Consider the following 230,686-nt stretch of genomic DNA (forward strand, 5'->3'; position numbering starts at 1 on the left):
GTGATGGGACCGTGCTGATCATGGATGATGATCTTGCTGTTTGCGCTTTGCTCAGTTCCATGCTGCAGCATTTGGGGTATGAGTGCTTAACCACCCACGATGGAGCCGAGGTGCTAAAAGCGTATGATGCTGCAATCGCAACAGCTCCAGTGCGATTGGTTATCATGGACTTAACCGTCCCCGCCGGCATGGGAGGTAAGGAAGCGGTACAAAAGCTTCATGCCAATCATCCGGACGCAAGGGTCGTGGTCACCAGTGGGTATTCGAATGACCCCGTCCTTGCCAGGTATAAAGACCATGGTTTCTGCGGGACTTTGCCCAAGCCTTTTCAGCTGAAAGATCTGGCCTCCGTGCTGCAGGATGTACTTGAAAAGTGATAGCAGGTAGAGCGGTTAGAAAAATAGATGGCATCCTACTCGATACTATAAATTAACATCACAAAGTTGGGTCAAGGTAAAGCCCCATGCTGCAGGGGGGGCATGCTCAATGGAGGATCCCGCTCCGGCATCCACCTAGTTCTTATTTTTTTTCACTTCATAAGTATCAGCTACCCGGTCCTGAAGAACAACGGAACCAAATCCTCGCGGATCGGTGGTGCGATAGAGGTCTTTAGCCCTGTCCCGGCATTTTTTGCAGCTATTGAACGGTATCGTAAAGGCGTGGACATAGTTGTTGAGTCCTGAGGCCGTTACTTCTGTAAAACCCGGGCAGTGTGGACAGGTGTGATAGGATCTCTCTTCCTCCACATCAAAACCGGTGGTGTCGTAAAATATTCGTTTACTGGTTTTGACTACTTTCTCGCCGGCCAAATCCTTTTTTAACCGGTCCCGCTGTTTATACAGTTCCAGGGCCTGGTCGCAGACTGTGGCAATGTGGCTGTTCATATCAGCGGACTGGATAAAATTTCGTGGATCGTAGTCCGGTTCTTTGACGTTGGACGTATCCAGGCCGGCCATGGCCAGGATAATTCCCAGGTTTGTATAAGGGAGCGCACCTTCGATGGAATATCCTCCCTCAAGCACACAGATATCCGGGTTGAGCAGGCGATTGAGTCGGGCATACCCTTGGGCAGTGAAGTTCATGTTGGTGATCGGGTCAGTGTAGTGATTATCCTGTCCTGCTGAATTGATAATGATTTCCGGCTGAAAATCATCGAGAAGAGGCATGATAACCCGTTCCATGGCCATGTCAAAGCCCTCTTCCGATGTGGCCGGGGGCAGGGGAAGGTTAATGGTGTAACCGGGTGCTGAAGGACCACCTGCTTCATGGATAAAGCCGGTTCCCGGATAGAGGGTACGTCCGTCTTGGTGAAGCGATATAAACAGGGTGTCCGGGTCGTTATAAAAAATATCCTGAGTGCCGTCCCCATGGTGGCAGTCGGTATCTACTATTGCCACTTTTCTGACCCCGTAATGACGACGGATATATTCCACCATGATTGCTTCTATGTTGACGATACAGAAACCACGGTCGCCGAAAACAGTCTGCATGGCATGGTGGCCTGGTGGCCTGACAACGGCAAAGGCCTTTTTTACTTGTTTGTCCATGACCGCCCGAGCCGCCCTTATGGCGCCACCTGCTGATATAAGGTGGGATTCGGTGAGGAGTTTTTGTGATGAAGGGACGCAGATGTGGACGCGGTCGATATCTTTGTGTTGTGCTATCTCCGGGTTGAAGAAAGAAATATTTTCCACATCCTCAAGACCCTCTTCAATAAGCTGATCTTTGGTGTAGAGGAGGCGCTCTTCCCGTTCCGGGTGGGTTGGGCTGATGCACCAGTCAAATGCGGGGAAAAGGACCAGACCTGTTGGATTCGGTGCGGTGGGCATAAAGTGTGACATGTTGTGTTCCTCTTCCTAGAGTTGTTCGAGGCCAGGCCGGATCTGTGCCTTGAGAGAAATGATTTTTCCGGAGCTGCTGAACCCGCGAACGGTATTCATCTCCTGACGCTCGAGAAAATCAATTTCCGGTATTTTTTCCATCCCAAATTCTGCAGCCATAGTGGTGATCACTTCGGTGAGCCTCGCTTCGGCATCACTCATATCAAAATAGGACCGCACTGTACCCCTGTAACCGGTTTCAGGGATGGAAAGCGTACCGTCTGAGGTGTCTGCATATAAGGTGGCCTGCAGGGTGGGCCGTGTTCTACCTGAGCCGATAGCATTGGCAACTTCATAGTGCTCCGGCACACTGCATGGGAGCTGTAACGTGTCTGCCAGTATCTGTTGTATTGCCTTGGCAGGTCCTCCGACAAGAATGATTTCTTTGGGGTTGATTCTTTTCAGGTTGAGCAGTGCTGCCACAGTGTAGACCGGTCGACTGAACACTTCCTCAATCATTTGCTCTACGACTTGGTTTATCCGATTGGCAAAGGCTTGCAACAGTTGTACTGCTGTCTTTTCGGGCGTTTGGTCCGGGATCAATTGCAGCATGGCTTGTTCCGCCTTTGCTCCATCACCTATCTGAAGTGTTTTGAGGACGATCATTGCATCTGTGGGCGTAGGAACGTTACCTCCCAGCGCCAAAGGCGGGCCCTCTTTTTGCGGGCCTATGGAGAAATCTTTGTCTGTGTAGGAGACTGCACTGTCTCCTCCCAGGCCGATACTTTTGGTGTTTAATGCCCTTATCAGGGTTGGTCGTTCCTTGATGGTAACCCCATATGGTTCCAGCAAAGGGGAGCCGTCAGCAAAAATGGCGATGTCTGTGGTTGTCCCACCTATGTCGAGCAGGACCGCGTCGTGGATATTTTTTTGCAGGGCAAGGCAACCCATTACGCTTGCAGAAGGACCGGAATGCACACTCTCACAGGGGGTGTCACTGGCAGCTGTAAAGGGGATGGTGCCGCCGTCAGCTTTGAGGATATAGCACGGGCAGTTAATTTTCAGCTGCTGAAGACCGTTTTCCATGGCCTCTTTAAAAAACATGAACCGTGATTTTAATGCCGCGTTAAGCCAGGTTGAATAGACTCTTCTTGGGAAGTTGGGCAGGCCGGATATGCGATGGCCCATGCTGATGTGTGGAAAACTGTCTGCCAAACGGTCATGGGTATCTTGTTCGTGGCTGTTGTTACGATGGGAAAATTTGGTGACCACGCCTATGCTTTCAATCCCCTTGTCTTTAAAGGTGACTGCAGCATCATCAATAGTGGATTGGTCCGGGGATTTAATAATATGACCGCGATGATCAATGGCACCGTTAAGAAAACAGACATGTTCTCCGCAATCAAGAAAGTTTGGATTCATTCCAGGACCTGCCTGGATGAACATCCCGACCTTGTCAAAGGTTTCGTTGACAATGGCGTTGGTACAGAGAGTGGTGCTGAGATGGATTCGGGCGAGATCTGCAGGAGAGTCCGGGAGCAATGTTTTCAGGAGGGCTATAATGGAATCACTCAGGTTGTCCTGGTCAACTTGCACCTTATTCTTTACCAGTATTTTCTCTCCGTCCAGCAAAACTCCGTCTGCGTGGGTTCCGCCTACATCAATGCCGATAATAAGAGCCATGTTTGCCTCTCCTTAAAAAGGATTTTCAATCGCCGGTAGCTTCGATTGCCTTTGTCGTATTTTTTTAATGAATAGCAGCAGACTACCCCTAAGAAGGAGAGAAAGACAAGAGAATTTTCCGGTGGTACAGACAACAGACGTGGAATCGCAATGAAAGACAGATCACATTGTATGTTGTTAAGCAAGAAAAAGATTTGCTCCTCAGCAAGCTCTCGACCCTGCACGATCTGCGTGTCGAGCATACCGATGTATCGAAGTAGGAGCGTATCTGCTATTTGGTCAGCTTGCAAATATTTGGAGCACTGCTCTAAAATTACAGTTCGGGGGAGATCGGCAGATTTTAGCCCGTATTTTTCATTAGTTTCAGCAGCGTCGGATTCGAGGGCTTTGGCAGTGAACAGGTAAGCGTAGACTCCGGGTAAGCGTAGACTCGGATGATTACCTCTGTTTACTGCAAAAATACTGAAGCTGTATAGGGGGTTGCAGGCAAAAAACGGGTAGCGGTGAGCGATTACTTATACTCATTTAGTAAACTCCGGCTCATAACCAACGGTAACGGTGTTGTCGGTGGTATTGCGGATGCTTAAGAAATGCTCATTGCCGGCGGTAAAAGGGTAGCGTGGGTTTGTACAAGGGGTAAAACCGAACTTTTCATAGAAGTGAGGAGCGCCCACAACAAACACAGTGTTTTCCTTAATCTCCTTCCGGCGAAGGGAAAAACGGAGTAACTCAGAACCAATTCCACGATTTTGAAACTCAGGATTGACAGCCAGTGGTGCCAGGTGCAAGCCACAGACCCTATGCTCTGTATATGCATTTGAATAGGCGATATAAGCGACCACCTTGTTGCGGATAATACACATCCATTCGTGCAGCGTTCTTTCTTTTTTATGGAGGTTTTCAACAAGCTGTTTTTCATATCGGCTTCCTGGAAATGCTTGTTGGAGCAGAGCACTGACTTTCGGTCGGTCTTCTGTAGTAACTGGCCGTATTTTCATTGTTTGTTTGTGGACGTTAGTGGAGTTGCGAGGATCTGTTGTTTCTTTTATAGGTGGTGACTATAGTTTTGTATGGCAGTATACACATATGAGATCGTCTGCCTTGGCTTCTTTCTCGCAATCCGGACAGTTTTTTGGGATGAGGTTCCTGGTGCCGGCCACAATTGCCGGCGGAGCCTTTTTTTGTTGTTCTATAAGGGTAGCGATTTTATGCGTTCCCTCTTTTACTTCGATTAGCAGTTTTCGCAACAGTAAGAGTACCATAAGCACCATCGTCATAATCGTACCGACACATATCAGCAGTAACCAGTAGAATCCAGTAACAGAAATCATGTTGTCCTCCCTGCATCGTTATATGTTCTTGAGGCTTTTCAGTCAGTATACCCTGCTCTTTTTATCAGCTGCCGCATTGAGCTTCCCGGTACTTTTATGGATCAGTCACCGGTGAGTTTCCACTTTTTCTCATCCCGGATAAAAGTAAAATGGGCTTTATGAGGTTGGCCATCACAGTTTTCAGAAAAAGAGGCAAAGGGTGTGTTTTTGTGAGAGCTATAGATGATATAGACTGCAGCTTCTTCTTTGGCGTCATCATGGACTATTGCTGTGATTTTATTCAGCCTAAGTTCGCAAGCTTTTACCAATACTGATTTGTAGAGTTTTTTTGTTATAAAAGGGGATGCTTTATCAGTTAACTCAATGGTTACGACACTGTTTTGAACATCATGCATGTATTGCGGCCGGGCTGTATCGATATGGGAAAGCTTGATAAATCCGCCTTGAGCTAATCTTTCCAGGCGACTCAGCTGTTGGTTTTCTATCTCAAGTCCTTTATGAGGAATAAAAAGGACATTATTGCCGTAAAGAGTGAACGGCACAATGTCCGGGTGTGGAAATACTTCGTTTTTTAAAATTTGAGTAGCCCTGTACTTCGTCAAGCTGGGGTCCAGATACATTCGCACACTCACGCCACCAACGAGCAGGAACAGGAACAGTAATAGAAGTATGGCAAGTTTTTTGTTTGGAATATTCATCCCTATTTATAGGTACTGCGTAACCAACGGGGTAATATCAACAAGCAATATATTTTTACACAATATCAGTTATATCAGCAACGTGTTTTTTGTGACTTAGTGTGGAAGACGGAAATGTGCGCAGGTGGCTCCGTCTCGTCTACAGCAACAAGAGCAGCACCGATTATACCGGAGAAGGCATGTGGGTAAGATGTGCTGATTTTTTTCGAGCTCATTTTTGCTGAAGAATAAAGAGGTTCCCTTGTGTACTTGCTGTCAGCATGTAGTTTGTAAATGGATTGAAGCTCGATAGGGGGGTTAGTCTTGCTGCTTTTTCTTTTCTTCCTTCAACCGGCTTAGCCGGTGTTCAGTTTCCAGCGCCTGCTGCAGAGGGCAGGGGTTGTCAAGAGTTTCTCCTGTCCGATAACGGCTTAGCATGAGTTGGGATTTTTGGGCCAACATTCGACGGACTTCTCTTCTGCTTCCTTTTTTGCGAATAATGTGCATTTGGTCGTAGCCGGTTGTTTGATGACGCAACCAGGCTATAACAGCCGCTTCTACCCGCTTGTGAATAGGGATACGGGTGGTTCTGGCTACCGTTCCGGACCCGACAGGTGTTGCAAGATCAGTGACTGATTTTGCCAGGCGTTCTGCAGTTTGCCTATGTGCAGGGTGAAAAGCGAGAAAATCCAGGGTGGCCTGGTAAAAATCCTCGACATATTCGGCATGCTTTCGTTCTTTACGTTTCAGTTGAGCAGCCCTCTGTCGCTCGTACTCCGGGGTGGAACGTTTGCGCTCAAGCTCTTGTTTAGCTGCTTCCACATGGCCTTTTTCGGCCCATATCCCTTTAGAGATGGTCCGTTTTCCCTTTTTGACCTGGACCTGCCAGGTGATGCATCGACTTTTGACACTTCGGGTGAGCGGACCGTCCCCTGCCTTAAGAAAGACCCACTCCTGAGGTGGGGTCAACACGTTACCGTTGGTATCAATTACAGTTTTTTGTTTGGGGCCTGGTTGGACAATACGGTTTTGAAAAGGCATGGCTGAAAGAATAAATCCTGTTTATGCAGTTTAAGGTAAAGCTCGGGTCTCTGGTCCTTGGTAGATGGTTCCAAAGACCGCAGTAAGTGTTGTCGCAAGGTAACTGTTCACATACATTCCACAGAGTCTCCCAATGGTCGCTTATTTGCGAATAATCGAGCCTGTCAAAATATGAGACACCTCTGAGCAGTTACAAGCTTTAGGTATAATAAATCAAAGAATCACCAATCCCGTGAGTTACGTCGCAAGATTTGACGCAAAGCATCGATGATATAATTCTTTATTGCGTTATATCCTGCTTCAGCACGAATTTCTCATCAGTTCAGGAGGGCAGGTTATTTTTTTTTAGAATGAGAAAATGTCCATGAGAAATTCGGGTAAGCCATGATTATTCGTCTTATTGGTATGGCATGGTTGCAGAATTGGCAAGATAATTTATGGTGTTATCCTATTCCGTTGCACAGTACCAACGGTTCGTGTTGTTAAAAAGGAGAGGGACGCGCATCTCACCTGAAAATGTAAGGTTGTAAGCATGGAGCGTTTTTTGGTAAATGATGTCTTCAACAATCAGGGCTTAAACACATCGATGAAAGTATGAAAAGTATTATTAGCGACCCACATAAAGATCCGTTGGGAGCCATGATGCTGGATTACCTGCATGGAGATTACGAGGTTTTCGCAGAGGTGGCTTCCACCAGGTTCAGTATGTCGACCATGTCTGCCAAGACCATGTTTAGAACATACGCGGAGATGGATGAGCTGGAGCGTGAGGCGTTGCATTTGTGCAGAGGGACGGTGTTGGATGTGGGGGCAGGGAGCGGTTGTCACAGCCTGTGCTTGCAGGAGCAAAATGTGGATGTAGATGCCTTGGACATATCACCCGGTTGTATCAAGGTTATGGAAAAGAGAGAGGTGAAAAATCCAATCCATAACAATCTTTTTTCTCTGGAGAGCGGAAACTATACCACCATCCTCATGCTCATGAACGGTCTTGGTATTTGTGGTTCACTTGACGGCTTGAATCTTTTTCTACAGCATGTCCGGAACCTATTGGCTGAGGATGGGCAGATTATTGCCGACTCTACAGACTTACGGTTACTGTATAATGATGAAGATGAGGAAGATGAATCTTTCGATGACAGTGACTACGGAGAAACTGAATTTATCATTACCTACGACACTCTAGTCTCCGTGCCTTTTCAATGGATATATGTGGGGTTTCCTGTCTTGCAGATGCTGGCTGAGTATAATGGGTTTGAATGTCAGCAGATTGCTACTGGGCAAAACGGTCACTATCTTGCCAGGATGTATAGGAGGTGAGAGGTGGGGAGGGAAAGAGTAAGGGGCGGGTCGTGACAGCCTCTTTTTTTCTTTATCGCGTTTAATCAGCTGTTGAGCAATTTTGGCAAAAGAATACTTAACTCCTCCAGACGATAGGGCTTGGCTATAGCGCCGGTGAAACCGTATTTTTGGTAGTCAGCCATCACCGGATCCCTGCTGTATCCGCTGGAAACAATCATCTTTGCCTGTGGGTCGAAGGCGATCATTTTTTGAGCAGCCTCCTCTCCACCCATGGCTCCGGGAACAATCAGGTCCATGATTACCAGATCAAAAGGGCTGCCGGCTTTATGCATGTGCATATAAGCCGCGAGAGCTTCTTCTCCGTTTTCAACTACCTGGCAACTATACCCAAGATGATCCAACATTGCCTCAACAGCATTCAGGATTGTTTGGTCATCATCCATAACAAGGATATGACCGCTGCCCTTTGTTACTGCTGATTCTGTTGTTTTCAGATGTGGAGAAAAATGAGCCTTTGCTGCAGGGATAAGAAAGGTAAAGGTGCTGCCTTTTGCTGAGGTGGCTTCCACTACTATGCAGCCCTCATGTTTTTTGAGAATGGAGTAGGCCGAATACAGGCCCAACCCATTGCCGCCTTCTTTGGTAGTGAAATAGGGATCAAAAACTTTGTCAAGATACATGCTCTCTATACCAGTGCCCTGATCCCGAACAGATACCTTGACATAATTACCTTTTTTTACGCCAAACGTATTTCCAGCTTCCAGGGTTGTATTGGCTGCACACACATCGATAATTCCGCCGTCAGGCATTGCCTGATCCGCATTGATAAGAAGGTTGGTCAGAACCTGACCGATTTGGTCTACGTCAGCATACATATTCCACAGGTCATCAGGAAACGTATATGTGGAGAGCGATTTTGTCCCGCTTAATGCCAGTTGGCTGTTGGCCTTTATGACCATGGAAGCAGGAGCCGTCTCTCTTACCGGGTCCCCTCCCTTGGAGAAGGTGAGAAATTGCCGGCATAGTTCCTTGGCTTTGAGGCAACCGTTTTCAGCATTGGTCAGGCGATCATAGATTTTGTCGGTAGGGGAGACCTCCATCTTTGCAAAAGAGATATTGCCCATAATCGTCATTAAAATATTATTAAAATTGTGAGCTATACCGCCGGCAAGACGACCAAGGGATTCAAGCTTCTGGACTTTTAGCAGTTCTTCTTCTATCTGTTTTCGGTGGCTAATATCCTCATATGTCCCAAGTAATCCGACTATGGCATCATTTGCATCTCGAAGCGGAACCTTGGAGGTCGATAGCCAGATCCGTTTGCCCTCCGGTGTTGTCTGCGGTTCTTCATAATTTAATTTGGGGTTGCCTGATCTAATAACCTGAAAATCATCCTTCCGGTACAGCTCTGCCTGTTCCTTCCATGGCATACTATAGTCATCACGCCCTATTAATTGTTCCGGTCGTTGAAAGCCTGCATCCCCGGCAAATAAGTGGTTGCACCCCGTATAGTTTAAATTGTTGTCTTTCCAGAAAATACGAGCTGGAATGGTGTCAATGACAAGCTGCAGCAGTTTATGGGCTTCATTCATTTTTTGTTTACTTTTTGTCAGCGCTCGTTCGGCATTTTTTCTTTCGGTGACATCATGCAGGGTAACAAAGACCTGATAAGGGTTTTCCTCCCCATCTCGAAAAAGTGGAATAGCGTTGATGCTCAGCCACACATAGTCTTGTTTTTTTTGATTAAAAACAGCAGCTAAAAAATTTTTTACCGGTTTTTTGGTCTTGTATGCAACCATTGACGGGTGTCGTTCAGGAGGAAGGGTGGTTCCGTCTTCGGTTATCACCTGCCAATGAGGGGTTGTAAGTTTGGTGGCAAGAAATTGTTTTCTGCTGACGCCTAACATCTTCGGTGCAGCTGCATTACATTCGACAACCTCGCCTTCGGCATTTCGAAAATATGCTCCTTGGGCCATATTTTCGAAAAGTGTTTTATATCTTTTTTCGCTGGTTTTTAGTTGTTTCTCCTGAACACTGACATGAGCACTGACTTGATTGTGTTGGGCAAGGTCGTCGGTTGCGCAAACAATTTTTTCTCGCAGTTGGCGCTCCAGTTCCTGGACCTTTTTTGCAAGTTGGTTATAGGTTGGCTTGTCGGGCATGATACTGTCTGTGCTTTGTTCAAAGGATGAGTATGAAAATTCGCTTTTAGTATACCATAAACTACTTTCATTTTAGAATAATAACGACAGTTAAATCAGGAACTGAAAAGGTGTTTTTCTTTGTTGCTCAGTTCTTTTGGTCCTGGAGAAGGCAAACCGCAATCAAATCATATCCTCATCAATTCTAATTATATGTTGTATATTTTCCTGTGCTACAATTGATCAATTGCAACCATTTTCTAGGGTTGCACTTCCAGTGATGGCTTTTCGGCAGCGTGTAGTGTTATGGAAATTTTCCTTATCGACGGCATTGGCCCTTTTTTTATTGAATATATTAAGACCAAAAAGAAGGTTAACTGGTCGAAAATACCGTTTCATCATTTAAGTAAAGAGGCGGAATGTTGCGTTCGTCAGTTTGCAGAAATTGCAGATAATCTGGAGATATTTGCCCAAAAGGTAAGCAAGGTGGGGTACAACGGCATCACCTTTGATGATGTAGCTCACCTGACGCCGGACAAGTGGTTGGAGCCGGAAATAAACCGGACTGTCAGAATGTATGGTGAGCAATATCAGAAATTGTTTACGATCTGTAGCCGTTACGGACTTGATGTCTACCTCACCATGGACATATTATCGCTTACGCCAAAGCTGAAAGAGCAGATTAATGGCAATTTTCAGCGGATACGCGAATTTATCCAGCGACAGCTTGAAACTGTCCTGCATGCCTATCCCGAAGTAAGGGGCATTATTCTGCGAATTGGCGAATGTGACGGAAGGGATGTTCGAGGCGATTTTAAAAGTGAACTGGTCCTGCGCCGGGCAAAACAGGCAAATAGTCTGCTTAGAGCAGTGTTACCAATCTTCGAGCGCTATCAACGTTACCTGATTCTCAGAAACTGGACCGTAGGGGCCTATCCCATCGGTGATTTTTTATGGCATCGTAGCACCATTTCCCGAGTACTGGAGGATATCGAGAGTCCCTGGTTTATCCTTTCTCTCAAATATGGCGAGTCGGATTTTTTTCGCTATCTGCCGCTTAACACAAGTTTTTTCCAGCTTAAAGTCAAAAAAATCATAGAATTGCAGGCGCGGCGTGAATATGAGGGAGCCGGCGAGTATCCATCTTTTATTGGGTGGGACTACCAGGAGTATGCACGCCAATTGGAGCAGGCCAACAATATGGTAGGTATCAGTGTGTGGTGCCAGACAGGAGGATGGCTGCCTTTTCGGCGATTAACCTATCTTGAGGAAGCCGGATTTTGGAATGAACTCAACAGCTTTGTCTGTATAAAGTTGTTTAAGGAAAAGCTGGAGGTAGAGCAGGCTGTCGCTTCCTTTGCAGATAGTACTGGCTGTCATGACCCGGTTGCACTGCTTGAGTTACTCAGGCTGAGTGACGAGGTAATCAAGGATCTGCTTTATATTAAAGAAATGGCGAGGCAGAAGCTGTTTTTTCGTCGGGTCAGGATACCGCCGTTGCTTTCGGTTTTTTGGAATAATATTTTTATTAATCATTCGGTTCGCAAAGTACTGAGAACCCTTGTGGTATCAGGTGAAAACTGTGTGGAAAGTGGGTACAGATCTCTTGAAAAAATAGAGAAGATGGAGGTGCTGGCAAAAAAACTTGCATTGCCTGCAGATGATATTCGTTATATGTATGACACGTTTGCCATTCTAGCCCTGGCGCGGGAATATTATTTTTCACCCTATGATAATGGCATTAAAAAACGAATCAGCAAGGCAAAGAAAAAATATAAAAAAAAGTATCCAAAGGGTAGTCGACCTCGTTACCGTGTGAAAACCAACTTTACACCTTTTGCGGTCAAACGGAGCCATCTGCAGTGGTTGTTTTACCTCTTACTGCGCAGGAAGCGTGGGTATCGGGTCTTGGACCATTTGCTTACCCTTCGATTCTTGGCAATTATTTTTCGGGGGATGGTGGTACTCAGGCCAAAATTGATTCCAAAGTTTGGCCGTAAACATGCCATGGGAATAGATACTCTTTTTAAATAGCGACAGCAGATGTTTTGCTCTGCCACCACAGGTTGAATAATCACTCTCCCTTGGAGAGTGTAGGATAATGTCCTCTTTTCCATATCCGCGTTATTATCAAAAAGATAATGTTCGCAGCTACACTTTGATCTGCGAAAAAACTTCTATTATCCGATCACCTCCTAAGACATACACAAGAAAAAAATATGATGAGCCTGCCCGACCTCCTGCTAGCCCTGCTTGCTAATTTTGCATGGGGGTTTAATTTTATTGCCGGCAAAATAGGCGCCGGCAAATTTCAGCCCCTCTTTTTTACCAGTATCCGATTTTTGTTCTTACTGATCATCATGCTGCCCTGGCTCAAGCCGGCACATGGCCATATGAAACCTTTGCTCAGGGTCTCTTTTTTATTGGGGGTTGTCCATTTTGGGATGGTCTTTATCGGTTTGAATGCCGGGGGAAATATTGCTTCTATTGCTATTACCACCCAACTCTATGTTCCTTTCTCAGCCATTCTGGCAACCCTTTTTTTGCGGGAACGCATATCTTTTATTCGCATAGTTGCTATTGCCATTGCTTTGCTGGGGGTAATGGTAATCGGGTTCGATCCAACCGTGTTTAATCATCTGGATGCCATTTTATGGGTTTCGGGAGCTGCTTTTGCCATGGCAGTCGCTACGATATTAATGCGGCAGTGTCCAAATCTCGGCGTTTTCAGGCTACAGGCATGGATTGCTGCGGTAGCCTTACCTTCTCTGCTGCTGTTATCGATAATTTTTGAGTCCGGGCATGTACAGCTCATACGCCACATCCATTTAAGCGATTTATGGTCTCCTTTGTATTCAGCAGTCGCTGCCTCAGTGGTAGGGCATGGGATTGTCTATTACCTTTTGGGCCGTTATCCGGTTTCGTCGGTAACGCCGCTCATGTTGCTGGCTCCTATCCTGGCCTCGATATTCGGTGTGTTTTGTTTTGGTGACGAACTTGGTTGGAAATTGATTGTGGGAGGGGGAATGACCCTTTTAGGCATATTGCTGGTCTCGATCAATCCGGATGCATTGATCAAGACGATCAAACTGCGGCGGGGCATGCTGAAGAAGGGGTAAAAGGTATGAGAAGGAAATGGTCTGCGTAATATTTATTGACGAGCATGCGCAGCTTTTTTTGCAGTGTATTTGGAAACACTGAGTTGAGAGTGGGATAAGCCGGCCTACAGGGAAGAATCGCTGTTTGTGCAGACTTTGGCTGAAAAAGAGAAATAATCGGGCAGGGTGTCCTTGCTCCTGCCCGGATGACAATACCTGCTGTTATGCAAATAGTTTGGCAAGTCCGTCAAAGCCCATTTGGTATATACCAGCCATGGTTTCGCGGGCATCCTCATCGGAGGCGCCTGCAGCATTGAAATCGCCGGACCATTCCAGTTCGCAGCCCTCTTCCGCTGCCGTTAATTTCATGGTAGACAAGTAATCCGCCACGGGCAGGGGACCGTCAACTATGGAGTATTGCAAAAACATCTCATCTGTATCAAGCTGTTCAAGACGCTCTTGCAAAAGAGCACCATCCGGCAGGGTCAGGGTGCGCACGGCGCCTATACCTTCACCGTCGACCTTACTTTCTACCGCAGCTGCAACGTATTTTGGGAGCGCATTAAAATCACTGATAACAGCCCATACATCAGCGGCCGGCGCATTTATTTGAGTTTTCATGGAAATGGAAATCATTGTACCCTCCTGGTAGTAGTTTGTAGATTTATCAAAAACAATTCTCTCTTTCCATTTTTGGCAGATTGAAAAATAGGAAATGCTGGTGTCTGATATTTTACAGACTGTTATCCAGAAAGCAATCTGTTTTCTGTAGATGTTTGGCTTCTACCGGTGGGGGAGGGAGCCAGCTCGTTAATAGAGCCGCTCAAATGCTGATGCTTTGAACACTGCGATTACTTCGCATCCAGGACGGATATCAAGTTCTTCTAATGATTGAGGGACGATTTCAGCGATGAGGGTATTACCGTTACAGTCGAGTTCAACCCCTGACAGCCAATCAGTCTGATAGGTTTTGCGGACGATGCAGGGCAACACATTGCGCGCACTTGAAGCTTCCGGATGTTTTTTAAAGAGGAGGATATCTCTACTGCCAAGAGCAAATTGCCCTGGTCCCTGGTCCTTGGTTTTGACAAGCATCAGCGGCACATTTCCCCACTGGTAGCGAAGCAGCCTGCCAAGATCTTGGGGTGCATCAAGATGAAGCAGGTTGACGTAGCCGGTACCACCGCTTCCCACGCCGGTCCTTGCCAGCTTTTCTGTCGGCACATGGTGCTGTATATGACCGTCATCCATGACGAGTACCTCTTGTGTCATCAATCGCATTTCCTGCAGACTGTGACTGATAAAGAGGATGGGAATGGAAAACGCCTTAAATACCGCCTGCAAATGAGGAATGATCTGGTATTTCATGGTTCCATCCAGCCCGGACATGGGCTCGTCAAGCAGGATAAGGTGAGGGCAGGCAAGAATTGTTCTGCCAAGAGCTATTCGTTGTCGCTCGCCGCCGGAGAGATTACTGACATTACGTTTAAGCAAGTGTTTGATTTGCAGAGCATCGATAAGCGATTTGGGGTCAATGTTTCTTTGGTCGCGAGGTACTCTGTTCATGCCGTAGAACAGATTTTTTTTCACGCTCATATGGGGGAAGAGGCGGGCGTGTTGAAAAACGACTCCTATCCGTCTTTTATCCGGGGGGAGGTTGATGCCGGTGTCTTTGTCAAAAAGAGTTGCTCCGTTGAGTCTGATAGTCCCCCGATCAGGAGTGAGGAGTCCGGCAAGCATGTGCATTAACGATGTTTTACCACTGCCGGACGGCCCGAAAACGCCGCATTCTTCTGAGTGCAGTGTAAAGGCAATTTTGCACTGAAAATCACCATGCTGTTTTTCTATATCCACTTCCAGGTACATATTAGTTCCTTGCCAAGGTACGGTTGGCAGCCTCACCGATAAGCAGTACTACAAACGAAAGAAGGATGGAAACAAGACAAAGGGACAGCGCCATTCGGTCACCACCGGGAGTGCTTGTATATTGATAGATGGCAAGGGGAATGGTTTGGGTGACGCCGGGCATGTTTCCTGCCAGCACGATGGTCGCGCCAAATTCTCCTAAGCTTCGAGCAAACATGAGCGTGGTCCCTGCCAAAATAGCCCGACTGCAGAGGGGGATCGTAATGGTAAACAGGGTATCCCACCAATGCGCCCCCAGTGTTCTTGATGCCTGTATATATTGTTTGTCGATGTTTTCCAGTCCGATGCGGATGGAGCGTACTAACAGCGGAAAGCCGACAACCGCCGAGGCAATGACTGCGCCGCGCAAAGTAAAAATTATACGAATATCAAACAGTGCCAGCACTTTTCCCAGCCAGCCGTTACGGCCCAAGAGCAGCAACAGCAGGTAGCCGGTGACAACCGGGGGGAGGACCAGGGGCAGATTGATGATTCCTTCCAACACAGCCTTGCCGCGGATGTTCGATAGAGCCAACAGGTAGGCTGCGCCAAACCCAAGGGGAAGGGCAATGATCGTTGCCGTGACTGCCACCTGTACCGATAATTTAATCGCCAGGATATCGTCTGGGGTAAGGGAAAACATCTGCTTTGCCGTTTCGTTTGTAAGTGAAGTTAATGAGCAGGCTCAAATCCATATTTCGTTAAGATTTGCTTGGCTTCAGGGGTGCCCATGTACTGGTAAAAAGCTTTGGCCATTGTATTGTCGGCCCCTGACCTCGTTAATCCCATTGGGTAGGCAACCTGGTCATACAGATCCTGCGGTACTGTAAAAAGTATTTTTGCGTTGCCTGCGAGCATGGCATCTGTGGTGTATACAAAGGCACCGTCTACCTCACCGCGATCCGCATACATCAATGCCTGGCGAACATCTTTAGCCATGATCAGTTTCTTTTTTTCTGCAAGCTCTGCATAAATTCCCACTTTTTCCATTGCCTGTTTGGCATACTGACCGGCAGGGACACTGCCCGGGCTGCCTAAAGCAATGCGTTGTAACCCGAGCAGGCTTTTTAAGGAGGAGACAGCCAGGTTTTTATCACCAACAAAGACCAGCTTGTTATAGGCAAATATATGACTGGACTCCGGGGTAATTATTTTTTTTTCAACAAGATATTTCATCCATTTTGGGTTGGCGGACACGTAAAAATCTGCGGGTGCTCCCTGTTCAATCTGTTTTGCAAGGCTCCCGGAAGAGGCAAAATTTGGCAGGAGCTCTGCTTTGGGATGTTGGGTGGCAAATACACTGATTATTTCTTTAAACGCGTCGGTCATGCTTGCCGCAACAGAGAGATGCACCGTTTGTGCGTGGGCTGTGACAATAGAAAAAAATTGAATAAGGACAATGGTAAGTACTGTTTTCATCTGGGATTCCTTTGTTGATGTTGTGCCGGGTGCATCAGGAACGACGGTGCAATTACCGTATGTTTTACAAGATGCGGGCCAGCTGTAAATATTAAGGCACAGGAATGCTGGTGACGGAGAAAAGGGACCGTTTCAGGTCGATTTTCCAGCGTATATCCGGGTGTGCTGTGTGCTAACCGCTTGCCTTGTATCTCGCTATGTGTAACGGAAAGCTACAAAATGGTAGCAGCGCAACAGTAACAAGACAAAATTGTCCACCCCGTTTAAGCTGATCGTTGCATCCCGGCAGTGAAGATACCCGCACCAATAAGTGCGGTACCACCGCAGCGGTTAAACCATCTGCGAATTTTTCCTTTTCGCATATGCTTTCTGAGTTGACCTGCAAACAAAGCGTACACGGCTGCGTTAAGGGTAGCAAGCAGGAGAAAAGTACCTCCCAACAACGGGAACTGGGCAAGTGCAGGTTGGGCTGGATGAATGAATTGAGGCAGAAAGGCAACAAAGAAAGCAATGGATTTGGGATTGAGCGCAGTCACAATAAAGGAACTAGTAAAAAGCGATCCTGCAGAGGGGTGCGTTGCTTTTTGTCGTGTAGGGATATCCTGGGGGTTGAGTCGCCACAATTTAACGCCAAGATAGAGCAAGTACAAGGCTCCGATCCATTTGAAAACGGAAAAGAGGGCTGCTGAAGTCGAAAGAAGTGCTCCAAGGCCTAGCAAAGAAAGGGTCATGGCAGTAAAGTCACCCATCAATACCCCGGCAACGAGCGGAATCACTGCCCTACGTCCATGGGTAACAGCCTGGCTGACCACGAGGATGATGGTCGGCCCAGGAATAACAAGGATTAACGTTGTTGCCAAAACAAAGGGAATAAATGTTTCTACATGCATGACTTAGTTTCTAACGTTTAACAATTTTAAGGGGTTCGTATAGAGTCAAAAAACAACATTGAAGATCATTAAGATGTGGCTTATTCAGCCTCATTCACTTTTACAGCCTCTTCTTCGCAGACTGATTCACAGGTATGCCAACTATGGTATTCCTTCGTATGGGTAGGGGGTGTGTTGTCGTTTTTCAGTTCAAATATCTCGCCAGGACAATTATCACCACACTCACCGCACCCAGAACATTTTTCTTTGTCGACTTCAAGCTTCCATTGCACTGCGTTGTTTCTTCTGAGCTGGTACACTCCACTGAGAACTTTTTCAGTTTTTGCTTTCTTTGAGTGACCTTGAAAAACCAAAAAATACTCTCCATACCATAAAATGCAACCGCACAGAAGGAATTGTGTATATGCACAATGTTTTTTTGGTGGTAAAGTTCTTTTTAAATGAATTTTCAGGGGGCTATAGCTTTTTTTATCGAGCAGAGACAGAATCGACATGTTCGACAATTTTGTCGAGCAAACACGTGACCTGTCGAACATATTTTTTTTAAAAACGGACAATAATGCGTAACACGCTGTTTATAGGTCTAAGTTGTGTTTGCCTTTTTCTGGTATGCCGATTGTAATAGACTAGGAAACCCTAATGAAGAGGAGGACTGTTCAATGACCATCGTTGCTGCCCGGCAGCTTACAAAAGAGTATGTGGCCGGCGATATCACTGTACCGGCAATTCGCGGTGTGGACTTTTCCATTGAGGCAGGCTCTTTTGTCTCCTTTGTCGGTCCGTCAGGAAGCGGGAAGTCGACCCTGCTGAATATGATAGGCTGTCTTGACCCGCCTACCAGTGGCAGCCTGGAGGTAGTGGGAAAAGATGTGGCTGGGCTGCGATCCAGTGAATCGGCCCGATTTAGAGGGGAACATATCGGGTTTATATTTCAGGATTTCAATCTGATTCCGGTCCTCACCGTTTTTGAAAACATTGAGTATCCGCTGATCATGGTCCAAAACTGGCCAGTGCGGAAACGGCGCCAACAGGTAGAAAGATTACTCGAAGCTGTGGGAATGCAGGATCAGGCCAATAAGTATCCTGGCCAGATTTCAGGTGGCCAGAAGCAACGTGTGGCGGTAGCCCGCGCGTTGGTAACCAATGCTAAGCTGGTTTTGGCAGATGAACCCACCGCAAACCTGGACCGCGATACTGCCAACCGAATTATTTCTCTAATGAAAACAATGCGCGATGAATTTGACACCACTTTTATTTTTTCTACCCATGATCCCAAGGTGGTTAAAAATGCGGAGATAGTTTTTGCACTTGAAGATGGCCTGCTACAAACAGAGAGTAACGGGCAGGGAGGGAGCCATGTATAATATATTCAAAATAGCGGCTCGTAATTTACTACGCTACAAACGAAGAACCCTGCTGACCTCGATTCTTATCACCCTCGGCGTGGTTGCGGTGTTGCTGTTTGTCTCGGTATCAGGATCTTTCAAATCGCTGATGGTCGGACAGATTACCGATTCGATGCTGGGTCACCTGCAGGTCCACCGTAAAGGCTATATTGCTTCCATAGACAGTCTGCCCTTAAATCGAAATCTCCAGGGGAAGCAGGTTGCCAAGGTAAAAGAAGTCTTGGATGCCAGTCCTGAAGTTGAGGCATACTCCATGCGTATCAAGCTGGGAGCTATGTTCAGTAATTATAACGAAACCACTAACATTCGTATCAATGCTGTTAACCCAAAACAAGAGCAGCAGGCATCACCCATGCTGACTGGGCGTATACTCCAGGGGGAAAAAGAAGGATTGCTGGATAAAGGGGAAATACTGGTTCCGGAACTCATTGCCAAGGGGATGAAAGTAAAAGTCGGTGATACCATTGTTCTGGTTGCCACCAACAAAGACGGCCTCGTAAATGGGCAGCCGTTTGTGGTGCGTGGGATTTTAGAAAGTATATCCGGCCCTGGCGGCCGTGACGGGTATATTCATTTAAGTGATGCCAAGACCTTGTTGCGGATCGACAAACCCGAGGTCAGTGAAATTGCTATCCGCCTTAAAGAAATGGCTACGCTGCCGGACGTGCTGGCAAACTTGAAAGAAGCCTTGGGAGGAATCCTCAACAAGCAGGGAAAACCGGTCTTTGAAGTTCATTCCTGGGAAAAACTCTCTCCTTTTTCCAAGATTGCCGCCATGATCGACCTGATGACGTTGTTTATCAAGATCATGCTGGTAGCCATTGTTCTGGTCAGTATCATGAACGTTATGATCATGTCCGTGTATGAACGTATTCATGAGATCGGCACCATTGCCGCCATCGGCACAAGTCCGAGTAAGATTTTGGCCTTGTTTCTTACCGAAGGATTATTGCTTGGTATTTTAGGGACCCTTATTGGTCTTGTTATCAGTTTGCTTGCTATTGCCGGCATGAATGTGTCTAGTATAAGTTTTGACTTTGGACGTCAGAAAGACCTGTTGCTGGCACCTGTTATCAGCACCACCGATGTGTTGCTGGTGGTTGGCATTGTCATTGCCGTTGCCGTTATCGGTAGCCTTCAACCAGCCTGGAAGGCATCCAGAATGAATCCCATCACCGCATTACGACATGTTTAGGAGAGTGCAGATGCAACGAAAATTTTTGTTTTCCACCCCCCTGCTAATTGCTACTTTGCTGCTTGCTCTTGTTGCTCCCGTGTGGGGCATTGATGGTAACGAGCTGTTGCGCCAGGTTGATGCCAGGATGCAGCCGGCTTCCTACGAAATGTACCGCAAGCTGATTAATGTTGAACCTGATGGAAGCAAGAAAGAGTTTGTGCTCTATACGGTAAAGAAAGGCCAGGAAAAAATGGTGGCTCTGTTTGTATCGCCTGCCTCTGAAAAAGGTCGTGCCACCCTCCGTCTTGGCGACAATATGTGGCTGTACATTCCCAATGTGGGCAAGCCCTTACGGATCACCAGTCTGCAGTCGGTTGTCGGCGGTGTGTTTAACAATTCCGACATATTGCGACTTGATTACAGTGTGGAGTATACGGCAGAAAGTGTTGAGGACAAAGGGGACAGTTACCTGCTCGAGCTAAAGGCAAAGTCTGGAGCCGTCGCCTATGATCGCCTGATGATGGTGGTGGATAAAAAGACCACCCTGCCCACAACCATCGAGTGTTATGCTGTCAGCGGAATGTTGATCAAAACCCTGCATTACTCAAAGATCAAGGATTTTGGGGACGGTATGGTCAGGCCGTCCGTCCTGGAAACCGACAGCCCGCTGTACAAGGGGTACAAGTCGGTCATGTTGTTTGCTAAGATGCAGCAACGGGAGTTTGATGACGAGGTCTTTACTCTTAATTATATGTCCAAAGTTGATGCACTACGCTAAGCCGCTCAGCATAACGCTTCTGTCCCTGTTGGCTTTTGTGCTGGCAGGGTTTGGTGCGGGGTATGCAAGTGATCAAGAGTTTACTTTTGAACTGGAGGAAATCGAGAAGAAATCCCTGGAGTGGGAAGGGTATGCAGAACTCCGATGGGAGCACATGGACATTAACCAGGGATCGGCTTTCAGCCTCCTCAATCTGGCGGATGATCCGCAATCCGATTTTGACAGACTGGTTGGCGCATTGCAACTAGGGGGCAGTTACAGCCAGGAGTTATACAGCCTGCAATGGTTGCTCAAGGCTGCCGGACAACAGGATACTCTCGGTTGGAGTGATACTGCGGACATTTATACTGCCTACGCGACCTTTAAACCTAAGGCTTCCACAAGTTTGAGCCTTGGCAAAAAGTCTTACAAGTGGGGTAAGGGCTATGCGTGGAACCCGGTAGGTTTTATTAACCGGCGTAAAGATCCCAATAATCCCGATGAAGCCCTTGAAGGATATATAACGGCGGAAGCGGATTTTATTAAAAGTAATATCGGTGTTGTTCAGACCGCAGCCCTGACCACGGTTCTGCTGCCCGTGTATGACCATATAAATGATGATTTTGGGACGGTAAATGAAATGAACCTGGCAGCAAAGCTGTATCTGCTGCTCTATGATACGGATATCGATTTGCTGCTCCGCACTGGGGGGAGCCGGGCCACTGCCTTCGGCCTGGACTTTTCCCGCAATCTGCTGGCAAATTTTGAAATCCATGGGGAACTTGCATGGACCGAAAATCAGAGTAGATTGGCCCTGGGGCAAGATGGAAGTCTCCAAGCAACAGCAGAGGATGCGCTGGCCTTTCTGATCGGCATGCGCTACCTGTCCTCACAGAACATTACCTCCATTATCGAGTACTATCATAATGGCGGCGGATATTCCCAGCAGGAGATGGAAACGTTTTACCGGTTTGCCCTTGATGCAGGCGACGATTTGCAATTGGCAGCCGGCAGCAAATTGCTTGAGCAAGCGAGAAGTGCCAGTCTTAAAGGCTATGGCAGGGCCCAGCCTGGTCGCAATTATCTGTATGCCCGTTTCAACCAGAAAGAACCCTTTGATATCCTCTATTTCACCCCGGCCATAACCACGATCATTAACCTTGAGGACAGCAGTTACTCTCTAACCCCGGAACTGTTGTACACAGGCTTTACCAACTGGGAAATCCGCCTTCGTTTTTCCTGGCTCAGTGGTGCCGGTTTTACCGAGTACGGTGAAAAGCAGAACAGCAATAAGCTGGAACTTCGGTTGCGGTATTTTTTTTAAGATACCCTCCAGGTATCAGCAAAGATTTAGACCTCCTTTTCGCACTCGTCGGTCCTCGAAAAGCCCATGCAGGCCATTTTGGGTGTCATATGTAGGCTTTCGCTGGTAACCGTTTATTACGTTTTTTTATGGTAAGTTATGTGTTGGTCGGAAAATCTTCTCTTTACAAGTGCGTCAAGTAATCATCCATGGCTTTTGCTGTTTCTTTTGTCCATCGAACCGCTTCAACAACCGTTTTTGCACCGGTAACAACATCACCGGCAGCGTAAACACCTTCTCTGGTTGTTTGGCCGGATCGATCCACTTGGACCAGTCCCCGCGCATTGGTGTCAATCCCTTTGGAAGATGAAATGATATTTGCTTGTGGTCCTTGGCTTGCTGCAATAATAATTGAATCTGCTTCATAGAGGTAGGTTGCGCTTTCATCCACTTCAAAAATAGGATTGCCCTCTTTATCCTCACTAAAGCTGGTATTTTGGTACAGAACACCTTCTCTCGTAATCTCTACCGGCGATTTATAAAATTCGAATTGAACACCATCCAGTTTGGTGTACCTAATTTCTTCTCGTAAGGCAGGTAACTGGTCGGCCCCTTTGCGATAAAGAACCACCGACGTTTCCACCCCATGCCTTAACACCGATCTTGCCACATCCATGGCCACATTGCCCCCACCAATAATAACCACCTTGCTCCCTAAATCATAAACCTCAGGATTTTTCAGATAGTCAATGGCAAAATGCACATGCCCTTTTGTTTCACCTTTAATTCTCAAACGATTAGGTTTCCACACACCGGTGCCGACAAAAACAGCCTTATACCCGTCAATAAACAAATCATCCAAAGTAATGTTAGGACCAATAAGGGTATTTGGTCGAATGGTCACCCCCATCTCTTTGAGGGATACTTTCATCCGATCGATGATGCTTTTAGGCAATCTAAATTCAGGAATTCCATACCTGAGAACGCCACCAATTTTATCATGGTTATCAAAAATGGTAACTGGATAGCCTTTTTTAGCCATCAAAAAAGCCAAGGTTAAGCCTGATGGCCCCGAGCCGACAATGGCAATTTCCTTATCTTTATTTTTCTCAATAGATGCTTCAGGTACTTTGTTCTTCATTCTGGATAAATAAAAATCCGACACATAATGCTCCATGGTACTCACATGGATGGGCTCACCTTTACGGTTAAGTATACAGTTGCCTTCACATTGATTCTCATGAGGGCATATCAATGCACAAATAACACTTAAAGGGTTATTATCAAATAACATGGTGCCTGCTTCATCTATCTTATGGGCTTCAATTAACCGTGCCATCTCCGGTATATTCGTACTGACAGGGCAAGCTTGTTGGCATAAGGGTTTCTTACACTTTAAACAACGGGCGGCTTCTTCTATTGCATGACTACTCATCTAATTCCTCCTGTAGATCATGACCTGAGACTCAAAATTTAGTTCACAGGGATGTTTCCAGAAAATCAATAATCCTGATCCAAGCTGGGCTATACGGTCGCAACCCTCTATATTCTCTGCAATTTTCTCTATCCAGTTTCCACAATAGTTCGGTCCCAATATGTCGAGAGGATATACACAGACTTGTATCTCTCGGCAAAGGTAATAAAAGCTGCCCCAAAGCACTGACAAAGTGCAGCCTCCAATAAGGCAGAGTATATTCAATTCTCCCGCATAATGGAAAACATTTGAATAAAATGCGCGACCGCAGTACTTATTAACATCTTGAATTTTCAGGACAAGTACCTTTAAATACGCAATATGACAGGCCGTTTAGCAACCCCTTCAGGAATAATGCATGGTGTTGCAACCGTTTCATGGCAATCACAGCTTTTTTTTACCTTCTGGAAGGAGGTAAACATCTGGTGGAAAGATGTTTACTTTGGCCGCTGCACTTTTAGGGGGGGGGACAGATTTGAAAAAGTTAATAGGCTTCCCTTAATCCCGTCAAAGATGAGTGATAAAGAGCTAGGTTGCGGCCTAACTATCTGGTTTTACGTTCGTGAGATTTCTAGCATTGCATAGATTAAGAGAAACTACTTACTAACTTGTTAGAACACCAAAAATGAATCAATATGGAAGAAGGCAAACTGTTTGATCTATATGAAAAGCTATATTTCCATGAAGTTGAAGCTAGAGAAAAACTGTCAGCACGTATGCAAATTCCTTTGGCAATTTCCCTAGCTATACTTGGTGTTATTGCTAATATAATAAAAGGGTTGTCATTCAGCGTAGCTAGCGTTTGGTGCTATGTATTTTGGTTAGTTTTTGGTGCAAGTGTAGTTCTATTTGTTTTCGCACTAAAACACTTTGTTCGTTCATTTTATGGGCATGCCTATCAATTTTTGCCTCCCGCTAATGAAACAGAAAGATATCGCTTGGATCTAATTGAGACCTATAAAGGTTATGAAGAAGGTGAAGTTCTTTCAAAGAAATATTTCAATCAATATATTTATAACTATTACAATGAGTGCTCATCAGTAAATACAGCAATTAACGACAGTAGATCTGAAGCTCTACACAAATGTAATACCTATTTGATTTTATGTGCGTTGCCTTTAGCTATTGCATTTTTAACATTCACTTTCAGCGGGGTAGACAAAAATTCCGTCGATAAAGAGTATAAGGTCAAAATAACAAACTCATTTAAACTTCCACAAAATATTCAGTTAGATAGTTCAGAAAAAAACGAACAGCGAACGGCTGGTGTACCAGAAGGAAATCAAGAAGAGGTGTTAACTAATGGGAAAAGAACAACCGAAACCTCCGCCACCACCTCCTCCCCCCCCGCCAAAGAGGGTGATAAAGGAGGACGTAGAGATCCCGAGGCAGAGACCACCCAAACAACCAAAACATGATTGAGGTCATAAAATGGCTAAGGATAAAAAGGCAGTACCACCTCCACCACCGCCTCCACCTCCGAGAAGTGTAAGAGGCAGTGTAACAGTTCCAGGTGATAGATTGCCACCTAAAGTCCCGGTTCCACCACGGCCTTCAAAGCCCAAAAAATAGCGACTGCGAATGCAATCATCCATTAAAACCTCCAAGGTTTTTTGCATTGTAGAATTAAAATACAAGTTCTAACCAGCCAATCAACCGGACCCGCAAACAGCGCGCGGTCCGGTTATTGCAACGTTGGCATCTAATACAGGCAATACAGCATGCAGGTCAAACGCGTATTTTTATCTCATAGTTCTAAAGACAAACCATTTGTCAGGGAATTAGATAAGGCACTCCGGGCTTTCGGCGTGGATACCTTTCTTGATGAGAGAGACATAGGGATTGGCGAGGATATTCCACAGAAGGTGTATGATGCCTTACAGGAAGCCACTTACGTCTGTTACATCTTATCCAACAACTCTGTCGATTCCGAATGGGTGAAGGAGGAATTGTCAGTTGCTAAGATGCTGGAAAAGGAACGTGGTGGTGTTTTTATCCTACCTATACTTATTGAAAATATTAAGATCCCTACTGCAATTAAGAGTAAACGATACGCTGATTTTCGAACTAACAGCTCACTCCGTATTGATTCCCTCCCTTTGCGCTTGTTACTTTCTGCGTTAGATATAAAGATGGGTGAAATTCCCAAGCAGTTGACTCCGACAATGCAGCATCGCATTCTCCTACTCCATCAGGAATTCGTTTCGCAAGGTGCTGTTGCGTTACAGGTGTTAAATGAGTTGGATGGCATCCTAAGCTCATTATCCAAAGAGTATAAGGAGTTTGAATACTGGATGGATAGATCCTATTACGGAACAAGTGATCGTGAGGAACTACGTAGACGAAAATTTGACTTTTCAAGAGGTCATATTGATGGTGAAAGAGCTTGGGCAGATCGCGACGCCTATAGAGGGGTATTCGATAAACGTATCAATGATGCTATTCAGCATCTGGATTACGGGGACATCATTTATAAACAGGAAACAGTCAGAAACACACTTACTCTTATGGTCCAGATGCCTTACCCTGAAGCAATGACCGTTCACATCAGTGAGGCAAGTGAATTGTTTCATCAACTTCTCATGCATCTTGACCAGTTCTCAGGTATAGACAGCTACGATACTTTCATAAATGAAAATGGCTTAAGTATTGTGTACGACCTTCGCAGTACTATAGCGAAGGTTCGTATAACTACATTAGATTTGATCTATCAAACCTCATATTATGTAACTCAAATGATTGATACGAATGCCAACAAATAAATCCAGCGGACGCAAAATGCAGCGCCGCTGATTAAAACGTTATGTTTGACCAAAAATTATATCTCAATAGAAATTATACTCACAGCTAATGAAAAAAATCGATCTGCACATTCATACCATCCGGGTGCATCCGACGTTTATGGAATCATTTAACACGTCGTATCCTCTTCTCTCGTGAGACCCTTTTTTCCTGCGCACTTTTCTCATACTGATCAAAGAACGAATCAAATTTTGAGTTATACTTCGCGCAGCGTAGTTTCAAGATGTTGTTGGCATAGTCAACTTTCCACCAAGCGCCTGACCTCTTGAGACGAATATTGCTGATAAACTTGTTGGCGCTTTCTATTGCGCCACTGCCAAGTGGATAGCCACCACGCCGTAAGCGGCCATACTCAATTCTAACCTTGTTTGTCTTGAGATAGTTGACCAGGTTGTCCCGCTCTGTCTTTGCCTCTGCAGTTTTACACTTCATCCGGTTCAACCCGGCGATCACGTGAGCAGCATTATTATGAAACAAGCGTACCTTGGTTTGTTCTATCCACGAACGGGCCTTTTCTGTTTCAGAAAAGTGAATTTTGGCAAAATCATGTAAATGTTCCGAGCAGTGATAATAATCGAGAACTTGCCGACATTCAGGGAAATACTCTTTGACACAGTCCCATATCCACTTCGCTCCATCACCAACAAAACACAAACGGACTTTGTCCAGTGGAATGATATCCTGCTCCCTCAACTCGGCCAGAAACTCGCGGAATTCATTAATGTTACTGATTTGATGCCAGCTTAACAGATGGACAACTTTATCTTTGTCCAGCAAATAACCACGAATACCTTTTGCCTCGCGCCAACAGTGAGGCTGCCCTTTTTCTTCTGTCCTGATTGGAACCATGGCGCCGTCAGCAGAAAAGACGAGTACTGGTCGGCGGTAACTGTCTTCTGATATATACTCTATAATTTGAGCAACTTACTCGGCAGTTGGAGTAATCTCGGCAAGACTGATTTCAGAAGCAACCTGGTTGGTAAGTTTATGCACCGTATCGGCAGAAATATCAAAACGGTATATTTCGTTCATCATCTCTGCAGCTTCCTCAAAAGTTTCCTTGGCACCGAAAAGGGCTGCTATTTTTTGTATATCATACTGGTACTTACCATCCCTGAGATTAAGAACATCTTCATAAGGGGTATGAACGGCCTTGCATTTTGGGCAGGTATAATACGGGCAGTTAATCGTTATTGTTCCACGCGTGGTAACGCATTCTCGTTTATTGTCATATTTCTTATGCACCCTGGAACGACAATCAGTACACGTTGGCGAGGTGATATGCCTGCCAAGTTCGCCTTGAATAATAATCTGAACCAGTTCCGGGTCTATTGCAGGGTACTTTTTTCTAATCTTTTCGATTATCTCAAAAAGGGTATTATTAGGCGCATCAACACATTGGATAATATGATCAATTTTTTGATCAAGACTTGTATCTCAACTTTCGGGGTTGCCTCATTTTGCTGTTTTACCGTTTAAAAAAGCAAAATGAGGCAACCCCGAAAGTTGAGTGAATAATCTTGGACTGTGGATGCACAGGAATAACCTCTGGCCGAGGCATTTGGTCATATTCGTGATCTTCGACATACCAATATTAACCATTAAACTCTGTAACTGAAATTGCTTTATGGTCAAACAATCAGCTATGCTTCAATACCTCTGAAGTAGATAATCTTTGGTAAGCTCTACTTTGCAGTTGCTCCATTTCTGATCAATTTTGTGTCAATAAGCAGGCCTATCCTCTCAAGCAGAAGTTAGGTATGCAATATTTCTTGAATGGTTCAGATAGCCATAATACATTTTAATATTTAGAAGTACTTCTTAAATCAGATAGGACATGACTGTCCACCATTCTGAGATAAATGTTTATTATAACATCCTATCCTATCATTTATGCAAAATTTCCACTCATTGTAGCTTGCTGGAAGGCCTTTATAGCATCAGGATCAACACTTTTAAGGTGCAAGTCTCTTTGCGGAAATGGAATTACAACACCGGCCATCTCAAACTCAGCCTCAATATCCTGGTTTAATTCGCTGCGAACCGTCAGGTGGTCACTAAAATCTGAAATCCAAACTCTTAATTCAAAGTTCAAAGAACTGTCCCCAAAAGCCAAAAATAGAGCCCTTGGAGGTGGCATGGTGAGAACTGTCGGATTACTGTCGGCGCATGACAAAAGAATTTTCAGTACAATGGATATGTCTGTGCCATAGGCAACTCCGATGGGAATTTTTACTCGAACTCTTTTTTCTGCAAGTGTCCAGTTAGTCACAGAACCAATTATGAGCTCTGCATTTGGAATTACAATCTCAGCATTGTCGAAGGTTTGAACCGTCGTCGCTCTCAAGCCGAGGGCGGTTACTTCTCCCATATCCTGGCCAACCACAATTATATCGCCAACTTTAACTGGCCGTTCAAACAGGAGAATCAGGCCACTCACAAAATTATTAACAATTTCCTTCAAGCCAAAACCAATTCCAACACCTAGCGCACCTCCTATAATTGCTATATCACCCAATTCAAATCCAAGGAGTTTTAAAAGAACCAAAAAGCCGATGACAATAATGGAGTAGTGGACAAGTCTTGTAATAGATTCCTGCACGCCACGGGTAATACGGTATCGTGGTAGTATTCCCTGGATAAGAAATGTATTTATCCCCCGAGATGTGAGAAAGGTTACGTAAAGTGCAAAAATTATTACTAAAATTGATTTAGGTGTAATTATATGTGAAAAAAATGAAAACTCTATAGAGGCTAAAGCTGATAAAGTCGCACCAAGCGTTGGAAATACCGAAAGATAACTAAGGACTAGTGAAAACCATAAAACTGAATGTACCAGAATAAGTGCTGGGGTAATATCGTGAACGACCTTAGCCGCATTTTGTCGAACTAAAGGAACAGGGATACTGTATAAAATCAGCTCAAACAAACCGGATAAGATTTTTTGTATCAGCCATACTACGAGAGTGATAACTATTATGCTCATCACTCTGTCGAAAATCAAAACAGCTGCCCACTCATATCCTCCCGCTCCAGCCAAGAAGACGACAAGAGGGAAAAGGAAAAAGAAAAGCCTAAGGGTGGCATATTTTCGTTTTTGATGAACCTCCTTTCTTCTGAAGAACATGCGAAATGAAAATGTGAGACAAATAATGGACACCCCAAATAAGTAAAGATGAACGAGCGGCTGGGGCAAGTTAATTGATTGGAGAAACATAATCACAGTAAGACTAAAAAACAGAAAAGAGCTGGTAGTTCTGTACAACGGAACTTTTATAATTAAATACTCAGCTAGAAATACTGCTGCGACTATCATTAGGATCTGTTGGAGAATTTGCCAATTAGGAGGTAGGTCAATGTTTGGATGTAATGCTTCAATAAACAAAAAGGTAGTGCTGACAATAAAAATCCCCGTAGCAAACGGTTTATCGGTAAATGGGTGCCATCGATATGATGCTTTAACAAAAGGTTTGCTCAGCCGGGTTAAAAATGTAACAAGTGCAATGGTTGCCAGGAATATCAAGACACCTCTGAAATTATTTTTCAGATATGCTTTCTGATAGGAACCGAAAAATCGAAGATTTTCCCAACTTTGCGTCAGAATTTCATATTCAAAGCGGCTATAAAAACCTGCCGAAAGCATGGAAGGTGTATTCTGCTGAAAACCGAAATCATACATGTCCTGGAGAAGATCATTCACCGTATCATTAAGTGTGTAGACCCTTGCCTGAATTTCCCCTATTTTTTTCCCAGCAAGTAGCGTTGGGTGAATCTGCTCTTCAATCAGTTGTTGAGCCTTTTCAATTATCTGGTCAAGGGAGTCAGCTGTTGGGAGAGTATCTACCAATTTGGCTTGTGTACTGGTGTGTTCGATAAATTTCTGTAATTGGATGTCATTAGCAAGCCATTCGTCAGTCAATATTTCCAGGGTGTGGATATTTGATTCAATTCGCTTGCTCAGTTGGGTAATTCGCTTGTCTATTTTCGTCAGTTTCGTATCTAGAGACAAAAGTTGATGAGGGTTGAGGTCGGGTGTGGTTGTCGCAACCGTTGTTTCCCACTCAAGCTCTCCAACCCTTGAACTGACCTCTTGAATTCTTGCAAATATAACTTTTGTATTAGCCAGATCATTAATCTGCTTGCGCAGATTAAGTAATTTTTTAGGCAGCGTGTTGATCAGGGTATAGGTTTCTGTCAATGATAGAGGCTTGCTAGTGGTTGCCTCTTCAGCTTTTCCTGGGTTCTCGGCTACCTTTTCAGTTTCGTTAAGCTTCTCCGCTGCATATCCTGTGTTAAATGCAAAGATCAGAGTAAAGATCAGAACACATTTATTAAAAGAAATACTCATTGTTGCGCTCCTGAAAGAGAACCTGTTAGTTCTACTGATCATCAAAAAACTATTGATATTTATAGTATTAGAATCCGTTGACAATATTTCCTTTTATTGAAGTACGATGAAAAAAATAGCTGGAGAATCCTAGATGATCTAAAGCAAATAACAGCATCCGTTTTACCAATCTTCTGTGTTCTTTTGCTGCTGGTCTTCTCCGGCAACTGTTGCAGCAGCACCGCCCTCAACTATTTTTTTTGCAGTATCTTCATCAAGCGGTTTTCGTTTCTGGTCATCTGGGAAATCTACAATAACTTTTCGATGTGCATAATAAATTCCCTTGGCATTGAGAGCTTCAGTAATACGCCTGAAAGCCTCCCGTCTAATGAGGAATTGTTTACCAGGTTTTGCCTTAAACTTGACCCTGATGACCATCACTGAATTAGTTATTTGATAAACCCCTTGCGATTTAATAGGTTGCATGAAATCATCACCAAATTCTTCATCTTGAATCATCGCTTCTCCGACTCTTTTGATGATTTTCCGAACCAGATCTATATCAGTGTCATAAGGAAATTCAAGCGGAAACTTGATGACAATGCCTCCACGCATATAATTGATTATTGCCCCCAAATCACTATATGGAACAACCTGCAAATAACCAAGATGATGTCGGAGCAGCACATTTCTCAGGGTTATGCTCTCGACAACTCCTTTCATTGATCCTGCCTGGATATATTCACCAACCCTGAATGCATCATCAAGTAGGAAGAAGAAACCTGAAAGAACATCGGAAACGAGCTTTTGTGCACCAAAACCAACAGCAAGACCAATGACACCAGCTCCAGCGAGCAGTGGACCTATGTTTACCCCGAAGGAGGAGACAACAATCAAAAGAACCATCGTCACAAGGATTGACCCGAAAAGCTTGCGTAGAACCGGCAATAGTGTGTGAACGCGCCCGCGAGGAGTTGAACCGCCAAATTCATTATCATCATCTTCCATTTGTTCGAGAGCAGGGCTAACCTCTTGAATTTTTCTTTCCAGGAATGAGGAAGCAATTTTCCAACAGAAAAAAGCTAAAACCAGAGTAATTGATGATTCAAAAAAGGCTTTTATCACAAAAGAGGCATACGGGATATGTATTCCCCAAATGGAAAGTATCCAGGTTGTGAGTGAGAGTAAAACTATCAGGCGAAAGTAAAAGTTTACTTTGGTGACTATCACCTCTTTGTCTTCAACAATCTCCCCGACATTTTCATTTACACCTTTCACTCCTGTCTCAGGATCATCATATTTTTTATCCAGATTAAGCGACTCAACCACAGAGCGAATCAATAGTTTCCCAAAATAAGAAAAGGAAAAATAAATAGGTACAACAAGTAAACTGGCAATAAATGCGCCATCACGCTCTACTGTTCCAGACATTTCCTGCCCAACCCAGATGGACCAAACAAGGAGTAAATACAGAAATGCAGGTCTGTCCCAATGGCGAACAAGCTGCGTGTAAAACCGACTGTTTTCCTTAGTGTTGGCTTCGGAAATCAACAACTGGGCTATTGGCTTTTTTAGATAAAATATGAGGAAACCACAGACAATAATGATGAGTGATCCAACCAATACAATTAACCATGTCACAGTTTGATAACTAGCGCCAAGCTCATTAAAAAGATTTATCAGCACTATGCCAGACAAGAGTAATGCAAAAGATAAAAAAACTGACAGGCTAAGAGGCTTGACCAAAGTTTCATCCATGTTGAAGAATCTAATTCTTGCATCTTCTGGTGAAAAAATAATCCTGGTCATTATTGCACAAAGGTAAAAAATGAAAACTATTCCAAGCATGGCCTGGAAAAACATCTGCCCAGCAATTGTAACTTCAGGTGTGAAAACAAGAAAAACGAGTGAGGAGATTATCGTTGCCAAAAACAAGCGAGCAATCGCTGGGAAATTATTAAGAAAACTTGCCCAGAAAGACAGCAAAGAATCATTTTTTGGAGGAATGAGCTTATTTCGTTTAGTTATAATGCGTATCTTTAATCTCTTAACTACAAACATAGCAAAGAAACCAGAGCAGATGGAAATAACAGAGAAAGTCAAGATTCCGAAAAATCCAGGACCGCCGCCTCCACTCTCAATTGACCTTATTGCCTGCATCAAGTCATCCGGCACCAAGGGCGCATATGCAAGAACACTGATTTCATCAACTTCAGATGATTCAGCATCATCAAACATGTGCAACCAATGTAAAACAATTGGAGTACCACTTCTTTGGTTTTTCCGATGTAGTCCCTCACCGACGCGTTCCCTGCCAACTTCAGCTACTTCATACTCCTGAACAATAGTATTTTGGGTTTGCTTGTCATCAGCAGCAGAAACAGCAGTGCATATAGCTATTATAAAGAGAATCGATAAATAGGATAATACACTCTTTAATTTCATTAGTTTTTCCTAAGGAATTATTATTTATCATCCTGAGCTCAGATTATGAAGAATTGCTGCCTGATACTTCATGTCTTTCCTATTCAACGGCTTGCGACCATCATTGTATCGGCTTTGCCTGTGTACCAAGATGTTCCAACAGAATGCGCCGCACTTCTTCTATAGTGAATGGATGTCCCTGACTGGAATGCCCGGAACGGACGATGAATTCCGATTCCATGCCATCGAGATGGGCGCTGGTGTAGGCAACAACACCATCATTGCCCAGTTTGGGATCACCCTCTCCCTTGACCGCGATAATCGAATGACCGACAACCCCGGGTGCCAGCGAAGTGGCTGCCAGCGTTTTCAGGATCGGACTGTCCGGTGACATGCCATCGATGCTGGTTGAGCCAACGCTATTGCCGATAATTCTTTTAACGTCCTTGGTGTAGTAGTCGCTAAGGCTTAGCGAAGTATCGAAAATTTTTGCCGGTAGGGTGACAATTTTTCTGATCAGACTTCGCACCCACCCTTTACTAAGGATACTCCCTCGGTGAGGGGTGGAAATAAAAATGACTCGTTTGACTTCTGGTACCGGTTCAACCACAAGGAGTCGTTTGGTTTCGACCTTTTTCTCCTCTGGCAGCCCTAGGGAATCGAGATCTTTACCTGTCAATGCATAGACCAGACTGTCGCCTGTTTCGACGACAGTTAATTTAGTCAGAAGCCCCCCCTGGCTGTGACCTACAACGACCATCTCCCGGAGTGCCGGATCCTTACCTTCTGGATCGAGTTGGGTAAATTTATTTTTCAGAGCATCCCGCAAATCGGAGGCCGAAGCCACAATGGGGGCACTGCTGTTATAGAGGAAGGCCCAGAACTGGTACTTTTGCTGAAGAATGGGGTCACCTCGTAGGGTATTGAGCATCTCCGCCCACCAGGCCGGGTTGCTGAAGGTGCCATGGACAAAGACCACTGGGATACGGCCCGGCCGATAGGGCTGGGTCAAGTGCAGGCCATTGGGGATAGACTCGAACTTATTGCCCAGAAACGCACCCATGCCGAGACCCCACAATTGTGAAGTCTCAAGCACATAGGCCGCCGGTGTGGTGGTGTCGGTCTCGAGAGGGGCGCGGCGGCCTTTAACTTCCAGAATATTATCGTCGTAGGCCGAGTAGAATTCCAGAGACGCGGTTGCTGTCCCCGCCGTCAATTCGACCAGGTTGGCGTTGATGCGCAGAAAAATGGTCGTGGGCACAGCTTGAGGGAAAGGGATTTCCTGGCTTTTTTTCTTTACGCCAATAAGGGCGCTACCGACCCCCTTTGAGCGGTTACGAATAGAAATGCCGCGTATCACGTAGTTGTCCACCGGCTCGAATCGCTCAAACTCCTCCAACTTCCATGGATATTTAGTCAGATCAACCGTGATGGCCAGAGTGCCGACCGGCAACGTGCGCACGACCGCGGAAAGTTTGAGGGCCCCCGCATCGCCAGTTGCCATCCCACGCCACAGGCCGAAATTGTATAGATCAATGGCCGTGCGGGCACGAATATCAAAGGCATTAGACGCTGGGTCGCTCCGGTCATCGAGAAGAAACAAGTAGGCATAGATTGAGGCAACGAGGAAATAGTCGGGTGCCAACACCTGCTTGTCCACCGCTACACTCTTCTCCAGCCGCTCGCCGTAGAGATAAGAGAGTTCCGCCAGAGCGTACAGGGTATCCCGCCGGTCGTCAGACAGCGCTTTGTCGTGAATATATGCGATAATTGCGGCCGGGTCCTTCTTGTATTTCTCGACAAGGTTGTAGCGGCGGAGCACAATGTTCGTCGCATTGCTGGCCATCCCCTCGGTCAGGGGATTGGTCATTAACTCCCGATACGAATCGTGTGGCGAGACCTGGTGAACGCCGATTGGCGTGGCACACCCTGCCAACAGATAGAGAGTCGAAAGGAGCCAACCGAAGCGGAGAATAGTCTTTAATAAGTGCATGTTTATGGCTCCATTCCAGGCAATCCCATCCGGATAAGTCGCGAGAAGTCACTGGTTTTGTCTGCGGCTTTGGCCCTCTGGTTGATGAGGCTTCTCTTCTTCAGTTCGGCAAAAGGCAGTCTCTGGTTGATCTTTCCCCGCTCGTAGAGCATCTCATCAAGGTGCCCATTAACAATTAACCGCCAGTCGAAACGGGCATCGGGGTTGAAGGGGGTGGTGTGGCGCAGGATACTGGTGGTGCAGTTGGTGAGGATGGCACGGTACCACTGGGGATGGTCCTTTAGGCTGTTCACCTCACGCAGGTAGTCGAGCAGCACCTTGCGAGCATAGTCCATCGACACGTTGAACCGGTAGAGGTAGACATCCTCACCTGTGCGGTAGTTGGTTCGCAGTCGGACGACATCCCGCTCGTCCGCCACCACGTAGGTTAACTCGAACTGTTTGAAAAACCCCTTAACCGCCGAGTATTCCTCTCCAAGCTCCTTGCGGGTCTCGATAGAGATACAGAGAAAACTTCCGTCCTTGAAACCGAAACTCAACATGGAGTGAGCGATATTGGGTGACCCCCAGTAGACGAGGAAGAGATCGACACTCTGCAATGTGGTTAGATCGTAGGTCCGGTCGTAATGGTGTACCGAGTAGGCGGTTTCGGTCCGATAATCGACATTGCGAACGTTATATACAGTGATCAAGTTATCCTTGATCTCGGCATAAGGGAGTAAGGCCACATCGGGCTGCCAGTTTCGGCTGTTGGATGGCGGAATCAGCAACCACCAAGCTGCGATTGCCATCATGAAAAAAAACAGGAAGGCAGCCCAAGCCCCGCGTTTGCCCTTCCTCAATCCTAAGAGAATGAGGATCATGGCCACCAGTACAAATCCCCCTGCGGCGATCGGGCGCATAGCTGAAGGTAAAGTGGAGTAATAGATTGCAAGTGATCCCACAATGGCAGCAATGACAAGGAAAATAAAAGCCATGGCCAAGAAGATGGTTCTCAACACGCTCCCCAAAATATTTCTTTTGGAAAAAAGAAGTCTCATTCGATTGATTAGTAACATTTACGCTCGAAGTATATCGTCACCAATGTGAAAATAAACAACTCAATGAAAAGCAAAATTTTTAAAAGCGAAATTTGATCCCGAACATGGGCCCGCTGAAGTTAATGTCTTCGATAGTGTCGCCTTCGTCAGTCTCCCACGCAAGATGGCGGTAACCTGCAACCAACTCAACCTTGTCAAGTCGATAGCCAACTCCCGGCCACACCTGCCAGGTCAGCTTACTGTCTCCGACTCCCACGTCTGCATAGAGGGAGAAATACCATCTGTCGCTGAGGTCAAATAACACCTGGGCACCAATGATACCGTCCAAGACGTCCTCGGAATCGGAATATTTGGTCATACTTCCCGCGATTTCTGCATCTAAATCAAGGTCCAGCTTAAAATAGCGTGCACCAACCAGTAGGTCGAGGCTGGCCAGATCCTTGTCGACAGCACGGTAGGCAACGCCAAAAGTAGAAATGTAGCCCTTCATCTTCGCATCAATATCAAACTTTGTCGGGACGCCGACAAAATTGGCGTTGGAGCTGGTTTCTTGATGAATACTCAGGTAGATAATATTTGCCAGCAATGTCCATTTGCCTTTTTGTGCCGACAGTATGCCCATGAGTCCACCGTCAAGATCGCCAAGGACGTCAGAGAATGAGACATCGATCTCATCACCGGCCATAGATGTACCTTTAACCCCAGCGGCCCAAAGATATGCCGCCCCCCCAAACTTCCAGTCATCGTGTTTTGAGTCCGTCTCGGCCTCAGCGGTTAATGCCGTTGCGAAAAAGCAGCAGAGAAGAAAAACCAGGCTAGTTGTTAAAAGCTGAAAATGGTGTTTCATATCAAACCTTTTTAATGTTATTGAGACACCACCTCAAAATCGGGCAGTTTCCAGGGTCTTTCGATTTAATCCTCTAACTTACATTTCACACAGGTCGCCATGCATGTTCTATTCAACAGCTTCAGCATCCGGAAATGTCCAGGTTCCCTTTAGTATCTCCGGCCCCGGCTGATACATCCTTACAATGTAATTCCATCCCGGAACGATAGGCAGGAAGTTATCCGCCTTGGGGTCGCCGCCGAAGTGGATGGTGATGCTGCCGTCTTTGGCCTTTTTGGCAGTGACGTTGTTGAAGGAATAGGCGTTGTATTCGTTGATCGGCATAAGCCCCATGTCGTCATAGAGAGTCACGGACCAGAAGCCGTACACCGGTACGTCCGTCACCGTTAGAGTGTGGGGGGTCTTTCCGTCGTTCTTCTCAGGAACTACATTCCCGTAAGTCGCGGCTTCAGCTGGCAGACCACCCCAGCCGAGTGCCGCTCCCAGCAACCAGTAAACCGGGTCCAACTCCTCTTTCTTACCGAAAAACTTGGAGCTGTCCGTGACCGTCGCCCCAACAACGTTGATCGTATTCCGCATCTGCTCTACTTCTTCCTTGCTCCAATCAGGCACTTCTAACTTGCCGATATCGTCCTGCTCGACAATGACCGCGTCCTGGAGCTGATATGCTTTTTCCATATCTTGCTCATCGTTCGGATCCATAAAAGTCCGAAGGGCCAGAAGCACATATCGAGTGCCCACCTTTTCTTCTGTCAGAGTACCTGTCCTTGGACCGTAGAAACTCCAAATCGAGTGGTCCTGGCTCACGACCATCAAGGATTGATAGCGCCCTCCGGTTTCCGGGAGCGTAATCGTGACCGGAGACGTCAGATCCCACACGCCGAACGAGTACAGCGTATCCCGGTTACCCCGAACAGTAATCTGGTTGTTCACGTCGTAGGGTTTCCGGTTATGATGGAACTTCCCAAGGCATTTAAAGCTCTCGATGTAGCCTTTCATCTGGATGTCGGACTCTGCACGGACGTAGTTAAAGGCGGTAACCTCAGAGGCTTCCTCAGCCAGACCGGCCACACCTGAAAGGAGCAACACTGCCGCGACCGGCAATGCCATTATTTGTCTCTTGAACATTGAGTTCGTCCTCATAGCTGCCTCCTCTTTTATTTAACCAACTCGATCTCACCCGGCCGCCAGGTCTTGTCGAACCAGGGCTCCAGCGGCCCATAAAGGCGCAGAGCAGCGAACCAACCTTTTCCGGGCACAGTCTGGATCCAGTTCGCTTCCTTGCCCCTGGGTGCCTTCGGCCCGAAGTAGAGATCCACTGAGCCGTCCTTGTTGATATCCAGCTTGTGCTGCTTGTTGTTCTTGGCGGGGAACGGCTGCCCCGTCTGCAACTGCGAGCGGGTTTGCGGGTCATACACCACGACCGACCAGAAATCCTTGGCTGGAACATTGGCGGGGATGTTCAGTTTATAGTCCTTCCTGCCATCAAGGTACTCGCTGTTTTTATCGACTGCGACAATCGCATACTGCGAAGCTGCTCCCACCATCTTGTTGACCATCGCGGGGGTGTTGACCGTTCCCATATAGAAGCAGAGGGTTCGGGCGTCGAGGTATCGGCCTCCCTGACCTTTATCCTTCAACCACTCGTGGCTGCCTCCGACGAACGCGGCAAACCAACCACTGTCCTCATAGAGAAATGCTTCTTTCATCGGACGGAAGAATATCGCACGCGCGGTGGCGTTACCTACGGCTACTGCCTTGGTGAGCAGTTCCTTAGTCCGCGCATCAGGCTTGAACGGCTTTCCTTTTTGAATCCCAATAGAAGCGATCAATCCACGCAGCTCCGGATCAATCAGCGAAAGGGGCTCGCGCTCGATGACCTGGTGGAGCTCCTCGTAGAACTGGAAGTCATTGGCGTGAACCGTGTTGAACGGAACTTCCGAACCGCTGATGAACTTCATCTTTGGTGGGTTCTTCTTGTCTTTGAGCGGGTAAATCTTCAAGCCGTTCTTGAACATCGCATTTGCAGCATCCGGCTTGCCGTTCACGAGAAATCCACGAAGGACCAGCCAGTTCACATAGGTGGGCGACTTGGCCACGATGTATTGCTCGCCGTCCACCTCGGCGAACTCTCCACCGGTGGGCGGCTCGAGATCTCCTTCGTAATCAGGCGGCAGGATCAAGTACTTTGCGCCCTTGCCCTTGTCGAGGCCGGGGGCTCCCATATCGACCACGAAGCGCTGCCACGCGTCATCCACCGTTCCCGGACCACACTTAGGCGGAATCACCACCACCGTCGGTCCATCCCGATCCAACTCGAGTATAGCCGTCGCGTAAACCGTATCCGTGTTTCCGGTGAGGAAAAGCGGGTCCGAGTCCATCAACTTGTCAAAGATGACGACGTCGCTGGCGCGCTTCGCGCCAACTTCGGCATTTCCCAAGCGAATCGCCTCGATGGACGTGGCGGGAATTCCGTTAAGGAAGGTCTCTACCCCGCGCATGAAAATCAAATTGTCATAGAGCTTCTGCACAGTTGCTTCATCCGGCATGCCGTCGAAGAAATTCAGGTCTCCGATCGGTGTCTCAACACGGTCGGGTGTCATGATGGACTTCGGTATCTTGTTGTTATAACCGGGTGTGTTTTGCGCAAGACCTGCCGTGCAAACGCATAGCGACATGATGATTGACAAAAACACTGAACATGCTTTTGAGGATAATTTAGTCATTTTACACACTCCTTCTTGAATTCAAATTGATATGCTCTGTGAGTGTTCCTGGAGGTCTCCTCGTCCATCATACATACCATCTGCACTGTCCAAATTCTGCGCACAGTAACGATAAGAGTGGGTTGTCAATACTCCTCTTAACGCTCAAGTCCCTTGTCCCAAGTCTTTTGCCGGCGGTGTGTACCACCGCTCCTTCGGGACGATCTTCGCTTCGGCCGGGTCTGCCTTGTAAGCAGGTGACATGATCTGCACGCCATTTTCGTTGAATACATCCTGGATATTGCGATGCATTTTAGTGTACAGCTCCACCATCTGTGAGGCATCACCGCAATAAGTATTGAGTTCATAGTTCACCGCGTAGTCTCCTAACGATTTCTGCCGTATGAATGGCGCGGGTTCTCTGAGAAGCCCTTCGGTGTTTTCAGCAGCCAATAACAACATCGCCTCCACCTGACGCCATGGCACATCATAACCAATGCCTACTGTGGTATGCAGGATCAGGCCCTGATCACGTGCCATAGTGCTGTAATTGGTCACTTCGCCGTTAAGGATGGTCGAATTCGGGATTACGACCTCTTCATTTTTCGGTGTCCTTAAATGGGTGACCAATATGCGCATTTCCGAAACGTCACCAACAGTGTCACCGATCTTTACCCGGTCACCAATTCTGAAGGCACGCCGGTAGGTCATTGTGTACCCGGCAATCACGTTGGAAATCACGGAGGTGGAACCGAGAGAAAACAGGACTCCCAACAGAACCGAAACACCCTTAAATGCCGCAGAGTCGGATCCTGGGATAAATGGATAGGCAATCACCAAAGCAAAGATGATGATACCCATCCGTACGATCCGATAGGTCGGCCACGCCCAATCGGTCTCGAATCCTTTAATTTTCAGTCGTTCTTGATCGATGGCGGTAAATACGCCTCGGGCTAACTTCAACCCATAACGTGTAAGAAGATACAACACCACGAGAAACAAGAAGTCTGGGATAAAGTCGATGAGTCCATTAACAATGCTGCCGAGAGGAGCCACCACGAATTGGTATAGCCTGTGAGCGGTATACCTTGTCTGTGGAAACAAACTCAGGGCAAAATTGGTGAAAATGTAAATGAGAAGTATAGCTGTAAGTCCTCTCAACATCCCCAGTGCACTGAGCAGGATTCCCCAGAGCTGCCCTCCTTGGAAGATACGTTGAGATCGCTCTTCCAGTTTCTGCATATGTAGCTTAACGCGACGCTCCAGGTAGTTGTTTACTCTGCGAAAACCCCAGAATACACCGTACATAAGTACTATCAGCACAATGGTGCTTCCGAGCGCATACAGTGCTTTTTTTGTTAATACAGCGGGCTTGCGGTCATGACGGTAGTCGTTGATGGACTCAGCGATGCTATTTCCTATGGTATCGGCAAGCACCGTACGAAGGATTCCTTCAGACTTAGCATCTGCCTCAAGTATACGAATGATGACCTTACCGCTCGCACCCGGAAAGATCTCGTGATATGAGCCTGCATCTTCGATCCTGAGTGTCTTGGGACTGTAATTCGTATCTCGCGCCAACGCCTCGATGCGCTGCGAGATTTCAGATGCCCGTCGTTCGGCCGGATATGCCGTTACCCCGACTACATGAAAACGCACCTTGCCGTTAACCACTACCGGGGCCGTCTCAGCTATTCCGAAAATGCCGGATGGTTCGGTGTCCTTGAGCTCGCTCTGCTCCTGAGCGCTGACGATGGGTGGCAGCATCAATAAGACAATCAACAACATGAGCGGCACTAGTCTAAACGCAAATGGAACGGTCACCGCTGGTGTAAGTCGAAATAATCGGGATTTTTGGTAATTGATCGGAGTGATTAGCATTATTACGATCTTCCCCCAGTTACGTTCAATCTATATGGTAAATAGAAATGCCTCTCGTGCAGCGCTGTTGCAATCGTTTATCATCATGCTCAGGATGAGCTCCTCATTGTGACTTATGTTCGAACCAGGGTCGAGGAATTGCGCCCGACCCACTCACTGCCATAAAGTGTGGAAATCCAGATTCTTGTCAACGCCTTTCGGACCGGTTCAGGTTCGTTTCTAGGGTGCTGGCCGAAGGCTTGAATGAGCGAGTAGGCATCAAGTCGATTGAGTGCAACTACGACAGGACGAACATCGAAATCTGGGATCAGTCCTTGTCTCTGGTCAGCCTCAATGCGAGCACAAGCCGCATCATCAAACGCACAGAGGAAATCACTCCATTCTTTTTCGAAGCGTTTGTCACTGGCAGCAGCGTCGGCAAAGGCCCGATAAATTGGACCCCGCATGTATGAGATACGCACCAACCCGGTCATCGATTCAATCATCAGGGCAATAGGGTCGCCAACGTGGGTAATCCATGGTTTAGCTGCGTCAAATATTTCTTCCTGTAGTATGGCCAGCAAAGCTTCCATCACCTCATGAATATCTTTGAAATACAGGTAAAATGTCGAGCGACCCACATCTGTTGAATCCATCAGTGTTTTGACTGTCATGTCACAAAACGGATGTGACCAGATAAATTCGAGGGCTGCATTCAGAACTGCTGCACGCGTACGTTCTGATTTACTGACCCGTAGCGTGGGTTGTGGAATCAAGCGCAGAGGAGATGTAAAATTTTTATTTTCAAACATAATGTGACATTATACTGACAGTATGTCATTTTGTAAAGTTCGATATGGATTTGCTTTATAACTTTGGGCTACTTTTCTTCAATGACATCGTAAAAATACTATTTCTTCAATACATTTAGCGGAGGCAAGAGACTATGGTACGAACCATGGTTTAAAATCGGGATTCAGGCCAATGCCACATTGGCAATGCAAAGCCCTTGGCTCAATTCGACGGTTCTAGATCGGAATGGGTTTGGGCAGATTTTGATGCAATTGACTCACAGTTGGATGTGAATTTACTTGAATCACGCTTTTTGTTTGACCTTATAGTTATTGCAGACGCTAAGCGCGACAGACACCCCACCGAAATTAGAGCAGTTTGATAACTATTCCTTTCTCTTGTTAAAAGGACTTGATGTGAATACAAAGAGCATTGACTTTTGCACAATTCAAATAGCCTTTTTTTATTAACGATCAGCTGTTGGTTACTGTACGAAAAGACCATTCTACCAGCATCGATCATACCTGGGAGATGTGCAAGGCAAACACACAGATTTTACGCCAGGGGCCAGCGCATGTTGCCTATCTTATTTCACGGTTTATTACTAATCGCTATACCAGGATCATAACAGTGCTGGAAAGCCGGCTTGACAAGTTGGAAGACGATATGTTCGAGCATCCTAGGGACAACCTTTTGGAGGAACTGGTTGGGTATGGTAAGAATCTGAGCAAATTGAAACGTATCTTGACCTATCATCAAAATATTTTCTCAAGAATGAGCTCAAAGACTCAATCGTTCGTATCAAAACACGGGAGACATGAGTTTAATGATGTTTTCGAACATACCGAACGTCCGGTCTGTACAAGGATTTGACTGAAGGTTTGATTAACGGGAAGAAAAGGGGACAGAACTATTTAACAAGGTGAGGATTTCTCCTATAGATCATGACTAACAAAATTATTCCTGGAAAAAGATAATTCCAGACAATCTCAGCGATGTTCATGGTTAATCTTGGACTGTGGATGCACAGGAAGTACCTTGAGTTAAAGGGGAAGAAAAAATTGATTTCCTTCGATTTGGTAATGTCGAATCCAAGGCTCTGTCGCTCTATTTGCCTAACCAGCAGCCTAGCTCAACTAGAGTTCTTCAAAGGTTGAATTGAAATGGTCTCTGTGAGTGATATTTTGATGATAATTATCCAATAAATTTGTAGATAAAACCAGAAAGAACGGCCCCGGAGAAACCTAGCATGACATAAGTTGCGAAAACTTCCCGCCGAACCAGTGCGTATACTGCGGTCATAGCCGGAATAGAACTGATGGCCCCCGCAATTATAAATGCCATTCCCGAACCAATGGACATCCCTTGGTCTACCAAGCTGGACACCACAGGGGGCGCAATATAAGAATTAAGATACGCAGGGATACCGACCAGAGCACTGATGATAATGGCTGTAACTCCTTCTCCGCCAACAACCGATGCGATTCGTTCGGCCGGTACGTACTCGATCATGAGACTCTCGAGGGTGTACGCAAATAGCATCCACTTAAGCAGGAAGAGGGCATTCGACTTGAATTCTGAAACAAAGGTAGTTCTTCGAGACTGCTCTTTCCAGAATATCCAGACCGGCTTTCCTTCTGCCTTTTTTTCCTCACTGGCACAACTGTCTACCATGGGAATTTCAATCTGGGGTGAACAACAACTTGAAACCTGTTGCGCATTTTGAGTTTTCAGAGGATTGCTGAGATACCCAGCTACGGTCAAATATTTTACAGCAAATCCTCCCCCTATGCCTAGTGCGACAGCGAAAACTGACTTACCAATGGCGAACTTCCAACCCAAAGCTCCTGCCGTGATAAGAAGCGTCGGGGGATCAATGAGCGGAGAAGATAACCAGAAGGCCATAATCGGTGCAAGTGGGGTCCCTAATGCCAACAACCCAGCTATGAACGGAATGACCTCACAGGAACAGAACGGTGCCAAACCACCTACCAGAGCCGCCAAAACAATCATTCGGTTCTCCCTTCCCTTGAAAACCGATGCGACCATTGTTTCCGCTCCAGTGGCCTTGATCGCTGCAAGCAAAAAGATAGCAATGATCATATACATCGAAGTATGGGCAAGGTTAGTCAGGGTAAGTGTTCCTAGTGGAACGACTTGTCCTGGGGCTAGTATTGCTATGCCCATGAATATTGCGAAGACAAGGACATAGACCCTGTCGATACTCTTTAGAACATCGTGGACAGGGGATCTTTCTGGGAATGATATAGTTTTCGGTTGCGACATTTCTCCTCTCTATATAACTAGTTATTTAGTTTTTTAAGGGTAAAAAAGGTTGTAAATTAATAACTTATATTAATTTTTCGTTTTTACAGCACTCAAGCAAAAGGAAGTTGCCCAATTCTTCGAGATTATCAAAATGGGCAGTATTCATGACTTCTCGTCCCTGTTTCTCTTGGATAACCATCCCCGCTGTAACCAATTGCTTGAGGTGGTGGGCCAAGGTGGAAGGGGGCATTTTAAGTTCAGAACCTATTTCACTGATTGTCATTCCGCTACTCCCAGCCTGGACCAATAGCAGGAGTAAAGCAAGGCGTGATTCAGATCCTATTGATGCGTAGCCCTTTGCTGCCAGTTTTACGTTTAGCATTATGCTTTCCTTGTGTTTTACTTTAAACTATAAAACTAGTTTAATAGTTTTCCGAGCAGCATAAGTCAAGATGTTTTTCTGTGATTGACGATATTACTATCAGGCAGTCTTAACTGTCGTTGAGCCGAAAGCAATCGACAGTCGCAATTTTTTGAGAAGGTGTCAAGGGGGGTGTTGTATTGACGATCATGGTTGAGATGGTACACAATATGCTAGAATGGGGCATCTAAAAATACTATGTTCTCATCTCCTGTGAGGTTGCCGAGAAGCACTTTATCAAGATGCTAGAGACTAGTCTTGACAATGTTAACCCTTTTAGGAAATCTGCAACTTATGACTATGACTGTGAATTTCTGATTTCCAAAAGTCCAGATATCTCCTATAAATATTGACTTGGTCGCCATAAAAGCAACACCGTACACCACAATGCCCATTGCAGTGGCTCCTTATAGCAATTTCGTCACCCAGGCGTTGCTTTTTGTGCTCTGTAACTGGATCCGACACCTCTGTATCCCTTATCCCTGCTGCTACCTACGAATTGCTTCTCGAACAAATTGAAGATCAACAGTTAGGGGTAATTGCGAGAGAGCGACAAGGTGAGAAAATCTCTGCAGTTGAAGTAAGTCTCGATGAGCTATAAGCTTAAATTCATCCCAACTGCCCTAAGAGAATGGAAAAAAATCGACAATACTATCAAAAAGCAATTCAAGAAAAAGTTGAGTGAGAGATTAAAAAGGCCACATATTCCTTTAAGTCAGCTTTCAGGGTTTGAAAACCATTACAAAACTAAGCTCAGGGCCAGTAGGTACAGGCTAATCTATGAAGTTCTTGATGAAGAAATTGTGGTAATGGCCATTGCTGTCGATAAACGGGACAAAGGGTTTGTTTATAAAAAGGCTCATCGCAGGAAATAATTCCGTTAACCAGTCGTATCCCGCCACCTCCCCTATAAAATTATAGAGGGCAGTCCATCCAGCATCATTATAGAAATACTCTGCAGGGTGCGGTTCTGTATTTATTAGTAAACATCTTGACGTTTATTTGCCCGTTCTGTAACGTTTATTTGTCTTTCCGGTAGCCTACCTACCGATGTTGCGGGTTGTCTCTTTGATAAACTCTTATTGGCAGCCCAGGATAATATCCTGCCGGCCCCCCGGTCAGGAAGCAGTTTTTTTATTATCTTCCCTATATGACTGTACTCAAATCCATCTCGCTGCAATCTGGGTACTTTCAAAAATCTCTCTTTCATTTTACAGGAGGTATTATGAAGCACACGGCACGGCTGATCATGCTCGTCTTTTCCCTTACCCTTCTCTCCGGATGCGGCTATAACTCCATGCAGATGCAGGAAGAGGCTGTCTTCAAGGCCTGGGCCGATATCGAGGCCACTTTGCAGCGTCGCGGCGACCTGATTCCCAATTTGGTGGAGACGGTAAAGGGATATGCTAGTCATGAAAAAGAAACCCTGGAAGCGGTAATCAACGCCCGTTCCAAGGCGTCGTCGGTACAAATTACACCGGAAGACCTGGGCGATGCAGCCAAGATGAGCCAGTTCCAGGCGGCTCAGGGCGGGCTTACCTCTGCCCTTTCCAGGCTGATGGTGGTGGTTGAACGGTACCCTGATTTGAAGGCGAACCAGAATTTCCTTGACCTGCAGAACCAGCTCGAAGGGACGGAGAACCGGATTAACGTTGCCCGTCAGCGCTATAACGAGGCGGTCCGCGTGTTTAATGGTGCCATCAGGAGGTTCCCTAACAGCCTTACAAACAATTTCCTCCTTCACCTTGACAAGAAAGAATATTTTAAGGCGGACGAGGCAGCAAAGGAAGTGCCAAAGGTAAAATTTTAACTGGCGTAGGACATTATGAATAACCTGCACAGGATTGCACATCGTATAACCCTGCTTCTGCTCGGAGTTATTGTTTTTCTATCACTCCCTGGTTTGGCTGCCGCTCTTGAAGCCCCACCATTGAAAGGACGGGTGAACGATTACGCCTCGATGCTTCGTGTGGCAACGGTCGATCAAATGGAGCGGTCGCTGAAACAATTCGAGCAGGAGCAGTCTACCCAAATAGTAGTGCTGACTATACCGAGTTTAGAGGGTGAGTCGCTGGAGGCGTTTTCCATCAAAGTGGCTGAAGCATGGAAAATCGGGCAGCAAGGGTTGGATAACGGCGCGATACTCTTGGTGGCGCGTAGCGAGAGAAAAGTGCGGATCGAAGTGGGATACGGACTGGAAGGCTCACTTACCGACCTCACCTCGGGACGGATTATCCGAGGGGTTATCGTCCCGCACTTCAAGAAGGGTGACTTTGACGGCGGCATCATGGCAGGCGTGAACACCATGATGGCAGCGGTCCGTGGTGAATTCAGGGCAGCAGACGATATCCCGCAGAAATCCGGCGGTAAAGGCGACACTGAAGGGTTCTGGTTCATGCTGATAATGATGGTTTTTTTCATTGGAAAGATGATGGGCAACCACAAAATTATTGCGGCAAGCGTCAGCGGTTGTCTCGCCTCTCTTGTCGGCCTCCTGATACTCGGGCCGAAATTGCTGTTTATCATTCTCCTCTTTCCTGTAGGCTTTATCGGCGGACTGATCGCCTCCAGCTTCTCGGCACTGGGGATGGGACGCGGAATCGGCAGGGGCGGCGGCTATATTGGTGGCGGCTTCGGTGGCGGAGGCAGCTTCGGCGGAGGTTTCGGCGGAGGTGGCGGTGGATTCGGCGGAGGCGGTGCCTCGGGAGGATGGTGATATGAAAACTTTATCGACACAATTTTTGACTCAGGAAGAACAACAGAGAGTCACCGAAGCGGTGCAGAGAGCGGAAAAAAAGACATCCGGGGAGATCGTGCCTATGGTGGTTTCGGCCAGCCATAACTATCCAATGGCATCGGCTATAGGCAGTGTTTTTATCAGCCTGCCGCTCTCCTTGCTGCTCACTTCCGTCACTGGTTCTTTTTTATGGCTCGGCGCCCAGAACATGTGGCTTCTGCTAATTTATTGGACCCTGCTCTTTTTCCCAATTTACTACCTGGTCGACAAGAGCATCTTCCTCAAGCGGCTGTTCCTCCTGAAAGACCAGGTGGAAGAAGAGGTGGAAGAAGCCGCAATTACCTCGTTTTACGGTGAAAGGCTCTATCAGACCAAGGATGAGAACGGCATCCTGATTTTCGTTTCGGTTCTAGAAAAAAAAGTGTGGATACTCGGTGACCGAAGAATCAATGAGAAAATTGACTCGGATCAGTGGCAGGATATCATCGACGAACTGTCGGCTGGAATCAGGGCGCACAACCAGTGCGAAGCACTTTGCCGTGCCGTTGAACGGGTGGGCAAGGTACTGCTGGAACATTTTCCCATCAGTGACGACGATAAAAACGAACTCCATAATATCATAATCCGGTAATTCATTTTCCGGAATCTATCGGGGGTAGACAACATTTAGACCTTTTCTCAGTAAGATAATGCATCGGGTAAAGGGGGCAAACCTTGGCGTAAGTCTTGAGAGGGCATGCTTATCGCTGGAGGCACAGCGCCTACAATACACTTTACAGACTATGAAAAATTACAGGACGTCAGCTGTACCGACGGTTCACATCTCGACTATAGTGATGCAAGGATATTTACGGGGGAAGTTATGCAACTTCTGCAGCGTCGTGACTTCCTTTGAGGCAAGTTGAGTTGCTGCAGAGCGTTTATTGTAGTAACTGCTCAGCAGCGCCCCAACTTTTCACGAGCTGCCCGCCCGGCAACCGGCGTATCGAAGTCTGAGTTTAACTGCTAATCGGTCAGCTTGTGAGCATTTGGAGCAATGGTGACCGGTTACAATGAAAAAAGTGAAACCTAAATTCTGCACGTCGAATGTTAGAAAAAATAAATTCTACTTTAAAAAACAACATATTGAGCAGACAATTGATTTGAAGTTCTATTCACTGTTTGAGTGAACCTATTTTTTCTCACCTTCAACGCCCTTCGGGATCGGCAATTTCACCAAATCGGCTACGTTACCGAAGGCTTGAAATATTTTTATACGTCTGCGCCTCCGATGCCTCACATCTTCGGCAGGTAGCGTAGACTCCGAAATTTCCAATTGCAGGATTTAGGTGAAACCAGATTAGTGGGTTCAAGGTATTTTTTTTCTGCAGCAATGAAAAAGTAGATCCGGTAAAATTTATTATGAAGCGTGGTACCTTACCAGTTCAAAAAACGAGATTATAATTTGAAGACACCGTCAAAATAGTAAAAAAAAAGGAAAAAATTAAAAAACAGAAGGTTAGGTTTTTCTGGTAGGTGGAGGTAAAGATGAAGAAAATTCTTCCGATGTTGGTGGTCTTATTTCTAACAGCATGTGCCAGTATGCCCAAATCATGGTCCCATGATTCAGCAAGCCCACAGCAATACCAGGCAGATCAAGCTGAGTGTATGGCTATGGCTAATAGTGCTAAAAGCGGATCCATAGCTGGTGCCGCGCATGATATTGATGCGATCTACGAGAACTGCATGAGGGGAAGAGGGTATTATCGTTAATAGGCTACTAAAAGGGGGCAGAGGAAAATGAAATGTAATCTTTTCCATTTACATTAATACCTAAATCCTGCAATTGCCAAGTTTGCCGAAGATGCGAGGCTGCGTACACGCAGGCGTACTGTAGTACTTCAAGTGTTCGCAAACAAAGCAGATTCGGTAAAATCGACATGCAAGATTTAGGTAATGTTATTATCAGGCAGTGCAACCAGGATTTCTCCAGGTGCATAGCGATATCTCAAAGGTGCACGAAGCCGACTCAATTCTCCGTCAAGAGCAACAGTGACTTTTCTTTTTCGACGGCGAAAATTCAGTTCAATATCATTTACCAGCTTGTTTTCAACACTCGTTTCCTTGGTCATTGGATCGACTCCCCAAAAAATCGCTTTTATAACCAGACTAAAAACTTCTGTTTTAGAGTGGCAATCAACCGCAATAAAATGTAACCCGCTATGACCATGTTTTTTTGCCTGTCCCAATAACGGCAGACTTAATTCACGCTCTCCCACACCGATAAAAACCAACGGTGTCCGCAGCTGTTTGTTTGGAAGACGTACTCTGACAAGCCTGAATTTGAGCAATCTTCGAATGCCTGCAATAATTGAAGCGGGGAGGTAGTGCATTCGATTTTCCAGATAGTTACGACTTCTTACAAACACCGAATATGCTCCTACAGAGCTTGTGTTGAGAAAAAGAGAATTGTTCACATATCCAACATCAACTGGATAGGCCTTGCAGTTCAGAGCCACATTGATTGCCTCATCCACATTAACAGGTATTCCGGTACGCTGGGCAAAATGATTCAGCGTACCGGATGGTACAATGGCAAGTTCCGTAGTCTTACCGGCAAGGATTGATGCGGCAAGGGCAATCGTCCCATCTCCACCACTGATCAGTACGCGTTTTGTACCCTTCTTCACAGCGTCTTGTATTATTTCGGTCATCTTGACCGGCGATACCTCCTCAAGCTGGATACGGGAATCATTTCGCATTTCGCCAATCACTTTTTCAGAACTACCTGCACCTGGATTGCAATACACCGGCACAGGCTGAGTGAAATCTGTCTTTTTTACGGCACCTGGCTCTTTATTTGTCTCTTTTCTCATCTTTTTGCTTCTGTAAAGTTGCTCAAGAGTTGTCCTTCCATTCTCCCTGGATGCGTGTGAAAACCAGGTGTTCATCAATAGAAAATTTTTTGTTATTCCACGTCCAGGTTTCAATAGCTAATCGCCGGCGATCGCCGCGAATAATTGTAAAGCTATTTGGATCATTGCGGGTCAAACGGTTTGAAATAGCGGTTCCTGCATGAGATACAATTAATCCACCAAGTAGATGTGTGTAGGCAGAGTGTACATGGCCACTGAGGATAATATCAACTCCGGCGTCCCGCATTTTCTTAAGTGCCTTATCTCGTCCTCCGATGATATGGCGATGTCGATACTCTTCAGGGAGCCAGAACGGATGATGGGCAACAAGTATTCGCAGTTTTTCATCACCGCCCTTTTCGAAGTGTTGGGCTATAACATCCAACTGTTCAAGATTTACGCGTCCCCGTGACCAGTCAAAGAGAGACCCAGATCGCCTCGCAGTATTGACACCGACGGCGATATACTCCTCAGCTCTCACTATCGGCTCAAGGGGATGGTCGAGATAGCGATGCCACCTTTTCCATGGTGTGAAAAAACGCTCGCTAAGATTATACGCCGGAATATCATGATTTCCGGCAATAACGAGATACGGCCACGATAGACGTTCAAGAAAAGTACGGGCAGCGAGAAATTCGCGTTTACGGGCGCGCTGAGTAAGATCCCCACTGATAACGACAAGTTGTGGCGTGGTCTTTTCCAAGCAGTGCAAAAGCCCCTCAATCAATCGAGGATTTTCGCGTCCGAAGTGTAAATCCGATATATGGGCAAGAGTGATCATCGGGTTAATTCTCTGTTTCTGCGAAGGAGAGTTTGTATTTCACCAATTTATAATGTCGTCAAAATTATTTATCCTCTTAGTTACTGTATATTTTTTCTAATTTACAATTTTATCTCTTCTTTCTGCGTTTTCAATACGATCTAGAGTAATTGGTATCATGATCTTAAAATTCCAATTCCAGCTGAAGCAAAACAGATCGATGTATTTCCACTCTGCTTTCACAGGTTATCGGCATCACACGCCGAAAACATCAGACACACGCTGAGACAATGCCTGCTGTCATCGCCAGGCAATGAAACGCTAGTCTTGAGGGAGAGATGGAACAATGGGGTAAAACGCTCCTCCGCTAAGAGCATTAAGGTAGCGCAATGCATTACGCTGCCTGATATGAACCACCAGTTGTGGTGCATATGCACCACCATTCCCACTTTCTTACCTGCCTGTTTCGCAGGTGTCTTCCCCTGACGCACCAATAGATGCCGGTAGAGCCATTTGCTGGTTCAGTGGAACAGTAATTGCTTAGTGTTTGAAACATCCTCACTGATTTGTTTTGCCGGGTATTGAGTATACGAGGCCACAGACCATTATGTGCCTGTGGTTGTTTTTCAGCATGGCTCGACCTTGAATGAAAATCCTATGCAACCAATAGGCTCAGTAATAGAGGGGAACTACTTTTATGATCCATTTTTATGGACGAATTTTGAGGGATAAGACCCGGTGAGAACGATCGCTACCCTGATTCTCCTTACTCCTACAACCTAGCAGAGAGGAACACTTATGGCTGAACGAAACGCGTTAGTGGATGGTGTTAAAGGTCTGTCTGCACCATCAGTGGCTAGCATGAAAGAAGAGGGCGTACCTGCTGCCCCCAAAGTTGCGGTTTCTTTTCAAGGCGGCAGCGACGGATACCTGGATATGGGGAAGCCCAGGTCAACGGTTTGGGCAGAAGTCCTGGAATCCTTGAGCGAAGAAAATCAACCAGCATACGTTGAGATTGATCCGAGTTCTCATGAAATAACAGAATTGTTGATTCCCGTCGAAGTCACCATAGGCAATATCAGCAGTCCGGACGGGGAAGGGGATATCGAGATCGAACTCATTATCTCCCACGCGCGTCATGTATTGCGTAAAAAGAATCCAGAGTTTGATGAGTTGCTCAGCATTATACAGGAGGCTCAGCAGAAGGAGCTGCCTGTAATCATCAGTGAAAATGATAATCATGAAATCATTGATGTACGTATGAAATCTGAATCGGCTGAGGGGGGGCTATAACCATGGCAATCTCAATGCAACAGGCACGGGATTTGTTCAACCTGAGCCGCAGCAAGCTCTGCTGCCCAGTCAGTGCCCCTAAACCCTGTATTCCTTTTTTATATCCGGATGATGGCTGCTGGGGAAGAGCACATGAAATGTGCCGCCTGATGATCGCCGAAGGGGCCTCGCCCCTGAAGGTTTGGATATACGGCGGCTTGAGGGTGGACACAAGCAATAACCCCAACTGCTATGTCCGCTGGGGGTGGCATGTTGCTCCTACACTGGATGTTAGTACAAGCAGAGGGGTTAGAAGGTATGTTATTGATCCTTCTCTGTTTAACAGCCCGGTTACCACGGCTACGTGGAAAAGCGTTCAGGGCGACCCCTCGGCACAGCTGGTATACACTTCGGCATCTGTATTTCATAGAAGCTACAGTGGAGCGACGATCACAGACCCCGGATATTCACAAACCAGATCGGTTTTGAGCACCTATCGCAACAGGCTTAAGCTTCGTAGTGCCGATAACGGCCCCCCTCCTTACTTTAACTGTCTGACCAAACCGCCTGGGGTGCAGTGGTACGGTACAATTGCCGGCAATGCCAGCCGTCGATGGTTTACCTGGGGATGGAACCCCAAATGGCATGTGATCTGGACCATTATGCCGTTAACGCAGTGTCCAGGTGGGCCACAGCTTAAATGGAATGTGCAGGTGGAACGTGCCACCTCAAACCAATGCACCTACTGGATCACTGTCACAAACCTGACCCCTGATACGGTGAGATTCGAAGGCCGGTATGATATCCTTTCAAGATAGTTAAGGAGGTAAAGAGCGATGAGAACAGGCATACAATGGAGAGGAACAATAGCGGCAAAGGCAACACGTCGATGGTTTACCTGGGGGTGGAATCCAAATGTACATGTAACGTGGTACCTGATGTCAAACACAGCCCGCAAGGGTGCTCCGCAGCTTGATTGGGATGTGGCGGTGGAACGGGCCAATGCTAATCAGTGCACGTATTGGATAACCGTAAAAAACCTTACAAACAAGACCGTGCATTTCGAGGGCCGGTATGCGATTTTATCCTAATAGAGTCTGAAAGAGAGGTGAAATAATGCGCATAACTATTGAAATAGACGAAAAAGAAACGAGTGAAACCAAAGTCGACACCACATCCGGTGTAGTCGACACAGAGTTGTCTGCTGATACTGTGATGGGGCAGGTCGATGCGGCCCCTCCTGCTGAATTATTGAAGATAGCCAATGCATTGGGAGCGGAGAGTGCCGGTGCTGCACCGGCTGAATTCATGCCTGCTCCTATGGTTCTAGAGGCGGAGGAGTCGCCGGAAGACTATGGGGCCGTTGCTGAGGAAATAGACGCTATTGAAGACGAGGATGCAGGAGCTTCACCAGAAATGGATATGTAAAACATCCCTCTGTGCAATCGATGTCCGTGTAGCAGCTTGCATGGACATCGATTAAACCATCGGTCTGGCTGCCCTGAGGATTGTGTTTTATCGATTTTTTTATAGCCATCTTAATACAATAAATTTTCGAACAACCCAACCCGTTGGGTTTCGTGCATGGGTGGCGAAACGTACCAGCTTACGCCCAGCCCCTATGGCATAGGAGGCTTTTTCCGGCACCAGTACATTTTGTGCTGCAGTGTCCTCTTTTAGATGGCTACGCCTGGTACACCTTTCTTTACTTTCTGCAAGCTGCAAGTAAACGGGCTGACAGTGTGGTACAAGCCTGGGTCTCGTTTACCCTTTGCGGAGAAAATTTTAAGGGTAACGCCGAGATTGGCAGAAAAAAAGCTATCTTAGAAACGTGGCCCAATCTCTCCGGTCGATCCTATTGTAAACACCAATGGTGCACGCTTTAAAACAAGGAACCACAATGAAAAATAGATATTTCTTGCTGGTTTTATTAACGCTTTCTTTTCTCGCTCATGGCTGTGCTACCAAGGATTCCAGCAGCGCAGTAGAGCAAAGATCCGTTGAAAAAGGAGCAATGAACTTTGTGGTTATGGGGGATAATCGACCTGCCGATGTGTACAGGCCGGAACAACCATATATTTATCACAAAATCGTGAGCACTGCGGTGGAACTTAATCCTGAAATCATCTTGAACACCGGTGATATTGTACTGGGCTATGATGCTGTAAATTCAGAAAAAGCCACCCAGGAATTTGACGAATTCGAACACGCTACCCTTCCCATCCGTCAACGTAACATTCCGCTATACATTGCCATGGGAAACCATTCCGGTTACACGGACTTTGCCAGGACCGAATTCACCAGGCGCTATAAAGACCAAGAGACGGAAAACCTCTACTATTCAGTCGATATCAAGAACTGTCATTTTGTTATTTTATCAAGCGAATTGGTAGGAGCAACATCGCAGATTACCGGGCAGCAGCTCGAGTGGTTAAAGAAGGACCTGGCTCTTGCCGGCGATAAACACAAATTTGTTGTTGTCCATCGCCCTTTGTATCCTAAAATTACCCATCTACAAGATTCTTTGAATAAGTACCCGCAAAAGCGCGATCAACTGGCACAATTATTTGAGCAGCATCATGTTGATATGGTTTTTGTTGGCCATATTCATACATACAATTTTTCCATGGTAAACGGACTGGCGCAAATTATTGCAGGAGGATCGGGTGCGCCCTTGGCCGGCACATTACCTGAGGGGGGATTTAATCATTTTTTCCATATCATTGTAACCGATGATGATGTTGATTATCGCCTCCTTCCCATGGAAAACGAGGTGGCCATGGCAACAAGACTGCTCCAAAAAGGACAAATTCAAGCGGCTTTAAGCTTTGCCCAACTAGCTATGGAAACGGTACCCGACCATCCAATGCCACAGCTTATAGCGGCAACTGCGTATCAACTGCTCAACAAGCAAAAAGAATGTACAACAGCAAAAAACAAACTTACCCAGATCGTAGGCAGTAAAAAGGAAGCAGCTTTCAGATTAGGTGCCTTTGCCCTGTCCGTTACACAACTGTCCCTTGCCGACGAATACCTGACCAAGGCATACACTCTGGACAATACATCTTTTAAAATCATCTATTTTAACGCCCAACTCAATCAGCAGCAGGAGCGATATGCCCTGGCCCTGAAAAGGTACCAACAAGCATTAGCCCTCACCACTGACAAATATACCATAGCTGATATTGACAAACGTATTGCCGAGATCAAAGAATTCACCAATATCTAGACCGGATTTCTCAATTCGGGCTGAAAAAGGGGTAGGTGTAACTCATGCGAGACTTTCCATTCCCGGATCCGTTTAGGTGGCTGTGCGATGGTTACCGCAAAGGGGCACTTGCAGTATTTTTCACTCTCTGCCTGGCGTTGCTGCTGGCCATGCAGGTATTGGATGGTCCGCTGAAAACCGAGGCTGCGCCACGTGGTATTATTTCCTATGAAATGGCTCAAACGCTTAACATAGCGCAGCGAATACTCGCCTCCTGGAGTGAGGAAGCCAAAATCCACGCAGCATTTAGTCTGGGGATCGATTATCTGTTTATGTTGGTCTATGCCTTTTTTATCGGGCTGGCATGTGTACAACTTGGCCGCAGTTTGAGTGGTAGGTGGCAGACAATAGGAATGATCGGTTTTGTGCTGGCTTGGGGACAGTTTTTTGCTGCATTGTGTGACGCTGTGGAAAATCTGGCCCTTTTTCGATTGCTTGTCGGTTCGACTCAAGAAATGTGGCCTTCGATGGCCTGGTGTTGTGCGGTTATCAAATTTACCCTGGTCGGGATGGGTTGGTTGTATATTTGTTGCGGTGGTTTAATCTTGTTCACTGCAAAGCTATCCTCAATCAACCGTTAAAGCGAAAAAATACAAGTAACAGATCAGCGTTATTGCTCTTCCGATACGCGTGGCCGCAATCACTGGATGAGGGTAATCAAAGTCTCCCATGGTGCGTGGTTGATATCCACCACCAGTGTTGGTTCAAAAACACCGGAATTCTGAAAAACGCTCTTTTTTTGGAAGGCTCACTCTCGGCACTGCATAAATATTATTTTCACACCTGGGAGTTGTCATGGCGGTTTAATTGTTCGAGCTGAGCGCTGAGGCTCAGCTCGAACCGAGGTTGTTGTACGTAACGTTGTATGCCACGTAAGTAACAATTACCTGTTCAATCCAGAGGGAGATTGAGCTGGAAGGCGGTTAAGAAAATATAGAACCTGTCGGCCCTGTTGAAAGGTGCTGCAACCGATCAAACATTTCTACGCGATGCTGGTGGAGCTGTTTTTTACCCAGCAACATCTGTAGTTTGAAACGCTGCCAAAAAATAATGTCGCGCAGCTTTTCAATGGCCTGCTCGTTTTGGGCAAAAAGCCCTGCGCTGTTAAATATTTGTTCACCTCCTTCTCCCTTTGGTACCAGGTCAAGTTCCTGTAACGCTTTTGGCTCTCCATTCTCCATCAGAAACAGACCTGTTGCTTGGACAACTCCCTGTACGCTGCCGTCATGGTTTTCCAGGGTAAATTGCGTTCCTGCATGGGCTATGGATATGGCACCTACCCCAGCTTCTCTGAGGCTGAGAAGTTGCTCATCCTCTCCGCCTGCGCCCATCCAGACCAGCAAATCATCAAAGATAGGGTCATTTTCATCGATCCAGCTATTCCCATCATTGTCCAGTTTTGCCAGCTCGTTAAATCCATTGTCTGTGGCAGGGCCAAAAAGCTCAAGGCCATCAGATATAGTCCCGTCTCCATCACGATCCAAGGCAAGGAACCCACAACCATTTCCTAATCCGGAAAGTTCCTCACACATACCATCACCGTCGAGGTCAAAAGAAAAATAATTTTCATCTAATAGAGAAATATTTTCATCAAAATTAAGCACAATGGGGTCAATGCCATGAACAAGCCTGGAAAGGCCTGCCGACTGAATAGCTACTTGTCGGCGCTGCATCTGCACGCCCATGCTAAACGAGATGGTTTGCCCACACTCTGTTTGTACTGTCCCGGCAGCCTGGAAACAGAGTGATTCCTGTTCCACATGGACAACGCTGCGGGTGAGGCTGGCTTGGCCAACGAAGAACGGTGATGTATTGATTGCTGGGGCGCGGTTGGCCGTTTCCACCTGGTGCACGGTAACCGAGGTTCCGGATATGTGTTGCACCATTGATGACAGGGCTTGAGCCTGGGCCTGTTTTGGGTCTACCGAATTTGTTGCATTACTTCCGCCGGCAACCTCTTCCTGAGGCGTGACCACGTATGATCCTGACTGCTGGCGGCTTGTAGATGAATGAATGAGAGAAAAGAGGCCCTGCTGGAAGACATTTGCTGAAGGACTCTGTGACATCCGGGGAGAAGAGGGCATGAACTTGCCCTGTTGCCGGATAGTGTTGTTTTGATCTACTTCCGTGTAGTTTGTCGCCGCATCCATGCTGACCATAGTCGCAGCTATTTTCATATTGTAAAATATCCTCCACTTGGATGTTATAAGGGGCTTAAAGAATCATGACTCTACAGCTCTTCTCGGTTCTCAACCAATGAGTCTTTACCCACTTTTTGTGACAACAGTGAAAGCAGTCTTACGGTGGATTGTTTAGCAATGAGTTTATGTGTATATTTTCAAACATCTATACAAGGCAGGGGGGCTCGGGCCCTGTGTACAAGAAAGTGGCAGGACATCTTTTTCTTTTGCTCTGTAAAAAAAATGCATCAGCGGTTTAGCGCATATTCAACCTCGCAGGATTCTGAAAACCATTTGAATTAAACCTGCAACAGGAGTACCGTGTAACATCTTGAATTCGCATAGGAAGCATTAATAAACCACTGCGTGGCAGGAGATGTGTTTATCTATGTGTTTATCTGTTTAACGGCACCATGGTGCAGATCACGTATCGTGATAATCGCAAAGGAGAAGAGATGTTAGTATTACCGGAAAAAGTAAGTAAAGCATGGGATGAAAAAAAAGGACCGGTCATATTTACCACTGTTGGCAAAGATGGCGTCCCCAATACTATTTATGTTACCTGTGTAAAAAAGTTGGATGATGGCGCAATAGTTATTGCGGATAACTATTTTCACAAAACACAGGAAAATATTCTTGCCGGCAGCAAAGGTTCCGTTCTCTTTATCACAGGTGAGAACAAGGCGTTTCAACTGAAGGGGGCTATTGAGTACCTCAAAGAGGGGGATATCTTTGAGGATATGAAGACATGGAATCCGAAAAAACACCCCGGCCATGCTGCAGCTGTACTGAGAGTGGAACAGGTGTTTTCAGGCTCGGAAAAGCTTGCATAGATGGGACAATTGGATAGACTTGAGCCTTTAGCTCAATGCATTCCTTGAGAACTACTTGATTTTATAGAGGAGACACTTACTACTTTCTATCAGGCTGATTTTTTTAAAGGCCATTGTTCTTTGTCGGCCGGATGTAACCACCTGAAAGATAAATAGAACGAAAGCATAAGGGGGATTAATGACGCAACAAACAGGCGGACTCTATGTTGCCCTGTTAAGTATTCATGGGCTCATTCGTTGGCGAAATCTTGAATTGGGCCGTGATGCAGACACTGGCGGACAAACGCTTTATGTGGTTGAGCTTGCACAAGCGTTGGCCAAGCAGCCTGGAGTCCATAAAGTCGATTTGATCACTCAACGCGTAGTGGATGAAAACGTCTCTACTGACTATGCAAAGCCAATAGAAAAACTTACCGATAACCTTCGGATTGTTCGAATTGATGCCGGGCCGGAAAAATACTTGGCCAAAGAAGAGCTTTGGGATTATCTCGACATATTTACTGATAACCTGACAGCTTTTTTTAATGACAACAACCGTTATCCAGATATCATTCATAGTCATTATGCCGATGCCGGCTATGTTGGCTCGCATTTGGCCAGCCTCTTGGGGATCCCGCTCATCCATACCGGTCACTCTCTCGGCCGTGTCAAGCGAAGTCGTCTTTTAGCAAGTGGGCTGAAAGCTACTGAGATAGAGACCCGTTTTAACATGAGCCGGCGGATTGCAGCCGAGGAACAGACACTGGCAACAGCAGAACGGGTTATCACCAGTACCCGTCAGGAAATTGCAGAGCAGTATGAACTGTATAACCACTATCAGCCCGACCAAATGCGGGTTGTACCACCAGGCACAAACCTCAACCAATTCACGCCATCCACTGGTACCGAACTGGACAGTCCTCTGCGAGCAGAGTTGACTCGCCATTTAAAGAATCCGGATAAACCTCTTATTCTGGCATTATCGCGCCCTGATAGGCGAAAAAACATCACCGCTCTTATAGAAGCATTTGGGCAATCCGCTCGTCTGCAGGAGTTGACAAATCTGTTAATTGTCGCAGGCAACCGCAACGACATAGATGACCTCGAAGAGGGGGCGCAGGAAGTTTTTCATCAAATTTTCATTGCCATCGATCGTTATGATCTTTACGGAAAGGTGGCACTGCCTAAACACCATCATCGTGATCAGGTTCCTATGATTTACAGGATTACAGCCGCTTCCGGGGGCATCTTTGTTAATCCTGCGCTCACAGAGCCGTTCGGTTTGACCTTGATCGAGGCGGCAGCCTGTGGGTTGCCGATTGTGGCTACTGAAGATGGCGGCCCGCAAGATATTATTATGAACTGTAAGAACGGGTTACTGATAGATCCATTGGAGCCGGAAACAATCGTTAACGCGTTGTTGAGACTGCTTGATGATAAGGACTTATGGACGAAAAGTTCTCTGCAGGGACTGCAAGGGGTTCAGGAACATTATTCGTGGGAAGCCCATGCAAAACGCTACGTAAAGATTATCAAACCGATTGCTATGCGTTCGGAAAAATTGTTGCGCAAACCGATCACGCAACGTTCTGGTTTGTATCGCGATCGTGCCATTGTCAGTGACCTTGACCAGAACCTGATCGGCAACGAGCAGTCACTCAAGGAGCTCGTTGTCCTTCTTCGGAAGCAACGTACCCGCGGCTATTTTATAATTGCTACAGGCAGGCGGCTCGACTCCGCTTTAAAATTGATGAAAAAACACAGGATTCCAGAGCCGGATGTGTTGATCACCAGCAGCGGCACCGAGATTTATCATGCACCAAAGTTGACCGATGATACTGCCTGGGCACGGCACATTGATTATCAGTGGACACCGCGCACAGTCAAGCAGTTGCTGGCTAGTTATCCCGGGCTCAAACTTCAGCCGAATATCGAGCAAAGTCGTTTTAAAATCAGTTATTATATTGATCCGGAAAAGGCTGATATCGAAGATATAAAACAGTTACTGCATCAGGAAGAGCAGGCGGTTTTTGTGCAAACCGCATTTGGACAATTTTTTGATATTCTCCCTTTGCGAGCCTCAAAGGGAATGGCTTTGCGTTATGTTGTTGAACGATTGAATGTCCCGTTGGAAACCGTTTTCGTCGTTGGCGGTTCAGGTGCAGATGAGGATATGATGCGCGGCAACACGCTGGCTGCGGTGGTTGCTAACCGGCACCATGAAGAGCTGTCTCAGCTTATTGATATAGACCGGATCTATTTTTCTAAGCAGCCGTATGCTGCAGGCGTGCTCGAAGCCATCGAATATTATGATTTTTTCGGCAGCTGCAAAGATCCTCGGGAAGTTAAACAGGTCGATAATGAATAGATTACTGCTTTGCACGGACATGGACCGAACCATCATTCCTAATGGGCGTCAGCCGGAGCATCCGGATGCCGCAAAGTGCTTTCACCAGCTTTGTGAATTGCCTGAGGTCACCTTGGTATATGTTACTGGGCGTCATCTGCAGTTAGTTAAACAGGCAATCAGTGACTACAGTCTACCTGAGCCCGATTATGCAATTACTGATGTTGGTACAAAAATATATGGCCGGAATCAAGGGCAATGGGAGGAAATGCTTGCCTGGCAAACACTGATCGCTGCAGATTGGCGGGGAAAAAAACACGGACAACTGCAGCATGCGCTCGCCGGCTTTCCGGAACTCAGGTTGCAGGAAAAGAGTAAGCAAAATGACTTTAAATTAAGTTATTACCTGCCGTTGAACGTAGACCGGGACAATATCCTGCAACGCGCTGAACGGCAGCTGCAGCAACTGGATGTTGATGCCAGTCTGGTGTGGAGCATTGATGAGCCGGAGCAAGTGGGGCTGCTCGATGTGTTGCCGCGTAACGCAACAAAAGTACATGGGATCGAGTTTCTGCAGCAACAGTTGGGATATGCTATGCACGAGGTCATTTTTGCAGGGGACAGTGGTAACGACTTACCAGTGCTGGTCAGCTCGATTCCCTCTATTTTAGTTGCTAATGCTGATCCCGAGACTAAACAGCTGGCATTGAAGCTGGCACAAGAAAACGGTTGTGAGGCCTCCCTCTATTTGGCTCGACAGGAACATTCTCCATTGGGAGGCAACTACGCAGCCGGCGTTGTACAGGGTGTCGAGTTTTTCGCCCCTGAGATAGGAGCGTTGCTAAAGCTATGATCACGAAAAGAACTGAAGTCTCTGTGTTTGGTGAAGTCCTCTTTGATTGTTTCCCAACCGGCGAACAGGTGCTTGGTGGTGCACCATTCAATGTTGCCTGGCATCTGCAGGCTTTTGGCGATCATCCCCTCTTTATTTCTCGAGTCGGTAATGATGACAGCGGCAAGATGATACTAGAAGAGATGCACAACCGGGGCATGAACACCAACGCGGTTCAGGTTGATGCAGAGCATCCGACCGGTCGGGTTGAGGTAACGATTAATGACGGTGAACCACGCTACGATATAGTTGCAGACAGTGCCTATGATTTTATTTCTATCGACCCCTTGCCGGTAACGGATTTTGAGGGAATTCTCTATCATGGAACTCTTGGTTTACGAAGCCATACCGCCCGGCACACGTTTGCAGAGATCACAAGTAATGAGGGAGTACGGATTTTTCTGGATGTCAACCTTCGGGCCCCCTGGTGGCAGCGGGATGAAGTTTTCGGCTGGCTGTACAATGCCACCTGGGCGAAAATGAACGAAGAAGAACTGCGATTGCTCGGGGAACCTGCAACCGATGTCCGTCAGCAGATGGCAGAACTGCAAACCTCCTGTGGACTGGAGCAGTTGATCGTCACGCGTGGTGGACAAGATACCCTGATTCGAACTGCCAATGGAAAATTACATTCGTTGTCTCCACAAAAAGTTGCGCGCCCGGTTGATACCGTAGGTGCCGGAGACGCTTTCAGCGCAGTGTATATTCATGGGCTGCTGGCCGGCTGGCCGGTTGCAGAAAGGCTTCGTCAGGCCCAGCGGTTCGCAGGAATGATCATCGGTTTACGAGGCGCAACGACAACCGACCCTTTGTTTTATAAGGATTTCATATCTTCTCTTGACGACAGAGCCTGAAGAGCCTGTGAAAATTAATAACCAACCTTCTTATATAGGCAGCTTGTGTACGAACAAATATCCCATACTCTTCTCAATGACATCCTCAACCGCATAAAGCCGGAAATTTCCGAGCAGGATCTGCGGCATTTTTACACCCGACTTGGGGCAAATTTTTACGGAATTCACTTATTGTTTCAACGGCTCTACGGCGATCGGGATGATTTTGACCAACAGGCGCAGAAGCTGGTTGAAACGATGGCAACGCAATATATCAATCGTCCTGATAGGCTCCGTCAGCTCGACCTGGCCAGGGAAAAAGATTACAACTGGTTTCTCCATCAACAATGGACAGGAATGGCGCTCTATTGCAAGGGTTTTGCCGGTACCTTAAAAGGCCTGCAGGAGCGTCTGCACTATTTTCAGGAACTGGGTGTCAATATGGTTCACGTGATGCCGATTTTGCTTTGTCCGGAAGGGAGCAGTGACGGTGGATATGCGGTCAGTGATTTTCGCGAGATTAATCCTGAGGTAGGCACACTGGAAGATGTGGGGCAGCTTGCCAAGGAAATGAAAGAGCGTGACATCCTGCTGGTGCTCGATGTGGTGGTCAATCATACCTCGAATAAGCATTATTGGGCGAACTGTGCCAGGGCGGGAGACAAGAAATATCAGGACTATTACTACACCTTTGAAAATCGTAATGTCCCCGACATGTTCGAACAGAGTATGCCGGAAATCTTTCCGGAAACCTCACCAGGCAATTTTACCTGGGACGAAGAGATGGGCCGCTGGGTCATGACGGTTTTTAACGATTTTCAGTGGGATCTCAACTACAGCAATCCTGCCGTTTTTATAGAGATGCTCAATATCATTCTCTTCTGGGCCAATCAGGGGGCGGATATCCTGCGGTTGGATGCCGTAGCCTTTTTGTGGAAGAAAATAGGCAGTACGTGCCAGAATGAGCGCGAAGCGCATTTGATCCTCCAGCTTTTAAAGGACTGCTGTCAGGTCACCGCACCTGGGGTGGTTTTTATTGCTGAGGCGATTGTCGCACCCGTGGAGGTTATCAAGTATTTTGGAGAGGATGCGGTCATCGCCAAGGAATGCGAGATCGCCTACAACGCCACCTTCATGGCTTTGCTCTGGGATGCGGTCGCCACCAAAAATGCTCGCCTGTTGAATCAAGGGATAAAAAATTTACCGGTAAAGTTGGAGCGTGCCACTTGGCTCAATTACGTCCGCTGTCACGATGATATCGGTCTGGGATTTGATGACAGGGATATCCTCCTTTGCGATTACCAACCTGCCCACCACCGGCAATTTTTAGTTGATTATTTCACTGGTAAATTCGAAGATTCCTATGCGCGAGGACTCCCCTTTGGCCAAAATGCCAAGACCGGTGACACCCGCATTTCAGGCTCTCTAGCCTCATTGGCTGGGCTGGACTACGCGCTGGAAACAGGTGACAAAGAAATGATCGATGATTCGGTTAAATTGATTTTACTGCTCCACGGTATGATTATGTCGTTTGGCGGCATTCCGCTGCTTTATTATGGTGATGAAATCGGTACGTTAAACGATGATACTTACCGTGATGATCCCTACAAAAAAGGGGACACCCGCTGGGTACATCGACCGTCAATCGACTGGGATAAAGCAGACCAGAGGAATATACCCGGGACTGTTGAATATGAAATTTTCAGTGCGTTAAAAAGGATGATTGCGGTCCGAAAAGAAATGGATGCCTTTGCCGATTTTAACAATCGTGAGCTCATCGAAGTTGAAAATCCGCACCTTTTTGTCTTTGGCAGATATCACCTGCAAAAACCCAATGAAAAAGTCCTGGTGGTTGCAAATTTTAGTAATAGACCAAAGTCGCTGAACATAGGCGAACTTGGCAGTTGGGGTGCACAATACCGGCAGTTCGTTGATGTATATAGTGGAGAATGCCCTGATGTTTTTAAAAACAATCTGGTTATTCCAGGTTTCACTTTTTACTGGTTATGTGAGAGGTGATGTAAATAATTTCGATTTTTTTTACACCAGGTTGAAATCTATTATCCGAGCCTGCGCCTGTTTTCCCTACCTCGTGCGCATTTTTTTATCAGATGTTGGAGGTGTCGCTGAGTCCTTCTATAACGTGTTGACCCAGGTTCGTCAGGGTATAGGGTTTTTTCAGGTGTGATTTTACTCCAAGCTGCAATGCTTCGTTTAGTTTGCCGATTTCGGAAAAGCCACTGGCAATTATGGCTTTCTGCCCAGGCCACTTTTTTATGATTTCCTGATAGGTTGCCAGGCCATCAATCCCAGGTTCCATTATCATGTCTAAAATGACAAGATCTACAACATTATCCTCAAGAAAGGACAGGGCATCTTCACCACTTGAAACCGTGTATACGGTATAATTTAATTCGGTAAGAATCATAGAGGCTATTTCCAGCTGTTCTTTCATGTCGTCGACAAGGAGGATTGTCTCGCCATGCCCCTTTAATTCTTTGAATTCAGGTGCAGAAACTTCACTGGCAATGGAGTCGCGGCACACAGGGAAATAGAGCGTAAATACCGTACCTTCATCAATTTTACTTTGACAGTCAATATATCCATGGTGGTCCTGGATTGCCCCCCAAACGACGGCCATACCTAGTCCCGTGCCGCTTCGGCCCATTTTTTTCTTGGTGTAAAAGGGTTCAAATATTCGATGCAGTTCTTGTTTTTTAATTCCAGAACCTTCATCTTTTATGATTAAGGTAACATATTCTCCCGCAAGCACCTTATCATACAGTTTTAGGGGCTTGTCTAAATAACGATTTTCTGTCTGAATTGTCAGTTGTCCACCACCGACCATGGCTTCGACGCCATTACTTACCAAGTTCATCACTGTCTTGGAAAGATGTAATTCAGACCCCTTGAGTCGCATCAGGTTACCGGCAAGATCGGTTTTTACCTGTATGCCTGGATGATGAAATAACAGTTGCTGATATTCAGGGCTGGAGAGATAATCAATGATAATGTGATTAAGGTTTAAAGTGTGTGTTATCGAAACCCCTCTTCTGGCAAGTGTCAGTAAATCTTGCACAATAGCAGCAGCTTTTTCGCCGGATGCCTGTATGGTTTGTAAAGGGCGATACATTGGATCATCTTCTTTGAGTTGGAGCAGAAGAAGTTCCGGGTAGGTTGCGATTCCTGATAGAATGTTATTTAAATCGTGAGCAACACCACCAGCCAATGTCCCTATTGCTTCCATTTTTTCTGCACGGTGAAGCCGTGTTTCCAAATCATTTTTGCTGATTTCCGCTTGTTTACGTTCGTAAATTTCCTGTTTCAGTTCTCTTGTACGATCAGAGACTATTTGCTCAAGGTTGTCACGGTGTTGTGCCAGCTCTTTTTCTGTTTTTTTACGGATTGCAATTTCTTCTATGAGTTGTTGGTTTGTTTTTTCTGACTCTTCATGCGCAACCCGAATGTCAATCATTGATTGTTGGATATTGTCAGCCATGGAATTGAAGGTCAATGCGAGCTCTTCCAACTCGTCTCCTGATTCAATATGGAGGCGTTTGCTCATGTCGTTTTGCTGAAAGTAACGAATATTTTTTATAATTTCCGTAATTCTCCCAGTCAGGATGGAAGCCATCCAAATAGCGATGATGATAATAGCAAAAATCATAACCAGAGTGGAAATGGTCAAATTTGTCGTAGTCTCTTTTAAGGATGTTGTGAGGAACTCTTGATTGCGTTGAAACTGCTGATCAAGTGTTTTGATATGATCTGAGCCAATGTTTTCGATGTGCTCTGCTGTGGCTAAAGCTGCTTTGTGAAATTCATTAACATTAGCCCCGATGGTGACAAAACCAAATCCTCTGGGACTGCCGGCATATTGACCGGTATAGTATGGGATAGCTGCGGCTGTGGTAAGTTTCCACAGTCCGCTCCAGAAAATGAGGAAAGAGCCGGAGCCTCCGTGTTGGGTGAGGTTGATCCATCCATCGCACTGTGGGGCAAAGTTTAAATATCTGCAATCCAGGCCAACATAACCTGATTGGGTTTGTTCCGGTGCAGCTTTTTTATCAAGAGATTGGTTGTGATAAAGCGGAAGAGTCTTTAAAAACTCAGTAATTTTTACAGTCGTCGCTTGCCATTGCTTATAATGTTCGGCTTCCAGCCAAGGGAGAGCGGGTTCACCGGTCTTTGGATTATACCCTGTAATAAAATAATCTCTTGGGTGAGAGATGTTGCGACCTCGATAATCCCACATAAATGCGTAATTACCTGTTCCTGCATCTGAAAGGGCAGTATATCGTTCTTCGGTCGGGACTATATGGTCGGTAAATTCCATGATGTGGGTATGATCAAGGGCAAGCGTTACAAATCCAATCACGTGTCCGTCACGCTCAACAGGCGTTGCCCAGCGGACCAGGCCCTTGAATCGTTTACCCTCTGGATTTTCTTTACCGGCATAGGCTGATGTTTGAGGGGAGAAGTCGATGCCGAGCTTTTCCGCTCTTACCCTAGAGTACGTTCCTATCATGTCTGTTCTTTGGTAAGCGCCAATAACATCAGAAACAAATATTTCTCCGGGTTGGAGAGCCTTGAGGTGTTTAAAATAGGTTTCCGCTTTGCAGAAGGTATTCTCTTTTTGAGAGACATCGTGCAAGTCGGGCGTAAGAAAATCAGAAGTGGTGACTTTAAATTTTTCGTGACCGGCAAGATCGATGAACGTTAGTTCCAGATACAGAGGATGTTCGACAGGTGTTCCATGAATTTCTGGTGGGCGAGAGTGGAAATCGTTAGCATTGTCCTCGTTACCCGATTGGACTACATCCAGCACAGTATGCGTGGGGTGTGTTTCCTCCCAGCGTTTTCCTTCCCTATCCATGACAAGGGGCTTATGTTCAATGATTGGGCTGAATTTGGAAGCGAGGAAATTACGATAATTAGCCTCGGAAGGTTCAAACAAGGCTGCCTGTCGGATATCGCGGTCCCGTTCGTATAGAAATCTGGCCACATCGTTAGCTGTATCCACGGTAAGCCTTTCAATTGCTTCTCGCGACTTTTCGTCAAGGGCACGAATTGAGTCTTTGGTTGCCAGCTGAACAATCTCTTTCCCCATTTTCTGGCTTTCCAGGGTTGCAGTCTCAAAAGAAAGCTGCATTTTTTGAACTAAATCGGTGATTTGATGCCAGGCAAACCAGGCAAGGGCTAGCAGGGGGAAAACTTTGATGAGAATGAAGATTAGAATAAGCTTGGTTCTGATCTTAAACGAAATTTTTTTCATGTTGGTTTGGCTGGATTCTACCCAAGAATATACAGAACAGACCTATCTCGAATTTTTCATGAATTTTTTGATTTTAAACTCAATTAATTGATAGTGTTGCTTAACAAGTAATTGCACAATTAATAGTTTGTTTTTCGTTTTGAATCAAAAAGTTCCGCCTTCGGGTCAATATTCGCTACTGCTGCGCGGCTCGTGCCTTGCCCTGCGAAAAAAAACTGTATTGATGAGAAATTCGGGCAATGATAAGTGATTTTTCCGTTGTTCTTAAAGCTATTGTTCTCTGCAGAAAATTTAGTAAGATGGGGCTTTCGTTTGCTGTTATAAATGGGCAAATGTCTTATCGTCAGCTGCTGACGTAACGGCCACTTTCATTTTGAAAGTGACTGAAGGGTTATCCTCTTCAATCTATCACATTTTAGATCAGGTAGGTAAAATTACTTAGCATGTTGTCCGATTATTGGTTTGCTCAGACATTTGGGCTTACTTCTTTCGAATAACGCTATTGAGTCGAGAGCAAAATCAGGAGCGATCTTTTTCTAAAGTAAGTAAATAGGATCTAAGATTTTTAGAACTATTGGTCAAACCAAGTTTTTGGCGAAGTCTTTTTCGATGAAAATCAACACCGCTTGTTGAAATTCCAAGTACCTCTGCGATTTCTTTACTGGTTCTGCCGCTGCGTACCATATTGGCTACTTCAATTTCTTGGGGAGTGAGCAGCATGTTCAGTGCTGAAATGTTCTGTAGGAATGGTGAGATGATGTCTCTGAGGTTCGCATCGACCACCTCGGCTAGGGTGCGCTGTTTATCAGAGAGGTTTCCCTGTAACATTTGCTCAATATAAGGGAGGACAAGGCGGTCCACGTTCACATAAATGGTTTCTTCTATTCGTGTTTTGTCCTCGTCTCGTTGCCGTAATAATACGCGCAGCGCGATGTTGGTTTCTTCAAGACGTTCCTGTTCACGACGTAACTCTGCCTCTTTTGCTTCCAGTTCTTTTTGTATCTCGATTATGGGGGTTATGTTTTCATGGGTTACAATAATGTGGTGATTTTTGTCATCCCGAAAGGGGACTACCCGGATGGCAAACCACCTTTTTTGGTCTGGAGAATGGCAAGGGTAGTGGGAAAGAAATTCCGGAATTTTTCCTTGCAGCACCTTTTGAATACCTTCAGCAACACTGCTGTCTTCTCCATCGCGATGACTGCTCGTGCCACTACATGTCTCAAGATAGTTTATTCCGATACTGTCAAATGGTTCTTGCATACCGTTTTCACGACCAAAGTCCTGCCAGGCGCGATTGGTTTCTATGATAATACCATGTTCGTCAAGTATAGCGACATGGGCTGACATTGAATTAATAATAACTTTGTAAAGAGTGGAATCCAGCATATATTTTCCTTTTGGTGATAGTTGTAGCTATCAATAAAGTGCCAATTTTAACCCATTGTGTCAATCCCGTTTGTTGTTACTGTATAAGGTACAAGATGCAAAAACAGGCATCGTAAGATGATATATAATCCACGAATGAGGATGCACAATGAAAAGCGGATATGAATCACTCACATGGCTTAACGATAAAGAAGGCAGAGAGTATGTTTGCTCGATTGAAAGTAATGACCGGAAAACTTCATTTGAACTCCTCAGCGAAGATGAGCAGAAAACCTGCAGGAATGTGAATGAGATTGTTGGAACAGAAAGATGGTAGTACTCCTCCCGGTCCCTGTCCGGAAATCGGCAGGGACCTTAGTTCAAGCTAATCTTCCCTGGGCATTATATCTGTGCACAAACAAGCAGCCCCTATAAATGGTAATGTATATGGAGCGCAGGAATACTGATATTGATCGGAGATGCCGATGTGTCAGAAACGGGCAGCGTGGGCAAGGCCCCGTTGTGTACTGGATTTCCCGTGACCAGCGAGTAGATGATAACTGGGCTTTGTTGTGGGCGCAGCAGGAGGCATTGGCACAGCACAAAGGGTTGGTGGTTGTTTTCAGCCTTATTCCTGATTACTTGGGAGCTGCATCAGATCATTATGCCTTTATGCTAAGAGGCCTTGCAGGTGTGCAGAAAAAACTGCAGAAACTGCAAATACCGTTTGTCCTTCTCGAACAGTCGCCTGTGGAAGGCCTGCCCCATTTTCTTCGCCATATCGATGCCCACGTGCTTGTTAGTGATTTCGATCCCCTCCGCATCAAGCGGCAATGGCAGGCACAGCTCGCAAAGAGCGTGAAGGTTCCTCTTTATGAAGTGGATGCGCATAACATCGTTCCTGCTTGGATAGTTTCCGATAAAAAAGAGTACGCTGCCTACACACTTCGTCCTAAAATTAACCGTTTGCTGGATGATTATTTAACTGATATTCCCTCTCTGAAAAAGCATTTGGTCGACTGGCGCCAAGATGCAGAAAGTTATGATTGGGCTGCATATTCGGGGTTAACTTCCAGCCTGTTGTCTGTTGAGGAAGGAAAATTTAAGGCCGGCGAAGCGAAGGCAAACTTTGCTGCTGAGGTATTTGTGAGCACCGGACTTGCAGAGTATGCAGCTTGTCGGAACAATCCGTGCGTAAAGGGCCAATCCGGGCTTTCTCCATATTTGCACTTTGGACACCTGTCGGCACAGCGCCTGGCTTGGATGGTTTCAGAGAGCGATTTGCCCATGGAGAGCAAAGCTCCCTTTCTGGAAGAACTCGTTGTACGGCGCGAATTGTCTGATAATTTTTGTCTGTACGAACCCAGCTACGATAGTATTGCTGGATTTCCGGAGTGGGCTCGGAAAACGCTTGATCAGCATTGGTATGATAAACGTGATTATATTTATACCCTCCAGGAACTGGAACAAGGGAAGACCCACGAGCAACTCTGGAACGCCTGTCAGGTTGATCTTGTTCAGAACGGTAAACTCCATGGGTATTTACGGATGTATTGGGCAAAGAAAATACTTGAATGGACTCCTGATCCTGAAGCTGCCCTGGAATGTGCTATCACTCTTAATGATCGCTACTCGTTGGATGGTAGAGATCCAAATGGGTATGCCGGGGTTGCCTGGGCTATTGGTGGCGTGCATGATCGGGCATGGCGCGAACGGTCGGTTTTCGGCAAGATTCGTTACATGAATGAGGCTGGATGTCGCCGAAAATTTGACGTGAACAGGTATATTGCATCTGTTTACAGCACCGAGCAAGCTTGATAACATTTTTCACAAAAGACTATCTCGAAAAATTGCTGATCACCCACAAGATGTACGGCAATATCGTTAGGGTATGTTAAATTATTAGCAGTATATTTTCTCTTCTCGCTCCTGCTTTTGTTGTGTCTTGAATGCTTCAAAATTATTCTTTTCTTTTGGTAGTACAAGCTACCAATGTCTTCCTGTTTTATATCTATTGATAGTTATCTGGACTTCCTTACTTTATACGTTATAAGAGCGGAAAAAATTCGACATTAGGAGAATGCTGATGAGATTACTTTTTACTTTGTTGATACTGGTGCTGGTGACGGGTTGTTCTGCGGTAGATATGAAACGTTATAGTGCCAATGAGCCGCAGCTGGATCTGTTTGAGTATTTTTCGGGAAACACTACGGGGTGGGGAATCGTTCAGGATAGAAAGGGTGCGCTCATTCGTCGGTTTGTTGTCGAAGTTGTCGGCGAGGTGACAGAAAACGGACAACTGGTCTTACGGGAAAAATTTGAGTGGAGTGATGGTGAATTGTCTGACAGGACGTGGATTTTGAGTCAACAGGATAACCATAGATTTACGGGTACTGCTGATGATGTCTTGGATCAAGCTGATGGAGTACTCTACGGTAATGTACTCAATTGGCAATATCAGTTAATGCTGCAGGTAGAGGACAGCAGCTGGAAAATAAAGTTTGATGACTGGATGTTCCTGGTAAGCGAGGACATGCTGATCAACAAAGCGACCATGTCCAAATTTGGATTTAAGGTAGGAGAAGTAACAATAGTTTTCAGGAAATAAACATAACCAATAGGGTGTTAGTATGTTTTTAAAAGGTAATTTATTGATAATAGGGCTTATTCTGTTGCTCTCCAGCCCGGTTTATGGAATATCTGGTATGAGTGACTTGCAGAGACTCGGGCAAGGGAAGGCGTATTACTTGGGATTTATCAAGGTGTATGATGTATCTCTTTACGGTTCAGAGCTTACAAGCAAACAACATATTCTCAGTCGTGATGTGTCCAAATGTTTACATATTGAATATGCGGTCGATATTGAAAAAGATGATTTTGTAGAAGCGGCAAACACCATTCTTAATCGTCAGTTCTCAGAGAAACAGCTGGCGCTGGCCAAGGGTGGCATTGATGCTCTCCATGAGGCATATTTAGATGTAAAAGATGGAGATACGTACACCCTCTGTTACAGTAGTGTAGACAGTGTAACAACACTCTCTTACAACGGAGAAGAACTCGTTTCCATAGATTCGCCTTTTTTTGCAGAGACATACTTTAGTATATGGCTTGGAAGTCATAAGCCACTTGATGAAGACCTTCGGGATGATCTGCTCGCAGGAGTGCAAAAGGATTAATTCTTACCGAGTAAACACTTCATTGATGTAAAGGAGTCAGGGCATATGGAAAAGTTTCTTCGAATGTACCGGAATCTTCATGCAGATAATTTAGAGATTCTCAAGACCGTTTACAGACAAGACATTCATTTTACCGATCCTGCCCACCAGATTAGCGGTATTGATAACCTCACAGCATATTTTGCAGCCCTGTATGCAAACATCGACTCTATACATTTTTCCTTCCTTGAACCATTAATGGTCGACAACAAAGGGTACGTACGCTGGGAAATGACTTTCAGTCATCGGCGGCTTGATGGAGGCCGTCCAATAACCGTCGCCGGTGCCAGTTATCTGGAATTTGATCAGCAGGGCAAGGTACATTTTCATCAGGATTATTTTGACCTTGGGGCCATGCTCTATGAGCATGTACCGCTCTTGGGCCGTTTTGTAAGATCCATTAAAAAAGGACTTGGAAAATGAAAATAGTAATCACCGGAGCAACCTCGGGAATAGGTCGGCAGTTGGCTATGGACTATCATGCCGAAGGTCATGAGGTGTGGGCTTTAGGAAGAAATGTGCAGGCATTGGAAGAACTTGCTGCCCATGGATTGTCTACCGGGCAGCTGGATCTCACCGATAGAGATGCAGCCCTTGCCTGGTTTGCCCGATTGGACTCTGTGGACCTTGCCATCCTGAATGCAGGAACCTGTGAGTATATAGATCTCCCTGAGTTTGACAGTGCGTTAGTGCAGCGGGTAATGCGGGCCAATGTGGAATCGACAGCCATTTCCATTGAGGCGGTTTTACCGCTTCTTCGCAAAAGTCAAAGTCCTCACCTGGCTCTTGTGGGCAGCTCTGCCGCCTACCTGCCATTACCGCGTGCAGAAGCATATGGCGCCTCCAAGGCTGCAATCGCCTACATGGCCAAAACCCTGAGGATAGATTTGCACCCTGAGAACATTGCTGTCAGCCTTATCTGTCCGGGATTTGTCAAGACGCCTCTTACCGATCTCAACGACTTTCCCATGCCGTTTCGAATAAGTGTTCAACAGGCAAGCGATTATATTCGGAAAGGGGTGATGAAAAAGAAAGCGGAAATTCATTTTCCTAAACGCTTTACCTGGATACTTAAGCTCTTATCCTTCCTCCCCGGTCCACTATGGACCATAATCGGTCGGCAAATGGTGAGAAAATGAGTCGTTTAAAGATTGCAATCGTTGGGTCCGGAATTTCAGGGCTTACCTGTGCTCATGCCTTGGCTCCCCACCATGATATCACCCTTTACGAAGCCGCTGATTATGTTGGGGGGCATACCCATACCGTAGAGGTGGAGAAAGAGGGAGAGGTGTCTGCAATAGACACAGGATTTATTGTCTTTAATGATCGTACCTATCCCCATTTTATTGAGTTGATGGAGAGTCTTGGGGTTGCATCTCAACCTACGGAAATGAGTTTTTCAGTAAGAAATGATGTCATAGACCTTGAGTACAACGGGAACAATCTCAATAGCCTCTTTGCACAGCGAAGAAACTTGATCCGTCCGCGTTTCCTGGCAATGGTAGCAGACATTGTTCGGTTCAATAAAGAGGTGAAAAATGCTGCAAAAGAGGATCAGCATCAGACCATCGGAAACTTTCTCACTGTGCAGAAATATTCATCGCTTTTTAAGGAAAATTACCTGCTGCCGATGGTGTCTGCGATTTGGTCAATGGGACTGGAAAGTTGTATGGATTTTCCTTTGCAGTTTTTTGTTCGCTTTTGCGATAATCACGGTTTGCTCAATATTGTTAACAGACCGCAATGGTATACCATTATAGGTGGCTCAAGCAGCTATATTGAGCCGCTGACAGCCACCTTTAAAGACAGCATTCGGCTCAATACACCAGTGGTGAGGGTGGAGCGGGAAGACAATCTGGTTTCCGTCATCACCAAGGAAGGCTCAACCACTTTTGATCAGGTCGTTTTTGCCTGTCATGGTAACCAGGCTTTGTCTCTGCTGGCCAGCCCAACTGCTGAAGAGGAATCTGTCTTGCAGCAATTTACAACATCAGAGAACAGGGTGGTCCTGCACACAGATACATCCTTTCTGCCCAAAAGAAAATTGGCCTGGGCCAGTTGGAATTATAACATGGTTGCCGGTGCCGAAGAACAGACGACACTGACCTATAACATGAATATTCTCCAACGCTTGAACAAGCGATACACCTATCTGGTGACCCTTAACCAGGATATTCCTGAGGAACATGTTCTTCGTACTTTTACTTATCATCATCCTGTGTACACACAAGGAGCAATTAAGGCGCAGCAACGTTGGGCGGATATTTCAGGAAAGAATCGCAGCCATTTCTGTGGGGCTTACTGGTTTAACGGCTTCCATGAAGACGGCGTTAGAAGTGGGCTCCGGGTTAGCGCTGCACTGGAGGGAAGTGTATGAACTCGTCACTCTATATAGGTACCATTGCTCACAGCAGGCAGATACCACGAAAGCATAGTTTCCAATATCATTTTTTTATGTGGTTTCTTAATCTTGATGAACTCGACCAACTGCCTCGGTTGGGAAGATGGTTTTCTACAACGAGATGGGCACTGAGTCGCTTTCACCGACCGGATTACTATGGAGAACCGACGCTCCCTCTTGCCGATGCTATCAGGAAACGGATGGAGGAACTCACTGGCTATCCGGTTGCAGGCCAAGTTTTTGGCCTGCTCAATATGCGCACCTTGGGAGTGTATTTCAGTCCGGTGAATTTTTATTACGGGTATGATGGACAGGGTAATCTTAGCCATTTTTTGGCAGAAGTTTCCAATACCCCTTGGAATGAGCGGCATCAGTATGCTCATTATGTTGCGGGCAATCAATTGGCGCCTGACAATTCAAAACAATTTCGTGTGTCGCCATTCAACCCGCTCAATCAACACTATTCATGGAAGATTAAGGATCCCGCCGAGAAATTATTTGTTCAGATACAAGTCGACGATGATCGTGGCCGCATTTTTACTGCGCAGCTTCGTTTGCACAGGCGACCGCTTACATTGGAATCGGTGAGGAAAGAGCTGCTGAAAAAACCGGCAATGACCATGTATATGGTTGCGAAAATTTACTGGCAAGCGCTGAAGCTTTACGCAAAAGGTGTTCCCTACGTTGCTTACGAAAAGGAGACGGTATGAACAGCTTGACCAATATATCAAATTGCGATTCAACAGGAGCAAAAGATACATTGAGCGCACGTTGGTCGCGATTGCTGCTTATGAGGTTGCTTTCAGGTGTAAAGTTTGGCCAACTTATTATTCAGGAAGGTGAAAAACAGTGGTGTTTTGGTGAGGGGAGTCTACCCCGTGCCCATGTAACTATCCACAATGTTGCAGCATATAAAAGGGTTCTTTTTGGTGGATCGATTGGTGCCGGCGAGGCTTACGTGGATAAATTATGGGATGTTGATGACTTAACAGCATTGGTAAGGATAATGGTGCTGAATATGTCTTTGCTTGATCGGATGGAAAAGGGGCTCGCCTGGATACTCAGGCCGTTTGATCTTGCCAAACATTTTTTCAATACCAACAATAAGCATGGGGCGAAACGAAACATTCTTGCTCATTATGATCTTGGTAATGATCTGTATGGGGCTTTTCTCGATCCCGCGATGATGTATTCGTCCGGCATATATCCGAGCCACAACACTACCCTGGAAGAGGCCCAACAGAACAAACTTGAACTTATCTGTAAAAAGCTTGATCTGCAGCCGACAGACTCTGTGATTGAGATCGGCACAGGGTGGGGGGGATTCGCGCTTTATGCTGCCGAAAAGTATGGTTGTCATGTGACGACAACGACCATTTCTGATGCACAGTATGAGTTGGCAACGAGTAGAGTCGCTGCTGCCGGACTGAGCCACAAGATAACACTGCTCCAAAATGACTATAGGGACCTGAGCGGAAAGTTTGATAAACTGGTGAGTATCGAAATGATAGAGGCTGTTGGGCACCGGTTTCTGCCGAGTTTTTTTCAAAAATGCGGCGATCTTCTCAAACCTGAGGGAAAGATGTTGCTCCAGGCTATAACCATCGCTGATCAGAAGTATAAACAATATGTCGGAACTGTTGATTTTATACAGCGATATATTTTCCCTGGAGGGTGCCTGCCATCAAACAGCAGGATGGCACAGTTGATTGCGGAAAAGACCGATATGGTTGTTCGCCATATTGAAGATTTTGGTTTTGATTATGCCAGAACAATACAAGATTGGCGTACTCGTTTTCACGATGCTTTTGCAGGGCTGCAGGAAAAAGGCTATGACGAGGCATTCAAGCGATTATGGGATTTTTACTTGTGTTACTGCCAGGGTGGTTTTCTGGAACGTTCCATAAGCGTTGTCCATCTTGTTGCTACCCGACCCGGCAATAGACATCCTTAGCGCTATGAAGAGCTTGATCAATATCCTTACCTACCAGGCAATATGGTTTATGGGGGTTCTCGGTGGAACCATTGGTGCGTATGGCGGCATTCTGTTACTGCTCATTCACCTGATTTTCTCCCCTGTGCGGGGCGCTGACTTGCGGATGATGGGATTTTTATTGTTTACAGGTCTGCTGGTGGATGGAACCTTGCACCAGGTTGGCTTTATCAGTTTCACCGTAACTGGTTTTCCGATACCTTTCTGGCTGATGGTTATATGGTTGGGGCTGGCCATCACGCCCCACCATAGCCTGGCCTGGTTGAAGCACAGGCTGCTGCTTTCCATGTTTTTTGGTGCTATGGGTGGACCTGTAGCGTACTGGGCAGGTACCCGCCTGGGAGCGGCAACCTTCAACTACGCTTTACTGCCTTCACTGCTCAGCCTTTCACTGATCTGGGCTATTCTTTGGCCCGTTGTCATGTATTTTAGCGTCGTGCCGAGAAAGAAGCCTCTTACTATAAAGCCACTCGTAAAGTGAAATTCTTTGCTGCTGTTTCACTATTTTTTTTATTCTTTGAGCTGAAGGAGCAGGTTATCTGTAACCTATAGGTACAACGTTACTATGGGTAACTGTCAGATCAAGTTTCAAGTTTGAGCTACTAAACAAAAAAAGGAAACATGAGAAAAGGGGGGAAGAAAAGGCTTGTTCAGCGTTGCAGTCCCCATTGGAGGTGGCAGCCTGAAACAAACAGAAATTTCATTTGAAACCGGCGAAAAGGGTTTTAACCAATGGGATTACCTCTGGAGGGAGGTATTATCAGCCGTAGGCAAGTACAGCTGATAATACGGGAAAGGTGGACGGAGACCCTTTATTTAAAGTACTTCAGTAATGCATGCAATGTTGTCAGCGGATGCGGAGGGCAACCCGGGATATAAAGATCTACGGGAATCAGGCTGTTGAGATCCCCGATGATTTCCTCGCTTCCAAAAAACGGGCCGCCTGAAATCGAACAGCAGCCACTGGCAATAACCACTTTGGGTGATGGTACCGCATCATATGTGTCCAAAAGTGCCTGTTTCATGTTGCGTGTAATGGGGCCGGTAACATGGATGCCATCGGCGTGGCGCGGTGAGGCGACAAAATCGATACCGAAACGGGAAAGGTCAAAAAACGGAGTGGTGAGTACGTTGGTATCTGCCTCACAGGAATTACAGCCTCCTGCAGAAACCTGGCGAAGTTGGAGTGAACGCCCAAAAAGTTTTTTGAAATGTTGTTTTGAATGATCTGCCAAAACCGGCAAGGTACCATCTGTAATCAGGTCTTCCCTGTTTTCCGTTCCCAAATCGAAATTTTCACTGAACTTGACAAATGCCCCATTCTCGACTTTTTCGCATTGACCGCAAAAGGAACAGCGACCAAGATCAATGGTTTTTGCTTCGGGGTCAATAGCATCTTGCGGGCAAAGACGAGCACACTTTGTGACGATTTCGCTACTGCACTCAGAATTAATCACAGGCAACCCTCTAAATCGATGATAGAGAGAAATCGGCTCTTTAGGGTAGGAAGAGGTCTTGTTTCCCTGTTCCAGTTTGTTTTTTAGTACTTTCAGCATAATAAAATCCTTCTATGTCGCTCAGTGCAGGGCACTTTATTATAGATCAAATCCGCAGTACGAAAGATTGTAGCTCTTGTTGCAGAGTGGAAAGTCTGATATTTCTTGATTGCGAAGCGACATGGCAAGCCCCGTCCAATTATGAAATGATGGGTCCTTGACCTTATAGCGTTGTACCTTGCCATCATTGTCTGTAAGAAGGCAGTGAGATACTTCTCCCCGCCAACCTTCGTTGACAGTGACTACAAACGAATCGGGGCTGAGGCTACACTCCTGCATATGGACTTCTTCAGCGGTTGTTTCCGTTTTGTCGAGCAGTATATTGATGAGTTTCAATGAATGCATAATTTCTTCCCGTCGCACTGTAGCGCGGCTGTTTACATCGCCGTTTGTTACAGAGTTGGTATTGGCAGGTAATTCACCGTAACACTCATTGGGAAATGTTACCCTTGCGTCATAGGGTATGCCACAGGCCCTGCCTGCATAGCCGACCAGACCGAGTTCTTTGGCCACGCTATGTTCGACTGTCCCGGTGTGCTCAAATCGAGCCAGGACCGTAGGCGCACCAAATAAAAGGTCACAGATGTGTTCAATTTCCGGTGTTATTTCGGCGAGCTTATCGCGTATTAACCGGCGTTGTTCATCTCCCATAACATGGGTCACCCCACCTGGTCTTACCAGCCCTTTACCAAAACGGTTACCGCCCAACACCTGTAAGAGATTAAGAAATTCTCCTCTTATTCTGCCAAAATAGGCAGCAGGTGGATTAAAGGCAACATCCCCGCTCAGCGCTCCGAGATCACCAATATGATTGCAGAGTCGTTCCAGCTCTAATGCCATGGAGCGGACAATCTTTGCTCCCTTGTCAACAGTTAATCCTCCAAGGCCTTCAAAAGCTTGGCTGAAACAAAGACTATGGGCGATGGTCGTGTCACCGGCGATCGATTCGCAAATAATGGGATAGCGTTTATGTGGCAAAGCCGGTAGCATTTTTTCGATGCCCCGGTGCTGATAGCCGAGCTGGATCTCCAGGTGGAGAACCTCTTCCCCAGCGCACTGAAATCGAAAATGCCCTGGTTCAATAATGCCGGCATGTACCGGGCCAACCCCTACCTCATGTATGGATTCACCGTTCACCTGAAAGTAGGAATAGTTGCCGGGAATGTCGTGGTCATAGTTGTTGCCAAAAACATCCTCTTTCCCGGTGAAGTTTTTATGGTAGCGTACCATTTTCAGCCAGGGATGCCCATCCGGCTTGAGGCCGAACTGCTCAGCAATTTCCCGCTCAAACATATGAAATTTTTCGCTGACTGATCGGGTAAACGACTGAAACCTGGTTCCTATCTCGGTACTTATTGCATAGAGATTGCTATTGCGTACAACCGCCAACAGTTTGTAGACATTAGCCTCTTCATAAACAAAGAACTGGACGATGAATCCGTCGTCCTTAACAAACTGGGAAATACTCTTGAAAAACAGGTCAAAGGAAACTTCAGGGATCGCGGCTCGTGGGATAGCTTTGCCGTTTTCTATTTGCAGAAAGTTATCCATGAATGGCACCTCCAATAGTTTGGATTGCATTTGTAATCGCGATGTAAATGGCGTCCGGCATCCAGATACAAAGAGTAACGGAGGCGAACAGTAAGATATACGGGGCTGCAAGGCGGAGTGTTTTTTCTTTAACCAGAATTTTTCTGTTGTTATCGCTAAAGGACATAGCCATAAAGATACGTCCTGCTCCAGCAGCGACAAGGATAAGGGCAAAGAGGAACAGGGCAACACTGATATACCTGTGCTGCTGGAATGCACCGATTACAATCACGACTTCACTGATAAACAACCCAAACGGCGGTAATCCTGTAATGCCGATAAACCCGGCAAAAAAGGACACAAAAGTTTTTGGCATCCGGCTGATTATATTGCCGACTCCCTGCACTCGTTTTGTTCCGAAACCAAGCAGAATGTTACCGGCAGAGAGAAAAAGTGAAGACTTGAGCAATGAGTGGTGAATTAGGTGGAGAAAAGCCCCATACATGGCAAAACCACCGATTCCGATACCAAAGGAGATAACACCCATGTTTTTGATACTGGAGTAGGCAAGCATTCGTTTGTAGTCGGGCTGACCAATGATAAAAACACCGCCAACCAGCATGGATGCAAGCCCGAAACCGATCAGGACATTGCCGGAGAAATCACCAAGGCCTGCAACATTCATTAGCACATGCATCTTGTAGATACCGAGAAAGGCACAGTTAAGTAACGCTCCGGAGAGCAAGGCAGATGCGGGACTTGGTGCCTGGCTGTGCGCATCCGGTAACCAGGTGTGCATTGGTGCAAGGCCCATTTTTGTACCAAATCCAATAACCACAAAGATGAATCCGGCTTTGAGCCATACCGGGTCAAGTTGTGTTGCCACATTGTTGAGTGAAGTGAATGAAAGCGGCGCATCGATATTGCCCAGGTCCATAGCAAGGGTAACGAAAAAGCAGCCAAGCAGGGCCAGGGCAATCCCCACCGAGCAGATGAGTACATATTTCCAGGTTGCTTCAAGCGCTTCTTTTGATCGATGGATAAAAATAAGGGGAGCGCTGACAAGTGTGGTCGCTTCAATGGAGATCCAGAGGACTATTGGATGCTCAGAGAGCGTCACCATGGACATGGTCCCGAGAAAGAGCAGCATGCAGCAACAGAAAACAGGTTTGTTCTCTACTTCCGACTCATTCATATAGGAAAATGAGTAGATGGAAATGCATACAAAGATAAAAGAGGTAACCAGTAAAATCAGTAATCCTTCTGGTGACGCGCTGAAAAATTGAGGAAATGCAGGGGTCAGTTTGCCCATCCAGCTCATAAGCGTGAGCTGGAAATGAAGAAGTGCGGAAATGCACAGCAGCATTCTGCCCATGCTTGCAGGCAGTGCCAGAGCAGCCCCCCCAGCGACAAGTGGCAGCAAAAATACAAATTCAATCATAGTATCAGTCCTTTAATCGTCCAAGTAAAGTGGTGTCGACATCACTGAAAGCGCTGTTGATGTTATGCAGAATAATTCCCATCACCATGACGCCAACCAGGAGATCAAGCAGCACGCCGAACTCGACCACATAAATTGTGTGTCGGTGGTCAGTGAGCGCGGTCCCAATAAGGTAAATACCGTTTTCCAGCATCAGGTAACCGATCACCTGGGTAATAGCCTTGGTTCTGGCCATCATCAGGAAAAATCCGGAAGCCATAGTTGTAATGGCTGTTATGAGCACCATCGAATGCCCTTCAGGTAAGGAGAGTCGAAGATTATTGGTGATAAAAACAGAAATTATAATGATAACAAGACCACTGAGAATTGATGCGTGATAGCCGATAAAAGGTTCAATTTCGCGTTGGATCTTTACCCGCTTCACAGCCATGTACAACAGACCGGGAATAAGCAATCCTTTGATCAGGGTCATAATCTGGAAAAAAATGATTGCTCCGCTATCCAGTGATGCATGGCTTTTTAAGAAAAGCGGTGTAAGTGAAACCATCACACCCTGCAGAGCCATGATTCTGACCAGCACCATCAGCCGGGTTGAGCCGAGAGATAAAAGGACAGAAAGCAGGGTAACAACAAGTATTAATTCGGTAATATTTATCACTGAAAGACCCCCATAGTGAGTATGGCCGCAAAGAAAACCAGGGCAAAGGAGGTAAGAATGAATTTTGGAACAAGATCCATTCGGAACCTGGCCATGATTGATTCTGTTATGCCGATGAAAACGTAAATAAGGGAGAGAATGCCAAGAAATATCAATCCTCTGGTGATACCATTCAGCACATCAAATGGAAATATGAGCTGGGTGATAAAAGCCGCATAGAAAATGAGTTTCAAAAAAGCTCCTATTTCAATGAGTGCCAGATCAGGGCCACTGTGATCGAGAATCATCACCTCGTGAATCATAGTCAGCTCCAAGTGTGTTGCTGGATCGTCAACCGGAACTCGGGAGTTCTCTGCGAGAAGGACCATGAACATCGCTATGATAACAAGCAGGATAAGCGCACCGGATTGGCCCATCAGCGTAATAGGGTTTTCACCGGTAAAATAGGTAGCTAAACTTAACGATCCACTCATTCGGTAAAAGAGTATCAAGACCGTAAAGATGGTGACTTCCGCAAGGGTTGAGAAAAAAACTTCACGCGCTGCTCCCATCCCTTCAAAGGGCGACGCTGTGTCCAGAGCAGCTATAACAGTAAAAAAACGTCCGATTCCCATGATGTAGAAAAGAACAATGACATCACCATGAAAGGAAAGCAGCGGTGCTTGCCCGGCAAAAGGGAAAAAGAGCAGTACTGTAAGAGCGGCAGCAAAGGAGACGATAGGCCCTAATTTGAAGACAAATGTGGTACTGGTGCTGTAGACGGAACCCTTCCGCAACAGTTTGATAAGGGTATAGTATTTTATAAGGAGCGGCGGTCCATTTTTACCGGCAAAAAAAGCTTTCACTTTCAATATGATTCCGGGAAAAAGCGGCGCCGCCAGTACGGCTAATGCAAATGATATATATGTTTCCATTCTTTACCTCTCTCTATTAAATGAGAATTCTTTTGCCGGGACGTCAGACAAACAGTAGCAGTGCAACAATTGCCACTATGATATAGCCGATATACAACTGAATATGGCCATGCTGAATCCAGCGGAGTTTCCTCATGAAGTAAAGGAAGGGGATGGCAAGGTGATCAACCAACGCTATTTCAGAGATATCTTCCACACTGGTATTGTAGGTGGTTTGTCTCGGAAATATTCTTTTGATCCCTGAGTACCTGGTTTTCACCCGGACAAAGGGCCGGAAAAAATCAACCACACTCATGGCATACGATGTACCTGTATACTGTATCCTCGTTGTTCCCTGGGTAAAACCGCATCCCCATGTTGGGTTGTGAGTGATTTCCTTGCGGAGGTAAAGCACCTTGCGCAGCAACATGGAAAAAAGAAAAACAGCCAGGAAAATACGTGCTGCTATTGCCAGGTTACCGGTTAGCACTGCCACTTCCTCTGCACCGACAGGCACGAGCGGTTTAATGCTTTTTAAGGCCATGAAGGCTGTCTGAACAAAAGGTGTTGGAAATATACCTATTACCAGGCAGGAGACAGCCATAATGGTCATGGGGATGGTTATGGTTATTCCAGCCTCTTGCGCATCGGCAGCCTTTGCAGTTCGCGGTTCGCCAAGAAATACGATGCCGACTACCTTGGTGAAACATGTTGCCGCAAGTCCACCGATAATAGACAACGAGAGAATGGCAAGCATGGTAAAGATAAAGGGGGAACCGTCGAGGAGCAACCCTTGAAACGCACCGTAATAGATCAGGAATTCACTGACAAAACCATTGAAAGGAGGCAAACCGGATATGGAGATCGATCCCGTCAAAAAGGCACTTCCCGTTTTTGGCATTCGTTTAAGAATGCCGCCGAGCTGATCAATTTGTCTGACTCCGGTTTTCTTTAGTACAATACCTGCACCGAGAAACAGCAACGATTTAAAAATAGAATGATTAAGCACATGCAGCAGGCTGCCGGCAAATCCAAAACTTGCCATCGCCATATTGCCTGAGGACAAGCCGATCATGCCTATACCAGCACCTATAAGGATAATGCCGATGTTTTCTACGCTGGAATAAGCCAGTAGTTTTTTCAGATCATTTTTTCCCAGAGCATATACCACCCCGAGTATCCCTGATACCATGCCAAAGGTGAGAACCATCTCGCCAAACACCAATTCCGTAGCATTGAGTATGGCATAGAACCGAATGATGCCGTAAATACCCATTTTGATCATAACACCAGACATCATCGCTGAGATGTTACTGGGAGCCGCAGGGTGAGCATGAGGCAGCCACATTTGCAGGGGGAACATACCTGCCTTTGAGCCAAAGCCGACAAGAGCCAGAAAGAAAACGATGACCTTAATATTGGCGGGAATTACTGCAAATGTAGAAAAGCTATACGAGCCCGTATAACTGTAGGCAAGGGCGATGGAGGCAAAAATGAACATTGCCCCAGCCTGGGCAAAAATAAAATAGATATAACCGGCTTTGCGGGTCTCTTTCTCGTGATAATCATAAATAACCAACAGAAAAGAGGACAGGGACATAATCTCCCAGACCAGAGCAAAACTAATAATATTATCAGCAGTAGCAACAAGTGCCATTCCAATAATAAGAAAAGTCAGAAAGAAAAAGTTCACCCCTATACGCAGTCGTTGCTCAGCTTTGTCCATGTAATGAAAGCTGTAGAGTACGGCAAGCGGGCAAATAGCAAAAATGGGTATCAGAAAAAATGCAGAAAGTGGATCAATGGAAAAAGAAAGGGTAAATATCTGCAGCCACGATATAGAATACGTCGTTACCTCTGTCCCTTGTAGGGGACCGATAATTGCATATAAGCCGATCATGCAGCCAACTGCAGTGATAGTGATATAACCGGCTTTCATCAGGCTGAACAGTTTGCAGGTGAGCAATGCAAACAGTCCACCAGCAAGTAAAACAGTAAGTGAAAGTAAAAAGGTGTCCATCATTCCTCGTCGTATTAAGTCATAAAGCACTATGGTGAGTGTTGTGTCGATTGGGCAACCCATTGCGTCAGCATATTGTTATCATCCATCCTCCATATTGATGTATTCAAAAATGTCATATGTTTTAATTTTGCTTTGTTTGCGATTGAGCGCTATTGGCGGGATAATGAGGGCGTGCTTCAGAGGGCCAGGTGCAGGCTTATTTCTCTGGCTTTAATGCACTGGCAAGTGAAACCATACCAGCACTTGGTTGCTGAAAAAAGGGAAGGATTAAGCACATGTTCGTAGTCGTCAGTACGTGCTTTAATGAATTCCATCCAGTTCGATGCATCTTCTGCTGACAGGAAAGGGCCGACTATATTCGTTGTTTCTTTGGCTTCTTTGTATTTTGCGGAAAAATGTTGTGCTGTTTTTTCGGGTTCCTGAGTGATTCCTATAAGAACTGTCATGGCAACTCCTTTGTTTGATAATCAGATTTCAGCGGGTACGAAAATTCAGAAAATGAGCACAATGCTCATGAAAAATCGAGGCTAACGGGGCTCAGCACGTTCGTAGGTAAATCCGTACCATATCGCCTCTTGTTCTGACTGTCGTTTGGGGATGATTTCATCAATATTTCCAATCACACTTTTGAGATAAACCAACCAGTTGAGTGCCTCTATCTTTGAAAGAAAGGGACCAACTTCAGTGAGAGAACCTGTCTCACCGTAATGCTGGGTTACATATTCTTTTAATTTGCCAGGTTCCTGAGTGATGCCGATGATGATTTTCACGTTCAAAGTCTCCGGAAATGTAAAAACATGAGAAGCGACCTGCAGAGGGGCTCAGCAACATATGTGCCACAGATGTCGTGTCAGGCTAAATTGGCTGGCGTGGATTTTTTTTTGTTCGTATAAACAGTTTGTTAGATTGTATCGTCTCGGAAGCTTTTCACTTCTTTTGCAGAAGAAAAAGCTGAAAAAGGGCGCTGCTTACTATGGAGCGGGGCAGTATACCCCAACCGGAAAATAATTTTGAAGAAGTCTCAGGTAGATTGTTTATTCGGCTGCATGCAACAATTATGTGGGAGAGAAGAATTAGCCAGAGAGTGTGCCGCAAAAAAGCATATCTCTATGATTTTAATACGTCCCTGTGGATTAAATAACGAAATATCAAGGTGTTGTTATTTTTGTTGGCGGGGTCTGTATCGTAATTATCAATAAAAATGATTTATTTCTCCATTAAAAATTAACAGACGAGGAAGGTGGGAACCATATACTTTTGCATGGTTTTGAAAGAAGAAAAAAAAAATCGGCAGGATATCGATGCGGTTGGGACATTTCACCCCGCAGAGGCAAAATGCCCCAATAGTGATAGGCGTCGTCGCTAATGGACTATTTCTTGCCACAATCAATGCTGCCCCGGATCGGGGTTAAGGCGAGGTCCTTTGTATTTGCTTCTACGAAACAAATGTTACAGCTTCTTTTGCTCCTCATATCGCTGTAGCTTGCGGTAAAGTGTTTTTCGGTCTACCTGGAGGATTCGAGAGGTTAAGGTTCTGTTGCCGCCTGTGGTTTTCAGTACATGCATTATATAGCGTCGCTCCATCTCTTCCATGGAGATCATTTCCATTGGGTCTTGATCTCCTACAAGAATATATTCATTTTTAAAGAGGCGTATTTTTTCAGGTAAATCTTCCGGTAAAATTTTTTCAAAACAGGTGAGGGCTACTGCATGCTCTATGGCATTACGAAGCTCACGAACGTTTCCGGGCCAGGAATAATCAAGGAGTTTTGCTGCGGCGCTATCAGCAATGCCGGTGACTGCTTTACTTTGTTTTAAAGAAAAATGTTTAACGAATTTTCGTGCTAACAGCAGTATGTCTGTCCCTCGCGAACGTAGCGGGGGCATTTCAAGTTGAATGACATTGAGTCGGTAAAACAAGTCTTCTCTAAACAGACCATCTTCGACGGCTGATTCAAGGTCTCGATTGGTTGCAGCAATTATTCGGACATTAAAAGGCCGTTCAGTTGTGCCGCCGACCGGTCTGACGCATCGCTCCTCTAGGGCTCTGAGCAGTTTCGGTTGTAAATCCAGCGGAATCTCACCAACTTCGTCAAGGAACAACGTGCCGCCATCTGCTTCAAGAAAGAGCCCTTTATTGTACGCACCGGCATCCGTAAATGCTCCCTTTTTATGACCGAATAGTTCACTCTCAAGAAGCTGTCCCGGCATGGCCGCACAGTTGATAGTTATCAGGGGGTTGTTTTTTCTACGACTGTGGGTATGCACTGCCCTGGCAACAAGCTCCTTACCGGAACCACTTTCACCTGTTATCAGAAGAGAAGCTTCGGAATCGGCAATACGGCTTAGTTGTGTAAAAAGCTTTTCCATTGCCGGACTTTCACCAAGAAGATTGTCAAAATGAAGGGGTTGCTTGGCGGCATTACTCAGCTTTTTCACGGTTTGCTGTAGGTTTCTGTATCGCACCGCCCGCTTAAGCGACATTGTGAGAATATCGAGGTCCAGCGGCTTGGTGACGAAATCATACGCACCTGCCCTTATAGCAGCTATGGCCGTATCCATGCTGCCGAAAGCAGTCATAATGATCACAGGTATATCAGGTAAATCGGCGACAATGGAGGTGCAGATATCCAGTCCGTTCATGTCCGGCAGATTAATGTCTGCGAGAACCACGTCGGTAGTATGTAGATCAACGGCATCCAGCCCTTTTGTACCTGAAGTATAGGTTGTTACCGAAAAACTCCGTCGGCTGAGGCCGGCGGTGAGCAAATCGCACATGTCCTGATCATCTTCGATCACAAGAATATTACCGCTCATTTGTTGTCGTCCTTTAAGGGGAGGTAAACAGAAAAACACGCACCGTTGAGCACGCTACTTTCAACATCAATCCAGCCACCGTGTTCTTCAACAATTCCATGCGCGATGGACAACCCAAGGCCTGTACCTGTGCCAATGGTTTTGGTTGTGAAAAATGGTGTAAAAATGTGTTCCAGGTCTTCTTTGCAGATGCCTTCACCTTCATCCACAATTCGTATTTTTAAAAAGCATTGGAGGGGGCGATATGCACCTTGAGGTCCGGAAAGCATTTCGTTGCTCACATAGACTGAGACGGTTCCTCCATCCGGCATTGCCTGAACACTGTTCATCAGCAGGTTGATCAGAACCTGCTGGATTTGAGAACCGTCAACACTCAGTACTACCTCTGCTTCTTCGTCCTTGCTTAAGGCAAAGGTTACTTGTTGTTTGCTGCTCATTGGATGAAGCAACTGAAATATCTGCTTTATAAGTATAACTATATTTTCCGAAGCTCTATGTTGCTTAGGCCGCCGCGTGAAGTCAAGCAGTTGTCGGATGATAAGGGTCATTCGTTCAGCCTGACTTTTAATGATGGCTGCGCACTCTTTTGTTTCTTCATCGTTCAATTCTTCGGAGATGATCATTTTGGCCCGTCCATCGACGACGTTGAGCGGCGTACCTATTTCATGGGCAATTCCGGCTGAGATAAGACCAAATGTAGACAGTCGTTCCGTATGTCGAAGCTGATCAAGAGTTTTCAGGCGTGCATCGTATTCAAATTTGATTTTTTCTTTGGCTATGAGCAGGCTTGCACACATCTCATTCATGGTTTTTGCCAAATCAGCTAGTTCATCGGTGCCAATCACTGTATGGTTTCCCCTGAGATCTCCCTGGCCAATGCGTTTTGCCTGCTTGGTGAGTCTGGTTAATGGTATGCGAATTTTATGATGGATAAAAAAATAGAGGATAACCCCACAAAACAGCGCAAGGATAATGGTGATCCTTATGGCACGGATTAACATTCTGCCGGAATAGATCTGGAGGGCGGAAAATGTTTGCCTTAATTCCAGTGCTCCATTTCTCTCCTGGCCTATATCAACTGGAATATAAGTGAACAAAAGTGTTTCACCATTTGGGTCATGAATTTTCAGGGTGGCTTTTTCTTGCAAATTGAGTCTGGTTAGTTGTTCTTGATCGTCAGCTGCTACTGTTACATCGTTGGGAAGGGTATCAGCCCAGACCCAGCGTATGCGCATTGTCCCGGACTTGCCGGCGTCTTCAATAAGTTCCAGTGCTTTTTTTTCACCGCTTTCTTGCCAGGTATGTGCAATCATACCGGAAATACTATTCCCGGTTTGCAATGCATTGGTCACCATGTCTATTTCAAATTGTTTGACTTCAACCAGGAAACTCAGATATTCATCGATTCCAATGAGAAGGATCATTCCCACAAGAAGAGAGCCGAACAGGTGGTAGAAAAGCTTCATAGGGTTCTATTGTGTAATCGCAACCCACTGCTATGATTCGTCGTGGGCCACTAGGTTATGCGCAGTTTAGGCTATTAACAAGTGGGAACATTGCGTGAGACAGGTCTCAGATTTTGCTGATGAAAAATAACTGTGGAGCTATTTTTTTTTGTAACAGGGGTTGTATGTACCACTGGACGTGGCAGAGTACAATATGCAGTTAAAAACGCCGTCTGAAAAAGTATTCTACAAAGCTATTGGATAAAAGTGGGTGGAAAAACAAATTGAAGAAAAAGTTGTCCTTGGAGGCGAAACGAGGCAATCATTTTTATTGGTCTGTCCAGGTAAGACTGGAGGTGGATGAACTCACATTTCACTCTATCCGCATAGCATCTCAACTTGCAGTGTCAGTGAAGGTGAACTCTTACATCCATGCTGCCGACAACACCTTTTTTCGGAATATCCGCCGAGATATCTTGGTGCGTATTCTCAGGAATAAGATACGGTTAAAATGCTGTGAAAAATAAACCCGGGCAAATGTAATCGCGACTGCATGACCGGGTTGTTTCCATGATAGAGCTACAGGCTGACAAAATTTGCTACTCTTGCATGATTGACTTGTGTGCTCAGTTTTATTTTCTTGTATCTGGAGCGGTTCTACTTAACTTGTTTTGCAGGAAATGTTTAAAGCTCTCATTGGAGTGATTTGGCACACTGTGTTTAAAAAGGCTTTTAATACTCCATCTTTCAGCCTCATCGTATATCTTCCAATGATTTAATATACTTTCATAATCAACTGTAGCCATGACTGTCTCCTTGAAGCGATTGTCAATGTGTTTTTTGGTAATATAATATATATTTTGGGAATGTGTCAAGGGCGATGTTTCTTGGGTACATGTCAGGACTGGGTTGGAATAGAGTGGCAACTGATCGTCTGATCGAAAATTTACCTTCTTTGGAGGTAACTCTCACGGGTACTCCATAGAGCACCTGTGAGAGTTACATTTAATTAATTAAAATCAGTCCTTTATTGACCAGATGGGTACCATTCCTAAAATGGTGAATTCGACGTCAGTGTAGAGATTGTTGTCGTTATGCCCGGCAAGCTTAAGGTCTGTCGTCTCCGGCACCGGAACAAGGTGGGGGAGGCCTAATTTTGAAGAGTTGAAGCTAATCCTTAAAGCACAGGAAAATCGATTGGCCCCGAAATGAGACGGAGAGGATTACGGTGAAACACTCCTTTAATCATACGCTGCTCCCCCTGCTGATCGCTGTTGTCATTGGTGCCTTGGCCGGTTTTTTGGCAGTGGCTTTTCGTTGGTTGATAGGATGGGAACAAAGCTTGCTGTGGCCACCCGGTGCTGATTTTATCGATCAGTACAGTAGTGCTCCCTGGTGGCTGAAAGTGGGTATTCCCGCCGGAGCGGGACTTGTGCTCGGTCCATTGATTCTGCACGTTGCTCCGGAAGCGCGGGGTACCGGTGTGCCGGAGGTGATGGTTGCGATTAACCAGAAAGACGGTATTATCCGTCATCGAATAACCGCCCTGAAAAGCCTTGTAACGGCTGCTTTTATTGCTGCAGGCAACTCGGTTGGCCGGGAAGGACCCACCGTGCAGATTGGGGCATCCATCGGCTCATCCATAACGCAGCTTTTTGGGATGGGGCCGGAGCAGCGCAAACTGGCCATCGCCTGCGGCGCTGCCGCCGGGATTGCCTCTATTTTTCAGGCGCCTATTGCCGGAACCATGTTTGTTGTGGAAATTCTTTTGTTTGATCTGGAGGTGGGCTCTCTTTCCTCCATCGTTATTGCCGCTGTTACCGGCACTGTTGTTTCCAGGTTTTTCTGGGACAGGGAAACACTGTTTGAGATCCCCTTTTTCTACATGGAGCAGCCTGTTGAGCTCGTTTTCTACTTCGGCCTTGGTATTGCAGCCGGATTTTTCAGCCTGTTGTTTCTCTGGGCAATTTTTAAAACCGGCGAACTCTGGGAACAGTTGCGCATTCCTCAGTGGCTGACGCCGTGCATCGGCGGCTTTATTGCAGGGTGCATCGGCCTAATGGTGCCGGAGGCACTTGGCCTCGGCCATACAACCATGCATAGCTCCCTGGATGGTTCTCTTCTTCTCTCTGCGGCCCTGATTTTTCTCATCGCCAAACTGATCTGCACTGCAGTCTGTGTAGGCTCCGGCATGAGCGGCGGAATATTCGCCCCCTCCCTTTTTCTGGGTGCAATGCTGGGTTCTCTTTTGGGGCACCTGGGGACCACTGTCTGGCCACATGCGTCGCTGTCACCGAGTCATTTCGCCCTGATCGGTATGGGGGCTGTGGTATCCGGAACAACCCTGGCCCCGATCACCGCTATCATGACCATCTTTGAACTGACCTATAACTATGAGATTATCCTTCCTCTAATGACGGCCTGTATTCCGGCAATTATTGTAGTCCGACTGCTTCATGGTTATTCCATCTATGAAACCACATTGTTGAACCAGGGAATACGAATCGTTCGCGGCCACGACGTCAACCGTCTACGTGCCATCAAAATCAGTGATACCATGATCCGGGAGTTCGAGACCATCCGGACCCACACTCCGCTGCACGATCTGATGGATCTGGTTTTAACCAGTTCCTTTCCCCATTTCGTTGTTCTGGATGCTCAGGACAGGCTGGCAGGAGTGCTTAGCCTGCGGGATGTGCGGGCGGTTCTTCTTGATGACAGCCAAGACAAGGACTGTGTGCTGGCAGCCGATCTGATGAGTAAAAAGGTGGTGACGGTCAGGGAGGATCAGAACCTTGAGGATGCGTTTCACATCTTTTCCAGTCGCCACTTTTCCTTTCTACCGGTGGTGGCAAAGGATGGGCCGAAAAGGGTGGTTGGCTACCTGAAAGAAGGCGATCTGCTCACGACTTATGACCAACATATTTTAAGCGAACAGGTAAAGCCTTCTGCCAGATGGATTTGCAAGTTACCGGAGTGAGTCTTCTCTAAGAAGAGGGGATTTACAGAGGGAAAGCTCTGTTGAGATGAACAGATATGCTTTTTAGCCCGAATTTCTCATGAACATTGTGCCGAATTTCTAATTGCAAACAATTTCAATATGTTGAATGCAATTGTATGGAGTTGTTAATTTTCACAATGTTCACCAAAGGTCAGTCCATGCGGTACCATCTTCTTCAGTATTTTGGCAGTAAAAGGTAAGCGTAGACTCCGATAGTCTACTATGATTTACTCCCAAAAACTTTAAACCTGGCACCGCCTGAACTGATGAGAAATCCGGGTTAGAACGTATCTACCCACGGGGTGGTAATTTTTTGATTGCTTATGATTTGTAAGTTCTGATGCAGTTTGAATCAAAAAATAAATCTGTCCCCTTTTTCCGCAGGTAAAGAAAAAATCATCCGCGACGACCAATATGTTTAAATTATTTCAGGTTGGGTGCACCAACATGGATTGGTACAGGAAAGCTGTGCCTTTAAAAACAAAAAAACTGACCGTATTCTGGTATTCCTATCCTAAGGTTAAGTCCTAATGGTCGAAAATGTTTCGGGCAGTTGAACCAACAAACGATTAGCTACCCGCAGACTGGAAAGAACCGCACTTTCTAAAAGGGGTACCCCCTCAGCAGCGTAGGATCCGCAGAACCAGATTCGTCTGTCAGCCTGCTGGTGTAACTGCTGGAGTAAATCTAAACCAGCCAATGATTGCTCATTGACGACCGGCCGCTGTAAGTTATACTGGGCAATAATGGTGTCTGGCTGAGGCGCAAGCAGAGGGTTGATGGTTTGGATAATTGGTTGGGCAATCTGCCAATCCGGATTAAAGCGGTTCATCCACACGCTGCACATTGTGGCACCCCGGTCCTGAGCAATGATGAGATTTATATGAGCCCAGTCTTCATTATTGACAGGCATCAAGGCCGGATCCTGATGAACGATAATGGGCACGTCGTCATAGCTAAAAGCGCTGAGCATTTTGCATTCAGCCTCGGAAGGGCTGGATAAAAGATCGAGGGCTTGATTAGCTTGAGTGGCCACAATCAGATGGTCAAATATTTCGGCTTGTTCCTGTGTCGTTTCCACCCGCACACCGGCCGGTGTTGGACACACAGCACAACCTCCTGTTCGATAGCGAATATCATCAATGCCACGGCTCAAACGCTGTACGACGTCTTGCGTACCAAATTTTGTTTGTAATAAGGGCTGGGCTCCAAATAGATTGAGTAGTGCTTGCAAAATAACAGGAGCCGGGTAAGCATCTATACTCTCATAAGAACATGTGCATACCGTTGAAGCGAGGGTAGGGTAAAGGAAATCGTAGATAAAGGCTCGTGAATAAGCCTTGGATTGCAAATAATCAGCCAGCGTTGTTTGATACGATAAGCCATCAGCCAAGTCCTGCGAAGCGCCAAAGGCAAGCCGGCCGATATCATGCATAATCTGCTTTAGGTGTTCTGTATTATCAAACCCGTCTGGTAATTGAGGTTGATAGGCGACATCCACATTTAGAAAATTAAGTTCACCTAACAAGCTAAAAGATTGCGATGGATCAATGGGGTAAAATACAACCCCCACCTCATGATAAAGATTGACCAGGTTTGGCCACTGAGTAGCATTAAAAATACGGGGTGGCACATCCGTACGCAGGGTGACACCATCCTGTTTGAGAGTCATTGAATGAGCATCCATGCCTAGACTATGATGCTTCTCATAAAGCGTCACTTGGTGTCCAACACGATGAAAAAGCCAGGCCGCACTTAAACCGGCAATGCCGGTTCCAATTATTCCAATTTTCATAAAAATTTCCTTATGATGCTGTAAGTATCCCTCCAGTGATGAGAGAAGCCCTCTGGCAATCCTCTTAGAAACGTATTTGACTAGGGTTAGATACTTGCTGCCCATCACCGAATTTGGCTCTCCCAATCGGCAACCACCACTTCGATTACTGCCCTCTAAGGAGTTACAGGAACAGTATTAGCTAGCGTTAAAATGTAACCATCCCATAGAATTGTAACAGCATGAATTAGAAAATTTCGGCATTATTTCTCTATTAAATAGGGAGGAAGGTATGCGGAAAAAGCAATTCATCGAGTAACAGATCATCAAGGTGCTCAAGCAGGTTGAAAGCGGTCGGAAAATAGGAGATAGGCCCGTGGTGCCACGTAGTGCCATTCGGGACAGACCCCAAATTTCTTCTTCACCTCTTTCAGTCAGAGAGAGTCGAGGCCGTTAGCCCTCTTCATTACGCCCCATCATCGATAGCAGATAACCCGCGATTGAAAAGGGGACTGAAAAGGAGACAGATTTATTTTTTACAGCTAATTTATCCCATCCGATTTCATAATTTCCTATCCTTCTTCATATGGCAACTAACGCCCCTAATCAGCCGCGCTGCTATTTGGGTCGGCTGAATTAGCCTTTTTATTTGCTGTACAGCTAAACATAGAATTATCAGAAAATAGTCTATCTTTAACTCCGGAACGTGTTTTGTACTGCCAGCCAGATATAGCATTTGGCAAAAATCGACAAAGTATTTTTTAAGATTTCAATGATCCAATTTCCTGATCTTTGAAAGGTTCATTGTCCGCCCCGTAATGACCCGAAAGGTGAGTTCAATAAAAAAGGCCGCCCCTAACATCGTGAACAAAAACCAAAGCTGTCCGGGTGAATTGTTTGCAGTCTGCCAAACCAGACACCCTAATGCACCGAGACAGAGCACAACCCCTAATAACGAAAGTAAGCGCTTGCTCTTTGTATTTTCTGCCAGTACCACGTTGGCGCCATTAACCGCTGCAAAAATTAAGAGGAAACCAGCACTCCCCATCGTCGACATACTAGAGAGTTCTGTCAGATTGGCGATCAGCAGGGTAAGTCCCGCCGTAATCAAAAGCCCCTCTATTGGCTTACCCCATACTTTGTTTTCCAACATGCTTGGAAGTTCCCCATCTTTTGCAATGACATAGCTCAATCGGGCGGCACCGTAGACCGTGGCATTGATAGCCGAAACCGTAGAAAGCATGGCCGCGATGGCAATCAAGACAAATCCCTTTTGACCCAGAAACGGCCGTGCTGCTTCAGCCAGAGCATAGTCTTTAGCCTCTGCAATTTTGTCAACAGACAAAGTTCCAACTGTAACTATGGCAACGAGGACATAGAGAACTATGACAAAACCAACGCTTGAATAGAAAGCGCGAGGCAATATCTTAGGCGCGTCCCGAACATCCTGCGCGGTATTGGCAATCAACTCGAATCCCTCATAGGCAAGAAAAATAATCATCCCGCCTGCAATCAGATTCAGAGGGGATGACCATGAAGCAGGCGCAAGCCTGGTGCTATCAATGCCCCAGATACCAACCCCAATAAAAAGTGACAGAATCACCAATTTGAGGAGCACAATCCAGTCTTCGGCCTCACCAATCAGTCTGGCGTTCAAAAGGTTGAGACCCGTAATGCTGACAATACTGCCCGTAATCAGAGCGTGTTTCCAAAAAACCTGTGAGGCTTGAGGAAAGAATGATGCGCCATAGCTTCCGAAAGCATAGGCATACAGCGATAGCATGACGATGTAACTTATCCACAGCAGGATGTTCGCACTCCCTGTCAGCAAACCTGGGCCAAACGCCCGATCCAGGAAAGCTACTGTTCCTCCTTGGCTTGGATAAGTGACGGAGAGTCTTGCATACGAATAGGAGGTAACGAGGGCAACGATACCCGCAATCAGAAATGCTACTGGCGCGCCCCCATTGGTTAACTCCACTGAAAGGCCAAGAACAGCAAAAATTCCGCCCCCGACCATTCCGCCGATCCCTATTGCTGTCACCTCCCAGTAGCCGAGATTTTCTTTTCTGGACTTGCTCATACCCAGTTTACCAATTTTAATCTTTTCAAATTGTTTTGACAAAAAAGGGGACAGATTTATTTTTTTGTTTTTCTTCTGTTGCTGCATATATATTTGGATAGCAGATAAACTGCGCCCATTCAAAGGTTTTTTGGGTCTGTAAGGTTACAGGGTTATATTGGAAAATCAGTGTCCTTGGAAAGTTGTTTAGCCCGAGGGGGTTCAGTGGCGGAGTGGAGAAATTAGGGGGGAAACAAACAAAAAAAGGAGGAAGCCAGGCTTTCTCCTTTTCTTTTATGTGCAACCCCAAGGGGACTCGAACCCTTGTTACCGGTGTGAGAGGCCTCACCGGATACCACATTATCTATCATTTGGTGGAATAAAGTGACCAGAGCAGCATTAGCCCGAATTTCTCATGAGTTTTTTTGATTTTCAACTTAAGTTTTTGATATTTATAGAAAATACGGTAGCGCTAAAAAAACAGACTGTTTTTTCGTCGATAATCAAAAAAACTCACCCTCCGGGTCAGCGGATTTTTCCGCAGACTCTTTGTTGCAGGCCATTTGCGGTAGCTTACTATCGGAGTCTACGCTTACTTGCTGCGTGTCCTGCGCCTCGATCTGCGAAAAACTTCACTGATGAGAAATCCGGGTTAGAGGACATTAGGCATGCTGCATTGGCACCCCATGGCCTGGGAAAAAATAAATTTGTCCCCTTTTTTCTTTCTCTATTCTTAGGGATCCAGACAATTTGATATTTGCATTCCCACGCTGTGTGGGCTAACGTCTTTTTCACTGGTGCTTCTTCTCGGGTTGATCACAATATCGGCATTGTGATCATATACTCGAAAGGGGTATTTTTTAAATACTGAAGCATAGCTTTTGCTCTTCTCAAAAAGATACTTCCCCCAACAACAAAACAATCAGCGAACGTGCGAAGGAAGAAAGAATCTCTGGGGCGACCTTGTACAACTGAAGAAAAGCACCCCGTGCCGAAGGACGTCTAATGCCCGATAGTGACACTACGTCAACGGGCTGAAGCTCGCTGGTGAGCTAAACTGTAGCAGAGCCAATAAAAAGTGAGAATGCCATGAGCGAACGAAACCAATTTGCTATCGGTGGAGCAAAAGGAGTTCTGGTTAAGCAACTTTGTAAGATGAGCAACCGGCACGGTCTTATTGCCGGGGCAACGGGTACTGGCAAGACCGTTACCTTGCAGATTCTCGCGGAAGGTTTTTCCCGTTTAGGCGTCCCTGTTTTCACCGCTGACATCAAGGGCGATCTCTCCGGTCTAAGCATTGCCGGCTCTCCGCATCCTAATATTGATGAACGGTTGTTGAAAATCGATCTGGAAAGCTACCGACAGCGTCCGTATCCGGTTGTGTTTTGGGATATCTTTGGCGAACATGGTCATCCCATACGAACCACCATTTCGGAAATGGGGCCGTTACTCTTGTCGAATCTGCTTGATTTAAATGAAACGCAGTCCGGCATTTTGTACGGCTGCTTCAAAATAGCTGATGATCAAGGGCTGTTACTGCTGGATTTGAAAGACCTACGTTCCATGTTGACGTGGATGGGCGACAACGCCAAAGAACTTCGCAATGAGTACGGAAACATTTCCAGCGCCAGCATCGGTGCTATTCAACGCAAATTACTCGTTTTGGAAGAACAGGGCGCTGAACACTTTTTTGGTGAACCTGCCCTTAAACTATCCGACCTCATGCAAGTCGATTTTTCCGGCAACGGGGTGATCAGCATTTTTGATGCCACAAAGTTGATTGCGCAAGCACCAAGAGTCTATTCTTCTTTTCTGCTCTGGTTACTTTCGGAACTTTTTGAACAACTTCCGGAAGTTGGTGATCCTGACATACCAAAGCTTGTCTTTTTTTTCGACGAAGCTCACCTGTTATTTGACCAAACCCCCAAAATACTTATCGACAAGATAGAACAAGTAGTGCGATTAATTCGTTCAAAAGGCGTTGGTATCTATTTTATTACCCAAAGCCCGCAGGACATCCCCGAAGACATCCTTGGCCAACTGGGACTCAAAATCCAACATGCCCTTCGGGCTTTCACACCAAAGGACATAAAATTCATTAAAAGTGCGGCTCAATCTTTCCCTCCCAATCCGGACTTCGATACTGAGACCGCTATTACTGCCCTTGGTATCGGTGAGGCACTTGTTTCTGTGCTGGATGACAAAGGAAAACCTCTCCCTGTTCAACTTACCTTGATTCGCCCTCCCGAAACCCGTATCGGTCCTCTTGCTGAAGAAGAGCGTCAGCATCGAATAAAACGTTCACCATTACAGGGTCGCTACGAGCATATTGTCGACCGTGAGTCTGCATACGAAATACTAAAGGACCGAGCCAAAGAGATCCAGAATCAACAGGAAGAAGCAGAAAGACTCAAAACAAGCGAAAAGACAAAACCCACAAGCGGCAGGACAAGACAGAGCGCGGGCGAAGCTTTTATTAAAAGTGCAGCAAGAGCTATCGGCAGTCAGGTTGGCCGACAGATCATTCGTGGCATATTGGGATCTTTCTTTGGTGGCCGCCGAAAATAAGAGGGTGATGTGAAGAGGTCACGAACATTGGCCTTATTCATTTTGGCCTGATCATAAAGAAAAAAAAAGAAAAAAGGGGACAGATTCATTTCTTTGTTTTCTTCTGTTGCTGCATATCTATTTGGATAGCAGATAAACTACGCCCATTCAAAGGTTTTTTTTATGTGCTGACCCCAAGGGGACTCGAACCCTTGTTACCGGTGTGAGAGGCCTCACCGGATACCACATTATCTATCATTTGGTGGAGTAAAGTGACCAGAGCAGCATTAGAGGACATTAGGCATGCTGCATTGGCACCCCATGGCCTGTAAAAGGCCCGTATCAATTCTCAACCTCTGGGTGAGTCAAGCATGCTGAGGCAGCATGTTATATTGTGGTAAGCTATCAGCCAGCTGGGAGCCATGGATTCACAGCAAGAAGGTAATGTATAATGTATTGCAATGGGATAAGAAACAAGAGGATTGAGTTGGCAATGTAAACGTTGCTGATCTCTCTGCGATTGCCACTCGTTTCTTTACCGTTACGGATGTAGATGCATATTTCTGGTTAAGCACATCCGCCTCATTTGGTCAGGAACAACCAGGGTATTACTATGCGTGGCATGTTATGTTCGGTTATGTGTTAGGCGGCTATGGCGAAGATATATACGGAGCAGGAAGGGCAGATAAAGACGAGGAGGGTATGTATAATTACGTTCGTTTAGTTAGTGATTGTGGTCTGCTCTGGAATATGCAATTGGGCAACATATATAAGGCTGAAGGTATTTTTGCGTTAGCATCAAGCCTTGCACTACTTCTGCCATACAGAGCGTGAACGTGTTTACCCGCAATAACTAGGTTTTCAACCAGTTTTACAATTTCACTGATACGTTATCGGTAAGGGAAGTATGATGCGAGCAAGGAGTCCCTTGCCGTCATCGGCATTCATTAAAGAAATCTCACCATCGTGCTGCTGCACTACCTGGTTCGAAATAGCTAAGCCAATCCCTACTCCACTGTCGTTTTGTAAACGCTCTCGTGCGACAGATACCCGGTAAAACGGCTCAAAAACAAGTAAGAGGTCTTCTTCAGGTATGCCGGGACCAAAGTCACGAACAAGTATTACAGCTTTCTGTAAACCATTTTCCTCGGATTTCTGTAGACAAAGGCTCACTTCAACACTGGTTCCTTGAGCAGTATAATACACCCCATTACGGAGTATATTTTCAACAGCTTGCCTTATCATCTCTCGTGAGCCGTAGAAATTAATTTCCGGCAAATGGCCTGCTATTGTCACCTGTTTACCCGTACCTTCAACTTCAAAAGATACGTCGTCCACAACCTCTTTAACGAGAACAGCTAGGTCAAAATAGGTTTTTTCGATATTTTCCAGGCCCTGTTTCGAGGATGGCAAGCTCAGTAGTCGGCCTATAAGCTCATTCAGGCGGCTTACCTCTTTTTCAACCTTGTCCAGCATCAAACTATTATTCTCTGCCCCTTTTTGTCGTGCAAGTTCAAGCGCTACACTAATTCGAGCCAGGGGAGATCTAAGTTCATGGGAGATGTCGACGAGTAATCTTTTCTGATACTCTACCAGTTTTTCCAACCTGTTAGCCATGTGGTTAAAGTCACGTGCAAGGTCTGCCAGTTCACCCTGATTTTGTCCTTTAACCGTTGCAACTCGGGCAGAGAGGTCACCAGAGGCAATCTGTCTGCTTGTAGTACGCAATTTTTGAATCGGCAGACTGAAAGAGTGCGCCAACCAGTAGCAAACAAAGCCGATGATGAGCAAAAAAACTGATGTGTATATGAGGATATCAAGGCCGGGAAAAGGGTGAAACGGCGATTTCTTGTCCCTGGGCGGTCCCTTTTGCCAAGGAGCGGGAGGGGGCGGGATACGATGAATTCCCGCAATCAGATATGGGTTGCCGTCATGGGAGACGAGTGGGCTGGCTACAAACAGGAGCCGGTTCATTTCTGTAAGCTGCAATTTTCCCAGTTCAAGAGAAGAGTTGATGACGTGATTCAGATCGGTCGGCAACACCTTTCCTTCCGGATAACTCTTACCATCCACCAGCAGGAATAACTCCGTCATCATAGACGTGTTTGTTCCATGTAAATACCTGGCAAACTCTTCGCTGTCTTTATTTTCGTAAATCCCATAGGCAGCTTTCCCAACTGATGTAATGGCTCTGGCCATATCGGCATTACGTTGCTCATGGAAACTCTCTCTGGCCCCTTGAATAGAACGGTGGGAAAAAGAAAAGAGTATTAGGCCGGTAACCAGACCAGCGACCAACACTGTTAATGCAAAGCTGATAAACAATTTTGCAAAAATGGTTTTCCCTATCATCTCTCCATCCGTTCCCAACGGCTAGGTCGTCGTATATTGATAGCCAACTCCGCGTACATTTTTAATTCGCTCAATACCATTCACCTGATGACCTAGTTTTTTTCGTAAACTGCTAATGTGCACATCAATACTGCGGTCAAATTCTTCAAGCTTGCGCCCGAGAACACTTATCGCCAGCTGGTCGCGTTGCACCACTTTCCCAATGTTGTTGAGCAATTCTTGCAGCATGGAGAACTCTACAGAGGTCAATGAGATAATTTTGCCATTTTGGGTAACTGTTCTCGTACCCGCATCCAGAGTAACATCGCCATAGCTCAGGTGGACGGGGAGATTCTGTTGTTCAGGCTGTGCAGCATACCTGTTATTTCGTCTGGCTATAGCACGGATTCTTGCGACCAATTCACGTGGATTGAATGGCTTGGCCATGTAATCATCAGCTCCCATTTCCAGTCCCACTATGCGGTCCACATCTTCACCTTTGGCCGTGAGCATGATGACTGGTATCTGTGAAGAACGCCTGATTGATCGTAACACCTCAAAACCATTGAGACCCGGGAGCATAACGTCGAGGATGACAAGAGAAAAATCATTGGTGAGGGCTTCTTCAAGACCTGTAAGGCCATCATTGACAAAATGGCAGGCAATATCTTCCTGTTCCAGATAATCAACTAATAGTTCACAGAGTTCATGGTCATCATCAACGATGAGAACCCTTTCTTTGGGTAAATATTCCGACATAGCTGAAAATAGAAAATGTAACGCTCAGTAAAAAAAGTAAGGAGTAACACCATGAACAGCCAAACGTGCTGATGTGTACTCAGCTCAATTGCCTTGTAATGTAAAAGTTCCATAGGAGGAGTACAACAGGTTAACGTCCTGCTTTACAAACCTTTACAAAACATTACTCCAGGTTAACACAGTTTTTGGGGTTCTTCGTCGATAATGATAACAGGAAAGAGTTATCGGTACGACTGTTGTACAGGAAGTACTTTTATATTATCGGATGCCGTAAGGAGGCTAATAAATGATCAATAGCATCGGTGGAAACCAAGGTATGCTCAATACCATGATGAATCAGAGCGTACAAAGACGCCCAAGCCCGGAAGAAAAGTTTAATGAAATTGACACGGACAGCAGTGGTGGGGTCAGTGCAACAGAGTTAGCAACGCTCACAGAAGAAATTTCATCACGTTCCGGTCAAACCATTACTACAGAGGATGCTTTTTCAACCTTTGATAGTGATAACGATGGTGCTCTTAGCCAGAGTGAAATGGATAGTATGATGACGGCAGTGATGGAACAGTTTGGTCCACCAAGTCAGTCTGGTGGTACAGATCCATCTTTTCAGCAAGCTCTCTCCAGCTATTCAGAAAATATGGGTTCTTCTGAGCTAAGTAGTATGATCGGTCAGATAGGAGCAATGCCCGCACCACCACCACCGCCTAATGCGGCTGAACAATTCAGCGAAGTCGATGACAACGATGATGGTGCAATCAGTTTGAAGGAATTGATTGCCCTGACTGACGAAATGTCGACGGTAAGTGGGACGTCGATTAATGCAGATGAATCATTGGCTGCCTCCGACGCAGATGGTGATGGTGTCCTCAATGAAGAGGAAATGCAATCACTTATGTCAGAATTACATGAAAAGCTCGGCCCTCCGCCTCAGAGTGGCAACATGAGTACAATGGGTGATATTTTTAGCTCTTATCTTGAGGATGCGGATAGTGATACCCTGTCAAGCCTGGTTGAAATTCTTGGCAATCACATAGCATCAAATGCAGCAAACTACTCTACAGGGGTAGATGTTCAGGCATAAAGCCTATAGTGCTTTTTGAAAAGTGGCTATTTCTTCCAATTTCGGAGTCAGGGCTTACCTGAGCTTGAACGAGATAGCTACTTTTCTAAAGTACCCTGTGATCAGGTCCTACAAGGGCTACTGCATAGTAAACCTCTTGATATCGCACCACCAAAACTGTAGCCGTAAAATGGATCAGGCTCGGTTATTTTGATCGTCCCCATTCATTGCGTTTTGAGTGGCTCCTGTAGTCTTTCAGCGTATGTGATAGCTCCTGTACCTATGTTACCTGAGGTGGAATACCAATTTTTTCCTCCCCGAATTCTGGTCGTTAATAATTGTAGAGTGTGAAGTGGTGCATCTACATCCGGCAATATCGAGAACAGGGACTTTTCCTGTGGAGCCTGCAAATCGAATTTCCAGGCAAATGGCCAATCCCATTTCTGATACGATTGACCATGCATTGATGGGATTTCATTAAATCTGAGGTCAACAACTCTGATTAAATTGTCTCCTTCGTCAACGGCGAACCACCATCCTTGCGAAAACCACTCTACAACCGTAAAAGTTCTTGAGTCAGTTATTTTTTTTATTAAATCGGCTTGGCGTGGGATGTGGTAAAATTGAATGGTTGGAGTTGGTTTGTCAAAGATGGACCAGTAAGCAAGGAGAAAACCGTCCTTTGTCTCTGCGACATGCCGCCAGAGAAAGGTGGTGAAAGGGCCTGCAGTGGTTCGCTGCCTGGTAATATCGACGTTTTCTTTTGCGAGTGCTGAGCGAAAGGTATGATCCGCAATGGCCTGAATGGAAAACGACCACATCATATAGCAGGCGGCCAAGGTTAAACCAGCCACGTTGGCTTTTACCCCAAGGGAGGATTTTGCAACTGCAGCTATAGCACATCCCAGGAGGAGAGGGAGAGTGAACAGCGGATCGAGGATGAAAAAATTGCCAAGAGCAAAGCCCGTACGGGAAAGTGGCGCAAGTAGTTGCGTACCATAGACGGTAAAGTAGTCAATGAGAATATGTGTTGCGTAAATCAGCAATGCGCCGAGAACTGCCGATGGTAAGGACAATCGCTCCCTGTGGAAATATCTGCAGAGCAGCCAGCCCGTCAACATGGAGCCAAGAAGAACAAACCAGATTGAGTGGGATTCTCCCCGGTGCCAGTAAAGCCTTTGAACGTCATCGAGGAGGGGGTAAAGGATGATATCCAGATCCGGGATTGTGCCGCCGACTGCACCAAGGTACAATGCCTTGTTGCCTAATTTTTTATTCCAGCAGAGGTGGCCAACAGCTGCACCAAGTGCTGCCTGGGTAAGTGAGTCCATGGTGAATTACTCAAGTTAAATTGTTCTTCCAATGATTGAAATATAAGTAATAAAAAGAGGATGGCTGTATATATATCTGATTTTTTGCCAGGATTTGGCCTGACGCGGAAATTGATTAGCTGTCAAAGGGTAAACAAAGATATGTATTATGCAACGTTTACCGGATAGTGAGGTGCCTAAGGACGTATCCGTGCCGGAGCGAAAGGTGCGTGAACAGTAGTAGGCATCTTGTTCGGGAAATTGGAGGGAGGAATCCGGGCTTGTAATGGGGTTGCCTTATCATCGTGGAGAAGAGGAACGTATATGAAAAACTTTACGTTGTCGTTTATTGGGCTAGCATTAGCCGGTTTGACTCATCTATTCCACTGCACCTGCCAGGTTGGAATTGTTCGTGCCGTCCGCGAGGTTACCTTTCATCTCGTTTTGTCATCTCCCTCCAAAATCTGAGTTGTGGGCAAATAACGTGAAAGCCTTTTTCGAGCTGATTTGGACACCGGTTTTTAATAACATGGGGCCCTGAACCCAGTGGTTCAATTGCGAGGTGGCTGATATCGGTTCTTGGTTGAAGACCACCACCTTTGCTTCGAATTTACCAGTTCTTACTTGCAGCCGTTTGTCGAGTGAATTCGTCTTTGCAGAATATATTGGAATTGTAATAACCTGGAATGTTTTTCCGGCTGCGGCATGAAACATACATTAATTTGAAAGGTTGAAAAATTGACATCGTATCCTTTCTAGTAGGTTTGTTGATCAAGAATTCGATGCTTTAGCAAAAGGAGAGTGCAATGATGAACATAAACTCATATCGGTTTTATTCTATTCTTTCCAGGTATGTTCCAATAGTAATAGTTATCCCCTTATTATTAGTCTGCATCGGTTCATTGCAGGGGGCCGAAGTGGTGAGTAGCGAGAGTCTCTCCATTAATGGAAAACTCATCGAAAAAAGGAAGAAGCCGGACATCAGTCGCAATATAAGTGGAGTTGCCGCCAAAGGAGGTCTTCTCGTGGTTGGTGCCGATGAGGGCGGGGATGTCCTTGTCTTTAAGCAAAAGGACGAGCTCGAATATAACGAGACCGAGCACGTTTGTATTCCTCTTGACGGAAAGAAGTGTGGAGATGCGCGTAAGGGAGCAGAGATTGATATCGAGGGTATTGCGTGGGGTACTAAATATCTTTACGTCATAGGGTCTCATTCCATTGCGCGAAAGAAAGTGAAATCAAAAAAGACACCCGAGGAAAACAGGCAACGCCTCGAGACCATAAAAGTGGAGCCAACAAGAGATCAGTTATTTCGGGTAGAGCTGGATAAACAAGGAAAGGTTGCCAACGGAACCAAAATACAACAACTAAGCCTCCGCAAGCTGCTGGTTAATCACCCCGTTTTGTCAATTTTTACGCCTATTCCCAGCAAGGAAAACGGAATAGATATTGAAGGGTTGGCAGTCAAGGAAGTTGATGGACATGATCAGCTCTACATCGGATTTCGCGGGCCTGTTCTGCGTGGAAACCATGCACTAGTGATGGTTTTGGATTTTGAGCGTGGTGAGTTTACGGAGAGTAGTATTAAGCAGGATGCTGAGCATCCCAAAGTGCATTACCTCAACTTGGGCGGTCGTGGTATTCGTGGGATGACCGAGTTGGAAAACGGCGGTTTTCTTCTGTTAACCGGACCAGTAGGTGACGCTCTGCTGGGTGATGATAAATCTATTTATCAGGTAGTTTTCTGGAACGGTAAAGAGGACGACTTGGCCGGTGTTGCCGGAAAAATACTGTGTAATATACCCACACCCGATGGCACCAAGGCCGAGGGCATCGAACTGTTAAATAAGAACCGAGCCGCAACCGACGTCTATCATTTTGTTATTGTGTATGACGGCGCTGAAAAGGGCGGGACAACTGTCTTCACCTGTGAGCGACGATGAGTAATCTCTCGGTTTGAATTTGTGAAAGTGGCAAGGATTCAGTGAATGTTGAAAAGTGACTTTTAGTATTGCTGGACTATCAGCAACACTCCGATTTTCATCCATTAATATAAACTGAAAATTTTAATTGCTAGGCTTGAACCGGCTCGATACTATCTTGTAACGACGCATCAGCCGTTGCAGAGCTTGGCGCTCCATGCCACTGGCCGCTGCGGCATTGGTGACATTGCCTTGGTGCTCGGTGAGTTTGTTGGAGATGTAGCCAATGGAAAAGTGACCGACCAGCTCAGCTTTTGCATCGTTATAGGGTGTGTGATAATAGGCTCGGAGATTCGGTTCTCCTCCGGACGGAGCCTGTTTTTTCCCATTGTCGGGGAGCAGCGGTAACAGATCATCCAAAACAACGTCTCCTTCTCCAGCCAGGAGTACTATCCGTTTAATAGCATTACGAAGTTCTCTGATATTTCCCTGCCACTCCAACTTATAGAGATGCTGGAGTACCTCGGTCGGCAAGGACAACTTTTCTCTAGCGTACTGGTGTTTGAACTGGGACAGGAAATGATGGACCAGGAGCGGGATATCCTCTTTCATCTCCCGTAAACTCGGCATAACTACGGTCACCACGTTGAGCCGGTAAAAGAGATCTTCACGAAATTCTCCTGCTTTTATTTTTGCTTCCAGATCCTGGTTGGTAGAGGCGACTACTCTCACATTGACCTTGATGGTCTTGTTTTGTCCCAAGGGTTGTATTTCCTTTTCCTGCAGTACTCGCAGTAGTTTGGTCTGGATGGCAACCGGGATGTCTGCAATTTCATCAAGGACAATGGTGGAGCCTTCCGCCTCTAAAAAAAGACCTTTTTTGTCATGCATTGCCCCTGTAAAAGCTCCTTTGCAATAACCGAAAAGTTCGCTTTCCAGTACGTTTTCAGGCAGGGCGGGGCAGTTAACCGTAATCATCTTTTTCTCTTTCCGACTACTCAGGTCATGCAAGGCGCGGGCAGCTAGTTCTTTGCCGGTGCCGCTTTCCCCTCTGATAAGTACTGTTGCATCTGTATCCGCCACTCGAGTCAAAAGGTCTAGTGCCCCTTTGAGGGCAGGACTTTGCCCGATGAAGCCTTGAGGAAGGCTGAGGTCTTTCAGGCGCTCCTTGAGTTGGATATTGGTACGAAGAAGGGAGGTGCGCTCAAGACAGTTGCTCACAATCCTGACGATGTGATCTTTTTCAAACGGTTTTTGCAGAAAATCGTAGGCACCATCCTTCAAGGCCTGGACAGCCATGTCAATGGTTCCGTAGCCGGTCATAATAACAACAGAGATGGTTGGATCATGCAAGCGTACTTTTTTCAGTAACTCAAGCCCATCCAAATCCGGCATTTTTATATCGGAAACGATGACATCCGGAGAGCTTTCATTGAGCAGTGATAGTGCTATTTTGCCGGAAGAGGCGGTGATCACATCACAGTTGCATTTTTTTTGCAGAACCAGACGTAACATGGAGAGCATATCAGGTTCGTCGTCGACGATCATCACCAATGTACGATCGTTGTCTGGTAATGCCGTTTTATTCTCTGTCATTGCCTGTTTTTTTGGGAAACAAGGTACTGAAAATATCGTTGAATGAATTTGCCGGAAATTGTCTCCTGGTTGCTTACTTCAGGAAGAATTACCCCACTCTGTGGGTCCGTTTCAAAAAGGGCGCTAAACACCGCTTTGGATAAGAGGGCCAGCTCTTTATTGATTTCCTCCATCTGTAGCTCTGTTTTCTCGCTGTTGGTCCGGCAATGAATGGGTCGGTATTGATGGAGCAGGCATTTGTCGCCCTCTCTTAAAGGACAGCTATTTTTAGTGCCTGCCTCAAGAGCATTGGGATTGTCAGGGATACGGACAATATTTCCATCTGCATTTTCTTTAGCAGTGATGTTTGCTGCCGCCTTCTGGATAACTTGGTTTCTTCGTGCAGAGGAAAGCGCGATATTAACCTTATGGTTAAGGTAAAGAGCTTCGATCAGTGAAAGCTTAAATGATTGAGGGCATGGACTGCTGTCTTGACTGCAGCATTCACTTGATTTGTTGCTGAGTTGGGCATCAACTCGTTCAAGGAGCTGCTCATAGCGGGCATAAAAAAAGCTGAGATCGGCTCCGGAACGATTGTTGGCAGAGGGCTCTCCCATTTTGAGCTGGCCTTCTTTTTTGCCGAATTTTCTCAGCAGCCACCACTGGGAATAGTTGGTGGGATTGGCCCGCGTTTTTTTGAGGAGTTTACCTGCTTTTTTCAGATTGAATCCTCGGCGAAGCATGTAGGCAGTTACAAACGTTCCGGTACGACCAACGCCGAGCTTACAGTGGACAAGGACTTTTTTCCCAAGGTAAACGGCTTCATCCAGCCATTCCAACCCTTTTTCCATCAGTTCCATTTTAGGTGCGGTTTCATCTGGAATAGGGAGATAGAAAACCTCAAAGCCAGCGGCCTCTTCAAGTTCATGGAGGTCGGAGAATTCACCGCAGAGGTTGACAATACCAGTGATCCCCTGTTCTTTGATACTGTCAAAGTCATCATAGGACATAGGGGCGTGGCCCACTGCCAGATGGTCGGTTATCCATGTGAGCTTATATGTAGACATCGCCTTATCCTGTAAAAACCGGTTTGCTGTATAAAAACAGTGTACAGCTCTTTACGCTCTGCAGCATTTATCCTTCCTGTGAGAATGAATATCGTCCTTTATAAAAGTCTTGAATATATTCGGCAACCATTTGCTGGTCCACCAGGACCATATCCATCAATTTGGTGGCCCCAAGCAGACGGCCTGTCATATCCAGTTTTTCTTTCATGATACCGGCGGGAAGAGGAGGCAGTTTTGCCTCCAGGAGGTCTGCTTTTTTGTCGACGGTGAATTCAAGGCCTTCCAGTACTCCGGCGATAAAATCAATCCGTAACAGTCTCTGTTCATAATCACCTCCGCCGCCTGCAAAGCGGAGCATACAGTGGTTTTCCGCTTCGTTTTCTCCGCACATGACATCAAGCACGGTAAAATGATAACCAAAGCGGATATTAAAATGGAGATAATCGGTTCCGATCACAGCATAACTGGCAAAGGCGAAACTGTCTCTTTTGGGAGGGACACCACCTGCCAGTTCAATTTTGTCGTACGCCTCCCAGTCAAAAGGCTTTTGTTTCCATTGAACACCAGGATTGGTTAACCCTTTCCATACCGCGTGAAAGGGGACCGAGGCTACCTCTTCAAGGGGAATTGATTGCCGCTTGTTGACCTCTGTAGAGAATCCCCCGCCCACATCAAATAAAAAGACATCCAGTGGAATATCGGCAACCAGGCGCAAGGCACCCCTGCCTGTGCCCGGTCTGCCGGTGGTAAACATGGAGACCAGAGCTTTTTCATGACAGAACCGGATAATGTCATGCATGGAGCGGCATCCTTCGGGCTTGAAATTTTTTCCAGCGGCATCAACAAGTTCCAGAGGGGTAATGAATTTCAATGCCTCTTGAAGAATCCGGGGGTACTGCCCCTGGTGGATTGCTTGGCTGCTATGGCTTAGCAGAGATTCGATCCTTCCTTCATAGATAGCCCCTTTCCAGGCATCCACGGTAACGATCTGGCCTTGATGAAAACGCTCGCACACCTCATTAATCCCCGTGAGGTATGGGACGCCGAACTCTCGGGCAACCGTTGCGAAATGGCTGGCCCGGCTGCCTCGCTCGGCCAGAACCGCTGCCAGTCTGTTGATGACCTGCACGTATTCCGGTGGGCTGTCTCGGGTAACGAGTATCGCTCCTTCAGGAATATCTTGCAGCGAGTGAGTGCTGTCAAGCTGGTACACTGATCCAGCGCCAACGCCGGGTGATGCCTGTTGACAGCCATCAAGTAAAAGCAGGTTGTCGTGCTGGCCGGGCTCTGCAGACGAACAGCTTTTGCTGGAGAGATGTAAAGGACGTGCCTGGAGAATAAAAACCATGTTGGCGGTATCTATGGCCCATTCGATATCCTGAGAACCTGTAAAATAGTTTTCGATCTGGAGCCCGATCTGTGCAATTTTGGCCGCCTGCTCTGCAGACAATATGGGTTTTTCGGGTAATGCTGAAATCAGTTGTGGATGATGGTCCTTGGATAACTTATAGGTATCGGGATTTTCTTGTCCACTGACCAGCCTGTCGCCAAGGCCGAGAACAGCATGCAGGTGGAGTGTGGTATTGGGTTGTTCGTCATTTATTCCACTGGTATAGAGGACCCCGCTGCATTTGGCTGGAACCATCTCCTGAATGAGTACGGACATCGCTGTCTCTTCATCACCCAGACCGTGCGTGATGCGGTAAAAGAGTGCCTGGCTCGAATATTTGGAGGCAATGACCTTCCGGTAGGCCTGCGATATATCCTGGCGCTGGTTATCAAGCACGGTTGCATACTGGCCGGCAAAGGAAAAAATGCCGTCTTCGCTGATGGCACTGGAGCGTACTGCCACTGTAATCGGGTTGTCATCTGTAGTTGTCCAGCTGTCATAAGCATTCAGCATTGCCTCGGTAATCACTGGTGGGACTTCAGCGTTGAGGATGAGCTCCTGCAGTTTGCGGGATGATTTGCTTAAGGATTGCGGTTGATGGATATTTACTTCAGCAAGCAGTTCGTCTATCGGCTGGCGCAGATTGTTATATTCGATGAAGTAGTGAAAGGCGCTGGAGGTAACGGCAAAACCATTAGGGACTGGGATATTCAGTTCGTTTTGCACAATGGCAAGATTTTTTGCCTTGCTGCCTATTTGGTTATTGTCAGATGCTATTTCCTGCAGGGTAAGTACAAAAGGGGGAGCAAAATCTATTTTGGGAGGTGCCAACAGGAAGCGGGTATAGAAGTCAAATTTTTTATGATAGCTCTTGAGGGAAACATAACTGCCGGGTGCCATTGTCTCCAAGGCATCGATCATACCGTAAACCTGGAGGGAAAAGTGGGTAAAGCGTTTACGGATGGCGGCCAGGTCTACCGGTAAACCTCCATGGAGCATATCCTGAAATTCAGCCATTTGCTCATGGCAGGCAATATCGAAATTCAATAGCTGCTTCAGAGCCTCGTACTTTTCCCGCAGCATGGTTCCTGGGGCAAACAGACGGTAGCTCCAATGCTTAAAAAGTGCGTTAAGCAGCATGTTTTCTCCTTGTAAAAGGCAGGGAAGACAGGCAGATGTAAGGAAATGTCAGGCGTTTATCTCCTTTATCATTCCTACCATCTGTGTTGTTTTTCCGTTTTTGTATTTTTTTAGCAGTGTGGCTGTGAGGCTCCATAATAGGTAACAGGTAAGCAGTGAGATAAAGTACCAGAACACAGAACCGATAAGAATCGGTTCGCTGCCGGTGGAACTGATTTGGATCACATATTCCCTGCCAAAGAGGTTGAGCATTTTTTCGGGTCGATAATACTCGTTGATAAAAGCAAAAATAAAAAAGATAGGCAGTACCTTGCGTGCAATACCAAGGAGTAATCCCTCAAAAAAATAATCGTAGTAGGCTTTGTTGAGTTCGGCTTTGTCAATGTTACGTGCCATTCTACTCCCTTTCTCGGTGTCTTCACAGCGCATAGCTTCCTGACGCAGTTTCAGCCAATGGGTGTAGGTTTTTTCCAGTTCCAGGTAACGCTTGGTAATAATAAACCGGTTGAGCAGTTTTGTAAGACCTACTGTACACAGACCAAGCAGAGAGATGAGAAAAACAGGTCCGAGCGAGTGAAGGTGCTGCAGAATGGAAAACATTGTGTCTCCAAGCAGGACGAAACCGATTACCAGATATTCCCAAATTGTGTCAAGAACGGCATCCATCGATAATACTCTCTGTAATATTTGTGGGGCTTAAGAAAATAATAAAATGAGTACTGCCGGGGAAAAAAATCCCCGGCAGACTGTACATCCAAGTGCTCTTTTTCTCAGATCCAAACTTCGATTTTGAAAAAACGGAAAAAGAGGAAGAACAGTGTGGCTGCCAAGACAACCTTGAGCTGTATCTCACTGAACATCTTTTGTGCACGGCTACCAAGCATACCACCGGCAAAACCACCGATAATGATAGCACCTGCAAGTACCCAGTCAGGCCAGTAACCAATCATAACATAGCCTAAGAAGGACCCGATACTGGAAAAACAGGTTCCTATCAGAGAAATAGGCACTGCAACATACATTGGCAATGCGCCAAGAGAGGTCATTGCCGGTACGAGGAGAAAACCACCGCCGACACCGAAGGTACGGGAAACAATACCGATAAGTACGCCGAGAAATGCAAACAGGAGTGGGTTGATCTTAAACTCTTCACCCCAGAATTTAAAACGGTAATCGGTTAAGCCTGTCTTTATCGGCTCAATGGATCCCATTTCCATGACACCGCCGGTTTCTTTGGCACTTTTTACGGCAGCGTTAAATTTTTGGGTCATGGCCTTGATGTTTTTCCGCTTGTCCATGGCCTTTGGGGTCATTTCCAGGACGGTTTTTATACCCATAAGCACGACTAAAACCGCCAGCCATTCCTTATAGGCCGCCATTGGCAGGATTGCAGAAACATATTTACCCAGCCAGATCGATCCGATGAAGATTCCGACGCCGAAAGAAATGCCGATCGGCCATGCCACACGTTTCTCGACCACCGCAAAACGGTAAAAAGAACCAAGCGGGGAGAAAAGAGTCAGCGCCATGTTGGAAGGTTTGAGTACGTTAGCAGCGTTTACCCCTACCGGTCCCATGGTGTTGACAACAAGCACCTGGAAAGCAGCCATGAGCAGGCCGCCTGCGGCGCCGATCATGGAGAAGTAGGTACCAACAGCGATAGCACCGAGCACGATCCAGAGAGGGTTCATGTAGCGAAAGCCTTTAGCCAGCCAGAAGCCTTTGCCTTCCAATGCAAAAGAACCGGACTGACTACCATTGACATAGATGTCAAAGGTGGTATCCGGAGGAGTATGACGAAAGCTTTTGAAGGTGGCGGTGAATTTGCCGGTAGCTTTGTCCAGGTTGATTTTGGTGCCTTCATCCCAGTAGTTACCGCTGGAATCATCCTGAAGCACGGTTCTGGAGAAAATAACAATTTTTCCAACCCGGTTGCCTTCTTTAACGATGGTGTTAATACCGTAGCTGGATTCGTTGGCCCATTTAAGGAATGTCCACTGGTCCTTTGTTTTGATGGGACCAAGACCGGCCTTTGCTGTGGCATCAATAGCATCAAAGTCTTCTTCCAACAGATAACTGTAGGTAGAGTAAAGACCTTTTGTACGCCCTTTGCCAAGCAGTACCGAAGGACCACCGAACTTGGTGTCGTCGACTCGTTTACCAAAGGCGGTGGGGTTAGTGGTGAGGACATAATAAAGAGGCGGAATGGAGGAGTCCATGCCAAAACCTCTTTTATCGGTTTCTTTGGCAAAACGTTTTTTCTCATGAGGCATGGTTGCATCAGCAGGCTTGAATTCTTCCTTTTGAGCAATAGCCAGGTATAGTTCCTGTCCTGGTTCGATCGTGCCTTCAATGGTGACGGTGTCGCCTACTTTGCCATCAGTGGTTACTTTTGTTTCGGCAAATGCCGGGTTGAAGCTCGCCAAAAGAAAGACAGCGAGACTCATCGCCGTAAAAAACGGGATGCGCATGGTTTTCATACTGTTATCTCCTTATTGTTATTTGGTGTTCAGTTGCGCATAGGTAAAAGGTGGGTTGTATGTACTGGGCTCCTCCTCTGCAAAAAATGGTAAATGTTTATTTGTTTAATCGTGTTTTTTTCTTTGCTATCCAGGCACCGGAAAAGGTGCCGGAAAGGGCGAAGAGTGTCGCCAGTAAAGAGCGTAGAGCGGCAATTGGCGGCTCCCACGGTTGGAGCACTGCAATGACGGCACAGCCGATAATGGCAAACAGCAGGGAAATGCTTGTCAGGGCTATTGCCGGCCTGGGAAAGCTGCTGCATTTATCAAGGAGGCCATAACCGGCTGTTGCCCCATTAAAACCTATTATGCCTGGTAATAGGATCAACAGAGCAGCGGGTGAGAGCACCATGGAAAAAAACATCAGCAGAATAACGATGCCGACAGCACCTGTTATAAGGGAGTAGAGGTATATACCTAAAGGGGAGAGAAGAAATTGTTTCCATCTCTCCACCACTGTTCTGGCTCCATCAATACACATTTCAATCACTGCAACCTCCTGTGTTGTCAATTCCTCCAGCCAAGTTCCCTGAAAGGTGTCGCCTGCGCTGGTTGTTCATTTATTTTCTGCTGGTGTAAGATCCACAATCCTGGTTTCCCCCACATATTCGCTGCTCGAATATCCGGTGACATCAATCATTTCCCGGGTTAGCTCACCCATTTTTTTCAGGTTGCTGATTACCAGGTCCATCTCCTCTATCATTTCCTCTGAAGAAAGATCATCACGGAGCAACTGGGCTGTTCCCAGAGCTGCAAACAAGGGAGTGTTCAACTGATGAGCCGCCGTCCCGGCCATCTCAATAACACCCTGGAGCTTCATCCGTTGCGAATGCTCCTGTTCCAGCATCACCTGGTCAGTGATGTCGTTGACTGCTTCGACTACAAAATCAACCTGGCCGTTACTGTTCAGGATCGGGGTCAAGTGGCGCTCATACCATTTATCCTGGTCGCCTTCCTGATACTGCTTCACCACGGTGACGGGCTTGCACGAGGTTAAGACTTGCTCAAGATGGAACTGCTGCTCATCTTCGACTGTGCGTGGCGATATAGACCGATAAAGACGGCCAAGGGTGTCCTCTTCCGTATGTTGGTGTGTGGTAAGAAACTGTTTGTTCACCATTATGACCCGTTTGTCCGGGTCAACTACCAGCAACTCCATCCAAAGGGAGTCGAGAATGGTTTGCAAAAAACGCTCATGCTCCTCAATTTGGTTGAAGAGGAGCGTGATTTTACGGTAGAGCCTGGCTTTTTCAATGGCATTGCCGCCTTCTTCAGCCACTGTTACAGCAAAGTGAATGTCACTTGCTGAAAAGGAGCGATGGCTATCGGTGAGCAATCGCAGCACACCGATAATTTCCTGATCATTTTTAATAGGCACGGCAAGGATCGACTTTATGCCTTCTTCCTTTATCTCGTCGTGATAGTTGACTCTTGGGTCATTGGGAGCGTCATAGATAGCGACCGGCTCGCCCTTGAGGACTTTGAATATCGAGTTTTCGCGGCTGATATTGCCTCTTTTGAGATATTTTTCGGAAACCCCTGAAGCCGCTACCAGCTCCAAACGGTTGGTTGCCGGCTGCAGCAAGCGAATGGTGCATGCCATGACCCCCATTATCCCCGGCAGCTTTTTTACAATTGCACCAAGAATCTGGTCCAGGTTCAGCGTCGAGTTGACCAGTTGTGAAATTTCTCGTTGGGCTTTAAAAAAGGTGACCTGGTTTTTCATCTCCTGGAACATGTGGCAATTGGAAATCGCTATGCCCACCTGCTCGGCCAGGGACATGGCAAAATTGATCTCAGGGTCTGAGAATTCTCGCAGATCTTTGGTTAAAAGGCGGAGCAATCCGGTTATCTGCCCTTGGAAAATGATAGGCAGGGACATCGCACTTTTGACACCCTCGTTGGATATGAAAGCACAGCTGTCATGGTCACAGGTGACGTCAATATTTTTACGCGCTGTCGGTCGTCCCTCCATCAGCGTATCCATCACCTCTTTGGTGTCAATGGTGGAGCGGGAAAGATATTCATCAGAGACACCCCAAGCAGCACCCAAGACAAAGCTGTTGGTCCCTGCATCAAGCAGCCTGATGGTGGCTGCATCAACGTCGAGCAGGGAAGGGAGTCGTCTGACCACCAGATCCATAACCTCTTGCGAGGTATGAACCGTGCTGATAAGGCGGGTCACTTCCTGGAAGACAGTGAGGTAATCACTTTCTATGTTGGGCCTGGGTGAACTCATGGTTCTCTCTTTACCGGCAGCAGGAAGTGTCCCTGCTGCCGGTTTTTATACGATTATTGCTAACAGAAGATATTAAGTCGTCTGCAGGGTTACCAGTTGCAGGGCATGGGTGGTGCACTTGGTTACACAGGCAGGCTTGAGGCCTGCATCGAGACGGTCCATGCACAAATCACATTTAACGGCTTTGCCTGTCGCTGGATTCATGACGGGTATTTCCCACGGACATGCTTTTTGGCAGGCCATGCATCCTATGCATTTATCCTGATCAATATAAACAATACCGTCCTCGCGCTGGATCATGGCATCTTTAGGGCAGACCGGAACGCACAGTGGATCTTCACAGTGCCTGCAAGCAGAGAAGGTGATCTCTGTTTTTGGAATCCCACCCACCTTTTGTAAAGGAGTGCAGCTGATGTCGCAGAGGATGGGGCCTACCGGCAGGTTTTTGTTCACTTTGCAGTGCACCGTACATCCATGGCAGGCAATACATCTGCGGCTGTTGAGATGAATCATATATTTTTTCACAGTTCCACTCTCCTCTTGGTGTTGCGGATACTCTTTGTTACATAGACAAAGGCGTCACATAGATTGACTCCGCCTCCGGCCTGATCCCACTCATCGAGTTTACCGACCATCAACTTCTGGTCGCTGATGCCGGCCATGAAACTCCTGCTCTGACGGGGAATTTCTTTGCCGAATCCATGGACGGTAAACACTGCCTCTGGATGCACATGATCGGTTACATGCGCTTCTGCTGTGGCATTGTAGGATCTATCAGCAGAGGAAAGTTCCACCAGATCCCCTGTTTGAATGTCTAATTTTTTGGCCTGCTTGGTGTTGATCCAGACTGTATTGGTCGGCATCAGCTCAGACAGCAACGGGTTGTTGGTGGTATGTCCCTGGGTGTGCACTGCCACCTTGCCGTAGATGAGACGGAACATACCTTTTTTGGGTATTTCAGGAGCTTCAAATGGTTTTAAGGACGGGAGTCCCGCCTTGTCCAGTTTTTCACTGACGATTTCAATTTTACCGCTTGGGGTCTTGAACTGACCATCGAGTTTATCGCGATCAAAGAACACTTGCTCTTCGCTTAATTCGATAAAACCTTTTTCATCAAAGTCAGCCATGGTATAGCCGGTGGGCTCAAGCTGCCATGCCCACAACTCATCCATGGTTTTGAACGGGAAGGTCTCTTCCAGGCCTAGGCGAGAGGCCAGACCGGTAAATATCTCGCAGGAAGACTTGGTGTCCCATTTTGGTTCTACTGCCCTACGGCGAACTGCAAGTCGTGGTTTGAGTCCTTTTTGCTGGACAATGGGGGTGTCTCTTTCGAGATAGGTTGATTCCGGAAGGATAACGTCACTGTACCAGCCGAACTCACTGTAGTTGACATCAATGGAGACCAGGAGATCGCATTTATCCAGCGCCCGTTTTTGTTGCTCTGGATCAGGCATGCCGCTGAACAGATCATGCCGCATGGCGATCCAGGCCTTGATGGGGTAGGGATCCTCCTTGAGCATGTTGTTGAAAAACAGATGTGCAAGACCAGGACCCTTGTCAAAGTGATTGTATTTCCAACCAATACCGTCGCCGCGTTTGATATCCGGCTTGGCACAATCTATGGAACGGATACCTTTTTTACCGCAGTCGCCGGCCCCTTTGGGGATGAACAGGCCGCCTTTCATCTCAATATTGCCCATCAGGACATTGAGAATATGCATGGCGCGGCTGGCGTAAAAAGAGTCTTTGTAGCGGGCCAGGTTCCACCCCGGATGAAAAATAACGTTGGGCCGGTCTTCCCCTATTTCCTCGACAAAGGCCAACAGATCCTTTTCCTTAATATTGCATTCTTTGGCTGCCCAGGCTGGAGTGTACTGTTCGATGAAACTGCACAGTTCATCAAATCCGGTGACGTAGTTGCTAATAAACTCTTTGTCGTAATAACCTTGTTTGATCACCTGATGGATGACACCAAGGGCGAGAGCATAATCCGTTCCCGGACGGACCTGGAAAAAGCGAGTAGCCTTGGCGCCGGTCATGGTCTGGCGAACATCGACGTAGGTCAGGCGGCCGCCGTTATCCAGCATATCCAGGGTCTGGTTGTTCTCGGCAATACGTAGTGCCGAGAACATGTCGCGGCCGAAAAGCACCAGGTGTTTGGCATTTTTTATGTCATAAGCAAAGCCTTTACGACCAACGCCATTAATGGAAAGACTTGCATGGTGGGTGTTTCGGCCACAGGTGCAGTCGTGATTGGTATAGTTGGGAGAGCCAAAGGCATGGATAAAGGCTTTGTACATACCCTGCCAGGGACCGCCACGGCTTGAGAGTACGACCGATTCCGGACCATATTCGCTTTTGATGCGCTGCAGCTTTTCCGCCACGTAGTCCAGTGCCTCTTCCCAACTTGCCTCGCGCCAGCGTCCGGCACCGCGTGCACCCTCACGGATGAGCGGCTGCTGGGGGCGCTGGGTATCATTGAGCAGGGCTACGCCGGCAGAACCTTTGGCACACAGGGCTCCGTCCAGCTGATGCGGGTTGCCCTCTATCCATGTTACTTCGTTATTTTCAGACTCCACCCGGATAGGACAGCGAACTGTGCACATCCCGCATATGGAGTAAACTGATTGTTTCATACAACTCTCCTCGTTTTCTTTTTCGAATGTGAAAATTGTCGTTTTTTAGCCGGCAAGAACGTCTGTTACTTTTTCTTTCAGCTCACTTATATCAATCGGTTTCACACAGTACTCACCTGCTCCCAGCTCAATCGCAGTTCGGGCTGTTTCAAGGGTAGGATAACCGGTCAACATGATCGCCTTTAACTCAGGCTTGAGCTTTTTCATTTCTTCAAGAACCTGGATGCCGTTCATTTTCTTTAGCTTGATGTCAAGGATGGCCAGGTCGACGTGATTTTTCCCCACGTGGTCTATTGCCTCCTGCTCCTCAGTGAATGTTTGTACGTTATGCCCCTGACGGGTAAGTACTTTTTTGACGAGAACCACTGCGTCCTGTACGTCATCCAATACGAGTATTTCAGCCATTGTTAGGTATTCTCCCTGGTTGTGCTGTCTGCTGCTGCACTCAGCGGCAGACGAATATGAAATGCGGTTCCGTTAATCTCTTTGCCGGTTTTCGGATCATTTACCGGACTCTCCACGGTGATGGTGCCGCCATGCTCCTGAATGATGCCATAGATGACTGACAGGCCGAGACCCGTGCCTTTTCCAACGGCTTTGGTGGTGAAAAACGGATCAAATATTTTGTTTTTAATTTCATCGGGGATACCCGTGCCGGTATCCATGACTGTGATTTGTACAGTGTCCTGGTTTTCCTGGGTGGAGATAATGATCTGGCCACCTCCTTTTTCCGCCAGGGCGTACTGGGCATTATTACAGAGGTTGATAATTACTTGGCGCAGCTTTTCGGTATCCCCTGTCACTTGCGGCAGTTCCGGGGAAAAATGGCGGATAACCTCAACCTGCTCAATGTTTAAAGAGTGCTCGGTCACGGCTAATACTTCTTCGATAAGAGCGTTGATATCCAGTGCTGTCTTGACGCTTTCCGCCTGGCGGGAAAACTTGAGCAGGTCGGCAACGATTTTGCGACATGCTTTGGTTTGGCGCTCCATTACTTCAAGGTTGGTGTAAGCTTCGCTTCCTTGCTCATAATCATCCATCATCAACTGCGTATAGCCGAGGATGATGCCCAGAGGGGTGTTGATCTCGTGAGCTACTCCTGCTGCCATTTCACCGACAGAAGCCATTTTTTCACGATTAATGAGTTGGTCGGTGATAGTTTTCAATCTGGTCATATCCTTTCCTATTCCTTCACAACCGACCATGTTGTTGTTTTCGTCGTACACGGTATTGGATGTGAAAAGAATATTGCGGATGGAACCATCCCTGCCTTTGCACTCTATTTCCAGGTCACGAACAAAGCCGTTTTTTTTCAGCTCTCCCACGTACCGCTCACGGTCATCTTTATTGACAAAGAGATCGAAAAAACTAACTTTTTCCAGTGATTCGTCTATGTCCAGCAGTCTTCTTCCACTGCTGTTAACGCTGGAAAGGTAGCCAAGTTCGTCGCAAAAATAGATGATATCTTTGGAATTTTCGAAGAAGTTGCGCAGCTTTTTTTCTGATTTGGAAAGGTTGCGAGTACGCTCTTCCACTATTTCTTCAAGGTGCGTGTTGAGCAGCTTAAGCTCGGTGGCACTGGCAAACAGTCTGGTGTTGGCATCGGACAGCTTTTCCGCTTCTGATCGGATCGCTTTATATGCATCAAGGCCTTTATGGTAATAAATAGTAACCGCAGCCGTAGAGATAATCAGCATGGTGTTGAAACCACCTGAATAGGGCGAAAGCTGTTTCCAAAAAGCCCCATATCCACTGAATACCAGTAAAATGCGGGCAATGTGACCGACGCCACGGGACAGAGAGAAGGCCGCCATTGCAACGCAGAAATAAAAGAGAAAGCCCCATATAAAGTTATTGGGTTCTATTTTTACCAAGATTCTAGAGTAGCGCAGAGCCATGAAGGACAGAAAAATAGCAAGCCCTGAGCCACATATATCGATTATATTTGCAGGCAACAGAGAGAGGGCGTTCATTTATCAGCCTCTCTTTGGGCATCTTTGCTTAAGCTCCGCAGGCCGATAACCAAAGCCAGCAAGGCAGGCACATACAGCAGATGATCCATTTTAGTAATAAAATACACCATCTTGATTGGCGTGATAGGTCCTGCTACCTGCTCGTTCCAACTCGCTTTGTCTATGAAATCAGAGGGATTCAGGAGGCGGGCACTTTCATGGCCGACCAGGGCCAGCATATTCCATCCGGCAAAAAGGATGCAGAACAGCTGCAGGTAGTGCCATCCCTTGTTGCTCAACTCTGGAGTACGGCGGGTATGCCAGTACAGATAGATTAATGCTCCTGTGAACAATACATGAGACATTTGGTGTACATAAAGTCCCTCAGGGGCGCCATGGGGCTGTAGCGCCCAAGCATGGTCTGGGACGAGCAGCAGGGCAACAATGAATAACCCTGTATGTTGGATGGTGGATAGCATTTTCATAGGCGTCTCATTTTGTTGAGTTAAAGGCACTATTCATGCCAAGCGTGAAGGGTTTCGTGATAGAGTCTATGTTTTAGCCCTAAAATCTATGAGTTAGTGGAGTTGCTTTTTCCTGTAAACAAATTGTTTTTTTTTCAACTTGATGTGTTCACTGAAAATGTGCAACCCAAATGTTGCAGTTTGAGGTGTTTTATAGAGAACAAGCACTGGGTATCGACTGTATAGCTGCGAATGCAGCAATTTTAGCGTGGCCGGAAAAAGGCAGTAATATAGTGCAACTTTTCTGGCGCACTGTTTTTTTCTGTAATAAATTCAGTGCACTGTATAGGCTCTTTGCTCGAGAGGAGTAGATGGATGCAACCCAAGTGTTGCGGTTTGGTATGGTAAAAGAGGTGTGGCCTAACCCGGATTTCTCATCAGTTCAGGCGGTGCCAGGTTCAAAGTTTTTGGTGGTAAATTATAGTAGACTATATTTACTACCAAAATACTGAAGAAGATGGTGCCGCATGGACTGACCTTCGGTGAGCATTTTGTCAATTTTGCATGTAATTAATTTAAATAGCATGAGTTCGAAATCATGAGTCTTGTAATAAAATGAAAAAATGCTCATGAGAAATTCGGGCTAAACTCAGTTGCAGAGACGGAGATGACAGTCAGGTCTTACGACTGAGCAGGTAACCTAACCAGACATCACTGGGATATATGGGTGAAATGTTTTTTGAAAAATGGACAGGTTGTAATCCTACATCCGAGAAAACCGCTTCCAGTTGGTTACGTTGCCATAGGCTGAACGTTCGTCCTTGGTGTGTTACCGATGTTGCTTTTCCCTGTTTAAGGGACAGGTACATATAACCATCTTTGTTGAGGCCATCCAGAATGCGTTTTAATACAGCAGGGAGTTTTAGATGCGGCAGATGGACAAGCGATCCTACCAGAAGGATGGCGTCACACTCAAGGTCCGAAAAATTATATGTTTCAAAATCCGCAACAATAACCTGGCAACCGGAGTGGATGGTTGCAAGTTCGGCCATGTGTGGTGCACGCTCCAATCCTTGTACGTGATAACCTTTTTGCTTTAGCCACAGTATGTCTCTTCCTGATCCGCACCCCACATCCAGTATTTTGGCTCCAGGTGACAATCGTTTAGTGACCACGGTGAGAAAGGGGGTTGGGTCGATATTGCATGTCTGCTTATAATAACTCTTGGCGTTTGTTTCGTAATAATCAAATGTATGACTCATGGTAGGGGAGGTCCTTTTGGGGATTCTCACGTAAAGAAAACTCGTTTGAGCCGGATTAGCTGGAAAAAAGGTGAACGAGGTAAGCAGAAATTTGGAGCACTGCTGAACAGTGACGGTTCGGGGTAAGTTGACGGTTTTAGCCCAGATTTCTCATCAGTTCAGGCCGTGCCAGGTTCAAAGTTTTTGGTAATGAATAGGTAAGCGTAGACTCCGGGTAAGCGTAGACTCCGGGTAAGCGTAGACTCCGATAGTCGCCTATATTCATTGCCAAAATACTGAAGAAAATGGTGCTGGATGGACTGACCTTTGGTGAACATTGTCAAAAACTTTCAACTTCATCTTAGTTTGTATAACGTATAACCTAAATCTTGCATGTCAAACATGACAAAAACGCTTTTAGTTATGTTTTTCCAGACTGTTATCGGTTTTATCAACAAGAAATCAGTTCACTTTTAATGTGAGTTAGGTTTAAGAGCATTTTTTTCATGCTTGCCACCCTTCGGGATTGCCGATTTTACCGAATCTGCTTTGTTTGCGCACACTTGAAGTACTACAGTACGTCTGCGTGTACGCAGCCTCGCACCTTCGGCAAACTTGGCAATTGCAGGATTTAGGTATAAAATTTTTGTAATTTGGCAGGTTGACACAATGTTCATGAGAAATTCTGGTTAGTTGCAGCAGCACCGCCCTTTGAGTGAAAAAAGGGCGGTGGTAGGTAGTGCGTCAATTGTCGGAGAATTTGTTTTTCGCTTGATAGAAAAGACCTCGTTCCTGCCGAACTGCTTCTATCTTTCCTTGTTCTTCAAGTGAGCCGAGGTATTTATTAATTTCGTTAACATGGGATCCCAGGATGCTTGCTAGATCTTCGAGTGTGCAGGGCCTTCGCATGATTGTCTCAACAATGGCAGCTTCCATATCATTTCGATAAGAGCTGACACCTTTTCGTTGGGGAGCAGCTGCAATAATCTCAACTGGAATCGGTTTGAAAAAATCAGCGATTCGTTGCATCGTTTCCTGGTCTGCAGCTCGAATGTCCGGGATGACTCCCGGACGATCAAGGGTGTTCAGCTGCACCAGATCAGGATTTATTTTTTGGACAGCGGCTTTTAAGGCAGCAAGTTCCTGGGGACTGTCGTTGGAGCCCGGGAGTATGAAAATTTCCAGGTTGAATGTTCCCGTAAATTCATTGCTGAAAGATGCCAGGCCTTCAATGTAACTCTCCGGAGTAATTGAAGCATGGGGACGATTAATGGTTTGCAGGGCAGAGGCTGATGCCGCGTCCAGAGAGGGCATAACAAGATCAGCATGAAGCAGTGCCTTTCTTACCTCTTCCCGGCCGAGGAGGGTTCCGTTGGTCAGGACGGCTATAGAGACATCGGGCTTATGGTTGCGGATAAAGGCAAGGACTTCTCCTATCCGCGAGTTGAGCGTGGGCTCACCAGCACCAGAAAAAGTTATATAGTCAGGATCCGGATTGTTTTGAAAATAATCTTCAAGCTCTTTAAGTACCTCGTCTACCGGAATATATTCCTGCCGTTCCATGGTGAGGTTGGTTGTTTCACCACATTCACAATAGATACAGTCAAGAGTGCATGTCTTGTGAGGAACAAGATCTACGCCCAGGGAAATACCTAGTCGACGTGAGGGCACTGGGCCAAATAAATAATTATACATCGTTATACCTTGCAAACGGTTTACAGGGGCTCCCCCTGATGGCATTGATTTGTGTACTTGCTTTTGCAAAATACCACTTTTAGTTTTGGCGACAAGGTATATTGCAGCTGTATTCCCCAGCGGGTAGAGAATTGGGGAGATGAAAGGTAATTGATACTTGTTTGTATGGTGTTTTAACCTGTGCAATAAATGGGGTCAGAGTATAATTAAAACGTGCCGAAAGAGAGCCTTTAATTTTACTCCGACCCCATTTGTTGACAATTTTAGCATTAAGGTAAGGCCGTGCTTTGAATATACGGTTTATAGAACCTGAAAATGGGCATTCTCAAAATCGACTTGATTACGATTAATGTAACCGAATGCCCACTTTTACAGCAGGGTCACAATATTCATGAAAAACCCAGGTTAACCCATTGACGAGATAAAGTAGCCTGCAGCAAGTGCACTGCCGATGACTCCGGCAACATTGGGGCCCATGGCGTGCATAAGCAGAAAATTGGATTTGTCCGCCTTTTGCCCCTCCACATGGCTTACCCGAGCAGCCATGGGAACCGCTGAGACACCTGCTGAACCGATTAAGGGATTTATTTTATTCTCCCGCCAGACAAGATTCATAAGCTTGGCCATAAAAACTCCTGATGCCGTGGCAATCCCAAAGGCAAAGATGCCGAGCACCAGTATGCCCATAGTCTTGGCATCAAGAAAATTCGCTGAAGACATTTTCAGGCCAACAGTCAGGCCAAGAAAGATCGTGACAATATTAATAATCTCATTTTGCGCAGCTTTAACCAATCGCTCGGTAACACCGCACTCCCGCAGGATATTGCCAATAAAAAGCATGGAAATTAGAGGAGCTGCATCAGGCACACAAACCAGACAAAACACCATCACCACCAAAGCAAAGACCAGTTTTTCCAACCTCCCTACCTGGCGCAGCGATTTCATCCGAATACAACGTTCCTTCTCTGTGGTGAGCAGCCTCATGATGGGCGGTTGAATTACAGGGACCAAGGCCATATACGAATAAGCAGCCACAGCGATCGCTCCCATGAGATCAGGTGCAAGCTTATTGGCAACAAAAATTGAGGTCGGCCCATCTGCTCCACCTATAATACCGATAGCGGCGGCTTCAGTAAGACCAAAAAGGCCACTGGATGCCGCCCCTAGAAAAGTGGCAAAGATACCAAACTGAGCAGCTGCACCTAAAAGCAGGGTCTTTGGATTGGCGATGAGCGGCCCGAAGTCCGTCAGTGCGCCCACACCTAGAAAAATAATTGGTGGGAAGAGCTCCAGCTTGACGCCCTGCTGGATATAATAAAACAGGCCGCCAACTTCAATCAGGTGCCCCGCTTCATAGACAGGTTCTTTAAGAATAATATGCTCTATGGGGAGGTTGGCAAGCAGGGCCCCCATGGCAATGGGCACCAACAAAAGCGGCTCATACTGCCTACCTATACCCATGTACAGCAACGCAGCCACAATCACCCACATAAAACACATCTGCCAGGTCAGTAAGGAAAACCCTCCGGCCTGGAGGGTAGCAAGTATTTGTTCCATAATAAGGTCTCCTTTGACCTATCAAGCAATGGTCATGAGAGCCTGTCCTTCTTCAACACTTTCTCCCTGGCTAACATTCACTTCTGTTATTTTGCCTGATGAGGGAGCGGTCACCTCTGTGTTCATTTTCATTGCTTCCAGCACCAGAAGTACTTCACCCGCAGCTACCTCACTTCCTGCCGGCTTCGCTATAGAGACAACAGTTCCGGCAATGGGGCTTGGCACAACTCCAGATGTGCCGCTACTCACAACTTTTGTTTTTGGCGCTGCGGTGGGAGTCACGACGGTGGCTGCTGCTTCAACGGCTGCAGGAGCGGCAGACGAAGCAGTTTGCTGATCATCAAGGATCTCTGCTTCAACCTCATAGGTTTGGCCGTTTACGGTGATACGCATTCTTTTTTTCATGGGTAATTCTTCCTATATATACAAATATTGTGAGATTATCTAAAACTATGCGAGTGCAGGTGTTGCCTGCGACCTTCACGGCCCCAGTTTGCACTTGCATTGCGGATAGATACCAGACGATACTGGCTACCTAGCATCAGCGTAACTGCAGCAGTAATCGCAACTAGGTGTTCTTCCGGTAGCTGATCCGGATGACCAGCAGGTGGTGCAGGAGTGGGAACGAGTTTTTCTGTGGCAGAAAGAGCGGCAGTATTCTTTTTTTTCTGGCTGCAAAACCAGAAGCCGATAGCTGTCACCACCAGCCAGAGTACCGTCAGCACCAACATTACAAATAAAAAACCAGATAAATACGGAATTGCATCGGTAAAGCCAGGTGTTGTTGCAATGTTTTCCATAATCGCTCCTTTTACAGCGGAATATTGCCGTGCTTTTTCGGTGGGCGGGTTTCCCGCTTGGAGTACAGGCTCCGCAAACCAAGAGAAATCATTCCTCTGGTTGAGGCTGGGTTAATGACATCAGTAATGAGGTCATTTTCGGCAGCCTGATAGGGTGAGGCGAACTCTTCTCGGTACTGTACGTTGAGCTCAGCCATGAGCTCTTCGGGATGTTCTGCATCTTTAAGTTCCTTGCCATAAATGATCTTTACGGCGCCATCTGCCCCCATGACCGCGATCTCCGCTGTTGGCCAGGCATAAACAAGATCAGCACCCAAATCTGAGCTGCACATGGCAAGGTAAGCACCTCCATAAGCCTTACGCATAATCAAGGTGATTTTAGGCACAGTAGCTGCTGCATAGGAAAAAAGCATTTTGGCGCCATGGCGGATAATGCCGCCCTGCTCCTGGGCAAGCCCTGGAATAAACCCGGGTACATCTACCAGGGTGACTATGGGAATCTGGTAAAGATTACATACCCGGATAAAACGTGCCCCTTTGTCAGAGGCATCAATATCCAGACAACCGACCTTATAGGCTGGCTGGTTAGCCACAATGCCGACCACCATGCCATCGATTCTTGCAAAACCTATGACCAGATTTTTGGCAAAATCCTTCATGATCTCAAAAAAACTGCCCCGGTCCACCAGCAAATCAATCACCTTAAGGACATCAAAGGCCATTTTGGGATCTTCAGGAATCAGCTCGTTAAAACCCTCTTCTTCCTCAAGGATGATCTGCTCAGCGAGTTGGTGCGGTGGTTCATCTATGTTATTTAGCGGTAGGTAGGAGAGCAACGCTTTGGAAAGCTCAAGAGCGTGGTGGTCATTTTCGGCTACCAGGTGAATATTACCACTCACCGATGCGTGGGCTGCTGCACTCGCAAACTGCTCAAGCTCGGCTTTTTCACCAGTGGCACTCTGAATGACCTGCGGCCCGCAGATGAACATATTGGAATTTTCTCTTGTCATGATAAGAAAATCGGTTAGTGCCGGTGAATATGCTGCACCACCGGCACAAGAGCCGGCAATCACCGATATCTGTGGTATCAAACCGGAAGCCTGGACATTTCGGAAAAAAATCTGACCATAACCAGAGAGCGCCTGTACCCCTTCCTGGATACGTGCGCCACCGGAGTCGTTTACACAAACTACTGGAATCCCTGCCTTCATGGCATAATCCATGAGGTGGCAGATCTTTTTAGCATGGGTGTGGCCCAGAGACCCGCCACTGACGGTAAAGTCTTGCGCGTAGGCCGCAACCTGCCGACCATCGACATAGCCAATACCGGTAACCACACCATCACCTGGAAGATTTTTTTTCTCCATGCCAAAGCCGCGGGCACTGCTCTTGGCGTGCATGCCAAGCTCCTGGAATGAGTTGGTATCAAACAGGATGTCAAGCCGCTGCCTTGCTGTCAGCAGCCCTTTTTCCTTCATTTTGGCCAGTTTGGCCTTGCCCCCGCCTTCAAAGGCTGCCTGCCTTCTGCGATTGAGCTTCTCCAATAACGTGGGATCAATTGCCATGATTATTGACCTTGTTCAATTTTGTTAATGAATTTGATTATATTGTATTTACTTCGACCTCAACAAAATCTTACAATCGAAGCTTATGTTGGAGTACGTAGGAGTGTTTATAAATGAGTTGGTAGGCTTTGCAAAGACAAAGCTAAATATTTTTCAGGTAACGATAATATGAGTCAATCTGACACGCTGCTCCCAGTGGATTATAGCCTCACTTAAAGTAGCAATATTAGAACGTTTTAACCCGGATTTCTCATCAGTGAAGTTTTTCGCAGATCGAGGCGCAGGACACGCAGCAGGTAAGCGTAGACTCCGATAGTAAGCTACCGGAAATGGCCTGCAACAAAGAGTCTGCGCAAAAATCCGCTGACCCGGAGGGTGAGTTTTTTTGATTATCGACGAAAAAACAGTCTGTTTTTTTAGCGCTACCGTATTTTCTATAAATATCAAAAGGTTAAGTCGAAAACCAAAAAACTCATGAGAAATTCGGGTTAAAGGATCCCTCATCTGAATTGAGGGGCAACTCTTTGGGCCTTTACCGCCGGATTTACGGCAATAACGATCGGGCCAGTCATAAGGACACACGGCACATTGGGGGGGAGGAATCAGACATGGGGATCTCCTTAATAAGGATTTGAGTTTTTATTCTAAAGTCGTGAAAAGATACTACTGCAGACCTCGTAAAATGGATTCCGAGATGACCTGATTTTTGGATACTTTTTAGGATGGATTATCTCCAACTTCTAAAACCAGCCATTAGCCCGATGGAAGCCGTGCGCCAAGGGAAGTTAATTTGAGACAAAGCTGCTCCTGGGCTGCCCGACAGGGCAATTGCATCAAACTCATTGTCCAAACACGACCCTCGCCGGGTAGTTGTCATCCCACCCAGCCTTGAGTCTCTTGTTTTTGACTTCAAGCTTGGCAGTTTTCTCCCGGCGCATAAGGGTAAGAGTTATGTGTCTTAAAACTGCCAGATTCTCAGGACCTTCTTTTGCGTACCCTTGATTCATCTTCACGGAAGGCCACGTCCGAAACCCAATGGAGTGAATTGAGAGGTTCACGCACCGTTCTGCGAGAGGCTGGGGGTGTGATTCCTTCGGCCTACTCTCCATTCGCTGCATTATGTGCTTGATGTTGTTTTTCGAGAAGATGAATGCAGGATTAGAAAAGGTAATGCTCTCGAAAATTTCGCTGGGTTGCGCCATATAGCGTGCAACCTGTTACAGCGGGAGAAAACAAAAATGAGTATCGAACAGAAATAATTCAGATCAGCTTGCGATAACACATTCCATGCGAAGGTGCTATTTAGCTGAGAATTTTATGCCCTTGCCCTGCCCTCAGCTGGAGTGATTTCTGAAAGGGACGACGCCGCACCTTTTATACAGAAGGCCGAAAAGCTCTGCTCCAAGCCTTTGGAGTTAATCATTAAAGTGATGCTCCACGGTGGATTACGGTTGGGTGAGGCGATAGCGCTCAAAGCTGAAAACCTGGACTATAATAAACGGGCATATCACGTTAAGGAAACCCTACAAACGCGGTACATTTTCAAAGCCTAAGTCAGGGAACACTCGCTGGTGAAGATTTACCAGATTTTTTACTTCAGGAGTTACGCCAGCAGGAACTTTCCTTGAAGAAGGAAAAGTTAAAGGGTGGAAGATCTGCTGATATCAGCCTGTTGTTTCCAGATAAAAAGAAGCTTGGCCGACCGTACAGCCAGAGAAAGGTCCAGGGGGCTATGCGCAAGATTTGCGCAAGTGCCAATATAAAACGAACAAGCCCACACGATCTTCGACATACTTATGCCAGTTGGTTGCTAATGGATCATCACAGTCCTGCTTATGTCCAAAAACAGCTTGGACACAGCTCCATTGAAATTACTGTCGGAACCTATAGTCATTGGATGGATGGGCACGGAAGACCTGACGTGGACACTGCTTTACGGGTTGAGCAGCCATCAGGAGAAAAACGCATATTACCGCATATACCAAAAGAAAAAGCCTTGTAATCGGTGAGGACTACAAGGCTTTTACGTTTTTGGTGCCGAAGAGAAGACTCGAACTTCCACGGGCGTGCGCCCACTAGACCCTGAACCTAGCGCGTCTACCAATTCCGCCACTTCGGCAATGCGAGGGAGAATATGCTCGCAGATCGCATTTTTGTCAAGTATTTATTTGTCAGCAAGATGAATAAAAACAAAGAATATGGTCTGGTTCATTGTGGGACCGACTGTTTGTAATTGATATATGGGGAAAAGGAGAATCGTGGATGAAAAAGACAATTTCACCATTTTCAACGTCCCTAGTGCGTCCGGAGAAATTAATTAAGCTGGGAAGGTTGAGTAGAAGCGACAAATGGAAAATGAAGGATTTGCTTGTTTCTCTGAATTAGGGTACATATGCCTTCTTTTTCAAACACAGTTTCATTTTGTTGTTATGTTTCTCTTGTCAGGTAGTGAAAAATATAGGGTAACAGAGTTGCCACGGAAGTTATTGGCGCTTACTATACTTATACATTACCTGACCAGCAGATATTTACTACGCTCTTCATTGTGAATGAACCATAGTTTCGGCGCTGCAAAGGAAAAGGGTAGCAGCGTTACAGAAAATTATGGATGCACTTCAGAACCTCAAATCTATCGGCCTCACTTCGGCCTAGCAAAATCAGGGGTAAATTCATCTTCCAGGTGGGTAGGCGGCATGTATGGAAATTTATACTGATCTAAAAGATATAAAGGCTCCTTTTCCTCATGCCCATGTCACTATCGGTAATTTTGATGGTGTTCATTTAGGGCACAAGGTCTTGTTTGACACAGTTGTTGAGCGTGCCCGCGTGCATAAAGGAACAAGTGTTGCCGTAACATTTTCCCCTCACCCGCTAAAGGTCCTCAGTCCCAATGGGATTCGTCTTATTTCAACCACCAATCAAAAAATCGAGTTGATTGAAAAATCCGGGATCGATGTGCTGGTGATTATCCCGTTTTCACGAGAAGTGGCCGCTGTTACTGCTATGGATTTTCTTGATCATGTCCTGATTGATACAATAGGGATGCAATACCTGGTGGTCGGGTACGACTACGCCCTAGGTAAAGGAAGGCAGGGGAACATAACTTTTCTCAAAGAGCAGGGCGAGAAGAAAGGCTTTCCGGTACAGGTTGTGGAGGCGCAATACGTGGGGGGAGAAATCGTATCAAGTTCAAAAATACGGGAGTTGGTCGCTGCAGGACGAATGCGTGATGTCCACAAGTTACTTGGCAGGTTTTACCAAATTCGTGGTTTGGTTCAGCCGGGACACCAAAGAGGGCGGAAGTTGGGATTTCCAACCGCTAATCTGTGCATTTCTGAAGAAGATCTCTGTCCTAAAACCGGCGTGTATGTCACCCAGGTGCTGTATGGCGGTAAGCAGTATGGAGGTATCTCCAATATTGGTTACAATCCGACCTTTGGGCAGAATAAATTGATTGCCGAGACGCATATATTTGATTTCAACGCCGACATCTATGGTCGCCCTTTAAAAATCAATCTTCTCCGACATTTGCGGGCGGAAATAGCCTTTGACGGACCTGACAGCCTGATTAGACAAATCAGTAAGGATATAGCTGTTGCGCATAAGGTGCTGGCAAAAGCAAGAGAAAAAAAACTGATAGCTCATCATTCATGATCATTTGCCAAACAATGCAAGGTTGGCGGAAGGGGGGTGAATTATTCCCTTTCAGAGCCTTGCTTCCTGCTGGTTTATGCCTATAATGTACGCTGCTTTGCTTTTTTAAAGTTTTTTTTAAGTAGAATTTTACGTTCTTTTTTTAATCCAGGCTTTTGTTGGAAAAAGTGCGGTGTCGATACCTAATAATCGTATATTGCGATATTTTTTATAACCAAGATACAAAGGGTTTTTTATGTCTGAGGTGGAAAAAAAGACTGATTTAGCTACCGTAATCAGTGATTTGGAAAAAGTTGTAAAAGAGAAGCCGGAAAACGTCGTGGCCAGGCACCACCTGGGACTGGTATACCGTCAGGTAGGCCGTATTGAGGATGCAATTTTCCAGCTTGAAAAAGCACTTGAACTGGACAATCAGTCCATGGAAAGCCTGATCAATCTCGGAGCAATTTATTTTGATCAGGGAGATACCAAAAAAGCGCTTGAGCTTAATGAACAGGCACTTGCCATTTCACCGAAAATGGCAGAGGCGCATGTTAATATAGGTTTGATTCGTCAGCATCAAAATGATGTTGCTGAAGCCATTAAGAGTTATTCTCTGGCTATTCAAATTGATCCAAAATTGATAACTGCATGGATAAATTTGACTTCTGCATACACCATGAACGAGGAAGACGCAAAAGCGGTTGAAGCAGCGAGAGAAGCCGTCACCTTAGAGCCGGATTCAGCCATGGCAAGAAATAACCTTGCAGTTGCTTTGTATTTTAAAGGTGACTATGCAGAGTCCAAACAAAATTTAGAAAAGGCCAAAGAGCTTGGTTACTCGATTGATTCCAGGTTTGTTGACGCACTTAACGAAAAACTTGGATAAACATCATGGCAAATAAAGGTGAATCCAATCTCAAGCCATGGTGTCCTTTTTGCGGGATGGATATTGGTCGCCCCACAGATGCTGTTCAGCGAAAGTTGAACGAATTCCCAATGGGAAGATGTGAGTGTGGAGCAGTGTATGTCTGTGATGCGACCGGGCACAATGTCGGCGCTGCTATGGTTGAGTGCCTTGTCAATGCCTGCAATGACGAATGGGATCTTGCCTGGGAGTTGGTCGCAGAAGAAGACTATCTTACCGGGCGCATCGAAGACTACGATGATATCTCCCATCAGGTCTGTCCGAAACGCAACATCGATGGACGTGCTGCGCGGGGGGTACTTTTTTTTATCCGTTTGCACAAGGGGCTTGCTGAGATTGTTGAGCGGTACGATCAAAACCAGCAGAAACTTGCCAAAGCACCCAGGGGCGAGGGTGCTGCAGGCAGCACTATTCGAGAATTAGAGCCTGAACGCGATCCGAAACGAACCCGAAAACGGGCGAGTAAAAAACAGGTCAAGGAACTGGCTGAAAAGGGGGATTTGGATGGACTCGTCGACCTTTGTTTTGATGACAAGCGAACCCTGCGTTTTCTGCAACGTCTTCTTTATGAGCCTGTAGCGAAAGATCGATATAATATAGCCTGGACAATGGGGGAAGTCTGCGCAAGGATCTCCACCCGTGAGCCGGCACCGGTCGCAGATCAACTGCACCGATTATTTCAATCGTGCTCGGATTCGGCGTCAACGTCATGGGGGATGGTCGAGGCCATTGGTGCCATTGTAGCCTGTAGACCGGATATCTACGGTGCATTCACACGGCATTTGTATAATTTTTTAAATGATTCCGCTACCCAGGAAGCTGTTCTTTGGGGCCTTGGTGAGATTGCTACAACCCGCCCTGATCTTATCCGGAAAACGCCTTTTTACTCGCTTTTCGGCTTGCTTGGCCATGAAAAGCCTGAAATCCGGGCTCTTGTGGCACGTATGCTTGGTAGGATTTCAGCTAAAGAGGCCGGTCTGCAGCTGCTACCGTTACAGCAGGATCAAACTCCGATACTAATTTTTGAGCAGGGGCAGCCGCTGGAAACATCTGTCGCCGAGGTGGCTGCAACCGCTATAGAGAATATCCATAAGGGAGAAAAAAATGGTGAGTGATTCCATTCAGTCTATGGATTCCATAAGACCGATGACTGAAGATATGAATAGGGAAAATGAACTCAAAAATCCTGCCAGGCGAGATTACATGGCAGGGAGAAAACATTTTTCCGGAGGAGACTATACCCAAGCTGTTATCTGTTTTCATAATGCCTTGCTTGGCTTCGAAGAGGACGGTGATACTCAAGGAGTAGCCAATGCCGCTGACAGACTGGGCGACACCTGTATGATCCGCGAAGAATACGAGATGGCTGTAAAGCATTTCAAACGTGCTGCTGAAATTTGTGAACAGGAGGACGATTCTTTTTCGCAGACATCTTTGCACAAAAAAATGGTTGTCGCCTACAGGAAAATGGGTGAGCCGGACAATGCCTTTGAATTGCTTTTTGATATCCTGGAACATTACCGATTAATCAGCAACCCAAAAGGCGTCGTCGAGACACTTGAAACCATCGGCAAATTATATGAAGAGACCGGAGACGCTGCCAACGCTGCTGATACCTATCGAACCATATCCGGCATTCATGCTAATTTTAAGCATGAACGGCTGGCGCGGGAATTTGAAGAGCGTGCAGACGCCCTGAAATAAGGTTTGCTATGTTTACCGGTATTGTTCAAGGGTTTGGTACGGTAGTGGAGAAGCGAGCTGCAGGCGGAGGTGCGGTGTTCGGCCTGGAGGCGGATTTTGATTTAACCGACCCTCAAGAAGGGGAGTCTATAGCCGTTAATGGCGCCTGCCTAACAGCCAGAAATATCGCCGGTAACCGTTTTCTTGCGGATGTCTCCCCGGAAAGTTTGTCCCGTACAGGAATGGGGAGTCTGACCGTCGGATCGAGGGTAAATCTCGAGCGTGCACTTCGTCTCAGTGACCGTTTAGGTGGTCATCTTGTCAGCGGTCATATAGACGGATTGGCTACGGTTGAAGAGCGACGAACTGTGGGTGACTTCACCTTGTTCATCTTTTCTTTGGACCCGGGTTTGACAAAGTATGTTATTGAAAAAGGATCAATAACCATTAATGGCGTCAGTTTAACGGTGAACAGTTGCGAGCATTCCCGTTTCTCGGTATCTATTATTCCACATACGTTGTCCACAACTACGCTGGGCGATTTGAAGCAGGGGGATAAGGTGAATATCGAGGTGGATATCATCGGCAAATATGTGGAAAAACTGCTTGGTGGAAATGTTAATGCCCAAAGCGGAAAAAGTGTAATCAGTTCCTCTTTTCTTGCTGAGCATGGTTTTTTGTAATTTACCCAAACAGCGCAATACGAAAAAGTAATGTTGGGATTTTCATGGTCCCACAAGAGAGCACACGATGGCTGTCAGTTCAATTGAAGAAGTAGTTGAGGATATTAGGGCCGGTAAAATGGTAATCCTGGTTGATGATGAAGACCGGGAAAATGAAGGTGACCTCTGTATGGCTGCGGAAGCAGTCACGCCGGAAGCTATCAATTTTATGGCAACGCACGGCCGTGGGTTAATTTGCCTTGCAATGAGCCCGGATATTATCGAGCAGCTTGGTCTGCCGATGATGGTGTCAAATAATCAATCACCGTACGGAACCGGATTCACTATCAGTATCGAAGCTCGAACCGGCGTCAGCACTGGTATATCTGCTGCGGACCGGGCGAGAACAATCGAAGCCGCGGTTGCACCCGATGCAACTCCGCGTGATATAATCAGCCCTGGTCATGTTTTTCCACTGCGAGCTCGCGAAGGAGGAGTACTTGTTCGTACCGGACAGACAGAAGGGTCTGTAGATCTTTCGCGAATAGCAGGCATGAGAACTGCTGCGATTATTTGCGAAATCATGAACGAAGACGGCACAATGGCGAGGATGCCTGATCTTGAGGTGTTTGCTAAGGAGCATGACATAAAGATTGCGACTATAGCTGATCTGGTAGCTTATCGTCTCACCAAGGATACATTGGTAACTCGTGCGGCCGAAGCTCGTCTGCCGACCTTCCACGCAGGACAGTTCAAAGTCATTGCCTACACCAACGAGGTGGATCATGACGAGCACGTTGCCCTTGTAATGGGCGAGTTTAGTCCTGATGAGCCGGTCATGGTTCGAGTACATTCAGAGTGTCTTACCGGTGATGTATTCGGCTCAGCACGATGCGATTGCGGCTCTCAGTTGCATGCTGCTATGCGGATGGTTGAACAGGAGGGCAAGGGCGTTATTCTGTATATGCGGCAAGAGGGTCGTGGCATCGGTCTTGTTAACAAGCTGAAAGCATACGAACTTCAGGATGTGGATGGGCTGGACACCGTAGAGGCAAACACTCGTCTCGGCTTTAAGCCTGATCTTCGTGACTACGGGATGGGGGCACAGATGCTTCGCGATCTGGGAGTACGCAAGATGCGTCTGCTGACGAACAACCCTAAGAAAATAATCGGTCTTGAAGGGTATGGACTGGAGGTTGTGGAAAGGCTACCGATCGAAGTGCCCGGTGATAAGGATAATAGGAATTATCTCAAGACTAAACGAGATAAAATGGGGCATATGCTTGAGTTGTATGGTGAACTGCCAATTGGCTATGTGCGCAATGAGCCCTGAGAATTGAATAGTATATAGGATTGATAATGGCAAATTATATTGAAGGGAATTTACAGGGTACTGGACGAAAGATCGGCATTGTTGTTGCGCGATTCAACTCTTTTATTTGTGAGAAATTACTTGAAGGTGCATTGGACAGTTTAACACGATCCGGTGTCAACACTGATGATGTTGATGTTGCCCGGGTTCCAGGCGCATTTGAAATCCCGCTCGTTGCACAAAAAATGGCAAAATCAGGCAAGTATGATGCTGTTATCTGCATCGGAGTAGTCATCCGAGGGGCAACCCCGCATTTTGATTTTGTCGCAGGGGAGGTCGCCAAAGGGTCGGCCCAGGTTATGCTTGATACCGGCGTGCCTGTTCTTTTCGGCGTTTTGACGACCGAGACCATTGAGCAGGCAATAGAACGTGCCGGAACCAAAGCCGGCAACAAAGGGTCGGATGTAGCCGTTGCTGCACTTGAAATGGTCAACCTCATGGAAGCCGTCGGCTGATCAATGTTTGCTATGGTTATCTGGCTGGATGGTCGTTTTTATAGAGCGATTAAGAAACAGTACGTAAGGGCGGTTTGAATGGGATTACGACGTAAATCAAGAGAATTGGCCCTTCAGTTTCTGTATGGTCACGATTTTCAGAAGTGTTCTTGCGCTCCTGAAGCCGTGGCCGAGTCGCTGGATGTTTTTTGCCAAGTATTTGAAACAAACAAAAGAGCCCTACCGTACGGGAGCGAGCTTGTGCAGGGACTTTGCAAATACCGGGATGGTATAGATGAGCTTATTGCCAAGCATTCGCACAACTGGCGGGTGGAAAGGATGTCTGTGGTGGATCGAAACATCTTGCGCATTGCCGTATATGAAATGGAGTATGGCCGTGACGTGCCCAATCAGGTCGCCATCAATGAAGCGCTTGAAATTGCAAAGCGCTATTCTGTAAAGGAGTCGATAGCCTTTATCAATGGGATTCTCGATTCAGTTCAGGCTATGCTTGTCTCAAAGCAGTAGCCCCAAAAAACAGTTTCTTTCTCTTCTTATGTAGTTCCCTCTCTATCCCCGCATGACAGTAACTGCGGGGATATTTTGATTTTTATTTTCAAATAGTGTAGACCGTCGGGCACCGGTCGGCAGCTGTCTGCTTTTTTGAAATCAGGCGCCGGAAAGACGATGTATATCGGCGAAAGCAAAACTGCTGACCTAACAACCGACCACGTATACGGAGAGAATATTTAGTCAATGGCACGTTCAGTGAGGAAAGAATCAAGGATTTTGAGGGAAACCGCAGCACTTTTTTTTATCTTTTTTGCTTTATTTCTTTTGCTCTGTCTTGTCAGTTACTTGCTTCCGTTACTTAAGCCTGGTCAAGGGTTGCAGGAACCAGCTGCCAATTGGTGTGGATCCATAGGCTTTTTCAGCGCACATTATCTTTTTTCTTTTCTGGGATTGGCTGCTTTTTTTGCGGTAGGTATTTTGTGTTACGTTTCAGGCGCATTTTTATTCTCTTGGTCTGAGCTAAATCGAATACCATATGTAGTGGTGGGTATTACAGGGACGCTTTTGTCCTCAGCTGGGCTGCTTGGTATGTCCGGGGCATGGGGGGGAATAGGGCAATATATTACCCCTGGTGGATTTGTGGGTGTGTTTCTTTGGACGGCTTTAAGCGGGGCCGTCGGTAACGTCGGTTCGATATTGCTGTTAACTCTGGTGCTTGTTTTGTCGTTGATGGCCGCTGTTCGTTTTTCACTGCTGGGCACCATGCATTGGAGCTGGAAAAGAAGTCTGGGGTTGTTTTTATCTCTTTGTACTTACCTGAAAAAAGCAGTCACAAGGAAAGGACCTGTAGAAAAGCAACAGCCGGTCTCTGTTGCAAAAAATTTGCCCCCCATTGCCCCCGCACCACCTGCGGTTCATGAGCCGGTCCTATGTGAGCCGGAAAAACTGGAAGAGGAAAAGGGGTTTTCTTTAAAGCCAATAAAAGCCGGCCAATATCGGCTTCCTTCCGTATCGTTACTGAATGAGAATACACAGGAGAATGTCAAGGTAAGTCGTGAGTATTACCTTGAGATCAGTAAGGTTTTAGCAGATAAGTTACTTGATTTTGGTGTGGAGGGGGTCGTTGTCGGCATATCACCCGGCCCTGTGGTTACGACCTACGAGTATGCCCCGGCACCAGGTGTAAAGATAAATAAAATCGTTGCGCTAGCCGATGATCTGGCGATGGTCCTGAAAGTTGATCGGGTACGTATTGTAGGCTCCATCCCAGGAAAAGCAGCTATTGGTATTGAAATACCAAATCCTTCCAGAAAAATGGTTTTTCTTCGCGATATTCTCCTTTCAAAGGAATATAGAGCTTCGAAATCCATGCTCACTCTCGCTTTAGGGTATGATGTTGTCGGGCGGTCAGTGGTAGCGGATTTGTCAAAAATGCCTCATCTGTTGATAGCCGGTGCTACCGGAGCCGGTAAATCTGTAGCTATAAATGCCTTTATCGCCTCTATTTTGTACAAGGCGACCCCGGAAGAGGTCAGGTTGCTGATGATTGATCCTAAAAGGATTGAATTGTCGGTATACGATGATATTCCCCATCTTCTTCATCCGGTAGTGGTGGAGGCAAAAATGGCTTCTAGAGCGCTTATTTGGGCTGTGCGCGAAATGGAGCGGCGCTATCGGCTGCTTGAAGAAAAAAGAGTGAAATCTTTTTATACCTATAACCAGGTTGCAGAAGAAAAACTGCCTTATATTGTCATCATTGTCGATGAACTTGCAGACCTGATGATGGTGGCCTCAAAAGACGTCGAAACGTCAATTGCTCGTTTGGCGCAGATGGCAAGGGCTGCAGGGATGCACATCGTCTTGGCTACCCAGCGACCTTCGGTGGATGTTTTGACCGGACTGATTAAAGCAAATTTTCCAACCCGTATTTCGTTTAAAGTTTCTTCAAAGGTTGATTCACGGACGGTTCTGGACGGATCAGGGGCAGAACATTTGTTAGGAATGGGCGACATGCTCTTTCTACCTCCGGGAGCCGCGAAACTACAGCGGATTCATGGTGCATTTATTTCAGAGCAGGAAACAGAGCGCATTATTCATTTTCTCAAGGAACAGGGAAAGGCAGAGTACGATGATACCGTGCTCAAAAGCGTAGAAGATGAATCAAATGGCAATGATACATCGTCTGAAGAGTATGACGAAAAATATGACGAGGCTGTTGCCGTTGTGACTGAAACAGGTCAAGCCTCTATTTCCATGGTTCAGCGTCGGTTACGAGTAGGGTATAACCGGGCAGCGAGAATGATAGAAACTATGGAGCGAGAAGGAATCGTCGGCCCAGCTGATGGGTCGAGGCCAAGAGAAGTGCTGGCAAGATCGGATTACAGCGAAATGTGATTGGACAGTAAATTGGTCTTTTTTGTGGGTCAAAAAGACCAATATTTATTTTTTTTTCAAGAAAAAATTCAGGTAAAGCAAGAGAATCATCAGTATATATGCATATTTCTGATGCTTTTTATAAATTTTGCTGTTCAGCCTTGATTTGACGATTTTTCTTGACATTGAGCAGGCAACAAATTAAATGTGCGGTTCACCTTTAATGAGTGGCTGTTCATTTTTTCGCCCCTAAAAGTGGGGCTGGCTAAAAGTTAGTAAAACTAACAAGTTACTGGTTGCGGGTTGCGGTGAAGAACAAGTCGTTTTTAAATATGATTTTGTTTTTCTTCGAAATATCAAGCTAGAGGTTATTGGTTGCCCATCTACGGGCACCATAAAGGAAAAAACAAGTGAGGAGGTAGTTTAATGCCAAGTTACGTAGATCCTTCAAAATGTGATGGCTGCAAGGGCGGCGACAAGACTGCCTGCATGTACATCTGTCCAAACGACCTGATGGTCCTCAATGTTGAGGAAATGAAGGCGTACAATCAAGAGCCAGATGCATGTTGGGAGTGTTATTCCTGTGTTAAGATTTGTCCACAGGGCGCAATCTTTGTTCGTGGTTATGATGACTTTGTACCAATGGGTGGCCAAGTTCATCCAATGCGGTCTTCTGACTCCATCATGTGGACAGTTAAGTTCCGTAATGGCAACATGAAGCGCTTCAAGTTCCCTATTCGGACAACTGCTGAAGGTGCTGCCAACGAATATCCTGGTGAAACAGGTGCAAACCTTGATGACGAGTGTTTGCTTCTTGAGAGCGATCTGCCTACACCTAGCAAACTGGCGTAAGCTTAGTTTGTTAAGGGATGAATTGATAACTCTATTCTAGATAATTATTAGGAGATAGAAATTATGGCATTACCAAATAAGCCACTGGGCGAACTCGCTGCAGTAGTGGATCCAGAAGTTGTAGAGCATGAGTGTGATGTGTTGATCGTAGGTGGCGGAATGGCTGCTTGTGGTACAGCTTTTGAGATCGGCAAGTGGGCCCCAGAAGGAATGAAAATCATCCTTTGTGACAAAGCTTCTCTTGAGCGCTCCGGTGCTGTTGCTCAGGGCCTGTCCGCGATCAATACCTACATCGGTGAGAACGCCATCGAAGATTACGTAAAAATGGTACGTAATGACCTTATGGGCGTTGTACGCGAAGACCTTATCTATGACCTTGGTCGTCACGTTGATGAGTCTGTTAAGTTGTTCGAAGAGTGGGGTCTGCCCGTTTGGAAGAAGAACGATGCCGGCGAGAACCTTGATGGCGCCAAGCCTGCTCCAACCCTGCGTGAGGGCGGAGCCCCTGTACGTACAGGTAAATGGCAGATCATGATCAATGGTGAGTCTTACAAGTGTATCGTAGCTGAGCCTGCGAAAAAAGCCCTTGGTGAAGACAATATCCACGAGCGTGTATTCATCGTTAAGATGCTGCTTGACAAAAACAAAGAGAATACCATTGCTGGTGCTGTAGGTTTCTCTACCCGTGAAAATAAAGTTCACGTATACAAATGTAAAACCGCTATGGTTGCATGTGGTGGCGCAGTAAATATTTTCCGTCCACGTTCAACTGGTGAAGGAAAAGGCCGCGCATGGTATCCTGTATGGAATGCTGGTTCCACCTACACAATGTGTGCTCAGGTTGGCGCTACCTTGACCATGATGGAAAACCGTTTCACCCCAGCTCGTTTTAAAGATGGTTACGGTCCTGTTGGTGCATGGTTCCTTCTGTTCAAAGCTAAAGTACAGAATGGTCTTGGTGAGTTCTATGCAAACACAGACGCAGTTAAGGACGAACTCGAGAAGTTCATGCCTTACGGTGCCTCTGCGGTTACTCCTACCTGTCTGCGTAACCACCTGATGATCAATGAACTCAAAGAAGGTCGCGGTCCTATCTACATGGCTACCGACGTTGCTTTGAACGCTTTCCTCGATGACCAGCGCGCTGCCGGTAAAGATGAGAAAGCTGTTAAGAAGTTCTGGAAACACCTTGAGTCAGAAGCTTGGGAAGATTTCCTTGATATGTCCGTCGGTCAGGCTGGTCTCTGGGCCGGTATGAACGTTGAGCCGGAAAAAGTAGGTTCTGAAATCATGCCTACCGAACCATACATGCTCGGATCTCACTCCGGTTGTTGTGGTATCTGGACCTCCGGTCCTGAAGAAGAGTGGGTACCTGCTGTAGATGGTCCTCGTTCTCATCAGTACAAGTGGGGCTATAACCGTATGACCACCGTTAACGGTCTCTTCACCGCTGGTGATGGTGTTGGCGCTTCCGGACATAAGTTCTCCTCCGGTTCTCACGCTGAAGGTCGTATTTGTGCTAAGCAGATGGTTAAGTACTGTCGTGACAACGCTGATTTCACTCCTGAACTGGCTCAAACCGCTCAGGAACTGGCTGATGAGATTTATGCACCAGTTAAGCGTTACCATGAGTTTGTTGGCGCTTCTACAGCTGAAAACGTCAATCCTAACTACTGCAAGCCTGCAGGTATGATGATGCGCCTGATGAAGGCTACCGATGAGTATGGTGGTGGTGTTGCTACATACTATATGACCTCCGGTAAGCTTCTCAACATCTGTTTGGATCTCCTTGAGATGCTGCGTGAAGATGCTGCGAAAATGGCAGCCGGCGACCTGCACGAATTGATGCGTGCTTGGGAAAACTACCATCGCATTTGGTGTGTTGAAACCCACATCCGTCACATTGAGTTCCGTAAAGAATCCCGTTACCCAGGATTCTACTACCGCTCTGACTACCCAACCTGTGATGACGAAAACTGGAAAGCTTTCGTTAACTCCACCTACGATCCTAAGACCGAAGAGTGGAAGTGTGAAAAGGTTGAATGCATCAACATCATTGAAACAGATCCTTGGATCTAATTTCAGTTCGATATTGATAGTGTGACCTACGAATCTCCAGACTCCTTTATGGGGTCTGGAGATTTTTTGTATGGCGGGGGTAATTTTGTTTGAGTTGATACAGAAGATAGGTTAACTCTTCTCTTCGGATCAATTGAAACAAAAAACTCCTTTCATTAATTATCAGCAGTTATGGAGGTTTGGCATGAGTGACACTGCAGGAAATGGTGCAGTACTGGTTGTCGGCGGTGGTATTAGCGGCCTGACAGCTGCCTTGGAGGCTGCGGAAGTCGGTAAAGATGTGTATCTAATCGATAAAAATCCCTATTTCGGCGGTCGTGTGGCACAGTTAAATCAATATTTCCCAAAACTTTGTCCGCCGACTTGTGGTCTTGAGATTAACTTTAAACGTATCAAGGACAATCGAGGAATCAGAACCTACACCATGACAACCGTCAAATCGGTTTCTGGTGGACCTGGTAACTTTCAAGTCGAACTTGAAACAGCACCGCGCTACATTAATTCCAACTGTACTGCCTGTGGTGATTGTGCTGCCGCCTGTACTGATGAAATTGATGACCCTTTTAACTTTGGCATGAGAAAAATCAAGGCTGCTTATTTACCGCATGAAATGGCTTTTCCACGTCGTTATGTGCTTGATAAGGAAGCCTGTTCCGCCGAATGTCTTGAGGCTGTAAAAGCTGCCTGTAAATACGATGCTGTTGATACGGAAATGCAGAGTAAAACATTCACTTTGAATGTGAGTGCTATTATCTGGTCTACAGGTTGGAATCCTTATGATGCCGAGAAAATTGAAAATCTCAAATTCAATTCTTCTCCTGCTATCATTACCAACATGATGATGGAAAGACTGGCTGCTGACAACGGTCCTACAGCCGGCAAAATCCTTCGTCCAGGTGATGATAAAGAGCCTGAATCGTTTGCGTTTGTGCAGTGTGCCGGTTCTCGTGATGAAAATCATATGGAACATTGTTCCTATATCTGCTGCATGGCAACATTTAAGCAGATATCCTATATCCGCGAACAGTATCCGGAAGCTAAGATTTATGTATTCTATATTGACCTTCGTACCCCGGGTAAATACGAAAGTTTCCGTGAAAAATTCACAGCCGACGAGAACACTACTTTCATCAAAGGAAAAGTAGCCGATATCGTAGCTGAGGGTGACGGTGGTGTTACAGTAATCGCTGAGGACACCTTGACTGCAAACAAGGTTCAACAGAAAGTTGACATGTGTGTTCTTGCAACAGGTATGAAGCCGGCAATGGCTCAAGGGCAGGAACTTGGTCTTACCATCGATGGTAATGGCTTTATTGTTTCCGAGCCTGAAAAAGGGATGATATCTGCTGGCTGTGCAAAAGCTGCTGTTGACGTGTACACCAGCGGCCAGTCTTCTACTGCAGCGGCTCTTAAAGCAATTCAGATCGGACGCTAGGAGGAGAGACAATGGATAAAGTATATGGTGCATATCTTTGTACAGGGTGCGGCATTGGTGATGTCCTGGATGTAGACGGACTCAAGGAAGCAGCATCTGAAACCGGCATTGAAATGAAAGAACACGCCTGCCTTTGTGGTGCAGGCGGACGTTCTTTTATCGAGCAGGATATAGCAGATAATGGGGTCAATACCATCGTCGTCTGCGCCTGTTCTCCCCGTGTAATGCAGGATGAATTTAATTTTGGTGAAGATACCATCACTGTTCGCGGTAACTTGCGTGAGCATGTTGCATGGACTGTTGGTGAGCCTGAAGAAGGTGAGGAGGCCTCTGAGGAGGTCGACGAATTTATTCAGGAAATGGGCGAAGACTACGTGCGTATGGCAGTTACCCGTGCAAAGAAGACTGAGAAGCCCGAACCTTATTTGATGGAAACCCTGAGCAAGAAAATTCTTGTCATGGGTGGCGGTATTGCAGGAATCACTGCTGCCAGCGAAGCTGCCAAGGCTGGTTATGAGGTTACTATAGTTGAAAAAGAGGCTGTAATCGGCGGGAAAGCTCTGGGCTGGAGAAAGATGTTTCCAACCGCCTACCCTTATGCAGAGCTTGAAGCCCCTAATATCGAGCAGATGATTGCTGACGTTCAGTCTAATGGGAAAATCACCATTAAAACCGGAGCAGAAGTAGCTCGTATTGGTGGTTCACCAGGAGCTTTTAATGTTACTATTAAAGACGCCGGCGTTGATAGCGAATGGGATGCACCCGAGAAGGTAACCGTAGATGAACAAGAAAAGATCGATAAGGGTGAGTTGGAAGATCCCAATGATGGTCTTGTTAAATATACTGAACTCAATCCGAATGGTGAGATGTTTGGTGCTGTGGTACTTGCCACAGGCTGGAAGCCGGCTTCTGTTTCAGAATTCGAACATCTTGGCTACGATCAATACGCTAAAGTAGTCACCAATGCTGAATTTGAAAAGCTCGCCAAGGAAGGGAGTGTACCTGCAAGGGTTGCTTTTGTTTTAAGCCCTGGTGCCAAAGAAAGTGACAAGGATTTTCCTTTCTGTAACTCTGTTACTTCCATGGTCGCACTGAAGCAGGCTAACTATGTAGTAGATGACAATCCTGAAAATGGTCAGGCCTTTATTTTGTACCAGCATATGCGTACACCTGGTAATGCTGAACTGTTCTATAAAGGAATGCAGTCCAAAGACGGCGTTTTCATGACCAAGGCTGCTGTAACCAAAGTAGAGGAATCAGGCAGTGGGCTTGTTGTCACTGCAGAGGATACCTTGCTTGGTGAAGACCTTGCCCTTGAAGTTGATATGGTGGTTCTGGCCGCTGGTATGGAACCTACAACTGCTCAGGAGTCAGTGATTAATCTGGCGTATCGTCAGGGACCTGCCTTCTTGGATCTTGATCTTTTCGATGGTTATGCGGATTCTCATTTTATTTGTTTTCCTTATGAGACCCGTCGAACCGGTGTCTACACCTGTGGTGGTGTTCGTAAAGCTGAAACCATGGAAGAGACCATAGATGATGCAACTGGTGCTGCTCTCAAAGCAATCCAGTGTATTGAGTCTGCTAATCGTGGTGTTTCCGTCCATCCGCGTTCCGGTGATCAGACCTATCCGGACTTTTTCATGTCTCGCTGTACGCAGTGTAAGCGCTGTACGGAAGAATGTCCTTTTGGCGCTCTCGATGATGACGAAAAAGGTACTCCATTACCGAATCCGACCCGCTGTCGTCGTTGTGGTACCTGTATGGGGGCTTGCCCGGAACGTATTATCAATTTTGCTGATTACAGTATCGACATGATCGGTTCAATGGTTAAGGCCATTGAGGTACCCGATGATGATGAAGATAAACTGAGAATTGCTGTCTTTGTTTGTGAAAACGATGCATATCCAGCGATCGACATGTCTGGAATGCACCGTAATAAAATGAACACGTTGGTTCGGTTCATTCCGGTACGCTGTCTTGGTTCCGTTAACATGGTCTGGATTAAAGATGCCATGTCTTCAGGAATGGATGGTGCACTGTTACTTGGCTGTAAATATGGTGACGATTATCAGTGCCACTTTGTCAAAGGGTCTGAAATTGCGACTAAACGTATGGAAAATATCGGCGAGACTCTCGGTTCCCTCGGTCTTGAGCCTGAAAGATGTGGGGTGCATGAAATAGCCATCTCCGACTATGATAAAGTCCCAGCCATCGTTGATGAGTTTGTGGAGTCTATCATTGAAATGGGACCAAACCCATTTAAGGGCTTCTAGTTCCCGTTCCACGCTCTGCGGCCCATATATGAATGGGCTGCAGAGATTTCTTTCGTTTGGCATTGTTACAGTGAAAATGATAATGGTTTGGCATATTTCATAACAGGAGGAAATTATATCTATGAACGTACAGCCGGATTTTAATTTTATTAAGGCTATGAAGGAGGCTGGTGGTGATACTCTAAAGCAGTGTTACCAGTGTGCCACTTGTTCAGTCGCTTGTCCGCTGTCAAAAGACGGTGACCCTTTTCCCCGTAGAGAAATGATTCTCGCACAGTGGGGAATGAAAGAAAAGCTCCTTGCAGATCCCAATGTTTTTCTTTGTCATCACTGCGGTGATTGCTCTGATGCATGTCCAAGGGGAGCAAAACCAGGTGATGTACTTGGTGCGATTAGAGCATACGCTTATCAGCATTATGGATGGCCAAGTGGATTGGCCAAATTATGCAGCAGCGCAAAAAATTTGCCCATGCTCATAGGCATACCTGCTGTAACTATATTTGTGTTATGGCTTATTTCCGGAGGAATGCATATTCCTGCCGGTGAGAAATTTGCCCATGTAGGATACACCCATTTTTTTGGGCACTGGGATTTTCGATTGTTATCAAAAAATGTACTTTTTATTGATATCATAATGCTCTCGGCCGTTGGTATTGCAGCCTTTTCTTTATACAAGGCTATTTCTTCCATGTGGAAAAAAATGGAAGAGAATCTTGGCATAGGTGAAGTGCTCTACAGACCTTCAGTCTCTTTGTTTATCAAGGATTTTCTCTGGCCATCACTCAAGGAAATAGTTTCACATAACCGGTTTCGTGAGTGTACCGTTAATGTAGACCGGGTTCGTGGACATTTACCCCTGATGCTCGCTTTTATTGGTTTGTTTATCGTAACCATTTATTCAGCCTTTACCCAGGATGTAATAGGCATCTTTATTCCATCGATGCATGGACCTATATCCATGTGGAACCCTATAAAGCTACTTGCCAATGTTTCTGCTGTGGCGATGATTGTAGGTATTGGAATACTGTGGATGAACCGCACAAAAATGGAGGCTGATGGGAAGGCGAGTAACACCTTTTACGACTGGTTCCTCATTTGGATGATCGCAGGTGTCGGTGTTACTGGTTTGGCAGCCGAGCTGCTTCGTCTGGTTGGTATACCTTCCCTGGGATATGTTGTATATTATTTGCATCTTGTTTCGGTTATGATGCTGTTTTTGTATCTACCATATACAAAATTTGCTCATATCGTTTTCAGGACATTTGCCATGGCATTTGAGCGATTCCGCGAATCTGCATATGTTAAGGATCCGTTGAACGATTAAACATAATCTGCCAAGTTTGTTGTGCAAGCCGGAGGCTTTTTGCCTCCGGCTTTTTTTTTGTTGTTTTTTCGTTCGCAATAGGATAAAGAGATGTGCACCGATTTTTTGGTGATGGTAAGTCGATTGCCAAACATCTCTTGGAAGATCCAGTCTTTGTATCCGCAAGTGTTACTAGTTGGAGTCAAGAAAAGTGAAAAAAAGATTGACAAAGGAAAAAATAGCTGTATAATGGCTGACTTCAGGCTGGCGTAGCTCAACTGGCAGAGCACCTGATTTGTAATCAGGGGGTTGCGGGTTCAAGTCCCATCGCCAGCTCCAAGTTGAGATGAGCAGGCGCAGGGATTCAAGTGGTGCCTGAAAGAAATATATAGTGGAGGGGTTCCCGAGTGGTCAAAGGGAACAGACTGTAAATCTGTCGGCGTAGCCTTCGGAGGTTCAAATCCTCCCCCCTCCACCATCTGGTTGCTGAAAAAAGTAATAAATTTTTGCTCCTTTTGTTGTTTGCTAAGCACGGGCGGGAATAGCTCAATTGGTAGAGCATCAGCCTTCCAAGCTGAGGGTTGCGGGTTCGAGTCTCGTTTCCCGCTCCAGCGTGTAAATGATAGGGAGCTTTATTGTGTGTACACAAAGATTCTGGGCCCACGTAACTCAGTGGTAGAGTACCTCCTTGGTAAGGAGGAAGTCACCGGTTCAAGTCCGGTCGTGGGCTCCAAGTATCAGTCGATTGCGCTAATAGGTCGGCTGAGTCAAGTTGAAATTTTGTCCGAGGAGACGTTAAATGGCAAAGGAAAAATTTGAGCGGACGAAGCCACATGTCAATGTTGGGACTATCGGCCACATTGACCATGGTAAGACAACACTCACCGCAGCAATCACTCGAGTACTTTCTACAAAAGGGCAGGCATCATTTACCGACTTTAGTGATATCGACAAGGCTCCTGAGGAAAAGGAGCGCGGTATCACGATTGCCACGGCTCATGTAGAGTACGAGACTGAAGCTCGTCACTATGCGCATGTAGACTGTCCAGGGCATGCTGATTACATTAAGAACATGATCACTGGTGCCGCTCAGATGGACGGCGCTATTTTGGTTGTCGGTGCAGATGATGGTCCAATGCCTCAGACCCGTGAGCACATACTTCTTGCTCGTCAGGTCGGCGTTCCTGCCATGGTCGTTTTTCTTAATAAATGTGACATGGTAGATGACGAAGAGCTTATCGAGCTGGTAGAGATGGAGCTTCGTGAGTTGCTTGACAAGTATGACTTCCCTGGTGATGACATTCCGATCGTTCGTGGATCCGCACTTCTGGCGCTGGAAAACCCTGAAGATGAAGAAAAGGCTAAGTGCGTTTGGGAACTGATGGAAGCTGTTGACAGCTATGTACCTGAGCCGGAGCGTGATGTTGATAAACCCTTCTTGATGCCTGTTGAAGATGTTTTCTCTATTTCAGGTCGAGGTACTGTTGCTACAGGCCGTGTAGAGCGAGGGATTATCCACGTTGGTGATGAAATTGAGATTGTTGGTATTAAAGATACTGCAAAGACAACCTGCACCGGTGTTGAGATGTTCCGCAAGCTCCTTGATGAGGGGCAAGCTGGTGACAATATCGGAGCGTTACTTCGTGGTGTGAAACGCGAAGAAATAGTCCGTGGTCAGGTTCTTGCTAAACCAGGTTCGATTACACCTCATAAGAAATTTAAAGCTGAGGCTTACATCCTCAATAAAGAGGAAGGTGGTCGACACACTCCATTTTTCAACGGGTATCGTCCGCAGTTCTACTTCCGTACAACGGATGTGACCGGAATTGTTACGCTTGAGGAAGGAGTTGAGATGGTTATGCCTGGTGATAATGTTCATATTACCGGAGAGCTCATAACTCCAATCGCGATGGAAGCAGGGTTACGTTTTGCAATTCGCGAGGGCGGTCGAACAGTTGGCGCTGGAGTTGTAAGCGAAATAATTGAATAAAATAGTTTTTTCCTGCTGTATCGGGCAGGATGGACTTTAGTGTAGTGGATCTTGTAGCCGGGCATTGTCCCGGCTTTAGTCACTCTATTGGGATGTATCATGAGAGATATTATCACGCTTGCTTGCCAAGATTGTAAGCAGCGAAATTACACCACCACCAAAAATAAGCGGACAATTCCACATAAGCTGGAGTTGAAGAAGTACTGTCCGTTCTGTAAAACGCATACTCCTCATAAGGAAACAAAATAGTCTGCAGGCCAGTAGCTCTAATTGGTAGAGCACCGGACTCCAAATCCGGGGGTTGGGGGTTCGAATCCCTCCTGGCCTGCCATTATTTGTCAGCAGTATCAACTTAAGATAACTCACCCGTCAGAGATAATGACAGCTAAGAAAAAATCCCGGAGTATCAAGGCGAAAAGTGTTGGCAAGAAAGACATTGCCACGTCAGGAAAAAAAGCAAGTTTTTCACCTTCCGCTATTCGAGCATTCATTCAGGAAGTGCAGGTTGAGTTTAATAAGATTGCTTGGCCTCAAAAGAAAGTGACTGTTGGCCTTACTGGTTTTGTTATTGTTTTGGTCGTCATCATTTCACTCTATCTCGGGATGGTTGATTTGTTGTTAGGCAAGTTCGTTTCCACTCTCCTTAATTAATTCTCTGCCCCTCCTAAATATATGGCAAAGCACTGGTATATTGTACACACCCACACCGGATTCGAAAATAAGGTAAAAGCTACTCTGGAGGAACGCATTAAAAATGCGGGACAAGGAGAGATGTTCGGTGAAGTGCTCGTGCCTACTGAGCAGGTGGTTGAGATGGTAAAGGGGTCAAGGAAAACCTCAGAGCGCAAATTCTTTCCAGGCTACATTCTGGTAAACATGGAAATGAACGAGCATACTTGGCACACAGTTCAAGAAACACCCCGTGTGACTGGTTTTGTTGGTGTTAACGCGAATCAAGCTATTGCCGGCGAAGAGCTTTTTAAACGGATACCCTCTCTGACAGATAAGGAAGCAATGCAAATTATCGGCCGTATAGCCGAGGGAGCAAGCAAGCCAAAACCAAAAGTTGTCTTTGCTGAAGGTGATACGGTTAGGGTTATTGACGGTCCTTTTGCAAATTTCCAAGGTGTTATAGAGGAAGTTTATCCTGATAAAGGACGCGTAAAGGTAATGGTGTCTATATTCGGGCGATCAACCCCTGTAGAGCTTGAATATATACAGGTAAGTAATAACTAGGCACGTTGAGTTTAGTGTAGGAGTATATCATGGCAAAAAAAGTACAATCATATATTAAATTGCAAATTCCAGCCGGTAAGGCTAACCCTTCACCTCCTGTTGGCCCCGCACTTGGACAGCATGGTGTGAATATAATGGATTTCTGTAAAGCCTTCAATGCGAAGACGCAGAGCGCAGGGGATACCATTATTCCGGTTGTTATAACGGTTTATAATGATCGATCATTCAGTTTTATTACAAAAACCCCACCGGCTTCAGTCTTGCTGCTTAAAGCTGCCGGCCTGGATAAGGGGTCAAGTAATCCAAAACGCGAACGTGTTGCTGAACTGAGTAAGGATCAGATTAAAGAGATTGCTGAAATCAAGATGCCTGATCTTAATGCTTTTACAGTTGATCAGGCCGTACGTATTGTTGAAGGAACTGCCAGAAGCTGTGGCATAACGGTTGTTTGATATTTTCAACCGGTTCGTTATACCTGCACAGTTCACCTTGTGCCAGGGAGAATTTAATTAGGGTGAGTTAAAATGCCGAAACGCGGAAAGAATTATAAGAATAGTATTAAAGATAGGGATCCCCTCAACCTGTATGACCTAGACGAAGCTATCGATTTGATGCTCAAGGGTAAATATGCAAAGTTTGACGAGTCTGTCGATATTGCAGTGAGACTCGGTGTAGACCCACGTCACGCTGATCAAATGGTTCGTTCAAGTGTAATCCTACCCCACGGAACGGGTAAAGAGGTGAGGGTGCTTGTCTTCGCAAAAGGAGAAAAAGAAGCTGAGGCACTTGCTGCTGGAGCTGATTTCGCCGGAAGTGATGAACTCGTTGAGAAAATAAAGGAAGGATGGCTTGAGTTTGACAAAACCATTGCCACTCCTGACATGATGGGTGAAGTAGGTAAAATTGGTCGCGTTCTCGGACCAAGAAATCTTATGCCTAATGCCAAGCTTGGTACCGTTACCTTTGATATCGAACGTGTTGTCAAGGAAGTCAAAATGGGAAAAGTTGACTTCAGGGTTGATAAAGCTGGTGTTGTACATGCCGCCATTGGTAAGGTTTCTTTTGGCGTAGATAAGTTAAGTGAAAACATTTCTGCTTTTGTTGATAAATTGATACAGCTGAAACCTTCTTCAAGTAAAGGGGTTTATCTGAAAACTATCAGCTTATCCAGCACCATGGGACCTGGTTTTAAAGTTGACCCATTACAGGTCAGGTCCTTAATCAAGGGTGCTTAGTGCTTCTTGACCTCATACTTTTTACTATGGGATTAGATAGCTTTTTTATACTTGGAGAATTTTAAGCTAATTTTCACCTTGTATTGGTTTTAAACCTGGGATGGTCAGAGACAGCAGGTACGGATGTTTAATTACTCTCAACTGGGAGTATCCTGCCGAGGCCGAAGTTGATACTTCTGTATCGAAAGATTGTCTTGTCGTTTCCTCTATCTGCAACTTTGACAATCCCGTGACATTTAGGAGGTAATTACGTTGGATCGCAACGAAAAGACCGGTTTGGTCAGTGAGCTCAACGAGACCTTTTCCAAAGCAAAATTCGCAGTAGTTACAGACTACCGAGGATTGAAGGTTACGGAACTGGAGAAGTTGCGCCACGTACTGCGTGAGAATGATGCGCAGTTCCAGATTGCAAAAAACACACTGCTGCGACTTGCTGTAAAAGGCACAGAGTATGAAGGACTGACGGAATCCTTTACCGGAACAACAGCTATTGCTTTTAGTTTTGAAGAACCTGTTGGACCTGCGAAGGCATTAGCTGCTTTCAGTAAAGAATTCAAAGCGTTAGAGATTCGTTCTGCTGCTTTGGAAGGAAGTGTATTAAGCGCTGAAGATGTTGTCGCGCTTTCCAAGCTGCCAAGTAAAGATGAACTTCTTGGTAAATTACTTGGGACAATGGCTGCTGTTCCTACAGGTTTTGTTCGTGTACTTAACGGTATACCGCAAAAACTTGTTTATGGTCTGCAAGCCATCAAGGAGCAGAAAGAAAACTAATTGTAATCTGTTAATCATGTGGTACCAGATTATTCTATTTATGGGAACATTTTGTCCGGAGGAAAGACAATGGCTGTAACTAAAGAAGATGTAATTGAGTTTATTTCCAATATGACCGTACTTGAGCTTTCAGAGCTCATCACGGAACTTGAAGACAAATTTGGTGTATCTGCAGCAGCACCAGTAGCAGTTGCTGCTGTTGGTGCTGGTGGTGGCGATGAAGGTGCCGCTGCAGCAGAGCAGACCGAATTTGATGCTGTTTTGACCGCCGCTGGCGATCAGAAAATAAAAGTCATTAAAGAGGTACGCGCCATCACTTCTCTCGGTTTGAAAGAAGCTAAGGCTCTGGTTGAAGGTGCACCAGCACCTATTAAAGAAGGTGTAACCAAAGAAGAAGCTGAAGAGATTAAGTCTCAAATCGAAGGCGTTGGTGGCGCAGTCGAAATAAAATAAAAATATATTCATTCGTGTTGATCGGGATTTATCCCGTCAACAAAGCTTACATCGCTGGTAACGCTACAGGGTTAATCATCCTGTAGCGTTCTTGCGTTTGCGGGTAGAAGTTAAGACACGGGGAAATATATTCGTAACATCAGGCGGTTAGTAGTAAGTTTCTTTGCTGGCCCCAGATTTCGCGGAAATTTCGAGGAAAACGATGAAAAGAGTACGTAAAAGTTTTGCCAAAACAAGCCACGTTGTTGAACCGCCGCATCTTATAGCAATGCAGCGAGAATCTTATGAGCATTTTTTGCAAAGAGATATACCACCTGACGAACGTCAACTCCATGGTTTACAGGCAATTTTTCAAGATATATTTCCCATTACCGATTTTAACGGGCTATGCTCCCTTGAGTTCGTCCGATACTCGTTTGGTGAATCTAAATATACCGTTGATGAGTGTGTCGAAAGAGGAATGACCTATGAGGTGCCTGTCAAAATCACTGTCAGGCTAATTACCTTTGATGTTGATGAAGAGACTGGAGTGCAGTCTGTACGCGACATAAAAGAACAGGAAATTTTTCTTGGCGCTTTGCCGCTCATGACCCAAGATGGTGTTTTTGTTGTCAATGGTACCGAAAGAGTCGTTGTGAACCAGCTGCAGCGATCTCCCGGACTTTTCTTTACCCATGACAACGGTAAATCGCACTCCTCAGGGAAAAGGCTCTATTCTGCGCGGATTATTCCTGTTCGAGGCTCGTGGCTTGATTTTGAGTTCGACATTAAAGACGTTCTGTATGTTCGTATTGACAGACGGAGAAAACTCCCTGTTACAGTACTGCTCAAGGCGTTGGGATACGATGATGAGAGTCTTTTACAGGAGTTTTATAAATCTGATATTGTCTACTATAAAGATGGACAGTTCAGTATCAAATTTAATCCTGAAACGTTCACCGGACAGCGTCTTAATATTGACCTGATTAGTCCGGCAGATGGTTCAGTTATTGGAAAGAAAGGCCGTAAAATATCTAAAGCGCTTTCCAAAAGGATTATTGAAGCCGGCATTGAGGAAGTTGCTGTTGAACCTGACCAGTTGCTCGAAAGATTTTTTGCACAAGATATCGTCGATAATACGACCGGCGAGGTTATTGCCAAGTGTAATGAACCTATTACTGCTGCATTTTTAGAATCTATAGAAGAACACCCCGTTGATTCTTTTTCTCTTTTATTTATCGATGGCGTAAGTGTCAGTGAGTCTTTCCGTAAGACACTTTTTGTTGATAAAGTCAGAGATACCGAAGAAGCGCTTATTGAAATTTACAGGAGATTGCGACCCTCTAGTCCTCCAACGCCTGAAGTTGCCCAATCATTTTTTGAAAATCTTTTCTTTAATTCAGGGACGTATGATCTCTCTGAGGTCGGTCGGTATAAAATCAATACTAAGCTAGGGTTAGATACCCCTATTGAAGACCGTACCCTTACCAAGGAAGATATACTTAAAGGTGTTCAGCATCTAGTGCGTATTAAAGACGAATCTAAGGATGGTGATGATATTGATCATCTTGGAAACAGAAGAGTGCGGACCGTCGGTGAATTGTGTGAGAACCAGTATCGCATGGGTCTTGTCCGCATGGAGCGTGCTACCAAAGAACGGATGACGTTGCAAGAGATTGAGACTCTCATGCCACATGACCTTGTTAATCCTAAGCCTGTAACCTCTGCGATTAAGGAATTCTTCGGTACCTCACAGCTCTCACAATTTATGGATCAGACCAATCCTCTTTCCGAAGTGACTCACAAAAGGCGACTTTCCGCTCTTGGGCCTGGTGGTCTTTCCCGCGAGCGTGCTGGGTTTGAGGTACGTGATGTTCACCCTACTCATTATGGCAGAATTTGTCCTGTTGAAACACCTGAGGGACCTAATATCGGTTTGATCGTTTCCCTGGCCACCTATGCCAAAGTAAACCCATATGGTTTTATTGAGACTCCTTACAGGTATGTTCAGGAGCGGCTTGTTTCTGATGAGTATAAGTATCTTTCTGCTATACAAGAAGAAAAACATACTATTGCTCCTGCTAAGGTAGAGATGAATGGCAATCAGATCTCCACGGAATATCTGATTGCAAGGCAGGAAAATGAAGTATCGATGGTGCCTTCCAGCGATGTCACCATGATGGATGTTGCTCCTAATCAGCTTGTTTCTGTTGCTGCATCGCTTGTACCCTTTCTTGAGAATGATGATGCTAACCGTGCGTTGATGGGGTCGAATATGCAGCGCCAGGCAGTACCACTGTTAAAACCCAGCTCCCCTCTTGTCGGCACCGGGGTCGAAAAGTACGTGGCTCGAGATTCAGGCGCATGTCTTCTTGCGGGTGGAGACGGTGTGGTTGAAGAGGTAGATTCCTGCAGGATTGTCGTTCGATACGATGAACCTGGAGTCGACGGCTTTGACACCGGAATTGGGGTATATAGGCTCTCTAAGTATAAAAAGTCCAATCAAAATACCTGCTTTAACCAGAAACCGCTTGTTTTGCCCGGCGAAAAGGTAACCAAAGGTACTGTACTGGCAGACGGTCCTTCGTGTGAAATCGGGGAACTTGCCCTTGGAAAAAACGTGACAATTGCCTTCATGCCGTGGCGAGGATACAACTTTGAGGATTCTATCCTCATTAACGAAAGGTTGCTTCGCGAAGATACATTTACTTCTGTCCATATCGAAATTTTCGAAACCATGGCCCGGGATACAAAGCTCGGGAAAGAGGAAATTACGCGCGATATACCAAATGTCGGTGAAGATGGATTGCGTAATCTTGATGAGTCGGGAATCGTCAGGGTAGGGGCTGAGGTTGGTCCCGGCGATATGCTGGTAGGTAAGGTAACTCCCAAGGGTGAAAGCATGCTTTCACCTGAAGAAAAACTTTTACGCGCTATTTTTGGCGAAAAAGCCGGAGATGTTAAAGATTCTTCCCTTCGTGTCCCACCCGGGGTGGAAGGTGTGGTTATCGACGCCAAGGTATTCTCACGCAAGGGTGTCGATAAAGATGAACGTACCCTCATGATTGAGGAAAATGAGATTGAACGTCTCAACCGTGATATGGAAGACGAGCTGAAAAGTCTCAAGAAAGGTGTACGTAATACACTCTCTACCTTTTTAGTTGGTCGTACTGCCAAATCCGACATTGTAGACAAATCCGGCAACGTTATACTGCCACTGGGCAAACAACTTACCGAAAAAGTTCTTGGCCAAGTGAGTTTTGCAGCGCTTCCTGTGCTTGATTTTGCTGAGAAGGCAAAGTACAGCGAACAGATTGAAAATGTCTTTACCAATTATAACAGCCAGGCTGCAGTTGTCCGTTCCCGATATGAAGGCATAGCCGAACGTATGGAAAAAGGCGATGATCTTCCCCCTGGTGTCGTCAAGATGGTTAAAGTCTATGTGGCTACCAAGCGTAAACTCGCTGTCGGCGATAAAATGGCAGGTCGGCATGGTAATAAAGGTGTGGTATCCAGACTGCTTCCTGAGGAAGACATGCCGTTTTTTGCTGATGGGACTACAGTCGATTTGGTACTGAACCCGCTGGGTGTGCCTTCACGTATGAATGTCGGCCAGGTGCTTGAATGTCATTTAGGTTTTGCAGCAAAAAAACTTGGTGAGAAGATCTATAATTTCTCTAGAAATTATGAACTCGATATGCTGAAAGCGCAGTTGCAGAGAATCTATTCTGTCGAGGAATATGAAGCACTCACGCAAGGACTTGACGACGATCAATTGCTCGACTTCGGCCGTAAAGCTCGTACAGGTTTACACATGGCTACCCCGGTATTTGATGGAGCGTCCGAGTCTGAAATTCGACAATTACTTGTTGAGGCAGGAATAGATGAAGTCGGCCAGTCAACCCTGTATGATGGGTTGACCGGTGAAGCTTTTGACAATCAAGTTACTGTCGGCATCATGTACATGCTAAAGTTGCACCATCTTGTTGATAATAAGATCCATGCACGATCCACTGGACCATACTCCTTGGTTACACAACAGCCATTGGGTGGTAAGGCGCAATTTGGCGGTCAGCGTCTTGGTGAAATGGAAGTGTGGGCTATGGAAGCCTATGGTGCTGCGTACACGTTGAAGGAATTTTTGACCGTTAAATCAGATGATGTAGAAGGGCGAACAACCATGTATGAGAAGATTGTTAAAGGCAACAATTTTCTTGAAACCGGTCTCCCTGAATCCTTTCATGTTCTTGTTAAAGAATTAAAAGGGCTCTGTCTTGATGTAGAGCTGCAGGAATAGCGCACTTAAACTACCAGCAAATAAATGCAACGTGCGTTTCTACCGTCAATGACTTTTTTGAAAATATATAGGTGAATTCGTGGAAGAACTGTTCAGCTTCTTTGCAAAGCCCAAAGGCCCCGTCAGTTTTAGTAAAGTAAAGATATCCTTAGCATCTCCTGAAAAGATCAGAGAATGGTCCCATGGAGAGGTTAAAAAGCCGGAAACAATTAATTACAGAACGTTCAAGCCGGAACGCGATGGATTGTTTTGTGCAAAGATATTTGGACCAGTCAAAGACTATGAGTGTAATTGCGGTAAGTATAAACGCATGAAACACCGCGGCGTTGTCTGCGAAAAATGTGGCGTTGAAGTTATTCAGTCAAAAGTTCGTCGTGAACGTTTAGGACATATCGAGTTAGCAGCCCCCGTGGCTCATATTTGGTTTTTGAAAAGCCTTCCGTCGAAAATTGGTGCCATTCTCGATATGACGCTCAAGCAACTGGAGCGCATTCTCTATTTTGAATCCTATGCAATTGTCTCTTCCACTGTAGAAGAACTGCCGGTGGCGACTTTGCTTAATGAAGAACAATATCGAACTGCTCTTGAGGATCATCCCGGCGCCTTTAGGGTCGGCATAGGGGCTGAGGCTATTCGCGAGATGCTGATGGGACTCGACCTGGTTGAGCTCTCTGAAACCCTTCGCCGGGAAATGAAGGAAACCGGGTCTGCAACCAAACGAGCCAAGTATGGGAAGAGACTCAACGTAGTAGAGGCGTTTCGTGACTCAGGAAATTTGCCGGAGTGGATGATCCTTGAGGTTATTCCCGTCTTGCCACCCGACTTGCGTCCACTGGTACCTCTCGAAGGTGGCCGGTTCGCAACCTCAGATCTTAACGATCTCTATCGGCGGGTAATCAACAGAAATAATCGTCTGAAACGACTGCTCGAACTTGATGCCCCTGATATTATTATTCGTAATGAAAAGAGAATGCTTCAGGAAGCCGTGGACGTTCTTTTTGATAATGGTAGGAGAGGACGCACCATCACCGGGCCCAATAAGCGTCCGCTTAAATCTCTTTCCGATATGCTCAAAGGGAAGCAGGGTCGTTTTCGGCAGAATCTGCTCGGTAAGCGTGTCGATTACTCGGGTCGTTCCGTTATCGTTGTTGGGCCTCATCTTCGGCTTCATCAATGTGGATTACCTAAAAAGATGGCCCTGGAGTTGTTCAAGCCTTTTATTTACAATCGGCTTGAGCAAAAAGGGTATGTGACTACTATAAAGAGCGCCAGAAAGATGGTTGAAAAAGGCGCGAAAGAAGTATGGGACGTATTGGATGATATCGTAAGAGAGTATCCCGTTATCCTGAACCGTGCGCCAACGCTGCATCGTCTCGGCATGCAGGCTTTTGAAGTGGTATTAATCGAAGGAAAGGCTATTCAGCTGCATCCGCTGGTTTGTGCTGCTTTCAATGCTGATTTTGATGGAGACCAGATGGCCGTCCACGTGCCGCTTTCCGTTGAAGCGCAGGTTGAAGCCAGGGTTCTCATGATGTCAACAAATAACATCTTATCCCCTGCCAACGGTGGCCCTATTATTATCCCAAGCCAGGATATTGTTCTTGGTTTGTATTACATGACAAGGGAACGGTTCGGAGTCATTGGCGAAGGGGCCGTGTATAGTTCACCCGTGGAAGCACGGATGGCCTACGATCACGGGGCTGCTCATTTGCAAGCAAGGGTCAAAATTCGTATTCAAGGCAGTTTGGTGCAAACCACCATTGGGCGAATGCTTGTCGGTGAACTGCTACCTGGTCCTGTTCCTTTTTCACTTGTCAACAAGGAACTTTCCAAAAAAGAACTTGCCTTCCTCATTGACTATACCTATCGCCATGCCGGCACAAAAGACACGGTTATCCTTGCTGATCGACTGAAGGATCTAGGCTACGAAAATGCGACCAAAGCCGGTATTTCCATCTGCATAAATGACATGATGATTCCTGTTAAAAAGGAAGAATTTGTTGAAGATGCCGAAACTGAGGCTGCAGAAGTAGACCAGCAGTATACTGACGGTTTGATAACCGACGGTGAAAAATACAACAAGATTATCGATATTTGGTCAAAGGCGACTGACAAGATCACCAAAGAGATGATGGATGAAATGGCCGTAGAATACGCCCCCGATCTCTCTGGTAAAGTGCAGGAAATTAAGAGTTTCAATGCTGTATATATAATGGCTGATTCTGGAGCTCGTGGATCTAAGGATCAGATTCGCCAGTTAGCTGGTATGCGTGGTCTGATGGCTAAACCATCAGGCGAAATTATTGAGACACCAATTAAAGCTAACTTTCGTGAAGGGCTGAATGTCCTTGAATATTTTATTTCTACTCATGGTGCTCGAAAGGGTCTGGCAGATACCGCTCTTAAGACAGCAAACTCAGGTTATTTGACAAGGCGTCTGGTCGACGTAGCTCAAGATTCGACCATTGTTATTAAAGATTGTGGTACCATGCGAGGGGTGCAGGCTGAACCACTGATTGAAGGTGGTGAGGTCATTGTCCGCATTGGGGAGCGTATCCTAGGAAGGGTTGCCCTTGAAGATATCATCGATCCACATACCGGTGAAGTCCTGGTAGAGATGGATGAAGAAATCACAGAGGAAAAAGTTGAGGCCATAGAAGCAGCTGGTGTTGACCGGGTTATGATTCGCTCGGTCTTAACCTGTGAGGCTAAGAGGGGTGTTTGTGCTATGTGTTATGGCCGGGATCTCGGCCGTGGCCATATGGTAAATATTGGCGAGGCTGTGGGTATTATAGCTGCTCAGTCTATCGGTGAGCCAGGCACTCAGCTTACCATGCGTACCTTTCACATCGGTGGAACTGCGAGTAGGGCTGTCGAGCAGGCTGAAGTGCGTACTCAGCGTGGTGGCAAAATTCAATATAAGGAACTTCACTCTGTTAGAAATGATGAAGGATTTCTTGTCGTCATGACTCGTAATGCGGAGGTGACGGTCCTGGATGACCAAGGTGTTGACCGGGAACGCTTTCCAATCCCATACGGTGCAGTACTTCGTGTGGAGGAAGCAAGTAAAGTGGACCCTGGGACTATTATTGCTGATTGGGACGCTTTTTCCATTCCTATCGTAACAGAGGTGGGAGGGAAAATTAAATATGGTGACGTGGTTGAAGGCGATACCATGCAAGAACGGGTTGACCAGATTACCGGTAAAGCCAGCAAGGTTATTACTCCTGGTTCGTCTTCTAAGCAGATGAATCCCAGAATTTCCATCAAAGATGAACGAGGACGAACCCTTAAACTTCCCGCTGGTGATTTAGCTGCCAGATACCCATTGCCGGTAGGGTCTGTTATCACTGTTAACGAGTCGGATGAAATAACGCCAGGTACTATTATTGCGAAAATTCCAAGGGAAACAACCAAAACTAAAGATATTACAGGTGGTCTTCCCAGGGTTGCCGAACTTTTTGAAGTTCGTAAACCAAAAGAGCAGGCGGTTATCACGGAAATTGACGGTCGCGTAACCTTTGGTAAAGACCTTAAAGGGAAAAGAAGGGTTATTGTTACTCCTGAAACAGGAGAACCAAAAGAATATCTTGTACCAAAGATCAAACATATTACCGCCCACGAAGGTGATTATGTTAAGGCAGGCGAACGTCTTATGGAAGGCTCAGTCCTTCCCAATGACATCCTGCGTGTTCTTGGAGCAGAAGAACTTGCAAAATTTTTGGTGAACGAAATCCAGGAAGTATATCGTCTTCAGGGTGTTAAGATTAATGATAAACACATTGAAACGATCGTTCGCCAAATGCTCAAGCGTATTCGCATCACCGATCCAGGTGATTCTATTTTTATGCTTGATCAACAGGTGGAGTGGTGGAAGTTCCAGGAAGAAAATGAAAGGTTACTCAAAGAGGGGGCACAGCCTGCCTCTGCTGAACCGCTTTTGCTAGGAGTGACAAAGGCCTCCTTGTCTACAGATTCTTTTATTTCTGCTGCTTCTTTCCAGGAAACAACCAAGGTGCTGACCAATGCAGCAATGGCAGGAAAAATTGATGACCTGTCCGGTCTTAAAGAAAATGTAATCATGGGTCGCTTGATTTCAGCGGGAACAGGGCTCGATCGATATCGGGTTAAAGAAATCAGTTAATTGAAAAATAAACTTGACCTTTAGTATTGTTTCGTTTATATATCCAACCTTTCGTGTCCAATTGATGGTTATGAAGCTTATTTTTAAAGGAGTGGTTTGAATGCCCACAATAAATCAACTTGTCAGGAAGAGACGCAAAAAAACCACCAAGAGGTCTAATACTCCTGCCTTGCAGAGTTGTCCGCAGAAAAGAGGTGTGTGCGTCCGTGTCTATACTACAACGCCCAAGAAGCCTAACTCTGCATTGCGGAAAGTTGCCAGGGTCAGGTTGACTAATGGTATAGAGGTAACGTCATACATACCAGGTATCGGACATAACTTGCAGGAGCACTCGGTCGTTCTTATTAGAGGCGGTCGTGTGAAGGATTTACCAGGTGTTCGTTATCATGTAGTCAGAGGTACCTTGGATACCCTTGGTGTTAGTGATCGTCGTCAGGGTCGGTCTAAGTATGGAGCTAAGCGGCCTAAGTGAGGTTGCTTTAAGGTATAGTAGGGGATGAAATGCCTAGAAAAAAATTATTAGATAAGCGCCCGGTTGCTCCAGATCCAAGGTTTAACTCGGTGCTGGTTTCCAAGTTCACCAATGGTCTGATGCAGGACGGTAAGAAAACCACTGCTCGTAAAATATTTTACGATGCGATGGATATAGTTGATCAAAAGATCGCTGACGAAGAGCCGTTGACTATTTTTGAAGAGGCCATGGAGAACGTGCGCCCTCGGATTGAGGTCAAGAGTCGTCGTGTTGGTGGTGCAACCTATCAGGTACCTATTGAAGTTCGTCCTGAGCGTCGTAACGCTCTGGCGATCAGGTGGATCGTGGGGTTCGCTCAGAGTAGGTCCGGCCAGACAATGGCCCAGAAACTTGCTGCTGAAATACTTGATGCATACAGTAGTCGTGGTGGTTCTGTGAAGAAGAAAGACGATACCCACAAGATGGCAGAAGCAAATAAGGCTTTTGCTCATTATCGTTGGTAAGGATCTTTTTGAAAAACCATAGAAAACTGTTGACAGGAGGTTTTGTCTACTGTAAACAGTTTTCGTTTTTTGAATTTAAATAATCAGAAAATGATTAAAGAGAATACAGGTGTAAATTGTGGCTGGATCACCTTCGCTGTCCAAGGTGCGCAATATCGGCATTATGGCCCATATCGACGCTGGGAAAACTACCACCACTGAACGTATTCTTTTTTATACCGGCAAGTCGCATAAGCTTGGTGAAGTGCACGACGGAAATGCCGTCATGGACTGGATGGAGCAGGAGCAAGAGCGTGGTATAACCATTACCTCTGCTGCTACCACCTGTCAGTGGAAAGATATTGCCATTAATATAATTGACACTCCCGGCCACGTTGATTTCACAGTAGAGGTCGAGCGTTGCCTGAGGGTGCTGGACGGTGTAGTAGCCGTCTTTTGTGCAGTAGGCGGGGTTGAGCCACAGTCAGAGACTGTCTGGAGGCAGGCTGACAAATACAACATACCTCGCATAGCATTTGTCAACAAGATGGACCGTACAGGGGCCTCTTTTGAGAAATGTCTAGAGCAGATCGAACGACGATTGGGTGCTATGCCTGTAGCGATAGCAATTCCTGTCGGTTCAGAAGATTCTTTCAGTGGTATTGTGGATCTTGTTGAACAGAAGCTGCTTAAATTTGATGAAGCATCCATGGGGGAAATCGTAACCATGGAAAGCATTCCTGAAGAGTTGTTAGGAGATTCATCGGCCGCCAGAATGGCGCTCCTCGAGAAGTTGGCCGACTTCGATGAGGAGGTCATGGAATATTATTTAGAAGACAAAGAGATTGCTCCCGGTGATTTACGCAGGGCATTGAGAAAGGCTACTCTTAATATGGACCTTGTTCCAGTTTTATGTGGATCCGCTTTTAAGAATAAAGGAATCCAGCCCTTACTTGATGCTGTTGCCTGGTATTTACCATCACCCGAAGATGTTCCCCCAGTTGAGGGGACGGATAAGAACGGTGCGCCCCTTATCCGCAAATCCGAGAGGAGCGAAAAATTTTGCGGCTTGGTTTTTAAGCTGCAAACTGATCCGTTTGTAGGGAATTTAGCATTTGTTAGAGTCTATTCCGGAACCTTTAAGGTTGGGGACAAGATCTTTAACCCGCTAAAGCGGAAAACGGAAAAAATCTCGAAATTGATTAAATTACATGCGAATAAGCGTGAAGAAGTCAAAGAGCTCGGTGCCGGGGATATTGGTGCCATTGTTGGGCTGAAATTCACCACTACCGGCGATACGCTCTGTAGTTCAGGGGATTATATAATCCTTGAGCAAATGAGCTTTCCTGAACCTGTAATTGGTGTAGCCATTGAACCCAAGTCTAAAGCAGACGAGGGTAAATTAATGGACAGTCTGGACAAGGTCACAAAGGAAGATCCCAGCTTTAAAGTGTCCATAAATGAAGACACTGGGCAAACGATTATTTCCGGAATGGGGGAACTCCACCTTGAGATAATTGTAGACCGGCTGATTCGTGATTTCAAAGTTGCTGCAAATGTCGGCAGGCCTCAAGTCGCATACCGAGAAGCAATAAAAAAATGCTCTCGTGCAGAAGGAAGGTTTGAGACCCACGTTACCGGCAAAGAACAGTACGGTCACGTAGAGATAGAGCTTAGACCTGGCAAGAAAGGAACAGGGACGAGTTTTACTTCTGATATAGATGACAAACTGATACCTAAAGAATTTCGTCAGGCGATCGAAAAGGGTGTTTTAGATAGTTTGGATTCCGGCCCGCTGATCGGTTATCCGATGGCAGATGTCGAAGCAGTTTTAGTCGGTGGTTCGTACGATGAAGAACGGTCCACTGAAATGGCGTTTGGGGTCGCGGCTACGATGGCCTGTAGAAAAGCCGCAGCAGAAGGTGACCCGGTTCTGTTGGAACCCATTATGGCCCTTGAGGTGATAACTCCTGATGATTATTTGGGAGAGGTTATAAACGACCTCAACAGAAAAGGTGCCCAAATAAACGGTGTCAACGCTGATAAAGACAGGCAGACCATACACGCCGAAGTGGCTTTATCTGAAATGTTTGGTTACTCCACGGATTTACGGTCAGCAACCCAAGGTCGAGCGGTATTTACGATGCAGTTCTCAGCTTTCGCAGATGTACCTGCTAAAAAAGCTGAGGCTATTATACAAAAGATTAAAGGCTTTTAACCGGATATAACAGCTTAAGAGGTAGCTGCAATGGCAAAGGAAAAATTTGAGCGGACTAAACCGCATGTCAATGTAGGAACAATTGGCCACATTGACCATGGTAAGACAACATTGACTGCGGCAATTACTCGCGTACTGTCCACAAAAGGACAAGCATCCTTCACAGACTTTAGCGATATTGATAAAGCACCTGAAGAAAAGGAACGTGGTATCACCATTGCAACAGCTCATGTTGAGTATGAAACGGTAAATCGCCATTACGCTCACGTCGATTGCCCAGGTCATGCCGATTATATCAAAAACATGATCACTGGTGCAGCACAGATGGACGGTGCTATTCTTGTGGTTGGCGCTGACGATGGGCCTATGCCTCAAACTCGTGAGCACATTTTGTTGGCACGGCAGGTAGGTGTACCTGCGATGGTTGTCTTTCTTAACAAATGCGACATGGTAGATGACGAGGAGTTGATCGAGCTTGTGGAAATGGAGCTCCGTGAACTGCTGGATAAGTACGACTTCCCTGGTGATGATATTCCAATTATCCGGGGCTCTGCTCTGCTTGCATTGGAAAATCCAGAAGATGAAGAAAAGGCAAAATGTATTTGGGAGTTGATGGAAGCTGTTGACGGATATGTTCCTGAGCCGGAGCGTGATGTTGATAAACCTTTCCTGATGCCGGTTGAAGACGTCTTCTCCATTTCAGGTCGCGGTACTGTTGCGACAGGTAGAATAGAACGTGGAATCATCCATGTTGGTGATGAAATTGAGATTGTAGGTATCCGTGACACTGCAAAAACTACCTGTACAGGTGTTGAGATGTTTCGTAAACTGCTCGACGAAGGGCAGGCCGGAGATAACATTGGTGCTCTTCTGCGTGGGGTAAAACGCGAGGAAATCGTACGTGGTCAGGTGCTTGCTAAGCCAGGTTCAATAACCCCGCATAAAAAGTTTAAGGCAGAAGCCTATATTTTGAATAAGGAAGAGGGCGGACGTCATACACCATTTTTTAACGGTTACCGTCCTCAATTCTATTTTCGTACAACTGATGTGACTGGTATTGTTACGCTTGAGGAAGGCGTGGAAATGGTAATGCCAGGTGATAACGTACATATCACTGGAGAGTTGATTACTCCTATCGCCATGGAAGCCGGTCTCCGTTTCGCAATTCGCGAAGGTGGCCGAACTGTAGGCGCAGGTGTAGTCAGCGAAATAATCGAATAAGAGGAGTGCTATGATCCCGGCAGATAAGATTCGTATTAGGCTGAAAGGCTACGATCATAAATTGCTTGACCTTTCAACACGGGAAATCGTTGAAACAGCAAGGCGAACCGGAGCCACAATTGCTGGCCCAATACCGTTGCCGACAAGTAAGAATAAGTACACTGTACTGAGGTCTCCACATGTCGATAAAAAGTCGCGTGAACAGTTCGAAATGAGAACTCACCGTCGACTCCTTGATATTCTGGAGCCAACACAGCAGACAATAGATGCACTCATGAAACTTGAACTTTCTGCTGGTGTAGATGTAGAAATCAAGATTCCCTGATGCTTAGCTAATTGGCAATACAGGCGGAAAGTTCATCTGCATAGTGAGTTGTTAATTGAACACAGGTAGACAAATGCCGAAGACAAAAGGAATATTGGGCCGGAAAGTAGGGATGACGAGAATTTATGATGAGCACGGTCGCTCCATTCCCGTCACTGTTATAGAAGCCGGACCCTGTACGATTTTACAGAAAAAAACCATAGCCAAAGAAGGATATAATGCTATCCAGGTTGGTTTTGTTGAAAAAAAGGTAAGCAGGCTTAATAAACCTGAAACCGGACATGCAAAGCGATCAGGTGGTAAAGGCTTTTACCATATTCGCGAGTTCAGGGTAGTAGACCCGGATGCGTATGAAGTGGGGCAGGAATTTACCGCAAAGGAAGTGCTTAAAGTTGGTGACCAAGTTGATATCTCAGGCAAGTCAAAAGGCCGCGGATTTCAAGGTGTCATGAAACGACATGGGTTTGCCGGTGGTAAAGCTTCACACGGTTCTGGTTTTCACCGGGCGCCTGGTTCTATTGGTTGCAGTGCCTGGCCGGCTCGTGTTGTAAAAGGTAAAAAACTCCCAGGGCACATGGGAGACGAGCTTGTTACCCAGAAAAATTTTAAAGTGATCGATGTGCGGGAAGAAGACAACGTTGTGCTCGTGAAGGGCCCTGTTCCCGGAGCAAAAAACGGTTTGCTCAGCATCTTTACCAAAGCATAATTTACCAGGGATGCTCACAAGGAGATAATCATGGCAGTTTGTGATGTCGCAAATAACCTTGCAGAGAAAGTTGGCGAAGTTGAACTCAAAGACGACCTGTTTGGTGTTGAAGTAAAAGAATGTATTCTGCATGATATTGTATGTATGCAGCGTGCGAATAAAAGAAATGGTACTGCCAGCACAAAGACTCGCGGAGAGTTGAGGGGTGGTGGTGCTAAACCATGGAGACAGAAAGGGACCGGGCGCGCTAGAGCAGGGACGAAAAATTCCCCTGTTTGGAGAGGCGGCGGAACTGTCTTTGGCCCAAAACCTCGAGATTTCAGCTACAGCCTACCGAAGAAAGTTAAAAAGTTAGCACTTCGCATGGCATTAAGTGCCAGGTTTGGTGAAGGTAATCTTGTAGTTATTGACGATTTTGGTCTTGAAGAAATTAAAACCAAAGAGTTCGTCAAGGTAATGGACAATTTCGAATTTGATAATTGTTTGGTGGTCACCGGTGATGTTGATACTGTAGTTAGTAAATCCGCAGGTAATGCGGTTGGTTATAAGATATTGCCGGTAGCTGGCCTTAACGTATTCGATATCCTTAAATACCCCAAACTCATGTTGGTCCAGAGTTGTATTGAAAAGCTGGAAGAGAGGTTAATGGTATGAAAGTGATTTTTAATGTAATTAAAGGCCCATGCCTCACTGAAAAAAGCAACATTCTTCAAGAGACTCAAGGTACTGTCGCGTTTAAGGTAGATCCACGTGCAAATAAAATTGAGATTAAGCAGGCCGTTGAAGAGCTGTTTAATGTAAAAGTTGCAGAAGTTAAAACTGCTAACATGCGTGGTAAGAAAAAACGAGTCGGTCTGAAGTCAATTGGTAAGACGAACGATTGGAAAAAAGCTTATGTTACCCTTTCTGAGGGCGAGATTAATTTTCTAGAAGAGCTTTAAACCAATTGAACAAATCGGTTTACACCTGAAGATATACGATTACGGGAAATACAATGGCAATAAAAACCCATAAACCGACATCACCCGGAAAACGTCACTACGTTTCTGTAAAGCAGGAGTATCTTTCTGATAAAGAACCTGAAAAGAGTCTCCTGCGTCCTTTAAAAAAGACAGGCGGACGTAACTCATATGGTCGCATCACCTCGAGGCACAAGGGTGGGGGGCATAAAAGGAAGTACAGGGTAATTGATTGGAAAAGAAATAAAGTTAATATTCCTGCCAAAGTAGCAGCTATAGAGTATGATCCGAATCGGTCAGCTCACTTAGCTTTGCTGATATACGCAGATGGTGAAAAAACTTATATTCTTGCACCTAATGGTATCGCTGTCGGTGATACTGTTACCGCTGGAGCAGATTCTGATATCAAGCCAGGGAACTGCATGCCACTGATCAATATCCCCTTGGGAACGATCATACATAATATTGAAATGAAGATCGGTAAGGGGGCCCAACTAGTTCGATCTGCTGGTACTGCCGCTCAGTTAATGGCTAAAGACGGCCACCAGGTATTAGTTAAGTTGCCTTCCGGAGAGGTTCGCAGATTCCACAAAGATTGCAGAGCTTGCATCGGCCAGGTAGGTAACTCTGAGTATAGCAGTCAGAAGTTAGGCAAAGCCGGTCGTAACAGATGGAAAGGAAAAAGACCTTCGGTTCGTGGTGTTGCTATGAACCCGGTAGACCATCCAATGGGAGGTGGCGAAGGGAAGAGTTCCGGCGGTCGGCACCCAGTCTCGCCTTGGGGTGTTCCAACTAAAGGATTCAAGACCCGCAAGAAAAAAGCCTCCGATCGAGATATAGTCACCAAACGTAAGTAATAACAGGAGAATTTGGATATGGCTCGTTCCATAAAAAAAGGTCCTTTTGTTGACGATCACCTGATGAAAAAGGTTGAAAACGCGCAGGAAAGTGGATCTCGTAAAGTCATAAAGACTTGGTCAAGAAGGTCGGATATTATACCGGAGATGGTCGGACTGACTTTTGCTGTACACAATGGTAAAAAGTTCATTCCGGTTTATGTCACTGAAAATATGGTTGGTCATAAGCTTGGAGAATTCTCTCCGACAAGAACTTACTATGGTCACGCCGCGGACAGAAAAGGACGCTAGAAAAGGTCCATTTTTTAAGAAAGCGCGAAGGAGTTAATCGATGGAAACAAAAGCCGTCGCTAAGTACATACGTATTTCACCGCAAAAAGCACGACTTGTTGCAGACGTGGTTCGTGGCATGGATGTTGATACAGCCATCACTACATTGCGGTTTATGCCGAAAAAGGCTGCTCGTATTATACGTAAAGTTGTTGAGTCTGCAGTGGCCAATGCTGATCAAAATGATGCTATTGATGTTGACACTCTTTTTGTTAAAGAGATTCAAATTAATGGTGGACCTATGCTTAAGAGATTCCGTCCTAGAGCGCAGGGCCGAGCAACTCGTATATTGAAAAGGACAAGTCATATTACCGTAGTGGTCGAAGAGACCTGATAAACGGTAATAGGATACATAGAGATTAAAGATAGAGGGAACGGAGGATCACCTTGGGTCAAAAAGTCAATCCCATTGGTTTGCGGTTAAATATAACCCGCTCATGGGAATCTATCTGGTATGCGGATAAAGATTATGCGAATAACCTGCACCAGGATCAGCTTATTCGCAAATATCTTAAAAAACGTTTATATCATGCCGGAATTGCCCGTATTGTTATTGAGCGCACCGGAGAAAAAATTAAAGTAAAACTTTTCACTGCCCGTCCAGGAATTGTAATTGGAAAGAAAGGATCGGAAATTGAAAGTTTGAAAAAGGATCTGGAGCAAAAGTTCGGGAGACCTTGTCTGATCGACATCCAAGAGGTTCGCCGTCCAGAAGCTGATGCACAGCTTGTTGCAGAAAACATTGCTATGCAACTAGAAAGACGCATCGCCTTTCGTCGCGCCATGAAAAAATCCATTAATTCTGCGTTGCGTTTTGGAGTACAGGGCATAAAGATTTCCTGTTCAGGACGACTTGGTGGTGCCGAGATGTCACGTACCGAATGGTTTAAAGAGGGCCGAGTGCCACTGCACACCCTTCGGGCGGATATCGATTACGGAACTGCTGAAGCGAAGACCACTTACGGCATAATAGGGGTAAAAGTCTGGATTTTCAAAGGCGAAGTATTGGCTGACAATGAAATGGAAGCAGGCAAGTAAACTCTCCGTAATTGGTATAAGCCATCGTTCGAGAAAATGTGTAAGCATAACCCTATGTGCAGGTAAAATAAAATGTTAAGTCCACGCAAAGTAAAACATAGAAAACAGCATAAAGGTAGAATGCGCGGTAAAGCACAGCGCGGATCAGATATCTCCTTTGGAGATTACGCGCTAAAGGCTGTTGGCTGTGGCAGAATGACTGCTCAGCATATCGAAGCCGCACGTATTACCATTAACAGGAAAATCAAACGTGGTGGAAAACTCTGGATCCGCGTGTTCCCGGACAAACCGATTACCAAAAAACCGGCGGAAACACGAATGGGAAAAGGTAAAGGTTCCCCAGAATATTGGGTAGCTACCATACGACCCGGTAAAGTTCTTTACGAACTGAAAGGTATTCCCGAAGATCTTGCTGTTGAAGCCTTGAAATTAGCAAGTTATAAACTTCCGTTCCCGACTAAAGTCGTTCTTAAGAGGGAAACAGTATGAAAATAAAAGATCTACGAGAATTGAGTCTTGAGGACCTTGGAAAAAAAGAACAGGACTTCCGTGAAGACCTGTTTAAGCTCAAATTCCAGCATGGTATCAGGCGACTGGAAAATCCTGCAAGACTCGCGCAACTGAAAAAAGATATCGCACGCGTTTTGACTGTGATTGCAGAAAAACAATAGGTCATAGAACAATTCAGAAGAGAGCGCAAAAGCCTACAGGATTAAAGCGATGACAGCTACAACAAAAAAGACCCGCCAGGGTTCCGTGGTTAGTAACAAGATGGATAAAAGTGTCGTGGTACTTGTTGAAAGAAAAGTGCGACACAAGATGTACGGTAAATATATCCGTCGTCAGATAAAATACATGGCACATGATGCTGCCAATCAGTGTAATATTGGCGACGTAGTCCTTATCGAAGAATGTCGTCCATTGTCCAAAAATAAACGCTGGCTTGTCCGGTCAATCATTGAACGCTCTGTTTGATCAGGTGCTTTATAAGTGATCGTAAGCAGCTGTTAATAATTTGCATTTCAGGTGGAACTATGATTCAAACCGAAACCATGTTAAATGTTGCCGACAACTCCGGTGCAAGAAAGGTACTATGTATAAGAGTGCTTGGAGGGACACGGAGGCGTTACGCCAGCATTGGGGACATTATTGTTGTCACAGTTAAGGAAGCCATTCCCCATGCGAAGGTGAAAAAAGGTGATGTTTTAGACGCAGTTATCGTGCGTACAAAGAAAGAACTTCAAAGACCGGAAGATACCACTGTTAAATTCGATGAGAACGCAGCCGTCCTCTTGAGTGGTAATGGGGAGCCTATCGGAACCCGTATCTTCGGTCCAGTTGCCCGCGAGTTACGTTCGCTGGGATTTATGAAGATAATCTCCCTTGCCCCTGAAGTTCTGTAAAGACAGAGCTCTAAGGTTAACGAGAGAAAGAGGGAAACGAGGAAATAACAATGCGTCAGGGACAAACAAGTCTTAAAGTAAACGATCAGGTAGAAGTTATTGCTGGTAAGGACAAAGGGAGAGTTGGTAAGATTCTCCGTGTCGACCGAGAGAAAAATCGGGTTGTTGTCGAAAGAATCAATATGATCAAGAAACATCAAAAGGCAACTGATGCGACACAACCAGGCCAAATCATAGAACGAGAAGCGTCGATCCATATCTCAAATGTAATGATCGTCTGCCCTGAGTGTACCGAAACAGTTCGTACAGGCAAACAATTCTTGGAAGATGGTACCAAGGTTCGTTTTTGCAAGAGTTGTCAGGCAACACTTGAAAACGCTAAATCGTAAGGATTCTCACTGATTACGGAGTACATGATGGGAACACTTAAGGAACAATATAACACTGAAATCAAGCCCCACTTACAAAGTGAGTTTGATTTCCAGAGTGTAATGGAAATCCCTAAAATTGAAAAAGTTGTACTCAATATGGGGATTGGTGAGGGAGTTCAGAACCCTAAATCAGTGGAAAAAGCTGCCAATGAACTTACTCTGATAGCTGGACAGAAAGCTGTTATTACAAAAGCTAAGAAATCCATAGCTACATTTAAACTTCGCGAAGGAATGCCAATTGGTGCTCGAGTAACTTTGCGTAGTGATAAAATGTATGATTTCTTGTCCAAACTTATTAACATCGCTCTTCCTCGAGTTCGTGACTTTCGAGGGATATCACCAAAGGGCTTTGATGGTAGGGGTAATTATTCAATGGGGATTACTGAGCATATCATATTCCCTGAGATTGATTATGACAAAATAGAGAAGATTCGTGGTTTGAACATCACTATTGTCACATCAGCAAAGAACAATGAGCAAGGGCGGGCCCTCTTATCTGCTATGGGAATGCCGTTTAAGAAGAAGTAATCGGGCCATATACCCTCAGTTTTTAAAAAAATAAATTTCTTCAGGAGGATGCAGTGGCAAAAAAATCACTCATTGCCAAGGCAAAACGCAAACCTAAATTTAAGGTGCGTTCTTACAACAGATGTCCGTTATGTGGGCGCCCAAGAGCTTTTTTGAGAAAATTCGGCGTTTGTAGATTGTGTTTTCGGAAACTCGCTTCAAAGGGCGAAATCACTGGTGTTACTAAATCTAGTTGGTAGCAGCATCAAGGCGGTGACTGTTAAACATTACAATAGTCTTCGGTTACACAACGGCTGCCGAGTATACGCTTTTTAAAAGAGGAAAAAAACAATGTCTATGAGTGATCCGTTGGCAGATATGCTGACCCGCATTAGAAACGGAGTAAAAGCACGTTTCGAATCTGTGGAAATGCCACTGTCAAAGCTTAAAGTAAATGTCGCCAAAGTGCTCAAGCAAGAAGGTTATATCATTGATTTTCATATTCTTGAGCAGGGGGTTCAAGGCACCCTGAAAATTGACCTCAAGTACGGGCAAAATAATGAACAAGTTATTACCGGTATTAAGAGAGTCAGTAAACCTGGGCTGCGCCAATACAAGAAAAACGATCATATACCTATGGTTATGACCGGTTTAGGTGTTGGTATCCTCTCCACCTCTCAGGGTGTAATCACTGATCGTGAAGCAAGAGCTCGCGGTATTGGTGGTGAATTACTCTGTGAAGTCTGGTAACTGCAAATTCTGACGACTAGGAGTTTACGATGTCCAGAATCGGAAAACAGCCAGTCCCCGTTCCAAATGGGGTTAAGGTTGATATCAAAGGTACACACGTCAAGGTTACTGGCCCAAAAGGCTCGTTGGAAAGAGACCTGCGGCCTGAGATTTCGTGTACTGAAGAAGGTAATCAACTGCTTTTCACACCAAAAGGAACAAGCAAAAGAGTTATGGCCTTTTGGGGTATGACTAGGTCGCTTGTTAGCAACATGGTTGAAGGCGTTGATAAAGGTTTTGTAAAAGTACTGATAGTAGAAGGCGTTGGTTACCGGGCTAACCTAGCCAAAAGCACGCTGACATTAAATGTGGGCTTTTCAAATCCGGTTGAATTTCAACTGCCGGAAGGAATTAGTGCAGAAGTAGACAAGGATAACAAAATTTCCCTATCCGGTATCGATAAAGAGCTTGTTGGTCTTACTGCTGCCAAAATTCGTGCTATTAGAAAACCTGAGCCTTATAAAGGAAAAGGTATTCGTTACGTTGATGAGCGAATTGTACGTAAAGTTGGTAAAGCTGGTGCAGCCAAATAAATAGTTAACTGAAAGAGTAACATCATGGCTAAAACAAACCCAAAAGTTACTGCACGTTATAAACGGGTACGTCGTATCCGAAAAAACATGTTAGGTACCAGTGAAAAACCACGTATGCGTGTTTTCCGTTCTAACAAACATATTTATGTGCAGATAATTGACGATCTCAAAAAAGCTACTCTCGTTTCTGCGTCTACTGAAAACAAAGAATTCGACGCTGCTGATTTAAAAGGAAAATGTGAGAAAGCAAAAAAAGTTGGACTCATGGTTGCTGAAAAAGCTAAAGCTGCCGGTATCGAGCAGGTTGTTTTCGATCGAGGTGGTTACATTTACCATGGCCGTGTTAAAGCGTTATCGGAAGGTGCACGTGAAGGCGGGCTTAAGTTTTAAATTACCGATTTTAAATCGAACAATAATTCCTACGGGGGTGTTTCTTGGCTGATTTTAAGAGAGCTAAAGAGAGTAACCAAGAAGAGCTCATTGAAAAAATAGTTTTTATCAACCGAGTAGCAAAGGTTGTTAAAGGTGGTCGGCGTTTTAGCTTTAGTGCCATTGTTGTCGTTGGCGACGGTAAAGGTAAAGTTGGTTACGGTCTTGGAAAAGCAAACCAGGTACCAGAAGCTATTCGCAAGGGTATTGAGAAAGCACGCAAAGATATGCAAAGCGTTGCCCTCACAGATGTTTCAATTCCCCATGACATCATTGGGAAGTTTAAGTCTGGGAGTGTTATGTTGAAGCCTGCTGGTGATGGTACCGGAGTAATTGCCGGTGGTGCTGTGCGAGCGGTTTTGGAAGCTGCGGGTGTCAACAATATTCTCACCAAATGTCTTGGTTCCAACAACCCACACAATCTTGCGAAGGCAACTATAGATGGTCTTCGTCAACTGCGCTCAGCAGAACAGATTGCCAAGTTGCGTGGTTTGAAAAAAGAAGATATGGTCGCGTAAGACCTCACGATTTATAGGTCATTAATTATGAGTGATACCATTACATTGACACAGGTCAAAAGCGGAATAGGCAGTACCAAGAAAATTCGGGCTACCCTCGTTGGACTTGGTTTGATTAAAATGCACAAAACCGTTACCAGGAAAGACACTCCTGAAATCCGGGGCATGATCAATAAGGTCAGGCATCTGGTCAGAGTGGAGGAATAGATAATGCTGAAGTTGAACAATCTCAGCCCGAACGAAGGTTCGAGAAAAAATAAGAAACGCGTCGGTCGCGGTCACGGAAGTGGACTTGGTAAGACTTCAGGTCGTGGTCATAAAGGTGCTCGTTCAAGATCAGGTTATAGCTTAGCCCCTGGATTTGAAGGCGGACAGATGCCGTTGCACCGCAGACTACCAAAACGCGGTTTCACCAATATTTTTAAAACTGAATATAGTATCGTCTCCCTGTCTGACCTTGATTCATTTGATGCTGGGACAGTGGTTGACAAGCAAGCGCTTGTTGATGCAGGTTTAGTAGACGGCAATAATCAGGTTAAAGTGCTCGCTAACGGCCAGATAACCAAAGCGGTTACCGTTGATGTTGATAAGGTCAGTAAGGGTGCAGCTCAAAAAATCACTGATGCAGGTGGTTCTGTAAAGGAGTAAATGAATGAGCGGTCTTGCCAGCGCTGCCACCATCCCTGAATTGCGAAAGAGAGTGTTATTCACTCTCTTTATGCTTTTTGTCTATCGTATGGGTGTCCAGATCCCCACACCTGGCATTAACGGGGAAGCTTTAGGTGCTTTTTTTGAACAGAATGCAAGTACACTCTTTGGCATGTTTAACATGTTTTCAGGAGGTGCACTTGAGAATTTCTCGATATTTGCTCTTGGCATTATGCCGTATATTTCGGCTTCGATCATTATCCAATTGTTGACTGTCGTCATCCCACAGTTGGAATCGCTCTCGAAAGAGGGGGAAGCAGGTCGTCGCAAGATCACTCAATACACACGCTATGGTACGGTTGTACTTTCTGTTATCCAGGGATTCTTCATTGCTTCAGGTTTAGAGGGAATGAGTGGACCTGGTGGAGCTGCCATTGTTATTGATCCAGGTATTCAGTTTAAATTGATGACTGTGCTCACACTTACTTCCGGGACCGCATTTATTATGTGGTTAGGTGAGCAAATGACAGAACGTGGTATTGGTAACGGCATATCATTAATTATCTTTGCAGGTATTGTTGCTCGTGGTCCTGCTGCCGTAGGGAATACCATCCAATTGATAAAAGCAGGTGAGCTTGCCATTATTTTCGTTCCACTTATTCTCATTGCGATGTTTTTTATCATTGCGTTTATCATCTTTGTAGAAACCGCTCAACGTCGAATACCCATTCAATACGCAAAGCGGGTTGTTGGAAGAAGAGTCTATGGTGGTCAGGCTTCTCATTTACCGCTAAAGATAAATGTGTCCGGAGTTATACCTCCGATCTTTGCCTCTTCTATCATGATGTTTCCCGCTACCATCGGGTCGTTTATTCAGATTGATTGGGTACAGCGCATATCTGCCGCTCTTTCGCCGGGAACAATATATTATTATGTTCTTTTTGTAGCAATGGTTGTCTTCTTTTGCTTTTTCTATACAGCTGTTACTTTTAAACCGGATGACGTTGCTGAGAATTTAAAAAAGAACGGTGGCTTTATTCCTGGAATTCGACCTGGTAAACGGACCGCTGATTTTATCGATAAGGTATTGACTCGGCTAACTGTGGTGGGTGCTATTTATCTAAGCGCTGTTTGTGTCATGCCTACCATTTTAATCAGTAAGTTTAACGTTCCTTTCTATTTTGGTGGAACAGCACTATTGATTGTAGTGGGTGTTGCTATCGATACTATTTCGCAAATAGAATCACATATGGTGATGCGCAATTATGACGGTTTCATGAAAGCTGGTCGAATTAAAGGCAGACGTTGAGGTATAGTCTTTGAGCCGGCAAAGTTCCAAAAAACGGATCTCTGTTAAAACTCCAGAGGAACTTCAAATCATGAAGCAGGCCAACCAGATTGTTGCTGGTGTATTGGCCATGTTAAGAAAAGAGGTCGTCCCTGGAGTTACCACGAACTATCTCGACAAAATTTCTGAGGAATACTGCCTCGATCATGGTGCAACTCCTGCTTTTAAGGGGTATCGTGGTTTTCCTTGCAGTTTATGCGCCTCAGTCAATGAACAAGTTGTTCATGGTATACCTTCCCAAAAGGTGACTCTCAAAGAAGGTGATATTATATCCGTAGATTTTGGATCGTATTACAAGGGGTTCTATGGCGATTCGGCCGTTACATTACCCGTTGGCAATATATCCCCTGAATTAGATCGGTTGCTTGAGGTCACCAAGGTTGCTTTAAACAAGGGTATTGAACAGGTCCTCGTCGGCAATAGAATCGCTGATATTTCAAGGGCTGTACAAACGTATGCTGAGGCGAATGGATTTTCTGTTGTTCGTCAGTTTGTTGGTCATGGTATCGGAAGCGAATTGCACGAGGCCCCGGAAATTCCCAATTATGTACAGAAAATGCCTTCACCAAGGCTTCTCGCCGGCATGGTGCTCGCGATTGAGCCCATGGTGAATATGGGTACTGAAAAGGTTAGAATTCTTCGTGACCAATGGACTGTTGTAACTGAAGACTCGAAACCATCCGCTCACTTTGAACATACCGTTGCCGTCACAGATAACGGGCCCCTCATCCTGAGCACATTGGATTAAAGCCTGTCGGCATGTTACTAGTCACCGCTTACTGATTTTTTAACAAAAGGCAAGAAAAGAGTTGATTAAAACTGTAGTTTTAGATATATAACAAATCTTTTCGGCCACATTACTGAGAGTGGATAGGTATGGCAAAAGAAGAGGCCATTGAAGTAGAAGGAACAATCATAGAACCGTTGCCCAATGCAATGTTTCGTGTTGAACTCGATAATGGGCATAAGGTACTTGCCCATATTTCCGGTAAAATGCGGATGCATTACATTAAAATATTACCTGGCGACCGTGTTACAGTTGAATTGTCTCCATATGATTTGACTAGAGGCAGGGTCACCTTTCGGGCAAAAGGCGGCAAAGCAAAAAGATAAACTTTTAATAGATGTCAGGTTAAGGCTATGAAAGTACGATCATCAGTTAAGAAAATGTGCAGTAGCTGTAAGATTCTGAAACGTAAAGGAGTCGTAAGAGTTAACTGTAAAAATAAGAAGCATAAACAGCGGCAAGGTTAAACTCGCGGTAAGAGTGAGACTTAAACAGGGAGAAATGTCTTGGCACGTATAGCTGGAGTGGATTTACCACGCAATAAACATATGGATCGAGCCTTAACCTATATTTATGGGATTGGCTTGACCTCAGCCCGCCAGATTCTTGATAAGGCTGATTTACCTTATCAGATGAACAGTGACGACCTCAGTGGCGATGATGTTACTAGGATCAGGAAAATTATTGAGAGTGACCACGTTGTAGAGGGTGACCGGCGGCGTGAAATATCTATGGATATTAAGCGTCTCATGGATCTTGGTGCTTATCGAGGCCGAAGGCATCGAAGAGGATTACCGTGCCGTGGGCAGAGAACAAAAACCAATGCACGCACTCGTAAAGGTCCTAAGCGTGGCGCTGCAGTTCGGAAAAAATAGCTGCTGATGATGATCAGGCTGCTCTAACCAGAGAGTTTACGGAGTTATTATGGCAAAAGCCAGTAAAGCGGCAGGAAAATCTAAACGCCGTGAGAAAAAAAATATTTCTGAAGGTATAATCTTCATTTATTCAACTTTTAACAACACCATTATTACTGTCACAGACAGGCAGGGTAATGCGTTTGCTTGGTCCACTGCCGGTGTTATCGGTTTCAAGGGATCTCGTAAGTCTACTCCATTTGCTGCGCAAAACGCTCTTAATGATGCGATAGGAAAAGCAAAAGAACATGGTTTGAGAAAGGTTGAAGTACGGGTTAAAGGTCCCGGACCTGGGCGTGAAGCTGCACTGCGAGCGTTGACGACACTTGAGCTTGATGTAACTCGCATAGTAGATGTAACCCCGCTGCCGCATAATGGCTGTAAACCGCCCAAGCGGAGAAGAGTATAATAGAATAGGGCCGTAAGGCTCCAGGCTGTGTCCAATAGTGATACAGTATATATAACGGAGGTAAATCTTGGCTAGATACACAGGCGCTTCCTGCAGGATGTGCAGGCGTGAAAACCTAAAGTTATTTTTAAAAGGTGATCGGTGCTACTCTGATAAATGTGCATTTGAAAGACGTGCATTTCCCCCAGGACAGCATGGGCAGAATAGGTTTAGGAAATCATCTGACTACGCTATCCAGCTTAGGGAAAAGCAGAAAGTCAAGCAAATGTACGGTATGCTCGAAGATCAGTTCAAGCGATATTTTCAACGTGCTGACAGGGCCAAAGGCGTCACCGGTGAAAATCTGCTGATTATGCTTGAAAGGCGGTTAGACAATACATTGTATAGGATTGGTTTTGCCAGTTCCCGCAATCAGGCTCGCCAGTTGGTTCGGCACAATCATTTTCTCATTAATGGTAAAAAGGTTAATATTCCTTCATTTCAGGTTACACCTGGTGATGTGATTTCCTTGAAAGAAAAAAGCCGTAAAAATGAGCTGATTGTTGATAACCTTGAGGGTGCGGTTCGCCGCGGTGTGCCCAGCTGGCTTGAAATTGATCAGCCAAAAATGCAAGGCACCGTTAAAGCTATGCCCAATAGAGAAGAGATTACCATGCCTATTCAGGAACAACTGATAGTCGAACTCTACTCTAAATAACCATTAGCATCAGGTAAACATGGCACAGGAACTACGGGATACTAATCCCTTTTATAAAAACTGGCACGACCTTATTACTCCTGAGCGTCTTGAAGTTAACGATGAAACGCACACTGAGCAGTATGGCAAATTTATTTGTCAGCCGTTTGAGCGTGGTTTTGCGACAACAATAGGGAATTCTCTGCGGAGAATTATGCTTTCCTCCATCAGGGGGGCTGCAATTACTTCAATTAAGATAGATAATGCCCTGCACGAATTCACTAGTATTAATGGGATTCATGAAGATGTCGCAGAGATCATTCTTAATCTGAAACAGGTTCGCTTAAAACTTAATGTTCCTCAAGGTCAGACAGTTGTCGTTGAGAAAAGTGGCCCTGGAACTGTAACTGCAGGTGATATCAACGGAGCACCAAATGTTGATGTAATGAACCCAGACCAGGTGATATGTACGGTTACTAGTGATATAACGTTCCGTGCCGAACTTGAAGTTAAATGGGGTAAAGGGTACGTACCTGCTGAGCTGAATAAAAAAGAAGATCAGCCAATAGGAGTTATTCCTATTGACTCGATGTTTTCACCAATCGTGCGTGTACAATACGTTGTAAGTCAAGCACGTGTCGGCCAAAAAACTGATTATGACCGTTTGACTCTAGAGATAGAAACAGACGGAAGTGTGCCTCCTGAAGATGCACTGGCCTTTGCCTCTAAAATACTGAAAGAGCAAATGGCCATATTCATTAACTTCAATGAAGAAAAGGCAAAGGCTCCAGACAGACAGGATAGCGATGACGACAATGTCAGCTATCCACCTTTTCTTGATAAAAATGTTGAAGATTTGGAACTTTCTGTCAGATCTGCGAACTGTCTTAAGAACGCACAGATCCAGTATATCGGCCAGTTGGTTCAAAAAACCGATGCAGAAATGCTCAAAACTAAGAACTTCGGGCGTAAATCACTCAATGAAATTAAGGCACTTCTTTCTGAACATGAATTGACACTCGGGATGAAGCATGAGGGATGGATTTCACCCGAAAAGCGTGAAGAGAATATAGACTAGTAATACTCGTTCTCACACGTATAGTTTGCAGCCTTACACCACGTAGAAGGACAGGATAATGAGACATAGAAAAGCAGGTCGTAAGCTTAATCGTACAACCGCACATCGAAAAGCAATGCTTCGTAATATGGTTACCTCCTTATTGGAACATGAGCGGATCGTAACAACCGTACCCAAAGCTAAAGAAGCACGTCGGGTAGCCGATAAAATGATTACTTTAGGCAAACGGGGCGACCTTCACGCAAGGCGACAAGCTCTTGCCTATATACGCTCTGATGAAGTTGTGAATAAACTTTTTAACGAACTGTCTGAGCAATACATGGATAGGCAGGGTGGGTATACTCGAATTATCCGCACTGGTACCCGCGCCGGTGATGCCGCTCCCATGGCGATTATTGAACTCGTCAATTATCAGGAAAGTCTTGAAGGCGAAACTTCAGACGATTGATAGATTGTGATTGTTGAATACAAAAGCTGGTATGAGAAATCATACCAGCTTTTTTTTTGTTATTTATTTGAGGTATAGTCATGGGGCAAGCAAATCCACCTGATATGCTCCTGGAAGGGCGCACCCTTGTAGACAAAGGGCCCTTTACTTTTCATTGCCATCCTGGCGTAAGTTGCTATTTAAAATGCTGCCATAATGCCGAAATTTATTTATTTCCTTACGACGTACTTCGTCTTAAGCAACATTTAAATCTGCATTCCGCTCAATTCCTCCGTCAATACACACGTATAGGGGAAGGTAGTCATCCTTTTTTTCCAGGGGTTATGTTGAATATGGCTTCGGCAGAAGGGTTGCCTTGTCCATTTTTATCCAATGAAGGGTGCACTGTGTACCGGGACCGACCGTCAGCCTGTCGTACCTACCCTCTTGAAAGAGCTGTTGAACAATTGAATCATACCACAAGGCTTAAAGTTCATTATTTTATGACTCATCACCCTTATTGCAAAGGACATTTCGAACAAAAAACCTATACCATTAAAAAATGGGAACGTGATCAAGGTTTGTACGAGTTCAATTTGTTTAATGAACTTTGGGCGGAAGTTGATGCTTTTTTCGCCTCTAATCCTTGGCGTGGCGAAGGGGAAGCAGGACCTTTGCAGCAATTGGCATTCATGGCCTGCTATAATATCGATGATTTTCGATCATACGTAGAACAACACAGGTTGGTGCAGCAGTTTAGAGTAGATAAAGTGGTGCGTAATCGTATAAAGAAAGATGATTCAGCGCTCCTTAAATTTGGATTCCAATGGCTACAGTTTTATCTTGGTCGGAAACCAACCCTTGTTCCAAAATAATTTTTCACACTATTTTTTTCTTCCTGATACCTGCAAAAGGTTTCTTGATTTTTTACTGATGTATGATAGAATAACCAGTTTTGTTTGATACATACCACTGCAATCTGCGGTGGCTTAACACACACATTCCGCTCGCCACATGGTGTTTCACACAAGTGAGATTTGGCTCAGGAATGGAGGAATAACCATAAAACCAGGAGATTTATTATGGCACAAATTACAATGCGGCAGATGCTGGAAGCAGGACTTCATTTTGGTCATCAGACCAGGCGATGGAATCCTAAAATGAAACCGTATATCTACGGTCCTCGTAACGGCATTTATATTGTAAATCTTGATGTAACAATGAAAATGTTCCGCAAGGCCTATAGCTATATTGCAGATGTTGTAGCTGACGGTGGTTCGGTACTCTTTGTTTGCACCAAGCGTCAGGGACAGTCCATTATCAAGGAAGAAGCACAACGCAGTGGCATGTACTTTGTCAACCACCGTTGGCTGGGTGGCATGATGACCAACTTTCAAACCATTAAGAATTCTGTTGATAGGCTCAAAAAAATCGAAAGCATGCAGGAAGACGGTTCTATTAACCGGTTCCCCAAAAAAGAAATCCTGCAAATGGAGAAAGAAAGAGTCAAACTCGACAGGAATATTGGTGGTATTAAAAACATGCGGAGTTTGCCTGATGTCCTCTTTATCATCGATCCTAATAAAGAGGATATTGCAGTTAATGAGGCTCAGAAACTGGGCATACCTGTAGTTGCTCTCACCGATACCAACTGTAATCCCGATGGCGTTGATTATGTTATTCCAGGCAATGATGATGCTATCCGTGCCATTAAACTTATGACTTCAACTATCAGTCAAGCTATCTTAGAAGGTAAAGAACGTCGCGGCGAAGAAACACCTGTCAGCAATGATGAACTTGAAGCCGCGATGACAGTTGACGCCGTAGAGCAAGCTGCCGAATCCGCACCTGCTCAGGATTCACCAGCAGCCGAATAATTTTCAGGCCTTTGCCTGTTTTAATACAATTCAATAAGGGTTTTTTACGGCCTTATTGTTGTCCAGTCGAACACTATGTATACCCGCAACATTTTTGCTATGCGGTTGAAAGATAGATATTAGGAGATGCTAAAGTGAAGATTACAAGCCAAATGGTCAAAGAGCTTCGTGACAAGACCAATGCCGGGATGATGGATTGCAAAAAAGCTCTAGGCGAGACTGAAGGCGATATGGAAAAAGCGGTTGACCTGCTTCGTCAAAAAGGCTTAGCCGTTGCTGCAAAACGTGCTGATCGTGCGACCTCAGAGGGTGTTATTGAAGCATACATCCACGGTGGAGGTAAACTTGGTGTTATGATTGAGGTAGGGTGCGAAACCGACTTCGTCGCTAAAACCGATGATTTTAGAAATTTTGCCAAAGATATTGCTATGCATGTCGCAGCTGTTAATCCGGTTTCTATCAGTAGAGAAGAAGTACCTCAGGAACTGATTGATCGTGAAAAAGACATCTATACAAAACAAGCACTCGATTCGGGTAAACCTGAACAGATTGTTGAAAAAATCGTTACCGGTAAAATTGAAAAATATCTTTCTGAAATTTGTCTGTTAGAACAAAAATTTGTAAAGGATCCGGACTTGACCGTCCAGGATAAACTTAATGAATTGATTGCTAAGATGGGCGAAAATATTTCTGTTAAAAATATTGCTCGTTTTCAGATCGGAGCGTAACACTCTTCTTCACTGCTGTTATACGTTTCAGGAAAACCGTTAACCCGGTTTTCCTGAACCCTTTCACTCCCCATTGGCAGGCTTATGTAGTGAATGCCTGTAGTGTCAATCCGTGGCAAGACATTCCGTATCAGTATTTCCTCTCTTCAACATCAAAGTAGGTCGATAACATGACATTTAAGAGAATACTCTTGAAAATAAGCGGTGAGGCCCTCATGGGAGATAATTCCTATGGTATCAGTACAGAGGTGATTCGTTTTTTGTCATCTGAAATAAAAAAAGTGCACGACCACGGAATTGAAATTGCCATGGTTATCGGTGCAGGTAATATTTTTAGAGGGGTAGCAGGGGCTGCTAAGGGCATGGACCGAGGCTCAGCAGATAATATGGGTATGCTGGGGACGGTGATAAATTCCCTTGCTGTCCAAGATGGTCTTGAGACCGTAGGTATACCGTGTAAAGTTATGTCTGCCATAACCATGCTTAATGTGTGTGAACCCTATGAAAGAGTGAAGGCGCTTGATCATCTTGGTAATAACCGAGTGGTTATTTTTGCAGCAGGTACCGGTAACCCATATTTTACCACAGACACTGCCGCTGTTCTCCGTGCTCTAGAAATTAAAGCGGATGTCATTATGAAGGCAACAAGGGTTGACGGTGTCTACGATAAAGACCCCGAAGTTTATCCCGATGCACAGAGGTATACAACTCTGAGCTATAATAAAGTCCTTCGTGATGATCTCAAGGTCCTTGATGCTGCCGGTATTTCCCTGGCAAGAGATAACGAACTGCCGATCCTTGTATTTAATATGAAGGAAAGTGATAATATTACAAAGGCAGCGCTTGGCGCCGAAGGAATTGGTAGCCTGATTAGTGCATAATGCTGTATAGTTATCTGCTCATGATGTATGAGCCTGTTGATGTACGGTCATTTTGTCCAATTTCTTCGGTATGCTGAATAATAATCCCTGAAACAGCTATTATATGCCTGTGATTATTAATCAGATATACCTCGATCTCGAACGATAACCATAGTAATCATTAAGCTCATTTATGGGTAAGCTGAATAGTAAGATTTTTAGATATTAATAAACACTGAGGAGCGTCTCTCATGGCCAGTGATATTATACAACAAATGAATTCTAAGATGGAAGCAAGCATTGATGCCTTTAAGCGTGAACTGGTTAAGATTAGAACCGGAAGAGCGTCTTTAGCATTGCTTGACGGGGTTAAAGTTGATGCCTACGGTTCGCAAATGCCAATGGATCAGGTCGGTACACTCACCATTCCAGAATCAAGTATGATTGCCATCAAACCGTGGGATCCGCAAATGTTGCCTGCCATCGAAAAAGCAATTCTTGCCTCTGATTTAGGATTGACGCCGGCCAATGACGGCAATGTTATCCGCCTTAATATTCCGCCTCTAACTGAAGAACGTCGTAAAGAGCTGGTAAAGCAAGTCAAAAAAATTGGTGAGGAGTTTAAGGTGGCCATCCGTAATGTACGCCGCGAAGCCAATGACTCTTTAAAAAAGATGAAAAAAGAAAAAGAGATATCTGAAGATGATATGTTTCGTCTTCAGGATGATGCGCAAAAGGCAACCGATGATTTTATTAAAGAAGTCGATAAAATCGTCAGCGGTAAAGAGAAAGAGGTTATGGAAGTCTAATTCCATCCTGAAATTTTAAAAGTGACTACTTCATCAAAATCGAACCTGGTACCACGCCACATTGCCATCATCATGGACGGCAACGGCAGGTGGGCTGAGCAGCGTAATCGCCCCCGTCTTTTTGGCCATAAAGCCGGCGTTGACTCAGTGAGAGAAATTGTCGAAGCCTGCCGGGAGCTTGGCGTCGAATATCTCACCCTGTATGCGTTTTCTACAGAAAACTGGAATAGGCCGCAAAGTGAAGTCTCAGGATTGATGCTTCTTTTGAAAACATATCTAATTGGAGAGCTTAAGAACATGCTCTCCAACGATATTCGATTGCGTTGCCTGGGCCAACAGGAGCGTCTCCCTCGAGAAGTACGTGAGGTATTGCAACAGACTGTAGAATCAACAGCCTCCTGTCAGACGATGAACCTGAATCTTGCTTTGAGCTATGGCGGTAGAATGGAACTTATTCATGCCATCCGGCAACTCGCAGGGAAATGTGTTGACGGCGATTTGCTTCCAGAGGAGATCAATGAACAGGTTCTCTCGGACCATCTGTATACCGCCGGACAAGTGGACCCGGATCTGGTTATTCGAACTGGTGGCGAGTGTAGACTCTCCAACTTTTTGTTATGGCAGGCATCGTATGCTGAGCTTTATTTCACTGATTTGAAATGGCCGGAATTCAAAAAAGAGCAACTCCTCGAAGCCATAGATGTTTTTAACCAAAGGCAGCGAAGGTTTGGTAAAACCGGAGCGCAACTGGATTTGGGGAATCAGAAATGAGTCGAGTCCTTCCCGGCGTCTTGATGGCTGCTTGCTGCCTGGCTTTGCTCGCTTGGGGATCTGTACTTCTTATTCAGACCATCTTTGTGCTGGTTGCGGCTTGCGGTCTGCTTGAATTTTTTCGAATGACATGCCCTTGGCTCAAAGGTCCTACCCTTTGCCTTACCATTTTGGTCGCTCTTGTTCCTGTCGGTTGTTCTTTTTTCGGTGCTATCGAATATGTTTTAGCAGGGGTTGTTGCCAGCCTTATAGGTACAGTGCTTATTGTCCTTAAAAAATACACTCACTTTGATAACGTGTATACGTACTTGAGCACCGTATTTTTCGGTACTTTTTATGTCTCTGCATTGCTAGCTCACCTTTCCCTTCTCAGTGGCGTCGAACATGGTGCATCCTGGCTTATACTTTTGCTTGCACTAACGGCCGGGTCGGATACAGGCGCCTATTATGTAGGCAAGACTTTTGGTAAGAAAAAACTTCTCCCCACAGTCAGCCCCAAAAAAACCATTGCCGGTGCCATAGGTGGTTTGAGTATCGGTACAGGAGTAGCTGTGCTCATTATGCTCCTCTTACCGCTTCAACTCCAGTTAAGTCGCCTTCTCCCTGCTGCTGCTGTGCTTATTGTTATCGGCATGATCGGTGACTTGGCTGAATCCGCCATCAAGCGATCCTTTCACGTCAAAGACTCAGGTACTATTTTGGCAGGTCATGGTGGTTTTTTGGATCGTATTGACAGTCTTTTGTTCGCCGGTCCGGTACTTTTTTATTTCGTCTGGTGGGGGTTACTGGGATGAAAACAATATCTCTCTTGGGATCGACCGGGTCGATCGGTAAAAACGTACTTGCCGTAGCTCGTCGTTTTCCTGAGCAATACCGTATAGCTGCACTAACAGCCGGCAGCAATATTCACCTCCTTGCCGAACAGGTTCGTGAATTCCAGCCGGAGCTGGTGTGTATCGGCAAAGAGGGGCTTGTTGACGATCTGACAGCCCTTTTGCCTGCAGATTTTCAGGGACGGATTATGAGTGGTAATGCCGGCAACTGTGTTGCCGCAGCTCTTGATTGCGTAGATATGCTTGTATCTGCAGTGGTTGGGAGTGTAGGGCTCTTGCCTGCGCTTGCCGCTATCGAAGCAGGTAAAGATATTGGGCTTGCCAACAAGGAAACTCTGGTTATGGCCGGCAGTCTCATCATGCAGCGGGCAAAAGAAGCGGGCGTTCGGCTTTTTCCCATTGATTCCGAGCACAGTGCCATCTTTCAAGCACTTGAAGCCGGGAGAAAACAAGATGTTAAAAAGCTCCTTTTAACCGCCTCCGGCGGTCCCTTCAGGCTCCTTGAAAAAGACAAATTGCATAAGGTCACCCCGGATCAGGCATTATCCCATCCCAACTGGGACATGGGACGAAAGATTTCCATAGATTCTGCGACACTTATGAACAAGGGGCTGGAGGTAATTGAAGCACGCTGGCTGTTTGATGTCACCCCGGACCAGATAGAGGTCGTTGTGCACCCACAGTCAGTGGTTCACTCACTGGTTGAATATCTGGATGGTTCTGTGGTTGCACAATTAGGTATCCCTGATATGCAGATTCCTATTGCCTATGCTTTGTCTTATCCGGAACGCTTAGATCTCAAACTCTCCCAACTGGACCTCATCCAGTGCGGCAAGTTAACCTTTGAAGCACCTGATGGTGGCCGTTTTCCTGCCCTGCAGATGGCCTATGATGCCCTCGCAGCAGGAGGGGTGCAACCAGCAGTACTCAATGCCGCCAATGAGGTTGCCGTAGATGCATTCCTTGATGGACGTATTGGATTTACTGCTATTACCAAGGTTGTGGCCATTGCCCTTCAAGAGGCTGCCTCTGGAGATGACATGAATCTCGATGCAATTCTCGCCGCCGACCATGAAGCTCGCCAGATAGCTTTGGATGCAATCGATCGCATCTGTAGCTGCTGATTTTCAGTACTTATTATTACACACATTTTTCCATATGAACTCCCTGTTTTCTCTTATACTTGTTCTAGGTATCCTCATTTTTGTTCATGAACTCGGTCATTTCCTTATTGCAAAGGCATTTGGGGTCAAGGTATTAAAGTTTTCTCTGGGGTTTGGCTCCAAGGTGGTGAGCCGTACCTGGGGGGAAACAGAATACCTTATCAGCGCTTTTCCTCTAGGCGGGTACGTGAAAATGTATGGTGAACATGTCGGGGACACTGTTAACAATCAAGAACAGCACCGTTCATTTGCTCATAAACCTGTCTGGCAACGATTCTGCATTGTTTTCGGAGGGCCGTTGTTTAACCTGTTGTTTGCTGTTTTCCTCTTTTTTTGCATGTTTAACTTTATCGGGTTACCGGAATCGGTTGACACAACGGTGATAGGCGAGGTTTCGGTTGACTCTGCAGCAGAAAAAGCAGGGCTGCAACCGGGGGACGATATCGTTTCAATCAATAGCCGACAGGTTCAATCATGGATGGATGTATCTGAGTTAATTAAAGCCAGTGGTGGCAATCCGGTGACCCTTGTCGTGAACCGCGAAGGAGAACAGCTGACCATTTCCGCCCAACCTGCAATGCAACAGGTAAAAAATTTGTTTGGCGAGGAAGTCGGTCAGCGGTATATGCTTGGCATTGTCCGTGACGAGATACTCGAATATACGGATGTTTCCTTGCTCGAATCCGGTAAAGCGGCATTCGTACAGACCTGGAACTTATCCTATTTAACCGTTATGGGGATCGTGAAAATGATCCAGCGCATTATTCCTGCCAGTGAACTTGGCGGCCCTATTCGTATTGCCGAAATTGCAGGCCAGCAACTGGAAGCGGGTTGGATGAATCTTGCTTATTTTATGGGGTTACTCAGTGTTAATCTTGGGATATTGAATCTACTGCCTATACCTGTTTTAGATGGGGGACATTTGGTTTTTTTAACCCTGGAAGGGATTCGTCGCAAACCACTCGATGACCGCACCATGGAAATCAGTCAGAAAATAGGGATTGCTCTGTTGGGAACGTTGATGGTTTTTGTATTTTATAATGACATAGCAAGGATCGTGCAACGTTGGCTGGCTCCCTGATTCTTTCCATCGAAACAGCCACCGGATGTGGCAGTGTTGCTTTAACATCCGGGAATATCTATGAAGGCCGTCTGGTAACCGAGTGTACCCATCGTCCTGATATTACCCATTCAAGACGCTTACTGGGAAGTATACAGCAGATAATGGTGACTGCAGAGGTCACTTGGGACCAACTCGACGCCGTAGCCGTCAGCTACGGACCAGGTTCCTTTACCGGGCTTCGCATAGGTATGGCTGCTGCTAAAGGGATAGCGATGGCCGCTGATATCCCGGTACTTGGAGTTGCCTCACTGGATGGACTCGCGGTGCAGTGTATGGAAACGACCAAACAGGTCTGCTGTGTTCTTGATGCACGGAAGGGACAAGTTTATAGCGCTTTTTACAGGTATGATTCCATGACACGAAGCATGCAACGACAAGGGGCAATCGAGGCCTTGACGCCCGAGGAACTGATGTTGCGGATTGACCAGCCCACTGTTTTAGGGGGGCCGGGGGGAAAACCGTATCAGGATCTATTTCTCTCCAAACCTATGGTGGAAGTGTTGCCTGATACATGTATACAACCGAGAGCCTCATTCATTGGGTTTCTCGGGGCCGAACAGCTTCAAAAAGGTGATATTCCTCCTCCAGATACGCTGACCCCATTGTATACTCGTGCGTCAGAGGCGGAAATAAATACCCAAAAAAAGAAAACCGGCAACCATTGAGCCCCTTTAGTTAAAAGGCTGTACCCTATGATTATCCGTAAAAAAACTCGTCAGATACATGTTGGTAATGTTGCCATTGGTGGTGACGCGCCCATCGTGGTCCAGTCGATGACCAATACAGACACCGCTGACGTGGAGTCAACCGTAGAGCAGATTCACCGTTTGCAAGATGTCGGTTGTGAGCTGATACGAGTGGCAGTTCCTGATGTCGATGCTGCCCGCGCTATTACCGAAATTCGTTCGCGGATTGCCATTCCTTTGATTGCAGATATCCATTTTGATTCCCGGCTGGCTGTCGAGGCACTTGAGCACGGTGCTCAGGCTATCCGAATTAATCCCGGCAACTTGGGAGGGGAAGACAAATTAGCCAGGGTTGTCGATGCCGCTAAATTGCATGGGGTTTCCATCAGGGTAGGAGTTAATTCAGGCTCCATTGAAAAAGATCTTCTCCAGCAATACGGATACCCGACCCCGGAAAAACCTGATGCCCTTATTCAGAGCGCATTGAGAAATGTCGCTCTTCTGGAAAAACATCGTTTTTTTGATCTGAAAATTTCCATAAAATCATCAGATACCTTGACAACTATCGCTGGTTACCAGCAGCTTGCTGCCGTCACTGACTACCCGTTACATGTTGGAGTGACAGAGGCAGGAGGTTTAATACCCGGGACCGTGAAATCAAGTGTTGCCTTAGGGATTCTTTTTTACGATGGTATTGGTGATACCTTTCGCGTGTCATTAACCCGTGATCCGATTGAAGAAATCAAGGTCGGTTACGAACTGCTTCGTTCGCTCCGTATCCGTGAACGAGGTCCGGAAATGATCTCTTGTCCAACCTGTGGCCGTACCCGGATAGATTTGTTCAGTCTTGCCGAAAAAGTAGAGCAGCACCTGCAGACCATGGAGAGTAACCTGAAGGTTGCTGTGATGGGATGTGTGGTCAACGGACCAGGGGAAGCAAAAGAAGCTGATATCGGCATTGCCGGTGGAAATGGGGTAGGTATCATTTTTAAAAAAGGCGAAATTTTAAAGAAATTACCGGAAAAAGAACTACTCCCTGTCTTTTTAGAAGAGCTTGATAAAATGGAACAGGAACGAAAACAAGAACAAGGTTGAACTGGTTCCTGACCCAAAAAGAATTTTTATATTTGTTGCTTGAACACCACCTAGTCCGGAGAACAATCCATGAGATATTCACAAATGTTATTGCCCACAACCAAGGAAACACCTGCTGAAGCTGAAGTCGTCAGCCACCAGTTACTGTTACGCGGGGGCTTTATCCGTAAATTAACCTCAGGAATGTATACGTATTTGCCGCTGGGGCTCCTTGTTCTCCAGAAGGTAACTGAAATTGTTCGCCAGGAGATGAACAATGCTGGAGCACAGGAAATACTGATGCCCATGGTCCAGCCCGGTGATTTATGGAAGGAATCCGGCCGATGGAAAAAATATGGGCCCGAATTGCTCCGCTTTCAGGATCGCCATGCGCGGGATTACTGCCTTGGTCCCACCCACGAGGAAGTCGTTACTGATATTGCCCGCAAAGAGCTGCACTCGTATAAACAACTCCCGGTGAATTTGTATCAGATTCAGACAAAATTCAGGGACGAAATCAGACCCCGATTCGGTTTGATGCGGGGCCGTGAATTTGTAATGAAGGACGCCTATTCTTTTGATGTGGATGATGACGCGGCCAGTAAAAGTTATGAAATCATGCGTGATGCTTACTACCGCGTCTTTGAGCGGTGCGGCCTCGATTTTCGGGCTGTGGAGGCAGATTCAGGTTCCATCGGGGGGTCTTATTCCCATGAATTTATGGTCCTGGCAGATACCGGTGAGGATACGCTGGTCACCTGCAAGTCATGCAGCTATGCGGCCAATGTGGAAAAGGCAGCCATTGCCCCGCCTGCAGAAGAAGCCTTCATTGTCCAAGATCTTCCCCAGATGGAAAAAGTAGCAACTCCTGGAACCAAGAAAGTCGATCGTGTAGCTGAACTATTGCAAATTAGTGCCAAGGATATTGTGAAAACAATGTTTTACCTTGCCGATGACGTGGTGGTTGCAGCCCTTGTAAGGGGAGATCGAGTGGTACAGAGCGTTAAATTGAAAAATCTGTTAGATGCCGACGATGTGGAACCGGTTGCCGAAGAAGAGGTCTGGTCGCGGACTAAATTGCCTGCCGGCTATCTTGGGCCGGTTGGACTGGAGATGAAGTTGGTGGCTGATCATGAGATTATGGGAATGGCAAGCTGTGTGACGGGTGCCAATGAAAAAGGACATCACTTGCAAGGGGTGGTCCCCGGGCGTGATTTTACCCCTGATATTGTAGGCGACCTTCGCCAGATAACCACCGAGGATAATTGTCCGCTTTGCGGGGGTGCTTTGGGATTGACCGAAGGAATAGAGGTCGGCCATATTTTTAAGCTGGGTACGGGGTACTCCGAATCCATGAACGCCACCTTCCAGGATAACGAAGGAGGTGAACAGCATTTTGTGATGGGGTGTTACGGTATCGGAGTTAGTCGTGTCGTAGCTGCAGCCATAGAACAAAATCATGACCGGAATGGGATTATCTTTCCTGTTCCCATGGCTCCCTTTCAGGTAATTGTCCTTAACCTCAGTCTCAAGAATGAGGGGACTTGCAAAGCAGCCGAAGACCTGTATCTTAACCTCAAACAGCAGGGATATGATGTCTTGTACGATGATCGTGATGAAAGACCTGGTTCCAAGTTCAAGGATGCAGATCTAATAGGTATCCCTTTCCGAGTGACAGTAGGCAAGACCTATGAAAAAAATGGTGAGGTCGAGGTCCTTATCCGTAAGGACGGAACAACTGCAGCCATACCCTATCCTGAGGCTGCCGAGTATGTTGGCCAACTTATTCAAAAGGGCCTGACTTGAGTTTTATCACAGGGGAGGGAGCATGACCAATATCAATAACCTACTTTCACTCACTGCCGGTTATCTGCACGATGTAGACCTGACTCCGCTGAAAAACGCCTATGCGTTTATCTGCGAACGGCATGGGGACCAGAAACATGCCTCTGGAGAGCCCTACATACAGCACCTGGTTGAAGTCGCATCCAGCCTGGCAGCGATGAAATTGGACCTTGATACGGTCGTTGCCGGATTGCTCCATGGGACCTTAAAGGAAGAAGTCGCTACTCTGGCGGAATTGGAAAAAAAGTTTGGTCAAGATGTCGCACATATAGTTGATGGCGCTACCAGAATTACCCACGTACGGTATAATTCAAAACTTGCCCATCAGGCGGAGAATATCCGTAAGCTGCTGCTGGCCATAGGGGCAGATATACGGGTACTGCTGGTTAAACTTGCAGATCGTCTGCAGGACATGCTGATCATGGATTCCGTAGACGAGGAAATACGTCGTCACAAGGCCCGTGAGACCATGGATCTGTATGCGCCTCTTGCCAGTCGTCTCGGGATTGAATGGCTGAAGCGCGAGCTGGAAGACCTGGCTTTCAAGTATCTTTTTCCTGCCGAGTATGAAGACCTTACCAGGCATCTGGAAAGTACTTTTGAAGAGCGACAAGCCTATGTAACAGAGGTTATCAATATCCTCTACGACAAGCTGAAGCATAATCGGGTATATCCTGTCCGGATTATTGGACGTCCCAAGCACATTTATTCTATTTATAAAAAGCTTGTTGTGCAGAAAATACCACTGGAGAGGGTGTACGACAAGGTTGCCTTCCGTATCATTGTCCGCACAGTAAAGGAGTGCTATGAAACACTCGGTACCGTGCATGGTGAATGGACTCCGGTCCCCGGCCGGATTAAAGATTTTGTCAGCGCACCAAAATCCAATAATTACCAATCATTGCACACAACCGTAGCTGGTCCCCATGGGCATTTTATCGAGATCCAGATTCGTACCGAAGAAATGGATAAGGTCGCCCAGGAAGGTGTTGCTGCCCATTGGGCTTATAAAGAAGGGCAAAAGATTTCAGGTAGCGATGCTCGGCTTTTCCAGGATTTGAAAAAGTTGGTGCAAACGCTGCAAGATGTTGAGGATCCAGGCGAATTTATGGAATCCGTTCGCGGGGAACTGTTTGAGCCTGATGTCTATGCATTGACACCCACCGGAGAGGTGCGCGAGCTCCCTCGTGGCTCTACCCCCATTGATTTTGCCTATGCAATCCACACCGCAGTGGGAGATACCTGTGTTGGTGCGAAAGTAAACGGGCAGATGGTCCAGCTGAAACAGGAACTGCAAAGTGGTGATATCGTAGAGATATTAACCAAGAAAGAGCAACATCCAAAGCGCGCCTGGCTACAGATTGTTAAAACATCACGGGCAAAAACAAGAATACGACAGTGGCTACGACGTGAAGAGCGAGAACGTTCTCTCAAGCTTGGTCGTGAAATTTGTGAAAAAGAACTCAGGAAATATAATATTTCCATCCGTGGATTGGTTAAAGGTGGTCATCTGCGTCTGCTTTTAAAAGATCTGCGTTGCATCTCCCTTGATGACCTGATGATCAAGGTCGGCTCAGGCGGCATTACCATACCCCAGTTGGTACGATCCCTTCAACCAGAGGAGTTTCGAGAGGCTGAAGAGAAGCGCAGAGAAGCGGAAATGCTTGAGCGTGCCCGTCGGGCAGAGGAAAACAGAGCACAGACTCCCGCAAAGGAATCGATCGATATTGATGGTGTAGATGACATGCTGGTTAAAATCAGCCAGTGTTGTCGTCCTATTCCTGGTGATAATATTATGGGCTTTATAACCACAGGTTCCGGCATTTCTATTCATCGCGCAGATTGCCCCAATCTTCGTGCCACTGATCCCTCCCGTTGGATAGATGTGAGTTGGTCAGGAGCGTTAAAAACCACGCATCGCACGGAACTTTTCATCAAAGCGGAAAACAGGAAAAGTATTCTCGCTGAGGTGAGTGGTACTATTAGTTCTGATGATGCTGATATTGTCGAATTGACCGCCCGGACAAATGTAGAAAATATTGCTGAGATCAAGGTAGTCATTGAGATTGTAGATCTCAAGCAGTTGCAGATATTACAACAACATCTACAACAAATGCCTGAAGTGATCGAGGTTCGCAGGGTTTGATAACCGGCCTTTTTGAGTATGGCTTTTACAGTAATCTGCGAAGTTTGCGGCAACTCTATTAAACCGACGGAAAGTATCTGTCCTTTTTGTCAAACTCCCTGCGTTGTTTTGACAAAACAAACCGGCGGTGTGCTGCATCGCATTATTAATTTGGAAAAGGGAATGCCGCTTGTTGAGCAGGCACTTGAACGGCTGCGCAACGAGCTTTTTTTCAGCGGGCGACAAGGGATAAAGGTTATTACCTTGATCCATGGATACGGCTCTTCCGGCAAGGGTGGCGGCATTCGGCGTGAGGTTCGTCAGTATCTCAGATACCTTCAACATCAGCACCAGATTAATGATATGATTCCAGGGGAAGATTTTTCCCGCAACTCCGGCCGTGGCCGCCAGTTGCTCCGCCGCTTTCCCTTTCTTGCCGACCATCGCGATCTCAATCGAGCTAACCCGGGGGTAACTCTGGTCATCTTGTAGCATTACCGGGTACCCGAAAGGATGTTCCATCCTGTAAAAATTCCAGAATACAATATGCATGTAGTGGAGGTAGGTTTATGCAAGAGCGTCCTATAGACAGTTTACGGACTTTTTCCGTGGAGTACGATGTACAGCCCCAAGCCGAGGGGTCTGTGTTGATGCGAATGGGGAACACCCATGTATTATGTGCCGTATCTGTCGAAGCCAAGGTACCTTCTTTTCTTGCTGGGAAAGGGCAGGGGTGGATAACTGCAGAATATGGCATGCTTCCGCGCGCTACCCATACTCGAGGTCGACGTGAGGCTGTTTCCGGTCGATCAGGAAGGACCTATGAAATCCAGCGCCTTATCGGTCGATCTTTGCGGATGATGGTTGATCTCAATGAGTTGGGTGAATATACCTATAGGGTAGATTGCGATGTAATCAATGCTGACGGAGGCACTCGTTGCGCATCTATTACCGGTGGAGCACTGGCACTTCGTCAAGCCATTGAAAGCATGGTTGCCCAGGGGAAAATAGCTACCTTGCCGGAGATCCTTCCGGTAGCTGCGATAAGCGTGGGGGTTATTGGCGATGAAGTGGTACTCGATCTAGACTATGCTCTGGACTCCAGCGCCGATGTTGACGCCAACTTTGTGATGTGTGGCGATGGTCGCTGGATAGAGATCCAGTCTACTGCTGAAGGGCAGCCCTTTGCACCGGAATTATTTCCACAAATGGCTGCATTTGCGACCAAGGGTGTCAACGAATTGCTGACACTCTGGAAATAAAAAAGGAGTCTGACTGGGGTGGACCCCTCAGCTTTCAGAGGTTGGGAAGGAAAAAAGTGAATGAAGACAAGTAACGGCGGCCGCGAGCCGGGAGTACCCAGGAAGAACCTGCTTTTTAAGCTTAGGCCGGTTCTGCGCTGGATAATCAAACTTCGTGGTTCCACAACAGCCATTGCCGGCGGTTTTGGTCTGGGCACCTTTATCGCCTTTACGCCGACTATCGGGGTGCAGGTCGTACTGGCATTGTTTGTGGCAACCTTAATCAATGTGAATCGTGTTACTGCCGTCGTTCCGGTCTGGATAACCAACCCGGTGACCATGGCACCGCTATATACCTTTAATTATTGGCTCGGTTGCCTCTTCCTGGAGGGACCGCCTGTTAAGGAAGTTTCCAGTAAGCTGATTGAAATTACCAAGAAGTTGGCAAGTTTTGATATCTTCGAGATCCATGCCCAGGTTATGACATTCATGCATTTGGGCAAGGACATTATAGCTCCCTTGATTCTTGGCAGCATCCTGGCTGGAGCGGTGAGTGGTGCTGTGGTCTATTTTTTGAGTTTTAAGCTGCTGGAAATATTAAAACGCAGAAAGGGATGGAGGAAAAGGAAACAGGGATAAAAACATACTGAACACAGCTCCGTATGCTTCAGCTCACCTGTTGCTCATTTTTTTAGGATTGCGTAATGCCGGAATACGTTTCAGGAGCGGCATGCTGTCCGGTGTAAATGGTTCCCGCTCGTGGAGAGACTCTATATCACTGAGTGGGATGAAGTGACCATGTTCAATTTCCTCTTTTTGGAGGACAAACGGGCCGTTGTGGGTACAGGAGAATACCCGTCCCCAAACTCGATTGGAACTGTCCTCAAAATACTGGTCAAACAAATGCTGGAGGGGACCGGCAGTCACCCCCAGCTCTTCTGCTAGTTCTCTGGCTGCCGCATCCTCGTAACTTTCTTCGGCCAGCACAATCCCTCCAGCGGCAAGATCCCAGTAGCCGGGATAAATATCCTTGGTCATAGTCCTTTTTTGAATAAACAGGCAGCCCGCCTCATTAAAGACAAGAATATACGCTGCTCGGTGAATAAGTCGCTGCCGGCGCATCTCTCCGCGGGTGGCGCTTGTTAGCGGAACATCGTTTCTGTCAACAATCTGGATGCGTTCCTGCGAAGGATTATAATCCTGATTCGACACTGTCGTTTTCTTCCTCCTGGTGATGAGTAAATGTCCAGCACCTATGGATTGGCGACTTACGCGAAAAATCAAACGGCAGGGTCTGCTCGGTTATGTCCTTGACCTCAAAATCCTGAGACAGTGTTTCTGCGAGCTTGAATTTTTTGGAATTGGTTGAAAAAAACAGCACCCCTGTGTGCGATAGTCGCTGCATGGCAAGTTGCAGCAGTTCTTCATGGTCGGTCTGGATATCAAAGGTCTGTTGACGGTGCCGGGCATTGGAGAAGGTCGGCGGATCAACAAAGATGACGCCGTACCGGCTTCTTTCCGTTTTTAACCACTGCATACAATCTGCTTCTATTGTCTGGTGGAGGATGGACCCATACCCATTAAGGGATAGATTTGCCCTGGCCCGGTTGAGATAGATCTCCGAAAGATCAACCGTGGTAGTTGCGGATGCTCCCCCGTGGGCGGCAAAGACCGTTGCCGATCCGGTATAGCCGAAGAGGTTGAGAAAACTCTTGCCCTGCGCTTGTTCGGCGATCAGGCTGCGGGTGATACGATGGTCAAGAAAGAGCCCGGTGTCCAGGTAGTCAGTAAAGTTGACAAGAAAACGGCAACCACCTTCTCTTACTTCATAAAGCGGTGCGGCTTTGTTGCTTTTTTTCTGTTGATGATCCTTTTTCTGGTACTGTTCTTTTCCTTTTTGTTTTTTCCTGGTCTTTATGAAGATGCGACTGCGAGGTACGTCCAGTACCTCACGGATGGTCTGCATGGCCAAAGTGAACCTTTCAGCCGCCTTTTCCGGATCAACCGATGGTGGAGCCGCATATTCCTGTACATGGACCCATTCTTCGTAGATATCAATGGCGACGTTATATTCAGGGATATCACGGTCATAAAGACGAAAGCAGCTAATCTTCTCTTTTTCCGCCCACGGGACAATGGTTTGGAAATTTTTGCGAAGGCGGTTTGCAAAGTCTAGTGCCTGACAATCTTCCGCCGGTTCTGCCGGGTGCCACTCCAACTGGGGGCGTTCGGGAAACGGTTCATGATCACCAACCAAAAGTTGACACCTGATAGGGCCATTATACAATTTATGGCGCTGTTGCCATTGGATGGTTGTCATTTCGGCCAGGTCGGGATTACCGGTGAAAAAGGCTATCTGCCATCCCTTGAATTCGTTGCGGAAGCGTCTGCCGAAAAAACGGTAAAGGTATTTGACAGCCAGTTTATCAGAGAGTCGGTCACCATACGGAGGATTGGTGATCATGCATCCCCTTGGACCCGGGCAATGGAGGTGGGCAGCCTGACGGTGGCGAATGGTAATAAACTCGCGCATTCCGGCCGCGATAACATTTTGCCGTGCCGCGGCAATGATCCGTGGATCTGCATCGTAACCGATAATCTGCGGCAGTTTGCGAAGGGCGCCCTCATCTTCCTGCTCCAGAGCCTCGTTGACCAATAGCTCCCAGAGGCGGCGATCATGCTTGAGCCAGGACATAAACCCAAAGCGTTTGCGCAGGAGTCCTGGAGCTGTATTACTGAGCATCAGTGCCGCTTCAATCAGCAAAGTCCCGCTACCGCACATGGGATCAAGCAAGTAGCTGTCTTCATCGAGTTGCTCGACAAACCCGGAAAGGTGTACAAGTGCTGCAGCCAGTGTTTCTTTAAGCGGTGCCTCGCCGCCGGTTGTTCGGTAGCCGCGACGATGAAGACTGTCTCCAGAGAGATCGAGAGACAGTGTTGCATGGACGCCGTTTACATGGAGGTTAAAGCGTACCTGTGGTTGATAGGCGTCAATGGTTGGCCGCTTGCCGAAACGTTTTCGAAATTGATCAACTATGGCATCCTTGACCCTGAGTGAGGCGTACTGACTGTGGGTAATTTTTGCATCCACCAGAGTCGTAAACACGGCAAAGGTAGTGTTTTGGTCAAAATGTTCGTCCCAGAGGACTTTGCCCACACGTTCGTAAAGGATGTCGGTGTCCGGTGCATCGAACTTGGCGATCTGGAGGAGAATGCGCGAGGCAAATCTGGACCAGAGGCAGGCACGGTAAGCAGACTGCAAAGAGCCGGACCACGAAACCGCTCCGGGAGTAATCGTTACCTCATTACCACCAAAGGAAATGATTTCTTCTTGAACAAGAGACTCAATACCTGCCCCGCAGGTAGCAACGAACTGCATGGGGGCTTTTTGGGATTTTCTTTTTTTTCGTACAATAGCCATAGAATTGTGGAGGAGCTTTAACAGATGACAGTGAATTAAGGATACCTACCCGATATGTGCTGGAATGAGTGATCTGTAGGTGTCCTGTAATGAATATATATGAGATGTAAAGAGGGATTCTGAAGTATTTTTGATGTAGAGAAACACCTTAAAGGATTTAACCGATCATCACAATCGAAAAGGTGACTATCTCAAGCCCGGCAGCGGTTGGGAGCACTATTTTTCCAGGTTATAAATGTCGGTTATTGGTGCTCATGAGGCCGGATATTGCTCTGATGGGGGCTACATACGTTCTGGAGCGTGTCTCAAAGGGGCCATATCCGTAGGTGAACGTATCGATAATATAGCTTCTGCAGGCTTTTGATCGGCTTTTTCTGGGTTGATATTGTCTGTAGAAAAGAAAGTGATAGCAGTTAGTTAGCGTCGAGGATATAGTGTCGGTTATGGGTATGAGTTGTATGAGAGCTGCTTCGGGAGACATGTGAGTCTGTTCTCTTGGTAGCCATAACATTATTGAAAGCGCGGGATGGCGCATAATTGCTTGGTATGGAAAAAGGTCAAAAAAAAGGGAATTCTCCTCCTCAGTCTTTTTTAGAGGCATTGAAAAGAAGCGGTCTTATGTTTTTATCCATCACACCTATATTGCTGGGGGTGATCGGCCTTGTCGGGCTTATGCAAACCTATGTTACTCCACAGATGCTGACAGCTTTTTTTTCCGGTAACCCAATGTTCGATACCCTGATCGGCACCCTTGCCGGTTCTGCTGCTTCCGGGAATGCGATGATGAGCTATATCATCGGTGGTGAGCTGCTGGGAAAAGGGATTTCACTCTATGCGGTAACTGCCTTTATTCTCTCCTGGGTCACCCTCGGCTTTGTTCATTTGCCAGCTGAGGCAGAGATACTTGGGGTGCGTTTTACCTGGTATCGTAATGTACTGGCCTTTTTGGGTACAGTCCTCATTGCCTTGGCCACCGCCTTGACTATGGGGGTGCTTGCATGAAAGAGCAAACGCAGCCTTTTACGTTGCGCGGGAAATATTTTTTTCTTGCCGTTGTGTGTGTATACCTCATTATGTTTGTTTGGGACTTCTCTTCTGCACGAGTCGCATTATACAACGGGTTGCATTCATTGGTCAAAATAGTACCAATTTTTGTAGTTGTTATCGTCTGTACTGCAGCAATAAATGCCGCATTGCGACCTCGGCAGATCGTAAAACATCTTGGTAGAGAGAGTGGGTATAAAGGATGGTGTCTTGCGCTCCTTGCAGGTGTAATAAGCCACGGACCTATGTATGCCTGGTATCCCATGATAGAAGAATTACGCCGTCATGGAATGCGTGACCGGCTGATTGTGACTTTTTTTTATAGCAGGGCCATTAAATTACCGTTGCTGCCCCTCATGGTTGATTATTTTGGTTTACTTTTTACATGTATACTATCCTTCTACATTTTGATTGGGGCACTGTTGCAGGGAGCTTGTTTTTCTGTATTGGCAGGGAATGCTTCCCGGGAGTGAGCAAAAAATAATTTTTTAGAGTTTTCAGGAGGGACGTAATGGCATCTCAGCAAGGAGAGAATACCGCTTCCAGAGCGATAATGCCCCCAATTATTTACGGCACAGCCTGGAAAAAGGAACAGACTGCAGACTTGGTAGAGCAGGCTGTACGTTCAGGGTTCAGGGGGATTGATACCGCATGTCAGCCAAAGCACTATAATGAAAAGCTTGTCGGGGTTGCTCTGGACAGGGTGCGAGAAAGAGGAATTGAGCGTGAAGCATTGTTTTTACAAACTAAATTTACTCCCCTGGCAGGACATGATCCGCACAACATTCCTTATGATAAAAATGCTTCACTGGAACAACAGATTGCGCAGTCTTTTGCCGTCTCGTTAGATAACCTGCAAACTCAATATATCGATGCGTTACTTTTACATTCACCTTTTGGACCATATTCTGCATTGATGAACGGCTGGAGGGCGATGGAGGCAATCCAGCAATCCGGTGGAGCCCGTCAGCTCGGTATCTGTAACTGCTATGACCTCACCCTGCTCAAGGCATTGTATGCCGATGCAGCGGTGAAACCTACGATTGTTCAAAATCGATTTTACCGGGAAACAGGATTTGATGCCGCTCTTCGTCGCTGGTGTGATGAAAAGGGGATTGTTTACCAGGGGTTTTGGATTTTGACGGCCAACCCCCATATCCTTGCAAATACAATGATTCAGACCATGGCAGGGAAATATGGGAAAACAGAGCCTCAGCTTTTATTTCGCTATCTCAACCAGCTCAATGTTGTACCGCTTACCGGTACCTGTTCTGTTGAGCACATGGAACAAGATCTCAATATTTTTGATTTTACACTGACTGATGAAGAACTGGAGCTTGTCCGTTACCTGCTGACGTAAGTTGTTTTTAGCAGATCGTATCCGGCCGTTTTTTGCGTAGCTGCTGCGAATCTGATAAAAAGACAGCCGAGCAGAAGTAATCTGCCACGCCTTCATAGAGTGACGTGCTCAAGTACATAAGCCACATTCTGCTCGCTGGGCTTTGCACAGCCTTGACTCACCAGGATTAATGATCCGTATCCTGGTGGGCCTCTTCCCCCTTAGAGCATTTACGATTCGTAACGACACTTATTCTCAGACTTTTTTTTACCTGCCGAGGTTGCGTAAGCCTCCTTACTTAGTGTTGACTGACCGGGGTAAAATGCACATTGTTTAATTGTTAAAGCTTCTGTTGTAGAGTACGGCAGCATGCACAATTTTTTTCTCATGAACCACTGCAACGATCTTTTCCATCATGTCGGAAAACCGCATTATATGGCAGAGCAAAGATGTAGAGGAGTGACCATGGATTTCATGAAAGAACTGGGCATAAAAAAAAGAAACAATGGGATTGCGAGCGGAGCCAAGTGGATTACTCCGGCTAATGATGATTGGCTTGAGGTACATTCACCCATTGACGGAAAAAAATTAGGTGCTGTTAACCGAGCAGGAAAAAAAGAATATGAAAAAATTATTGCTCGGGCCCAAGAGGGCTTTGCCATGTGGCGCCAAATGCCTGCGCCGCAACGAGGCGAAATTGTTCGCCAAATAGCGCTTGAATTACGTATGCACAAGCAGGCTTTGGGACACCTTGTCTCCTGTGAAATGGGAAAATCCCTGGAGGAAGGTTACGGCGAGGTGCAGGAGATGATTGATATCTGTGATTTTGCGGTGGGGCAGTCCCGGATGCTTTATGGTTTTTCCATGCATTCGGAAAGACCGGAGCATAGGCTGTATGACCAGTATCATCCCCTGGGGCTTGTGGGAGTGCTGACAGCGTTTAATTTTCCTGTGGCTGTCTGGTCGTGGAACGCTATGATTGCAGCAGTATGTGGCAATGTCTGTATCTGGAAACCTTCTTCACAGGTTCCCCTGACCGCCATTGCCGTGCAGCATATCATTAGCAGGGTCCTGCAAAAAAATGATTTGCCGGAAGGTATCTTTTCACTGCTTATCGGCAGTGGAAGAACCATCGGGGAAAAAATGCTTGCCGACCCCCGCTTACATCTCATTTCGTTTACAGGTTCGGTTGCCACCGGCCGCCACGCTGCCGGTGTTGTGGCAGGCAGGCTCGGTAAATCTATTCTTGAACTTGGCGGCAACAATGCAATCGTGATTACTCCAGAGGCAGACCTTGAGCTGGCCGTTCCCGCAGTGGTATTTGGAGCTGTAGGCACTGCTGGGCAGCGCTGTACCACCACCCGGCGACTTATTATTCACCATTCCTTGTATAAGCAGGTGAAAAAAGCATTGGTCAAGGCCTACGGCAGCCTGCGGATCGGTAATCCGCTTGATTCCACTAATCACGTTGGTCCTTTGGTAAACCGGAAAGCAGTGAGTGATTTTAACCTGGCTATCGAGACTATCAGGGAACAGGGAGGTAAAATTCTCTTCGGAGGCAAGGTGCTCACCGGTAATGGGTACACCTCTGGTTGCTATGTTATGCCAACCCTGGTCGAGGCAACAGCAGACCTGCCTATTGTGCAGGAAGAAACCTTTGCCCCCATATTGTATCTGATAAAATATAAAGGTGATGTTAACCAGGCCATAGCCCTGCAAAATGGAGTCAGGCAGGGACTTTCGTCGGCTATTTTTACCAATAACCTGCGCGAGGCAGAGACTTTTCTTTCCGTTGCCGGATCTGACTGCGGCCTTGCCAATGTTAACATTGGTACTTCCGGTGCCGAAATCGGCGGTGCCTTTGGTGGTGAAAAAGAGACCGGAGGTGGACGTGAATCAGGATCTGATGCCTGGAAGGCCTATATGCGCCGCCAGACTGTTACCGTGAATTACGGGAAAACCATGCCCCTGGCTCAGGGTATTAATTTTCAACTTTGAATGCGAGCGTATCTGTAAGCACAGTGTAAGGACTTTATTATGGGTTAAAAGAAAAGAAGGAAAACGATTCTGGCTATTTGAGGAGGAAACAGATGGTGCAACCCCATGAAGTGAAAACTGTACTTGCTAAGCACATATTGGCAGACGGGCTTGAGTTGGTCATGGATTTGGAAAATTCCAGTGGTTCCTATCTGGTTGACAAACTCAGCGGTGATCGTTTCCTTGATTTCTTTTCCATGTATGCATCCATGGCCGTCGGATACAATCATCCCCGACTGTTGGCGGTTAAGGATCAACTGGCACAACTGGTTATCCAGAAGCCTTCCTGTTCTGATGTCTACACTGAAACCTTTGCCGAATTTGTGGCTACCTTTTCCAAGCTGGCCATGCCTGCAGCTCTCCCCCATGTGTTTTTTATCGAAGGCGGTGCCCCGGCAGTTGAAAATGCACTGAAAACAGCCTTTGACTGGAAAGTGCGTAAGAATTTTGTAAAGGGAGCCAAGGTCCAGAAAGGGAGCAAAATTATCCATTTTCAGCAGGCCTTTCATGGGAGGTCCGGATACACTCTTTCCTTGACCAATACCTTTGATACACGGAAAACAAAATTTTTCCCTTCTCTGCAGTGGCCGCGTATCATCAATCCAAAAATAACTTTTCCCATCAATCAAGAAAGCCTTGAGCAGGTAGCTGAACTCGAAGGAGTGGCGGTCCAGCAGATTAACGACGTGATTGCGGCTGAAGGAGACGATATTGCCGGGCTTATTATTGAACCGATCCAGGGGGAAGGGGGGGATAATCATTTTCGACCACAATTTTTGCAGCAGCTTCGGCAGATTTGTGACCAGCATGATATTCTCTACATCATGGATGAAGTGCAGAGTGGTGTAGGATTAACCGGTAAGTTTTGGGCGCATGAGCATTTTAACGTGAGACCGGACATCCTGTGCTTTGGAAAAAAAACACAGGTTTGCGGCATTCTGGCCTCACGCCGTATTGATGAGGTGGATAACAATGTCTTTCAGGAATCCAGCCGAATTAATTCCACCTTTGGCGGCAACCTGATTGATATGGCAAGATGCGCTCATATTCTCCGTATTATCGAAGAAGAAAACCTGGTGGACAAAAGTCGCCGCCAGGGGGAACTGCTTCTCAGCGAGTTGGAAAAGCTTGGCCGGGATTTCCCGCATATGGTAACCGGTGCTCGGGGAAGGGGACTGATGTGCGCTTTTGACCTGCCTGAAGAGCAGACAAGAAACCGGTTGTTGAGCGAGCTGTTCAAGCAAAGAGTGCTTCTGTTGGGCGCCGGGGAAAAAACCGTCCGCTTTCGGCCCCATTTAATTGTCAACAGCAATGAAATTCAACAGGTAATAGGCATCATCCGCAACATACTGAGTAAAATACAATATCATTAATTCATCAGTTTCAGGAATTGCTGAATAATAACCTGCACCCAGTAATGATGGACTCGTAAAAAATCCATCACTCACTAAAGATGGCTAAGTACAAACGTTTGATATACAAGGCGCAGTGTTTTGCTCGAGGCTTTGACTATACATATGGTATGTCAAAGCCTCGGGTAAAACCTGTAACACCGTAGATCGGACTTTTTACGACGCCATTAATAATAAAAGTCGAGGGTAACCATGGGCGAACAGCAACCATTTGATTGGCAACGGCGACCGGAAGTCGAGTCTTTTCTTCTTCAGTTGCTTGCTGATTTTCGGGGAAATAATCGAGATCTTGAGCAGCTGGAAGCAAAGTTAAAGGCTGTGACCAGTACCCGTCTTTTTGACTGGATCGATCATTTTGTAGTTGAGGATTCTCTCCATATCCGTACCAAACTGAGCGAAATGGGGTTTGTTAGGGAAGAGAGTGAACCTGTATCCAGTTATGTGTACCCTGGTGTCATGTTGCCGGCAGTGGTTTTTTCTGCCAACAAGTTTAGCCATCATCCTGGGGTGGCTCTGCGGGTGGAGAATATTGCAGACTTTATTCAGTTTAACGGATTCAACGGAACTATCGAGGGGGCTCCATTGGCTCCTTTTCGGCAGTGCTGCGTGTCGCTGGACAATGGTGCCGCTCTGTATGCGGTAGAGAGAAGGGGAACCAGGGCAATGCAGACGGTGTCGCTTGCAGATGGCTTTCAGCAGCAATACCAGACCGGGCTTGAACAGTGGCAGCTTATCCCTCGTGGCCTGGTCGATGAAGAGCAGGCTATTTCAGCAATTTTCGCCACCGTAGACAGCCTTGTGCGCAGTTTTGGCCCGGATCTAGCCGCCCACATTGTTTGCGAAGGGGAGCGTCGTTACTGGCTTTCCAGAAATTATGCGGCTCGCATCCAGAAGATGCGGCAGGACATCCTTGGTATGGGATGGGCAAACAACGATCACCATACCTTTCGCAGCTCACGACAATATTTTACCCGGCTGGTTGACCTGTTCAGTCGGTTGGGCTTTACCAAAAGGGAGCGTTTTTACGCAGGCAAAGAAGCCGGGTGGGGTGCCCAGGTGATGGAAAACAGTACCGCTGGTTTGTCCCTTTTTTTGGATGTTGATCTAGCCCCCGAAGAAGTCAGTGTTGATTTTTCCACCCAGCCGCTGGAAGAACGGGACCAGCTGGGAACCGTTGGTTTGTGGTGCGCGCTGCATGGTGATTCGATCCTTAAGGCGGGAATGCATCACCTTGCCGTGGACTGTCTCTTTGGCGACCTTGTTCAGGATGTGGAGCAATATGGAGTAGCGTTTATGGCGCCCTTTAGTGACTTTGAGTACCTGAAACAGGCCTTTAGTAAAGGCGAGATCTGGGAGGTCGATCCTTTACGGGTACAAAATCTCCTGGAGCAAAAAAGAATTACCCAAGAAAAAGCAGAGCAGTTTTTACACAAAGGGGTGCTCGGCAGTCACCTGGAAAATATCCAACGTCGGGATGGGTATAAAGGGTTTAATAAAAAAAATGTCAATGTGATCATTAAAGAGACTGATCCGCGAGTGTATAACTGATTCGAGCTCTTGGTCTTGCAATGTTATCCCTTCTTTTTTCCTTTTTTCATCGCTTTTATTTTCAGGGATACCCCTTTCCAGGTTTCTTTTTCTATCTGAGGGGCGGATTTCTGCTCTTTGTTTGCGAAAAAAGCAAGTTCACGCTGCATTTTAAGATAACTGTCCAACCGTTCCCTGGGGATTTGCCCGGAGGCGACACCATCCAAAACCTGACAGCCAGGTTCATGGGTGTGACTGCAGTCTGCAAACCGGCATGATCGAGTGAGAAATTCGATTTCCGGAAAGGTTGTATCAAGGGCGCCGTGATCGTCGCTGAAAGTTATTTCCCGCATGCCTGGATTGTCAATCACCATGCCGCCTGAAGGGAGTGTGATTAAATCCCGAGTGGTGGTGGTATGCCTGCCTTTGCCGACTCTTTTGCTGACAGCTCCCGTAGCTTGCAGATCTGCGCCGTAAAGCCTGTTTATCAGCGTAGATTTCCCTGCACCTGAGGAACCGATCAGGGTAACTGTCTGACCAGGGGCAAGGTATCCATCAAGGGCAGATACCCCGTTCTCCTCATGGGCTGATATCAAGTGTACCGGTACACCAAAGGCTATGGCCTCTACTTCATCTGCCCTTTGTTGAGGATGCTGCTCAAGGTCGGCTTTGGTGAGCACGATTGCCGGGGTGAGGCCGCAGTTATAGACCAGGGTCAGGTAGCGTTCAAGCCGTCGCAGGTTAAAATCACGATCCAGCCCGCAGACAATAAAGACGGTATCAATATTTGCCGCCATTATTTGTTCTTTTACCTGGCCTGTTTTCTGTTTGTGTTTGCTGCCAGCGGCACCTCTTACCAGTATATTTTTTCTTTCCAGAACGCTGGTAATGATCTCGTCTTTAACCACTACCCAGTCACCTACTACCGGCTGAATTCCCTCTGGAGTGTACTCCAGAGTCGCTGCTGGAGCTACACTGAAAGGGGTGGTTCCCTGGTTGACCAGAAAGCTGTTCTTACACCCCCCAATGACCCTTGCTGGTGTGCAGGGAGAGGGGAGTTCTTCCAGTGCTGTCTGAAAATGGCTGGTCCACCCCATCCGGATAAGATGTTCGGGGAAGGTATGTAGAGGATGATTAAACGTAGCCTGTTCATCCATTGTGTTGTTCCATGTGTTGGTGTCGTAGAGTTAACGGATCGTATTCAGTAGTAAAAAATGAGGTTTTTGCTGAAGCAGGAGACAATAAAAAGAAAGGATTAGAATGAATATCCCTTGCATTCAATCCTGGGGGCGCTTTTCCAGGTAGCTAATTTTGATCAATCAGTTACAGTTTTTAGATATGATAAATCAAAGAGTTATCAAGCCCGCGCGTAGTTACTATTGGCGTAAATGTAAAACTCAGTGATGAGGAGAGATACTGGCTAACTATCTATATATGTGTTGCATCTCCTTGTCAAGCTGTAACTATTGCTTGGTCGCAAGACAACGCTATTCTTCTTCAAGCAGGGCGATTTCCATATCTATCATTTCCCGTGCTCTTTCTACTGCCCGTCGCTGGTTTTCACCACCCATGGCGACATGCTGGGTGTAGCCCGAAGGACTGGTGATATCAAAGCTGAAGTTGGCGCACATGTTTTTCTCCGCCTTTACTGAAATAACCCAGCCTTGATATATATCTGTTATCGGATTGTTCATTTTTCTCTCTTCTCCGCCATAGCTTTGGTTTCCTAAAAGAGGCTTTTTTGTGTGTTTTCTGTTGTGGTCTTAGTGGTGTAAGTGTTGGTTATAAGAACTGGTCTGTGGTAGATTTGCAGCTTAACCATAGAAAATATGAGCATTTCCATAAAGGATTTTCGTACCATAGACGCATAGAAACGAATCTTGGGGAAGAGTCATCACCTTTTAGGGATAAGGGGTACATAATAGAGTGGCTGCGTCCCTCTTTCAGGGGTGTAACTGAACCATTTGCAGCAGCATCTCTACTCTTTCATTGGAAATCAGTCTAAAATGAGGAAATAAATGTTACCGATCGAAACCCAGATGACTTTTCTTATGGCCTCCATACTGCTTGCCTTGGCTCCCGGCCCGGATAATATTTTTGTCCTGACCCAGTCCGCCCTTCACGGAAGACTTGCCGGGATTGTTGTCATGCTCGGCCTTTGCACCGGACTTATTGTCCACAGTAGTGCCGTTGCTTTTGGCGTGGCCGTTATTTTTCAGACCTCTGTACTGGCGTTTACCATCCTTAAATTTGTTGGAGCAGCCTATCTTGTCTATTTGGCATGGGGGGCTTTTCGTGCGCCTGCTACTGCAATCCGGAACAGCCAAAACGGCCACATAAAGTATGGGAAACTCTACCGTCGTGGCATCATAATGAACATCACCAACCCCAAGGTGTCCATTTTCTTTTTAGCATTTTTACCACAATTTGCTGATCCGCAGCGAGGGGCGATAACCATCCAGATGCTGTTCCTGGGTGGTTTGTTTATCATTGCCACCATCGTTATTTTTGGAGCTATTGCTCTACTGGCAGGCACTCTTGGCAGGTGGTTGAAACAATCGTCTCGCATTCAGCTTATCCTTAACAGGGTCGCTGGTACGGTTTTTCTCGGCTTAGCCCTTAAACTGGCCACAACGGAGCGCTAGTAAACAAGACGCTGAACGTTTTTTTTTACAGGTTCCTAGCTTGTTTTTTTAGCAGCTGGAGAAAAGCCTCCGCCCGTAGAGGCTTGCTGAACAGAAATCCTTGGATCTCGTCACATCCTTTGGCGGCAAGAAAGTCTCTCTGTGCTTCCGTCTCAACTCCTTCAGCAACCATACGCAGGCCCAGCGCCTTACCAAGTTCGAGCATGGCGCTGACAATCGCCTCGGCGTCTGCATTTTTTCCTATATCACAGATAAAGGATTTGTCTATTTTGATCATGTCAAAGGGGAAACGGTGGATATAGGCCAAGCTGGAATAACCGGTGCCGAAATCATCCATCGCCAGGGAAAAACCCTTTTCTTTTAACTCATTGAGTCGAACAGCTGCCCTGCGTGGATTATTCATTACCAGGCTCTCGGTCAGTTCCAGCTCTAGATTTATCGCCTGAAAACCGGTTTTTTTCAGGACGCCATCGAGCATGTCAACCAATTCCTGGTATCGAAACTGTCTGGCCGATACATTGACTGATATCCGCAGATTGCATCCGGTTTCTTTTTTCCAGGTACTCGCTTCTGTCACTGCTTGGCGTGCTACCCAGTCTCCCAAAGGAAGAATGAGCCCTGTTTCTTCGGCGATGGGAATAAAACTGTCGGGCAGGAGCAACCCCATAGTGGGATGGTTCCAGCGAACCAGTGCTTCGGCGCCGATTACCTTATGCGTTTTGAGGTCGAACTGGGGCTGGTAGTAAAGCTCCAATTGTTCTTTTTGCAGTGCGTTGTGAAGATCCTGTTTGAGCTCAATCCATTTGGCTGCTTCCTGGGTCAATCCTTCGGCATAGTAGCGGAACCATCCTTTGTCATTGGCCTTAGCCCTGTACATGGCTGTATCAGCATGCATCATAAGGGTTTCAGGAGTATCACCGTCTTTTGGGTACAGGGCAATACCTATACTGCAGCCGTTGTAGAGCTGCCTCCCGGCAATGGGGAGTTTCCGGCTTACTTCATCGAGCAGCCTGCGAACAATGGTCGTGACCTGGTGTTCACTCTCCGGGGCATAGAGGAGAACTACATATTCATCGCCACCAATTCGGGCAACAGTGTCCACCTCCCGCACACAACCAAGAATCCTTTTGCCAATAGCTTTCAGCACCTGATCGCCCACGGTGTGGCCAAGGGTATCGTTGATTTGCTTGAAATTATCCAGGTCAAGAAACAGGAGGGCCAGTTGCTGCTGATCTCTTTTGGCCATGATAATTGCCTGCTGGAGACGGTTGTCAAGCAGGTTACGGTTGGCCAGGCCGGTCATGGTATCAAAGTTTGCCTTTGTCTCGAGTTGCTGTTCATATTGTTTACGCTCAGTCACATCCTGGAGGGTTTCCACTGCGCCAACTATATTACCGTCAAGGCCGTAGAGCGGCACTGCAGTAAAATAAAGCCATTTGGGACCTGACTGAAAGTGGGGGAAATAAGCTGTTGCTTCCCAGGCTCCTTTGACCAGCGGAGAATTTTTGCAGATGCCCTGGTAATATTCCGGTACCTGATCTCCTTGGCCATCGACGATCAGGTCCGCCATCACAGGCCGTTTAGCATCGTAAAAAGCCTTCCATTGATTGCTGGTTCCAACCATATCTTGTGCGGGAACCTCGTTTAGTGCGGCACAGGCGCGGTTCCAGTGAGTCACCTGGTGATCGGTGTTAAGGACAAACATGGGTACAGGGGAACCATCTATAATTTCGTGTAAAAGATGCTCATTTTCCCTTAGCGCTGCTGCAGATGTTTTTTCAGCGGTGATGTCGCGCAGCGTTTCAATGGCGCCGACGATTTCGCCGTCATCATTGGTAAGAGCTGCTGCTGTGAAGGCAAGCCACTTGCCTCCATTGGGTAAGTGGGGGAAAAAACTTTCTGCCTCCCATGTACCTTCCAGAATCTGTGAAGGGGAATAGCCGGCACCATAATAGTGTGCTATCTGGTCCAACTTGCCGTCAACAATGAGATCTGCCATCACGGGTCGTTCTTCCGGGTAGAAGGGCTCCCAGGTCCTGGTCGTGCCGAGCATGCGCTTGGCTGAAACTCCTGTGATAATTTCACATGCCCTGTTCCAGTGCAAAATGCGGTGCTGGTGGTCAATGACAAAAGTTGCCACTGGAAAATTTTCAACAATCTGGGCCATGAGATTGTTTCCTTTGCCTCGTATCTCTGACATTTTGCTGAGTTTTTTCAAGGTTTCTCCACAGCGGTTTTACGGAGCAACTCCTATTGAAAATAAGGTTCGATTAAGGAAACCAATTGAGTCTCTGTTCATTTAGTTGCCTGATAATGATTAAAGAGACGGTAAACACCTGTTGAATTGAATATAAGGGCAGTACTTTTTTGGTGAAAATACGAACTACCTTATCAACTGGTCATTGTAGTAAAGATAATACAAAGTGGTAAATCGTCCACCATATCTTGATGCGCAGCGGGGCAGGTTTAATCCGACAAACTTTATAATTGTATCAATCTTACCTGCCAATAAGACAAAAAATCCATTGATATCCCCCCGCGTCAACTTACCCAAACACTGATTAGTCGCAATTTAGCCTTAGCTTGGATAAGGTCAACTACGCTAATAAAATCTGAACCTCTTCTTTCCTGGAAAGTTGACAGATTGGCTTGGTTTGTCGACAGAGGAAACAACTTAAATTTTGCCTGCGTAGATCCGATTAACATTGCCTGTACCTACCTTGATCATGTCCCGATGCTGTGCAGAAAAAGGGTCCGCTATAAAATATGGCCGAGGAGGTACTTTTTTTCTAAAATATACTATTGCGTTATATGAGGGGCGATCGATGATTATCTGTTGTCCAAGACCTCGACAAAAGCCTTGCAAAAAGCTTCCATAACAGGGCGCTGAACCAAGCTGACCCGTATCCAGTTGGGAAAACGGAACGTTGTCATGGTCCGTACCATGATTCCCTTACGCATCAACATTCTATACATCAGGGTATCAGGCAGAGGGACCTTAACCATGAGGTAATTGCCTTCATTACACACGTATTCAAGTTTACGCTCCTCAAACAGCCCGCAAAGCAGTTTCTTGGCCTCGCCAACCATATCCAGCGTTTCCCTGATAAACGTGCCGTCGTTTGATAGGGCGGCGACAGCCGCTTCCTGCGCAAGAGTGTTGACGGAATAGACGATGTGGGCCCGGCTTACTAATTCGACAATATCTGCAGTCCCGCAAAGATACCCGATGCGCAGTGCCGCCAGCGCATACATTTTAGAAAATGTGCGAAAGACAATCACATTGGGATAACGCTCCATCAGCGTCATGCCGTCCGGATAATCTTCTTTTTCCACATATTCGAAATAGGCTTCATCGATAACCACTATGGCCCGATTATCCACCTCATCAAGAAAGGCCTCCATGGTCTCTGTATCCCAATAGGTTCCGGTTGGGTTGTTGGGATTGCAGACGAAAAGAATTTTGGTATTCTCATCCATTGCATCCAACATGGCCCGATGATCGAAGCGGTTGTTTTTTAGAGGGATAAGTCGCGCTTCAAAGCCGGAGAACTCCGCCACCCATTCGTAGACAGCAAAAGTCCGGTCTGCGGTAATTATATTATCACCTTCCTCGCAGAAGGCTTTGATCACGCTACTGATTACCTCGCATGATCCGTTACCGATCAGGAAACGATCCGGGGTCTTTCCATAGAAGGCGGCCAGCTTCTGGCGCAGATAAAAGCAATCACCGCTGGGATAGACCGGCACATTTTTCACCGGGAATTTCTCCACAATGGTGCTAACTTCCGGCGGTGGCCCCAGTGCGTTCTCATTATTATTGAGCCGGTGCAGGTGGTCCACGCCATAGGCCTTCATCAGCTCCGGATCGGGCTTGCTCGGTTGATATGACTCGAACCCCTGGACGTAGGCAGGGACCAGTTTTTGAAAATCCAGGTTACGCATACTGGAACACCACTACGTCAGATTTTCCGCCCTTGGGTAAAAGAATTCGAGGAACAAATCCGTTTTCAAGTAGAGCACCCCCCATAGCAGCCTGCCAGCCAGACGCGAGATCAATGTGGAAAAAAATGTTTCGATAATCGTCTTCGCGGAGGGCGGCAACCTGCCTGGCAATCGATTCGGAGACATCGACTCCAACAACCATGGGGACAAAGGTGGCTTCCTTTAGTTCAGGACGAAGTCGGGTTGAAAAAACTGATCGTTCCGGCAACGCCTCTCCCGCAGCATCGACCTGGCGGATCGTGCGCATGAGACACAGATCAGAATATTTCTTTTCCAGAAATTCGACTATATCATGATGGGCCCAAACAGCCCCTCCCGCGTCATCCCTGAGAAGCCGAAACCAGACCGCCATCTGGATGCTCTGTTCATCCTCCTGCAAAAACTCTATCTGGCCCAGAGACTCGAAATTTTCGGAGACAAGCTGTGCTGTAGCCAGGTCGCTGAACAGGCTCTCTGCATTGCCACGCCCAACCCGTTTAAGTAAATGCATCTCCAATTTCCTGGCGACATCATCACCCTCGGCAAAGATATATGGTCCGGAGAAACTGATACTGTTTTGCGACGGTGCCCGCCAGCTCAGCATTCCGGCCAGCTGTCCCTGCTCATCCACCGCAACGATCATGTCAAGGTACCCGCCTGCCACCATATCAACTGTCTTTCCCGGTGTGAAAAAGGCAGTATGGACCAGATAAGGGGGATACTGATTGACCACCGCGGCACAGGCCTCCTTGATCAAAGCCGGTTCAGGGTTGTCAACTATTGTCAGCGGACCTCTGAGCATTTTAGGCCGCACCAATTTCGGTTGCAGTACAAGGTATTCATAATCCAGACGCAATTCCAGATGTACCTTTCGCCCCTTTAATCTAACGGTAAATCTGTCCATCATACGGGAGGCGAGCAACAAACCGAGATGTTCCACCTCCTGGCCCGAATTGGCCTTTTTCTGGGCGGCAAGATTTATAATCCACAAATCCGATGGGGCTGCCTCAAAAGAAAAATCCACAATAACGCACCAGCCCCCATGGGTAATGGTAATTTGTACTTCACCTCCGTGTGCAGTCTGCGCCAGGTACGAAATGATTTCTTCTCCGGCCATAACAAGTTTCAACACCCGCTGGTGAGACATGCCGAACACCGAAGCAGCCTGTTCAATGGCTCCCTGGACCAATGGAATCAGGGATGAATCGGCAAATAGCCTGAGAGAAATCGAACGATTGGCAGTTTCCATGTAAATCTCCATACTGATACTGCGCTACATGGCCGAGGCAAGTTATAGCGGCGATTTCAGATTATAAAAAACGCTCTCAGCGGCCTTTTTCAGACGCAATAGTAATAAAACGGTGTGGCCCGCATTTTCCTTGAGTCCAGCTTGCCTATAAATGGAAGCAGACCGTAAAACAATTATTCTCATTCTGTCTTGCATAGGTACAATAGTCAGCCATTTGTGTGACCAGATAGACCCCCAGACCGCCTATGGGGCGCTCCTCCACATTCTGTTCCAGTGCGGGATTATCTTTTTCCAGTGGATTGAACGGAGGCCCCCAGTCTTGTATGGCAATGCAGATCATTTCGCCTTGGGTATCTCCAATGCTGTGGCGCGAACAACGTATATCCACTTCCTCTTTTAACTTTGGATGAGCATAGTTGACGATGTTTAAAAACAGCTCTTCCACGACCAGTTCCAGTTTACCTGAGAGTCTCTCCGGTACTCTCAGCATTTTGGCCTGACGGCGGACAAAGTCCTTCACCGCAGAGAGATTACCAAAATCAGCAGCAATACTGAGGGACGAATCGGTTTGGGCCATCAGGCTGCGAAAGCCTCTTCAACGGTGGGCACAATGGAAAACAGGGTAAACAAGCCGGAAATTTTGAAAACTTCCTCGACCATGCCGCTCACACCGCAAAACTGTATGGAACAGCCCTTCACCTTGGCTTTTTTAGCCGAGACAAGAATACTGCGAAGGCCAGCGGAACTTATGTATTCAAGGCCGGTCAGATCTACCACCACTTTTATTTCGCCACCGTCAATAACCAGCAAACACTCCTTTTCAAAGGCCGGGGCGTACACCGCATCCATACGACCGTTTACCTGCAGCAGGGTTCCACCCGCTCTTTTGTCGCATACTATATCCATCTGTCATCTCCTTCTTGTTTGGAACCTTTTCCAAGGTATTGCATGGCAAGCATCGTTATATCATCGGATTGTTCAGCCCCTCCGGTGAACTTTTTGAGTGACTTATCCACAGAGTCTACAAGCTGCTCAGCGGATTTTCCCAAACACTGGTTCGTTACCACCATCAGTTGGTCTTCGGAATAGAGGTTATTCATTTTATCCATGGCTTCGGTTACCCCGTCGGTGTAGATGAAAAGGGTATCGCCGGGATGCATGGTCATGGACTTGGTTGTGTATTGGGTGCCTTCCATTATACCAGCCACCAGCTGATTAAGAGGCGGAATCCACTCAGCGTCCTTGTTTTTGGGTAACAGTAGAGGCGGATTGTGTCCCGCGCTGGCATACCGCACTACGCCAGTGCGAATGTCGATGATTGCCAGGAAAAGTGTTACAAACATACAGGACTTGTTGTCTTCTGCCAGATCATCATTCACCTTGGCCAATATCTCGCCCGGTTCGAGTCGGCTTTCGGCAACCACTTTGAGAAGCGTTTTGGTTACTGCCATAAAAAATGCCGCTGGTACACCTTTACCGGAAACGTCACCTACCAGAAAGCAGAAATTGTTCTCATCCACGAAAAAGAAATCATAGAGATCGCCACCAACCTCTTTGGCTGGTTCTATGGATGCATATATGTCAAATTCCCGGTGCTCGGGAAAGGCCGGAAACAACTTTGGCAGGATACCCATTTGGATGTCGTGAGCAATGCGTAATTCCGATTCAATACGCTCCTTGGCCGCCGTGGTCTCTGTCAGGTTTTCGATGTAATTCTTTATGCTCTCACGCATGGCCTGGAAGGAATGGGTCAGTTCACCCACCTCATCTTTTGTGGTAGCCTCAGGTAACCTGGCCTCAAGGTTGCCTGAGGCCATGTCATTGGCTGAAACCGTCAACTCCCTGAGTGGATGGGTTATCCGTTTGGCAAGAAAGGTAATGAGCAGCGCCAGTGCCACGAAACCAAGGCCACCCAGTGTCGCCACCTCTCTGTTCAGGCGGGAGACTTCCGCCAGCATCTCTTTTTTGGAACAGACAAATCCTACAGACCAATGCTGGTCCGGGAGAGGTGAAAAATACAGGAAACTGTCGCCGGTCATTGGGAGGTCGTTTAGTTCTACCACCCCTGTCTCACCCGCCACCATCCTGCGTCCCACTTCGCGCAGCTGCGGATACTCAAGACTTTCAGCCGCCGTGAAGACGGTTTCATTCATCACCAGGTTTGCATTGGGATGTGCTATAAAGGTTCCATAACGTGAGAGCAGAAATACATACTCTGCTTCACGGCTGCTGAGACTGGAGATCAACTTTTGCACCCAGCTTATGGAAATGTCTGCAGTGACAACACCTTGCAACACTTTCTGTCCGTCCCTGTTTCGATAGAATGGCACCGTGTAGGTGGTCATCAACTCATAGCCGCCGCCTTTATCAAAATACGGTTCAGTCCAGATGGGACGTTCAAGCTCCCTGGGGAGCTGGTACCAATCCATGTAAAAATATTGGTAGTCATCAGAACCAAGCCGGGCGAAAACAATGGGGCCGCCGTCCAGGCGGTAATGATATGGGGCATAGTATTGGCTGTCGTGCTGAAAGCTGAAGGGTTCAAAAGCTATGGCTGAGCCGAATATTTCAGGATTGTTGATTAACACCCTTTGGCCCAGTTCATTGACCCGTTTTTCAGTCAGCCTGTCGTCTTCAAGGGAAAAAGCGACCGAATCAATCACCTTTTGTACCGTCATAAAGGCGGTTGAAATTTTTTTGGCCGTTGATTTTGCAAGCAGCGTCCCTCGGTCTTCAGCCAAGGCAACAATAATTTTTCTGGAGACCGAATAGTTATATCCCACTATGATTGCCAGAATAATCGTGGAAACAAGCAATGTAAGAGATGCCAGTCGGAATGCTATACCCTGAGGTTTCATCATGGTACCAGCCCTTTCCTGAATCTATTGGTGTTGTTTAAAGACCTCATCATTATAGATGTAATCAGAGTATGTTGACCCAATACAACAAAAAAAGTCATTGACTCAGGTCTTTGTAAAATTCGTGATAGGAAATGTCAGTTGTAGTGACGCCGTTTTGCAGCAGCATCTTGCTGGTGGCATTGAAATCATCAATTTTGAGCCGGGTATCCAGTTGTGACAGACCTTCCACCATAATAATGTCCTGCATACGCGCCAGCATCCATGTCTGGTGAGCTTTATTGGCCCTGACCTTATGCATTTTCATAATTCTCAGGAGGGTGTCGACTGTCTCTTTGGGATGGGCAAAGGCATACTCCCATCCCTTAACAGATGCCTGGACCAGGGCAGCTGCGGTTTCCGGTGATTTTTTCATGGTGGATTCCAGGCAGTAGATACCGTCCTCTGGCTGGTTCAGGTCAAGGTCGCTGAAAAAAAAGGTTGTCATTTCATCAGGGTTCAAGCCATAGGCTATAAGTCGATAGTATTCATTATACCACATGGCAAGGGTCGCATCGAGGCCACCACGCATGAAAAGCTCAAAGGAAGGAGCCTGGCGGACAAAGTCCACCTGGAGTTGTTCCCTGCGAAAAAGTGCTTGGGGTTGCAATTGGAATGTATTGCCCCAGGTACCGATCCTTGCCCCGTCCAGGTCTTTAATGGTCCTGATGCCGGAATTATTGCGAGCGACCAGCATGAGGGCTGAACGCTGTACGATCTGTCCAATATTAATCAGAGGTGCGCCTTTAGAGCGACGTTCTATGGCGGTAGACAGAAAGGCTGTGCCAAAATCAGCCTTGCCGGAAACAACACGAACCAGAGAGTCACTGTCAGCATCGCCGCGCAGGATTTCTACATTCAGACCATACTCGCTATAAATACCTTTCTCTTTTGCCATGTAGTATCCGGCGAATTGGGCCTGAGGAAACCACTGCAGGGCTAGTCGTACGGTTTTCCCTTCATAAGCGCTGGTAGAATCAGCAAGCAGAAGGCCCAGTAATGTGAGCAGCAGGGGAAGGCATCGGTAGCTCCTGCACATTTTTTTATTTATCTGTTTCATTGGGGGTTTTTACCTCACTGAACTTCACGGGACGATTATTCAAGATGGCCTCCTGTCCACCTCCTGCCAATCCCTGTACACTGCCTCTGCAACAGCACGTCCCTGATCAGAGGCATACCTGGGCATGGAAAAATTGGGAGTAGTGGGGAGTTTTTGGAAGAGCATCCCGTCTGTTTCGAACCAAAGCGGCAGATAACCGCCGAGGAAAAATCCCTGTCCGCGAAGAAGGTCAACCGCCCACGGAGCTGCCGGATCTCCAATGTTCAACTGTACTTGCATGGCGCATCCTTCGGCCTTTGATTCAAAATGATTCAGGACATCAGGAAGGTCTTTTCCCATCCGCGAAACTGAAAGCTTGGCCATGGACGCACCGGGTATGAACGTCGGCTCTGTGATGGACTGCTGGGTCTCCGGCAAGGTTCTCATTGCACCACTGGATTGTATACCCCTTTCTGCTTGTATTACCCGGCAGCGCTGCTCTGTAAATTGCGCATGCGCAGGGTGAGGATAAATCGTATGGGGTGTATCCTCATAGAGACGAAATACCAGGAGCAGGGAGATGTTTGTGTCTAATCGCTTTTTATTGTCAAAATTCAAGGTCGGCAGCCATTCGAGCTCCAGGCCAGTGGGAAGCATATTAACATTTTCTGCCATATATTGAGAAATGGTATGGTTGCACAATGCTTCACCAAAGATGCCCTTAACTGGTATTTGGGTTGGATATATTTCCATCAAGGTGTGATTGATTGCCTCAGCTACCCCCTGGTTCCGATGGGACCTGGAAACCATAAGCTGTCCCACTTCATAGAGTAACGGATTTGGGGAGGAGCGGAAGAGGCTGCCCACCCCGGCCAGCCGGTTCCGGTCGTCCCTGGCCACTACTGCCCGATGGGCGACGCCGTCGTAACGCCTGGTGATTTCCTCGGGGTCGTAAACGTACTTCATGGGAAAGTCATCGCCATATATTTCCCGGTATATACCAGAGATATCAGGAGCATCTTGAGGGCTGAAAAGGCTGAGAGAAATAGGTGTATTCATGGCTTCGGGTGATTGAGGGTTTCGAGGAACTCCGCAAAGAGGTTTGCGGCCACCGCCTCGCGGTACAGCGCTGTGGAGCGAAGGTCATCAATGGGTTTAACCGAATCTCTTACCATGGCGGCCAACCTGGCCCTGTCCCGGTAAAGCCGGTGCAGAGGAAGTCCGATGCATGCGTCCTCTATGGGGCTGCAGCGGATAACTGTGGGGCCGACCGCGCCAAAGGCAATGCCAATGTCGCGGACGATTTCGTCATCAACCGCCAGGGAGACCGCTAAAGAGACCTTGGTGATGGCATTGGCCACCCGTGGACTAACTTTTCGGTAATGGAAAAGCTCCTGAGCCGGGACTGGAATGGTGATAGCTGCCAGTAGTTCATCAGGTTCTAATGCTGTTTTACCGGGACCGGTTATGAACCGGTGAACCGGCATCCGCCGTACCGAATCAGGAGAGACTAGCTTAACCTCCGCATCAAGGGTATACAGGGCTGGGAGAGAGTCCCCAGCCGGAGATGCGGTGCAGATGTTGCCGCCAAGAGTGGCAATATTGCGCAGAGCAGGTGAGCCCATGGCATTGCAGGCAAGGGACAGGATGGGTGGGATTTGTGCGCTGGCAGCGAGCTCCGCCATGGTGGTCAGGGGACCTATACGTAGTTCATTGTTCCCTTTAGTTATGCCATGAAATGCCTTGACACCACCAAGAAAAACCATGGGCGGGCACTGGCCGTTTCGTATGTTTTCGGCCTGATGAATCATCAGGTCCGTACCGCCTGCATAAGGCAGTGCACCGGCTTTCTTAACAGCTGCTGCTTCAGTCGGGGTAGTCGGATAGGTGACTGCTTCGGTTACCATGCTTCTCCCCTTCTTTTCGCTGCCAGAGTGACCGCCTCAACGATCATGGCGTAGCCTGTACATCGGCAGAGGTTGCCTGCCATAGCGCTGCGAATGGTTTGCTCGTCGGGAGCTGGATCGTCCCGCAGCAGAGCGTAGGCAATCACAATCATGCCGGGAGTACAGTATCCGCACTGAACCGCTCCGGCGTCATTAAAGGCCTGGGCAAGAATGTCAAATCCGGGTGAGGAACGTAGTCCTTCTATGGTGGTCACCTGTTGTCCCTCTACTGCCCCGGCGGCCATGATACAGGAAAGGGCAGGAAAGCCGTTGAGCAGAATCATGCACGCACCACACTCTCCTTCGCCGCAACCTTCCTTGATTCCGGTCAGACCAAAGTTATTGCGCAGCAGGTCCACCAGGCGGGTCTCGTGAGCAGCGTCAGCCTTTACCGGGGCACCGTTAAGATTGAATGAGATTGTTCTGGTCATGATGATTTTGTCATTTGCTGCATGAGATATTCAGGGGATATGGGCAGCCGGTATACTTCAACACCACAGGCATCTGCCACAGCATCGGCGATGGCCGGCGCTACTCCTACCAATGGTGGTTCCCCAACGCACTTAGCTCCGTAGGGTCCAGGTGGATAGGGGTTGGCGACCAGGGTACTCTTAATCGCCGGTGTATCGAGCATTGTGGGTATGATATAATCAGATAGGGAGTTGGTCATAGTATCCTCTCTCATGGATTCGAGCAGCGCGTATCCCAGGCCTTGAACAACGCCGCCGTCGATCTGGCCGCGTATAATACGGCGGTCGATTGCGGTTCCCACATCCAGAGTTATCCATAGCCCGGTCGTCGAGACCTGCCAGGTCATGGTATCCACCTCTACTTCGGCAATGATGGCCCCCCAAACATAGGAATGGAAGGGATCGCCTTTGCCTTTGGCAGCGTCCCACTGCAGATGTTCAGGCTGCCTGACCTGTGCCTGTACCCTGATCTCGCCGGGCTCATGCAGGCGTGGCTTGAGCTTCTCCGCCGCATCAACCAATATGCGGCCAAACAGAACGACAGACATTGAGGCTCCGGTAATGGAGGCCTCTGGAACGCAGTCGGTGTCGGCGTCGTGGTGGATGATACGTTCTATGGGCATCTCCAGTGCTGCTGCCACGATTTTACGCAGGGCCGTATGCAACCCCTGCCCCATATCCACCAGCTCGGACAGGATTTCCACCGTACCATCCATATGTTTGAGCAGGCCCATATAGCGGGGAGGCATGGGAGAGCTGGTGTCCAGAGAGAACGGCGCTCCGAAGTTGAACAGCGCCTGTCCGATTCCTCTGCGTATTCGACCGTCGGCTTTGACCTGCTTTCTGCGGGTTTGGTAGTCGGATATCCGCACGGCTTCCTGCATGACCTCGGGCAGAGCAACAGGAAAATGATATTTACCGCCGGTGAGGGTACTGTTACCCTGGCTGATGAAATAGCGGGATTTAAATTTGAGTGGCTCCAGCCTGTGCCTCCGCGCTAGAGCATTCATGTGCGTCTCGATGGCAAAAAAAGTCTGTGGGGCTCCGAACCCCCGATATGCACCTGGCATGGGGTTGTTGGTTGCCATAGCGCGTCCGCGGACACGGGCCGAAGGAAAATGGTAGACACCAGTGGCTTTTTTGAGCCCAGTATCCAGAACCATGACACAAGACATAGCATATCCGCCAGCCTGGAAGACCACATCCACGTCCATGGCAATAATGTTTCCTTCACTATTGAGAGCTGAGCGGACTTTCACTCTGGATGGGTGGCGTTTGCTGGTTGTGAGGAGGTCCTCCTCCCGGGTGTAGACGATTCGAACCGGGCGGTTGGCCTTGAGGGCGGCAAAGGCCGCCTGACCCGCTAGAAAAAAGGGGAGTTCTATTTTACCGCCAAACGCTCCGCCCAGGGGGTATTGCACCACACGAACACGCTCATGATCCCAGCCCAGTGCGTCGGCCACCACTTTACGGAGGGCATAGGGGCCCTGGGTGGAGGCATGGATCTCCAAACGGTCTCCATTGGGCACGGCAACGACGCACTGGGTTTCCATGTACATATGTTCCTGGTAGCCGGTGCGGGTTTCTGTTTCAAATACTTCAGCGGCTTGGCTGAATGCTCCGTCCACATCTCCGTATGCAAAGGTTTCGTCTATATAAACGTTATCGTCCCCGTAAAGCGGAGGCTTGTCTCCTTTCAGGGCTTCATCCAGCGAGTGAATGGCCAGTATTGGATCACAGTCAATATGAATTGTTTTGGCCAGTTTGCGGACAGTAGCAGGGTCAGGTCCGGCCACAAGCAGCACGGGCTCGCCGATGTAGCTGACCTTGCCGGGGGCGAAAAAAGGACAGGTATCCCGAAAATAGGAGACCTGATTCTGGTTGGGAATATCGTCGACACCCACGGTCAGATATCCTTTAGGCATGTCTGGGATGACAATGTTGCGAATTATACCCCTGCGAACAGGGGAACGGACTGTCACCGCCTCAAGCATATTGTCAAAAAAGACATCGCCGATATAGTTGGTTGCACCAGAGCACTTGTCAGAGGTATCCGCCCTGTCGGTGTTTTTCGTGAACGCCATAAAGCTCACTCCCCATCCAGCCGGGTAATGTCGGCCACGTTCAGGCGATGGGTCATAAAGTCAAGCGTCACGTATCTGGGTGCGAACACCGGGGCACGCTCCATTAGCGTCGTGTTTGTCAATAGGTGAGCAAGAACTTCGTTGGCCAGCAAAACATTAGACGCGAGTCCACCAATGGCCGTGGTTGGAATAACACCTGCCGCCAATCCCTGTTTCATCCGCTGCATGGCTGCATCGCTAAAATTGCTCTGCATATGTGAAGGCAGAAGGCCGCCGCCTTTGTCCTGCTCCTTGGCCAATGCCCAAAATTCGTCTTCCTTCATACCATCGGGTGCGTAGTTAACCATGAGCGCGCCAAAGCCGATGGCTCCGCAGGTAAATGCGGGGATATTGTATTTTTCAAGCAGGGTCGGCGTCATTTTTTTCACCTCTTCACCCTTTTCCACATCGATGACTGCGACAAAGGCATGGCAACCGTCGAGGAATTCGTCAAGATTTGCCGCGTGAATACCGTCGGGATAGGGTGTTATGTCGATCTCTGGGTTTATGGAGCGGGCAAGCTCCATGTAGACATCCAGCTTGGCACGATCCATGGTCGTGCCAAACGCTGCAGCCTGTCGGTTCATGTCCGGCGGATCAAAGATACCGTTTTCCGCTAACCGGAATTGGCTCGCGCCGCATCGTACCAGAGCAAGAAACGCCCCTCCGCCAACACCACCCAGTCCGGCAAAGGCGATTTTTTTTTGCTGCAGAATGTCGAAACCTTCTTGACCAAAAAAGGGCCGTGCCCTGTCCAAAAAATGCATGATGCTAGCTCCTTGTCCCGGTTGTTGCCTTAGCTGCGGCATTCGTTGTCGTAATATAAATGACGGCGATGGTAAGTAACAGGGCAGCGCATACCGTGACCCCGGTCAATGCGGTAACGAGTCCTCCCTCAGCAGCCACCGGACCTGTTTTGCCTGCCGCGCCCACAGCATAGAGATATGAGAAAAGCGACAGTCCGAGGGATCCCCCCACCGACATGGTCAGTGAATTCATGGCCGAAAAAACGCCCTCTTGTCCTGCTGGAGCGCATTCCAGTAACATTGCCGTACTTGAAATCAGCACTGCGGCAAAACCGGCACCAAACAGTATCAGCACTGTGGCCAGGAGTATGAATGACGGGCTGCCTGGCAATATAAATGCGGAGGAGGAAATGACTAACAGCCCCAAGCTGCCACAGGTCATGATACCAGATCCTCCCAACCGGTCTGTGAGTTTTCCTGCAAGGGGGGTGACCACGGCCATGGCACCGGCGTTGGCAAGCATCAGCATACCGGCCGCTGAGGGAGACATGCCTACGCTGCGGGTCAAAAAAAAGGGAAAGATGACCAGGATACCGTTGAGCGCCATGAACAACACCACTTTTATGGTGATGAGCATGGTCAGACTACGATCCCGAAACACAGCAAGCTGCAGCAAAGGAGTCTCTGCTCTTTTTTCCACGGCAATAAACAGGATGAGGCTGCATACAAACAGCCCGAACAACCCGCCTGTTTGAAGAGGGTGCCATCCGTTTTTGGCAAGACTGACAAGCCCCAGTGGCAGGGTGGTAAACATGATGATACTCAATATACCGCCTGGCAGATCAAGCTGTTTAATGTTTTCCTGAAAAGAACGCCGGGGGCGTGCCCTGGACCGCAGGTGCAGGGCAAGGGCGGCACCTGAAAGAAGACAAAGAGGGATGTTAATGATAAAGGCCCAGTGCCATGAAATATGTTGCGCCAGATAACCACCCAGCGGGGGGCCTATGATAGTACCAAAACTCATGACCATAATCACGGCTCCCAAAATACTGCCGATTCTGTCCCTGGGAAATTCGGACAGGATTAATGCCCCGAAAGAGGCGGCCATCATAGCTCCGCCGATGCCCTGAATAACCCGACCGGACAGGATGTGGCCAAAGGAGAGCGACAGCGCACAACCAATGGAGCCAAGCATGAACAAAAAAATTCCCATCAGAAAGATCATCGCCGCGTCAAAGATATCGGCACACCTGCCGAACAGGAGCTGCAATGCCGCCATCATGGTCAGATACATGGTGGCGAGCATCATTATCTGGTCTGCCCGGACCTGGAAGGCCGACTGCAGGGTAGGCAGCATGATGTTGACGATACTGGTATCCAAGCCGCTGACAAACAGGCCAAGCATCAATGATATCGTTATGACAGTCTGCGATGATTGAGCGGCTTTGTCCATCGATGACGTCGAATTGATCATACCTTTGAACATGCAGAGCAGTTACAGAGAGAAAAAGGCAGTTCTCCTTCGTTGTCGATCACATCTCGTGAAATTCCAAGATCCTGAAGCAGTGGCTCCAGAGGCTGAGGCTCGCCGTGGTAGCCCAGGTGATCGATTTCTGCCAACCCTTCCTCACGGGTCAACAGGCCGAAGTATACCCCGGCACTGACTTCCACTATGGATTGGGGAAAGAATGTACTCCGCATGTTGGAGAACCGCATGAACTGACAATAATCCTTAACACGTTCGATGACGCAGCTGGTGTGAAGCATACCCTTGTGGTCAGGTGGCATTTGCCAGGCCATTTCCTGTTCAATTAGTTCAGTCGCTTCTTTCCATGTACCATAGCTTTCATTTGTTTTCAGGCGACGCAATTGCGGCACATGCAGTTCAGGGTCTTTGCGCGCCTGGTCAAGGGTCTGGTCGAGGTGCCGGTAAAGAGGAGCAAGCTGCTGCCTGACAGATCGCTGGTAGCGAAGGAAGTCAGACGTCATGGCGTATGGTGAATGGGGTTCCGGTGTATCGGCGACCATGCTGAAAAAATCCAGAGTCATTTCGCGCTGGCTTCTGGGGGGTGTCGGGGCATTTTTTTCCGGAGATTTCAATTCATTCATAACATAGCTGGCTACGGCCAGTTGTACTTCCTCCACTCCCTGCATGATAAAGGGAATCCGTTCCTCAACGGCCAATGGGAAGAAGAGGACATGGGCTACTGTGGGGCAGAGGCAAGGCAGTCCTACAGTTGTAAACTGACCACGCATAGCCTTGCGCACCATATCCCAGGGCAGAGTACGCTCAACCAGTTCGACTGTGGGCAGGAGCCTGACTGAACGGCGCAGATTCTCCCGGCAGGTGTCATTGGTGTAAGGCATGTTCCACGACACAGCCATTACCCGCAGGCCAAGCTTCTTTGCCAGCAGCCAAAGCAGATAAGTAGAATCTTTGCCGCCCGTGCACAAGACCATGACATCGAAACGGGACTGCGTATTGGTACGGGCGGCTTCCAGCAGTTCAGCTTCGGTTATATAATTCTGCGGTCCAGCCGAGATACCAGATTTCTCAGCCTGTTCATAACATTGACAAAAGGCACAGAGACCATTTTGGTCGAATTCCAGACCGGGAAGGAGAACGTCGTCATTGACGCAACGGATACATTGCTGCCGGTTGTCCGGGGTTGCTTGCCGCCTGACATCTCCAATATCCACGATTGCTCCCTCTTCGACCAGCCGGGTGAACTGCGGATGGGAGGTTAGGGGCTCGGGCAGCGCAGAAAGCGAGCGGGTGCCGTTCAGGGTACGGATACCTTCCGCCACTTCAGGTTCCAGCTCTATGGTGGACCGTAGGTGATATGGGGGATTGCGAAGGCCGTAATAGACTAGGGCAGGGGTGTTGGTGTCATATCTCAGCTGCCAGCGAAATTGCAGAGCCGGATGTTCGGGCAAGCGCATAACATCTCCTGATGCGATGGGAAAAGGACAAAAAAATATTCGAATTATGACTGATGCAGACCACTGATATAGAGCATGCAAAAATACCGGCGTTGATCATACTGAGTAAAGCGTTACAAGATGATGCCATCTTCTCTTTATTCACTCAGAACAGCGTCCATCATCAGTGTAGCAAACAATTTTGTTAATATGTAATAAAATCGATTTGTAATGTTACGTTCGAGTTGAGCTCTTTGCGGGAGACCCCCAAAAGAAACAACTACAGAATGTGTGATCTCTTTCTTCAAAACCAAAATAGGCAACCATCCACCCCTTCTAACCCGGATTTCTCATCAGTGAAGTTTTTCGCAGATCGAGGCGCAGGACACGCAGCAGGTAAGCGTAGACTCCGATAGTAAGCTACCGCAAATGGCCTGCAACAAAGAGTCTGCGGAAAAATCCGCTGACCCGGAGGGTGAGTTTTTTGATTATCGACGAAAAAACAGTCTGTTTTTTAAGCGCTACCGTATTTTCTATAAATATCAAAAACTTAAGTCGAAAACCAAAAAACTCATGAGAAATTCGGGCTAAATATACTTTCGATGTAGCTACTATATTTGCCGTCCTGACTTTTTTTCTCTTTTTGATACGTTGCATATAGGTCCTTTGCCCCATCAGGTATTTTTTCGTAAACAGTGGCCGAATGTGCTCTCACCAACAAGTTAATACAGGAAACCCCTGTTTTTGTTGGCAGGCTATGTTGTGTGTCGAATCGCCAGAGAGAGAACCCGGCCATTTTCTTGAAACATCAGACGTTTTGCACAGAGATCATTGATAAAATTTCTCAAGGCAGGTTCCGCTATTTTTGGAAAAGCCGCGAGGAGATCCTCTATACTGGTTGGTGTTGCACAGGAAAGATATATTTTTCTGGAAAGGCCTCGCAGCCGGTGAAGCAGAGGCTTGCCTGTTCCTGTTTCCTGGCGGATGATTAAAAAAGTACTGCCGTCACGGTAAAAGAGCGGTGGACGGCCTTGTGGTCTCTTGCTGTGGAAGTGCTGCCAGTCCTTTATTTTTTGTCTGACCGGTGCCCACATAGCGTGTTGTCGCTTCCGGTCACCCCGGTAGCTGTTGAGAAGCATGTCCATCCCTTGCAGGTAAGTTTTGGGGAAAAGTTTTTTGTTTTTTGCATGCGGCAGGATGGCCTGGATCGAAAACTCTTTGCTGCGATCGTAGATAGGAGAACCAAGGCCAAGAAAAAAGGTTGCCGGTTCCATTGGTGGGTAGGGCCGTACAAAATCCAGGTGATGCAGCGTTTCTGTAATTTCCGCTTCTGTGGTGGTCGGGAAATCAGTAATCAGGTTGCCTTCCAGGCGGATTCCATATTGACAGCACAGTTTCATGGCCGCAATGTTGTCGATGGCTGTGGTACCCTTTTCCATTTTCTGCAGCAGCGAGGAAGACAAGGCCTCAATCCCAACCTGCACCGTACGCAGGCCACCCAGCCGATATAGCTTCAACTGCTCGGGTTTGGTCAGCGCTCTGATTTCAGCAAAAAAATCAAAATCCATATCAGCTTCGGCCATTGCTGCAAAAAAACGATCAGCTTCTCTGGGCGGTAACGCATTATCTGTAAAAGTGAAGTGTAACGATTCGTAGGCTTTTGCCAGGTGCAACGTTTCTTCTGTCATCCTGCGGCTGTTTTTAAATCGGTAGTCGTGCCATTGCAGATTCAGGTTGCAGAAGGTGCATTTGTTCCACCAGCACCCTCTTGAAAATTCCAAAGGTAAGACCGGGATAAAGGGTTGGCTGGGAAAGACCTGACGCATTTCGTGAAAATAAGAAGAAAAGTCAGGGTAGGGCAGGTCGTCGAGTCGCTGCGGGGCAGGGGCAATATCTGTATGTGGTGTAGACAGCCTGGTATGGACGGTTTGCGGCAGGGATTGCTCCTTAGCTTGAAGAAAGCGACATAGCTGAAGCAGTGAGCCTTCCCCTTCGCCATCGATGACATAATCCACCTCCTGGAAATGTTCAGCCAGAGAGGCGGCAAGTGGGCCTGAGCAGGAAGAACCTCCAAAAACGATGGGCATCTTTGGCATGCGTTCTTTTATCGTACGAGCCAGGTAAAGGGAGGGCAACAATTGACTAAAACAAACAGTGAAACCGACCAGGTCGTATCGTTTTAGGTCATTTTGGGCCAACCACTGTTCCAGGTGGCGCTCCATCACCGCAACCAGTTGTTCAAAGTCAGGAGCTGGATCGATTGCACCGGTTATGCTCTCTTGAAAAAGTTTACGCGCATCTGTTCGTTTTTCAGGGAAGAGCAGGGGGCTGAACAACGCTTCTCCTGCCCATCCTGAAAAGGCCAGTTTGGAGTAAGTAGTAGTGCCTATCACCTTGGCGGTGTGTAAATAGGGATGGAAGGCATCAACCGTGTAATCGGATTCACGTTCCAAAAAACTTTTTAAAGTCCCCAGCTGGATGGAAGGGCGATTGAAAATCGACCAGGGCATGGAAATGAGGGCTATATGCATGGAGGAAGTTGGTTCAGGGTTCATGAAAGTGGTATCTTTTTTTGTGTTGTCATAAATATGGCCTTTCAATCAAAGAAAACACCATATTTATTTGATAGATTACCACTTTTATGGTGGTGTGCGCTAGTAAGTGGAGGCTGGGAAACAGAACATTGCTAGAGTTGATGCCTGGCCACAAATGACATTAAGGTACGGTAGTAGCGCTGAACAGGTTCAGCGCAAGGTTTTGACGAGGGTATTTGTTATTCGCTTCTACGTGATAAATTGGTATAAGATAGGAGCAACTAATTGAAATCCAAGCGTTTCTACTTTGTGATCGTCCACCAGGAGCTATATTTTTAGAAAATAATATGTTCATAACCCCTCAATATTATTAATGTAAGACTTTAACGATGCCAAAGCTGTGAGGGCGGATAGGTGTAGCGTATCCATCAATTCCCGGCATCGGCCGCGTGGACAGACTGTGTTTCTTCACCCAGGGTGAAGGCCGGATCGCGGGTAAAAAGGTAAGCGCAGATTCCGTGGCATGCCGGTGAAGGAGTGCTTTGCTTTTTTTCAAGATTTTTACAATCCCTCTATGTACGTTATGTTTCAAATAGAGGTCGGGCCCTGATTGTACTACTGAATACTACTGAAGTTACTTAATTTCGACTAAAAGGAATATTTATGGAGAACATATGTGTCAAAGACCTGATGGTACCAATTTCTGAATATGCCACTGTCGTTGTCGGCACTTCTTTGATTGATGCTGTTTTAGCCCTGGAGGCAGCGCAAGAAGCCTATTCCGCCAGTAAATACGAGCATAGAGCTATTCTTGTTTTAGATGATAACAAGGCTGTTATCGGTAAAGTCGGCCAACTTCGAATATTGAAAGCTATTGAAACCAGATATGACCTTGGTTGTGATGTTGAAAAATTGAGTCAATTTAAATTTAGTGATCAGTATAT

The 230,686-nt window shown here is 46.5% G+C and carries 210 protein-coding genes, 6 tRNA genes and 1 pseudogene (2 of these 217 running past the window's edge); 130 read left to right on the forward strand and 87 right to left on the reverse strand.

Annotated elements, in window-relative coordinates; translation table 11 throughout:
* Nucleotides 1-377: the 3' end of a hybrid sensor histidine kinase/response regulator gene (locus ACHZCY_RS17705; protein WP_319549852.1), read on the forward strand. 2,056 nt of this gene lie to the left of the window's left edge; the window shows 377 of its 2,433 coding nt (coding positions 2,057-2,433); the start codon falls outside the window, past its left edge; it ends in the stop codon at nucleotides 375-377.
* A 135-nt stretch (nucleotides 378-512) separates the two neighbouring features.
* Here ACHZCY_RS17705 and ACHZCY_RS17710 read toward each other — a convergent pair whose 3' ends face one another.
* The 6 genes from ACHZCY_RS17710 to ACHZCY_RS17735 form a co-directional block, all read right to left on the reverse strand.
* Nucleotides 513-1,841, reverse strand: coding sequence for a histone deacetylase family protein (locus ACHZCY_RS17710; protein ID WP_232371108.1), 1,329 nt, complete (start codon nucleotides 1,839-1,841; stop codon nucleotides 513-515).
* 15 nt (nucleotides 1,842-1,856) lie between these two features.
* Nucleotides 1,857-3,503: a hydantoinase/oxoprolinase family protein gene (locus ACHZCY_RS17715; RefSeq protein ID WP_205223422.1), complete on the reverse strand. Its 1,647-nt coding sequence runs from the start codon at nucleotides 3,501-3,503 to the stop codon at nucleotides 1,857-1,859.
* Nucleotides 3,504-4,024: 521 nt separating this feature from the next.
* Complete coding sequence (locus tag ACHZCY_RS17720; RefSeq protein WP_319549853.1) at nucleotides 4,025-4,501, reverse strand: GNAT family N-acetyltransferase; 477 nt, start codon at nucleotides 4,499-4,501, stop codon at nucleotides 4,025-4,027.
* Nucleotides 4,502-4,561: 60 nt separating this feature from the next.
* Nucleotides 4,562-4,834, reverse strand: a complete 273-nt coding sequence (locus tag ACHZCY_RS17725; protein WP_319549854.1) for a hypothetical protein — start codon at nucleotides 4,832-4,834, stop codon at nucleotides 4,562-4,564.
* Between the two features lie 101 nt (nucleotides 4,835-4,935).
* Nucleotides 4,936-5,532 (reverse strand): hypothetical protein, encoded by a 597-nt coding sequence (locus tag ACHZCY_RS17730; protein ID WP_319549855.1) that lies wholly within the window; start codon nucleotides 5,530-5,532, stop codon nucleotides 4,936-4,938.
* Nucleotides 5,533-5,829: 297 nt separating this feature from the next.
* Nucleotides 5,830-6,552: a DUF2293 domain-containing protein gene (locus ACHZCY_RS17735; RefSeq protein WP_319549856.1), complete on the reverse strand. Its 723-nt coding sequence runs from the start codon at nucleotides 6,550-6,552 to the stop codon at nucleotides 5,830-5,832.
* Between the two features lie 594 nt (nucleotides 6,553-7,146).
* Here ACHZCY_RS17735 and ACHZCY_RS17740 point away from each other — a divergent pair.
* Nucleotides 7,147-7,872: a class I SAM-dependent methyltransferase gene (locus ACHZCY_RS17740; protein ID WP_319549857.1), complete on the forward strand. Its 726-nt coding sequence runs from the start codon at nucleotides 7,147-7,149 to the stop codon at nucleotides 7,870-7,872.
* Between the two features lie 65 nt (nucleotides 7,873-7,937).
* Here ACHZCY_RS17740 and ACHZCY_RS17745 read toward each other — a convergent pair whose 3' ends face one another.
* Nucleotides 7,938-10,016, reverse strand: a complete 2,079-nt coding sequence (locus ACHZCY_RS17745; protein WP_319549858.1) for a PAS domain-containing hybrid sensor histidine kinase/response regulator — start codon at nucleotides 10,014-10,016, stop codon at nucleotides 7,938-7,940.
* Between the two features lie 285 nt (nucleotides 10,017-10,301).
* On the opposite strand from ACHZCY_RS17745, the gene ACHZCY_RS17750 reads away from it, so the two are divergent.
* Nucleotides 10,302-12,029 carry a hypothetical protein gene (locus ACHZCY_RS17750; RefSeq protein ID WP_319549859.1) on the forward strand — a complete coding sequence of 576 codons (1,728 nt, stop codon included), beginning with the start codon at nucleotides 10,302-10,304 and terminating at the stop codon, nucleotides 12,027-12,029.
* A 185-nt stretch (nucleotides 12,030-12,214) separates the two neighbouring features.
* Nucleotides 12,215-13,114, forward strand: a complete 900-nt coding sequence (locus ACHZCY_RS17755; protein ID WP_205223430.1) for a DMT family transporter — start codon at nucleotides 12,215-12,217, stop codon at nucleotides 13,112-13,114.
* Between the two features lie 201 nt (nucleotides 13,115-13,315).
* Here ACHZCY_RS17755 and ACHZCY_RS17760 read toward each other — a convergent pair whose 3' ends face one another.
* The 6 genes from ACHZCY_RS17760 to ACHZCY_RS17785 form a co-directional block, all read right to left on the reverse strand.
* The gene (locus tag ACHZCY_RS17760) at nucleotides 13,316-13,729 is read right to left on the reverse strand and encodes an SRPBCC family protein (RefSeq protein ID WP_205223431.1); all 414 of its coding nucleotides are present in this window, start codon (nucleotides 13,727-13,729) and stop codon (nucleotides 13,316-13,318) included.
* 174 nt (nucleotides 13,730-13,903) lie between these two features.
* A complete protein-coding gene (modC, locus tag ACHZCY_RS17765) occupies nucleotides 13,904-14,959 on the reverse strand; it encodes a molybdenum ABC transporter ATP-binding protein (RefSeq protein WP_205223432.1) in 1,056 nt (351 codons plus the stop codon).
* Between the two features lies 1 nt (nucleotide 14,960).
* Nucleotides 14,961-15,641, reverse strand: coding sequence for a molybdate ABC transporter permease subunit (modB, locus tag ACHZCY_RS17770; RefSeq protein WP_319549860.1), 681 nt, complete (start codon nucleotides 15,639-15,641; stop codon nucleotides 14,961-14,963).
* Between the two features lie 29 nt (nucleotides 15,642-15,670).
* Entirely contained in the window at nucleotides 15,671-16,417 is a 747-nt protein-coding gene (gene modA, locus ACHZCY_RS17775; protein ID WP_319549861.1) for a molybdate ABC transporter substrate-binding protein, read from the reverse strand.
* Nucleotides 16,418-16,680: 263 nt separating this feature from the next.
* Nucleotides 16,681-17,307: a LysE family translocator gene (locus ACHZCY_RS17780; protein ID WP_319549862.1), complete on the reverse strand. Its 627-nt coding sequence runs from the start codon at nucleotides 17,305-17,307 to the stop codon at nucleotides 16,681-16,683.
* Nucleotides 17,308-17,387: 80 nt separating this feature from the next.
* Entirely contained in the window at nucleotides 17,388-17,660 is a 273-nt protein-coding gene (locus tag ACHZCY_RS17785) for a 4Fe-4S dicluster domain-containing protein (RefSeq protein WP_319549863.1), read from the reverse strand.
* Nucleotides 17,661-17,966: 306 nt separating this feature from the next.
* Between ACHZCY_RS17785 and ACHZCY_RS17790 the strand changes: the two genes are divergently transcribed.
* From ACHZCY_RS17790 to ACHZCY_RS17805, 4 genes are read left to right on the forward strand one after another with little or no spacing between them, the layout of a single operon-like run.
* Nucleotides 17,967-18,671, forward strand: coding sequence for an ABC transporter ATP-binding protein (locus ACHZCY_RS17790; RefSeq protein WP_205223437.1), 705 nt, complete (start codon nucleotides 17,967-17,969; stop codon nucleotides 18,669-18,671).
* Nucleotides 18,664-19,908, forward strand: a complete 1,245-nt coding sequence (locus tag ACHZCY_RS17795) for an ABC transporter permease (protein WP_319549864.1) — start codon at nucleotides 18,664-18,666, stop codon at nucleotides 19,906-19,908. Before ACHZCY_RS17790 ends, ACHZCY_RS17795 begins: the two co-directional genes overlap by 8 nt.
* Before the next feature lie 10 nt (nucleotides 19,909-19,918).
* On the forward strand, nucleotides 19,919-20,668 hold the full coding sequence (locus ACHZCY_RS17800; protein WP_319549865.1) for an outer membrane lipoprotein-sorting protein: 750 nt from the start codon (nucleotides 19,919-19,921) through the stop codon (nucleotides 20,666-20,668).
* A complete protein-coding gene (locus ACHZCY_RS17805) occupies nucleotides 20,655-21,971 on the forward strand; it encodes a hypothetical protein (protein WP_319549866.1) in 1,317 nt (438 codons plus the stop codon). Before ACHZCY_RS17800 ends, ACHZCY_RS17805 begins: the two co-directional genes overlap by 14 nt.
* Before the next feature lie 163 nt (nucleotides 21,972-22,134).
* On the opposite strand, the gene ACHZCY_RS17810 is transcribed toward ACHZCY_RS17805, so the two are convergent.
* Nucleotides 22,135-23,385 (reverse strand): NAD(P)-dependent oxidoreductase, encoded by a 1,251-nt coding sequence (locus tag ACHZCY_RS17810; RefSeq protein WP_319549867.1) that lies wholly within the window; start codon nucleotides 23,383-23,385, stop codon nucleotides 22,135-22,137.
* Nucleotides 23,386-24,059: 674 nt separating this feature from the next.
* Here ACHZCY_RS17810 and ACHZCY_RS17815 point away from each other — a divergent pair.
* Nucleotides 24,060-24,842, forward strand: coding sequence for a hypothetical protein (locus ACHZCY_RS17815; protein WP_319549868.1), 783 nt, complete (start codon nucleotides 24,060-24,062; stop codon nucleotides 24,840-24,842).
* A gap of 6 nt (nucleotides 24,843-24,848) precedes the next feature.
* Here ACHZCY_RS17815 and ACHZCY_RS17820 read toward each other — a convergent pair whose 3' ends face one another.
* Nucleotides 24,849-25,019, reverse strand: coding sequence for a hypothetical protein (locus ACHZCY_RS17820; RefSeq protein WP_319549869.1), 171 nt, complete (start codon nucleotides 25,017-25,019; stop codon nucleotides 24,849-24,851).
* A 126-nt stretch (nucleotides 25,020-25,145) separates the two neighbouring features.
* Here ACHZCY_RS17820 and ACHZCY_RS17825 point away from each other — a divergent pair, with 126 nt between their 5' ends.
* Complete coding sequence (locus tag ACHZCY_RS17825; RefSeq protein WP_319549870.1) at nucleotides 25,146-26,186, forward strand: toll/interleukin-1 receptor domain-containing protein; 1,041 nt, start codon at nucleotides 25,146-25,148, stop codon at nucleotides 26,184-26,186.
* A gap of 145 nt (nucleotides 26,187-26,331) precedes the next feature.
* Here ACHZCY_RS17825 and ACHZCY_RS17830 read toward each other — a convergent pair whose 3' ends face one another.
* The 11 genes from ACHZCY_RS17830 to ACHZCY_RS17880 form a co-directional block, all read right to left on the reverse strand.
* Nucleotides 26,332-27,075: a hypothetical protein gene (locus ACHZCY_RS17830; protein WP_319549871.1), complete on the reverse strand. Its 744-nt coding sequence runs from the start codon at nucleotides 27,073-27,075 to the stop codon at nucleotides 26,332-26,334.
* 75 nt (nucleotides 27,076-27,150) lie between these two features.
* On the reverse strand, nucleotides 27,151-27,471 hold the full coding sequence (locus tag ACHZCY_RS17835) for a hypothetical protein (protein ID WP_319549872.1): 321 nt from the start codon (nucleotides 27,469-27,471) through the stop codon (nucleotides 27,151-27,153).
* 646 nt (nucleotides 27,472-28,117) lie between these two features.
* Nucleotides 28,118-30,574: a mechanosensitive ion channel family protein gene (locus ACHZCY_RS17840; protein ID WP_319549873.1), complete on the reverse strand. Its 2,457-nt coding sequence runs from the start codon at nucleotides 30,572-30,574 to the stop codon at nucleotides 28,118-28,120.
* A 162-nt stretch (nucleotides 30,575-30,736) separates the two neighbouring features.
* Complete coding sequence (locus tag ACHZCY_RS17845) at nucleotides 30,737-32,998, reverse strand: mechanosensitive ion channel family protein (RefSeq protein WP_319549874.1); 2,262 nt, start codon at nucleotides 32,996-32,998, stop codon at nucleotides 30,737-30,739.
* 100 nt (nucleotides 32,999-33,098) lie between these two features.
* Entirely contained in the window at nucleotides 33,099-34,847 is a 1,749-nt protein-coding gene (locus ACHZCY_RS17850) for an esterase/lipase family protein (protein WP_319549875.1), read from the reverse strand.
* A 125-nt stretch (nucleotides 34,848-34,972) separates the two neighbouring features.
* Entirely contained in the window at nucleotides 34,973-36,028 is a 1,056-nt protein-coding gene (locus ACHZCY_RS17855) for an Lnb N-terminal periplasmic domain-containing protein (protein ID WP_319549876.1), read from the reverse strand.
* 61 nt (nucleotides 36,029-36,089) lie between these two features.
* Nucleotides 36,090-36,857 carry a porin family protein gene (locus ACHZCY_RS17860; protein ID WP_319549877.1) on the reverse strand — a complete coding sequence of 256 codons (768 nt, stop codon included), beginning with the start codon at nucleotides 36,855-36,857 and terminating at the stop codon, nucleotides 36,090-36,092.
* Between the two features lie 108 nt (nucleotides 36,858-36,965).
* Complete coding sequence (locus ACHZCY_RS17865; protein WP_319549878.1) at nucleotides 36,966-38,000, reverse strand: DUF1214 domain-containing protein; 1,035 nt, start codon at nucleotides 37,998-38,000, stop codon at nucleotides 36,966-36,968.
* 14 nt (nucleotides 38,001-38,014) lie between these two features.
* On the reverse strand, nucleotides 38,015-39,535 hold the full coding sequence (locus ACHZCY_RS17870; protein WP_394713449.1) for a DUF1254 domain-containing protein: 1,521 nt from the start codon (nucleotides 39,533-39,535) through the stop codon (nucleotides 38,015-38,017).
* 192 nt (nucleotides 39,536-39,727) lie between these two features.
* Entirely contained in the window at nucleotides 39,728-41,350 is a 1,623-nt protein-coding gene (locus tag ACHZCY_RS17875) for a mechanosensitive ion channel family protein (RefSeq protein WP_319549880.1), read from the reverse strand.
* A 206-nt stretch (nucleotides 41,351-41,556) separates the two neighbouring features.
* Nucleotides 41,557-42,096 (reverse strand): TetR/AcrR family transcriptional regulator, encoded by a 540-nt coding sequence (locus ACHZCY_RS17880; RefSeq protein WP_319549881.1) that lies wholly within the window; start codon nucleotides 42,094-42,096, stop codon nucleotides 41,557-41,559.
* A 583-nt stretch (nucleotides 42,097-42,679) separates the two neighbouring features.
* Here ACHZCY_RS17880 and ACHZCY_RS17885 point away from each other — a divergent pair.
* Nucleotides 42,680-43,087 (forward strand): CorA family divalent cation transporter, encoded by a 408-nt coding sequence (locus ACHZCY_RS17885; RefSeq protein WP_394713450.1) that lies wholly within the window; start codon nucleotides 42,680-42,682, stop codon nucleotides 43,085-43,087.
* A 321-nt stretch (nucleotides 43,088-43,408) separates the two neighbouring features.
* On the opposite strand, the gene ACHZCY_RS17890 is transcribed toward ACHZCY_RS17885, so the two are convergent.
* On the reverse strand, nucleotides 43,409-44,500 hold the full coding sequence (locus ACHZCY_RS17890) for a permease (protein ID WP_319549882.1): 1,092 nt from the start codon (nucleotides 44,498-44,500) through the stop codon (nucleotides 43,409-43,411).
* Between the two features lie 64 nt (nucleotides 44,501-44,564).
* Entirely contained in the window at nucleotides 44,565-44,864 is a 300-nt protein-coding gene (locus ACHZCY_RS17895; protein WP_319549883.1) for an ArsR/SmtB family transcription factor, read from the reverse strand.
* A gap of 629 nt (nucleotides 44,865-45,493) precedes the next feature.
* Between ACHZCY_RS17895 and ACHZCY_RS17900 the strand changes: the two genes are divergently transcribed.
* The 5 genes from ACHZCY_RS17900 (at nucleotide 45,494) to ACHZCY_RS17920 (ending at nucleotide 49,392) form a co-directional block, all read left to right on the forward strand.
* Nucleotides 45,494-45,778 carry a type II toxin-antitoxin system RelE family toxin gene (locus ACHZCY_RS17900; RefSeq protein WP_319549884.1) on the forward strand — a complete coding sequence of 95 codons (285 nt, stop codon included), beginning with the start codon at nucleotides 45,494-45,496 and terminating at the stop codon, nucleotides 45,776-45,778.
* 350 nt (nucleotides 45,779-46,128) lie between these two features.
* Nucleotides 46,129-46,713, forward strand: coding sequence for a LemA family protein (locus ACHZCY_RS17905; RefSeq protein WP_319549885.1), 585 nt, complete (start codon nucleotides 46,129-46,131; stop codon nucleotides 46,711-46,713).
* Between the two features lie 15 nt (nucleotides 46,714-46,728).
* On the forward strand, nucleotides 46,729-47,619 hold the full coding sequence (locus ACHZCY_RS17910; RefSeq protein ID WP_319549886.1) for a TPM domain-containing protein: 891 nt from the start codon (nucleotides 46,729-46,731) through the stop codon (nucleotides 47,617-47,619).
* Nucleotide 47,620: 1 nt separating this feature from the next.
* The gene (locus ACHZCY_RS17915; protein WP_319549887.1) at nucleotides 47,621-48,271 is read left to right on the forward strand and encodes a TPM domain-containing protein; all 651 of its coding nucleotides are present in this window, start codon (nucleotides 47,621-47,623) and stop codon (nucleotides 48,269-48,271) included.
* 896 nt (nucleotides 48,272-49,167) lie between these two features.
* Nucleotides 49,168-49,392, forward strand: a complete 225-nt coding sequence (locus ACHZCY_RS17920) for a hypothetical protein (RefSeq protein WP_205223694.1) — start codon at nucleotides 49,168-49,170, stop codon at nucleotides 49,390-49,392.
* Between the two features lie 176 nt (nucleotides 49,393-49,568).
* On the opposite strand, the gene ACHZCY_RS17925 is transcribed toward ACHZCY_RS17920, so the two are convergent.
* Both ACHZCY_RS17925 and ACHZCY_RS17930 read right to left on the reverse strand, forming a co-directional pair.
* Nucleotides 49,569-50,495 (reverse strand): diacylglycerol/lipid kinase family protein, encoded by a 927-nt coding sequence (locus tag ACHZCY_RS17925; RefSeq protein ID WP_319549888.1) that lies wholly within the window; start codon nucleotides 50,493-50,495, stop codon nucleotides 49,569-49,571.
* Nucleotides 50,496-50,517: 22 nt separating this feature from the next.
* Nucleotides 50,518-51,315, reverse strand: a complete 798-nt coding sequence (locus ACHZCY_RS17930) for a metallophosphoesterase family protein (protein WP_319549889.1) — start codon at nucleotides 51,313-51,315, stop codon at nucleotides 50,518-50,520.
* 777 nt (nucleotides 51,316-52,092) lie between these two features.
* On the opposite strand from ACHZCY_RS17930, the gene ACHZCY_RS17935 reads away from it, so the two are divergent.
* The 6 genes from ACHZCY_RS17935 to ACHZCY_RS17960 all read left to right on the forward strand — a co-directional run bounded on the left by ACHZCY_RS17935 (nucleotide 52,093) and on the right by ACHZCY_RS17960 (nucleotide 56,415).
* The gene (locus tag ACHZCY_RS17935; protein WP_319549890.1) at nucleotides 52,093-52,587 is read left to right on the forward strand and encodes a hypothetical protein; all 495 of its coding nucleotides are present in this window, start codon (nucleotides 52,093-52,095) and stop codon (nucleotides 52,585-52,587) included.
* A gap of 2 nt (nucleotides 52,588-52,589) precedes the next feature.
* Complete coding sequence (locus ACHZCY_RS17940) at nucleotides 52,590-53,384, forward strand: protein-glutamine glutaminase family protein (protein ID WP_205223690.1); 795 nt, start codon at nucleotides 52,590-52,592, stop codon at nucleotides 53,382-53,384.
* 18 nt (nucleotides 53,385-53,402) lie between these two features.
* Nucleotides 53,403-53,657 carry a hypothetical protein gene (locus ACHZCY_RS17945; protein WP_205223689.1) on the forward strand — a complete coding sequence of 85 codons (255 nt, stop codon included), beginning with the start codon at nucleotides 53,403-53,405 and terminating at the stop codon, nucleotides 53,655-53,657.
* Between the two features lie 25 nt (nucleotides 53,658-53,682).
* A complete protein-coding gene (locus ACHZCY_RS17950) occupies nucleotides 53,683-53,994 on the forward strand; it encodes a hypothetical protein (RefSeq protein WP_319549891.1) in 312 nt (103 codons plus the stop codon).
* A gap of 472 nt (nucleotides 53,995-54,466) precedes the next feature.
* Nucleotides 54,467-55,795 carry a metallophosphoesterase gene (locus tag ACHZCY_RS17955; RefSeq protein ID WP_319549892.1) on the forward strand — a complete coding sequence of 443 codons (1,329 nt, stop codon included), beginning with the start codon at nucleotides 54,467-54,469 and terminating at the stop codon, nucleotides 55,793-55,795.
* 44 nt (nucleotides 55,796-55,839) lie between these two features.
* Nucleotides 55,840-56,415: a hypothetical protein gene (locus ACHZCY_RS17960; protein ID WP_319549893.1), complete on the forward strand. Its 576-nt coding sequence runs from the start codon at nucleotides 55,840-55,842 to the stop codon at nucleotides 56,413-56,415.
* A gap of 342 nt (nucleotides 56,416-56,757) precedes the next feature.
* Here the strand turns inward: ACHZCY_RS17960 and ACHZCY_RS17965 are convergent, their stop codons facing one another.
* Nucleotides 56,758-58,011 carry a hypothetical protein gene (locus tag ACHZCY_RS17965; RefSeq protein ID WP_319549894.1) on the reverse strand — a complete coding sequence of 418 codons (1,254 nt, stop codon included), beginning with the start codon at nucleotides 58,009-58,011 and terminating at the stop codon, nucleotides 56,758-56,760.
* 458 nt (nucleotides 58,012-58,469) lie between these two features.
* Between ACHZCY_RS17965 and ACHZCY_RS17970 the strand changes: the two genes are divergently transcribed.
* From ACHZCY_RS17970 to ACHZCY_RS17990, 5 genes are all read left to right on the forward strand, one after another.
* On the forward strand, nucleotides 58,470-58,847 hold the full coding sequence (locus ACHZCY_RS17970; protein ID WP_205223684.1) for a pyridoxamine 5'-phosphate oxidase family protein: 378 nt from the start codon (nucleotides 58,470-58,472) through the stop codon (nucleotides 58,845-58,847).
* A 178-nt stretch (nucleotides 58,848-59,025) separates the two neighbouring features.
* Nucleotides 59,026-61,194: an HAD-IIB family hydrolase gene (locus ACHZCY_RS17975; protein WP_319549895.1), complete on the forward strand. Its 2,169-nt coding sequence runs from the start codon at nucleotides 59,026-59,028 to the stop codon at nucleotides 61,192-61,194.
* On the forward strand, nucleotides 61,187-62,026 hold the full coding sequence (locus ACHZCY_RS17980) for an HAD-IIB family hydrolase (RefSeq protein ID WP_319549896.1): 840 nt from the start codon (nucleotides 61,187-61,189) through the stop codon (nucleotides 62,024-62,026). Before ACHZCY_RS17975 ends, ACHZCY_RS17980 begins: the two co-directional genes overlap by 8 nt.
* The gene (locus ACHZCY_RS17985) at nucleotides 62,023-62,919 is read left to right on the forward strand and encodes a carbohydrate kinase family protein (protein WP_319549897.1); all 897 of its coding nucleotides are present in this window, start codon (nucleotides 62,023-62,025) and stop codon (nucleotides 62,917-62,919) included. The genes ACHZCY_RS17980 and ACHZCY_RS17985 overlap by 4 nt, the downstream gene beginning before the upstream one ends.
* Nucleotides 62,920-62,964: 45 nt before the next feature.
* Nucleotides 62,965-64,917, forward strand: a complete 1,953-nt coding sequence (locus ACHZCY_RS17990; RefSeq protein WP_319549898.1) for an amylosucrase — start codon at nucleotides 62,965-62,967, stop codon at nucleotides 64,915-64,917.
* A gap of 88 nt (nucleotides 64,918-65,005) precedes the next feature.
* On the opposite strand, the gene ACHZCY_RS17995 is transcribed toward ACHZCY_RS17990, so the two are convergent.
* Both ACHZCY_RS17995 and ACHZCY_RS18000 read right to left on the reverse strand, forming a co-directional pair.
* Nucleotides 65,006-68,173 (reverse strand): ATP-binding protein, encoded by a 3,168-nt coding sequence (locus ACHZCY_RS17995; protein WP_319549899.1) that lies wholly within the window; start codon nucleotides 68,171-68,173, stop codon nucleotides 65,006-65,008.
* A gap of 519 nt (nucleotides 68,174-68,692) precedes the next feature.
* A complete protein-coding gene (locus ACHZCY_RS18000) occupies nucleotides 68,693-69,562 on the reverse strand; it encodes a helix-turn-helix transcriptional regulator (protein WP_319549900.1) in 870 nt (289 codons plus the stop codon).
* 148 nt (nucleotides 69,563-69,710) lie between these two features.
* Between ACHZCY_RS18000 and ACHZCY_RS18005 the strand changes: the two genes are divergently transcribed.
* From ACHZCY_RS18005 to ACHZCY_RS18050, 10 genes are all read left to right on the forward strand, one after another.
* On the forward strand, nucleotides 69,711-69,878 hold the full coding sequence (locus tag ACHZCY_RS18005; RefSeq protein ID WP_319549901.1) for a hypothetical protein: 168 nt from the start codon (nucleotides 69,711-69,713) through the stop codon (nucleotides 69,876-69,878).
* Between the two features lie 110 nt (nucleotides 69,879-69,988).
* The gene (phrB, locus tag ACHZCY_RS18010; RefSeq protein WP_319549902.1) at nucleotides 69,989-71,359 is read left to right on the forward strand and encodes a deoxyribodipyrimidine photo-lyase; all 1,371 of its coding nucleotides are present in this window, start codon (nucleotides 69,989-69,991) and stop codon (nucleotides 71,357-71,359) included.
* Between the two features lie 268 nt (nucleotides 71,360-71,627).
* On the forward strand, nucleotides 71,628-72,149 hold the full coding sequence (locus tag ACHZCY_RS18015; protein ID WP_319549903.1) for a DUF3833 family protein: 522 nt from the start codon (nucleotides 71,628-71,630) through the stop codon (nucleotides 72,147-72,149).
* Nucleotides 72,150-72,246: 97 nt separating this feature from the next.
* Nucleotides 72,247-72,717 (forward strand): chalcone isomerase family protein, encoded by a 471-nt coding sequence (locus ACHZCY_RS18020; RefSeq protein WP_205223675.1) that lies wholly within the window; start codon nucleotides 72,247-72,249, stop codon nucleotides 72,715-72,717.
* Between the two features lie 45 nt (nucleotides 72,718-72,762).
* A complete protein-coding gene (locus ACHZCY_RS18025; RefSeq protein WP_319549904.1) occupies nucleotides 72,763-73,179 on the forward strand; it encodes a nuclear transport factor 2 family protein in 417 nt (138 codons plus the stop codon).
* The gene (locus tag ACHZCY_RS18030) at nucleotides 73,176-73,895 is read left to right on the forward strand and encodes an SDR family NAD(P)-dependent oxidoreductase (protein WP_205223673.1); all 720 of its coding nucleotides are present in this window, start codon (nucleotides 73,176-73,178) and stop codon (nucleotides 73,893-73,895) included. The genes ACHZCY_RS18025 and ACHZCY_RS18030 overlap by 4 nt, the downstream gene beginning before the upstream one ends.
* Entirely contained in the window at nucleotides 73,892-75,133 is a 1,242-nt protein-coding gene (locus tag ACHZCY_RS18035) for an NAD(P)/FAD-dependent oxidoreductase (RefSeq protein WP_319549905.1), read from the forward strand. Before ACHZCY_RS18030 ends, ACHZCY_RS18035 begins: the two co-directional genes overlap by 4 nt.
* Nucleotides 75,130-75,867, forward strand: coding sequence for a DUF1365 domain-containing protein (locus tag ACHZCY_RS18040; RefSeq protein WP_319549906.1), 738 nt, complete (start codon nucleotides 75,130-75,132; stop codon nucleotides 75,865-75,867). The genes ACHZCY_RS18035 and ACHZCY_RS18040 overlap by 4 nt, the downstream gene beginning before the upstream one ends.
* Entirely contained in the window at nucleotides 75,864-77,111 is a 1,248-nt protein-coding gene (locus ACHZCY_RS18045) for a cyclopropane-fatty-acyl-phospholipid synthase family protein (RefSeq protein ID WP_319549907.1), read from the forward strand. Before ACHZCY_RS18040 ends, ACHZCY_RS18045 begins: the two co-directional genes overlap by 4 nt.
* A gap of 4 nt (nucleotides 77,112-77,115) precedes the next feature.
* The gene (locus ACHZCY_RS18050) at nucleotides 77,116-77,631 is read left to right on the forward strand and encodes a DUF2878 domain-containing protein (protein WP_319549908.1); all 516 of its coding nucleotides are present in this window, start codon (nucleotides 77,116-77,118) and stop codon (nucleotides 77,629-77,631) included.
* A gap of 331 nt (nucleotides 77,632-77,962) precedes the next feature.
* Here ACHZCY_RS18050 and ACHZCY_RS18055 read toward each other — a convergent pair whose 3' ends face one another.
* The 11 genes from ACHZCY_RS18055 to ACHZCY_RS18105 all read right to left on the reverse strand — a co-directional run bounded on the left by ACHZCY_RS18055 (nucleotide 77,963) and on the right by ACHZCY_RS18105 (nucleotide 90,319).
* On the reverse strand, nucleotides 77,963-78,706 hold the full coding sequence (locus ACHZCY_RS18055; RefSeq protein ID WP_205223668.1) for an NADH-quinone oxidoreductase subunit B family protein: 744 nt from the start codon (nucleotides 78,704-78,706) through the stop codon (nucleotides 77,963-77,965).
* A gap of 39 nt (nucleotides 78,707-78,745) precedes the next feature.
* Nucleotides 78,746-80,257, reverse strand: coding sequence for a hydrogenase large subunit (locus ACHZCY_RS18060; RefSeq protein ID WP_319549909.1), 1,512 nt, complete (start codon nucleotides 80,255-80,257; stop codon nucleotides 78,746-78,748).
* Complete coding sequence (locus tag ACHZCY_RS18065; RefSeq protein ID WP_319549910.1) at nucleotides 80,250-81,677, reverse strand: proton-conducting transporter transmembrane domain-containing protein; 1,428 nt, start codon at nucleotides 81,675-81,677, stop codon at nucleotides 80,250-80,252. Before ACHZCY_RS18065 ends, ACHZCY_RS18060 begins: the two co-directional genes overlap by 8 nt.
* 4 nt (nucleotides 81,678-81,681) lie before the next feature.
* Nucleotides 81,682-82,335, reverse strand: a complete 654-nt coding sequence (locus ACHZCY_RS18070) for a hydrogenase (protein ID WP_205223665.1) — start codon at nucleotides 82,333-82,335, stop codon at nucleotides 81,682-81,684.
* Nucleotides 82,332-83,249: a respiratory chain complex I subunit 1 family protein gene (locus tag ACHZCY_RS18075; RefSeq protein WP_205223664.1), complete on the reverse strand. Its 918-nt coding sequence runs from the start codon at nucleotides 83,247-83,249 to the stop codon at nucleotides 82,332-82,334. The genes ACHZCY_RS18070 and ACHZCY_RS18075 overlap by 4 nt, the downstream gene beginning before the upstream one ends.
* Nucleotides 83,250-83,292: 43 nt before the next feature.
* Nucleotides 83,293-85,251 carry a proton-conducting transporter transmembrane domain-containing protein gene (locus ACHZCY_RS18080; RefSeq protein WP_319549911.1) on the reverse strand — a complete coding sequence of 653 codons (1,959 nt, stop codon included), beginning with the start codon at nucleotides 85,249-85,251 and terminating at the stop codon, nucleotides 83,293-83,295.
* Between the two features lie 176 nt (nucleotides 85,252-85,427).
* Nucleotides 85,428-85,697 carry a hypothetical protein gene (locus ACHZCY_RS18085; protein ID WP_205223663.1) on the reverse strand — a complete coding sequence of 90 codons (270 nt, stop codon included), beginning with the start codon at nucleotides 85,695-85,697 and terminating at the stop codon, nucleotides 85,428-85,430.
* Between the two features lie 81 nt (nucleotides 85,698-85,778).
* On the reverse strand, nucleotides 85,779-86,021 hold the full coding sequence (locus ACHZCY_RS18090) for a hypothetical protein (RefSeq protein WP_205223662.1): 243 nt from the start codon (nucleotides 86,019-86,021) through the stop codon (nucleotides 85,779-85,781).
* Nucleotides 86,022-86,700: 679 nt separating this feature from the next.
* Nucleotides 86,701-88,068 carry a sigma-54-dependent transcriptional regulator gene (locus ACHZCY_RS18095; RefSeq protein ID WP_319549912.1) on the reverse strand — a complete coding sequence of 456 codons (1,368 nt, stop codon included), beginning with the start codon at nucleotides 88,066-88,068 and terminating at the stop codon, nucleotides 86,701-86,703.
* Nucleotides 88,065-89,534 (reverse strand): sensor histidine kinase, encoded by a 1,470-nt coding sequence (locus tag ACHZCY_RS18100; RefSeq protein ID WP_319549913.1) that lies wholly within the window; start codon nucleotides 89,532-89,534, stop codon nucleotides 88,065-88,067. Before ACHZCY_RS18100 ends, ACHZCY_RS18095 begins: the two co-directional genes overlap by 4 nt.
* 611 nt (nucleotides 89,535-90,145) lie before the next feature.
* Nucleotides 90,146-90,319, reverse strand: coding sequence for a hypothetical protein (locus ACHZCY_RS18105; protein ID WP_205223659.1), 174 nt, complete (start codon nucleotides 90,317-90,319; stop codon nucleotides 90,146-90,148).
* A gap of 422 nt (nucleotides 90,320-90,741) precedes the next feature.
* Between ACHZCY_RS18105 and ACHZCY_RS18110 the strand changes: the two genes are divergently transcribed.
* Nucleotides 90,742-92,493, forward strand: a complete 1,752-nt coding sequence (locus ACHZCY_RS18110; RefSeq protein WP_205223658.1) for a chloride channel protein — start codon at nucleotides 90,742-90,744, stop codon at nucleotides 92,491-92,493.
* 541 nt (nucleotides 92,494-93,034) lie between these two features.
* Here the strand turns inward: ACHZCY_RS18110 and ACHZCY_RS18115 are convergent.
* Both ACHZCY_RS18115 and ACHZCY_RS18120 read right to left on the reverse strand, forming a co-directional pair.
* Nucleotides 93,035-94,309 carry an NAD(P)-binding protein gene (locus ACHZCY_RS18115; RefSeq protein WP_319549914.1) on the reverse strand — a complete coding sequence of 425 codons (1,275 nt, stop codon included), beginning with the start codon at nucleotides 94,307-94,309 and terminating at the stop codon, nucleotides 93,035-93,037.
* A gap of 748 nt (nucleotides 94,310-95,057) precedes the next feature.
* Complete coding sequence (locus ACHZCY_RS18120; RefSeq protein ID WP_394713451.1) at nucleotides 95,058-96,371, reverse strand: APC family permease; 1,314 nt, start codon at nucleotides 96,369-96,371, stop codon at nucleotides 95,058-95,060.
* A gap of 1,068 nt (nucleotides 96,372-97,439) precedes the next feature.
* On the opposite strand from ACHZCY_RS18120, the gene ACHZCY_RS18125 reads away from it, so the two are divergent.
* A complete protein-coding gene (locus tag ACHZCY_RS18125; protein ID WP_319549916.1) occupies nucleotides 97,440-98,918 on the forward strand; it encodes a helicase HerA-like domain-containing protein in 1,479 nt (492 codons plus the stop codon).
* Between the two features lie 858 nt (nucleotides 98,919-99,776).
* On the opposite strand, the gene ACHZCY_RS18130 is transcribed toward ACHZCY_RS18125, so the two are convergent.
* Both ACHZCY_RS18130 and ACHZCY_RS18135 read right to left on the reverse strand, forming a co-directional pair.
* Nucleotides 99,777-101,249 carry an ATP-binding protein gene (locus ACHZCY_RS18130; RefSeq protein WP_319549917.1) on the reverse strand — a complete coding sequence of 491 codons (1,473 nt, stop codon included), beginning with the start codon at nucleotides 101,247-101,249 and terminating at the stop codon, nucleotides 99,777-99,779.
* Between the two features lie 21 nt (nucleotides 101,250-101,270).
* Complete coding sequence (locus tag ACHZCY_RS18135; RefSeq protein WP_205224606.1) at nucleotides 101,271-101,987, reverse strand: response regulator transcription factor; 717 nt, start codon at nucleotides 101,985-101,987, stop codon at nucleotides 101,271-101,273.
* Nucleotides 101,988-102,273: 286 nt separating this feature from the next.
* Between ACHZCY_RS18135 and ACHZCY_RS18140 the strand changes: the two genes are divergently transcribed.
* The gene (locus tag ACHZCY_RS18140) at nucleotides 102,274-103,068 is read left to right on the forward strand and encodes an EF-hand domain-containing protein (protein WP_319549918.1); all 795 of its coding nucleotides are present in this window, start codon (nucleotides 102,274-102,276) and stop codon (nucleotides 103,066-103,068) included.
* A 203-nt stretch (nucleotides 103,069-103,271) separates the two neighbouring features.
* On the opposite strand, the gene ACHZCY_RS18145 is transcribed toward ACHZCY_RS18140, so the two are convergent.
* Entirely contained in the window at nucleotides 103,272-104,378 is a 1,107-nt protein-coding gene (locus ACHZCY_RS18145; RefSeq protein ID WP_319549919.1) for a metal-dependent hydrolase, read from the reverse strand.
* A gap of 785 nt (nucleotides 104,379-105,163) precedes the next feature.
* Here ACHZCY_RS18145 and ACHZCY_RS18150 point away from each other — a divergent pair.
* Nucleotides 105,164-106,300 (forward strand): DUF3616 domain-containing protein, encoded by a 1,137-nt coding sequence (locus ACHZCY_RS18150; RefSeq protein ID WP_319549920.1) that lies wholly within the window; start codon nucleotides 105,164-105,166, stop codon nucleotides 106,298-106,300.
* Nucleotides 106,301-106,423: 123 nt separating this feature from the next.
* Here the strand turns inward: ACHZCY_RS18150 and ACHZCY_RS18155 are convergent, their stop codons facing one another.
* From ACHZCY_RS18155 to ACHZCY_RS18240, 18 genes are all read right to left on the reverse strand, one after another.
* Nucleotides 106,424-107,875: a sigma-54-dependent transcriptional regulator gene (locus tag ACHZCY_RS18155; protein WP_319549921.1), complete on the reverse strand. Its 1,452-nt coding sequence runs from the start codon at nucleotides 107,873-107,875 to the stop codon at nucleotides 106,424-106,426.
* Nucleotides 107,872-108,921, reverse strand: coding sequence for a protein-tyrosine phosphatase family protein (locus ACHZCY_RS18160; protein ID WP_205220863.1), 1,050 nt, complete (start codon nucleotides 108,919-108,921; stop codon nucleotides 107,872-107,874). Before ACHZCY_RS18160 ends, ACHZCY_RS18155 begins: the two co-directional genes overlap by 4 nt.
* Before the next feature lie 67 nt (nucleotides 108,922-108,988).
* Nucleotides 108,989-111,451 carry a PEP/pyruvate-binding domain-containing protein gene (locus tag ACHZCY_RS18165; protein ID WP_319549922.1) on the reverse strand — a complete coding sequence of 821 codons (2,463 nt, stop codon included), beginning with the start codon at nucleotides 111,449-111,451 and terminating at the stop codon, nucleotides 108,989-108,991.
* 48 nt (nucleotides 111,452-111,499) lie between these two features.
* Nucleotides 111,500-112,117: a hypothetical protein gene (locus ACHZCY_RS18170; protein WP_319549923.1), complete on the reverse strand. Its 618-nt coding sequence runs from the start codon at nucleotides 112,115-112,117 to the stop codon at nucleotides 111,500-111,502.
* Nucleotides 112,118-112,221: 104 nt separating this feature from the next.
* Nucleotides 112,222-113,931 carry a sulfite exporter TauE/SafE family protein gene (locus tag ACHZCY_RS18175; protein WP_205220866.1) on the reverse strand — a complete coding sequence of 570 codons (1,710 nt, stop codon included), beginning with the start codon at nucleotides 113,929-113,931 and terminating at the stop codon, nucleotides 112,222-112,224.
* 97 nt (nucleotides 113,932-114,028) lie between these two features.
* Nucleotides 114,029-114,460 (reverse strand): hypothetical protein, encoded by a 432-nt coding sequence (locus ACHZCY_RS18180; RefSeq protein ID WP_319549924.1) that lies wholly within the window; start codon nucleotides 114,458-114,460, stop codon nucleotides 114,029-114,031.
* Nucleotides 114,461-114,526: 66 nt separating this feature from the next.
* On the reverse strand, nucleotides 114,527-116,209 hold the full coding sequence (locus ACHZCY_RS18185; protein ID WP_319549925.1) for a GAF domain-containing protein: 1,683 nt from the start codon (nucleotides 116,207-116,209) through the stop codon (nucleotides 114,527-114,529).
* Between the two features lie 72 nt (nucleotides 116,210-116,281).
* A complete protein-coding gene (locus ACHZCY_RS18190) occupies nucleotides 116,282-116,734 on the reverse strand; it encodes a 4Fe-4S dicluster domain-containing protein (protein WP_205220869.1) in 453 nt (150 codons plus the stop codon).
* Nucleotides 116,731-118,845 carry a molybdopterin-containing oxidoreductase family protein gene (locus ACHZCY_RS18195; RefSeq protein ID WP_205220870.1) on the reverse strand — a complete coding sequence of 705 codons (2,115 nt, stop codon included), beginning with the start codon at nucleotides 118,843-118,845 and terminating at the stop codon, nucleotides 116,731-116,733. Before ACHZCY_RS18195 ends, ACHZCY_RS18190 begins: the two co-directional genes overlap by 4 nt.
* A gap of 45 nt (nucleotides 118,846-118,890) precedes the next feature.
* Nucleotides 118,891-119,250, reverse strand: a complete 360-nt coding sequence (locus tag ACHZCY_RS18200; RefSeq protein ID WP_205220871.1) for a response regulator — start codon at nucleotides 119,248-119,250, stop codon at nucleotides 118,891-118,893.
* A 2-nt stretch (nucleotides 119,251-119,252) separates the two neighbouring features.
* A complete protein-coding gene (locus ACHZCY_RS18205) occupies nucleotides 119,253-120,818 on the reverse strand; it encodes a PAS domain-containing sensor histidine kinase (RefSeq protein ID WP_205220872.1) in 1,566 nt (521 codons plus the stop codon).
* Nucleotides 120,815-121,282: a hypothetical protein gene (locus tag ACHZCY_RS18210; RefSeq protein ID WP_319549926.1), complete on the reverse strand. Its 468-nt coding sequence runs from the start codon at nucleotides 121,280-121,282 to the stop codon at nucleotides 120,815-120,817. The genes ACHZCY_RS18205 and ACHZCY_RS18210 overlap by 4 nt, the downstream gene beginning before the upstream one ends.
* Nucleotides 121,283-121,935: 653 nt before the next feature.
* The gene (locus tag ACHZCY_RS18215; RefSeq protein WP_319549927.1) at nucleotides 121,936-122,523 is read right to left on the reverse strand and encodes a class I SAM-dependent methyltransferase; all 588 of its coding nucleotides are present in this window, start codon (nucleotides 122,521-122,523) and stop codon (nucleotides 121,936-121,938) included.
* A gap of 723 nt (nucleotides 122,524-123,246) precedes the next feature.
* Nucleotides 123,247-124,197: a radical SAM protein gene (locus ACHZCY_RS18220; RefSeq protein ID WP_319549928.1), complete on the reverse strand. Its 951-nt coding sequence runs from the start codon at nucleotides 124,195-124,197 to the stop codon at nucleotides 123,247-123,249.
* A 405-nt stretch (nucleotides 124,198-124,602) separates the two neighbouring features.
* Nucleotides 124,603-125,754, reverse strand: a complete 1,152-nt coding sequence (locus ACHZCY_RS18225) for a sodium ion-translocating decarboxylase subunit beta (RefSeq protein WP_205220876.1) — start codon at nucleotides 125,752-125,754, stop codon at nucleotides 124,603-124,605.
* 21 nt (nucleotides 125,755-125,775) lie between these two features.
* The gene (locus ACHZCY_RS18230; protein WP_205220877.1) at nucleotides 125,776-126,159 is read right to left on the reverse strand and encodes a biotin/lipoyl-containing protein; all 384 of its coding nucleotides are present in this window, start codon (nucleotides 126,157-126,159) and stop codon (nucleotides 125,776-125,778) included.
* 35 nt (nucleotides 126,160-126,194) lie between these two features.
* Nucleotides 126,195-126,554: an OadG family transporter subunit gene (locus tag ACHZCY_RS18235; protein ID WP_205220878.1), complete on the reverse strand. Its 360-nt coding sequence runs from the start codon at nucleotides 126,552-126,554 to the stop codon at nucleotides 126,195-126,197.
* Between the two features lie 11 nt (nucleotides 126,555-126,565).
* Nucleotides 126,566-128,119, reverse strand: coding sequence for an acyl-CoA carboxylase subunit beta (locus ACHZCY_RS18240; protein WP_205220879.1), 1,554 nt, complete (start codon nucleotides 128,117-128,119; stop codon nucleotides 126,566-126,568).
* A 1,106-nt stretch (nucleotides 128,120-129,225) separates the two neighbouring features.
* On the opposite strand from ACHZCY_RS18240, the pseudogene ACHZCY_RS23645 reads away from it, so the two are divergent.
* Together ACHZCY_RS23645 and ACHZCY_RS18250 are read left to right on the forward strand one after the other, a co-directional pair.
* Nucleotides 129,226-129,378, forward strand: a pseudogene (locus tag ACHZCY_RS23645) (ISAs1 family transposase); the annotation flags it as partial.
* Between the two features lie 365 nt (nucleotides 129,379-129,743).
* The gene (locus tag ACHZCY_RS18250; RefSeq protein ID WP_319549929.1) at nucleotides 129,744-130,121 is read left to right on the forward strand and encodes a tyrosine-type recombinase/integrase; all 378 of its coding nucleotides are present in this window, start codon (nucleotides 129,744-129,746) and stop codon (nucleotides 130,119-130,121) included.
* Nucleotides 130,122-130,151: 30 nt separating this feature from the next.
* On the opposite strand, the gene ACHZCY_RS18255 is transcribed toward ACHZCY_RS18250, so the two are convergent.
* A tRNA-Leu gene (locus ACHZCY_RS18255) sits at nucleotides 130,152-130,238 on the reverse strand.
* Nucleotides 130,239-130,816: 578 nt separating this feature from the next.
* Between ACHZCY_RS18255 and ACHZCY_RS18260 the strand changes: the two genes are divergently transcribed.
* The 79 genes from ACHZCY_RS18260 to ACHZCY_RS18650 all read left to right on the forward strand — a co-directional run bounded on the left by ACHZCY_RS18260 (nucleotide 130,817) and on the right by ACHZCY_RS18650 (nucleotide 197,046).
* Entirely contained in the window at nucleotides 130,817-131,773 is a 957-nt protein-coding gene (locus tag ACHZCY_RS18260) for a bifunctional riboflavin kinase/FAD synthetase (protein ID WP_319549930.1), read from the forward strand.
* 235 nt (nucleotides 131,774-132,008) lie between these two features.
* Nucleotides 132,009-132,641, forward strand: coding sequence for a tetratricopeptide repeat protein (locus ACHZCY_RS18265; RefSeq protein ID WP_205220882.1), 633 nt, complete (start codon nucleotides 132,009-132,011; stop codon nucleotides 132,639-132,641).
* A 5-nt stretch (nucleotides 132,642-132,646) separates the two neighbouring features.
* Entirely contained in the window at nucleotides 132,647-133,795 is a 1,149-nt protein-coding gene (locus tag ACHZCY_RS18270; protein WP_205220883.1) for a DVU0298 family protein, read from the forward strand.
* A complete protein-coding gene (locus tag ACHZCY_RS18275; RefSeq protein WP_205220884.1) occupies nucleotides 133,785-134,384 on the forward strand; it encodes a tetratricopeptide repeat protein in 600 nt (199 codons plus the stop codon). Before ACHZCY_RS18270 ends, ACHZCY_RS18275 begins: the two co-directional genes overlap by 11 nt.
* An 8-nt stretch (nucleotides 134,385-134,392) precedes the next feature.
* Nucleotides 134,393-135,046 (forward strand): riboflavin synthase, encoded by a 654-nt coding sequence (locus ACHZCY_RS18280; RefSeq protein ID WP_205220885.1) that lies wholly within the window; start codon nucleotides 134,393-134,395, stop codon nucleotides 135,044-135,046.
* 67 nt (nucleotides 135,047-135,113) lie between these two features.
* On the forward strand, nucleotides 135,114-136,358 hold the full coding sequence (locus ACHZCY_RS18285) for a bifunctional 3,4-dihydroxy-2-butanone-4-phosphate synthase/GTP cyclohydrolase II (protein WP_205220886.1): 1,245 nt from the start codon (nucleotides 135,114-135,116) through the stop codon (nucleotides 136,356-136,358).
* A gap of 26 nt (nucleotides 136,359-136,384) precedes the next feature.
* Nucleotides 136,385-136,852 (forward strand): 6,7-dimethyl-8-ribityllumazine synthase, encoded by a 468-nt coding sequence (gene ribH / locus ACHZCY_RS18290; RefSeq protein ID WP_205220887.1) that lies wholly within the window; start codon nucleotides 136,385-136,387, stop codon nucleotides 136,850-136,852.
* 78 nt (nucleotides 136,853-136,930) lie between these two features.
* Nucleotides 136,931-137,359, forward strand: coding sequence for a transcription antitermination factor NusB (nusB, locus tag ACHZCY_RS18295; RefSeq protein ID WP_205220888.1), 429 nt, complete (start codon nucleotides 136,931-136,933; stop codon nucleotides 137,357-137,359).
* 228 nt (nucleotides 137,360-137,587) lie between these two features.
* The gene (locus ACHZCY_RS18300) at nucleotides 137,588-139,738 is read left to right on the forward strand and encodes a DNA translocase FtsK (RefSeq protein WP_319549931.1); all 2,151 of its coding nucleotides are present in this window, start codon (nucleotides 137,588-137,590) and stop codon (nucleotides 139,736-139,738) included.
* 405 nt (nucleotides 139,739-140,143) lie between these two features.
* A complete protein-coding gene (gene aprB / locus ACHZCY_RS18305) occupies nucleotides 140,144-140,569 on the forward strand; it encodes an adenylyl-sulfate reductase subunit beta (protein WP_205220890.1) in 426 nt (141 codons plus the stop codon).
* 63 nt (nucleotides 140,570-140,632) lie between these two features.
* Nucleotides 140,633-142,648 (forward strand): adenylyl-sulfate reductase subunit alpha, encoded by a 2,016-nt coding sequence (gene aprA / locus ACHZCY_RS18310; protein ID WP_319549932.1) that lies wholly within the window; start codon nucleotides 140,633-140,635, stop codon nucleotides 142,646-142,648.
* 184 nt (nucleotides 142,649-142,832) lie between these two features.
* Entirely contained in the window at nucleotides 142,833-144,083 is a 1,251-nt protein-coding gene (locus ACHZCY_RS18315; protein WP_205220892.1) for an FAD-dependent oxidoreductase, read from the forward strand.
* Between the two features lie 11 nt (nucleotides 144,084-144,094).
* Entirely contained in the window at nucleotides 144,095-146,359 is a 2,265-nt protein-coding gene (locus ACHZCY_RS18320; RefSeq protein WP_319549933.1) for a hydrogenase iron-sulfur subunit, read from the forward strand.
* Nucleotides 146,360-146,480: 121 nt separating this feature from the next.
* The gene (gene qmoC, locus ACHZCY_RS18325) at nucleotides 146,481-147,683 is read left to right on the forward strand and encodes a quinone-interacting membrane-bound oxidoreductase complex subunit QmoC (protein WP_319549934.1); all 1,203 of its coding nucleotides are present in this window, start codon (nucleotides 146,481-146,483) and stop codon (nucleotides 147,681-147,683) included.
* A 242-nt stretch (nucleotides 147,684-147,925) separates the two neighbouring features.
* Nucleotides 147,926-148,001, forward strand: a tRNA-Thr gene (locus ACHZCY_RS18330).
* Nucleotides 148,002-148,055: 54 nt separating this feature from the next.
* Nucleotides 148,056-148,140 (forward strand) — tRNA-Tyr (locus tag ACHZCY_RS18335).
* Between the two features lie 57 nt (nucleotides 148,141-148,197).
* Nucleotides 148,198-148,273: transfer RNA gene (locus tag ACHZCY_RS18340), tRNA-Gly, on the forward strand.
* Between the two features lie 47 nt (nucleotides 148,274-148,320).
* A tRNA-Thr gene (locus tag ACHZCY_RS18345) sits at nucleotides 148,321-148,395 on the forward strand.
* Nucleotides 148,396-148,461: 66 nt separating this feature from the next.
* Nucleotides 148,462-149,652, forward strand: a complete 1,191-nt coding sequence (gene tuf, locus ACHZCY_RS18350; RefSeq protein WP_319549935.1) for an elongation factor Tu — start codon at nucleotides 148,462-148,464, stop codon at nucleotides 149,650-149,652.
* 99 nt (nucleotides 149,653-149,751) lie between these two features.
* The gene (rpmG, locus tag ACHZCY_RS18355) at nucleotides 149,752-149,901 is read left to right on the forward strand and encodes a 50S ribosomal protein L33 (protein ID WP_205220896.1); all 150 of its coding nucleotides are present in this window, start codon (nucleotides 149,752-149,754) and stop codon (nucleotides 149,899-149,901) included.
* A gap of 5 nt (nucleotides 149,902-149,906) precedes the next feature.
* Nucleotides 149,907-149,983: transfer RNA gene (locus tag ACHZCY_RS18360), tRNA-Trp, on the forward strand.
* 47 nt (nucleotides 149,984-150,030) lie between these two features.
* Nucleotides 150,031-150,303 (forward strand): preprotein translocase subunit SecE, encoded by a 273-nt coding sequence (gene secE, locus ACHZCY_RS18365; RefSeq protein ID WP_205220897.1) that lies wholly within the window; start codon nucleotides 150,031-150,033, stop codon nucleotides 150,301-150,303.
* A gap of 21 nt (nucleotides 150,304-150,324) precedes the next feature.
* Nucleotides 150,325-150,888: a transcription termination/antitermination protein NusG gene (gene nusG / locus ACHZCY_RS18370; protein ID WP_205220898.1), complete on the forward strand. Its 564-nt coding sequence runs from the start codon at nucleotides 150,325-150,327 to the stop codon at nucleotides 150,886-150,888.
* 29 nt (nucleotides 150,889-150,917) lie between these two features.
* Nucleotides 150,918-151,340, forward strand: a complete 423-nt coding sequence (rplK, locus tag ACHZCY_RS18375; protein ID WP_205220899.1) for a 50S ribosomal protein L11 — start codon at nucleotides 150,918-150,920, stop codon at nucleotides 151,338-151,340.
* Between the two features lie 72 nt (nucleotides 151,341-151,412).
* Nucleotides 151,413-152,123: a 50S ribosomal protein L1 gene (gene rplA / locus ACHZCY_RS18380; RefSeq protein WP_319549936.1), complete on the forward strand. Its 711-nt coding sequence runs from the start codon at nucleotides 151,413-151,415 to the stop codon at nucleotides 152,121-152,123.
* A gap of 252 nt (nucleotides 152,124-152,375) precedes the next feature.
* On the forward strand, nucleotides 152,376-152,894 hold the full coding sequence (gene rplJ / locus ACHZCY_RS18385) for a 50S ribosomal protein L10 (RefSeq protein ID WP_205220901.1): 519 nt from the start codon (nucleotides 152,376-152,378) through the stop codon (nucleotides 152,892-152,894).
* A gap of 69 nt (nucleotides 152,895-152,963) precedes the next feature.
* Nucleotides 152,964-153,347 carry a 50S ribosomal protein L7/L12 gene (rplL, locus tag ACHZCY_RS18390; RefSeq protein ID WP_205220902.1) on the forward strand — a complete coding sequence of 128 codons (384 nt, stop codon included), beginning with the start codon at nucleotides 152,964-152,966 and terminating at the stop codon, nucleotides 153,345-153,347.
* Between the two features lie 202 nt (nucleotides 153,348-153,549).
* The gene (gene rpoB, locus ACHZCY_RS18395) at nucleotides 153,550-157,623 is read left to right on the forward strand and encodes a DNA-directed RNA polymerase subunit beta (protein ID WP_205220903.1); all 4,074 of its coding nucleotides are present in this window, start codon (nucleotides 153,550-153,552) and stop codon (nucleotides 157,621-157,623) included.
* A 79-nt stretch (nucleotides 157,624-157,702) separates the two neighbouring features.
* Nucleotides 157,703-161,767, forward strand: a complete 4,065-nt coding sequence (gene rpoC, locus ACHZCY_RS18400; protein ID WP_205220904.1) for a DNA-directed RNA polymerase subunit beta' — start codon at nucleotides 157,703-157,705, stop codon at nucleotides 161,765-161,767.
* A gap of 100 nt (nucleotides 161,768-161,867) precedes the next feature.
* Nucleotides 161,868-162,239, forward strand: coding sequence for a 30S ribosomal protein S12 (gene rpsL / locus ACHZCY_RS18405; protein WP_205220905.1), 372 nt, complete (start codon nucleotides 161,868-161,870; stop codon nucleotides 162,237-162,239).
* 29 nt (nucleotides 162,240-162,268) lie between these two features.
* The gene (gene rpsG, locus ACHZCY_RS18410; protein WP_205220906.1) at nucleotides 162,269-162,742 is read left to right on the forward strand and encodes a 30S ribosomal protein S7; all 474 of its coding nucleotides are present in this window, start codon (nucleotides 162,269-162,271) and stop codon (nucleotides 162,740-162,742) included.
* 118 nt (nucleotides 162,743-162,860) lie between these two features.
* Nucleotides 162,861-164,939, forward strand: coding sequence for an elongation factor G (gene fusA, locus ACHZCY_RS18415; protein WP_319549937.1), 2,079 nt, complete (start codon nucleotides 162,861-162,863; stop codon nucleotides 164,937-164,939).
* Between the two features lie 30 nt (nucleotides 164,940-164,969).
* The gene (gene tuf, locus ACHZCY_RS18420; protein ID WP_205220908.1) at nucleotides 164,970-166,160 is read left to right on the forward strand and encodes an elongation factor Tu; all 1,191 of its coding nucleotides are present in this window, start codon (nucleotides 164,970-164,972) and stop codon (nucleotides 166,158-166,160) included.
* Between the two features lie 13 nt (nucleotides 166,161-166,173).
* On the forward strand, nucleotides 166,174-166,485 hold the full coding sequence (gene rpsJ, locus ACHZCY_RS18425) for a 30S ribosomal protein S10 (protein ID WP_028585188.1): 312 nt from the start codon (nucleotides 166,174-166,176) through the stop codon (nucleotides 166,483-166,485).
* Nucleotides 166,486-166,558: 73 nt separating this feature from the next.
* Entirely contained in the window at nucleotides 166,559-167,191 is a 633-nt protein-coding gene (gene rplC, locus ACHZCY_RS18430) for a 50S ribosomal protein L3 (RefSeq protein WP_205220909.1), read from the forward strand.
* 30 nt (nucleotides 167,192-167,221) lie between these two features.
* Complete coding sequence (gene rplD / locus ACHZCY_RS18435) at nucleotides 167,222-167,845, forward strand: 50S ribosomal protein L4 (protein WP_205220910.1); 624 nt, start codon at nucleotides 167,222-167,224, stop codon at nucleotides 167,843-167,845.
* Nucleotides 167,842-168,132: a 50S ribosomal protein L23 gene (locus ACHZCY_RS18440; RefSeq protein ID WP_205220911.1), complete on the forward strand. Its 291-nt coding sequence runs from the start codon at nucleotides 167,842-167,844 to the stop codon at nucleotides 168,130-168,132. The genes rplD and ACHZCY_RS18440 overlap by 4 nt, the downstream gene beginning before the upstream one ends.
* A 53-nt stretch (nucleotides 168,133-168,185) precedes the next feature.
* Nucleotides 168,186-169,007, forward strand: coding sequence for a 50S ribosomal protein L2 (gene rplB, locus ACHZCY_RS18445; protein ID WP_205220912.1), 822 nt, complete (start codon nucleotides 168,186-168,188; stop codon nucleotides 169,005-169,007).
* Between the two features lie 18 nt (nucleotides 169,008-169,025).
* Nucleotides 169,026-169,298, forward strand: a complete 273-nt coding sequence (gene rpsS, locus ACHZCY_RS18450) for a 30S ribosomal protein S19 (RefSeq protein ID WP_205220913.1) — start codon at nucleotides 169,026-169,028, stop codon at nucleotides 169,296-169,298.
* Nucleotides 169,299-169,338: 40 nt separating this feature from the next.
* Nucleotides 169,339-169,671 (forward strand): 50S ribosomal protein L22, encoded by a 333-nt coding sequence (gene rplV, locus ACHZCY_RS18455; protein ID WP_205220914.1) that lies wholly within the window; start codon nucleotides 169,339-169,341, stop codon nucleotides 169,669-169,671.
* 53 nt (nucleotides 169,672-169,724) lie between these two features.
* On the forward strand, nucleotides 169,725-170,375 hold the full coding sequence (gene rpsC / locus ACHZCY_RS18460; protein ID WP_205220915.1) for a 30S ribosomal protein S3: 651 nt from the start codon (nucleotides 169,725-169,727) through the stop codon (nucleotides 170,373-170,375).
* 72 nt (nucleotides 170,376-170,447) lie between these two features.
* Nucleotides 170,448-170,864: a 50S ribosomal protein L16 gene (gene rplP, locus ACHZCY_RS18465; RefSeq protein WP_205220916.1), complete on the forward strand. Its 417-nt coding sequence runs from the start codon at nucleotides 170,448-170,450 to the stop codon at nucleotides 170,862-170,864.
* Nucleotides 170,861-171,046 carry a 50S ribosomal protein L29 gene (rpmC, locus tag ACHZCY_RS18470; protein WP_205220917.1) on the forward strand — a complete coding sequence of 62 codons (186 nt, stop codon included), beginning with the start codon at nucleotides 170,861-170,863 and terminating at the stop codon, nucleotides 171,044-171,046. Before rplP ends, rpmC begins: the two co-directional genes overlap by 4 nt.
* Nucleotides 171,047-171,095: 49 nt before the next feature.
* Nucleotides 171,096-171,350, forward strand: coding sequence for a 30S ribosomal protein S17 (rpsQ, locus tag ACHZCY_RS18475; RefSeq protein ID WP_205220918.1), 255 nt, complete (start codon nucleotides 171,096-171,098; stop codon nucleotides 171,348-171,350).
* A 59-nt stretch (nucleotides 171,351-171,409) separates the two neighbouring features.
* Entirely contained in the window at nucleotides 171,410-171,778 is a 369-nt protein-coding gene (gene rplN, locus ACHZCY_RS18480) for a 50S ribosomal protein L14 (RefSeq protein WP_205220919.1), read from the forward strand.
* Nucleotides 171,779-171,828: 50 nt separating this feature from the next.
* Nucleotides 171,829-172,167: a 50S ribosomal protein L24 gene (gene rplX, locus ACHZCY_RS18485; protein WP_205220920.1), complete on the forward strand. Its 339-nt coding sequence runs from the start codon at nucleotides 171,829-171,831 to the stop codon at nucleotides 172,165-172,167.
* Nucleotides 172,168-172,194: 27 nt separating this feature from the next.
* Nucleotides 172,195-172,737, forward strand: a complete 543-nt coding sequence (rplE, locus tag ACHZCY_RS18490) for a 50S ribosomal protein L5 (RefSeq protein ID WP_205221097.1) — start codon at nucleotides 172,195-172,197, stop codon at nucleotides 172,735-172,737.
* A 53-nt stretch (nucleotides 172,738-172,790) separates the two neighbouring features.
* Entirely contained in the window at nucleotides 172,791-172,976 is a 186-nt protein-coding gene (locus tag ACHZCY_RS18495; protein ID WP_205220921.1) for a type Z 30S ribosomal protein S14, read from the forward strand.
* Nucleotides 172,977-173,067: 91 nt separating this feature from the next.
* The gene (rpsH, locus tag ACHZCY_RS18500) at nucleotides 173,068-173,466 is read left to right on the forward strand and encodes a 30S ribosomal protein S8 (protein WP_205220922.1); all 399 of its coding nucleotides are present in this window, start codon (nucleotides 173,068-173,070) and stop codon (nucleotides 173,464-173,466) included.
* A gap of 29 nt (nucleotides 173,467-173,495) precedes the next feature.
* On the forward strand, nucleotides 173,496-174,038 hold the full coding sequence (rplF, locus tag ACHZCY_RS18505; RefSeq protein WP_205220923.1) for a 50S ribosomal protein L6: 543 nt from the start codon (nucleotides 173,496-173,498) through the stop codon (nucleotides 174,036-174,038).
* A gap of 24 nt (nucleotides 174,039-174,062) precedes the next feature.
* The gene (rplR, locus tag ACHZCY_RS18510) at nucleotides 174,063-174,428 is read left to right on the forward strand and encodes a 50S ribosomal protein L18 (RefSeq protein ID WP_205220924.1); all 366 of its coding nucleotides are present in this window, start codon (nucleotides 174,063-174,065) and stop codon (nucleotides 174,426-174,428) included.
* 44 nt (nucleotides 174,429-174,472) lie between these two features.
* On the forward strand, nucleotides 174,473-174,985 hold the full coding sequence (gene rpsE, locus ACHZCY_RS18515) for a 30S ribosomal protein S5 (RefSeq protein WP_319549939.1): 513 nt from the start codon (nucleotides 174,473-174,475) through the stop codon (nucleotides 174,983-174,985).
* 27 nt (nucleotides 174,986-175,012) lie between these two features.
* A complete protein-coding gene (rpmD, locus tag ACHZCY_RS18520; RefSeq protein ID WP_205220926.1) occupies nucleotides 175,013-175,192 on the forward strand; it encodes a 50S ribosomal protein L30 in 180 nt (59 codons plus the stop codon).
* Between the two features lie 6 nt (nucleotides 175,193-175,198).
* Entirely contained in the window at nucleotides 175,199-175,633 is a 435-nt protein-coding gene (gene rplO / locus ACHZCY_RS18525; protein WP_205221098.1) for a 50S ribosomal protein L15, read from the forward strand.
* 4 nt (nucleotides 175,634-175,637) lie between these two features.
* Nucleotides 175,638-176,942 carry a preprotein translocase subunit SecY gene (gene secY / locus ACHZCY_RS18530; protein WP_205220927.1) on the forward strand — a complete coding sequence of 435 codons (1,305 nt, stop codon included), beginning with the start codon at nucleotides 175,638-175,640 and terminating at the stop codon, nucleotides 176,940-176,942.
* Nucleotides 176,943-176,952: 10 nt separating this feature from the next.
* The gene (gene map, locus ACHZCY_RS18535; RefSeq protein WP_319549940.1) at nucleotides 176,953-177,729 is read left to right on the forward strand and encodes a type I methionyl aminopeptidase; all 777 of its coding nucleotides are present in this window, start codon (nucleotides 176,953-176,955) and stop codon (nucleotides 177,727-177,729) included.
* A 128-nt stretch (nucleotides 177,730-177,857) separates the two neighbouring features.
* Nucleotides 177,858-178,094, forward strand: a complete 237-nt coding sequence (gene infA / locus ACHZCY_RS18540) for a translation initiation factor IF-1 (RefSeq protein WP_205220929.1) — start codon at nucleotides 177,858-177,860, stop codon at nucleotides 178,092-178,094.
* 27 nt (nucleotides 178,095-178,121) lie between these two features.
* Complete coding sequence (rpmJ, locus tag ACHZCY_RS18545) at nucleotides 178,122-178,235, forward strand: 50S ribosomal protein L36 (protein ID WP_205220930.1); 114 nt, start codon at nucleotides 178,122-178,124, stop codon at nucleotides 178,233-178,235.
* Nucleotides 178,236-178,274: 39 nt separating this feature from the next.
* A complete protein-coding gene (rpsM, locus tag ACHZCY_RS18550) occupies nucleotides 178,275-178,643 on the forward strand; it encodes a 30S ribosomal protein S13 (protein WP_205220931.1) in 369 nt (122 codons plus the stop codon).
* Between the two features lie 49 nt (nucleotides 178,644-178,692).
* The gene (gene rpsK, locus ACHZCY_RS18555; RefSeq protein WP_205220932.1) at nucleotides 178,693-179,091 is read left to right on the forward strand and encodes a 30S ribosomal protein S11; all 399 of its coding nucleotides are present in this window, start codon (nucleotides 178,693-178,695) and stop codon (nucleotides 179,089-179,091) included.
* A 67-nt stretch (nucleotides 179,092-179,158) separates the two neighbouring features.
* Nucleotides 179,159-179,788: a 30S ribosomal protein S4 gene (rpsD, locus tag ACHZCY_RS18560; protein ID WP_205220933.1), complete on the forward strand. Its 630-nt coding sequence runs from the start codon at nucleotides 179,159-179,161 to the stop codon at nucleotides 179,786-179,788.
* Nucleotides 179,789-179,807: 19 nt separating this feature from the next.
* Nucleotides 179,808-180,845: a DNA-directed RNA polymerase subunit alpha gene (locus tag ACHZCY_RS18565; RefSeq protein WP_205220934.1), complete on the forward strand. Its 1,038-nt coding sequence runs from the start codon at nucleotides 179,808-179,810 to the stop codon at nucleotides 180,843-180,845.
* Between the two features lie 58 nt (nucleotides 180,846-180,903).
* Entirely contained in the window at nucleotides 180,904-181,293 is a 390-nt protein-coding gene (gene rplQ, locus ACHZCY_RS18570; RefSeq protein ID WP_205220935.1) for a 50S ribosomal protein L17, read from the forward strand.
* Between the two features lie 80 nt (nucleotides 181,294-181,373).
* Nucleotides 181,374-182,147 carry a YkgJ family cysteine cluster protein gene (locus ACHZCY_RS18575; RefSeq protein ID WP_319549941.1) on the forward strand — a complete coding sequence of 258 codons (774 nt, stop codon included), beginning with the start codon at nucleotides 181,374-181,376 and terminating at the stop codon, nucleotides 182,145-182,147.
* A gap of 207 nt (nucleotides 182,148-182,354) precedes the next feature.
* On the forward strand, nucleotides 182,355-183,149 hold the full coding sequence (gene rpsB / locus ACHZCY_RS18580) for a 30S ribosomal protein S2 (protein WP_319549942.1): 795 nt from the start codon (nucleotides 182,355-182,357) through the stop codon (nucleotides 183,147-183,149).
* A gap of 134 nt (nucleotides 183,150-183,283) precedes the next feature.
* Complete coding sequence (tsf, locus tag ACHZCY_RS18585) at nucleotides 183,284-183,877, forward strand: translation elongation factor Ts (protein ID WP_205220938.1); 594 nt, start codon at nucleotides 183,284-183,286, stop codon at nucleotides 183,875-183,877.
* Nucleotides 183,878-184,047: 170 nt separating this feature from the next.
* Nucleotides 184,048-184,758: a UMP kinase gene (pyrH, locus tag ACHZCY_RS18590; RefSeq protein WP_205220939.1), complete on the forward strand. Its 711-nt coding sequence runs from the start codon at nucleotides 184,048-184,050 to the stop codon at nucleotides 184,756-184,758.
* Between the two features lie 230 nt (nucleotides 184,759-184,988).
* Nucleotides 184,989-185,546 (forward strand): ribosome recycling factor, encoded by a 558-nt coding sequence (gene frr / locus ACHZCY_RS18595; RefSeq protein WP_205220940.1) that lies wholly within the window; start codon nucleotides 184,989-184,991, stop codon nucleotides 185,544-185,546.
* A 21-nt stretch (nucleotides 185,547-185,567) separates the two neighbouring features.
* A complete protein-coding gene (locus ACHZCY_RS18600) occupies nucleotides 185,568-186,317 on the forward strand; it encodes an isoprenyl transferase (protein ID WP_319549943.1) in 750 nt (249 codons plus the stop codon).
* Nucleotides 186,314-187,111: a phosphatidate cytidylyltransferase gene (locus tag ACHZCY_RS18605; protein WP_205220941.1), complete on the forward strand. Its 798-nt coding sequence runs from the start codon at nucleotides 186,314-186,316 to the stop codon at nucleotides 187,109-187,111. Before ACHZCY_RS18600 ends, ACHZCY_RS18605 begins: the two co-directional genes overlap by 4 nt.
* Nucleotides 187,108-188,274, forward strand: coding sequence for a 1-deoxy-D-xylulose-5-phosphate reductoisomerase (locus tag ACHZCY_RS18610; protein WP_205220942.1), 1,167 nt, complete (start codon nucleotides 187,108-187,110; stop codon nucleotides 188,272-188,274). The genes ACHZCY_RS18605 and ACHZCY_RS18610 overlap by 4 nt, the downstream gene beginning before the upstream one ends.
* 34 nt (nucleotides 188,275-188,308) lie before the next feature.
* Nucleotides 188,309-189,394, forward strand: coding sequence for an RIP metalloprotease RseP (gene rseP, locus ACHZCY_RS18615; protein ID WP_205220943.1), 1,086 nt, complete (start codon nucleotides 188,309-188,311; stop codon nucleotides 189,392-189,394).
* Nucleotides 189,379-190,101, forward strand: coding sequence for a tRNA (adenosine(37)-N6)-threonylcarbamoyltransferase complex dimerization subunit type 1 TsaB (tsaB, locus tag ACHZCY_RS18620; protein ID WP_205220944.1), 723 nt, complete (start codon nucleotides 189,379-189,381; stop codon nucleotides 190,099-190,101). The genes rseP and tsaB overlap by 16 nt, the downstream gene beginning before the upstream one ends.
* Before the next feature lie 27 nt (nucleotides 190,102-190,128).
* Complete coding sequence (gene ispG, locus ACHZCY_RS18625) at nucleotides 190,129-191,217, forward strand: flavodoxin-dependent (E)-4-hydroxy-3-methylbut-2-enyl-diphosphate synthase (RefSeq protein WP_319549944.1); 1,089 nt, start codon at nucleotides 190,129-190,131, stop codon at nucleotides 191,215-191,217.
* 69 nt (nucleotides 191,218-191,286) lie between these two features.
* Nucleotides 191,287-193,002: a proline--tRNA ligase gene (locus ACHZCY_RS18630; RefSeq protein ID WP_319549945.1), complete on the forward strand. Its 1,716-nt coding sequence runs from the start codon at nucleotides 191,287-191,289 to the stop codon at nucleotides 193,000-193,002.
* 22 nt (nucleotides 193,003-193,024) lie between these two features.
* A complete protein-coding gene (locus tag ACHZCY_RS18635; protein ID WP_319549946.1) occupies nucleotides 193,025-195,187 on the forward strand; it encodes a RelA/SpoT family protein in 2,163 nt (720 codons plus the stop codon).
* Nucleotides 195,188-195,205: 18 nt separating this feature from the next.
* Nucleotides 195,206-195,658 (forward strand): hypothetical protein, encoded by a 453-nt coding sequence (locus ACHZCY_RS18640; protein ID WP_319549947.1) that lies wholly within the window; start codon nucleotides 195,206-195,208, stop codon nucleotides 195,656-195,658.
* Nucleotides 195,659-195,735: 77 nt separating this feature from the next.
* A complete protein-coding gene (gene rph / locus ACHZCY_RS18645; protein ID WP_319549948.1) occupies nucleotides 195,736-196,428 on the forward strand; it encodes a ribonuclease PH in 693 nt (230 codons plus the stop codon).
* Between the two features lie 60 nt (nucleotides 196,429-196,488).
* Nucleotides 196,489-197,046, forward strand: coding sequence for a DUF2062 domain-containing protein (locus ACHZCY_RS18650; RefSeq protein ID WP_205220950.1), 558 nt, complete (start codon nucleotides 196,489-196,491; stop codon nucleotides 197,044-197,046).
* Nucleotides 197,047-197,079: 33 nt separating this feature from the next.
* Here the strand turns inward: ACHZCY_RS18650 and ACHZCY_RS18655 are convergent, their stop codons facing one another.
* Together ACHZCY_RS18655 and rlmKL are read right to left on the reverse strand one after the other, a co-directional pair.
* On the reverse strand, nucleotides 197,080-197,619 hold the full coding sequence (locus ACHZCY_RS18655; protein ID WP_319549949.1) for an NUDIX hydrolase: 540 nt from the start codon (nucleotides 197,617-197,619) through the stop codon (nucleotides 197,080-197,082).
* On the reverse strand, nucleotides 197,600-199,828 hold the full coding sequence (rlmKL, locus tag ACHZCY_RS18660) for a bifunctional 23S rRNA (guanine(2069)-N(7))-methyltransferase RlmK/23S rRNA (guanine(2445)-N(2))-methyltransferase RlmL (RefSeq protein WP_205220951.1): 2,229 nt from the start codon (nucleotides 199,826-199,828) through the stop codon (nucleotides 197,600-197,602). The genes ACHZCY_RS18655 and rlmKL overlap by 20 nt, the downstream gene beginning before the upstream one ends.
* A 618-nt stretch (nucleotides 199,829-200,446) precedes the next feature.
* On the opposite strand from rlmKL, the gene ACHZCY_RS18665 reads away from it, so the two are divergent.
* From ACHZCY_RS18665 to ACHZCY_RS18690, 6 genes are all read left to right on the forward strand, one after another.
* Nucleotides 200,447-200,830, forward strand: coding sequence for a permease (locus ACHZCY_RS18665; RefSeq protein ID WP_232370838.1), 384 nt, complete (start codon nucleotides 200,447-200,449; stop codon nucleotides 200,828-200,830).
* The gene (locus ACHZCY_RS18670; protein ID WP_205220953.1) at nucleotides 200,827-201,345 is read left to right on the forward strand and encodes a permease; all 519 of its coding nucleotides are present in this window, start codon (nucleotides 200,827-200,829) and stop codon (nucleotides 201,343-201,345) included. The genes ACHZCY_RS18665 and ACHZCY_RS18670 overlap by 4 nt, the downstream gene beginning before the upstream one ends.
* Before the next feature lie 38 nt (nucleotides 201,346-201,383).
* On the forward strand, nucleotides 201,384-202,232 hold the full coding sequence (locus tag ACHZCY_RS18675; RefSeq protein WP_319549950.1) for an aldo/keto reductase family protein: 849 nt from the start codon (nucleotides 201,384-201,386) through the stop codon (nucleotides 202,230-202,232).
* A gap of 444 nt (nucleotides 202,233-202,676) precedes the next feature.
* Nucleotides 202,677-204,209, forward strand: coding sequence for an L-piperidine-6-carboxylate dehydrogenase (gene amaB, locus ACHZCY_RS18680; protein WP_394713415.1), 1,533 nt, complete (start codon nucleotides 202,677-202,679; stop codon nucleotides 204,207-204,209).
* Nucleotides 204,210-204,301: 92 nt separating this feature from the next.
* A complete protein-coding gene (gene lat, locus ACHZCY_RS18685; RefSeq protein WP_319549952.1) occupies nucleotides 204,302-205,621 on the forward strand; it encodes an L-lysine 6-transaminase in 1,320 nt (439 codons plus the stop codon).
* A 231-nt stretch (nucleotides 205,622-205,852) separates the two neighbouring features.
* Nucleotides 205,853-207,208 (forward strand): hypothetical protein, encoded by a 1,356-nt coding sequence (locus ACHZCY_RS18690; protein WP_319549953.1) that lies wholly within the window; start codon nucleotides 205,853-205,855, stop codon nucleotides 207,206-207,208.
* 23 nt (nucleotides 207,209-207,231) lie between these two features.
* On the opposite strand, the gene rsgA is transcribed toward ACHZCY_RS18690, so the two are convergent.
* The gene (rsgA, locus tag ACHZCY_RS18695; RefSeq protein WP_319549954.1) at nucleotides 207,232-208,344 is read right to left on the reverse strand and encodes a ribosome small subunit-dependent GTPase A; all 1,113 of its coding nucleotides are present in this window, start codon (nucleotides 208,342-208,344) and stop codon (nucleotides 207,232-207,234) included.
* A 330-nt stretch (nucleotides 208,345-208,674) separates the two neighbouring features.
* A complete protein-coding gene (locus ACHZCY_RS18700) occupies nucleotides 208,675-208,881 on the reverse strand; it encodes a hypothetical protein (RefSeq protein ID WP_205220959.1) in 207 nt (68 codons plus the stop codon).
* 324 nt (nucleotides 208,882-209,205) lie between these two features.
* Here ACHZCY_RS18700 and ACHZCY_RS18705 point away from each other — a divergent pair, with 324 nt between their 5' ends.
* On the forward strand, nucleotides 209,206-209,832 hold the full coding sequence (locus tag ACHZCY_RS18705; protein ID WP_205220960.1) for a LysE family translocator: 627 nt from the start codon (nucleotides 209,206-209,208) through the stop codon (nucleotides 209,830-209,832).
* 25 nt (nucleotides 209,833-209,857) lie between these two features.
* Here the strand turns inward: ACHZCY_RS18705 and ACHZCY_RS18710 are convergent, their stop codons facing one another.
* From ACHZCY_RS18710 to ACHZCY_RS18780, 15 genes are all read right to left on the reverse strand, one after another.
* Complete coding sequence (locus ACHZCY_RS18710) at nucleotides 209,858-212,050, reverse strand: sensor domain-containing protein (RefSeq protein WP_319549955.1); 2,193 nt, start codon at nucleotides 212,048-212,050, stop codon at nucleotides 209,858-209,860.
* A gap of 611 nt (nucleotides 212,051-212,661) precedes the next feature.
* Nucleotides 212,662-213,777 (reverse strand): histidinol-phosphate transaminase, encoded by a 1,116-nt coding sequence (gene hisC / locus ACHZCY_RS18715; RefSeq protein WP_319549956.1) that lies wholly within the window; start codon nucleotides 213,775-213,777, stop codon nucleotides 212,662-212,664.
* On the reverse strand, nucleotides 213,770-215,065 hold the full coding sequence (locus tag ACHZCY_RS18720) for a hypothetical protein (RefSeq protein WP_319549957.1): 1,296 nt from the start codon (nucleotides 215,063-215,065) through the stop codon (nucleotides 213,770-213,772). The genes hisC and ACHZCY_RS18720 overlap by 8 nt, the downstream gene beginning before the upstream one ends.
* Before the next feature lie 145 nt (nucleotides 215,066-215,210).
* Nucleotides 215,211-215,642: an ATP-binding protein gene (locus tag ACHZCY_RS18725; RefSeq protein WP_319549958.1), complete on the reverse strand. Its 432-nt coding sequence runs from the start codon at nucleotides 215,640-215,642 to the stop codon at nucleotides 215,211-215,213.
* Nucleotides 215,642-215,971, reverse strand: coding sequence for an STAS domain-containing protein (locus ACHZCY_RS18730; protein ID WP_205220964.1), 330 nt, complete (start codon nucleotides 215,969-215,971; stop codon nucleotides 215,642-215,644). Before ACHZCY_RS18730 ends, ACHZCY_RS18725 begins: the two co-directional genes overlap by 1 nt.
* Nucleotides 215,962-217,926, reverse strand: a complete 1,965-nt coding sequence (locus tag ACHZCY_RS18735) for a SpoIIE family protein phosphatase (protein ID WP_319549959.1) — start codon at nucleotides 217,924-217,926, stop codon at nucleotides 215,962-215,964. Before ACHZCY_RS18735 ends, ACHZCY_RS18730 begins: the two co-directional genes overlap by 10 nt.
* 94 nt (nucleotides 217,927-218,020) lie before the next feature.
* Complete coding sequence (locus tag ACHZCY_RS18740; protein ID WP_319549960.1) at nucleotides 218,021-219,022, reverse strand: ABC transporter substrate-binding protein; 1,002 nt, start codon at nucleotides 219,020-219,022, stop codon at nucleotides 218,021-218,023.
* 39 nt (nucleotides 219,023-219,061) lie between these two features.
* A complete protein-coding gene (locus tag ACHZCY_RS18745; RefSeq protein ID WP_319549961.1) occupies nucleotides 219,062-220,060 on the reverse strand; it encodes a GNAT family N-acetyltransferase in 999 nt (332 codons plus the stop codon).
* Nucleotides 220,057-220,908: an FAD binding domain-containing protein gene (locus tag ACHZCY_RS18750; protein WP_319549962.1), complete on the reverse strand. Its 852-nt coding sequence runs from the start codon at nucleotides 220,906-220,908 to the stop codon at nucleotides 220,057-220,059. Before ACHZCY_RS18750 ends, ACHZCY_RS18745 begins: the two co-directional genes overlap by 4 nt.
* Complete coding sequence (locus tag ACHZCY_RS18755) at nucleotides 220,902-221,378, reverse strand: (2Fe-2S)-binding protein (RefSeq protein ID WP_205220969.1); 477 nt, start codon at nucleotides 221,376-221,378, stop codon at nucleotides 220,902-220,904. The genes ACHZCY_RS18750 and ACHZCY_RS18755 overlap by 7 nt, the downstream gene beginning before the upstream one ends.
* Nucleotides 221,375-223,501, reverse strand: coding sequence for a xanthine dehydrogenase family protein molybdopterin-binding subunit (locus ACHZCY_RS18760; protein ID WP_319549963.1), 2,127 nt, complete (start codon nucleotides 223,499-223,501; stop codon nucleotides 221,375-221,377). Before ACHZCY_RS18760 ends, ACHZCY_RS18755 begins: the two co-directional genes overlap by 4 nt.
* Nucleotides 223,502-223,506: 5 nt before the next feature.
* On the reverse strand, nucleotides 223,507-224,307 hold the full coding sequence (locus ACHZCY_RS18765) for a ThiF family adenylyltransferase (RefSeq protein WP_319549964.1): 801 nt from the start codon (nucleotides 224,305-224,307) through the stop codon (nucleotides 223,507-223,509).
* 4 nt (nucleotides 224,308-224,311) lie between these two features.
* Nucleotides 224,312-225,739, reverse strand: a complete 1,428-nt coding sequence (locus tag ACHZCY_RS18770; RefSeq protein ID WP_394713416.1) for an MFS transporter — start codon at nucleotides 225,737-225,739, stop codon at nucleotides 224,312-224,314.
* A 17-nt stretch (nucleotides 225,740-225,756) separates the two neighbouring features.
* A complete protein-coding gene (locus ACHZCY_RS18775) occupies nucleotides 225,757-227,229 on the reverse strand; it encodes an adenine nucleotide alpha hydrolase family protein (RefSeq protein ID WP_319549966.1) in 1,473 nt (490 codons plus the stop codon).
* 734 nt (nucleotides 227,230-227,963) lie between these two features.
* Complete coding sequence (locus ACHZCY_RS18780) at nucleotides 227,964-229,763, reverse strand: RiPP maturation radical SAM C-methyltransferase (protein WP_319549967.1); 1,800 nt, start codon at nucleotides 229,761-229,763, stop codon at nucleotides 227,964-227,966.
* Nucleotides 229,764-230,405: 642 nt separating this feature from the next.
* On the opposite strand from ACHZCY_RS18780, the gene ACHZCY_RS18785 reads away from it, so the two are divergent.
* A protein-coding gene (locus tag ACHZCY_RS18785) for a CBS domain-containing protein (protein ID WP_319549968.1) crosses the window boundary here: on the forward strand, nucleotides 230,406-230,686 show its start. Its footprint extends 289 nt past the window's final position; the window shows 281 of its 570 coding nt (coding positions 1-281); its start codon is at nucleotides 230,406-230,408; its stop codon lies beyond the right edge, outside the window.

The sequence above is a fragment of the Desulfogranum marinum genome, from assembly GCF_963675105.2.
GTDB lineage: Bacteria > Desulfobacterota > Desulfobulbia > Desulfobulbales > Desulfobulbaceae > Desulfogranum > Desulfogranum marinum.

Excerpts from the sequence above, each read along its gene's own strand:
- ACHZCY_RS17710 (WP_232371108.1), bottom strand. The coding sequence starts at position 1,841 with ATGTCACACTTTATGCCCACCGCACCGAATCCAACAGGTCTGGTCCTT.
- ACHZCY_RS17755 (WP_205223430.1), top strand. The coding sequence starts at position 12,215 with ATGATGAGCCTGCCCGACCTCCTGCTAGCCCTGCTTGCTAATTTTGCA.
- ACHZCY_RS18115 (WP_319549914.1), bottom strand. The coding sequence starts at position 94,309 with ATGAAAATTGGAATAATTGGAACCGGCATTGCCGGTTTAAGTGCGGCC.
- tuf (WP_205220908.1), top strand. The coding sequence starts at position 164,970 with ATGGCAAAGGAAAAATTTGAGCGGACTAAACCGCATGTCAATGTAGGA.
- ACHZCY_RS18100 (WP_319549913.1), bottom strand. The coding sequence starts at position 89,534 with ATGAAGCTTTTCTACCACCTGTTCGGCTCTCTTCTTGTGGGAATGATC.
- ACHZCY_RS18155 (WP_319549921.1), bottom strand. The coding sequence starts at position 107,875 with ATGACAGAGAATAAAACGGCATTACCAGACAACGATCGTACATTGGTG.
- ACHZCY_RS17820 (WP_319549869.1), bottom strand. The coding sequence starts at position 25,019 with ATGGATGATTGCATTCGCAGTCGCTATTTTTTGGGCTTTGAAGGCCGT.
- ACHZCY_RS17940 (WP_205223690.1), top strand. The coding sequence starts at position 52,590 with ATGGCAATCTCAATGCAACAGGCACGGGATTTGTTCAACCTGAGCCGC.
- phrB (WP_319549902.1), top strand. The coding sequence starts at position 69,989 with ATGGAGCGCAGGAATACTGATATTGATCGGAGATGCCGATGTGTCAGA.
- rpsB (WP_319549942.1), top strand. The coding sequence starts at position 182,355 with ATGGCACAAATTACAATGCGGCAGATGCTGGAAGCAGGACTTCATTTT.
- ACHZCY_RS17750 (WP_319549859.1), top strand. The coding sequence starts at position 10,302 with ATGGAAATTTTCCTTATCGACGGCATTGGCCCTTTTTTTATTGAATAT.
- rplC (WP_205220909.1), top strand. The coding sequence starts at position 166,559 with ATGCCGAAGACAAAAGGAATATTGGGCCGGAAAGTAGGGATGACGAGA.
- ACHZCY_RS18610 (WP_205220942.1), top strand. The coding sequence starts at position 187,108 with ATGAAAACAATATCTCTCTTGGGATCGACCGGGTCGATCGGTAAAAAC.
- ACHZCY_RS18105 (WP_205223659.1), bottom strand. The coding sequence starts at position 90,319 with ATGGCTACAGTTGATTATGAAAGTATATTAAATCATTGGAAGATATAC.
- ACHZCY_RS18020 (WP_205223675.1), top strand. The coding sequence starts at position 72,247 with ATGAGTGACTTGCAGAGACTCGGGCAAGGGAAGGCGTATTACTTGGGA.
- ACHZCY_RS18225 (WP_205220876.1), bottom strand. The coding sequence starts at position 125,754 with ATGGAACAAATACTTGCTACCCTCCAGGCCGGAGGGTTTTCCTTACTG.
- rpsK (WP_205220932.1), top strand. The coding sequence starts at position 178,693 with ATGGCAAAAGCCAGTAAAGCGGCAGGAAAATCTAAACGCCGTGAGAAA.
- ACHZCY_RS17725 (WP_319549854.1), bottom strand. The coding sequence starts at position 4,834 with ATGATTTCTGTTACTGGATTCTACTGGTTACTGCTGATATGTGTCGGT.
- ACHZCY_RS18130 (WP_319549917.1), bottom strand. The coding sequence starts at position 101,249 with ATGATAGGGAAAACCATTTTTGCAAAATTGTTTATCAGCTTTGCATTA.
- ACHZCY_RS18045 (WP_319549907.1), top strand. The coding sequence starts at position 75,864 with ATGAACAGCTTGACCAATATATCAAATTGCGATTCAACAGGAGCAAAA.
- ACHZCY_RS18095 (WP_319549912.1), bottom strand. The coding sequence starts at position 88,068 with ATGAGCGGTAATATTCTTGTGATCGAAGATGATCAGGACATGTGCGAT.
- ACHZCY_RS18015 (WP_319549903.1), top strand. The coding sequence starts at position 71,628 with ATGAGATTACTTTTTACTTTGTTGATACTGGTGCTGGTGACGGGTTGT.
- qmoC (WP_319549934.1), top strand. The coding sequence starts at position 146,481 with ATGAACGTACAGCCGGATTTTAATTTTATTAAGGCTATGAAGGAGGCT.
- rpoB (WP_205220903.1), top strand. The coding sequence starts at position 153,550 with ATGAAAAGAGTACGTAAAAGTTTTGCCAAAACAAGCCACGTTGTTGAA.
- ACHZCY_RS17805 (WP_319549866.1), top strand. The coding sequence starts at position 20,655 with ATGCACTACGCTAAGCCGCTCAGCATAACGCTTCTGTCCCTGTTGGCT.
- ACHZCY_RS17735 (WP_319549856.1), bottom strand. The coding sequence starts at position 6,552 with ATGCCTTTTCAAAACCGTATTGTCCAACCAGGCCCCAAACAAAAAACT.
- rplD (WP_205220910.1), top strand. The coding sequence starts at position 167,222 with ATGGCAGTTTGTGATGTCGCAAATAACCTTGCAGAGAAAGTTGGCGAA.
- rpmC (WP_205220917.1), top strand. The coding sequence starts at position 170,861 with ATGAAAATAAAAGATCTACGAGAATTGAGTCTTGAGGACCTTGGAAAA.
- ACHZCY_RS18635 (WP_319549946.1), top strand. The coding sequence starts at position 193,025 with ATGACCAATATCAATAACCTACTTTCACTCACTGCCGGTTATCTGCAC.
- ACHZCY_RS17985 (WP_319549897.1), top strand. The coding sequence starts at position 62,023 with ATGATCACGAAAAGAACTGAAGTCTCTGTGTTTGGTGAAGTCCTCTTT.
- ACHZCY_RS18165 (WP_319549922.1), bottom strand. The coding sequence starts at position 111,451 with ATGCTGCTTAACGCACTTTTTAAGCATTGGAGCTACCGTCTGTTTGCC.
- rsgA (WP_319549954.1), bottom strand. The coding sequence starts at position 208,344 with ATGGATGAACAGGCTACGTTTAATCATCCTCTACATACCTTCCCCGAA.
- ACHZCY_RS18300 (WP_319549931.1), top strand. The coding sequence starts at position 137,588 with ATGGCACGTTCAGTGAGGAAAGAATCAAGGATTTTGAGGGAAACCGCA.
- ACHZCY_RS17850 (WP_319549875.1), bottom strand. The coding sequence starts at position 34,847 with ATGACCAATCCCCTGACCGAGGGGATGGCCAGCAATGCGACGAACATT.
- ACHZCY_RS18745 (WP_319549961.1), bottom strand. The coding sequence starts at position 220,060 with ATGAATACACCTATTTCTCTCAGCCTTTTCAGCCCTCAAGATGCTCCT.
- ACHZCY_RS17790 (WP_205223437.1), top strand. The coding sequence starts at position 17,967 with ATGACCATCGTTGCTGCCCGGCAGCTTACAAAAGAGTATGTGGCCGGC.
- ACHZCY_RS18035 (WP_319549905.1), top strand. The coding sequence starts at position 73,892 with ATGAGTCGTTTAAAGATTGCAATCGTTGGGTCCGGAATTTCAGGGCTT.
- ACHZCY_RS17960 (WP_319549893.1), top strand. The coding sequence starts at position 55,840 with ATGCGAGACTTTCCATTCCCGGATCCGTTTAGGTGGCTGTGCGATGGT.
- rplP (WP_205220916.1), top strand. The coding sequence starts at position 170,448 with ATGTTAAGTCCACGCAAAGTAAAACATAGAAAACAGCATAAAGGTAGA.
- ACHZCY_RS18260 (WP_319549930.1), top strand. The coding sequence starts at position 130,817 with ATGGAAATTTATACTGATCTAAAAGATATAAAGGCTCCTTTTCCTCAT.
- ACHZCY_RS17895 (WP_319549883.1), bottom strand. The coding sequence starts at position 44,864 with ATGCTAAACGTAAAACTGGCAGCAAAGGGCTACGCATCAATAGGATCT.
- rplR (WP_205220924.1), top strand. The coding sequence starts at position 174,063 with ATGGCTAAAACAAACCCAAAAGTTACTGCACGTTATAAACGGGTACGT.
- ACHZCY_RS18640 (WP_319549947.1), top strand. The coding sequence starts at position 195,206 with ATGGCTTTTACAGTAATCTGCGAAGTTTGCGGCAACTCTATTAAACCG.
- rplQ (WP_205220935.1), top strand. The coding sequence starts at position 180,904 with ATGAGACATAGAAAAGCAGGTCGTAAGCTTAATCGTACAACCGCACAT.
- ACHZCY_RS18730 (WP_205220964.1), bottom strand. The coding sequence starts at position 215,971 with ATGGATATAGTATGCGACAAAAGAGCGGGTGGAACCCTGCTGCAGGTA.
- ACHZCY_RS18075 (WP_205223664.1), bottom strand. The coding sequence starts at position 83,249 with ATGGAAACATATATATCATTTGCATTAGCCGTACTGGCGGCGCCGCTT.
- ACHZCY_RS18285 (WP_205220886.1), top strand. The coding sequence starts at position 135,114 with ATGGCTGTCAGTTCAATTGAAGAAGTAGTTGAGGATATTAGGGCCGGT.
- ACHZCY_RS18765 (WP_319549964.1), bottom strand. The coding sequence starts at position 224,307 with ATGCATTTTTTGGACAGGGCACGGCCCTTTTTTGGTCAAGAAGGTTTC.
- ACHZCY_RS18440 (WP_205220911.1), top strand. The coding sequence starts at position 167,842 with ATGAAAGTGATTTTTAATGTAATTAAAGGCCCATGCCTCACTGAAAAA.
- rplK (WP_205220899.1), top strand. The coding sequence starts at position 150,918 with ATGGCAAAAAAAGTACAATCATATATTAAATTGCAAATTCCAGCCGGT.
- ACHZCY_RS17955 (WP_319549892.1), top strand. The coding sequence starts at position 54,467 with ATGAAAAATAGATATTTCTTGCTGGTTTTATTAACGCTTTCTTTTCTC.
- rpmJ (WP_205220930.1), top strand. The coding sequence starts at position 178,122 with ATGAAAGTACGATCATCAGTTAAGAAAATGTGCAGTAGCTGTAAGATT.
- ACHZCY_RS18025 (WP_319549904.1), top strand. The coding sequence starts at position 72,763 with ATGGAAAAGTTTCTTCGAATGTACCGGAATCTTCATGCAGATAATTTA.
- ACHZCY_RS18740 (WP_319549960.1), bottom strand. The coding sequence starts at position 219,022 with ATGAAACAGATAAATAAAAAAATGTGCAGGAGCTACCGATGCCTTCCC.
- modC (WP_205223432.1), bottom strand. The coding sequence starts at position 14,959 with ATGTACCTGGAAGTGGATATAGAAAAACAGCATGGTGATTTTCAGTGC.
- ACHZCY_RS17920 (WP_205223694.1), top strand. The coding sequence starts at position 49,168 with ATGAAGAAAATTCTTCCGATGTTGGTGGTCTTATTTCTAACAGCATGT.
- ACHZCY_RS18125 (WP_319549916.1), top strand. The coding sequence starts at position 97,440 with ATGAGCGAACGAAACCAATTTGCTATCGGTGGAGCAAAAGGAGTTCTG.
- rpmG (WP_205220896.1), top strand. The coding sequence starts at position 149,752 with ATGAGAGATATTATCACGCTTGCTTGCCAAGATTGTAAGCAGCGAAAT.
- ACHZCY_RS18565 (WP_205220934.1), top strand. The coding sequence starts at position 179,808 with ATGGCACAGGAACTACGGGATACTAATCCCTTTTATAAAAACTGGCAC.
- nusB (WP_205220888.1), top strand. The coding sequence starts at position 136,931 with ATGGGATTACGACGTAAATCAAGAGAATTGGCCCTTCAGTTTCTGTAT.
- rplF (WP_205220923.1), top strand. The coding sequence starts at position 173,496 with ATGTCCAGAATCGGAAAACAGCCAGTCCCCGTTCCAAATGGGGTTAAG.
- ACHZCY_RS17845 (WP_319549874.1), bottom strand. The coding sequence starts at position 32,998 with ATGAAATTAAAGAGTGTATTATCCTATTTATCGATTCTCTTTATAATA.
- ACHZCY_RS18235 (WP_205220878.1), bottom strand. The coding sequence starts at position 126,554 with ATGGAAAACATTGCAACAACACCTGGCTTTACCGATGCAATTCCGTAT.
- ACHZCY_RS18005 (WP_319549901.1), top strand. The coding sequence starts at position 69,711 with ATGAAAAGCGGATATGAATCACTCACATGGCTTAACGATAAAGAAGGC.
- ACHZCY_RS18690 (WP_319549953.1), top strand. The coding sequence starts at position 205,853 with ATGGGCGAACAGCAACCATTTGATTGGCAACGGCGACCGGAAGTCGAG.
- lat (WP_319549952.1), top strand. The coding sequence starts at position 204,302 with ATGGTGCAACCCCATGAAGTGAAAACTGTACTTGCTAAGCACATATTG.
- ACHZCY_RS18780 (WP_319549967.1), bottom strand. The coding sequence starts at position 229,763 with ATGAACCCTGAACCAACTTCCTCCATGCATATAGCCCTCATTTCCATG.
- aprB (WP_205220890.1), top strand. The coding sequence starts at position 140,144 with ATGCCAAGTTACGTAGATCCTTCAAAATGTGATGGCTGCAAGGGCGGC.
- ACHZCY_RS18770 (WP_394713416.1), bottom strand. The coding sequence starts at position 225,739 with ATGGACAAAGCCGCTCAATCATCGCAGACTGTCATAACGATATCATTG.
- ACHZCY_RS17970 (WP_205223684.1), top strand. The coding sequence starts at position 58,470 with ATGTTAGTATTACCGGAAAAAGTAAGTAAAGCATGGGATGAAAAAAAA.
- ACHZCY_RS17865 (WP_319549878.1), bottom strand. The coding sequence starts at position 38,000 with ATGAGGACGAACTCAATGTTCAAGAGACAAATAATGGCATTGCCGGTC.
- ACHZCY_RS17795 (WP_319549864.1), top strand. The coding sequence starts at position 18,664 with ATGTATAATATATTCAAAATAGCGGCTCGTAATTTACTACGCTACAAA.
- ACHZCY_RS17855 (WP_319549876.1), bottom strand. The coding sequence starts at position 36,028 with ATGTTACTAATCAATCGAATGAGACTTCTTTTTTCCAAAAGAAATATT.
- ACHZCY_RS17915 (WP_319549887.1), top strand. The coding sequence starts at position 47,621 with ATGAAAACTTTATCGACACAATTTTTGACTCAGGAAGAACAACAGAGA.
- ACHZCY_RS17815 (WP_319549868.1), top strand. The coding sequence starts at position 24,060 with ATGGAAGAAGGCAAACTGTTTGATCTATATGAAAAGCTATATTTCCAT.
- ACHZCY_RS18135 (WP_205224606.1), bottom strand. The coding sequence starts at position 101,987 with ATGTCGGAATATTTACCCAAAGAAAGGGTTCTCATCGTTGATGATGAC.
- rplX (WP_205220920.1), top strand. The coding sequence starts at position 171,829 with ATGCGTCAGGGACAAACAAGTCTTAAAGTAAACGATCAGGTAGAAGTT.
- ACHZCY_RS17930 (WP_319549889.1), bottom strand. The coding sequence starts at position 51,315 with ATGATCACTCTTGCCCATATATCGGATTTACACTTCGGACGCGAAAAT.
- ACHZCY_RS17900 (WP_319549884.1), top strand. The coding sequence starts at position 45,494 with ATGAGCTATAAGCTTAAATTCATCCCAACTGCCCTAAGAGAATGGAAA.
- ACHZCY_RS17875 (WP_319549880.1), bottom strand. The coding sequence starts at position 41,350 with ATGTTGTTGATTGTCTTATTGATGCTGCCACCCATCGTCAGCGCTCAG.
- ACHZCY_RS18665 (WP_232370838.1), top strand. The coding sequence starts at position 200,447 with ATGTTTTTATCCATCACACCTATATTGCTGGGGGTGATCGGCCTTGTC.
- ACHZCY_RS18210 (WP_319549926.1), bottom strand. The coding sequence starts at position 121,282 with ATGAAAATGCTATCCACCATCCAACATACAGGGTTATTCATTGTTGCC.
- ACHZCY_RS18150 (WP_319549920.1), top strand. The coding sequence starts at position 105,164 with ATGATGAACATAAACTCATATCGGTTTTATTCTATTCTTTCCAGGTAT.
- ACHZCY_RS17980 (WP_319549896.1), top strand. The coding sequence starts at position 61,187 with ATGAATAGATTACTGCTTTGCACGGACATGGACCGAACCATCATTCCT.
- ACHZCY_RS18720 (WP_319549957.1), bottom strand. The coding sequence starts at position 215,065 with ATGGAAACTGCCAATCGTTCGATTTCTCTCAGGCTATTTGCCGATTCA.
- ACHZCY_RS18195 (WP_205220870.1), bottom strand. The coding sequence starts at position 118,845 with ATGAAACAATCAGTTTACTCCATATGCGGGATGTGCACAGTTCGCTGT.
- ACHZCY_RS17760 (WP_205223431.1), bottom strand. The coding sequence starts at position 13,729 with ATGATTTCCATTTCCATGAAAACTCAAATAAATGCGCCGGCCGCTGAT.
- ACHZCY_RS18265 (WP_205220882.1), top strand. The coding sequence starts at position 132,009 with ATGTCTGAGGTGGAAAAAAAGACTGATTTAGCTACCGTAATCAGTGAT.
- ACHZCY_RS17840 (WP_319549873.1), bottom strand. The coding sequence starts at position 30,574 with ATGAGTATTTCTTTTAATAAATGTGTTCTGATCTTTACTCTGATCTTT.
- ACHZCY_RS18215 (WP_319549927.1), bottom strand. The coding sequence starts at position 122,523 with ATGAGTCATACATTTGATTATTACGAAACAAACGCCAAGAGTTATTAT.
- ACHZCY_RS18700 (WP_205220959.1), bottom strand. The coding sequence starts at position 208,881 with ATGAACAATCCGATAACAGATATATATCAAGGCTGGGTTATTTCAGTA.
- ACHZCY_RS18065 (WP_319549910.1), bottom strand. The coding sequence starts at position 81,677 with ATGATTGAATTTGTATTTTTGCTGCCACTTGTCGCTGGGGGGGCTGCT.
- ACHZCY_RS17800 (WP_319549865.1), top strand. The coding sequence starts at position 19,919 with ATGCAACGAAAATTTTTGTTTTCCACCCCCCTGCTAATTGCTACTTTG.
- ACHZCY_RS18085 (WP_205223663.1), bottom strand. The coding sequence starts at position 85,697 with ATGACAGTTCTTATAGGAATCACTCAGGAACCCGAAAAAACAGCACAA.
- ACHZCY_RS18030 (WP_205223673.1), top strand. The coding sequence starts at position 73,176 with ATGAAAATAGTAATCACCGGAGCAACCTCGGGAATAGGTCGGCAGTTG.
- rpsH (WP_205220922.1), top strand. The coding sequence starts at position 173,068 with ATGTCTATGAGTGATCCGTTGGCAGATATGCTGACCCGCATTAGAAAC.
- ACHZCY_RS17905 (WP_319549885.1), top strand. The coding sequence starts at position 46,129 with ATGAAGCACACGGCACGGCTGATCATGCTCGTCTTTTCCCTTACCCTT.
- ACHZCY_RS17925 (WP_319549888.1), bottom strand. The coding sequence starts at position 50,495 with ATGAGAAAAGAGACAAATAAAGAGCCAGGTGCCGTAAAAAAGACAGAT.
- rpsL (WP_205220905.1), top strand. The coding sequence starts at position 161,868 with ATGCCCACAATAAATCAACTTGTCAGGAAGAGACGCAAAAAAACCACC.
- rplE (WP_205221097.1), top strand. The coding sequence starts at position 172,195 with ATGGGAACACTTAAGGAACAATATAACACTGAAATCAAGCCCCACTTA.
- ACHZCY_RS17730 (WP_319549855.1), bottom strand. The coding sequence starts at position 5,532 with ATGAATATTCCAAACAAAAAACTTGCCATACTTCTATTACTGTTCCTG.
- ACHZCY_RS17935 (WP_319549890.1), top strand. The coding sequence starts at position 52,093 with ATGGCTGAACGAAACGCGTTAGTGGATGGTGTTAAAGGTCTGTCTGCA.
- rplA (WP_319549936.1), top strand. The coding sequence starts at position 151,413 with ATGCCGAAACGCGGAAAGAATTATAAGAATAGTATTAAAGATAGGGAT.
- ACHZCY_RS18280 (WP_205220885.1), top strand. The coding sequence starts at position 134,393 with ATGTTTACCGGTATTGTTCAAGGGTTTGGTACGGTAGTGGAGAAGCGA.
- rpmD (WP_205220926.1), top strand. The coding sequence starts at position 175,013 with ATGAGTGATACCATTACATTGACACAGGTCAAAAGCGGAATAGGCAGT.
- ACHZCY_RS18140 (WP_319549918.1), top strand. The coding sequence starts at position 102,274 with ATGATCAATAGCATCGGTGGAAACCAAGGTATGCTCAATACCATGATG.
- ACHZCY_RS18055 (WP_205223668.1), bottom strand. The coding sequence starts at position 78,706 with ATGCTGAAAGTACTAAAAAACAAACTGGAACAGGGAAACAAGACCTCT.
- ACHZCY_RS18670 (WP_205220953.1), top strand. The coding sequence starts at position 200,827 with ATGAAAGAGCAAACGCAGCCTTTTACGTTGCGCGGGAAATATTTTTTT.
- frr (WP_205220940.1), top strand. The coding sequence starts at position 184,989 with ATGGCCAGTGATATTATACAACAAATGAATTCTAAGATGGAAGCAAGC.
- rplV (WP_205220914.1), top strand. The coding sequence starts at position 169,339 with ATGGAAACAAAAGCCGTCGCTAAGTACATACGTATTTCACCGCAAAAA.
- ACHZCY_RS18185 (WP_319549925.1), bottom strand. The coding sequence starts at position 116,209 with ATGAGTTCACCCAGGCCCAACATAGAAAGTGATTACCTCACTGTCTTC.
- ACHZCY_RS18240 (WP_205220879.1), bottom strand. The coding sequence starts at position 128,119 with ATGGCAATTGATCCCACGTTATTGGAGAAGCTCAATCGCAGAAGGCAG.
- ACHZCY_RS18205 (WP_205220872.1), bottom strand. The coding sequence starts at position 120,818 with ATGAACGCCCTCTCTCTGTTGCCTGCAAATATAATCGATATATGTGGC.
- ACHZCY_RS17825 (WP_319549870.1), top strand. The coding sequence starts at position 25,146 with ATGCAGGTCAAACGCGTATTTTTATCTCATAGTTCTAAAGACAAACCA.
- secE (WP_205220897.1), top strand. The coding sequence starts at position 150,031 with ATGACAGCTAAGAAAAAATCCCGGAGTATCAAGGCGAAAAGTGTTGGC.
- ACHZCY_RS17720 (WP_319549853.1), bottom strand. The coding sequence starts at position 4,501 with ATGAAAATACGGCCAGTTACTACAGAAGACCGACCGAAAGTCAGTGCT.
- modA (WP_319549861.1), bottom strand. The coding sequence starts at position 16,417 with ATGAAAACAGTACTTACCATTGTCCTTATTCAATTTTTTTCTATTGTC.
- ribH (WP_205220887.1), top strand. The coding sequence starts at position 136,385 with ATGGCAAATTATATTGAAGGGAATTTACAGGGTACTGGACGAAAGATC.
- rlmKL (WP_205220951.1), bottom strand. The coding sequence starts at position 199,828 with ATGGCTATTGTACGAAAAAAAAGAAAATCCCAAAAAGCCCCCATGCAG.
- hisC (WP_319549956.1), bottom strand. The coding sequence starts at position 213,777 with ATGCGTAACCTGGATTTTCAAAAACTGGTCCCTGCCTACGTCCAGGGG.
- ACHZCY_RS18270 (WP_205220883.1), top strand. The coding sequence starts at position 132,647 with ATGGCAAATAAAGGTGAATCCAATCTCAAGCCATGGTGTCCTTTTTGC.
- ACHZCY_RS18760 (WP_319549963.1), bottom strand. The coding sequence starts at position 223,501 with ATGGCGTTCACGAAAAACACCGACAGGGCGGATACCTCTGACAAGTGC.
- rph (WP_319549948.1), top strand. The coding sequence starts at position 195,736 with ATGCAAGAGCGTCCTATAGACAGTTTACGGACTTTTTCCGTGGAGTAC.
- ispG (WP_319549944.1), top strand. The coding sequence starts at position 190,129 with ATGATTATCCGTAAAAAAACTCGTCAGATACATGTTGGTAATGTTGCC.
- ACHZCY_RS18630 (WP_319549945.1), top strand. The coding sequence starts at position 191,287 with ATGAGATATTCACAAATGTTATTGCCCACAACCAAGGAAACACCTGCT.
- modB (WP_319549860.1), bottom strand. The coding sequence starts at position 15,641 with ATGTTTTCCCTTACCCCAGACGATATCCTGGCGATTAAATTATCGGTA.
- ACHZCY_RS17910 (WP_319549886.1), top strand. The coding sequence starts at position 46,729 with ATGAATAACCTGCACAGGATTGCACATCGTATAACCCTGCTTCTGCTC.
- ACHZCY_RS18170 (WP_319549923.1), bottom strand. The coding sequence starts at position 112,117 with ATGGATGCCGTTCTTGACACAATTTGGGAATATCTGGTAATCGGTTTC.
- ACHZCY_RS17830 (WP_319549871.1), bottom strand. The coding sequence starts at position 27,075 with ATGGTTCCAATCAGGACAGAAGAAAAAGGGCAGCCTCACTGTTGGCGC.
- rplN (WP_205220919.1), top strand. The coding sequence starts at position 171,410 with ATGATTCAAACCGAAACCATGTTAAATGTTGCCGACAACTCCGGTGCA.
- rplB (WP_205220912.1), top strand. The coding sequence starts at position 168,186 with ATGGCAATAAAAACCCATAAACCGACATCACCCGGAAAACGTCACTAC.
- rpsS (WP_205220913.1), top strand. The coding sequence starts at position 169,026 with ATGGCTCGTTCCATAAAAAAAGGTCCTTTTGTTGACGATCACCTGATG.
- ACHZCY_RS18705 (WP_205220960.1), top strand. The coding sequence starts at position 209,206 with ATGTTACCGATCGAAACCCAGATGACTTTTCTTATGGCCTCCATACTG.
- amaB (WP_394713415.1), top strand. The coding sequence starts at position 202,677 with ATGGATTTCATGAAAGAACTGGGCATAAAAAAAAGAAACAATGGGATT.
- tuf (WP_319549935.1), top strand. The coding sequence starts at position 148,462 with ATGGCAAAGGAAAAATTTGAGCGGACGAAGCCACATGTCAATGTTGGG.
- ACHZCY_RS17870 (WP_394713449.1), bottom strand. The coding sequence starts at position 39,535 with ATGTCGCTATGCGTTTGCACGGCAGGTCTTGCGCAAAACACACCCGGT.
- ACHZCY_RS17890 (WP_319549882.1), bottom strand. The coding sequence starts at position 44,500 with ATGTCGCAACCGAAAACTATATCATTCCCAGAAAGATCCCCTGTCCAC.
- ACHZCY_RS18605 (WP_205220941.1), top strand. The coding sequence starts at position 186,314 with ATGAGTCGAGTCCTTCCCGGCGTCTTGATGGCTGCTTGCTGCCTGGCT.
- ACHZCY_RS18160 (WP_205220863.1), bottom strand. The coding sequence starts at position 108,921 with ATGTCTACATATAAGCTCACATGGATAACCGACCATCTGGCAGTGGGC.
- ACHZCY_RS17780 (WP_319549862.1), bottom strand. The coding sequence starts at position 17,307 with ATGCATGTAGAAACATTTATTCCCTTTGTTTTGGCAACAACGTTAATC.
- ACHZCY_RS17745 (WP_319549858.1), bottom strand. The coding sequence starts at position 10,016 with ATGCCCGACAAGCCAACCTATAACCAACTTGCAAAAAAGGTCCAGGAA.
- ACHZCY_RS17950 (WP_319549891.1), top strand. The coding sequence starts at position 53,683 with ATGCGCATAACTATTGAAATAGACGAAAAAGAAACGAGTGAAACCAAA.
- ACHZCY_RS18320 (WP_319549933.1), top strand. The coding sequence starts at position 144,095 with ATGGATAAAGTATATGGTGCATATCTTTGTACAGGGTGCGGCATTGGT.
- ACHZCY_RS18725 (WP_319549958.1), bottom strand. The coding sequence starts at position 215,642 with ATGGCCCAAACCGATTCGTCCCTCAGTATTGCTGCTGATTTTGGTAAT.
- ACHZCY_RS18315 (WP_205220892.1), top strand. The coding sequence starts at position 142,833 with ATGAGTGACACTGCAGGAAATGGTGCAGTACTGGTTGTCGGCGGTGGT.
- ACHZCY_RS18775 (WP_319549966.1), bottom strand. The coding sequence starts at position 227,229 with ATGCGCTTGCCCGAACATCCGGCTCTGCAATTTCGCTGGCAGCTGAGA.
- ACHZCY_RS17965 (WP_319549894.1), bottom strand. The coding sequence starts at position 58,011 with ATGAAAATAGCTGCGACTATGGTCAGCATGGATGCGGCGACAAACTAC.
- ACHZCY_RS18080 (WP_319549911.1), bottom strand. The coding sequence starts at position 85,251 with ATGATGGACACCTTTTTACTTTCACTTACTGTTTTACTTGCTGGTGGA.
- rpsQ (WP_205220918.1), top strand. The coding sequence starts at position 171,096 with ATGACAGCTACAACAAAAAAGACCCGCCAGGGTTCCGTGGTTAGTAAC.
- ACHZCY_RS18040 (WP_319549906.1), top strand. The coding sequence starts at position 75,130 with ATGAACTCGTCACTCTATATAGGTACCATTGCTCACAGCAGGCAGATA.
- ACHZCY_RS18650 (WP_205220950.1), top strand. The coding sequence starts at position 196,489 with ATGAAGACAAGTAACGGCGGCCGCGAGCCGGGAGTACCCAGGAAGAAC.
- ACHZCY_RS17740 (WP_319549857.1), top strand. The coding sequence starts at position 7,147 with ATGAAAAGTATTATTAGCGACCCACATAAAGATCCGTTGGGAGCCATG.
- infA (WP_205220929.1), top strand. The coding sequence starts at position 177,858 with ATGGCAAAAGAAGAGGCCATTGAAGTAGAAGGAACAATCATAGAACCG.
- ACHZCY_RS17945 (WP_205223689.1), top strand. The coding sequence starts at position 53,403 with ATGAGAACAGGCATACAATGGAGAGGAACAATAGCGGCAAAGGCAACA.
- ACHZCY_RS18735 (WP_319549959.1), bottom strand. The coding sequence starts at position 217,926 with ATGATGAAACCTCAGGGTATAGCATTCCGACTGGCATCTCTTACATTG.
- ACHZCY_RS18575 (WP_319549941.1), top strand. The coding sequence starts at position 181,374 with ATGGGGCAAGCAAATCCACCTGATATGCTCCTGGAAGGGCGCACCCTT.
- ACHZCY_RS18275 (WP_205220884.1), top strand. The coding sequence starts at position 133,785 with ATGGTGAGTGATTCCATTCAGTCTATGGATTCCATAAGACCGATGACT.
- ACHZCY_RS18175 (WP_205220866.1), bottom strand. The coding sequence starts at position 113,931 with ATGAAAACCATGCGCATCCCGTTTTTTACGGCGATGAGTCTCGCTGTC.
- ACHZCY_RS18200 (WP_205220871.1), bottom strand. The coding sequence starts at position 119,250 with ATGGCTGAAATACTCGTATTGGATGACGTACAGGACGCAGTGGTTCTC.
- ACHZCY_RS18220 (WP_319549928.1), bottom strand. The coding sequence starts at position 124,197 with ATGTATAATTATTTATTTGGCCCAGTGCCCTCACGTCGACTAGGTATT.
- ACHZCY_RS17975 (WP_319549895.1), top strand. The coding sequence starts at position 59,026 with ATGACGCAACAAACAGGCGGACTCTATGTTGCCCTGTTAAGTATTCAT.
- rpsG (WP_205220906.1), top strand. The coding sequence starts at position 162,269 with ATGCCTAGAAAAAAATTATTAGATAAGCGCCCGGTTGCTCCAGATCCA.
- ACHZCY_RS17810 (WP_319549867.1), bottom strand. The coding sequence starts at position 23,385 with ATGAGTAGTCATGCAATAGAAGAAGCCGCCCGTTGTTTAAAGTGTAAG.
- rplL (WP_205220902.1), top strand. The coding sequence starts at position 152,964 with ATGGCTGTAACTAAAGAAGATGTAATTGAGTTTATTTCCAATATGACC.
- ACHZCY_RS18120 (WP_394713451.1), bottom strand. The coding sequence starts at position 96,371 with ATGAGCAAGTCCAGAAAAGAAAATCTCGGCTACTGGGAGGTGACAGCA.
- pyrH (WP_205220939.1), top strand. The coding sequence starts at position 184,048 with ATGACATTTAAGAGAATACTCTTGAAAATAAGCGGTGAGGCCCTCATG.
- ACHZCY_RS17880 (WP_319549881.1), bottom strand. The coding sequence starts at position 42,096 with ATGACAGTCAAAACACTGATGGATTCAACAGATGTGGGTCGCTCGACA.
- aprA (WP_319549932.1), top strand. The coding sequence starts at position 140,633 with ATGGCATTACCAAATAAGCCACTGGGCGAACTCGCTGCAGTAGTGGAT.
- ACHZCY_RS17860 (WP_319549877.1), bottom strand. The coding sequence starts at position 36,857 with ATGAAACACCATTTTCAGCTTTTAACAACTAGCCTGGTTTTTCTTCTC.
- ACHZCY_RS18145 (WP_319549919.1), bottom strand. The coding sequence starts at position 104,378 with ATGGACTCACTTACCCAGGCAGCACTTGGTGCAGCTGTTGGCCACCTC.
- ACHZCY_RS18000 (WP_319549900.1), bottom strand. The coding sequence starts at position 69,562 with ATGCTGGATTCCACTCTTTACAAAGTTATTATTAATTCAATGTCAGCC.
- ACHZCY_RS17715 (WP_205223422.1), bottom strand. The coding sequence starts at position 3,503 with ATGGCTCTTATTATCGGCATTGATGTAGGCGGAACCCACGCAGACGGA.
- ACHZCY_RS18675 (WP_319549950.1), top strand. The coding sequence starts at position 201,384 with ATGGCATCTCAGCAAGGAGAGAATACCGCTTCCAGAGCGATAATGCCC.
- ACHZCY_RS18230 (WP_205220877.1), bottom strand. The coding sequence starts at position 126,159 with ATGAAAAAAAGAATGCGTATCACCGTAAACGGCCAAACCTATGAGGTT.
- ACHZCY_RS17995 (WP_319549899.1), bottom strand. The coding sequence starts at position 68,173 with ATGAAAAAAATTTCGTTTAAGATCAGAACCAAGCTTATTCTAATCTTC.
- ACHZCY_RS18750 (WP_319549962.1), bottom strand. The coding sequence starts at position 220,908 with ATGGTAACCGAAGCAGTCACCTATCCGACTACCCCGACTGAAGCAGCA.
- ACHZCY_RS18050 (WP_319549908.1), top strand. The coding sequence starts at position 77,116 with ATGAAGAGCTTGATCAATATCCTTACCTACCAGGCAATATGGTTTATG.
- rseP (WP_205220943.1), top strand. The coding sequence starts at position 188,309 with ATGAACTCCCTGTTTTCTCTTATACTTGTTCTAGGTATCCTCATTTTT.
- secY (WP_205220927.1), top strand. The coding sequence starts at position 175,638 with ATGAGCGGTCTTGCCAGCGCTGCCACCATCCCTGAATTGCGAAAGAGA.
- ACHZCY_RS18755 (WP_205220969.1), bottom strand. The coding sequence starts at position 221,378 with ATGACCAGAACAATCTCATTCAATCTTAACGGTGCCCCGGTAAAGGCT.
- ACHZCY_RS18060 (WP_319549909.1), bottom strand. The coding sequence starts at position 80,257 with ATGGATAACTTTCTGCAAATAGAAAACGGCAAAGCTATCCCACGAGCC.
- nusG (WP_205220898.1), top strand. The coding sequence starts at position 150,325 with ATGGCAAAGCACTGGTATATTGTACACACCCACACCGGATTCGAAAAT.